This window comes from Sphingomonas sp. OK281, from assembly GCF_900115295.1.
Taxonomy (GTDB): Bacteria; Pseudomonadota; Alphaproteobacteria; order Sphingomonadales; family Sphingomonadaceae; genus Sphingomonas.
This window is the reverse complement of the sequence record NZ_FOVZ01000001.1, coordinates 282,509-512,012: the sequence shown is the minus strand read 5'-3', so window position 1 is coordinate 512,012 and position 229,504 is coordinate 282,509. Positions and strand designations below refer to the sequence as shown.

The window sequence follows — 229,504 nt, the reverse complement described above, 5'->3', positions numbered from 1 at the left end:
GTGACGATCTACGACATCTCGAACGATCGCTTGGCCGAACTCGACATGTTCTTCTCGAGCCAGATCAAGACGGCGTATGCGTCGAAGGCGGCGATCGCGGCAGCGGTGAAGAATGCGCATCTGGTGATCGGCGCGGTGCTGGTGCCGGGGGCCGCTGCGCCGAAGCTCGTCACGCGCGAGATGCTGAAGACGATGAAGCGCGGCTCGGTGCTGGTCGACATCGCGATCGACCAGGGCGGGTGCTTCGAGACGTCGCATGCCACGACGCATGAGGACCCAGTGTTCGAGGTCGATGGCGTGATCCATTACTGCGTCGCCAACATGCCCGGCGCCGTCGCGCGCACGTCGGCGTTCGCGCTGAACAATGCGACCCTGCCGTTCGCGCTGAAGCTCGCCAATCTGGGAGCCGAGGCGGCGATGAAGGCCGACCCGCATCTCGCCAACGGGCTGAACGTCTACAAGGGCAAGATCGCCTACAAGGCGGTCGCCGATGATCTAGGTTTACCTTACGAAGCTTGGGCCGGCTGACGCGGGAACGGATACGGAACATGGGTGTTGGACAGGGGAAAGGAATTTCCAATGTCCGACACCCCGAACCCCAAGTCCGAACCATTCTCGAACACCGAGAAGGACCCGGACGACTGGACCACCGGCGACGAAAAGATGACTGGTGCACAGGCGAGCTACCTCAAGACGCTGTCCGAGGAAGCGCATGAGGAATTCGACGAGACGCTGACCAAGGCGGATGCATCGAAGAAGATCGACGAACTGCAGTCGAAGACCGGTCGCGGGCAGTAAGCGACGCCGAACATACACCGTCTCTTACCCTGTTCGCACCGTCATCCCCGCGTAGGCGGGGATCCATAAAAGCTACCGCCGTTGGGAATTCACCGCCGTTTGCCAATCTGGATCCCCGCCTCCGCGGGGATGACTGTTCTAAGGCTGATGAGGTCCATCCTGCATAGCTAGAAACCGGTCCAGCAACGCGAGCCGAGTAGCGATCTCGCCTCGGTACGAAATATTGGCCGGCGTCAACGCCAGCGCCTTCGCCCAATACGGCCGAGCCGTCGCGAACTCCCCCGCCCGCACATACGCCAAACCCAGAAAAAACGGCGGAGCCGGATGCTTCGGCGCTAGTCGCATCGCCTGCTGAAACGCGAACAACGCAGGCGGCGAAACCTGATTGGCGTCGTGCGCCGCCAGCGCGTTGGCGAGCCCGGTCCACATGACCACGCTTTTCGGGGCGATCCTGAGCCCTCCGAGCAATACCTGCACCGCCGCGCGCCGGTCGCCGATCCGCGTCATAGCGTCAGCCGCAACCAGATACGCCGCCGCCCCCGTATACCGCTCGAGCATCTGGTCGCGCAGTTCGAGCATCGCGCTGTCGTCCGGCGTTGCTGCAAGCCCGGTAGACACTTCATGCCCGGCAAGCCCTGGCTGCCCCTGCCACGCATACCCCGCCGCACCTAGCATCAGCGCCGCAGCGACCATCGTCCACAGGACACGGTTCACCTTCAGCACCGCGAGCAGTGCAAACGCTCCCACCCCGATCGCGGCGAGCCAGACGTATCCCATCAGCGTGTCCTCCGCCGAAAGCTCGACCGCGCGATCCAGCCGCCGACGCCAAGCAGCAGGATCGGCGCCAGCCACAACGGCCACGTCAGCCCCGATAGCGGCGGATCATAGGTCACGTAGTCGCCGTAGCGCGCGATCAGCCAGTCGCGGATCGAGGCAGGCTTCTCTCCCCGCTCGATCCGCTCACGCACCAGAGCACGCATGTCCGCGGCCATGTCGGCATCGCTATCGGCGATCGACTGGCCCTGGCAAACGAGGCAGCGCAGCGTCTCCATCAGCGCGCGTGCGGAAGCTTCCTGCGCGGGGTCGGTAAGTTGCACGTTGGCGTAATGCGCTGGCGGAGTGACCGGCTGGGCGAAGGCCGGCGAAATGCAGAACAACAGCGCGGCAAGAACCTCCCCTCCCGCTCGCGGGAGGGGTCGGGGGAGGGCATGACGCGCGCGTACGCTGAGTAAGCGGGCAGTAGCCCCCCCCCTAACCCCTCCCGCAGGCGGGAGGGGAACTCGGTTTGCCCCCCTCACCGCGCGTCCTTCACGGCTTGCACGATCTCATCCACATTCTCCGGTCGGATATCGCCGATAATCTGCTTCACTACGATCCCGCGACCATCGATCACGAACGTCTCCGGCACCCCCGACGACCCCAGCGCCAACTGCACCTGGCTGGCCCGATCGCTGCCGATCCGCTCGTACGGATCGCCGTTGCGGCGCAGGAACCCGGCAATCGCCGGCGCGGTATCGCGGATCGCGATCGCATCGATCGGCACGCCCATCGCCTTCAGACGCATCAATTGCGGTGCCTCGGCGATGCACGGGATGCACCAGCTCGCGAACACGTTGAGCAACCGCGGCCTGCCCTGCCGGAACGACGCGCTGCTCAACCCCGGCTTGCCGGGGATCATCGCCGGCAGCGCGAAATCGGGGAGCGGTTTGCCAACCATCGCCGATCGCACCACCTTCTCCGCCGGCCGGAACAGCCCGCTCGCCACGACCGCGAACAGCAGCGCGAAAATCGCCAGCGGCGCCCAGAGAGCGAACCGCTTCATACCCATTCAACCCGTATCGCAGCGCGTCGCTCGCGCAGCACCCGACCGATCAGCGAAAGCATACCGCCCAGCGCGATCAGCACGCCGCCGAACCAGATCAGCGTCACGAACGGCTTCCACCAGAGGCGGAGTTGCCAACGCCCCTGCCCGTCCGGTTGGCCGAGTACGGTATAAAGCTGGCCGTCTAGCACAGTCAGGATCGCGGACTCGTTGGTACTCGTCGGCGGATTGGCGAAGAAGCGGAGTTGCGGGCGCAGGATGCTTTCGCTGCCACCGCGCGTCGCGGTCAGCCGCGCTTCCAGTGCCGACCAGTTCTCGCCGATCACCGGCGAAATGCCGTCGAGCGTCACGGTGTACGGCCCGACCCGCGCCGGTTCGCCCGCGCGCACCGCAACCAGCGTTTCCTTGGTGAACGCGCTGTCCGACGCCATCCCGGCGAGGCTGACCGCGATGCCGAGATGCGCGATGACCATGCCATAGGTGAACAACGGCGTGCGCCTGAGGTTGCGCTTCCAAAGAGGCGCAACGCTCGCGACGGCAAGCCCCGCAGCCAGCGACAGCCCCGCCCACGGCAGCACACCGGGCCAAACGAACAGGAGTACGGTTGCCGCGACCAGCGTCGCGCCGATCGGCAGCATCACGCGGCGCAGCACCGCCTTCGCGTCGTCACGCCGCCAGCGCAGCAGCGGCCCGACCGCCATCACCGCGACCAGCAGCAATGCGATCGGCCCTGCCGCCTTGTTGAAGAATGGCGGGCCAACCGAAAGCTGCACGCCGAAGCTTGCCGCGACGATCGGGTAGAGCGTGCCAATTAGGACGATGCCGAGGATCACCGACAACAGCAGGTTGTTCGCGACCAGCCCGCCCTCACGGCTGACCGGATCGAAGGTCGTGCCCGCGCGGACGGTGCCGATCCGCGCGGCGAACAACGCGAGCGCCCCGCCGATGTAGATCGCGAGCAACGCGAGGATGAACGCCCCGCGTTCCGGATCGACCGCAAACGCGTGCACGCTCGTCAGGATGCCCGACCGTACGAGGAACGTGCCGATCATCGACATCGAGAACGCGACGACCGCGAGCATGATCGTCCAGGCTCGCAGGCCGTCGCGGGTTGCGAGCACGGTTACCGAATGGAGCAGCGCGGTGGCGGCGAGCCACGGCATCAACGACGCGTTCTCGACCGGGTCCCAGAACCACCAGCCGCCCCAGCCGAGCTCGTAATACGCCCAGTACGACCCCGCAGTGATGCCGAGCGTCAGGAATATCCACGCGATAAGCACCCAGGGGCGCATCGCCTTCGCGAACGCCGGCCCCACATCACGCGTGACGAGCGCACCGACCGCGAACGAGAACGCGACCGAGAGGCCGACATAGCCGGTGTAGAGCGTCGGCGGATGGAACGCCAAGCCAGGGTCCTGCAACAGCGGGTTGAGCCCGAGGCCATCGACAGCAGCCGGATTGAGCCGCGCGAAAGGGTTCGAGGAGAACAGCAGGAAAGCGTAGAAGCCGAGCGCGATCGTCGCCTGCGCACCGAGCGTCGCGGTCAGCGTGCGTTCGGGCAGCGAGCGCTCGAAGATCGCCACTGCCCCGCCGGCCAGCCCGAGGATCGTCACCCAGAGCAGCATCGAGCCTTCGTGATTCCCCCATGCACCGGCAAACTTGTAGAGCCACGGCTTGGCGGAATGACTGTTTTCGACGACCAGCTTCACGGACATGTCGGAATCGAGGAATAGCTCGATCAGCAGCACCAGAGCCAGCAGTGCGAGCAGGCCCTGAACGATCGCCACCGGCCGGACCGCCGCCGCAACGTCTTCACGACCGCGCGCGATACCAATCGCGGCCATCACCAGCTGCAACGCCGCCAGCGCGCCAGCAAACCAGAGCGCGGCAAGGCCTGCTTCGGCGATCACGGCTTGGCGTCCGGTTCGAGCGTCTTGGTTTCGTGCATCTTGCCGGCCATCTCCGGCGGCATGTATTTCTCGTCGTGCTTGGCGAGCAGGTTCGACGCGACGAAGCTGCCGTTGGACTGGAACTGACCTTCGGCGACGACGCCCGATTTCTCGCGGAACAGGTCCGGGACGATGCCGGCAAAGACGACCGGTGTGGTTGCCTGGCCGTCGGTGACGACGAAGTGCACGGTGATGCCATCCGCGGCGCGCTTGACCGAACCGCCCTCGACCATCCCGCCGAGCCTTACCGCGCGTCCGAGCGGGAGGCCGTCGCGGCGCACGTCGGAGGGCGCGTAGAAGAACGCGGCCTGGTCCTTGAGAGCGGACAGCGCCAGCAGCCCCGCGACGACCACTGCGCCGAGTGCCAGCAGCGCCAGCGTCAGGCGTTGATGCTTGGCTTTCATTTCTCGGACCTACGCATCGCGAGGTAGCTCAACAACGCGATGATTGCGCCGCCGCCCAGCGTCACGACATACGCGGCAGTCACAAACGGCCAGGGGTTCATCCTCTCGCCATCCGGCGCATCCGAGCTTCGGATTTCGAGACGGCCAGCATCGTCCGCATTCGCATCAACACGATCCCGGCGAACACGAACGTAAACCCGGCCAGCATGATCGGCAGCGGCCAGAGGATCGAACCGTCGATCGTCGATTGCGTGAGGCCGATGCTCGGCCCCTGGTGCAGCGTATTCCACCACACCACCGAATAGCGGATGATCGGCAGCAGCACCGATCCGGCGATCCCGTAGAGCGCCGGCACGCGGCCGTCGCCGCCACGATCCGCATCCGCCTTCGCGAGCGCCATGTAGCCGAGATAGACGAAGAACAGCAGCAGCATCGAGGTCAGCCGGCCATCCCATTGCCACCACGTTCCCCAGGTCGGCCGTCCCCAGATCGAGCCGGTCATGAGGCATAGCGCTGCGAACACCGCCCCGGGCAACGCGATCGCGCGCGCGGCGACGCTGGCGAGCGGATGGCGCCAGACGAGGAACATGATGCTGGAGATCGCGATCCCGCTCCACCCGCCCATGCCGAGCCAAGCGGCGGGGACGTGGATGTAGAGGATGCGGACGGTCTCGCCCTGGAGATAATCGGGCGGGGTCTGCGTCAGGCCTGCCCAGCAGCCCAGCACGATAAGCGCGACGCCGGCCCAGAAGAGCGCAGGCGTCAACGGCTTGGCGATCTTCAGGAAGCGCGCGGGATTTGCGAAGGCGTGTAGGGTGGCCACTGGGGATACCACTATGGCAAGTCATCGCGGACTTAAAGCCCCTCTCCCTCCGGGGAGAGGGAGGGGCCCGCCGCACTTGCGGTGGGAGGGTGAGGGCACGCTGCGCGTCCCGATCACCACCGTGCCCTCACCTTCCCACCCAGCTTCGCCGGGCGGGCCCCTTCCTCTCCCCAGAGGGAGAGGAGTTTTTACCGGCCGATCAGGCGCTTGGCGATCGAGTCCGACACGTCCGACGCGGGCTCGCCCGAACGATCGCTCTCGTTCCAGACTTCGATAAGCCGCTCCGGGATACGCGCGATCCGCGCCTTCACCTCGGCCTCGTCGCCGTGACCCAGATACTCCAGCCCGACGTTGATGATCCCGCCTGCGTTGATCACGTAATCCGGCGCATACAGGATACCGCGAGCATGCAGACGCGCACCGTCCTCACGGACGCTCAACTGATTGTTCGCGCCACCGGCGACGACCTTCGCCTTCAGCGCCGCGATCGACATCTCGGTCAGGATCGCGCCGAGTGCGTTCGGGCTGAAGATATCCGCCTCGGTCGTCAGGATCGCCTCGGCCGCTACCGCGGTCGCGCCGAGTTCGCCGGCGAGCTTCTGCGCCCGGCCCTCGTCGACGTCCGCCAGCGTCAGGACCGCGCCGTCCTTGGCCAGCAACCGCGCGAGCCCGCCACCGACCGAACCGACGCCCTGGATCGCGACGCGCACACCCTTCATGTCGGTCGCGCCGAGGCCGCGCTGCGCCGCCGCCTTCACGCCGAGATAGATGCCGAGCGCGGTGTACGGACCGGGATCACCACCCGCAGCGCCGCTCGCGACCGGCAGGCCGGAGACGTAGCGCGTCTGGCTGGCGATCACCTTCATGCGGTCTTCGGACATGCCGACGTCCTCGGCCGTGACGTAGCGCCCGCCGAGCGAGTCGACCGCGCGACCGAACGCCTCGAGCTGGGCGGTCGTGATGACGTCGCCGGGCTTGGCCGCGAGGACCACGCCCTTGCCGCCGCCAAGCTCCAGGCCCGCCATCGCGTTCTTGAAGCTCATGCCGCGCGACAGGCGCAACGCGTCGGTCACCGCGCGGCCGTTGTCCGCATAATGCCAGAAGCGTGCGCCGCCGGCTGCCGGCCCGAGCTTGGTCGAGTGCACCGCGATCACCGCATGCAGGCCCGATTCGGGATCGGTGAAGGCATGAACGCCCTCGTGGTCGTCGAAATCGGGAAGGTCCCAAACCGCTGTCATCGCCGGCTCCTGAGGAGAATAAAATTACCGGGGAGCGAAATATTATTTTCCGGCCGGTTTTACCAGCCCAAAGCGCTTACGTTGGGGAGGCTCGGAAAAATAATGGGAAAATGGGGCGACCGACGGGACTTGAACCCGCAACATCCGGCATCACAAGCCGACGCTCTAACCAATTGAACTACGACCGCCGCGTAGGCATCGCCCCCTAGCGGGGGTCGCCGGGCGGCGTCAACCGTCGACTTGCCAAAAAGACGTCAAAAACGTCCCTCGATGGCGAGCTTGTACCCGTTCGGGCCGCTCACGAAGCCCGCCTGCTCGAGCTTCTGGACCGCCAGTGGATCGGACGGACGCAGCGACAGCTCGGCGCGGTAGGTCCCTGCCCCCTCGATCCGGAGCGCGATGCTCTCGGTCCCAGCCTGGCTCGCCAGCGGCAACAGCAACGCCGTGCCATCACAGCGCGCAGTGCCGCTCACCGACTGCGGCAGCGTGATCCCGCCGACATCGCCCGCCAGCGTCGCGCGGACGCGGCCCTCGGCGGCTTCGCACTGGCCATCGCGGAAGCGGACCGAGACGTCATCGAGGTCGAGCGCGGAGACGGGCACCGGCGCGAACAGCCGGCCGGTCGCGACGGTGGCGGTCATGTGGTCGACGCCGAAGCCGTGGCGACTGACGCTCGCCGACCCACGCAACGGCTTGGCCGACACCGATTCGGGACCGGCGAAGACGATCGTCGCGCGGCCGACCAGCAGCGGGAGGGGCGACAGCCGCGCGTGCAGATCGCCGAGCGCGAGATCGCCGAACCGCGCTTCGGTCAGCGTCGCGCCCCAAATCGTCCCCGACACGCGCCGCGCGACCAGCCCCTCGTCGCCGACGCCGACCCAACCGAGCACCGCGCGCATCGGCAGGAATACGATCAGCGCGATCAGCAGCATGCCGCCGAACAGCGCGGCGGGACCGGTACGCAAACGGATCCGCCTCATGCCGCGCGCGCCTTCAACGTGAGCGCGACGCCTACGGTCTTGTCGCCCTTGTCGGTCATCGCCACCGAATCGACGAGGATGCCCAGCCGTTCGAGCCGCGCGAGCCACGCGACCAGTGCCGCGGGGCGCGCCGACTGGATGCCGACCCGTACCCGGCTTGCGCCGTCCTGGTCGAGCGAGGCTAGCGCAAAGCCGGCCTGATCCGCCTCGGCGCGCACCGCGTCGGCGAGCGTGCCGGTCAGCGGCGTGGCGCGAGTCCGCTGGATATCGCGCAACGTCGCGACTTGCGCGCGCGTCTCGCCGAGCCGGGTGACGGCGTCGGCGTGACGTTCGCGCGCGCTCGACAGGCCATCGCCGACCGGGCGAATGATCAGCGCCCATAGCAACGTAAGGACCGCTAGCCCCGCCATCACGAGCAACAGCCGCCGCTCCCGCAGCGAGCGTCCTTCGAACCACGTCTTCAGTCCGGTCATCGTCCGCTCTCCGGGCTGATCGTGAGTTCACCCGTCACGCGGCCGGCAGCGTCCTGGAACACGCCGGCGCGGACCGAGAAGCCGGCGGCTTCGAGCGCGCGCTTCAGGTCGGTCGCCAAGGCCTCACGCTCGACCGCCACCGACAAGCGCAGGTCGCCGTTCGCCTGGAAATCGAGCGCGGTGACTTCGGTGCCGGGCGTCGCACGCACCGCCGCGAACACCGCCGCGGTCGTGCTGGTGAACCCCAGCCCCGGTCCCCGCACGCGCGACAGGCGCTCGTCGAGCTGGCGGCTGGCGTCGACCACCGTCTCACCGCGCGGCAAACCGGTGACCGCGACCGTATTGGCCTCCGCCTCCAGGGCATCCGCGCCGAAGCTATATTTGGCGATGCGGACGAGCGAGATCGCGAGGGTCACGGCGAGGATCGTCAGCGACAACAGCGCAAGCCGCCGGATCAGCCCCCAGTCAATCGCGAACCGTCGCCGCCGCGCGAACGGCCCCTGTCGAAGATCCAGCGGGGGCGACGCGACGGCGGCAACGATCGCCGCCTCCAGCGTATCGCGGTCGATCGTCGCGGGCGCGGTGCCGCTGGTCACCAACTCCGTCAGTCGCGCTTCGTCGGCGAACCCGCTGGACGTGCCACGCACGACGCCGCTGCCGCCCAGTTCCGCCCGCGCGTACCCTTCTTCGGGTCGGGGAAGCAGCATCGGTGCGGGAATGACGGCAACCGGGTCGACGCCTGCCTCCGCCAGCATCAGCAGCCAGTCGCGCATCGTCGCGGCACCGACGACCCCGATCGGTCGGTCGCTGGCGCCTTCGTCCCCGACCGCGACGTGGAGTTCGGCGAGCGGCGACGCACTTGCCTCGCTCGCCAGTATTCGCGCGGCCGCCGTCGCCTGCGCCGGAGACCGCGATGGCAGTTCCGCCCAGTGCAGTGTCACCGCATCGGCGGGTGCGACCGCGATCGTTTCGTCGTCGATCGCATCGGGGATACCCTCCCCCTCCCCGACCACGCGCGCGTCCGCGACGCGCATCCAGCGATATCCGGTCTCGCCGGCGGGAAGGAACAGCAAAGTCGTCATGATGGCTCGCCCCATTGCCGCGATACGAGCTGCGCGGGAAGCCGGTTCGCGTCGATCAGCGCACGTTCCTGCATTTGTGTCGTGCCGAGCGTCACGTCGATATCGAGCGTGAACCATTTCGACAGCACCTGCGCGTCAACGCCAGGCGCAATATTGGCAGCGCCGAGCAACGACGCGCCCTTCTGCATTTCGTCGAAGGTCGCATAGCCCTGCACCGGTCGCCGCAGCAGCAATTGCTGCGCGGCACCGACCGACAACGTATCGGGATACATCATCGCCAACAGCACGCTCTGTTCGGGCAGCAGCGTGTTGACGTTGATCGGCGAGGGCCTGGCGAAGGGCAGCGTGCAGATCCACGGGCGGATCTTCGTGTAGATCTCGGGCGTCATTCCGGCGATCGCGCGCAGTTCGCTCGGGTCGCCCATCAACGTGCCGGCGGTGCGGTACGATGGCACGCGACCGAGATACGCGCCGTCCTCGGCCCCCATCGGTGACTGGTCCTGATCGCTGTCGATCCAATCGGTCGTGCCCGCCGCGACCTGTTCGGCGACCTGCACGGGTACGTCGAGCAACCGCATCAGGCGGACGAACTGCGGCCGGACTTCGCCGCGCGCGACGTACACGCCCGGTGTCGTCATGCCGACGAGAGAGTTCAGGTTGAAGCAGTTCGCACCGTCGCGCACCCGCGCGGTCGCGAAGCCTCCGGGTACCGGCAGGCCGAACGGGGTGTTGCTCCAGCCGCCGGCCAGCGTGACTCGCGTAGGCTTTGGCGCGAGCAGGTTGGAGACGCGGGTCAGCGCCATCGTCTCCGCCGCGAGCGCATAGGCGCGCGCCTGCTCGCCGGTCGCGGCGTTGCTCGCGAGCCGGGTCGACAGCCGCAGTTTCTCCAGCGCTGCGCCGGCCATCACTGCGATGATCGCGACGAGCATCAGCACGGTGAGCAACGCCGCCCCCCGTTCCCGCCCACGCTCGAGGCCACGATCAGGTGCGCGCACCGGGCGTCTCCTGTCCGGGAGGTGGCGTGACGGCGGGCCCGGTTCCATCAGACGGCGCGGGGACGTAGCTGGTGCCGACGAGGAACATCTGGCGGAACTGCGTCCCGTCATCGCGCTGGACGGTGAGCTCCATCGCGTCGGGCAACGGCCTGCCGCTCGCGCCATCCCAGCGATCGCTCCAGGCGCCCGCGATGCGATAGCGGAGCGCGACCTGCCGGACTTTGGTGAGCAGCGCGGCAGGCGGCAGCGGCTGCGCACCGTCGACCATCGGATAGGCGATCCGCTGGAACACCCCCCCATCGACGCGGTAGGCGACCTTCTGCATGCTGGAACGCGCGGCCCCATCGATGTTGCTCCAGCCGGCGCGGACCAAACGCAGCATCGGCGTGACGCCCGATCCGCTCTCGCCGATGAACGCGGGGACGCTGGTGCCCGCCTCGTCGCGGGTAGCGCGGTTCGATGCCTGCGCGAGATCGGCGGACAGGATCGACATCGTCCGGGTGAGCGCGCTGATGTCGTCCAGCCTCGCGCCGGTCGAGCTCTGCGCCTTCACGCTGAACGACAGGATGGCCACGCCTGCCGCAGCGATCATGCCGAAGATCATGAGCGACACCATGACTTCGATAAGCGTGAAGCCGGCCTCGGTTTTTGGATGCGTCACATCACCATCCGCGGCGCAGGTCGCACCATGGTCAGGCGGCCGAGTTGCGTGCCGGTCCGGTCGGCGACCGCCACGTCGATCCGCAACACGCTCGATCCGCCGAGCGCGCTGACCTGCCGCGTCCACGTCCAGGGCTGGCCGCCGTTCGTATCGACGCCGGTGACGCGGCCTGCGGTCGGTGGCTGCGCGCTGGTGACCGCGTCGATCGCGACGTTGCGCGCGACCATCTGGGCAACGAGCGTTTCGTCGAGGATCGAGGCGCCGCGGATCGTCGCGCTCTCCAGGCGTACGAGTGCCATCGCCGCAAGGCTGAACACCGCCAGCGCGACCATGATTTCGATCAACGTGAAGCCGTGTTCGGCGTAACGTCGACGAAGGGTAAAGCCGCGTTCAGCCCGCATCGGCTCTTACGCCGCCGTCGGCGTCGATGTGGACCGTCGCTGCTACACCACCGCGATCGAGGCGGATCTCCGCGGGGCGATCGACGAGGCCGGTGGGGTCGAACGTCACGCGCATCCGGCCGGTGGTGTCGCCGATGCTGGCCCTGGTACCCTTGTTCCAGCGTTCGACGCGCATCGGTTTCTCCGCGATCGGCGTCCAGCCGCCAGCCAGCCGCCGGTCGAAGCCGTAGCCGCCGCCGCTGATCCAGACGCTCACCGGACGTGCCTCGACGATCGCCGAATCGTGCGCGGCGCGGGTGCGCAGGGCGAAGCGTGTCGCCTCGTCGAGCACGCGGCCCCGCGGGTCCGGCATGACGAGCACGGCTACCGCAGAGGCCAAGCCGATGATCGTGACGACGACCATCAACTCGACCAGCGTGAAACCGGCTTCGCGCTTATTGCCAGCTGCCGATATCGGCATCGATCCCCTCGCCGCCTTCCTTGCCGTCCGCCCCGAAGGTCCAGACGTCGGCCTCGCCGTGCGCACCGGGCGAGGCGTAGAGATACGGGCGACCCCAGGGATCGTTCGGAAGCTTCTTCAGGTACCCGCCGCGCTGATACCGTGAGGGATCGGCGAGACCCGCGGGTGCCGAGACGAGCGCGTTCAGCCCCTGCGTGGTGTTGGGGAAGGTCATGTTCTGGAGCTTGTAGAGCTCCAGCCCGCCCTCGATCTGCGCGATGTCGGCCTTCGCCTTCTGGATCCGCGCAGTGTCGCCCGAGGGCAGCACGTTGAGCGCGACGATTGTGGCGAGCAGGCCGATGATGACGATGACCACCATCAGCTCGACGAGGGTAAAGCCGGCCTCGCGGCGCTTCTTTTTATCTTCGGGACGCATGAACAACCTCATTGTCCGGCCAGCGTGTTGAGCTGGAGGATCGGGAGCAGGATGGATAGCACGATCGTCGCGACGATGCCGCCCATCACGACGATGATCAGCGGTTCGAGCAGCGAGAGTGCGGTGGCGGTGAAACGGTCGAACTCGCGTTCGAGATAGTCGGCGGCGCGCTCCAGCATTTCGTCGAGGCGACCGGCGGCTTCACCCGACGCCGCGAGATAGGTCAGCAGCGGGGGGAAGACGCCGGCGCGGCGCATCGCGGCGGAGAGCGAACCACCGCCGCGGATCGCATCGACAATCTGGTCCGAGGCTTGACGGAGGCGGCGGTTGTGGATCGTGCTGGCGGTGAGGTTCAAGCCGTCGAGCAGCGGCAGGCGGCTCGCCACCATCGTGCCGAGCGTGCGCGCCATTCTCGCCGCGTGAAGGTCGCGGATCAGGCGGCCGAGCAGCGGGATGCGGAGCAACCAGCCATCGAACGCAAGCCGGAGCGTCGGGTCCTTCAGCGCCCGCCACCCGGCCAGACCGCCGCCGACGACGATCAGCAGCATCACCCACCAGTATCCGACGAGGAACGCCGAGAACGCCATGACCATCCGCGTGAGCAGCGGCAGTTGCTGGCCGACCGTGTCGAATTGTTCGACCACCTGCGGCACGACGAACATCATCAGCGCGGTGACGACGCCGAACGCGACAAGCGCGAGGATCGAGGGGTAGGCGAGCGCGGTGATAAGCTTGCCGCGGATCTCGGCTTGGCGTTCGAGCAGCGCCGCGAGCCGGTCGAGAATGGTCGGGAGCGAGCCCGAGCTTTCTCCGGCCGACACCATCGCGCGGTAGAGCGGCGGGAAGCTTTTAGGCTCTCGCGCCATTGCGTCGGCGAGGCGACGGCCTTCGACGACGCCGGCGTGGACGTGCTGGACTATCGTGCGGACGCTGTCCTGTTCGGTCTGGCGGGTGATGGTGCGGAGCGATTCCTCCAGCGGCGAGACGCGGTTGAGGGTGGCGAGCTGGCGGGTGAAGAGCGTGAGGTTCTTGCCCGACATCTTCGGCGTGCCGAGCTGGAGGCCGAACAGCGGGCGGCCTTTAGAGGCTTGGGGTGGCGCGCCAGGGGTGATCTTGACGACATAGAATTTGCGCGCGTCGAGGGTGGCGCGCGCAACGTCGATGTCGGCGGCCGCGACGTGCCCCCGGCGCTCCGCTCCCTTGGTATCGATCGCGATATAGTCGAAATCAGCCACGACGCGCTCCCCTCCCTGGAAGGGAGGGGTTGGGGGTGGGTCGGTTCGTTAGGCGGGAGACGGTGGCCCGAGCGGGCCAACCCACCCCCAACCCCTCCCTTCCAGGGAGGGGGGAAGAAGCGTTACGCATCTGCCACCTCGGGCACGACTTCAGTGGTGTCGCGACGGGATACTCGGACGGCTTCTTCGGCGGTTGTCTGGCCGGAGAGGACTAGGTCGCGGGCCGACTGCGCCAAATTCGGGGACTTCGCGAACGCGTGCGCGGTAATCTCCGATTCGTGGCCGTCGGTGTTGATCAGGCGGCGGATCGTGTCGTCGATGCGGACCGCTTCGAACACGCCGATGCGGCCCTTGTAGCCGGTCTGGTTGCAGTCTTCGCAGCCTTGCGCGACGTAGACGACCGCGTCGGTGGCGATGCCGAGCAGCGGAGCTACCGTGTCCGACGCAGGCACGGCCTTGCGGCACGTCGGGCAGAGCCGCCGAACAAGGCGCTGCGCGATCACGGCACGCAACGTGGAGGCGAGCAGGAAGCTCTCGACCTTCATGTCGCGCATCCGGGTGATCGCGCCGATCGCGTCGTTGGTGTGGACCGTCGACAGCACAAGATGGCCGGTCAGCGATGCCTGGACGGCGATCTCGGCGGTCTCGCGGTCGCGGATTTCGCCGACCATCACGACGTCGGGATCCTGGCGGAGGATCGCGCGCAAGCCTGCCGCGAAGGTCAGGCCCACCTTCGGGTTGACCTGGGTCTGGCCGACGCCGTCGACGGCATACTCGACCGGATCCTCGACGGTGAGGATGTTACGGCTGCCGTCGTTGAGCAGGCGGAGCGCGGCGTAGAGCGACGTCGTCTTGCCCGAACCGGTCGGGCCGGTGACGAGGATGATGCCGTTGGGCTCGCTCAGCGCTTCGTTGAGCAGCGCGAACAGTGCGGGCGGCAGGCCGAGCGCTTCGAGGTCGATGCCGGCGTTTTCCTTGTCGAGGATACGCAACACCACGCGTTCCCCCGCGCGGCTCGGCAGCGTCGAAACACGGACGTCGAGCAGCTTGCCACCGAGCGTCAGCCCCATGCGGCCGTCCTGCGGCACGCGGCGCTCGGCAATGTCGAGGCGCGCCATGACCTTGATGCGGCTGACCACCACAGGCGCGACGTTGGGCGGCATCCGCAGCGTCTCGCGCAGCACGCCGTCGATACGCATGCGGACGACGAGGCCGGATTCATACGGCTCGATGTGGATGTCGGACACACCGTTGCGCGCGGCGTCGGCGATGATGCCGTTGATGAGACGGATCGCTGGCGCGTCGTCGGCGGTGTCGAGCAGGTCCTCCGCGGTCGGCATGTCGCCGGCGAGAAGGTCGAGTTCGTCGCCCATCCCGACCGCCGCGAGCGCGTTAGCCTGGCCGTCCATCGCGTAGACGTTCGACAGCAGCCGATCGAACGCTACCTGTTCGACGAAGGTGACGTCGAACGGGCGGGCGAGATAGCGCCGGAGTTCGAGCAGAACCTTGGGGTCCGCGCCAGCACGCATCGCGATCGTGAGGTGCGAGTCGGTGTCGGTGTGATCGACGACGACGCCGAACTTTCGGGCGAAGGCGTACGGGATGGTGATCTGAGGGAGATCGCTCGAGGATACCGCTGCACTGCTCCCCTCCCGCTCGCGGGAGGGGTTGGGGGAGGGAATGACATACCCCTCGATCGCGTCGTCCGTGAGTAAGGCAGCCCCTCCCCCGACCCCTCCCGCAAGCGGGAGGGGAGCGGAGGCGTCGATCTCGTGGCCTTCGCGAATGATCATTTCTTGCGGCGCGCGATGATCGTCGAGGTGCGTACCGGCACCGCGATGCGCGGATCTTCGATATTGCCGGGGATCGGCGCGCTCGGGATCGGCGGCGCGGCGCCCATGTAATCGCGGACGAGCTGGTCGATCGACGGCTCGGCCCCCGGCTCCTGCAAGCCCTGTTGCAGACGCACATAGCCATAGCGCTGTTCGGTCAGCTTGCGGCTGTCTTCCGCGGTGCGCAGGATCGTCGGGCGGATGAAGATCATCAGGTTGGTCTTCGACCGCTGCTTCGCCTTCGACGTGAACAGATGACCCAGCACGGGGATGTCGCCGAGCAGCGGGATCTTCTCGATCGTGCGGCGCTCGTTGTCGTCGAGCAGGCCGCTGATCACCGCGATCTGGCCGTCGTCAACGGTGCGGACGGTCTCGACCTCGCGCTTGTTGAGGATCAGGTCGCTATTGTCGCTCGATACCGGGCCGGCGATCGAGCTGACCTCCAGGCGGAGGTTGAGCTTCACCGTACCGGACGAGTTCACCTGCGGGCGGACGGTCAGCTCGATACCGACGTTCTGGCGCTGCGTGGTGCGGAACGCGTTGTCGAAATTGGTGCTGAGCGCCTGCCCCGTGGTGATCGGGATCTCCTGCCCGACGAGGCTGTGCGCCTCCTGGTTGTCGAGCGTGACGAGGTGCGGGACCTGGAGCAGGTTCGAGGTCGTGTCGCTCTTCACCGCGTTGATGATCGCGCCGAAGAACGTGCTGCCGATCTTGCCGCCGAAGCCGCCGAATCCGCCTGCCGCAGCGAGGATCGAGCTGATCGCCGACTGCTGGAGCGTGTCCGCCGCCGCGCTGGTCGTGTTGGTCGTCGTCGTACTGCCGTCGGTATTGGTCGTCGTCGTGCTCGACGTGTTGAGCTGCGTCGCGCCGATGGCGCCGGCGATCTGCAGGATGTTGGGCGCGGAATTCGAGAAGGTCGACGCGCCGAACGCGCCGCCGCTGGGGTCGCCCACGATGAATTGCGCGCCAAGCGTCTTCGCGGTCGAATCGGACACTTCCGCCACGATCGCTTCGACCAGCACCTGTTCACGCCGCGTGTCGAGCTGGCGGACGACGTCGCTCAGCTGCCGCTGGATTTCGGCGGGTGCGGCGATGACGATCGCGTTGGCGCCGGCAAAACGCGTGACGACCGCGGCGGTCTTGCCCCCTGCCGCGGTGATCGCAGCCTGGCCCGAGCCGGCCGATCCGCTCGCTGATGGAAGCGACTGGTTGACCTGTGGCTGCGCGGTGTTCGACTGTCCGCCGGACGCCCCGTTGGTGCTGCTCGATCCGAAATTCGAACGGGACAACGCCGTCTGCACGGGCTGGGTCGGGGTCTGGCCGACGAGTTCCTGAAGCACGGGCAGCAACTGCTCGGCATCGGCGTTTTCGAGGAAGACGACCTTGATCTCGGTGCCGTTGCGCGCCTTCTGGTCGAGGTCGGCGGCGACCTGCGCCAGGCGGGCGACGGTGGTGGGATCACCACGCAAGGCAACCGCGTTCGAGCCTTCGACGGCAACGACCGAAGCGCTTGGGCCGGTGGCGGCGGCACCGCCCTGCCCGCCGCCGCTCCCGGTGCCGATCAGGCCTTGGAGCGCGGTGGCGATTTCCTTGGCACTCGCATTCTTGAGCGCGACGACGCGAGTCGAGGACGTGTCGGTATCGATCCGGCGGAGGACTTCGCGGATCCGGCGAATATTGTCCGCGAAATCGACCACGACCAGACTGTTGCCGCCACGGTTCGCGCTGACCGAGCCTTGCGCGCTGACCAGCGGGCGAACGGTCTCGACCGCAGACGTCGCGTCGATAGCGCGTAGCCGCACGATCTCGGTAACGTAGCTGTTGCGTGCGGCGCCCGCAACGCCGATCCGGCTTGGCTGCGACGCGGCATTGTCGAGCGGCTGGACCCGGAACGCGCCGTTCGAGGTCGGCACCGCGACGAGACCGTTCGCACGCAACGTCGAGAGGAATATCTCGAAATATTCGGAGCGCGACAATGGGCGATCGGTGACCACCGTCACCTTGCCGGCGACACGGTTGTCGATGATGAACGTGCGCCCGGTAACCTTGGCGGCGTCGGCGATGAACGCGCGGATGTCGGCATCGCGGACGTTGAGCGTGGTCTGCGCGTGGACGCCGGCGGCAAGCGCGAGTGCCACGACGGGGCCGAGAAACAGTTTTTTCATTTGGGTGGCGCGATCGTGATGGCGAGCGGCAAGGTATCCTGGCCGCGTTCTACAGTGATGGGGACGTTGCCGCCGCCCGCGAAATCCTTGGCGATGCGATCGAGATCGCCGGGACCGGCAACGGGCCGCCCGCCGATCGAGGTAACGACGTCGCCGTCCTTGAGCCCGGCCGAGCGGAACGCGTTGCCGGAGCCTTGCGACCGGACGGTCAGCCCGCTGATGCGGCCGCCGTCGATGCGGGGAATAAAGCCGATCTCGCTGCGGAGCTGTGCGACGGGGATGCCGACGACAGGAGCGACCGTTGCGGCTGCACCGGCCGGCGGCGCACCGGGCACGACCGGCGTGACCGCGCCCGACTGGTCGAGGAACAGGTCTTCGTCGGCGCCGCCGCGGTCGATCGTGACATGATCGAACGCAACCGCCTTGAGGCGCACGCCGGGCTGGATCTCGTCACCGACCGCGATGCTCTGCTGGACACCGTCCGGGCCGGCGATGATGGCGGAGCTCCTGCCCATCGCCTCGTCCATGCGCGTGCCGAACAGGGTGAGCTGGAGCGACGTGACCGTGGCGGGCGCTCCCGCCGCGCCACCGAGGCGAAAGAACGGATCGAACCCGCGCAGAATATCGGCGGGCGACCCGACGACCATCGGCGCGGCCGGGCGCCAATCGCCGAGCGGCGTGATCGGCGTCACGATCGTCCACGCCAGCCGCGCACACTGCACGGCCAGCCCGGCCAGCAGCGCGAGTTCGACGACACTATAGACATTCACGACAGGCATACGCCGCAAGATACGGCGCGCCCGCGCGTCCAGCTTCAATCGCATCCGCGATCCACCCCAATTTCCCGCATCTCGTCGCGTAGGCATGCCATGTTACAATTCCGCGTCAATCAATAGCTTGGCGTTAATTGCCGATGATAGCGTATCAGCGCCGTAACGGGGTAGCGCTCCGTGTCGGCGATTGGCAGAACACCGTCATGTCCGACCCTATTCCCTACAGCGGCTCCGGCCTGCCCCCCGAACCGATCATCGCGCGTCTGGCGGCGCCCGGCGTACAGCGCGTACCGAGCGCGAAACTCGACCTGTTCGTCCGGCGCGACTTCCTGCCGCCCGAATCGTGCGCGGCGCTGATCGAGAGGATCGATGCGGTACGCCGGCCTTCGACGATCTCCGATTCGAACGGCGACGCGACCTATCGCACCAGCGAGACCGGCGATCTGTTCGCGCATGACCCGGTAGTGATCGATGTTGAAACACGCATTGCGGCCCTGACCGGACTGGACCCGGCGCACGGCGAACCCTTGCAGGGCCAGCGTTACGCCGTCGGGCAGGAGTTCAAGGGACACACCGATTATTTCGAGCCGAACGGCGCCGATTTCGAACGCTATTGCGGGGTTGCGGGAAATCGCACCTGGACAGTGATGATCTATCTCAACCAGCCGGAAGCGGGCGGCGCGACGCGGTTCAAGGCGATCGACAAGATCGTCCAGCCCGAGACGGGCAAACTGCTCGCGTGGAATAACAGACGTGCAGACGGCAGTCTGAACCCGGCGACGCTGCACCATGGGATGAAGGTGCGCGCGGGGGTCAAGTATGTGATCACGAAATGGTTTCGCGAGAGGCCCTGGGGCTGAGCTTTGGTCGGACGTGCATGGTTGGTCGGATGAGGGACTGATCGATTGGCCCAGCGGCGCCCCCGCACCCCAACTTCTCGGCGTCTCACCACCTCGGCGTTTCGATGCTAAACGCCTCAGCACCTAGCGCGCCCGCCCTCCCTAAGGCGGAGGCCGGGCCCAGTTGGGCAAACGTTGCCGACGTAGGACGATGCTTCGCCACGCCGACCTCACCAACTGGGCCCGGCCTCCGCCGGAGAAGTGCTCTTTCCTGGGAAGTAGGTCCGGCGGCACTCGCCACTGGAGCGCGCGCCGAACGACCGCCCCCTTCCTCAGAACGTGGTGCTGATCCCGAGCGTGAACACTTGGCCCAGCTTATACCGGTTGATGTACACCACGTTGCCGTTGTCGAACGTCTGCCCCTCGTTGAAGCGCGTCTTGGTCAGGTTGCGCGCTTCGGCCTTCACCTCGAACTTGGCGCCGCGCAGTTCGACACCCTGGCGGGCGACGAGATCGAGGCGGATGCCCGGCTTTTCGATGATGTCGGGCAGGAAGCCCGTACCACCGAGGTTCGACGGGCCACGGTTCGTCACGCGGTCGCTGGCATAGTTAAACAGCAACGTGATCTGCGACAGCGACTTGGTATCTTCGAGACCGAGCTGGACGTTGACCAGATGGTCCGACTGCCCGGTCAGCGGTGCGCCGTCGCGGAAGTTGCCGGTCGCGGGTGCGAAGCCCACCTGGCAACCACCTGTCGCGGTCGTCTGATCCACCACGTTCGGGACGCAGGTCGAATCCACCGTGATCGACGACTGCGTGTAGGTGTAGTTGGCGATGAACAGCAGGCGGCGCGTCGCGAAGAAGTCGCTGCCCAGCGTGTCGAGCGGCACGTATTTCTGGAACTCGACCTCACCGCCGTACAGCTTGGCCTTGGGCAAATTGGTGAAGCCGGTCTGGAGACGATCGTCCGCGCCGGTATAGAAGCCTACCTGCTCGATCGGCTTGTCGATCCGCTTGTAGAACGCACCGAGCGTGAAGCGCTGGTCACGCGCGAAGAACCATTCGTAGCGCGCATCGAGATTGTAGAGCTTGGTATCCTGCAACAGCGGGTTGCCGAAGAACAGGCGATCCGATTCGGGATCGCGGAACTGCTGCGGCGCAAGCTCGCGGAACTGCGGGCGCGAGATCGTCTTCGAGGCACTGGCACGCAGCTGCATGTCGGCCGCGAAATTCCAGGTCAGCGTCGAGGCCGGCAGGAAATAGTCGTTCTTCAACCGGGTCGTGGCCGACAGGATCGGCGTCACGCGCTCGTCTGCGGTCTCGTAGCGAACACCGATCGTCGCACGAACGCCATCGGTCGCTTCGGCCTCGGCCTGGACATAGCCAGCGTGGATCCGGAGCGATGCGTCATATTGATACGCGCCCAGCGGCGTATTGAACTGCAGCACCAGCGCGTTCTGCGTGTCGTTGGTGTCGATCGCCAGCAGATAGTCCGGGCGCAACAAATTGTACGGGTAGCCCGGCGCCGTGCCACCGCCGTTCGCCGTCTGGTAGTTGAACTGGAGGCGCGACGACGTGCGCTTCGTGTCCGAGTAGAAATACCCGGTCGACAGCGTCATCGGCCGGTCGGTCGGCAGCTTGTACGAAAGATCGCCCTGCCCGCTGTACAGGTTTTCCTTCAGTTCGCTGAAGATGATCGACGCGAACGGCGAGAAGCGCTGCGTCACCTGGTACGCGCCGTTACACTGCGCGCCGCCGGTACCGTTGGGGTCCTGCACGGTGATCGTCTGGCCCGTGGTGGTCGTGTTCGAGCAGAGATAGTCGAACTGGCGCTCGTACGGCGCATTGCGCTTCGAGTTCGCATAGGCGCCGCGCAGGTCGAGCGTCAGCGCGTCGGTCGGCTTGAACGCGCCAACCAGCTGGCTCTCGAACAATTGGCGTTCGAACCAGTTGGTGTTCTGCTGGAAGCGCAGGCCGCTCGAGTTGTTGTAGGTGGTCGCCGCCGATCCGCGTGCCTGCTTCAACGTGTCGTGGATGTAGACGTTGGTCAGCTTGACGCTATTCTCGCCGAACTCGTAGCCGAGACCGATCAGCGCGTTGGCGACGATCCGGTTGTCGGTCAGCAAGGTCTGGAAGTCGTTGCGGAGCAGACCCTCGTTGGTGACCGAATCCTGCTGCGTGATGCTGCGCGTACGGAACGTGTTGCTCGCACTGACCGAGGCGATCACGCCGAGGCGACCCGAACCGATATCGAAGACCGAGCCGCCGCTGATCTCGCCCGAGAAATTCGCCGGCAACTGGTTGTTGCGCTGGAGCAGCGACGTAGAAGCATTGCTGAGCGATGCGGCCTGGACCGCCGAGATCGATCCGCTGCCGGTCGGCGCGTTCTTGATGAAACTCGGCACTTTCCGCGTGCCGTCGTCGAAACCGATCCAGTCGGCGTCGCCGCCGTAATAGGTGTAGCCGAGTTCGCTGGTGGTCGCGGTGTCGGCCGAGATCGAGCCGCCGAACGACAGGAAGTTCTTGTCCGGGATCGCCTTGGTCGTGAGGTTGATCACGCCGCCGCCGAATTCACCCGGATAGTTCACCGAATAGGTCTTCTGGACCAGCGCGGACCCGACGATCGTGGTCGGGAAGATGTCGAGCGGGACCGAGCGACGCAGCGGCTCGGGGCTCGGCAGTGGCGAACCATTGAGCAGCGACGACGAATAGCGATCGCCGAGACCGCGGACATAGACGAAGCCGTTGCCGACGATGCTGAGACCGGTGACGCGCGACAGCGCGCCGGCGATGTCGCCTTCGCCGGTGCGGGCGATGTCTTCGGTCGACAGGATCGAGACGACCTGCGGAGTCGCACGGACGAAATTCGGGATGTTGCGGCCGACGACGACGATGTCCTCGCCACCATTGGGATCGTAACCCGGCGTCGAAACTTCGGCTTGCGCACCGGCGGCCTGGGGCGCGGACGTGTCCACTGGCGTCGAGGTGGGCCCCGTCGGCGTGGTCGTGGCGGGTGGCGATGCGGCCGGAGCCGGTGCAGCGCCGCCGGCCGCGGGGGCGGTCTGGGCCAGCACCGCGGGCGCGACCAGCTGCGAGGTCATAAGAAGTAAGGTGGCATAGCCGAAGCGCGTTTGCATGGCCGAATATCCAGATCAGGAGTCTATGGGCAAATGCCGGGGCGGTCGTCGAACCACCCCGGCATCGCTGCTCACATCATCGACCGCCTCGGCTGACCGGGGGGCCGACTAAGGGGACGACTGCGAACCGTTACCGGCCGTTGCAGTTGAAGTAGACCGACGTGAAGATCGGCGGACCCAGGTCCTGCTTCGAAGCATCAGCCGCGCGGATCGTGGAGCGATCGGCCTGGCTGGTTTCCTGCGCGATCAGGTTGAGGCAGGCGACGGTCGCCGGCGTCTTCACGATGCCGTTGATGAAGCGCATGTCCGAGCCACCACGCTGGCGGATCGCGGCCGGCGCAAGTGCGGTCTGCACGAACGTGAAGTTCGAATACTGACCATAGGTACGCGGCAGCAGGTCTTCGGCACCGTTCGAGTCGATCTCGGTCGAGAACGAGTCGGCGGTCGCACCCAGCAGGCGCTGCGCGGCGATGATGAACTGCATGAAGCCGCGATAGCCGTTGTCGATATCGTAGCCGTCGTCGTCTGCGCCGGTGACCGCGAAATACTTGATGTTCGTGGTGCCGCCGAAGATCTCGATGCCGTCATCGGCCGAGTTGTGGCTCTGGACGTGATCGATCGTCGTGCCCGAACCGGTGCCGCCGAGCGTCAGGCCCTGGAGCTCGTTGCCGTCGCTGATCGCGATACCGCTGTAGCGGATCTGGACATACTGCATCGTGCCGCTGTTGTCGGCTGCCGTCGGGCCACCGTAGAAGCGCCCGGTGACGCCTTCGATCGCCTGCTGGCAGGTCGTGCTCGTGCCGCCCGCATTGTTCGGACCGGTACCGGTCGCGCAGACCGCGACGGGGGCGCGGCCGAGCAGGATGATCCCGCCCCACTGGCCCTGCGTCGCATCGCTGACGCCGTTGGCGGTCAGGTTCTGCTGCGACGTGAAGATGATCGGCGCGTCGCGCGTACCGACGGCGCTGATCTTCGATCCGCGATTGACGAGCAGCAGGTCGGCGGTGACTTCGGTCGAGTCCGCGGCGACGACGACGCCGGGCGCGATCGTCAGCGTCACGCCGGTATCGGCACCGGTCGTGCCGACATCGGCGCCGACTTCGGTCTGGCCGCGCAGGCGATAGAACACGCCGGCGATCTTCGGCAGCGTCAGGCTGGACGTGATGTTGGTCGGCAGGCGGCAGGCGCGGAAGGTCTGGACCAGGCCATCGTCGATCGTGCCGGTCGGGCAGGCTGCAGCCGAGCCGCCGGTGCCGACGGCCGGAACCGCGATGCAGCTGGCAGTCGTGCTGCCGCCGAACTGTGCCGAAGTCGAGTTGCAGGTCCAGCCCTGGAACGCGGTGTCGGTCGGGCCGTTCAGTGCGCCGACGAAGTTCGTGCTCGTGAAGAACGCGTTCAGCGACGAGGGGTCGGTCGCGGTCGTGGCGGACGTCGCGGCGGTCGGGTAGACGCCGGTCAGGACGTTGGTGCCGCTGACGTTGTTGTTGGTGCCGGCGTTGACGATCGCAAGCTGCTCATCCGCGCTGATCGTGATCGTGCCGTCCGAGCGGGCACCCGCGGTCGAGGCGAACTGCGCTGCAGTGATCGCGGTCGGGGTCGGCGTCGGCGTGGCTGGCGTGGGGGTCGGCGTTGCCGGCGGGGTGATGATCACCGTGCCCGCACCTGGCGAGGCCACGTCGTCGGCGCCACCGCATGCGGTCAAAGCAAGGCAGGCGGTACCGGTCAGCAGGATCGTGCCGAGGCGCTTTATACCGGTAACGCTGGTGAAGCTGGTCATGCGAAGGACTCCCGAGTCGTATCGTTGATTGGTAGGATCGACCCAGGCTCCCCCCTGCCGACCGTAATGAAGCGGTTAGGCCGGACACATTACGTCACGATGTGATTTGAATGACTGGTTCATGACGATCTTATTGCAGATCGATGACAGCAAGCGCCGATCGCAGCCGCAGCGAGCCTTGAAATCGGCGTCTGCCAACACATCTCTTCCGATCCGGCGCGCGATGATTTACAGGCGCTGCCAGAGTCACCCGCGGCGCATTCCTGCGACTGCGTGGCCAGACCATCATTACAGGATTATTCGACGACAATGGCCTCTTTCAAGGACCCCAGTTTCCAGGACCGCACGAGCAGCGCAGCCGCCGCCAAGCAGAAGGCGCTCGAAGCGCTGCGCGCCAAGCCGCCGATCGACGAAGCCGTCGTCGCCGAGCGTCTTGCCGCGCGTGAGGCCAAGGAACTGGCCGAGCGCGAGAAGCGCGCTGCGAAGCGTGCTGCCGAGGACGAGGCGAAGGCTGTGAAGAAGGCCGAGGCCGAGGCCGCTGCTGCGAAGAAGCGCGAGGCCGAGGCGAAGGTCGAACTGACCGACGCTGAGAAGAAGGCGATTCGTGACGCGAAGTATGCGGCGCGGAAGAACAAGAAGAAGTGATCTTAGGGCGGTCGTTTGGCCGCCCTTGTTTTCTGATTAAACGACTGCTCGCTGAAAGCACCTGCCGAAAAAATTACCACCCCGGCGAAGGCCGGGGCCCAATTGGCAAGGTCGAAGTGATGAAGCGCACACCTAACGTTACCGACGTTTCCGAATTGGGCCCCCGGCCTTCGCCGGGGTGGTGCTTCTGGAACGGGCGCAACCCACTAACTAGATTGTTCTCCCGCGAAGGCGGGAGCCCAGACTGGGCTCCCGCCTTCGCGGGAGAACAACTAAGTGTGCGTAACAGAAGGGTTGAAGCGGCCCTTACTCCGCCTGCTCCCAACCACCCCCCAGCGCCTTGAACAGCGCCACCGTAAGCTGCCGCAACTGCGCATCGCTCGACACCAGCTGTTCCCGCGCCGTCAGCACGTCCGTCTCCGCGTTCAGCAGTGTCGTCTGCGCCACGAAGCCGGTCCGGTACTGCGACTCCGCCGCCTTCGCGCTGCTCTGCGCATCGACCACCGCGCGCTGCAAAGCCGCGTTCCGCCTCCGCTCGGCAGCGATCTGCGTGAGCGGATCCTCAACATCGCGCAACGCCTGCAACACGGTCGAGCGATAGCGCAGATACGCCTGCTCGCGGTCCTCCTCACGCGACTTCACGGTCGACTTGCGCCGCCCCCAATCGAGCAGCGGGAACTGCGCAGCACCGCTCGCGGTCAACTGGAGGCTGTCGCCCGAGAACAGATTGCCGAGCGCGGTCGAGATCAGCTGGCTCATGCCGGTCAGGCTGAACTTTGGATACATGTCCGCCACCGCAACGCCGATATCCGCAGTCGAGGCAGCGAGATCGCGTTCGGCCGCGCGGATGTCGGGGCGCCGACGCAACAGCTCCGACGGCAACCCGGCCGGGATCGACGGTACGCCGAGCGGTGCGACCGAAGGCGCCGCGAGTTCGGTCATCAATGTCGCGGGCGGCTCCCCTAGCAGGATCGCCAGCGCGTGCATGCGAACATCGACATCGGCGCGGACCGGTTCGGCACGCGCTTCGGTCGAGGTGATCGAGGCGCGCTGGCGGGTAACGTCGATCGGCGGGACCAGCCCCACCCTCGCAGTGTTGCCCGCAATCTCCAGCGCGCGACGCTGGCGGACGATCTCGCCCTCGATCGTAGTAATCTGCGCTTGGTCGAGCCGAAGCGCAAAATACGCCTGCGCGACCTCGGCGGCGAGCGTCACCGCCGCATCGCGCTTCGACCAGACCGCAGCTTCCGTCCGCGCCCGCGCACCCTCGGTGCTCCGCCGGACGCCGCCGAACAGGTCGAGCTCCCAACTTGCGTCGAAACCGACGGAATAAGTCGTGATCCCGCTGCCAGGCAGTGCGATGCCGCCGGTCGAGCCTGTGCCGCCCGCCCCCGTGCCGCCGCTGAACGCGCGTGCGATCGACGAGAGGCCGGCGTTCTTGCTGAATTCGATATGGCTTGGGCTGGCGCTCGCATTGACGCTCGGCAATCCTTGCGACCGCGCGACGATCTCCTGCAACCGCGCCTGCCGCACGCGCGAGGCGGCGATGGCGATGTCGGGATTGCCCTTCAGCGCGCGGTCGACGAGCCCGTCCAACTGCGGATCGCCGAACGCCGACCACCAGCGTGCCGGATCGACGGTCGCACCCACTGTGGCTTGCGGACCAACGAACGCCGGCGGCACCGCCATCTCCGGCGGGGTGTAGTTCGGGCCGACGGTGCACCCCGCGAGCAGGGCCGCAACCGCAACCACCATGAACCGCGCACGCATCAATGCATCCCTCCCGAGGGCGCGCCGCCGGTCTTGCCGGAGCGCATGAATAGAACCAGTGGCGCGACGCACAGCACGACCACCATCATCGCGCGGAACACGTCGAGGAACGCGAGCATCGTCGCCTGCCGCTGCATCTGGCTGTAAAGCACGGCCAAAGGCGTTGTCGCATCGCCCTGCCCGCCGAACACGCTCGTCGCCTTCTGCATCCAGTCGTTATAGTTCGGATCGAGCGGGTTAAGCGTCTGCGTCAGTTCCGACTGGTGCCGCTGCAAACCGCCTGCGAGCTGCGTCTGCGCAAAGCAGATGCCGATCGTGCCGCCTAAGTTGCGCGAGACGTTGAGCAGGCTCGACGCCTGCGCGGTCTGCGTCTGCTTGAGCCCGACATAGGCGATCGCGTTGATCGGCACGAACAGGAACGGCAGCGCCATCGCCTGGAACAGCCGCGCAAACGCCGCGTCGGAGAACGCGATGTCGGCGGTCAGGTGACTCATGTTCCACAGCGCGAACGCCTGCACCAGCAACGCCGGAAACAGCAGGAAGCGGACATCGACCAGCCCGCTCAGTCGCCCTGCGAACGGTACCATGACGAGCGTCGCGAGACCGCCGGCGGTCAGCGCGAGCCCGGCGTCGAGCGAGCTGTAGCCGAGCACCTGTTGCAGCATCTGCGGGATCAGCTGCGTCGTGCCGAACAGGATCATCCCGGTGACGCCCATCACGCCGATCGTCAGCGCGAAGTTGCGGTTCTTCATCAGCTTGAGGTCGATCACCGGGTCCTTGTGATTCAGCTCCCAGATGACGAGCGTCACCAGCGACACCGCGGCGATGATCGCCGACATCACGATGAAACCGCTCGAAAACCAATCCTCGCGCTCGCCGCGATCGAAGGTAAGTTCGAGGAAGCCGAGCCCGAGCGCGACCAGCGCGACGCCGACATAGTCGATCGTCAGGCCGTTCTTGAAGCGCTCGTCGCGGTCCTTCTTCACCTGGTCCGGCTCGTCGACGAAGGTCTCGACCAGGAACCACGCAGCGATACCGACGGGGACGTTGATCAGGAAGACCCAGTGCCAGCTCGAATATTCCACGATGTAGCCGCCGAGCGTCGGCCCGAGCACCGGCCCCACGACGACGACGATCGCGAACGCGGCGAACGCCATCCCGCGTTGCTTGGGCGGAAAGGTGTCGGCCAGGATCGACTGTTCGACCGGCGCCAATCCGCCGCCGCCGATGCCTTGCAACACGCGTGCGACGACCAGCGTACCGATGTTCGGCGCGAGGCCGCAGAGCAGCGAGGCGAGCGTGAACAGCGCGATCGACAGCAGGAAATAGCGTTTCCGCCCGATCGCGTCGGACAGCCAGCCCGAGATCGGGATGACGATCGCGTTGGCGACGAGGTAGCTGGTCAGCACCCACGTCGCCTGATCGGTGGTGATCGACAGCCCGCCCGAGATATGATCGAGCGCGACGTTGGCGATCGAGGTGTCGAGCACCTCCATGAAGGTCGGGATCGAGATGATCGCGACGATCAGCCAATGGCTGTACTTGCCCGCCGCCGACCGGCTCGGCGACCAGGTGTGACCGCCTCCCGCATCGACCTTGGCCCCAGCCTTGTTGGACGCCTTGGAGGGAGCCTGGGCCACCTCAGCGGACCTTGACGGTCGGCACCACCGACATGCCGGGGCCGATCGGATAGCGCTTCGGGTCGGGGCCGTTCTTCGCGTCGAACACGATGCGCACGGGGACGCGCTGGACCACCTTCACATAATTGCCGGTCGCGTTCTGCGGGGGCAGCAGCGCGAACGCCTGGCCAGCGCCGCGCTGGATCGAGTCGACATGCCCCTTGAAATCGACGCCGGGATACGCGTCGACATGGATGTCGACGGGCTGGCCGATCTTCATCAGGGTGAGCTGCGTTTCCTTGAAGTTCGCGGTCACCCACATTGTGTCGGGGACGATCGCCATCAGCTGCGTGCCGGGCGCGACATACGAGCCGACGTTGACTGAGCGGTTGACGACCTGCCCTGCGACCGGTGCGGTCAGACGGAGATCCCCGATCGTAACGTTCGCCTGATCGACCTGCGCGCGGCGGGCGTCGATCACCGACTTCGCCGCGCCGACCTGCTTCCTTGCGACGCTGATCTGCGCGGTCGCGGTGTCGATCTGCTCGCGCGCGGCGGCGGCATCCGCGGCGGTCTGGCGAGCGGTGGCGCGCGCCTGATCGAGCTGTTGGCCGGCGACCGCGCTCGGATCGAGCCGTAGCAACGCCTCGTAGCGCGCGAGATCCTGCTGGGCCTTTACCGCCGCCGCCATCGGCACGCGCGCCTGTGCCGCGGCCTGCTGACGTTGTGCCTCGGCGGCGGTAACCTGCGCCTGTGCCTGCGCGAACTGCGCACGGGCCTGCGATTCGTTCGCCTGCGCCTCGGCGACCTGCGCGTCGCGCCCGGATGCCTTGATGACCGCGAGGAGGCGGCCCGCTTCGACATGGCGGTTGTCGATATCGGCGACCTGCACCAGCGTGCCGGCGACCTGTGGCGCGAGGCGGACGATGTGCGTGTCGACGAACGCATCGTCGGTCGATTCGAACTGCCGCGCATGGAGCCAGTAGAGCACGCCGCCGATGATCAGCCCGCCGACGACGATGACGAGAATGATCCAGAACAGCGGCTTCTTGAAGACCGACGGCTTCTTGTCGGCCTCGTCCTCGGACTCGTCCTGCTGGTCGGTATCGGACTGCTGGTCCTCGCCGTTCGGATCGTCCTTGCGATCCTCATCGTCGTGGTTGGCGTCGGAGTGGTTCGTCTGGTCGGTCATGCCTGGCCCTGTTCTTCAGCACGCATCGAATCGAGAATAGCGTCGATATTGGCGTCGATACGCGCCTTGATATCGAGGATGTCGTTGGGTTCGAGCACATCGCGCTCGAGCAGTTTGAGGCAGGTCGCGCGGTTCGCCCGCAGCGTGATGACCTGCCCCATCAAGGTGATCGTCGCGATCCTGCCAGTGCGGATCTCGGCGCAACCGGTGGCGATGCAGACCAGGTCGCTGAGCCTGCGCACCATCTGGCCCATCACGCCGCCATAGATCCGCTCGAACGCCTCGCCCGGATTCATCTGTTCGCGAAGCACGAACAGCGTCCAGTCCGCGCTCTCGTTGCTCGCCATCTTGTCCGCGAGCCGGCCGAAGATGCGGTGGATCTGGGCGCGCGCCTCGCTCGCGTCGTCGGCTGCGACGTCGTTCGACAGCTCGGACGGGTCGCCCATCACCGCGGACATGCGCTCGGCGATCCGGTCGGCGGCCGCGAGGTACAAACCCTCCTTGCCGCCGTAATGATAGGTGATCGACGACATCGCGGTGCCGGCTGCGGCGGCGATTCCGCGCGTGCTCGCGCCCTCCAGCCCCTTGGTGCCGAATTCGCTGATCGCGATATCTAGGAGTCGGGACTGGACCACGCAGGGCGTTTAGTTCGATCGAACGAACCAGCCTAATGAAGAAAGCGTCATGTTTGTGTTTGCACAGGGTACAAGCTGAGATTCTCCCCCCTCCCTGGAAGGGAGGGGTTGGGGGTGGGTAGGCCCGCTCGTGCCGCGACTGTTCGGCGATACGGCAACCAACCCACCCCCGGCCCCTCCCTTCCAGGGAGGGGGAGAAGATCGGAGTTAACGCCAGAAACAGCAACGCCGGCCCCTTCGTGCGAAGGAACCGGCGTAAATCTGGTGGGCGCGGCTGGGATTGAACCAGCGACCCCACCCGTGTGAAGGGTGTGCTCTACCACTGAGCTACGCGCCCGAAACTCGTTCGGAAGCGGGCCTTTAGGCAGGGGATGCCCGCCTGTCCAGCCCTTTGACGTCGATCCCTTCAATCCTCCCCCGCAAGGGGGAGGTGGCGCCGAAGGCGACGGAGGGGGAGGACCACGCAACGAAAGGTACCGCTTACCGCCCCCTCCGTCAGGCTACCGCCAGCCACCTCCCCCTGGCGGGGGAGGATCGGGGGCTTGTTAGTTGACCGCGTCCTTCAGGCCCTTGCCGGCCTTGAACTTGGGCTGGGTCGAGGCCTTGATCGTCATCGGCTCGCCGGTACGGGGATTGCGGCCGGTCGACGCCTTGCGCTTGGAGATCGAGAACGTGCCGAAACCGACCAGGCGAACCTCGTCGCCCTTCTTGAGCGATGCCTCGATCGCGTCGAACACCGCCTCGACCGCCTTGACCGCGTCGGCTTTTACCAGCCCGGACGTGTCGGCAACCGTCGCGATCAGCTCCTGCTTGTTCATATAATCCCCCGGGAAAAAACTCGAATCGGCCACGATGGACTCGCGACCGCAATCAGCGCGCAATAATGCGGCGGCCCCGTCTGCTGTCAAACGAAACCGCCGCATTGTCGCTTACGATCCAAACATGGATCAGTGGTGAAGGCCACCCCCGACCGGCGCGATCGGTGCCGGCGGCAGTGCCGCCAGCTCGTCCGCATCGGTCCACTCGATCGCCTCGAGCGGCTCGGTCAGCGCCAGGCGAAGCACTTCGTCGACATGCGAAACGGGGATGATCTTCAGCCCCGCCTTGATGTTCGCCGGGATCTCCGCGAGGTCCTTCTCGTTCTCGGCCGGGATCAGCACCGTCTCGATCCCACCACGGAGCGCGGCGAGCAGCTTCTCCTTGAGGCCACCGATCGGCAGCACGCGACCACGCAGCGTCACCTCGCCGGTCATCGCCACCTCGCGCCGGATCGGCACGCCGGTCAGCGTCGAGACGATCGACGTGACCATGCCGATACCCGCCGAAGGGCCATCCTTCGGCACCGCACCCTCGGGCAGATGGATATGGATATCCTTCCGGGCAAACAGGCTCGGCTTGATCCCGTAGCTCGGCGCACGTGCCTTCACATAGCTGAACGCGGTCTCGATCGACTCCTTCATCACGTCGCCGAGCGTACCGGTGAGCTTGGCCTGCCCCTTGCCCGCGACGGTCACACTCTCGATCGTCAGCAACTCGCCGCCAACCTCCGTCCAGGCGAGGCCGGTGACCGCACCGATCTGGTTCTCGGTCTCGCCGAGACCGTGGCGATACTTCTGCACGCCGGCGTATTCGCCGATGTTCTCAGGCGTGATCGTGACGCTGGTCGTCTTGTTCTCGAGGATCTGGCGCAGCGCCTTGCGGCACAGCTTGGCGATCTCGCGCTCCAGCGTACGCACGCCGGCTTCGCGCGTGTATTGCTGGATGAGCGTGCGAAGCCCTTCCTGCGTCAGCGTGAACTCACCCGGCTTGAGGCCGTGCGCCTCGATCTGCTTCTCGACCAGATGGCGCTCGGCGATCTCGACCTTCTCGTCCTCGGTATAGCCCTCCAGACGAATGATCTCCATGCGGTCAAGCAGCGCCTGCGGCAGGTTCAGCGAGTTGGCCGTGCAGACGAACATCACGTCCGACAGGTCGATATCGACCTCTAGATAATGATCCTGGAACTTGCCGTTCTGCTCCGGGTCGAGCACCTCGAGCAGCGCCGACGCCGGATCCCCGCGGAAATCCTGGCCGAGCTTGTCGATCTCGTCGAGCAGGAACAGCGGGTTCGACGTGCCGGCCTTTTTGAGGTTCGTGACGATCTTGCCCGGCAGCGAGCCGATATAGGTGCGGCGATGACCGCGGATCTCGGCTTCGTCACGCACGCCGCCGAGCGACTGGCGGATGAACTCGCGCCCCGTCGCCTTGGCGATCGACTTGCCGAGCGAGGTCTTGCCGACGCCCGGAGGGCCGACGAGGCACAGGATCGGCCCCTTCAGCTTGTTGGTGCGCGCCTGGACGGCGAGATACTCGACGATCCGGTCCTTGACCTTCTCGAGCGCATAATGATCCTCATCCAGCGTCACCTGCGCGGCGGCGATGTCCTTCTTGATCTTCGATTTCTTGCCCCAAGGGAGCCCGAGCAGCACGTCGAGATAATTGCGCACGACGGTCGCCTCGGCGCTCATCGGTGCCATGGTCTTGAGCTTCTTCAGCTCCGACGTCGCTTTGCCGCGCGCCTCCTTGCTCATCTTGAGCGTCGCGATCTTCTGCGTCAGCTCGGCGATCTCGTCGCCTTCGCCCTCTCCGTCCTCATTGCCGAGCTCGCGCTGAATCGCCTTCAACTGCTCGTTGAGGTAATATTCGCGCTGCGTCTTCTCCATCTGGCGCTTGACGCGGCTCTTGATCTTCTTCTCGACCTGCAGGACGCCCAGCTCGCCCTCCATCGCCGCGAACGCCATTTCGAGACGCTTCGACGGGTTGGTTTCGAGGAGGATCGCCTGCTTCTCGGCGACCTTGATCTGGACGTTCGCGATCACCGCGTCGGAGAGCTTCGACGCGTCCTCGATCTCCGACAACTGCACCGACGTTTCCGACGAGAGCTTGCGGTTGAGCTTGGCGTAGTTCTCGAACTGATCGACCACCGAGCGCATCAGTGCGATGAGTTCGGGCCCTTCGACCTCGGCATCGGCGACCGGTTCGACCGTGGCGGTGAGGAAGTCGCCGCTTTCGTCGAGCGTTTCCAGAGTCGCGCGGCCCTTGCCCTCGACCAGCACGCGGACGGTCCCATCGGGCAGCTTCAACAGCTGGAGCACGGTCGCGGTGACGCCCATCGAATACAGGTCGTCGCGCGAGGGATCGTCCTCTGCGGGATCGACCTGCGCGACGAGATAGATCTCCTTGTCCGCCGCCATCGCCGCTTCGAGCGCGGCAACGGACTTATCGCGGCCGACGAACAGCGGCACGATCATGTGCGGGAACACGACGATGTCGCGAAGGGGAAGGACGGGGTACTGGGTCATGAACGCTCCGGTAGGTGCCTGCATGGGGGCATAATCTACAGCTTATATGGTGAGGATAAGGCGTCCATCAATTGGTTGGCGGTGGGATCGGTACGATCCGGTCCAAAGCGATGCCGCAAACACCCCGTCACCCCGGACCTTCGCCTGCGCTCAGGAGAGCCTTGTTCCGGAGTCCAGCGTTCGAATACCCCATCGTCATCCCCGCGAAGCCGGGGATCCATATCCTAGGGGGTCGGCGATCATGCTGCGAGGTTAGCCGGTATGGGTTCCCGCCTTCGGGGGGATGACGACGAATATAGGCTTATAGCTTGTATCGCCCTGGCCTCCGCGCGAGAATACGGCATGAAATCAGGTCTTCTACTCGCTGCGAGCGCCGTCGCACTGCTCACCGCCGCCGCGCCCCTCCCGAAGAAGGGCGAGCCCGCGATCACCGCGCAGACGCAGCGGTCTGGGGGCATACTGACACCCGAGCAGACCGCGCTTCGGTTCGACAGCGCGGACCTGGCGTTCGAAGTGCTGCCCGAGACGGAGAGCCTGAACGGCGTGGCGACGCTGGTCTTTACGGCCAAGGCCCCCCTCACCCGCCTGCCGATCGACCTCGACCGCAACCTGCCGGTCAGCGCGATCGCGATCGACGGCGTGCCACTCGCCCCTACCGCGTGGAGCAATCCCAAGGGACGGTTGACGATCACGCTGCCAAAGCCCGTCCCCGCTGGCCGGAAGGTCACCGCGAAGATCACCTATGGCGGCACGCCGCACGTCGCGGTGAAGGCGCCGTGGGACGACGGCATGGTCTGGTCGAAGACGCCCGACGGCCGGACGTGGTTCGCGACGACCGCGGAAGGCTATGGCTGCGACCTGTTCTGGCCGTGCCTCGATTTCCCGACCGGCGAGCCTGCGCTAGTGACGCTGCACATCACCGTGCCGAAGGGGCTAAAGGCGCCATCGAACGGCGTGCTGCTCGGCGTCGACACGCTGGCGGACGGCCGGACAACCTGGAACTGGCGCGCCAAGCACCCCAACACCTATGGCATCGCGCTGAACGTCGGGCCGTATGAGGAGATCAGCGGCACCTACAAGAGCCGGTTCGGCAACAGCATCCCGATGTATTACTGGTACCTGCCGGGCGAGAAGGCACAGGCGGAAAAGCTGTTTGCCGAGTTCGCGCCGACGCTCGATTTCTTCGAGAGCATGATCGGCCCCTACCCGTTCGGCGACGAGAAGCTCGGCGTGGTCGAGACGCCGCACAAGGGCATGGAGCACCAGACCATCAACGCGTACGGCAACGGCTACGAGAAGGCGCCGGAGGGGTTCGACTGGCTGTTCCAGCACGAATTCGCGCATGAGTGGTTCGGCAACCAGCTGACCGCCGCCAACTGGGACGATTACTGGCTGCACGAGGGCTATGGCACGTACATGCAGCCGCTCTACGGCCAGTGGCGCGAGGGGCGTGCGCGCTATGCGGCGATGATGCAGGGCGAGCGCACCTCGATCATGAACCTCAAGCCGATCACGCAGCAGCGCGTCACCACCGAGGAGGAGGTGTACGAACTCGACAAGGGCGGTGCGGGGCAGGACATCTACTACAAGGGGTCGTGGATGCTCCACACGCTGCGGGCGCTGATCGGCGACAAGGCGTTCTTCGACGTCACGCGGCTGGCGGTGTATGGACGTGCGGACCCGAAGCCAGGGAATTTCGCGCCGCGGTTCGGGTCGACGAAGGAATATGAGGCGCTCGTGCGGAAAGTGACGGGGAAGGACTATAAATGGTTCTTCGACGTATACCTCCGCCAGGCGGCCCTCCCCGAACTGGTCGAGACGCGGACCGGGAAGGCGCTGGCTTTGGCCTGGAAGGTACCGGGGAATGGCCCATTCCCGCTGCCGGTGCAGGTGCAGATCGACGGCAAGACGCGGACTTTGCCGATGACTGGGGGGAAGGCGAGCTTGTCGGTCCCGGCCGGCGCACATGTCGTGATCGATCCGGATGCGCTGGTCCTGCGCCGCAGCATCGCGCTGGAAGACGTCGCCGCCTGGAAAGCCGCGCAAGCTGCGAAGGCCAAGCCCCAATGACGTCTCCACCATTCCCCCGCGAAGGCGGGGGCCCAGGGTACCACGAGACGAAGCCCGTGACTCCTGGCCCCCTGCGTCCGCAGGAGAACATCTGGGCATCTCGCGCGGCTGAGATGGCGGCGATCTTCATGGTCGGCGACGGCTTGATCGGCTTGCTCCAACCCCGCCGCCACGTCGATCTCTGGAAAGACGATGCGCTCGGCACCGAGAAACTGGTGAAGCCGTTCGTCGACCGTCCCGGCCGCCGTCGCCTCTACGCCGTCGTGCAGATCGCCGCCGGTCTCGCCTTGGCCGCGCGCCAGAAGCGATGACCCTGCCGCGGTGGCCCCTGCTGGCCTTGGCGCTCGCCGGCTGCGGTTCGAGCCCCGACGCCGGCAAGTCCAGCCAGATCGCCAGCGGCGAACGCGTCTTCCGTCGCTGCACTGCCTGCCACACGATCGGGCAATATGCGGGCGATACCGATGGGCCGAACCTCTACGCAGTCATGGGCAACCCGATCGGCGAACGACGCCCGCGCTTCTCCTACACTGCCGGGTTAAAGTCGCTTGGCGGCAACTGGGATGCCAAGCGCATGGACGCCTGGCTCACCAACCCGCGCAAGATGGTGCCCGGCACGACGATGGCGTTCGCAGGTTTGCCCGACCCGAAGGACCGCGCCGACGTCATCGCGTATCTGTCGACGCAGGGCCCCTGAGCTTACGGCACCACCGTCGTGAACAGATAGGCGGCGAAGATCACGAGGTGGACGACGCCCTGCAACACCGTCGTCCGCCCTGTGCCGAGCGACAGCGTCGCCACGAACAATGACAGCGCCAACAGCGTCATGCTCTTTGCGTCGATGCCGAGCGCGATCGGCAGGTCGAGTACCAGCGACACGATCGCCACGCTCGGGATCGTCAGCCCGATCGTCGCCAGCGCGGAGCCGAGCGCGAGATTGAGACTGGTCTGCAACCGGTTGCGCCGTGCGGACTTGTAGGCAGCCAGGCTCTCAGGCGCGAGCACCAGCGCTGCGATCACCACGCCCACCACGGTCAGCGGCAGGCCGGCACCGAGCACCGCGGCCTCGATCGTCGGCGACAGCGTCTTCGCGAGCAGCACCACCGAGACTAGCGCAACCAGCAACGCGGCGAAGGCGATACCCGTCGCGCGGCCCGATGGCGGCGCGGCGTGGTCGTCCTTGTCGTCGGTCGACGGCAGGAAATAGTCGCGGTGGCGCACCGTCTGCACCAGTACAAACGTCCCGTAGAGGATCAGCGACACGACCGCGACGAAGATCAACTGCGACGACGCGTAGGTCGGGCCCTGCGTCGACGAGGTGTAGTTCGGCAGGATCAGCGACAGCACCGCCATCGCCGCGAGCACACCGAGCGCTGCCGTCATGCCCTTCAGCGTGAACCGCTGCTCATGATGCCGCACTGCGCCCGCGAGCAGGCAGATGCCGATGATGAAATTGAGGATGATCATGATCGCCGCGAACACCGTGTCGCGCGCGAGCGTGGTCGCGTCGCCGGCATTGGAGAGCATCAGCGAGACGATCAGCGACACCTCGATCACGGTGACCGCGATCGCGAGGACGAGCGTGCCAAACGGCTCGCCGACCTTGTGCGCGATGACCTCGGCGTGATGGACCGCGGCGAGCACGCTGCCGATCAACACGATCACGGCGGCGGCGGTGCCGAGCGTACCCATCTTGGCGAGGCCGACGAGGACGGCGAGAAGCCCCAGGCCCGGCGCGATCAGCGTCCAGATCGGCAGCGCGAGGCGGTCGGGCATCGTCTCCACCACGTGTTCGTTCGATCGGTCGGTCACTTCGATCGTCATGCATGCTCCCTCGTTCCACTTGGTCAACGAATGCGCGAGGGCCGAGAAGGGTCCGAGTCGGGGCGATTGCGGGGCGGTGAGGATCGAGTAGGTTGCGGCGATGCTGTCCGCCGATCTTCGCCAGACGCTCGTCATGACCGCCGACACGTTACGGGATGCTCGAGACCCGTGGTGGGTCATTTCCAGCGCTGCGGTAGCGCTCCACGGGGTGACGCCGATCGAGGTCGGCGATGTCGATGTGTTGATGAGCCTGGTGGATGCTCGGCGGCTGATGGACAGGCTCGGCGTTGTACCGATCAAGGATGGCGCGAGTGCGATGTTCCGGTCGACGCTGTTCGGGCGGTGGGAGTTGCCGCCTTTGCGAGTCGAGATCATGGCTGGTTTTCATGTTGCGAAAGGCGCGGAGTGGACGGAGGTGCTGCCTCAGACACGCCTCCCTGTCTTGGTGGAAGGGTGCGTGGTTTACGTGCCGGATCAAGCGGAACTGGTTGAGATGCTCAGGCTGTTCGGGCGCCCGAAGGATCTGGAGCGGGTTCGATTTTTGACTTCGCGGGTGTAGCACTAAGGCCGTCATCACTCTTTCACCACGATGTGTAGCAAGGGGGCGGTCGGTGCTCGCAAGATATCCTCCCCTGCAAGGGGAGGTGGCGCGAAGCGACGGAGGGGTGATGATATCGAGAGCGGGTCACCCCTCCGTCAGCGCCCTGCGCTGCCACCTCCCCTTGCAGGGGAGGATCAAGTGATCTCAGCCAGCTGCTGCCACCCGTCATCTTGAATTTCGTCAGGATGACGGACGGGGGTTTTCGCGCGCTATGCCCCAAACGAAAAAGGGCGCCGATCGCTCGACGCCCTCTCCCGTATCTCAAACCAGTCCCGCTTAAGCAGCGTCGCCAGTCTTCTTCTTCTCGGCATAGACGCGGATCGGTTCCTTGCGGCCCTCAATCACGTCCTTGTCGATCATCACCTCATCGACGCCGTCCATGCCGGGCAGGTCGAACATCGTGTCGAGCAGGATGCTCTCAAGGATCGAGCGAAGCCCGCGCGCGCCGGTCTTGCGTTCGATGCCCTTCTTGGCGACCGAGACCAGCGCGTCGTCGGTGAAGCCGAGCGCGACGTCCTCCATCTCAAACAGCTTCTGGTACTGCTTGACCAGTGCGTTCTTCGGCTCCTTGAGGATCTTCACCAGCGCGTCGACGTCGAGATCCTCGAGCGTCGCGATCACCGGCAGACGGCCGACGAACTCGGGAATAAGCCCGAACTTCAGCAGATCCTCGGGCTCGACCGACTTCAGCGTCTCGCCCGTCTTGCGCTCGTCCGGCCCTGCGACATACGCGCCGAACCCGATCGACTTGCCCTGGAGGCGGTCGCCGATGATCTTCTCGAGACCCGAGAACGCACCGCCGCAGATGAACAGGATGTTGGTCGTATCCACCTGCAGGAATTCCTGCTGCGGATGTTTCCGTCCACCCTGCGGAGGAACAGACGCCGTCGTCCCTTCCATCAGCTTGAGCAAAGCCTGCTGCACGCCCTCGCCCGACACGTCGCGCGTAATCGAGGGGTTTTCAGCCTTGCGCGAGATCTTGTCGATCTCGTCGATATAGACGATCCCGCGCTGCGCCCGCTCGACGTTATAGTCCGACGCCTGGAGCAGCTTGAGGATGATGTTCTCGACATCCTCGCCGACATAGCCCGCTTCGGTCAGCGTCGTCGCATCGGCCATCGTGAACGGCACGTCGAGGATGCGGGCGAGCGTCTGCGCAAGCAGCGTCTTGCCGCAACCGGTCGGCCCGACGAGCAGGATGTTCGACTTGGACAGCTCGACATCGGCACCCTTGGCGCCGTGGTTGAGCCGCTTGTAGTGATTGTGCACCGCCACCGACAGCACGCGCTTGGCGCGCTTCTGGCCGATCACGTAATCGTCGAGGACGTCGCAGATCTCCTGCGGAGTCGGCACGCCGCCGTCCTTCTTGGACACCAGCGCAGACTTCGTCTCCTCGCGGATAATGTCGTTGCATAGCTCGACGCACTCGTCGCAGATGAAGACCGTCGGCCCGGCGATCAACTTGCGGACCTCGTGCTGCGACTTCCCGCAGAACGAGCAATAGAGGGTGCTCTTCGAGTCGCCACCGCTCAGCTTCGTCATTCAATCACCTCTCGCGCATGTCGGTGCACGTGCCGTTTCCGGGGCCGCTACCGTAACGCACCCCGGAGTTCCTACAATCAAATAAACCGGCGGGGTTTACGATTCACCCCATGCCCGTCTCGTTCAAGCGGGTTTCGGGGCATCCTCGGATACCGCCGGACGCTTGTCGAACACCTCGTCGATCAGCCCGAAATCCTTCGCCTCGTTCGCTTCGAGGAACGTATCGCGGTCCATCCGGCGCTCGATCTCTTCGATCGGTTGGCCGGTATACTGCGAATACAGCTCGTTCATGCGCTTGCGGATGCGCAGGATCTCGCGGGCCTGGATCTCGATGTCGCTGGCCATGCCCTGTGCACCACCCGATGGCTGATGGATCATGATGCGTGCGTTGGTCATCGCAACGCGCATGCCGGGCTCGCCGCTCGCGAGCAGGAAGCTGCCCATCGACGCGGCCTGACCGATGCAGACCGTACCGACGCGCGGACGGATGTACCGCATCGTATCGTGGATCGCCATGCCCGCCGTGACGACACCGCCCGGCGAGTTGATGTACATGAAGATGTCCTTCTTCGGGTTCTCGGACTCGAGGAAGAGCAGCTGCGCGGTGATCAGCGAGGCCATGCCGTCCTCGACACCGCCGGTCACGAAGATGATGCGCTCGCGGAGCAGGCGCGAGAAGATGTCGAACGAACGCTCGCCGCGGTTCGACTGCTCGATGACGATGGGAACCAGGCCTGCTTGCGTCTGCTGCAGGCCGAGCCCGGCGCTGGCCAACGGGCTCGCGAAATCGCCGGTCTCGAACGGATTGTGCATGGAAATCTCTCTTATGCCCCAGTGAACCGCTAACATCGGCGGTCCGGGAGGGGAGTTCAAGCCCTGCCTGCCCGTCGGCGCGGGGACTGCTTCCCCTCGCCCCTCCGGGGAGAGGGAGGGGCCCGCCCGCACTTGAGGGTGGGAGGGTGAGGGGGTGTTGGCGCGCACCAACCGCCCCTCACCCTCCCGTCGCCAAGTGGCTCCTCTTTCTATCTGCCGTAGGGGCGAGGGAGTCAGATGCCTGGGGCAGGGTAGGCCAGGTATGCCAAGCGGCGGACTTCGCGGCGGCCTCTTACGACCGTGTCGAGGATCAGGCCGGTGAAGACGTTGAGCGCGGCGAAGATGCCGAGCCCGGTGATCAGGATCGCGGTCGGGAAGCGCGGGACTTGGTGGATCTCGATATACGTCAGCACCAGCGGGATGCCGAGGATCAACGCGAGCAGGCCGAACACGCTGCCGATCGCGCCGAAGAACCAGAGCGGGCGCTCGATCCGGTAGAGCGTCATGATCGTGCGGAGAATGCGCCAGCCGTCGCCATACGTACTGAGCTTCGATTCGGAGCCTTCGGGGCGCGCATAATAGGGCGTCTCGACCTCACCGATCGGCATCTTGAGCTCTAGCGCGTGGACGCTGATCTCGGTCTCGATCTCGAACCCGGCGGATAGCGACGGGAAGCTCTTCACGAACCGGCGCGAGAAGACGCGGTAGCCCGAGAGGATGTCGGTGAAGCTGCGGCCGAACAGCTGGGCGAGCATGCCTGTGAGGAGCGCGTTGCCGAAACGGTGACCGCGGCGATAGCTTTCCTGGACCTGGCTGATGCGCGAGCCGACGACCATGTCGAGCTGCTCGTCGAGGACGCGCTTCACTAGCGCCGGGGCGGAGGCGGCGTCGTAGGTCGCGTCACCGTCAGCCATGACGTAGATGTCGGCGTCGATGTCGGCGAACATGCGGCGGACGACGGCGCCCTTGCCCTGGATGCGCTCGGTTCGGACGACGGCGCCGGCGGCGCGTGCGACCTCGATCGTGCGGTCGGCGCTGTTGTTATCGTAGACGTAGATCGTGGCGCCCGGCAGCGCGGTGCGGAAGCCCGCGATCGTCTGCGCGATCGCGGCTTCCTCGTTGTAGCACGGAAGCAGGACGGCGATTCTCGGTTCGGTCATGCCCTGCCCTCGCATTGAAACGCCACGATCGACGTACGGCGCCTTCAGGCTGAACACCTCGGGCACGGACGCCTCTTCACTTCCTTGTTCTCCCGCGAAGGCGGGAGCCCAGTCTGGGTCCCCGCCTTCGCGGGGAAACAATTTCTTACCGATTCCCATCCACCCGTCACCCCGGACCTGTTCCGGGGTCCACCGCTCCGCATGCTCTTCGGGTTGAGCGTGTGCGGAACGGTGGATGCCGGAACGAGCCCGGCATGACGGAGGCGAAGCTTACGCCTCGGTCTTGGTCGGAGCCTTCTTCGCGCGCGGCTTCTTCACCGGTGCGTCGGCAGCTTCGGTACCCTCTGCGTTCTCCGCAGCAACCGGCGACGACTCCGTCACAGCGGTCTCTGCTTCGACCGGAGCCGACTTCTTCTTGGCAGGCGCCTTCTTCGCAGGCTTGGCCTCGTCCGTCGCGTCCGAAGCAGATGCCTCGTCCGTCACGGCGTCATCCGAAGCAGCCTCGTCCGAAGCCGGCTTGGCCTTCTTGGCTGCGGCCTTCTTCTTCGGCTTGTGATTGTCGTGGTCATGCGTGTGCGTACCGCTGGCGAACCCGTCCTCGCTCTCGATCGCAGCCTCAAGCTCCTCGCGCGTCGCTTCGCGGTCGGTGATCTCGGCCTTCTCGAACAGGAAGTCGACGACCTTGTCCTCGTACAGCGGCGCACGCAGCTGGGCGGCCGCCATCGGCTCCTGCTGGACGTACTGCATGAACTGCTGGCGCTGCTCGGCCGGATACTGCTGCGCCGCCTGTGCGAGCAGACGCTGCATTTCCTGGTTCGAAACCTCGACGCCGTTCGCCTGGCCGATCTCGGACAGGAGCAGGCCAAGGCGCACGCGACGCTCGGCGATCTTGCGGTAATCGTCGCGCTCGCCTTCCATCTCGGCCATCGCAGCCTCAGGATCGGCCTCGTGCGTGGCTTCGTGCTGGAGCTGCGACCAGATCTGGTTGAACTCGGCTTCGACCATCGACGGCGGCACTTCGAAGTCATGACCCTCGGCGAGCTGGTCGAGCAGCTTGCGCTTCATGTGCGTGCGCGTGAGACCGTTATGCTCCTGCTCGATCTGACCCTTGAGCAAACCGGTGAGCTGCTCGAGGCTCTCGAGACCGAGCGACTTGGCCAGATCCTCGTCGATCTTGCTCTCGCCCGCGGTCTTCACCGACTTGACGGTGATGTCGAACGTCGCCGGCTGCCCTGCGAGCGACTTCTCCTGATACTCCTCGGGGAAGGTCACGTTGAGGACCTTGTCGTCGCCGGTCTTCACGCCGACGAGCTGATCCTCGAAACCGGGGATGAGACGACCCGAACCGAGCTCGACGCCCATGTCGGTGCCGGTGCCGCCCTCGAACGCGACGCCGTCGGCGGTCTTGCCGACGAAATCGACGGTGACGAGATCGCCCATTTTGGCGACGTAATCGTCAGCCGCGTCGTCCCACTTCTTCTGCTGGTCGGCAAACTTCTGAAGCTGCTCGGTGACCGCGTCGTCCGCGACGGGCACGGTCAGGCGCTCGAGCTTCAGGCCGTCGATCGCCGGTGCGGGGACCTGCGGGAGGACCTCCATCTCGACCTTGACCACGGCGTCCTTGCCCAGGTCATAGCCGTCTTCGAGCTCGACCGAAGGCTGCATCGCGGGGCGAAGCTGCTTCTCGGCGACGAGCGTCTGGACGCCTTCCTGGATCGCCGAATTCAGCGCGTCCTGCGTCAGCGCCGGGCCGTGCATCTTGCGGATGAGGTTCGCCGGCACCTTGCCCGGACGGAAGCCCGGCATCTTCATCTGCGGCGCGAGGCGCTTCAGCTCGACATCGACCTTGGCATCGATATCCTTCGCGGTGATGGTGAGCGTAAAGGCGCGCTTGAGGCCCTCGTTCAACGTCTCGACAGTCTGCATGTCCGGCCTTTGTCTAAAAGAGCATTCAGGATAATTCTTCGGGCGGTCGCCCCGCCTGCGCGGCGGGCTGGTGCGGGCGAAGGGACTCGAACCCCCACATCTTGCGATACTTGGACCTAAACCAAGCGCGTCTACCAGTTCCGCCACGCCCGCACAGGACATCGCCGTAGCGGGCGCGTCTATACCAACGATGCATGCGGGGGCAAGCACATAGGCAACTCCCAACGCAACCGCGCTCGATTACAGGCGTTGAACATCCAGAAGGAGAGACATCATGGCTACCCAACCCCCGGCAGAATTCCCGACCCCGACGTCACCCGTCGAGCCGACTGCGCCGCCGCCCGAGTTCAATCCGCCCGCGCCGGACATCGACGTGCCAGCGCCTGGAACGCCGTCGAACGATCCCGCGCCCGTCCAGCCGGAGTTTTGAGCGTGAGCGATCCACATTCCGGCACGAACCCCCAAACGCTCCCCGAGGATCGTGACGAGGACAGTCGCAGCGATATCGAACAGGCGGTTGAGTCGCGCTCCGACGCGGTCGAGCGCGGCGAAGGCGGCGACGAGCCCGAGACGTTCACGGATACCGGCATGCCCGATGGCGTCGGTGGTACCGGCGGCGTCGTGAAGAACCAGGACGGCGACGCGCAGTAAGCTCGCGTCAGCAACCATACAGGCGGGGGTGGCTATCTATACGATACCACTTCCGCCAATCAGGACCCGATAATCCCCACGATTCCCACCTTTGCCGAGCACCAGAGCCTCTATATCGCGCTCGGGCTCGCCGTATTGCTGCTGATCCTGGCGCAGCGCATCCCCATCATCCGCACACTCGTCAATCTGGCGATGACGCTCGTCCTTGTCGGACTGCTGTTCGTCGCGATCGATCAACGGCGTCAGTTCGACCCCTATGTCGGAAAGATCGCGCGGTTTCTGAAGATCGAGGACCAGCAGGTGGTTGGCGGCGAGGTTCGCATCCGCATGTCGCCGGATGGGCATTTCTGGGCGCGGGCGACGATCGACGGGGTAAGCCAGCGGCTGCTGATCGACAGCGGCGCGACGATTACCGCGATTTCGGAGAAGACGGCGGAGAAAGCTGGGGTTGAAGCGCGGGTTGGCGTGGTGCCGATCGTCTTGCAGACTGCCAACGGGTCGATCGCGGCTAAGACGGGCACGATTACCTCGCTGCGTCTCGGTGCGATCGTCGCGCGCGATTTGCAGGTGGTGGTGTCGCCGGCGTTTGGCGAGACGAACGTGCTGGGGATGAACTTCCTGTCGCGACTGGCGTCATGGCGCGTGGAGGAGAACACGCTGATCCTGGTGCCGCATCATCCGCAGAAGGCGGATGGGTAAGCCACCTCCGTACACAACCACCCCGGCGAAGGCCGGGGCCCAATTGGAAAGGTTGCAGTAACGAAGCGCTGCACACCGTTATCACCGTCCCCCAATTGGGCCCCGGCCTTCGCCGGGGTGGGGCGTGTTGGAGGCAGCGAACTACACTTCTGCTAGTTCCCTCGCGAACGCGGGGGCCCAGGAATCAAGCAGCGCTGCATTCGGTTACCCTAGACTCCCGCCTTCGCGGGAGAACGGAAAGGGCGGGAGACCAGCAGGTGCGGGAGAGAGAGCAAAGAAGTCGGTAGCTTTACGAAGCCACCGACTCCCCAAGCATCCCCTTCAACACCTCGTTCACTACAGCAGGGTTAGCCTTCCCCCCCATAGCCTTCATCGTCTGCCCAACAAAGAACCCGAACAGCTTGTCCTTGCCGCCACGATAATCAGCGACCTTGTCAGCGTTCGCCGCCATCACGTCAGCAATCACCGCCTCGATCGCGCCGGTATCGCTGGTCTGCTTCAACCCGCGATCCTCGACCACCTTCGCCGCGCCGTCGCCGGTCTCGAGCATCACCTCGAACACCTGCTTGGCGAGACTACCCGACAGCGTGCCATCCGCGATCAGCCCCAGCAATTCCGCCGCCTGCGCAGGCGACACCGGCGAGTTCTCGATATCCTTACCCGTGCGGTTGAGCGCGCCGAACAACTCCGAAGTCGTCCAGTTCGCCGCCGCCGCCGGCTTCACGCCCGCGTCGAGCAGCGCATCGAACCACCGCGCCGCCTCGACCTCGGCGGTCAGCACCGTCGCCTGATACGCGGTGATCCCGAGCGCCTCATACCGAGCCCGCTTCGCGTCCGGCAACTCCGGCAACGAAGCCCGGCACTCGGCGAGGAACGCATCGTCGAGCACCAGCGGCAACAGGTCGGGATCGGGGAAGTAGCGGTAATCATGCGCATCTTCCTTCGACCGCATCGAGCGCGTCTCGTTGCGATCGGGATCGTAGAGCCGCGTTTCCTGCTGGATCTTGCCGCCGGCTTCGAGCACCTCGACCTGACGCTTGGCCTCCTGCTCGACCACCGCCATCACGAAGCGTACCGAATTGACGTTCTTCGTCTCGGTCCGCGTGCCGAGCTCATCGCCGGGCTTGCGCACGCTGACATTGACGTCGGCGCGCATCGAGCCCTCTTCCATGTTGCCGTCGCACGATCCGACATAGCGCAGGATCGATCGCAACTTCCGCAGGTAAGCCCCTGTTTCCGCTGGCGAAGCAAGATCGGGCTTCGACACGATCTCCATCAGCGCGACGCCCGACCGGTTGAGGTCGACGTAGGACTGGGTCGGATGCTGGTCGTGCATCAGCTTGCCCGCATCCTGCTCGACATGGATGCGCTCGACGCCGATCCGCTTGCCCGCGGCATCGGGGTTCTTCTCGTCGAGGCTGATGTCGATCGCGCCCTCACCGACGATCGGATGATAGAGCTGGCTGATCTGATAGCCCTGCGGCAGATCGGCGTAGAAGTAATTCTTACGGTCGAACCGCGACCATTTGTTGATCTGCGCCTCGATCGCCATGCCAGTGCGGACCGCCTGGCGGATGCACTCGCGGTTCGGGACCGGCAGCATGCCTGGCATCGCCGCATCGACCAGCGACACCTGCGTGTTGGGTTCCGCGCCGAACGCGGTCGCCGCGCCCGAGAAGAGCTTGGCGTTCGACGTCACCTGCGCATGCACTTCGAGGCCGACCACGACCTCCCACTCGCCGGTTTCGCCCTGAATCCTGTAATCGCTCATCGGTTCTTCCGTCTGTTCTGGCGCTGCAGCGCGCGCCGTTTCAGCGTTTTCTGTCGTTCTCGGCTAATGGGCGTCGATCGCGATCGACCGAAGCGTAACCGCTTAAAGCTCTCGGCGAGACCTTCCCCAATGACCTGGAAAAACATCTCGCCGATCCAACTCACCACCAAACATCCGGCCTGGCGACGAACCCCGCTCGCTGTTCGATCGCGAGCCCTGCGTTCAGCACGCCTTGCTCGTCGAGCGGCTTGCCGATGATCTGCAGCCCGAGCGGCAGACCCTGCTTGTCGAGGCCACCCGGCACCGACATCGCTGGCAGGCCCGCGAGGCTCGAGGGCACGGTGAAGACGTCGTTCAAATACATCGCAATTGGATCCGCCGACTTCTCGCCGAGCGCGAACGCCGCCGAGGGTGCGGTCGGCGTCAGCAGCACGTCGCACGTCTCCCAAGCCCGCTCGAAATCGCGCGCGATCAGCGTCCGGACCTTCTGCGCCTGCGTGTAATACGCGTCGTAGAAGCCGGCCGAGAGGACGTAGGTGCCGATCATGATGCGACGCTTCACCTCGGGGCCGAAGCCATCGGCACGCGTCGCGGCGTACATGTCCTGCAGGCCGGCGCCGGTCGGCAGGTCGCGGATACCGTAACGGACGCCGTCATAGCGCGCGAGGTTCGACGACGCTTCGGCGGGCGCGATGATGTAATAGGCGGGCAGCGCGTATTTGGTGTGCGGGAGCGAGACCTCGACGATCGTCGCGCCGGCGTCCTTCAGCCAGTCGATGCCCTGCTGCCAGAGCGCCTCGATCTCCTCGGGCATCCCGTCGACGCGATATTCCTTGGGAATGCCGACGCGCAGGCCGTTGAGATTGCCGGACAAACCCGCTTCCCATTTCGGCACGTCGAGCTGCAACGAGGTGCCGTCCTTGGCGTCGAACCCGGCCATCGCCTCGAGCAGGATCGCGCAGTCACGGACGTCGCGGGCCATCGGCCCGGCCTGGTCGAGCGACGACGCGAACGCGATCGTCCCCCAGCGCGAGCAGCGGCCATAGGTCGGCTTGATGCCGCTGATGCCGGTGAAGGCGGCGGGCTGGCGGATAGAACCGCCGGTGTCGGTGCCGGTCGCGCCGGGGCAGAGCCGTGCGGCGACTGCCGACGACGAACCGCCCGACGAGCCGCCTGGTGCCAGCGACGCATTACCGCCGTCGTTGCGTTTCCACGGCGAGATCACGTTGCCGAACGCCGAGGTCTCGTTCGACGAGCCCATCGCGAACTGGTCCATGTTCAGCTTGCCGAGCATCCCCGCGCCGGCGTCCCACAGGTTCTGCGAGACGGTCGACTCGTAGGTCGGCGTGAAGCCTTCGAGGATATGGCTCGCCGCGGTCGTCGTGACGCCCTTCGTGCAGAACAGGTCCTTCATGCCGATCGGCACGCCGGCCAGCGGCTTGAGCGTCTCGCCGGCTTCGCGCGCGGTATCAGCGGCGGTGGCGGCGGCGATCGCGTGCTCGGGCGTCTCGACAAGAAACGCGTTCAACGCCTGGGCCTGGCTCACCTTTACGATGAATGCATCAGCAACTTCGCGCGCCTTGAAGCTGCCGTCGCGGACGCCGTCGCGGATGCCTGCGATCCCGAGATCTGTAAGGTCGGTCATTATTCGATCACCTTGGGCACGGCGAAGAACCCGTGTTCGGCCACGGGCGCATTGGCGAGGACCTGCTCACGAATGCCACCGCCGGTCAGCGGGTCGGCGTTGACGACGTCGTCGCGCAACCGCAGCGTGTTGGGGATGACGGCGGTCATCGGCTCGATACCGGTCGTGTCGACCTCTTCGAGCATCTCGATCCAGCCAAGGATGTTTCCGAGTTCCGGCGCCATGCGGGCGGCGTCCTCGTCGGTGATCGCGATGCGCGCAAGGCTCGCGATCCGCTTCACGGTTGCAGTATCTACGGACATGGGCTGCGGCTAGCACCCGGCGCGGCGGGCGCGCAACACCCTTCTAGCGCCGCGTCTTCTTCTGGTTCCCCCGCGGAGGCGGGGGCCCAGGATTACAAACGATACCGCCCGAGATCCTGGGCCCCCGCCTCCGCGGGGGAACAAGCCAGTTCCGAGCCGCCGGCGGTTTCCTCAACAGTCAGGCGCCCGTTGCAACCTTCCCCAGCATGCGGCACGGGAGCGGGACCGCCTGCACGGAAGGTCCCGCTTGGCCCGCAAGTTTCTCTATTTCGTCGCCGCGATGATCGTCCTCGCGATCGCCGCCCTGCTCGCCTACCGCCTGTTCGGCACGCAGCTGATGCGCGCGGTGATGGTCCCGAGCGAGACCTTCCAGGCGCAACGCGAAGCCCCGCGCAACATCTACGCGCGAAAGATCATGTGGCTCGCCCGGCCCGATGCGCCCGGCAATCCCGCACTCTGGACGCCCCCCGGCTACACGCCCGGCAAGCCCGGCACGGGCGCGGCGATCTTTTTCATCCACCCGACCTCGTACATCAACCGCGACCATTGGAACGCACCGATCGACGATCCCGAGACCAATGCCCGAGCGGAACTGTTCCTCCGCGGCCAGGCCAGCGCGTTCAACGAGGCGGGCGACATCTGGGCACCGCGCTACCGCCAGGCGACGTTCGGCGCGTTCCTGACCAGCGCCGCCGATAGCGAACGCGCGCTGGCGCTGGCTTACGGCGATGTGTCTGCGGCGTTCGACCGGTTCCTTAAAGAAGCTGGCCCGAAGCGCCCGATCATCCTCGCCGGACATAGCCAGGGCGCGCTCCATCTCACCCGCCTGCTCCGCGACCGCATCGCCACCGACCCGAAGCTGAAGGCACGGATCGTCGCGGCGTATGTCGTCGGCTGGCCCGTCTCGCGCGCGACTGACCTGCCGAAGATGGGCCTCCCCGAATGTCGCGCACCGGATCAGACCGGTTGCATCCTGTCGTGGGAAAGTTTCGCCGAGCCCGCCGATCCCTCGCTGATCGTCGACGCGTACGACCAGACCACAGGCTTCAACGGCCAGCCGCGCAAGGGCACGCCGATGGTATGTACCAACCCGCTGACCGGGATGCCGTACACCGCCGCGCCCGCCACCGCCAACCTCGGCACGCTCGTCCCGTCCGCGGACCTGAAGACCGCGACGATCGCCATCGGCAGCGTGCCCGCCCGCTGTGCCGACCGCGGATTCCTGCTGATCGGCGAGGGCCCGAACCTCGGGCCGTACGTGCTGCCCGGCAACAACTACCACGTCTACGACTACAGCCTGTTCTGGGCGAACATCCGCGCCGACGCCAACCGCCGCCTGAAGGCTTTCAAATGATCACGCTCTCCGCCGCGCAGTTTCGCGATGCGCTCCCCAACGGCGGCCGGCTGATCGGCCTCGACGTCGGCACCAAGACGATCGGCACCGCGCTCTGCGACGCCGGCTGGTCGTTCGCGAGCCCCGCGCTCCTGATCCGCCGCACCAAGTTCCAGAAGGACAAGGCCGCACTTGCCGAGATCATCAAGGCGCAGGCGGTCGTCGGTCTCGTCATCGGCCTGCCGATCAACCTTGACGGAAGCGAAAGCCCGCGCTCGCAATCGACGCGGGCGTTCGCGCAGAATCTCAAGGACATGGGCCTGCCGATCCTGCTCCAGGACGAGCGCTGGTCGACCGTCGCCGTTACCCGCACGCTGATCGAACAGGACGCGAGCCGCGCCAAACGCGCCGAACTCGTCGACAAGATGGCCGCGGCCTACATTCTCCAGGGGGCGATCGATGCCTTGGTGACCGCGCAGATCTAGCGCACGACCCGGTAGAGCGTGGACTCGCCGTTGGTCCAGATGACGCGGAGATCACGCGCCTTCGCTGCCCCCGGAGCGAACCCGATCGTCCACACATGCGTGAAGGCGGTGCGCGGAAAGCCCGCGATGGTCGCGTCGAAGTCTGACCCGAACGATCGACAGAGCTTCGGAAACACAATCTGCGACGGATCGGCTAAATACGGGGTCGCCTGCCCGTAGCGGACACGCAGGAGTTGCTGCCCCTTCAATGCCCATTGCTCGTTGGTGAACACGTCGCGTCGGACGATCGCCATGCCGGGAAGGTGATTCCGCCGCAGGTCATCCCAAGCGCCTCCGCATGGCAGGGAAACCAACGAGAGTACCGCAGCACCGTGCGGAATGGCTCCGATAGCGGCGAGCTCGCGCTGGTGTTCGGCCGAGCGCTCGGCAAAGCTCAGCGTCGTGCCTGCGAGGCGCATGATCAGGAATGCAGTGGCCACCACGGCCAGCGTGCGTGACACCTTCGGATCGCGCGGCACGATCGCGATCAACCCCAGCATCAGCGCGGCGGGCGCCATACGCATGTCGACATAGGCGCCACCCATCAGCAATCGTGGAAGGATGACGAACGCTGCGAGACACAACAGCGCAGCTATGCCCAGCAGCGGCGAGAAACCCAGGCGGGAGCTCCGCATGCCGCCATACAGGATGGCGATCAACGGCAGCAGCGACAGAAGATCGAACCACGGCCAGCGATCGCGAAAGAGCGAAACGAGCCAGATCAGCTTTGCCGGTGCGTTGAACCAGTCGCCGGCATCAAGCCCGCCCCCCGCCGCGCCGGCCCCGCCCTGGAGGGACGTCAGCATGACGAACAGCGGTGCGGTCATCGACAGGCACTGGATTGCCGCACCGACGAGCGCCGCGGGCCAGCGACGGCCTGTCGCGCGCAGCCGCGCGACGTCGGCGCCGGCTGCCATCAGTCCCAGCAGACCCCAGCCGAAGCTGTGTGATATCCATACTGCACAGGCGATCGGTACGAAGAGCATCGCGCGCAGGATCAGCCGATTCTGTCGCCCCAACCGGATCCACAGCGCCAGTCCGCACAACGCGAGCGCCTGCGACAGTGCGAAATTGACGAATCCTAACTGGAACGGCCAAGCATAGGCGAGCGGCAACGCGAAGATCGCGGTCGGCGGTATGCGCCCATGCGCCTCGCGCGCCGTCCATAACAGTCCGGTGACGGTCAGAATCGGGATCGCGATCACCGCCAGCTTGGTCGCCGGCTCGAACCCGACCAGCCGAGCCAGTGCCGGCACGAGCAGGTCCATGCCGAGATTGGGGATCAGCGCCCAATCATACGCGTAAAAGCGCTGGAGATCGGGCGAAGTCGGCAGCGCCATGGCGATATGCCAGCGCCCCATATGCCCCGGCAGATCGCCGAGCGGAGGCAGCGCAGGCCACAACAACGGCACCGCGGACAGCAGGACGAGGGCTACGGCAAACGCGCGCGTTTCCCACCACCGAGCATCGTTCGCGTTCGTCATATAATCTTGTACCATCGCCCCTGTCTGCCAACGCCATCCCACGCCCGCGCTAAATTCCGGTTAACCATGCGGTTGCGGCGAAGCGTCGCGCGACGCTTGCCCCCTGCCCCGCGCGCCACTATCCCGCAGCTTTAATGCGAAACTCAGATCACCGCCCCGCCGCCCTCATCGAAGGCGGCGCCGTCTTCCCGCACCGGCATCTCACCGGTATCGACGGGCTCCAGCCGCACGAGATCGCGTTCCTGCTCGACGAGGCGGAGACGTGGGTCGGCGCGAACCGGACGCATGCGACGCCGGACAAGCGGCTTGCCGGCCTTACCCAGATCAACGCGTTCTTCGAGAACAGCACGCGCACGCTCCTGTCGTTCGAGATCGCGGGCAAGCGGCTCGGCGCGGACGTCGTCAACATGCACGCCGCGCAGTCCAGCGTGAAGAAGGGCGAGACGCTGATCGATACCGCGATGACGCTCAACGCGATGCGCGCCGACGTGATCGTGATCCGGCATATGTCCAGCGGCGCGGTACGGCTGATCGCCGACAAGGTGGACTGCCCGGTGCTGAACGCGGGCGACGGGCGGCACGAGCATCCGACGCAGGCGTTGCTCGACGCATTGACGATCCGGCGGCGGAAAGGCTCGATCGCGGGCCAGCGCGTCGTGATCTGCGGCGACCTGCTGCACAGCCGCGTCGCGCGATCGAACATCCTGGCACTCACCGCGCTCGCCGCCGAGGTCCGCGTGTGTGCGCCCTCGACACTGATGCCGCCGATGATCGAGCGGATGGGCGTGCGTGCGTTTACCGATTTCGACAAGGCCTTGGAGGGTGCGGACGTGGTGATGATGCTCCGGCTCCAGAACGAGCGAATGGACGGCGCGTACGTACCTTCCACCCGCGAATACCGTCTGCGCTACGGGCTGACGCTCGACCGGCTGGCGAAGGCCGCACCCGATGCGCTGGTCATGCACCCCGGCCCGATGAACCGCGGTGTCGAGATCGATTCCGCGGTCGCGGATCACGCACGCTCGGCGATCACCGAACAGGTCGAGATGGGGGTTGCCGTCCGGATGGCCTGCCTCGACGTGCTGACCCGAAGAGCACGCGGTGTGGAGGGTTGGGCATGATCCTCGCCCTCACCAACGCGACGCTTGCCTGCCCCGTCGGCGGCGTGTCGAAGGGTAATGTGCTGGTCCGCGACGGGGTAATCGTCGCGACCGGGATCGTCGATATTCCGTCCGATGCCGCGGTCGTCGATTGCGGCGGCAAGACGGTCGCGCCCGGGATCGTCGATCTCGGCGTGGCGAAGGTCGATCGCGCAGCCTTCCGTGCCGGCGGGATCGTGCGGATCGGCCTGATGCCAGACCAGTCGCCGGTGCTCGACGACCCCGGCATCGTCCAGCGTGCTGCGTTGATCGGCAAGCCCGACCTCTGGATCCACCCGATCGCCGCCGCCACGCGCGGCCTCGAAGGCCACGATCTTGCCGAGATGGCGATCTGCCTGTCGGCAGGCGCGAAGGCGGTCGGCACGGGCAAGCACTGGATCGCCGACAGCGGCGTGATGCGGCGCGTGCTCGCCTATGCGCGCGATCTCGACGTGACGGTGATCGCGCATGCCGAAGACGGCGGGCTGACCGCCGGCGCTGTCGCGACCGAAGGCGAGACCGCGACGCGGCTTGGCCTGCCCGCGGCGCCCGCGGTAGCCGAAGCCTTGGCGATCGCGCGCGACCTGCTGCTCGCCGAGGATACCGGTGCACAAATCCACATTCGCCAGGTTACGACCGCTGCCGGGTTCGACCTGATCCGCGCGGCGAAGCGTCGCGGCGTTGCCGTCACTTGCGGGATCACGCCGGCGCATCTGCACCTGTCGGAAATCGCTGTCAGTGATTTCCGATCGTTCGCGCTGCTGTCTCCGCCGTTGCGTGCAGAAAGCGACCGTCGCTCCGCGCTCGAGGCTATCGCCGACGGTACGATCGACGTGCTGTGTTCCGGGCACGAGCCGCGCGGACCCGAGGAGAAGCGACTGCCGTTCACCGATTCGAGCAGCGGGATGGCGGGTGCGGAGACGCTGCTGCCGCTCGCACTGATGCTGGTACGCGATGAACTGCTGACGCTGGAACGCCTGCTCGCGCTGCTGGCCAGTAATCCCGCGCGGGTGCTGGGGCTGGATACGGGGACGCTGGAGGTCGGCAAACCGGCCGACCTGATGCTGTTCGACCAGCAGGCGCCTTGGCAGATCGTCGGGGAAGAGTTCGTTGCCGCAGCAGGGAATACGCCGTTCGACGGCTTGCCGGTGCAGGGTCGCGTGCTGCGATTGTGGAAGGGTGGCCGCGAGGTTCGGTGAGGTCGTCGCGTCAATTATAAACCCAACCACCCCGGCGGAGGCTACCCCGGCGGAGGCTGGGGGCCAATTGGGAAGGCCGGCGTAACGAAGGGCCGTCGTCGATTAGCGACGTTCCCCAACTGGGCACCGGCCTCCGCCGGGGTGGTGCTTATTGACGCGGTGGGACGAACACCGCGTCCTTTTAGCGCGACGCCATCTGCATGCCAGGCTTGCGCAACCACTGCGCCATCGCATCCCCCGCCCCTTGGCGGACGAAGCAGGTGCCACCCTTGGCGTGGTACTGGCGGCACATCGCGTCCGCCGCCGACCGGCTGAATCCGCCGACCGACAGGCGGTAGAAATCCTCACCCTTCGCCTTGAACGTCATGCCGTTCGGAGCGTAGCCGGCCAGCACTACGAACCGGCGTGAAGCGCGTCCCCAGGCATCCTTTGCGACGCCCGCACTTTCGAAGGCGCCGAGCTGGACGTACCAGTTGCCGCTCGCGGGTGCCTTCACCTGATACGCCGCGGTCGCCATGCTGCGTCCCGAAGACGCGGACGCGGACGCGGAAACGGGGGCAGCCGCGACCTTGATCGGGCCGCTTGCCGGACGGAGCATTATCGTAGGCAACGCCTGGACGACCTCCTGCCGAGGCCCGAACGACACCTTCGAAAAGCCGTCGACGGAGGCGGACGCCACCGCGACCGGCGCGCGTACGGCCGTCCCGGCGTCGACCGGCGTCATGATCGGATCCGCCGCCGCCAAGGCCTGCTCCGGAACACCCGGCGCCGCCGGCGCGGGCGCATTCAACGCCAGCGCGACCGGCTGCCCGATGTCCGCCACCGCGCGAACCCCGAGCAGGCTCGCCACCTGGTCCGATGCCTTGGCCGGCTGCGTGAACTGCGCCCATTGCTCGAGCCGGCCATCGACATCCGCCGGTGCCATGTCCGCCGCCGCGACCACGCGCGCCTCCTGCCACCGACCCGCCAGCGCGAAACTCAGCGCGAGATTTTGGCGAACCTTCGCATTCGTCGCCGGCGAACGCGCTACCTCGGTCAGGACCGCGATCCCGCCGGCGGTGTCCCCAGCCAGCGACAATGCCAACCCACGATCGACCGCAGGGATGATCGCGGCGTTGGCCTCGAGGCTATGGCGTGCTGCCTGCCAGTCACCGATCGCGACTTGCGACAGCGCGAGGTCGAGCGCCGCCTTGCCGTTGGTCGGCGACAGCTGCAGCGTATCGGCGAACGCGTGCGCGGCCGACGCGAACCGCCCTCCCTGTAGATAGCTCTGGCCGAGCAGCATCCGATATTCCGCCCGCTGCGGCATCAAAGCCACCGCGCGCTCCGCATAGCTGATCGCGACAGGACCATCGTTGCGGGCGAGTGCAGCCTGCGCTCGCCCCGCATCCCCGGCAGCGCCCTTTGCCGCAAGCGCGGCATTACCGTCGCTGGCCGACGCAATGCCGCCGCCGTTAGCCGCACAGCCGACCATCGTACCGCCGAGCAGAAGGGCAGAGATGCCGCCTAGGAGAAGTGCGCGCGTGTTCATCGGGATAATCCCTGTTTCAACATTTTGACTTGGACAGACGTGGCTGCGCGACATGCGCATCCACCCCCGGCAGAGTTTGCAGGAAGGCGTCGAGTGCCTGCGTGACGATATGCTGCGAAGACGTTCCCGTGATCGCCGCCACATGGCGCAGTCGCAGATGCTGATCGCCATCAATCCGCACCGTGAAGGCGACCTTGGAACGTGTCGTCCTCCCCACGGGCTTGCGATCGATCCGGGCTACGGTCGCAGGAGAAACAGGCAGGCGCTCGACGGAGCGCTCGATCTCGACCTTCAACGACCGGCGCTCGACCAGCACCGGCGGCACCAACTCGCCGAGGTCGTTCCAGCCGAGATCGTCGAGAGACCCATCCTCCGCCCGATCCGTTGCCGGCGAACTCAGATCCTGCGGCCGCATCGCCGGACGTGCCGATCCCTTGCGCGCCAGCAGCGAGGACAATGGGGATGGCTTCGGCTGCGCCATGGCTCAGGCCACGATCCGACGGCCGAAGCCGCCTGCCGGACGCTGCGCGACCGCGGTCGGCACGCTGAACACGGTACGCCGGAAATTCTTTTCGAGCCGATCGCAGACATAGGTCCACAGCGCCTCGATCTCGGCGGTCGAGCGGCTCTTCGCGTCGAGCTCCATCACGGTCCGCCCGTCGATCATCGACACGGCGAAGTCGGTGCGCTGATGGACGATGATCGGCGCGACGGTGCCGTGCTGCGACAGCGCCAGCGTCGCGTCGGCGGTGATCCGTGCTTTCGGTGTCGCTGCGTTGACGACGAAGACCAGCGGCTTGCCGGCGCGCGTGCACATGTCGACGGTAGCGCCGACCGCGCGCAGGTCGTGCGGGCTCGGACGCGTCGGCACGACGATCAATTCGGCGACCTGGATCACGCTCTGGATCGCCATCGTGATCGCGGGCGGCGTGTCGATCATCGCCAGCTTGAAACCCTGCTGACGAAGGATCTCGAGATCGGCGGCGAGCCGCGAGACGGTGGTCTGCGCAAAGGCGGGTTCTTCGGCGGTGCGCTCGTTCCACCAGTCGGACAGCGACCCCTGCGGATCGATGTCGATCAGCACCACCGGGCCGTGGCCCGAACGCTCCGCCTGGACCGCAAGATGACCCGTCAAGGTCGTCTTGCCCGATCCTCCCTTCTGCGATGCAAACGCTAGAACGCGCATAAGTCCCCGACCCCCGGTATCTGCGAACGCGGTCGCATGCCGACGTCTAAGAAGCGGTTAACGCGACGTCATAATGGTTGATGATCGAGCGAGATCGGTTGGAAAACACGGGATGGCCGGAAAAGCATCGGCGCGCCCTTTGCCTTGCGCGACGAAGGACGGCATGGTGACGACGAGACGATGGGATAGAGCGATGACGACAGTCGGCCGTAAGCTTCTGATAAGTATGATCGCAGCGAGTGGCATGCTTGCCGCCGTCCCTGCCGATGCCGACGTGAAGGGCGGCGTCGATGCCTGGGCCAAGGGCGATTACGCGCGCGCGGTCGGCGAATGGCGGCCGTTGGCGATCGCCGGCGATGCCGATGCGCAGTTCAACCTCGCACAGGCGTACAAGCTTGGGCGCGGCGTACCGCTCGACTCCGGCCTCGCCGAAAGCTGGTTCCGCAAGGCGGCATTGCAGGGACATCTTCAGGCCGGCGACAATTACGGACTCGCGCTGTTCCAGGCGGGCAAGAAGACCGACGCCCTGCCGTGGCTCGAAAAGTCGGTCGCGCGTGGCGAACCGCGGACGCAGCTGGTGCTGGGGACGATGCTGTTCAACGGTGACGGCGTGCCGCGCGATTTCCCGCGCGCCTATGCCCTGATGACGCGCGCCTCGGCGTCGGGGTTGCAATCCGCTTCGCAGACGCTGGCGCAGATGGACCAATATATCTCCCCCGCCGATCGCGAGAAGGGCACGGCGCTGGCGCAGCGATATGCGTTGCAGGCGACACCCGCCGCCCCGCCGCGCTCGACCGTCGGGGGAGGCGGCGCGCGCGTGGCGGCGCGGGACGGCAACCAATCCGCCGGACGGGTCGACGTGCCGGCATCGCGGGTGGCCGAGGTACCGCGGCCCCCGCGCCCGTCGCCGAGTTCGCCGCCTGCCAGGGTCCCCGCGCCCACGCGGGAGCCGGTTCGCAAGGCCGCGACATCCAAACCAGCTACGGTGAAGGCAGCGCCACCGAAGCCCAAGCCCGCGCGGGCGACGGGCAACTGGCGCGTGCAACTCGGTGCGTTCCGCGATCAGGGCAACGCCGAGACGCTGTGGAACAAGGTTCGCGGCAAGCTGCGCGGTGCCCAGCCCTTCTACGCCAAGGCGGGCAGCGTGACACGGCTCCAGGCCGGCGGCTTCGCCTCGAAGGCGGACGCGACGCGCGCTTGCTCGGCGGCTGGCGTGCCGTGCGTGATCGTCGCGCCCTGAGCTGATCCACCGGATACTCGTGATGAGGATGCGCACATGCTGTTCCTGACCCTGGCGTTGGTGGCGACGCCATCGACCTGCACCGAGATCAAGCCACAGTGTCGCGCATGTCCCACCGAGGGCAGCGTCAAAGGGTGCTCGACGGTCGGCATCGCCTGCCAGCCGACCCGTCGCATTTGCGAACCAGCCGTCGTTCCGAAAACCGCGGCGCGAGCGGCTCGCGGCGCCGACAAGAAGGCGCGCTGAACGGCCGGGACCGTCGCCCGGCGGACGAGCGATCCGGTGCGGCAGGGATCAAATAGCCGGACCGGTCGTTTCGTTTCGACATCGACCGGGAGCTAGATGCATGATTTCGAAGACCTTGGCGCTGGCACTTGCCGGCGCAACGCTGTTGGCCGCGTGTTCCGGCGAGCAGCCTGCGACGAATAATACCGATGCGATGGCGGATAACGGCGTATCGCTGCGCAACCTTGCGGAGACCGACGTGGCGGTGCCGAAACCCGAACAACTGACGGTCAAGGGCAGGCTGATCCCTACCCCCTCCGATCCGACGTCGCGCCACTTCCTGTTGCGCGAGCGGAAGGCGGCAAGCGGCACGATCATCGCGATCCTGCGCCAGGAGCATGACGGCAAGGTCGCCTATGCCCGCACCGAGACCGATTGCGGCAAGCGCCTGTTCCATGTCCTAGGCGTCGGCCCGAACCGGGCGCTGGTCGAGACCAACGTAGCGCATGACGGCCCGCTGCGCCCGATCAAGGGCCTGCCGTTGCGCGAAGAGCTTGCGACGTATGTCTGCGCGGCGAGCGGCACGCCGCTGGCCAAGGCCTGACCCTAACTTCTGCGCCCCTCCCTGGAAGGGAGGGGTTGGGGGTGGGTCGGCCGGCTCGAGTCACTACTGTCCAACCATGCGGAACCCGACCCACCCCCTGCCCCTCCCTTCCAGGGAGGGGTGAAGAACCCTAGTCCAGCACCCAGTGCTGCTTCGCGATACCCTGCGCGTAGAGAAGCGCCGTCAGATCCTCATGATCGATCCGCGCCGCCGCAGCCGCCGCAACGATCGGCTTGGCATGATACGCTACGCCCAGCCCAGCCGCCTCGATCATCGCCAGGTCGTTCGCGCCATCACCGACCGCGAGCGACTCTTCGACTGTGATCCCCCGCTCGGCAATTGCCGCCCGTAACGTCGTCAACTTCGTATTCGACCCTACGATCGGCTTGGTCACCGTCCCCGTCAGCACACCGCCCTCGATCTCCAGCACATTGGCGATCGCGCGGTCGAAGCCGATCTCCCTCGCCACCGGCTCGGCAAACCGCGTGAACCCGCCTGACACCAGCACCGCCAAAGCGCCCCTTGCGCGCATCGTCCGCACCAGCGCCTTCGCGCCAGGCATGATCTTCACGCGTTCGGCCAGGCAGCGTTCGACGTCGCTTTCCACCAGCCCCTTCAACAGCGCCACGCGAGCGTCGAGCGCCGCCTCGAAATCGAGTTCACCGCGCATGGCGCGTTCGGTAATTTCCGCGATCTGCGGCTTGATACCAGCATAGTCGGCGAGTTCGTCGATGCATTCGACGGTGATCATCGTCGAATCCATGTCGGCGACGAGCAGCCTCTTCGTGCGCGCCAGGCTCGATTGCACGACGACGTCAGTTGCCGCGAACGCACCCTCGAGCGCGACCCGAGCCGCGTTCGGCGCCATCCCGAAGATCAGATCCGCCGCGTCGCCCTCATCGATCCAGCCGCTCGCGCCCGGTGCGCAATCGGCGTCGCGCAGGCGGTCCATCGCGGTCGAAATATCGCCTGCGGTCAGCGTGCCCGAGGCTATAAGCGTTGCCGTGAACATAGAACATCTCCCGAAGGTCGCGCTCATCGCAGGGCCGACCGCGAGCGGCAAGTCCGCGCTCGCGCTGGCCGTAGCCGCGCGCCACGACGGCGTCGTCATCAACGCCGACTCCGCGCAGGTCTATGCCGACCTCCGAATCCTGACCGCGAGACCCTCGCCGGAAGAACAGGCCAGCGCCCCGCACCGCCTGTTCGGCCATGTCGACGCCGCCGATGCGACCTACTCGGCCGCGCGCTGGGCCGCCGAGGCGACGGTGGCGATCCGAGACACACTCGCGGAGGGAAAGCTGCCGATCCTGGTAGGTGGCACCGGGCTCTATATCCGCACCTTGCTCGACGGCATCGCGCCCGTCCCCGCGATCGACCCGGCCCTTCGCGAGGAGGTCCGCGCCCTCCCCGTCGCCGAAGCACACGCCGCGCTCGCGCAATTCGACCAGCAGGCTGCGGCCAAGCTCAACGCAGCCGACACCACCCGCGTCGCCCGAGCGCTTGAAGTCGTCCGCGGCACCGGCCGCACGCTCGCCGATTGGCAGACCGAGAAGGTCGGCGGGATCGGCGATACGGTCGACGTTCGCGCGCTGATCCTGATCCCCGACCGCGACTGGCTCAACGCACGCATCGACCAGCGCTTCGCCGAAATGGCCGACACTAGCCGCGACGAGATCGCCGCGCTCCTCGCGCGCACCGACATCCCGCCGGACGCCCCGATCCGCCGCGCGATCGGCGTCCCCGAGATCGCCGCCCTGGTCCGCGGCGAGACTTCGAAAATCGACGCCATCGCCGCCGGATCGCTCGCCACGCGCCGCTACGCCAAGCGCCAATATACGTGGCTTCGACACCAGCCGCCGCCCGAATGGACCCGCACCGAAGCCCTCGACCTCCCAACGCGCCTGCGGCAATTTGAAACTATATTGCTCAAATGATGTTTGACACGCATCTTTTATATCGGTAGCCGGCCCCACCACGAGACGCTAAAGGCAGCGTTCTCGCAAAGGATGATATGAAATGACCGAGAAGAGTGGAGCCGATATCCTGATCGAGGCGCTGTGCGATCTCGGCGTGGAGGTCGTCTTCGGCTATCCGGGTGGTGCCGTGCTGCCGATCTACGACGCGCTGTTCCGCAGCGGCCGGATCAAGCACATCCTCGTGCGCCACGAACAGGCTGCGACGCATGCCGCGGAAGGCTATGCACGCTCGACCGGCAAGCCCGGCGTGGTGCTCGTCACCTCGGGCCCCGGCGCGACCAATGCGGTCACCGGCATCACCGACGCGCTGATGGACTCGATCCCGATGGTCGTGATCACCGGCCAGGTGCCGACCGCACTGATCGGCACCGACGCGTTCCAGGAGGCCGATACCGTCGGCATCACGCGGCATTGCTCGAAGCATAATTACCTCGTGAAGGATCCCGCCAAGCTTGGCGACGTGATCCACGAGGCGTTCCACATCGCCACCTCGGGTCGTCCCGGCCCGGTCGTCGTCGACATTCCGAAGGACGTGCAGGTCGCGACGGCTCGGTACAAGAAGCCGGGCCCGATCCAGCACAAGACCTATCGCCCGCAGGTGAAGGCCGATCAGTCGCAGATCGAGCAGCTCGTCGACATGCTCGCCGCGGCCGAACGTCCGATCCTGTACACCGGCGGCGGCATCATCAACTCGGGCCCGGCCGCGAGCCAGTTGCTGTGCGAGCTCGTCCGCATCACCGGCGCACCGGTGACGTCGACGCTGATGGGCCTCGGCGCCTATCCCGCATCGGGGCCGCAGTGGCTCGGCATGCTCGGGATGCACGGCACGTACGAGGCCAACATGGCGATGAACCAGGCCGACCTCGTCGTCGCGCTCGGCTCGCGCTTCGACGATCGCGTGACGGGGCGGCTCGATGCGTTCAGCCCGAACTCGCGGAAAGTGCATATCGACATCGATCGCTCGTCGGTGAACAAGACCGTGCGCGTCGATCTCGGGATTATCGCGGACGTCGGCCACGCGCTCGAGGACATGGTGCGGATCTGGAAGAGCCGCCAGCATCCCAAGCCCGACACGACCGACTGGCAGCGACGGATCGCCGGCTGGCGTGCGGTCAAGTGTCTCGATTTCCCCGAGAACGACCCGAACGAGATCATGCCGCAGCGCGCGATCCGGGCGCTGTTCGACGCGACGCACGCGCGCTCGCCGATCATCACCACCGAGGTCGGCCAGCACCAGATGTGGGCGGCGCAGCATTTCGGGTTCGAAAAGCCGAACAAGTGGCTGACCAGCGGTGGTCTCGGCACGATGGGGTACGGCCTGCCCGCCGCGATCGGCGCGCAGCTCGGCAACCCGAACGCGCTGGTGATCGACATCGCCGGCGAAGCGTCGATCCAGATGAACATCCAGGAGCTGGCGACCGCGTCGCAATACCGGTTGCCAGTGAAGATCTTCATCCTCAACAACCAGTATATGGGCATGGTCCGCCAGTGGCAGGAGCTCACCTACGAGAGCCGCTATGCCGAGAGCTATTCGGATTCGCTGCCCGATTTCGTGAAGCTCGGCGAGGCGTATGGCTGGAAGGGCATCCTGATCGAGACGCGCGACCAGCTCGACAGCGGGATCGCCGAGATGCTGGCGTATGACGGCCCGGTGATCGTCGACTGCCGCGTGTCGCAGCTGACGAATTGCTTCCCGATGATCCCGTCGGGTGCCGCGCATACCGACATGATCCTGCAGGCGAACGAAGTGTCCGGCACGATGGACGACGAAGCGAAGGCGCTGGTGTGATGGCGGCGTTTCTTCTTCCCCCCTCCCGTGAACGGGAGGGGCCGGGGGTGGGCTCGCGCTCAATCCCGACCGGCATCGTCTGCGGCTATCCGCGCGCCCACCCCCTACCCCCTCCCGCAAGCGGGCGGGGGGGAGACTGAACCATGCACATTTCCCAGGAAAAGGCCGAGCGGCATACGCTCGCCGTCATCGTCGACAACGAACCGGGCATCCTCGCCCGGATCGCCGGCCTGTTCACCGCGCGCGGCTACAATATCGAGAGCCTGACGGTGAGCGAAATCACCGCCGACAAGTCGGTCAGCCGGATCACGATCGTCACCAGCGCTTCGCCGGCGACGATGGAGCAGATCATCGCCCAGCTCGACCGGCTGGTGCCGGTTCACAAGGTCACCGACCTCACGGCACAGGGCGCGCATGTCGAGCGCGAGCTTGCGCTGGTGAAGGTCCGCGGCACTGGCGACCACCGGATCGAGGCGCTGCGCCTCGCCGACGTCTACCGCGCGCGCGTGGTCGATGCGACGACGTCGAGCTTCGTGTTCGAGGTCACCGGCGGGATCGACAAGATCGACAAGTTCGTCGAACTTATGGGTGAAGTCGGTCTGATCGAAGTAGCCCGAACCGGCATAGTCGCGATCGCCCGCGGCAAAGAGCCGGCGTAACACTTCTCCGCTTTTAAAGTTTTGTTCTCCCGCGAAGGGCTTTCCTTCAAAGTAATACTTTGAAGGGCGTCCGAAGGCGGGAGCCCAGCCTGGCCCTCCGCCTTCGCGGAGGGACACACCTTATCGAAAGGACCATTCCAATGCGTGTCTATTACGATCGCGACGCCGACCTGAACCTCATCACCGACAAGAAGATCGCGATCGTCGGCTACGGTTCGCAGGGCCATGCGCACGCACAGAACCTCCGCGATTCGGGCGTCAAGGACGTCGCAATCGCGCTGCGCGAAGGCTCGGCCACCGCCAAGAAGGCGATCGAGGCGGGCTTCGCAGTCAAGTCGAACAAGGAGGCTGCCGCCTGGGCGGACATCGTCATGATCCTCGCGCCCGACGAGCATCAGGCGGCAATCTACGCTGCCGACCTGCACGACAACCTCAAGCAGGGTGCGACGATTGCGTTCGCGCACGGCCTCAACGTGCATTTCGGCCTGATCGAGCCGCGCGCCGATCTCGACGTCATCATGATCGCGCCCAAGGGCCCCGGCCACACGGTGCGCAGCGAGTACGTCCGCGGCGGCGGCGTCCCCTGCCTGATCGCGATCGACCAGGACAAGTCGGGCAACGCGCACGACATCGCTTTGGCATACGCGTCAGGCGTCGGTGGCGGTCGCTCTGGCATCATCGAGACCAACTTCCGCGAGGAATGCGAGACCGATCTGTTCGGCGAGCAGGCCGTGCTGTGCGGCGGCATCACCCACCTGATCCAGGCCGGGTTCGAGACGCTGGTCGAAGCCGGCTACGCGCCCGAGATGGCGTATTTCGAGTGCCTCCACGAGACCAAGCTGATCGTCGACCTGCTGTACGAGGGCGGCATCGCCAACATGCGCTATTCGATCTCGAACACCGCGGAATATGGTGACATCACGACGGGTCCGCGGATCATCACGGCGGAGACCAAGGCCGAGATGAAGCGCGTGCTGGCCGACATCCAGTCGGGCCGGTTCGTGAAGAACTTCATCCTCGACAACCGTGCGGGGCAGCCTGAACTGAAGGCGGCTCGCAAGCAGGCGCTGGCGCATCCGATCGAGAAGATCGGCAGCGAACTGCGCGGCATGATGCCGTGGATCGGGAAGAATGCTCTCGTCGATAAGGCCAAGAACTGACGCGAACGCGAGCGCGCGACAGCGCGTGAGCGCGGCCGGCACGACGAAGCCTGCCCATAGGGCACGGCTTCGCCGGGTCCGACGGGCGGGCGTGTGGAAAGCGCTTGGCCAGAAGTCACATCCAACCCCATCCCACCCCGGCGAAGGCCGGGGCCCAGTTGGGGGACGTTGCTAACGGAAGACGACGCCCCGTTACTGCAACCTTTCCAACTGGGCCCCGGCCTCCGCCGGGGTGGTGGCGTTTTGGGGTAAGTGCTCCCTCTCCACAAACTCTCCGGCCTGCTCCCCAAGCCACAGCCACACCTCCACTCCACCCCGTTACTCCAGCCCCCCGACCGGGGCGCCAAGCGCTCGGACAATCCGCGCTGTCCTACACGCCACGCCGGTGTCACCCTTCCCTTATGCCCATCGCGACTCACCGCCCCCGCGTCTTCCATCCAGCGCAAGACGCTCCCGGCCCTGCGCGTAGGCCCATGATCCACTCGGCCTTGGCGCAGACCCCGCCGACAGATCTCGCCGGAAGCCCATCGCGGGGGGTACGTACCGTGAACTTCGTGAACTTCCGCACGCACGCAAACCGAAACACAGCGTTGGCATAACGTCGTTTGACGCGCTCCCGCCACTCGGCCAGCATCGCGCGTCAAACAGGAGACCCCGCATGCGCCTAGTCCTAGCCTCGATCCTCGCCCTCAGCGCCGCCCCCATCATGGCCCAGACCGCCGCCATCCCCGGCGCCCCCGTCAAGGCACGCGTCGCCGCCGGCACCTACGCGGTCGATCCGAACCACACGCAGGTCACGTGGGCCGTCAACCACATGGGCTTCTCGATGCTCGAAGGGCAGCTCGGCGCATCGGGCGGCAGCATCACGATCGATCCCGCCAAGCCGAACGCGACCAAGGTCGAGGTGAACTTCGCGATCGACCAGCTCTCCGTCACCGCGGCACCGTTCGCCGGCCATCTGAAGTCGAAGGACTTCTTCGACGCCGCGACCTACCCGACCGCCAAGTTCGTCTCGACCAAGGTCGTCGCGACCGGCGACAAGGCGACGATCACCGGCGACCTCACGCTCAAGGGCGTCACCAAGCCGGTCGTGCTCCAGGCGACCTTCATCGGCGCAGGCGCGAACCCGATGAACAAGAAGCTGAACTTCGGCTTCCGCGCGACGACCTCGATCAAGCGCAGCGACTTCAACCTCGGCGCCTACGCCCCGGTCGTGTCGGACAAGGTCGACCTGACGATCAACGCTGCCTTCTCGGCGTAATAATCTGTCGAATTTCCTATCGCGCTGGACACGGACCGTGTCCGCGCGATAGGACGCCATCAATGACGTATGGCCGCCTCCTGCTGCTTCGACTTACGCGCCCTTAGGCGCGCCGATCGTTTGCGCGGTGGCCCTGCCCCGCGCCTCGCGCCTAAGGGCTGACCCGAACGCTCCCGACGACACGAGAGACACGAGCCATGCTGCGCGACCCATCGACCAAATACCGACCCTTCCCCCAAGTCGACCTGCCCGACCGCCAATGGCCGTCGAAGACGATCGTCAAGCCGCCACGCTGGCTCTCCACCGATCTGCGCGACGGCAACCAGGCGCTGATCGACCCGATGGACGCGGAGAAAAAGACGCGCTTCTTCGACCTGCTCTGCAAGGTCGGCCTAAAGGAGATCGAGGTCGGTTTCCCGAGTGCGGGTGCGACCGAGTTCGACTTCATCTCCGGCCTCGTGAAGACCGGCCGCATCCCCGACGACGTGTCGATCCAGGTGCTGACCCAGTCGCGCCGCGACCTGATCGAGACGAGCTTTGCCAGCCTGGTCGGCGCGAAGACCGCGATCGTCCACCTCTACAACGCGGTGTCGCCGGCGTGGCGAAAGATCGTGTTCGGGATGGACCGCGCGCAGGTGAAGCAGATCGCCATCGATGGCGCCAAGGTGCTGCGCGACGAAGCCGCCAAGCAGCCGAACGTCCGCTGGCAGTTCGAATATTCGCCGGAAACCTTCTCGACCGCCGAACTCGATTTCAGCCTCGAGGTCTGCGAGGCGGTGATGGACGTCCTGATGCCGACGCCCGAGAACCCGATCATCTTCAACCTGCCAGCCACGGTCGAGTGCGCGACGCCGAACATCTATGCCGACCAGATCGAATGGTTCGGGCGGCATATCCGCAACCGCGACGCGGTGGCGATCTCGCTGCACACGCATAACGACCGCGGCACCGGCGTCGCGGCGGCGGAACTCGGCATGATGGCGGGCGCGGACCGCGTCGAGGGCTGCCTGCTCGGCAATGGCGAGCGCACCGGCAATTGCGATCTCGTGACGGTCGCGCTTAACATGTACACGCAGGGCGTCGATCCGAAGCTCGACCTGTCGGACATCGACGGCGTCGTGAACACGGTCAATTACTGCACCAACATCCCCGTCCACCCGCGCACGCCCTATGCCGGCGACTTGGTCTTCACCGCGTTCTCGGGGTCGCATCAGGACGCGATCAAGAAGGGCTTCGCGGCGCAGGAGGCGAAGAACGACACGCTGTGGGAGGTGCCGTATCTCCCGATCGACCCCGCTGATCTCGGCCGCAGCTACGAGGCGGTGATCCGCGTGAACTCGCAATCCGGCAAGGGCGGCGTCGCCTGGGTGATCGAGCAGGACAAGGGGCTGAAACTGCCCAAGCGGTTGCAGGCCGACTTCAGCCGGCACGTCCAGGCCTATGCCGACGAGACCAGCCGCGAGCTGAACGCCGCGGACATCTGGGGCCTGTTCGAGCGGACCTACATGCCGCAGGCCGACGACCGCGTGGAGTTGCGCGATTACGAGGAAAGCGGCGCCTCGGGGCAGCGTGTGTTCATCGGCCGCGTCGCGATCGACGGCGAGGAGCGGTCGATCTCCGGGCGTGGCAATGGCCTGATCTCGGGCGTGATCGCGGCGATCGCAGAGTCAACCGGCCCGACGCTCGACGTCGTGGATTATAACGAACACGCGATCGGCCACGGCGCGGATGCTCAGGCTGCGGCGTATGTCGAATGCCGGACAGCCGAGGGCAAGACGGTGTTCGGCGTCGGCATGGACACAGACATCGCCACCGCCTCAGTCCGCGCGGTCCTCAGCGCCGCCAACCGCGCCTGAACTTCGAAAAGACGGCCACCGGCTGAACCGGTGGCCGTTTCTGACTACGCCAGCTTTGCCAGCAACGTCTCCGCCGCCTTTGCCGACGAGGCGGGGTTCTGGCCAGTGATGAGCAGACCGTCCTCGACCACGTACACACCCCAGTCGGCGGTCTTCGAATAATTGCCGCCCTTCTGTTGCAGCATGTCCTCGACCAGGAACGGCACGATATCGCTGAGCCCGACCGCCGCCTCTTCGCTGTTGGTGAAGCCGGTGACCGTCTTGCCCTTCACGAGCGGCGCGCCATCGGTGGCCTTCACGTCGCGCAGCACGCCGGGTGCGTGACAGACCAGCGCGACGGGCTTGCCCGCACCGATCGCGGTCTCGATCAACGCGATCGATGCCGAATCGTTGGCGAGATCCCAGAGCGGCCCATGCCCGCCGGGATAGAACACCGCGTCATAGTCGGCGATCCGCATGTCGGACAGTTTGCGCGTATCGGCGAGCGCCGCGGTGGCCTCCGCATCGCCCTCGAAACGCCGGGTCGCATCGGTCTGCGCGTCGGGCTTGGCGCTGCTTGGATCGAGCGGCGGCTGGCCCCCGGCCGGCGATGCGAGCGTGATGTCCGCGCCGGCATCCTTGAACACGTAATAGGGTGCGGCGAGTTCCTCGAGCCAGAAGCCGGTCTTGCGGCCGGTATCGCCGAGTTCGGCATGCGAGGTGAGGACGACGAGAATCTTCAAGATGGATCTCCGGATCAGGTTCGTTGGGAGAGAACGAACCGGTTCTAGGATCGGCGCCTTCCGACTGTGAAACCAAATACGCCCGGTCGAGAGACTATCGCTCCCGCACGATCCGGCAGCCGATCGCAGCGTCCGGGTAGACGTCGGTCTTCATCGTCTCGATCTCGACCCGCCGCACCCGCTCGTCTTCCAGGCACAACGCGGCGATCGCTTCGCACAGCGTCTCCTGAAGTGCGAACGGCCGCCCAGCCACCATCCCCAGGATCCCTGCGCGGACGAAATCGTAATCGAGCACTTCCTCGATCGCATCCTCGCCGAGCGGCGCCGGATACACGACCGTCATCTCGACCGAGACGACCACGCGCTGCGGCGCGACCTCGTGCGGGTGGATTCCCAGCCGCATCATAACCTCGAGCCCGTCGAGGATCGTCGTGAACTCAGCCATGTCGCCCCTCAAACATCACGTCGCCGTCGCGTGCCAGAAACCGTTGTCCGCAATCGACGAACACATTCTGCCCCGTTACACCCCTCGCTGTCATCAGCCACGCAACCGCGTCCGCGACCGCCTGGCCGCCGACCGGCCGCTTGAGCATATTGTCGCTCGCCACCGCCGCGAACTCCTCCTCACTCTGGTCTCCGCTCGGCAGCGTCAGCCCGGGCGATACCGCGTTGACGGAGATACGCGGGCCGAGCGCCTGTGCCAGCATCGTCGTTGCCCCCTCCAGTGCGATCTTGCCGCAACTGTACGAGAAGAAATCCGGGTTGAGGTTCGCGACCTTCTGGTCAAGCACGTTGACCACCGCGCCATCGGTAACATCGTCCTGCAACGCCAGTGCAGAAGCCAAAAGCACCGGCGCCCCGCAATTGATCGCGCCAAGCTCGGCGAACAGCACCGGATCAATGCTCGGCGGTCGGTCGAACTCGAACTTCGACGCGCAGTTCACCAGCCCGTCGATCGGCCCGCCAATCGCCGAGCGTGCCGCCGCGAACAGATCGCCGATCGTGCCCAGATCGCTCAGGTCGCCCGCTACCGAAGCGGCACGACCGCCCTTGCCAATGATCTCCGTCACCAGCGCCGCCGCCTCATCAGGCGAATGCCCTTGATGCACCACTACCGCATGCCCGTCTGCCGCCAGCCGCCGGACGATCGCCGCACCCAGCCGCTTCGCCCCGCCCGTCACCAGGACGGTTCGCATCAAACGCCACGCCCCATCAACGCCAGCACTTCCTTGCGGCTGCGGTCGTCTTCGCGGAACACGCCCATCATCCGGCTCGTGACCATCGTCACCCCCGGCGTGCGGACACCGCGCGCGGTCATGCAGGCATGGCTCGCCTCGATCACCACCGCGACACCCTGCGGCTTGAGATTGTCCCAGATGCAGTCGGCCACTTCCGCGGTCAGCCGTTCCTGCACCTGAAGCCGCCGCGCGAACCCGTGCAGCACGCGCGCGAGCTTCGAGATGCCGACGACATGGTCGCGCGGCAGGTAGGCGATGTGCGCCTTGCCGATGATCGGCGCCATGTGATGCTCGCAGTGGGACTGGAACGGTATGTCCTTCAGCAGGACAATCTCGTCATAGCCGCCGACTTCCTCGAACACGCGCTCAAGATGCTTGGCCGGATCATCGCCATAGCCGGCGCAATATTCCTTCCACGCACGTGCAACACGGCGCGGCGTATCGAGCAGCCCTTCGCGGGTCGGATCGTCGCCCGCCCAGCGGATCAACGTACGGATCGCCGACGCTACGTCTTCGGGCACAATCACCTTGCCGTCGGCACCCAGCGCATCGTCGCCAACCGGCTGTCCCTCGGCCCCGTCCATTTCATCCCGCATCGCAACACCCTTTATCAGCATACCCAAACATCGGAACATGGGTCCTCTTTTGCAACTGTTTCATTTCAGCAACGCGCGCTAAATCCCCGTAATCAGGGGCCCAAAAAGCGTTGACGGTTGATTCTTTTCGTCGTTACTTCGCCATACCTGAAAAACGAAATCGTGAATCGGCATAGACCGGCACGATCGGGGAGAGGACTGACATGGCCAAGTTCGAATTGCTCGCCGCATCGGCGATGATACTCCTGTCGATTGCGCCGGCAATGGCCCAGACGGCCACCACGACGTCGGCTGAAAACACAGCGCCCACCAACGGTCCCGGCCAGGAAGCGCCGTCGACGCAAACGGCGCAGAACGTCTCCACCGGTAGCCCAGCCGACCCGTATGCGTCGCAGGATATCGTGATTACCGCGCAACGCCAATCGCAACGCCTGCAGGATGTTCCGATCGCTGTGAGCGCTTTTACCGCTGACAACATCGCCAAGCAGCAGATCGTCAACCCGAGCGCGCTTCAGCAGACGCTGCCGAACGTCACGTTCACGAAGACCAATTTCACGACGTCCAGCTTCACGATCCGCGGGATCGGTGACCTGTGTACGGGTGCGACCTGCGACACCGCGACTGCGATCCACGTCAATGACATGCCGCTGGTGACCACGCGCCTGTTCGAGAGCGAGTTCTTCGACCTGGAACGGATCGAGGTCCTCCGCGGGCCTCAGGGCACCTTGTTCGGCCGCAACGCTACCTCGGGCGTCGTCAACTTCATTTCCGCCAAGCCCGACCTTTCCGGCGTGCATTCGGCGGCCGAGTTCGAATACGGCAACTACGATTCGAAGCGCGTGAAGGCGATGCTCAACCTGCCCTTCACCGACACGCTCGGCATCCGCGTCGCCGGTACGTATCTCAACCGCGATGGCTATACCAAGAACCTCTATGACGGCCGCAAGATCGACGGGCGCGACCTGTATTCGATCCGCGGCACGTTGTCGTGGGAGCCGACCAGCGATACCCGGATCGACCTGATCGGCTATTATTTCCGCGAGAAGGACGATCGCTCGCGCTTGCAGAAGCAGTTGTGCCACCGCGATCCCACCGGCATCCTCGGCTGCCTGCCCGACCGGCTCGCCAACGAGACCGCGAACGGCAATTCGACGCTGTCCGCGGTGCTCAGCTCGAACGAGTTCTTCGCGGTCAACAACCCTGCGCTGGCGCGCTTCGGCCTCCAGAGCCTGTACGGTCAGGACACCTATACCGGCGTCGTCAACCCGACCGACGTACGCACCGTGTCGCTCGACTACAGCCCGACCTATTTCGCCGAGGAAGAGCAATATACCGCGAAGATCTTCCACGATTTCGGCCCGGTCAGCCTGAACTTCACCGGCGGCTACACGCGTAACGTCGTCGACAGCACCGCCGACTACAATCTGGCGGTCGAGAACCCGTTGACCAACAATGTCGGGCTCGCCACGCTCAACGCGCTGGCTCGCACCGGATCGCCGTTCGCGTTCCTCGGCGGCGTACGGCAGACGCTGATCCCCAATGGTCCAGCGGGGGGCGCGTGCCAGTCGGCCTCTGATCCGAACAATGTCGGCATCTATGGCGGCAATTCGATCGGCTGTTATCCACAGAGCCTCGATTTCGATCGATCGCGCCAGAAGAACCGCCAATATTCTGCCGAAGCGCATCTCGACAGCAATTTCGACGGGATGTTCAACTTCCTGCTCGGCGGAATCTACGTCGACAGCAAATCGATCAACACCGATTATTTCGTCAATTCGTTCGGGCTCGATTATGCCTCCGGCATCCTCGGTTCGGCGAATGCGGCGGGTGCGGGCCTGCCCGCCGGCAATGGCTATTTCCTGGCGACGCCGTTCTATCGCAACAGCGACACCGAGTTCCGTCTGAAGTCGTACGGCATTTTCGGCGAGACCTATTTCAAGTTCACCGACAAGCTGAAGCTGACCGTCGGCCTGCGCTACAATCATGACAAGAAGACCGACGAGGCGCGTAACCTCGCACTCAACGTGCTGACGCCGATCGGCGCGACCGGCATCGAGCAGGGCCTGAATTACGGCACGGTCGATTTCGATCCGAATTTGCCGGGCCGGCAGGAGTTCGCCGAGGCGCAGGTCAGCTTCTCGCGGCTGACCGGGCGCGCGGTGCTAGACTACCGGATCACCGAGAACAACCTGCTCTACGCGTCCTATTCGCGCGGGTATAAATCGGGCGGGATCAATCCGCCGTTGCTGCCGATGTTCAACGTCAGCAGCACATTCCTTCCCGAGCAGGTCAACGCCTACGAGATCGGCTCGAAGAACACCTTCGGCGGCGGCCAGCTCAGGCTGAACCTCACCGGCTTCTACTATCAGTACAAGAACCTCCAGCTGAGCCGGATCGTCGCGCGGACCTCGGTCAATGACAACGTCGATGCCGATATCTACGGCGTCGAGGCCGAAGCGATCATGAGCCCGATCCCGGCGTTCGTGGTCAACATGAACGCGAGCTATCTGCATTCGAAGGTCTCGAGCGACAAGTTCCTGGTGAACCCACGCGACGTGTCGGGCGGGCGCTCGGACGCGGTAATCATCAAGGACATCACCAACGCGTCGAACTGCGTCGTCGTGCCGAACGTGGCGGGCAATGCCGCGCTGTCGAACGGCTATGTCGCGGCGGTCAATTCGCAGATCGGCCTGCGCGCACCGACCGCGATCCCGACGGTCGCGGCAACCGGTGCGTTCGGCATCTGCTCCGTGCTTGGCGCCAACGCTGCAGCCAGCGGCGTTTCAGTGCTCGACGGCGTGACGACCAACATCAGCGGCAATCGCCTCCCACAAGCGCCGACGTACAAATGGTCGGTCGGTGCGCAGTACACGATCGACTTCGCCAACGGCATGAGCCTCGTCCCCCGCGCCGACCTCAACTATACCGGCGGGTTCGCGGCCAGCATCTTCAACACCGCGGTCGACCGCATCCCCGGCTACGAAGTTGTCAACATGCAGGTCCAGCTCAACGCGCGCGAAGACCGCTTCTACGTCCGCGCATATGTGCAGAACCTGACGGGCAACGACGCGATCACCGGCCAGTATGTGACGGACCAGTCGGCCGGGCTGTTCACCAACATCTTCACGATCGAACCGCGGCGGTACGGGGTTGCGGCGGGGTTCAAGTTCTAAGGGGACGCAACCCTCGGATGCTCCGGTTGCGCTGACGATCCTCTCCCTGCCGGGGGAGGATCCGACGCCGAAGACGACGTGTGGGTAGAGCTACGTGCTCGCTCATGCAGAGCTCAGCCTACCTTAATCCTTGCCTCATTCTTCCCACGGTCAAGACGCCGCGGGGCCCCTCCCTCTCCCGCCGGGAGAGAGACGCCAAAGCCGGCAAGGGTGACGGCACGGCCTGCAGACCGACAGGCTCGCGGCGTGCGGAACCGTAGTTAGCGTTTGAGCCGTTCCGCATGCCAAGCGACATGATCGGTCATAAAGGTCGAAATGAAATTGTAGCTGTGATCATATTCCGGCTGCATCCGCAGCGTCAGGTCGATCCCTGCTCCCTCGCACGCCGCCATGAGGAGCTCGGGCTTCAACTGCTCGACCAGGAAACCATCGGCATCCCCCTGATCCACCAGAATCTCCGCCACCCGCGCGCCATCCTCGATCAGCGCACACGCGTCGTACGCCCGCCATGCCGTCCGGTCCGGCCCGAGATAACCGCCGAGTGCTTTCTCGCCCCAGGCGCACTGCAACGGTGCAACGATCGGCGCGAACGCCGACACGCTGCGGAACCGCTCCGGATTGCGTAGCGCGATCGTCAGCGCTCCATGTCCGCCCATCGAGTGACCAAAGATCCCCTGCCGCGCCATGTCCGCCATCGGAAACTCCGCCTCTATCAGCGCCGGAAGTTCGTCCTCGACATAAGACCGCATCCGGAAGTTCGCCGCCCAGGGCTCTTCGGTCGCATCGACGTAAAAGCCCGCGCCCTTCCCGAAGTCGTATGCGTCGTCGTCCGGCACGTCGTCTCCGCGTGGCGAGGTATCGGGCGCGACCAGGATCACGCCCAGTTCGGCACACGCGCGGCGATACTCGCCCTTGTCCGTGACGTTGGCGTGCGTGCAGGTCAGGCCCGACAGGAACCACAACACCGGCAACCGCGCGCCCTCGTTATGCGGCGGCACGTAGACCGCGAAGGTCATGTCGGTGCCGGTCGCGTGGGAGGCGTGGCGGTAGACGCCCTGCGTGCCGCCATACGCCTTGCTAGTGGAGACGGTCTCCATCACGCGACCCGGTGCAATGCACAGAGCTTGTTGCCCGACGGATCACGCAGATAGGCAAGATACAGCGTGCGACCCGCGGTACCCTGCCGAATACCCGGCGGGTTCTCGCACGCGGTCCCGCCGTTCGCAAGACCAGCGGCGTGCCACGCATCGGCGGCCTCGGGCGACGCGGCGACGAAGCCCATCGTGCTGCCGTTGCCGTGGCTCGCCGGCTCCCCGTCGATCGGCTTGGTCAGCAGGAAACGGCCGCCGGCGTGCGCGTAGACCACCCGCCCCCATTCATCCACGACGCCCTCGGGCACGCCGAGCGCACCCAAAGCTGCGTCGTAGAACGCCTTCGATGCCGCGATATCGTCGGTGCCGAGCATGATATGGCTGAACATTCGCGCGTCCTCAGTAGATCACGACGGAGCGGATGCTCTCGCCGGCGTGCATCAGGTCGAAGCCCTTGTTGATCTCGTCAAGCGTCAGGCGGTGCGTGATCATCGGGTCGATCTCGATCATCCCGTTCATGTACCAGTCGACAATCTTCGGTGTATCGGTGCGCCCACGCGCGCCGCCGAACGCCGTCCCGCGCCAGTTGCGCCCGGTGACAAGCTGGAACGGCCGCGTAGAAATCTCCTTCCCCGCCTCGGCCACGCCGATCACGATCGAGGTACCCCAGCCGCGATGACACGCCTCCAGCGCTTGCCGCATGACGGTCGTGTTGCCGGTCGCGTCGAACGTATAGTCCGCACCGCCGTCGGTCAGCGCGACGATGTGCTGGACGATGTCGCCCACATCCGTCGGGTTAGCGAAGTGCGTCATGCCAAAGCGACGTCCCCATTCCTCGCGGTCCGGGTTGATGTCGACACCGACGATCATCCCTGCGCCGGCAAGCCGTGCACCTTGGATCACGTTCAGCCCGATCCCGCCAAGCCCGAACACCACGACCGTATCACCCGGCTGGACCTTCGCCGTATGCACCACCGCGCCAACGCCCGTCGTGACGCCGCAGCCGACATAACACGAGGTATCGAACGGCGCGTCCTCGCGGATCTTCGCGACCGCGATCTCCGGCAACACCGTAAAGTTCGAGAAGGTCGAGCAGCCCATATAGTGGAAGATCGGCTGGCCCTTGTAGCTGAACCGCGTCGTGCCGTCGGGCATCAGCCCTTTCCCTTGCGTGGCGCGGATCGCGGTGCACAGGTTGGTCTTCTGGCTGAGGCACGACTTACACTGGCGGCACTCGGGCGTGTATAGCGGGATGACGTGATCACCGACCGCGACGCTGGTTACACCCGCGCCGATCTCACGAACGATGCCGGCGCCCTCATGGCCGAGCACGCTCGGAAACAACCCTTCCGAATCAAGGCCGTCGAGCGTGTAAGCGTCGGTGTGGCATATGCCCGTCGCCATGATTTCGACGAGGACTTCGCCGAATTTCGGCCCTTCGAGGTCGAGTTCGACGATCTCGAGCGGTTTTTTTGCTTCGAAGGCTACGGCGGCGCGGGTCTTCATCGGTCGGTCTCCCTGATTGCCGCCCTGATGCCCCCCGAGCCCCGGCTCCGCAACCCGCAGGCGATGCAACTAATGCCGAGTTCCCGCGCTTGATCCTTTCAAATCAAGGAGATGGCGCGATGAAGGATCCGAAGAAGGGCGACGAGGTTACCTGGAAATCGCACGGCGGCGAGGCGCATGGCACGGTCGAGAAGAAGCAGACCGCCGATACGAAGATCAAGGGACACACCGTCAAGGCCTCCAAGGAGGAGCCGCAGTTCATCGTAAGGAGTGACAAGGGCGGCAAGGCAGCGCACAAGGCGGACGCGCTCACCAAGGCGTGACCACGCGCGCAGTGCCCAACGCACGCGCGCAACAGGAAGGAATGCTTATGGCTACAGCTCCCAAGACCGGCGGCATCCACGCCCCCGTCCAGCCCTCTCCCGAGCTCGGCGAGATCGTCGGCAACGACAAACTCCCGCGCAGCGAAGTGATCAGCAAGGTCTGGGTCTACATCAAGGCCCACAATTTGCAGAACCCTGAGAACAAGCGCGAGATCCTCGCGGACGAGAAGCTGAAGAAGGTCTTCGGGCGTGACAAGTGCACGATGTTCGAGATGAACAAGTACATCTCGCAGCACGTCAAGGCCTAACCGCCCGCACTGCACGGCAAGTGGCGACGGGGCATCGTAAGCGATACCCGTCGCCCTTGATCGCCTCGACACGACCCCACTACCCGAGCGCCGGGTCTGATTGCCCTGCCTCGTGACGGCCGTGCAATCAGCTTTGGCCGATCGCCAACCGGGCGCTTGATCGCCTCATCCGACCGTCGTACTGCGCAACCGGATGCCCCCGTAGCTCAGCCGGATAGAGCGACGGTTTCCTAAACCGTAGGCCGCGTGTTCAAATCTCGCCGGGGGCACCAGCTTTTCCGCTGTCGTCAAAGATGTTTATCCAGCTCTCGCATGCGTGCATGGGGGCAGGATGCTTTCGACCGCGATGCTCGCCGATGCCGCCGCCCTACTCCCCGACTTCGTCGTCATCGACGTTGAGACCGCATGTTCGCGGGTCAGCAGCATCTGCCAGATCGGCATCGTCGGATTCCGCGACGGCCGCGAGATCTTCGACTACGAGACACTCGTCGACCCGCGCGACGAATTCCACCTGTTCAACACGCGGATCCACGGCATCGCCGAACATCACGTCGTCGGCCAGCCGAGCTTCGCGGACGTCCATGCCATCGTCGATCGTCATCTGAACGGCCGCACGACGGTTGCGCACTCGTATTTCGACAAGGGCGCGCTTGCGGCGGCTTGCCGGGTTCATGACCGTCCGCCGATCGAGACGGTGTGGCTCGACAGCGTGCGGGTTGCCAAGCGCGCCTGGCCTGACCTGGAGAGCCACCGCCTCGGCCTGCTCGCGCAATATCTCGGGATCGCGCACAAGCATCACGACGCGCTCAGCGATGCGCGCGCGGCCGGCTGGGTGATCGTCAAGGCGATCGACCATACCGGGATCGCGCTCGACGAATGGCTGGCTCCGCCGCGCAAGCCCGGCCCCGCCCCCCGTCCGGCCCCGACGGGGCCACTGAGCGGCGAGCGCATCGCGATCCTCGGCGAGCCGCGCGACGGGGCGCTGGCCCACCGGATCGCTGCGCTCGGCGGCCGGATCGTGTCGGCGGTCGGCAACACCACGACGCTGCTCATGATCGCCGGACGCGCGCCGTTCAGCTATTCGATCCGCAACAGCGGCGCGTACCGCCGGGCGGAACATTATCGACGGCTGGGCGGCACCATTCGAATCGTCTCCGAAATCGAGTTTGGCCTCGCGGACGTGGGCGCCGGACCGGACCAGTCCTGAAGGATAGCTGTCATTTCTCGCGCCAGCGTCCCGGAGCGTGGGCTTTGCAGAACTCGACAAGCGACGCGGCCCCATCCACTTCGGCAAGAGCGCGCCGAACTGCGACCGTCCTTTCAGTGGCGAGGATATGCCAATAGGCTCCGGTTGTCGACATGCTGGCGGTATTGCCCGCTACAGAAGGCGTGCGGCGATCCGACGAGCGTCGCAATCTGCAGGCAAAGCGCCGGATCCATGGCGACGGACGGCTGCTCGCCGCATAGGGCGCGCAGCATCTCCGCACGAAGTTCAGCGCAATATCCCGAAGGGCTAAGCACACCAGCCCCGAACTAGCGCGCCGCGGTTTCACACCATAGGAGGTAGGGCCGGATAAGCTTTCGGGCCAGCGTCCGATGCGGCGGATCGGTGGCGACATTCGCGCTCGCCAGCGATGCCTTTCTCGACGCATCGACCTGAAAATGGTTCAGCCGAACACGCCAGGTCGTCCAGGTCAGCCCGTCGGTACGCCCGGCGATGCTCCGCTCCTGCGGCAAACCATCGACCTGCAGACCCACGCAGACCGCTTCGGAGATCAGCAGCGCTACCAGGCTACCATTCCGCTATTGAAGCGCCGTAATCCTGACCGTCTACGCCTGACGTTCGCCCAGGAACACGGCGCCCGGCACCGCTAAGGTTTGCCCGGTTGCGGTCAGCCGTCCGTCGGATTCGACGCGCAGGATAGCGAGCGTACCCGACCGTTCGTTGGCGACCACCAACCAGCGCTGCACCTCGATCAACAGGAAGAAACGCGGCCAGCTTCCTCCGCTCGCGATGTGTTGCATCAGGGTCGGCTGGCCGTCGCCGTCGAGTGCGAACACCGCGATGCTGTCATCCCCACGGTTGGAGACATAGATTCGCCGCCCGGCTCGGTCGATCGCGATATGCGCCGCCTGCGACGCGCCGCGATGCCCGGCCGGCAGCGTGGAGATCATATGCCGGGTGAAGAAACTGCCGTCGTCGCGCGCATCGAGCGTAATCAGCGTATTCGAGAGCTCGCACACCACATAGGCGATCCGTCGGGTCGGATGCCGTACCAGATGGCGCGGTCCGGCGCCCGCTGGCGCGCGCCACGCCGCGACCGGTTCGGCAAGCGTCCGCGCGCTCGGGTCGAAACGATAGGCGAAGATCGTGTCCGCGCCGAGATCGACCGAATGCAGCCAGTGCCGATCCGGGCTGAACCCGACCCAGTGCGCGTGCGGTGTTTCCTGTCGATCGTGGTTGGGGCCATTGCCGGTATGGTGGAACAGCGTCGGCTCGCCGGGCACGCCGGTGCGTTGGTCGAGCCGGTGAAACGCCACGCTACCGCTCGAATAATTGGCGACCGCGAGGCAGGCGCTGGCACGGTCGAGCGCGATGTAACACGGATCGGCACCCCCGGTCGGCGCCGTACCGGCCCGCGTCCAGCTTGGCGCGTACGCAGAAACCTGCCCCGTGCTGCCTTCGCGGACGAGGTAATAGGCGCTCCCCGGTCCGTCACCGATCCCGAACGAGGCGTCGTCGATCCCGGCGATCGGCGTTCCCACCCGCCACGTGTCGTGCGCGGGATCGAACGTGACCGGATACACCCCCTTGCCGCTCTCGCGCGCATAGGTCCCGGCGATCAGCGTGACCGGCCGGACGCCGGGCCGCGTCGTACCCCGTCGGGCTGCAGCCGGGAACGCGATCGTTACCGCCATCGCGGTCAACGCGGACCGCCGTGTCGTCGTCCATTCGCTCATCCTGCGTCCTCTTGCGCTGCGGATCTTGATGCCCGGTCATGCGTCATGCCATCGCGGGAGGCAACGCCGTCACGTCCGGACGCTGCGAAGCGCTTGATGCGCACAGGGCCTGCCATTCTTCGATCACGACCAAGGTCGTAATAGGCAGGACCGATCTGCCAGACTATGGACGGACCGTGCATCCCCTTGAAGATCTTCCCAATTCGTCGGTCGCCGACGCGCGCTACGCAGTCATCGTGATGGGGGTCAGCGGCAGCGGAAAGTCGACGATCGGCGCAGCCTTGGCTTCGCGCCTCGGGTGCAGCTTCCTGGAAGGCGACGCGTTCCATTCCGCGAGCAACGTCGACAAGATGCGCTCCGGCCGACCACTCGACGACGAGGATCGCTGGCCTTGGCTCGACCGCGTCGCCGACGCCCTACGCGAGACAGCGGATATCGAAATCGTGGCAGTCGCCGCATGTTCGGCCCTGAAGCGCAGCTATCGCGACCAGCTGTCCCGTACCGCGAGTATCCCGCTGTTGTTCGTCTTCCTCGACACGACAGATCAAGGCGAACTGTCGCGACGCCTGGCCCATCGTTCCGGCCACTACATGCCGGCAAGCCTGCTTACGAGCCAGATCGTGACTCTCGAAAGGCCCGGTTCGGACGAGCGTGCGATCACCCTTCCTGCCGGACTGTCACCCGATCGCACCTGCGATCTCGCGCTAGACTGGATCCTGCACGAGAGACCTGTCCACGACGAAAACCGCCTGGGGAGGGCTGTGTAATGGAACTCGGAAGACGTGATCTGCTCGTTGCGGCTGCCACGCTGGCGGCAACGTCGAGCGCAGCCTGTGCGGCGCCCCCGCGCAAGCTCGGCTACGCGATCGTCGGGCTCGGCTATTACGGGTTGGGGACGATCCTGCCGCAGTTCGTCAATTGCGAGCATTCGCGCGTCACCGCGCTGGTCAGCGGCGACCGGAACAAGGCGCTCGCGACCGCGACGAAATACGGCGTGCCCGAGCGATCGATCTATACCTACGCCGATTTCGACCGCATCCGCGACAATCCCGACGTCGACATCGTCTACGTCTGTCTGCCCAATTCGATGCACGCAGAATATACGATCCGCGCCGCCAAGGCCGGCAAGCATGTCATGTGCGAGAAGCCGATGGCGATCTCCGTCGCCGAATGCGAGGCGATGATCAGGGCGTGCAAGACCGCCGGCAAGAAGCTGATGATCGGGTATCGCTGCCACTTCGAGCCGTTCAACCGGGAAGCGATGCGGCTCGCCAAGTCCGGTGCGGCGGGCAAGATCCGCTACGTCCGTTCAGAGCATGGTTTCGTTCAAGGCGACCCGACCAAGTGGCGGTTGAAGCGTGCGCTGTCCGGCGGCGGATCGCTGATGGACATGGGCATCTACAGTCTGCAGGCGGCGCGCTACATGACCGGCGAGGAGCCGATCGCGGTCACCGCACGCGAATCCACCGACCGTCGCGATCCGCGTTTTCGCGAGGTCGAGGACATGATCGAATGGACGCTCGAATTCCCGTCGGGTGCGATCGCCGGGTGCCAGTCGATGTACAGCGCCAATCAGAACCATATCCTGCTGATGGGCAACAAGGGCCGCATCGAGTTGGAACCGGCGACGCGCTACGATGGTAACAAGATGTGGACCGGCGGCGACGGTCGCGAGACCGCGATCACCAGCCCCCCGCCAGGGCCCGGCAAGACGCAGTTCGCAGGGCAGCTCGATCATCTGGCGGAGTGTATTCTCGACGGGCGCGAGCCGATCGTCTCGGGCGAAGAGGGCTTGCGTGACATGCGGATCGTCGAGGCGATCTATCGGTCGGTGCGCGAAGACCGGACGGTGAAGCTGTGATGCGGCTGTTGCTCGCGGCTGCGGTCGCCGTCGCCGCGACCTCCTCCCTACCCGCGCAGACTGCAGGCGATCCGACGAGCTTTGCTGGATCGGCCGACGTGCGTGCGCGGATCGCTGCGTTGGAAAAGACGATGAAGCCGGGCCAGGGGTTCGCCATGGCGTCGCTGGTGCAGGCGGACGGGACGAGCGCCTCGCTCGAATATTGGAAGGCGCCGGGCAAGCCTGCGGTGCATCCGGACGAGGCCGAATATGCGACCGTGATGGCGGGTTCGGGAACGCTCGTCTCGGGCGGTGCGCTGATCGCGCCCAAGCTGCGCTTTCCGGGCCTTGTCGAAGGCGACCGGATCGAGGGTGGCACGACGCGGAAGCTTGCGGTCGGCGACGTGTTCCTGATCCCGGCGGGGACGCCGCACTGGTTCGGGATCGATGACAAGCTGGTCATGCTCGGGACGAAGATCAGGACGTCAGGTCAGCGGAAGCCCAGCCAGTAGAGCAAGCCAATATTGACCGCGAGCAGCGGGAGTGCGGTCGGTATCTGCGCGCGGATGACGGCGTTCTTGTTCTTCAACTCGAGTAGCGCGGCGGGGACGAGATTGAAGTTCGCCGCCATCGGCGTCATCAGCGTGCCGCAGAACCCGCTGAGCATGCCGATCGCCGCGACCACCGCGGGGTCGCCGCCATAGTGGCGCACGAGCAGCGGAATGCCGATCGCCGCTGCCATCACCGGAAACGCGGCGAACGCGTTGCCCATGATCATCGTGAACAACGCCATGCCGAGCGTATAGGCGAGCACCGCGCCGATCAGGCTCCCCTCCGGAATCGCGTGACCGGCCAGACCGCCGACTACGTCGCCGACGCCGGCGAGCGCGAACACTGCCCCGAGGCTGGCGAGCATCTGGGGTAACACGGCGGCCCAGCCGATCGCGTCCATTAACCTGACGCCTTCCGCGAGTGGTGTGGCGATGCGGGGGCGGAACCATAGGTGCATCGCGACCAGTGCGATCAGGACGCCGCAGGTCAGCGCGACGAGGGTTGCCTGCTTGGGGTGGACTAGGGTCGGGGCGGCGCGGAACAGGACCGTTCCACCGAGTGCTGCGGCCGGAATGATTAGTGCGGGTAGGAATATCCGGTTGCCCAGCCGGGTGGCTTCGGCACGCCGTTCGTCGAGCGTAGTCGTAGCACGCCCGCCCCTGCCCATCGCGCCCGAGCCGGCGATCGCGACGAGAGCCAGGACGAGAACGCCGTTGCCGACATCACCGATCTTTCCACCCAGCAGGAAGCTGATCGCCAGCACTGCGTAGAACACCGCGTTGCCGAAACGCTTCGGGTTGGCGTTGTCGGTGGCGCTCAGGACTGCGAACACCGCGAACATCAAGCCGGCGACGCCGTAGATGAAGCCGGTGCCGATCATCGCACGCGTGCCAATCGGCGGTCGAGCAGCCAGAGGCGGAAGCCATGAATCACGAACGCGGCGATCGCGGTCGGGATTGCCCACATCGAGAGGTGGAGCGGCTGGATGACGATGCCGTAGCCTTCGAGGACGCCCTTCATCAGCAGGATCGAACCGATCGCGATGAAGATGTCCTCGCCGAAGAACAGCCCGATATTGTCGGTTGCGGCGGCCATCGCGGGGATGCGGTCGCCACCGGATGGCAAGCCTTGCGCCTCGGCGACGGCTTCGGCCATCGGTGCGACCAGCGGGCGGACGCTCTGCGCCGGGCCCGCGATCGAGGTCAGGCCGAGCGCTGCGGTGAGCTGGCGGAACAGGAGGTAGCCGGTGAGGAAACGCCCCACGGTGGCGCCCTTGAGCTTGCCGATCGCGAGCCGGGCGCGTTCCTGAAGTCCGTGGCGTTCGAGCATCCCAATCACCGGGAGGACGATGTAGATCACCGTGACGTAGCGGTTCTCGTTGAATGCCTTCCCGAACGCGGCGAGGATCGCGAGCGGGGCTATCCCGGCGGCAAGGCCGGTGACGAGCGCGGAGACGGCGACGACGAGCAGCGGATTGAACCGGAGCAGGAAGCCCGCGACGATCACCGCGATGCCGCAAAGGACCAGCATCGCCGCTCAGCGCGTCTGCTTGGCGAGATCCGCGTCGAACGCGACCCTGGCCTTCGCGACGATCTTCGGGAGCAACGTCGGATCGACAAACGCGGTCGTGTTGCCGGCTTGGCGGCTTCTGCCCCGTGCAATGACATCTGCGAGTTCGGGATGCGACGGCAGGACGATGTCGGCATGCAGCGTGCCGAGCATCGCGATACTGCGGCGGTAGTCGGCGACGATGCCGGGATAGGCGCGGTTGCCGATCAGACGGTTGCCCGCGACGCTGACGCTGCACGGAAACACGACGTCGAGCGGGCGCGGCTTGGCAGGGATTCGCATCGTCCAGGTCGTGCAGCCGGGCGTGTGGCCGGGCGTCGCGCGTGCGGTCAGCGTGGTGGTGCCGAGCGTTACCGTCTCGCCGTCTCGGATGCCGCGGTCGACGTGGACGGGCGGGAAGCGGATGACGCCGTAGTTGGTCTCGCCGGGCGGAGTGCCGGTTTCGAGCGCGCGGACATCGCGAGCGCCTGCGACCACGCGAGCGCCGGTTGCGCGCTTGAGCGCAGGGACACCCGCAGCGTGATCGAAGTGTGCGTGGGTAACGAGGATCAGCTTTACGTCGCGCGGGCGTACTCCAGCGGCGGCGATGTTGCGTTCGATCATACCCGCATTCTCGGCGAGCGTGCCGTCGATCAGGATAGCGCCGGCGCTGGTCTTGATGAGGTAGGCGGCGATACCTTCGCTGCCGACATAGGTGATCGGGCCGGCGATCGGGAACGGGGCTTGAGTGCGCGTCCAGGCTGGCGGATCAGCCGCGCCGAGGAGCAACGGTGCGCTGGCAGCGATCGCCATCGCGACAACCAGCGATTTGGTGCGAGGACCTAACGATCCTCCCCCGCCAGGGGGGGCTGGCAGGCGTAGCCTGACGGAGGGGGCGGCCAGCGGTAACCTTTGCATCTTATCCTCCCCCTCCGTCTGGCAAGAGCCAGCCACCTCCCCCTTGCGGGGGAGGTCGTAAAATGTGCGTCTAGCTTATTCCCACTCGATCGTGCCGGGGGGCTTCGAGGTGTAGTCGTAGGTCACCCGGTTGATGCCCTTGACCTCGTTGATGATCCGGGTCGCGACGCGGGGTAGGAAGTCGCCGGGGAACTGGAACGCCTGCGCCGTCATGCCGTCGGTCGAGGTGACCGCGCGCAACGCCAGCACGTTGTCGTAGGTGCGGCCGTCGCCCATCACGCCGACGCTGCGAACGGGCAGTAGCACCGCGAACGCCTGCCAGATCGTGTCGTAGAGCCCTGCCGCGCGGATCTCCTCGAGATAGATCGCGTCGGCCTTGCGCAGGATGTCGCAGCGTTCCTTGGTGACTTCACCAGGGATGCGGATCGCGAGACCGGGGCCGGGGAACGGATGACGGCCGACGAAGATCTCGGGCAGGCCGAGCTCGCGGCCAAGCACGCGGACCTCGTCCTTGAACAGCTCGCGCAACGGCTCGACGAGCTTCATGTTCATGCGCTCGGGCAGGCCCCCGACATTGTGGTGGCTCTTGATCGTCACCGACGGGCCGCCGGTGAAGCTGACGCTCTCGATCACATCCGGGTACAGCGTGCCCTGCGCGAGGAACTCCGCGCCGCCGAGCTTCTTCGCCTCGGTGTCGAACACGTCGATGAACGTCTTGCCGATGAATTTGCGCTTCAGCTCGGGGTCGGTGATCCCGGCTAGGCCGCTGAGGAACAGCTCCTCGACGTTCACGTGGATCAGCGGGATGTTGTACGCGCCGCGGAACAGGCTGACGACCTGCTCGCTCTCGCCCGCGCGCATCAGGCCGTGGTCGACGTACACGCAGGTCAGCTGCTCGCCGATCGCCTCGTGGATCAGCACGGCGGCGACCGCCGAATCGACACCACCCGACAGGCCGCAGATGACACGGCCCTTGCCGACCTGCGCGCGGATCTCGGCGATCTTGGTCTCGCGGAATTCGGCCATCGTCCAGTCGCCGCTGAGCCCGCAGACGTGGCGCGCGAAGTTGGCGATCAGCTTGCCGCCATCGGGGGTGTGGACGACCTCGGGGTGGAACTGCACGCCGTAGAAGCGCCGCGCCTCGTCGGCGACGATCGCATAGGGCGCGCCGGTCGAGGTGGCGACGGGGGTGAAGCCGGGCGGGATCGCGTCGACCTTGTCGCCGTGGCTCATCCAGACCTGGTGGCGCTCGCCCTCCGCCCACAGGCCGTCGAACAGCGCGCAGTTGGACTTGACCTCGATGAACGCGCTGCCGAACTCGCCGCCGTCGCCCGAGACGATCACGTTGCCGCCGAGCTGTGCGGACATGACTTGCTGGCCGTAGCAGATGCCGAGGATCGGAATACCCGCCTCGAAGAAGCGTTGCGGCACGCGCGGGGAGTTCTCGGTGGTGACCGAGGCGGGGCCGCCGGAGAGGATGATGCCCTTGGGCTGCATCCGGTCGAACGCAGCCTCGGCCGACTGGAAGGGGGCGATCTCGCTATAGACGCCGGCCTCGCGCACGCGGCGGGCGATCAGCTGGGTTACCTGGCTGCCGAAATCGACGATGAGAATGCTGTCTGGATGCTCCATGTCGGGCGCATAGCCGGATGGGACCCGTAACGAAAGAGGCCGCGCCCATTGCTGGACGCGGCCCTTAAGGTTTCCATGTTCTCCTGCGGACGCAGGAGGCCAGGGTAACGGACGGTTTCGCTTGTGATCCTGGGCTCCTGCGTGCGCAGGAGAACAGTCTTACGCTGCGTCGTCGTACTCAGCGTCCGACATCACCGGACCCGAATCCTGGCCCTTCGCCGAGACGTCGCGGTCGACGAACTCAATGACGGCCATCGGCGAGGCGTCCGACATGCGGATGCCGGCCTTGATGACGCGGGTGTAGCCTCCGTTGCGATCCGCATAACGGGTCGCGAGCGTGTCGAACAGCTTGATCAGCTGCGCATCGTCGAGCAGCTTGCCGTGCGCGAGACGACGGTTGGACAGGCCACCCTTCTTCGCGAGCGTGATCAGCTTCTCGACGTAGGGACGCAGTTCCTTCGCCTTGGCGACGGTGGTGGTGATCTGCTCGTGCTTGATGAGCGCGGCGCTCATGTTGCGGAACAGAGCAAGACGGTGGGCCGAGGTCCGCTGAAGCTTACGGCCGCCTACGCGATGGCGCATGTTTAATACCTTTTCGTTCGTTCAGGGGCCGTGTGAGGTACCCGGGAGCTGGTCGCCGTTGAGGCCGCGACCGATCGCCTTTCGTTCAAAGGTTAGGATAAGGTTACGCCTAGGACGCTTCCTTGGCCCTTCCCTTGGTCTCCAGCCGGGTGGCGACTCGGCGAAGCCGTGTCGTCGAACGGGTCGGTCTAGACCGACCCGCCGGCCGGGCTGTTTGGTCTCCGGTGCAGCAGCGCTGCACCGGTGCCAAATCAGCCCATGATCTCCTGCTCGAGCTTCTTGGCCATCTCTTCGATGTTCTCAGGTGGCCAGCCGGGGATTTCCATACCCAGGCGAAGACCCATCGACGACAGCACTTCCTTGATCTCGTTCAAGGACTTGCGGCCGAAGTTAGGCGTACGCAGCATCTCGGCTTCGGTCTTGCCGACCAGATCGCCGATGTAGATGATGTTGTCGTTCTTGAGGCAGTTCGCCGAGCGCACCGACAGCTCCAACTCGTCGACCTTCTTGAGAAGGTAACGGTTGATCTGCTGCGTATCGCCTGCTGGCTCCGCACCACCGGCAGCGGGGGCTGCCTGGCCGATCGGGGCCGACGAACGCGTGACCGACGAGTCGTCGAAGTGGACGAACAGCGCGAGCTGGTCCTGGAGGATGCGACCGGCATAGCCGACTGCGTCTTCCGGGGTGATCGTGCCGTCGGTTTCGATCGTCAGCGTCAGCTTGTCGTAATCCAGGTCCTGACCGACGCGGGTCGGGTCGACCTTGTACGACACCTGACGTACCGGCGAGTACAGTGCATCGACCGGGATCAGACCGATCGGCGCATCGGCCGGGCGGTTTGCGGTCGCGGGCACGTAACCCTTACCGATGTCGGCGGTCAGCTCCATGTTGAGCGTCGCACCCTCATCGAGGTGGCAGATCACGAGATCCTTGTTCATGATCTCGATGTCGCCCGAGACGGCGATGTCGCCGGCCTTGACTTCACCCGGACCCGTTGCCGAGAGCTGGAGGCGCTTGGGCCCCTCGCCCTGCATGCGGATCGCGATCTGCTTCACGTTGAGGACGATGTCGGTCACGTCCTCGCGGACGCCGGCCAAAGACGAGAACTCATGCAGCACGTTCTCGATCTTGATCGAGGTGACGGCCGCGCCCTGCAGCGACGAGAGCAACACGCGACGCAGCGCGTTGCCGAGCGTCAGGCCGAAGCCACGCTCGAGCGGCTCGGCGATGAAGGTCGCCTTGCGCTTGGTGTCGCCACCGGCCTTTTTCTCCAGGCCGCTGGGCTTCTTGAGTTCCTGCCAGTTCTTTGCGTTGACAGACACATGCTTCCCCTAATTTGGGGGCCGGCGAACGGGTGTGTCCGCCGACCAATAAAATACACCCGTGCGGCGCGATCAACCGCGCACGGGAGGCGGAGAATCAGACGCGACGACGCTTTGAAGGGCGAACGCCGTTGTGCGGGATCGAGGTCACGTCGCGGATCGACGTGATCTGGAAACCGACTGCCTGAAGCGCGCGCAGGGCCGATTCGCGACCCGAGCCGGGGCCCTTGACCTCGACTTCGATCGTGCGGACGCCGTGCTCGGCGGCCTTCTTGCCGGCGTCTTCCGCTGCGACCTGGGCCGCGTACGGAGTCGACTTGCGCGAGCCCTTGAAGCCCATTGCGCCGGCCGACGACCACGAGATCGCGTTGCCCTGGGCATCGGTGATCGTGATCATGGTGTTGTTGAAGCTGGCATTCACGTGAGCGACGCCAGAGGTGATGTTCTTGCGCTCGCGCCGCTTAATGCGCTGAGGTTCGCGTGCCATGGTGTATTTCCTGACCTGTATCTGCGTGACGCCGGGCGGCCCGTTGGGACCAGGGCCGGCGGAGTAATCCATTGAAAAAGTGGATTACTTCTTCTTGCCGGCGATCGGCTTGGCCTTGCCCTTGCGGGTGCGCGCATTGGTATGCGTGCGCTGGCCGCGGACCGGGAGGCCCTTGCGATGACGCAGGCCGCGATAGCAGGCGAGATCCATCAGGCGCTTGATGTTCATCGAGGTCTGGCGGCGCAGATCGCCCTCGACGGTGTGATCGGCGTCGATCGTCTCGCGGATGTGCAGGACTTCCTGATCGGTCAGGTCCTGGACGCGTGCGGTATCGGCGATGCCGAGCTTCGCGACGATTTCCTTGGCCTTGGTCGAACCGATGCCGTGAATATAGGTCAGCGCGATCACCACGCGCTTGTTGGTCGGGATATTAACACCCGCGATACGTGCCATGAACTTGGTTCTCCTGCTCCACGAGGTCCGGCATGGCTGCACAGACCTCATCTCTTAGCGATGAACCGAAACGCACGATAGCGACGAACGCAAACAAGCGCCGCCGGAACCGTCGTGTCGGGGAGAGTTCGAATAAGCGCACGCTAACGCAGTGTCAAGCGACCGGTTCCGCGTAGGACGGTGCAGTCTGACGCATCTTGAGCCAGCGGCGGAACGAGACGACCGTCCAGATCAACTCGACCACCCCGAACGGCCACGCACCCTGGAGGAAACCGTAGATCGAGCCGAGCACGCAGCCGAATGCGAAACCGAGCGTCCACCAGTGCGAGCCGGCTTCCCTGGCATAGCATAGCAGGGTGAAGGAGACCGCGGCTAGGCCGAATAGGGAGAGTGCGTCCATATCGAGGCGCAATGCCTTAAATGGTGAGCGATGGCCATGACGATAGATTACCCGGTTGCGCTGAATTTGCTCCCAGGACCACCGTGGCACGTATCTCATGTACCAAGTTCGCAGCACCGTGGAGCCCGAACAAGCCAGACATAATTAAGAAGAGTTCGATGCCATCGTACCTATGGCCCGGACTGAGTAAACTATCAAAATGGCACTACCGCGATGAGATAATTGTAATATCCGTGAAAAGAAACTCACCCGTCGAGCAAATGAGCCGCACGACGGGTTCTTTCGTTCTTAAAGGAAACTGTTTTGCTTCGCCTCCAAGGTTTACGACGACGGCCTTGCCGTCATACGTCAAACTAAAGGGCTGAATGGTACCCGGCTTCGTCAGCAACGAGAATGGGATGATATCGTCCTCCTTGCCGTTGACGCTATACCCTAGCATCTGAACTGCAGGCATCCCTGCCGGTGCCTTTTTAGCATCTACGGGCAATGCTGTGAGCGCGAACCCCGCATATATATCGGGCGCTTGGCCCGGAGCGGCCGAAGATGCAATTTGAACGCGAGCAATTGGAGCATAGGTCGCGCTTGGGGCAAGTGTTTTCAGTTGTACCTTTCCAGTTACCGTAAAGGTAACTGTGTCGACTGGCATGCTCAATTCGGAAAAGTGATCGGCAGCTGTATCGCAATCATATGTGATGCCTTTCGCTTCAGCGAACGCAGAAACCGTAAGAAACGCCAATCCGACCACGCACCTGCGTAAAGATGATCTCAATGCCTGTCCCCTGTTGCCGCAGCCTGGATCAATTGCAGTCCACGACGATATACGTACCCAGAATGCACGAACACGCCTTTAGCGCAAGCGAACATTGTCGGGATGGGAGGTTAGCGGACCGGCAGCCAGTCCTGTAAACCGATCACCAACAGTGCAGGTCGCCGCCGCCCCCTTATTTCCGCCCGAACAGCTTCTCAATGTCGCCGTGTGCGAGCTTCACCCAGGTCGGGCGGCCGTGATTGCATTGGCCAGAGTGGGGAGTGACTTCCATTTCGCGGAGCAGCGCGTTCATTTCAGTTACTGACAATATGCGACCGGCGCGGACGGAGCCGTGGCAGGCCATCGTGCCGGCTACCGCGTCGAGGCGTTCTCTCAGGGAGAGCGCCTCGTCGAAGGCGGCGAGTTCGTCGGCTAGGTCGGTTACCAGGCCTTTGGGGTCGCTTTGGCCGAGCAAGGCTGGGGTTGCGCGGACGAGCATCGCGTGGGGGCCGAAGCGTTCGAGGTCTAGGCCGAACTCCGACAGTTCTTTGGCGCGCGACTCGAGGCGGTCGCAGGCGGATTCGTCGAGTTCTACGACTTCGGGGATCAGGAGGGCTTGGCTCGCGATGGTGCCGCCGATCAGGGCTGCGCGCATGCGTTCGAGGACGAGGCGTTCGTGGGCGGCGTGCTGGTCGACCAGGACGAGGCCGTCTTCGGCTTCGGCTACTATGTAGGTTTTTGCGACTTGGCCTCTGGCTACGCCCATGGGGAAGGCGGTGGTTTGGGGCGGGGGTGTCCAGGCGGGTTCGGCGCGCGCCTGCGGGGGCGCGGCGAAGAAGGTTGGACGGGAATCGTTGACGATGCTGTAGCTTCGGCTTTCCAGCGGGAGCCTTTGGGGCGTGCCCTCACCTTCCCATCCGCTTCGCGGACGGGCCCCTTCCTCTCCCCCAGGGGGAGAGGAGATGTTTTCCGGTTGCCACATCGAGAGGGCGGACTCGCTGGCACGTTGGCTGCGGTGGCCGGCGGCGTCGAGGGCGCGGCGCAAGCCCGAGACTATGAGGCCTCTCACCATTGCGGGGTCGCGGAAGCGGACTTCGGTCTTGGCGGGGTGGACGTTGACGTCGACCTGGTCGGTGGGGATGTCGAGGAACAGCGCCACCACCGCGTGGCGGTCGCGCGGGAGCATCTCGGCATAGGCGCCGCGGATCGCGCCCATCAGCAGGCGGTCCTTTACGGGCCGCCCGTTGACGAAGAGATACTGGTGGTCGGCGATGCCGCGATTGTAGGTCGGCAGGCTGGCGACGCCGCCGAGCACGAGCCCTTCGCGTTCGAGGTCGATCGCGACCGAATTGTCGGCGAGTGCGCGGTCGGTGAGCGTCGCCACCCTGCCCGGCCGGTCCTCGACCTGCATCGCCGACAGCGCGCGGCGGCCGTCATGCTCCAGCGTGAAACCGATGTCGGGCCGAGCCATCGCGAGCCGGCGGACGACGTCGAGGCAGGCGGCGTATTCGGCGCGCGGAGAGCGGAGGAACTTGCGGCGGGCGGGGACGCGGGCGAACAGGTCCTCGACCACCACGCGCGTGCCGGGCGGGAGCGCGGCGGGGCCTTCGCGCTCGACCTTGCCATTGTCGACGGTCCGCGCCCATCCCTCGGCGCCGCGGATCCGGCTTTCGATCGTCAGCCTTGCGACGCTCGCGATCGAGGGCAACGCCTCGCCGCGAAAGCCGAGCGTCACGACCGATTCGATAAACTCGTCGGGCAGCTTGGAGGTCGCATGGCGTTCGAGCGCCAGCGCCATGTCCGCGGGGGTCATCCCGCAGCCGTCATCGGCGACTTCGATGCGCGAAGTGCCTCCTTCCAAAAGGAGAATCGCGATGCGGCCCGCCCCTGCGTCGATGGCGTTTTCGACTAACTCCTTCAACGCGCTGGCGGGTCTTTCCACCACTTCACCGGCGGCGATGCGATTGACCAGATGCTCGGGGAGGCGCCGTATTGACATGGGTTTCCGTCTAGACCAAGCGACGGCATCCCGCGACCCGCAAACGCCATATATAGAGTATAGGCACCCGGTGCTTAAAACCGCCGGCGGGTCACGCGAGATGATGTGCGTGCGCATGATTGTTGGTGGTGGTTCGCCCGTCCGGCGGCCAGGATTACGGGACCCTGATTGAATGGCCTTCTACTCGCGTTTCTTCAAGTTCATGTCGCACGACATGGCGATCGACCTCGGCACCGCGAACACGGTTGTCTATGTCCGTGGCCGCGGCATCGTCCTGAACGAGCCGTCGGTGGTCGCGGTCGAGACGATCAACGGCATCAAGCGCGTGAAGGCGGTCGGCGACGACGCCAAGATGATGATGGGCAAGACGCCGGGCAACATCGAGGCGATCCGCCCCTTACGTGACGGCGTGATCGCGGACATCGACGTCGCCGAGCAGATGATCAAGTATTTCATCCAGAAGGTCCACGGCCCGCGCAAGTTCGCGCGCTGGCCCGAGATCGTGATCTGCGTGCCGTCGGGCTCCACCAAGGTCGAGCGCCGCGCGATCCGCGATGCCGCGTCGAACGCGGGCGCGTCGCAGGTCTGGCTGATCGAGGAGCCGATGGCGGCCGCGATCGGCGCGGACATGCCGGTCACCGAGCCGATCGGTTCGATGGTCGTCGACATCGGCGGCGGCACGACAGAAGTCGCGGTGCTGTCGCTCCGCGGTCTCGCCTACACGACCTCGGTACGCGTCGGCGGCGACAAAATGGACGAGGCGATCGTCTCGTACGTGCGCCGCAACCATAACCTGCTGATCGGCGAAGCGACCGCGGAGCGAATCAAGAAGGAGGTCGGCATCGCCAAGCCGCCGGTCGACGGCATCGGCATGATCATCCAGATCAAGGGCCGCGATCTCGTCAACGGCGTGCCCAAGGAGATCCAGATCAACCAAGGCCAGATCGCCGAAGCACTGAGCGAGCCGGTCGCGACGATCGTCGAGGGCGTCCGCGTCGCGCTCGAGAACACCGCGCCCGAACTGGCTGCGGACATCGTCGACCAGGGCATCGTGCTCACCGGCGGCGGCGCATTGCTCCAGGGTCTGGACGAAGTGCTGCGCGACGAGACCGGCCTGCCGGTGACGGTCGCCGAGGACCCGCTGACCTGCGTCGCGCTCGGCACCGGTCGCGCGCTCGAGGATCCGTTGTTCCGCGGCGTGCTGATGAGCGGCTAAGAGATTGTTTTTGCTTTAAGACACGCGGACACGAAATCGCGTCGTCCGAGTCGCGGGGGATCTGGCCCCTGCGCTTCGGCGGCGCCCGAGACAGGGGGACAGGCGCATGGCGCCAGCCCGCGACCGGCGCACGGGGTTTTCCCGGCGTCGGCAATATGGTGTGTTCATGGGCTATGTGCTCGCCGTCGCCGGTGCGGTGGTGGGCCTGGTGCTGCTCGTCGCGTCGACGTTCAATCCGCCCGCGTTTTCGGCGCTGCGGATGGGTGTCGCGGGGGTGACGACGCCGGTCTCGACCGGACTCGCCACCATAGGCACGTCGATCTCCGGCATCCCCGATGCGATCGGCAACTACTTCTTCGTGAAGCAGGAGAACGTCGCGCTTCGTGCGGATCGCGAGCGGACGCGGGCGCTGCTGATGCGTGCGCGGACGATCGCGTATGACAATCGCCGGTTGCGCAGCCTGCTCGCGATCCGCGAACGCTCGACTGCGCCGGTCGTGACCGCACGGCTGGTGAGTTCGAGCGCGTCGAGCGGGCGGCGCTATGCGTTGCTCAACGCGGGTCGCTGGAGCGGCGTACTGCCCGGCATGCCCGTCCGCGGCCCGGATGGCCTGATCGGGCGCGTCGTCGAGACCGGGCCCAACGCGGCGCGCGTACTGTTGCTCAGCGACGGCGACAGCATCGTGCCCGTCCGCCGCACGCGCGACGGCATGCCCGCGATCGCGGCAGGGCGCGGCGACGGGATGATCGACATCCGCTCGGTCAACGCGACCAACGTCCGCTTCAACGCAGGCGATCTGTTCGTCACGACCGGCACCGGCGGCATCTACGCGCCGGGCGTGCCTGTCGCCCGCGTGACCAAGGCGGGGTCGGATTCGGTGATGGCGCGCGCGTTCGCCGATCCCGACACGCTCGACTTCGCGCTGGTCGAGCAAGTGTTCATGCCGGTGCCTCCGCCCCGCCCGGTAACGCAGCAATGATGCCGCCTCGCCTGGTCGACAGCGTCGATTACAAGCCGTTCGAGACCAAGATCCCCGCTGGCCGGTCGCGCGCGATCCCGTGGCTGACGGTGATGGCCGGATCGCTGATCACGATCGTCCCGGTGGTCGCGACGATCCCGCTGCTGCCGCCGTTCGGGTTCGTCATGCTGCTCGCGTGGCGGCTGCTCGCGCGGTTCTCGTTCAAGCCTTGGGCCGCCGCGCCGCTCGGCTTCTTCGATGATCTCGTAAGCGGCCAGCCGCTCGGCAGCGCAGTGCTGACATGGTCGCTCGCGTTCGTCGCGATCGACATGATCGAACAACGCCTCGCCTTCCGCGACTATTGGCAGGACTGGCTGATCGCGGGCGGGCTGATCGCGGCAAGCATCATCGCCGGGCGCTTCATCGCGGTACCGGTCGGCGCGCATGTCGATACCATACTGATCGCACAGATCGCGGTCACGATCCTGATGTTCCCGCTGGCGGCCCGCATCGTCGCCGCGATCCAGAACAAGCGCGGCGCCGAATGAGGAACACCCCGCGGATCGTCACCGAGATGTCGCAGGCGTACAGCTTCTCGCGGCGCGCTTGGATGCTCGGCGCGGCGCAAGGCGGCGTCGGGCTGCTGCTCGCCGGGCGGATGGCGTGGCTGTCGATCGCGCAGAACGAGCGCTACACGATGTTGTCGGAAAGCAACCGCGTCAACATGACGCTGCTGCCGCCCCGCCGCGGCTGGATCGTTGATCGCCACGGCGTGCCGATCGCCAACAACCGCACCGACTTCCGCGTCGACATCATCCCCGACCGCCTCCGCGACAAGGAGCGCGTGCTGCCACTGCTCGGCCGCATCCTCCAGCTACCGCCCGAGGAAGTCGAGCGGATCGCGATCGATCTCGAACACGCCGCCGGGTTCCAGCCGGTCCAGGTGGCGGAGAATCTCGATTGGGAGCGGTTCGCCGCGGTCAGCGTCCGCCTGCCCGAACTGCCCGGCGTCGCGCCGACGCGCGGGTTCGCGCGGAGCTATCCCGCGGGCGCCGCAGTCGCGCACCTGACCGGCTATGTCGGCGTCCCCAACGCGGAGCAATACAAGAAGACGCACGACCCGCTCCTCGTCACGCCCGGCTTCAAGCTCGGCAAGGACGGGCTCGAGAAGATGCTCGAGGCCGAACTCCGCGGCGTCGCCGGTGCCAAGCGCGTCGAGGTCACCGCACGCGGCAAGCTGGTCGCCGAACTCGCCACCAAGCCCGACGTCCCCGGCAAGACCGCACGGCTGACGATCGACGCGGGGCTTCAGGAATACGCGGCAAGGCGGCTCGGCACCAATTCCGGATCGGTCGTCGTGCTCGACACCCGCACCGGCGAGATGCTCGCGATGGTGTCGATGCCGGCCTATGATCCGAACAGCTTTTCGGACGGAATCAGCCATCTCGAATGGCAGATGCTGAGCGACGACGATCACGTACCGCTGATGAACAAGGTCACGCAGGGGCTGTATCCGCCGGGCTCGACCGTCAAGCCGATGAACGGCCTCGCGCTGATGAACGCCGGCATCGATCCGATGACCCGCGTGAACTGTTCCGGCGCGATGCGGCTCGGGACGAGCGTGTTCCACTGCCATAAGAAGAGCGGCCACGGTCCGCTCGATCTCAAGAACGCGATCATGCAGAGCTGCGACATCTATTTCTACGAGATGGCGCGGCGGGTCGGCTACAACGCAATCGCGCCGATCGCGCGCACGCTCGGCCTCGGCCAGAAATTCGACCTGCCCTTCTCGACGCAGCGTTATGGCACGGTGCCCGATCCGGCGTGGAAGCTGAAGAAGTACAAGCACGACTGGACCGTCGCGGATTCACTCAACGCGTCGATCGGCCAGGGCTATGTGCTGGCGAACCCGTTGCAACTCGCGGTGATGGCGGCGCGGCTCGCCTCAGGGCGCGCGTTGCAGCCGAGCATTCTCGCGAGCCACGTCCACCGCGACTCCCCTGCGCTCGCAATCGATTCCGAGCATCTCGCGCGCGTGCGCGACGCGATGTTCGGCGTGATCAACCAGGGCGGTACCGGCGGCGCAGCGAAACTGCTGATCCCCGGCGTCGCGATCGCGGGCAAGACCGGCACCGCGCAGGTCCGCCGCATCACGATGGCGGAGCGGCGCTCGGGCGTGCTCAAGAACGGGCAGCTGCCGTTCAAGATGCGCGATCACGCGCTCTTCATCGGCTTCGCCCCCGCCGATAACCCGCGCTATGCGCTTGCAGTCGTGCTCGAGCATAACGGCCACACCGTGCGCAATCTCGACACGCCGATGATCGGCCGAGACATCATGACCTATATGCTCGACCGCGAGCGCGCGCTGAAGTCGCTTGCCGAGGTCGAACCGACCTGGGGCGGCGACATCCGCACGCGCATGGCAGCGACCGCGGACGCCTATCGCAAGGCGCAATCCGCACCGCCCGCGGCGATCGCCACCAAGACCGACGCGATCGTCCCCAGCGACGCCCCCGCGGTCGAGAATGCGACCGACATGGCCAACGCTACGCAGGAAGCGCTCACCACCCCCGGCAACACCGTCGCCGAAGACGATTCGCGGGACCGCCAGCCATGACCGAGAGCAAGCGTCAGCGATGACCCCAACCGAGCGCCGTCCATGAACCGTATCGTTCCCGAACCGCTCGCCAAGCTACCGTGGCGCGTCCTGCTGTTGGTGGTCGCGATCGGCTGTTTCGGCCAGGTCGTGCTGTATTCCGCGGCCGGCGGCTCGCTCAAGCCCTGGGCGCTGTCGCAGGGCATCCGGTTCTTCGTGCTGCTCGGCGGTGCGATCGCCCTCTCCTATGTCCCCGAGCGGACGTGGAAGGCGGGATCGCTGCCGGCCTATGCGCTGATCGTCGTGTCGCTGGTCGCGGTCGAGATCCTCGGCAAGGTCTCCGGCGGGTCGCAGCGCTGGCTCGACCTCGGCTTCATCCGCCTCCAGCCCTCCGAGTTCATGAAGCCCGCGATCGTGCTCGCCTGCGCCAAATTCTACGACATGCTTCCGCCCGGCGAGACAAGACGGTTCAGCGCGGTATGGCCCGCCGCGCTGCTGATCGGCGTCCCGGCAGCGATCGTCATGAAGCAGCCCGATCTCGGCACCGCGCTGATGATCTGCGCGGGCGGCGCGACGGTGATGTTCCTCGCCGGCATCCCGCTGCGACTGTTCGCGGGCGGCGCGATCACCGCCGCGGTGGCGATCCCGCTCGCGATCAACTTCGCGCTTCACGACTATCAGCGCAACCGCATCCTGATCTTCCTCGATCCCGAGAGCGATCCGCTCGGCACCGGCTATCACATCAGCCAGTCGAAGATCGCGATCGGCTCGGGCGGGATCTGGGGCAAGGGCTTCCTCCAGGGCACGCAGAGCCATCTCGACTACCTCCCCGAGGGCCATACCGACTTCGTCTTCGCGACGATGGCGGAGGAATGGGGCCTGGTCGGCGGCTGCCTGCTGATCCTCGCCTTCCTCCTGGTGATCCGCTGGGGCATCGAGGTCGGCCAGCGCGCGCAGACCCGCTTCGGCCGGCTGACCGCCGCCGGGCTGTCGACGACGATCTTCTTCTACGTTGCGATCAACCTGATGATGGTGATGGGCCTCGCCCCCGTCGTCGGCATCCCGTTGCCGCTGGTCAGCTTCGGCAGCTCGGCGCAGATGACCGTGCTGCTGTGCCTCGGCATCCTGATGTCGATCGACCGCCAGAACCGCAAGACGGTCGGCTGGTAGGGCGAAAAACCGACTTATTTCGCGAAAAAGCGGGTTGATCGACCAAAACGGACTCGGATCGACGAAAAGGGGGTTGCGGGTCCCGATGAGTCTGCTAACAGCGCGCCTCCAGCAGCGGGGCGCCACACCAGGGCGCCACTCAAAACTGCCCCGGAATGGACGCATAGCTCAGTTGGTAGAGCAGCTGACTCTTAATCAGCGGGTCCTTGGTTCGAGCCCAAGTGCGTCCACCATCCACCACCATGAGAACAAACGATTTTCTTGGTGGCGGAGCTCTGTTCTCCCGACATGTTCCGACACGGTCTTCCGACAAACAGTTCGAGCAAATGGGATTTTGTTGACTCCTGTTGCTGTCCAGCCGACGATTGAAGTCGGGGGCGGGAATGGCAGACACATCGGCAGATTTACGAAAGCGAGTAACGGCTGCGTTCGTAAGTCGAGCTCGGTCCGCTCATTTGGCTTCGCGCCTATACAAAGGCGTTTTTTTTGCGCTTGCTGCCGGGATTGCAGGCGCAATGCAGTTCGTGTCTTGGAGCGCTGACGGGCATCCGACTACGGCACAACTCATCGGAATAGCTGCGACAATCGTGGTTCTTGTCGCGTCCATTGTATCTGTGATTACAGAGCGGGACTCGTCAGCCGAACTGGCGGTAGCTCAACAGGCTATCACCCGAACTCAGGAGCTCGAAGACGAAGTACGCGAGACAATCGAGCTATGGCCTGACATTGACCGCATGATCGCACTGTACCAAGCAACCAAGGTCATGCGGGACGTAATCGAACAAGCCACTGTGGCGATGGCCGGCGATGAGTCGGCTTTGGTAGCAACCCTGCTACGCCTATCGGCTCGGCTGATTGTGGTAGCTGCCGGCTTCACGCTTGGCGATCAATGGACTGTCTGCTTTTTTCGAGCCGATCAGGTGAGCGGGGACTGCCGCTACGAACTACGCATGATCGCGCATGATCGCACGATTCCTTGCGATATTAGCGCCGCCCGAATTTGGCCTGAGGGAGTAGGTGTCGCTGGCGTCGCATTCTCTAATCAGCAGGAAATGGTTATAGCTGATTTGGCCTCAAGCCAGGTCCGTGCGATCTTTCAGCCTCCCCATCTAGTCCGGCCATACGATGATGACCGCTACCGGTCGATGGTCGCCGTTCCGATCAGCGTCGAGGGTCTTGACCGACCGTGGGGGATCATCACCGCAACAAATGACCGCGTCGCGCATTTTAACCACGACCAAAGCTCAGGATTAAAGCCTGAGGAAGCGATCCGAGCACTCGCGGATTATGCCGCACTCGCTATAGCCATGGTACGAAACTCCAACCGAGCGAGCGGTGCTCGGCCGGCGGTAATATGAGGTTGGAAGTCAGGTTTGGTTCAACTAGGTGAGGCTATTATGACTCAGATGAATGTCAGGGAGTTCGAACCCACCGACTCAACGCTCGATAAGGAAATTGAGTCCTTGATTGGTAAGGAGGTCCGTGGGGATTTAAATCCCGCCGAACATCTGTACTTAGATCGCCTTATTCTACGACGTGGACGACTGATGCGCCCGTCGGCCTGCAGGGGCACGCCTCCGCCCCCGTGGCGGCAGAGCCGATAACTTGCTTAGCAAGCAGGTATCTCAGTACTCGGCCCGTTAATCTGGGCCGGGCCCTGCCAGGGCGTCAATGTGCTGGCGCCGGGCAGTTCCGATCCGGCGCGCTTTTTCTGAGCTGGCTTTATTATAGATGCGGGTGACGGCCAAAGTCTTGTGGCCCGACACCGCCCTAACGTCGTCTTCACCAGCGTCGCCGATCTCAGTGATTCCTCCATGCCGAAATCCGGTGAACGTCATACCCTTGGGTAGCCCGGCTTCAACGCAGATCTTGCGATGCACCGACGACATGCGCCGCTCCCGGTACTTCTGCCCGCTGCGCTCTTCGAGCACGATCACCTCGGCGTCGGCAGCAACGACCGCGCGCGATCGGGCCAGCTCTTCTTCCAGTTCGGGATAGAGCGACACCGTCTCAGGTTTGCCGTCCTCGCCCGTCACCGTGATGGAGAGCGGCAAGGTGACCGGGTTGCCGGTCTTTGACTGAACTAGGCTGATCTCCTCACCCGGCCGATAGCCCGCCCACTCAATGCCGCGATGCTCCTTGCCATCCGGATCCTCGAAGCCGAACGCATCCCAGACGCGCTGGCAGCATTCAAAGCACAGCGCGGCGGCGGTAGCCATCGACTGGAAGCCCAGCTTACGGGCTGTCTCGCGGTAGAGGTTGTACTCTGCCCTGCTAGTCTCGCGATTGCCCTTAGCGGCCGTGCTGGACAGGCCCATGCCCTTGAACGGGTTCTCTTTCACACCGGTGACGCGGTGGTGACGTGCTGCCCAGGTCCAGACGAGCCGGCAGACCTGCATGGCGTACGACGCCTGCCGATCCCCCTTTTCCTTCAGCTTTTGGTACAGCTTGTCCGCGACCGTCGCATCGACCTTGGAGGCCATGCGCTTCCCGAGCGGCGGCTGCCCCGCCTTCGGCTCGAACGCCACCAGCATGTCCATGAGCGCCTTGTAGTCCTTGCGCGTCTTCGCCTTGTTCTTGGTGAAGCGCTCCTGCTCGCGGTACCATTGGAACAGCCAGGCGACGCTGCCCTCGGCGATACGCCCCTGCCCCATCTCGCCGGTTCGCCACTCGCGCAGCGCTTCGTTCAGCGCGGTGCCCTTAGCGTGGACCTGCGCCAAGTCGGTACCGAGCGCTGTCGAGATAACCGGACACGCCTGGCCATGACGGATGGCCGGTGTCAGCTTGCCGGTCTTCGGATCCTTTGTTGGCCGCGCCCAAGCCGGCAACTCGAAATAGTAGCCGGTCTTGTCGCCAGCGAGCTTCATCGGCCGCACGTATGCTGGCAGTCGCGCGATCGCCATCAGTCGTCGAACTCGATCGTGCCATCGTCGACGGCCGCGGCGAACAGGCTGTGGACTGCGGCGTCGAGCGACGAGCGTGCGGCGATCGCGGCACCACGAGGCCCGCGCATGCAAAAACGAACAATGCCCCGACGCTCCCATTCACGCAGCTGTGCGTCAGCGACGCCGGTATAGGCGAGCGCCATCTCTCGGGTCATTGCGACCGGCCAGTCAGGCAGTCGCTCCAGTGCGAGGCCCATCAGTGGATGCTCCCGAATGTCGACGTGGGATAGGAAGACCGGCCGGAACCCGCGTATGGTCGTCGCGCGTTCGAACCGTTCCAGAAGAGGAGCAGACCATGACCGACGGCAAGCAGACCGACCCGAGCGCCGCTGACTTCAAGGACACCGCCAAGAAGAGCGCCGAAGCCGGCATCGCGGACGAAAGCGCGGCGTACGAGCAGGCGATCGAAGGCGACGACGACAAGGTTGCAGAGGGCAAATGGAAGTCGACCGACGACGGCAGCGGCACGAGCGAGACCGACTAACCGAACATGCAGTGTCGCGGTAAGCGGAACAGGATCTGGCTTGCCGCGACATTCACAGCTGGTCGCCCCGGTCGCTGATGATGCATCCAGATCGGACGCATACTGCCGCACATCAATATGATCTGCCGCCATCGATGCTACACCATCCCCACACAAGGGGATGAGACCGATGGACTTGCCGTGGAAAGAACAGGCGACGTTGGTACGAATGCCAACCGCCGACCAAGCTGACGACCAGTCTTCTACGATTCTGTTCGAGGGCTCGCTGTTCGCGCTGGCCGTTCGATTGCGCGACATGAAGGCCTCCGAGCGGCGAGGCCTGCGGTTATCTCTGCCAGATCGCCATGTCCGCCCGCACAGCTTCCAGGGCGAGACATTGGCCGACCTGATCGATCGCATTCCAAAAGCTGCGTAGATACAGTCAAGAGCGGTTGCGTTTCGGACAATTACGCTTGGAGAGAGCGCAATTGCGGGGCTGTTGGTCCCCGGCCACAGGACAGGTTGATGCTGTGGTGCAGCAACGACGTCCGTGAGGTTCCTATGTTCTCCCTGATCGCTCTCTACTTCCAATATCGTAAAACTCAGGCGGCTGCCGTCCAGGCGGAAGCCGCGGCGATCCGACACACCAGCGCTGCCAATGATGCTGGCGCGAACCCAATGGTCGCTACTGCGGCCTGACGAGACGAACGAGGCAGTCAGTCCCCCGAGGGCGTTCTGTAGGGTCACGCTGCGATCCTGCGGAATGGCGTTACGTTAGCGTCGAGGTCCCCACCCTGGCCTAAACGCTCGCCGTCGTTAGGCCCACCACCCGGACCCGGAGCCCAGCGGCCGCAGCCGCGCGAGGCCAGCGTCTCGGGGAAGTAGCTCCCTTGCATGTCCGCCAGCAGGACAACGATGGGCGGAGCGATCGTGCAGGTGCCGATCTCAGAGTCCGCGCCTGCTGCGCGGCGGGATCCTGTCGCAAGCGGGGGCTGCTCGTTCGACCACCAGGCGCAACTGGCGCACGTCCGCTCGCAGGTCATGCCGCCATATCCCGGTGGCGTTCTTCGACTGCGCCGGCGAGCGATCCAACACCTGCCACGCGCTGAGCGTCTACCAGCGCCGATGCGCACCAGTCCATGTTCGGCTCCCAGCCCTCGAGGCTGATCTGCGCGATCAATGCGAGCTTCGCCAGGACGCCATCTCGCGTGGTTGCAGGCGTCTTGGAGATCTCGAGGTCCCGTTCCACCGTGTAAGTGCTCAGGGCATCTGCGGCTTCGTCTGTGAGCGTCTCGTCAGCGGCATTGATCGTGGCCTGCGCGCGATTGCGATCGGCTAGCCACGCTGTGTGCGGATCAGCGCCAAGATGGCCGATACTGGCACCCATCTCTCCGTCGCCGGCGGGATGCCGTGCACAGCACATCAGTCGGTCTACATCCGCGGTGATGCTGGCGCCGATCGACTCCTCGTCGAACTCGTGCGCGTCGATCTCGAAGTAGAACTTCTGCTTGAATGCGAGCTCTGCCATCGTTGGCGCGGATGTGGTCAGCAACGCAATCTGCGCCTCGACCAGGCTGCTGCACAGTCGGCTGATCTCCGGCTCAGGGGTGCCAGAGTGCCCATCAACCGAAGCCTGGATGAACTCCATCCGAGCGCGAGCTTCTAACCATTCGTGCATTGATGGCGGCACAATCGTGCTCGATGCAGCGCCCGATGGCATCCCCTCATCGACATCGATATCCGGGCGTTCCCCGGCTGCGAAAAACGCCCCGCTGATCATCGAACCGACCTCCGCCGTGAACGAGAAGTGCTCCGATGGCGCAAGCATGGCCGCCCGAATAGACAACCGTTCGAGGTTTGCGACCAGCGGCGATAGGACCCCAAAATCACCGCCAACGCCCTCGGCTACGGAGTTGACAATGAAGCCGGAATCCTGCGGTCTAAAGCGGAGCGGACCGAACGCGGGACTGTCAGAGACCTCGAGGGTTAGAAGCCACGATTTGAACAGGGCGTCCTGGATGCTGCGCGCAGGCAAGGCCGACACCTCTCGCAACGCTTCCATGCAAGTCGCGCAAAGACCATCGCTTAGTTCTTCGTCTCGATGGGTCTCGAACGCCGCGGCGGCGGCACCCCAGTTGAGAAACGCGCGGTACATCGGCGCCGACAGAACGCCCCTCGCACCTTCGATAAGCGCGGACGTCGCCTCTCGAATCGCGATCTCATCCAGTGTCGCCGTAAGCACCGCCGGCGGCAGTTTTGCCACCGCACCGCGGATCGCAATGATGGCGTCTCCGGCGGAGAACGCCACGCGGATGTTCGGCTTCACCGGGAACAGTACGGGCGGGTTGAACGACTGAAAAAGTGGCTGCGTTGCCATGATGCATCTCCCACGTGTTGATCGCAGGAGATGACCGGCAGCTGCCTGATCGAACGCGCTATCTACCTGCTTCGGCTTTGAAAGCCGATGTGTAGAAAATACGCATGATGCGTAACCTAGTCAACTCGGATTCGCATCGAGCAGATCTTCCGGTCGCATGACACGGCGGATAGCTGATACCCGCGACGTCGGCAGATGGATCGTATCACCGGCCAATTGCGAAATAACGACAGTTTCCTCGGTTAACTTTACGATCTCACCAACAATCCCAACTACTGTATCCCCGTCAGCGCGGTCCTCTACAATGATTAGCGCACAGTCCCCGCGCGAAGCCCGCCGCTTTCCTTCTGTAAAGATTATGTCGCCGTCCTCAAACTTTGGAGACATGCTGTCACCGGCTTGATAAAATGCGTACACATCGCGCCTCTCAAGCCACGCGGGAACGACAAAAGCTGACACGGAGTCGGAGAAGTATATCTCAACAGATTTTAGAGCCATAGTATCGCCTCCGTTAGCAAGCTGCCAACGTACCGGCTCAGCCATATAGACCGACACAAATCCCCTTATTTCGTACTTTGGCTGAACAGCGATCGCGCCCTGCTGCGCGAGCATCGCGCCCTGATCTGTCAGGGACATGAGCTCGTAAGGCTCAATACCTGGCTCGCCAGAGCCTTTCATTACTTCACTTAGCCTTAGGGCTAGCCGATAATCTAGAACGTCTGGGTCGTAGTCGTCACGAAAATAGCGCTGAAGCCCCGAAGGGCCTGCATATCCCGCCAACCGCGCTATTTCGGTGAGGGACATGCCGCTCCGTCGTTTTAATGCGTTGAGGCGCTCACCAACCGTTTTGTTCATACCCCCTTATCCCTCCGGAGTGATACACAATCCACGTTGACGTGTAACGCGTCATGCGTAATATATACACGATGAGCATTCGTACCATTATCGCCCGGTTTGGGGGCATTCAGCCGATGGCTAAAAAGCTTGGTCACCGAAATCACACGACGGTGCAGGGTTGGTGGGAAAGGCAGACGATACCGGCGCATCGGTTTCGTGAGGTGATGGCCGCAGCAAGGGTAAATAACCTTGCTGTCACCGTCGAAGAGCTGGTGCCCAGTGGCATTGAACGCGCAGCATGATCCGCCCCGACTCTGCCAAGCAGTCCCGCGAAATCAATCGACGCGATGCGAGCAGCCAAAACCATAGCGCGTTGCCTTCGGAGGGCAGCGCCCTCTCGCCGTTCACGCCCGAGCAGGAAGCTCGGTTGCGCGAGATCGTCCGGAACGAAATCGACGCAGACAACGCGTTGCGTAATTCTCGGGATACCCGCGTCGCATCGTCTCGATCGTTATCGCCGGCCAGAACGATGCAGCCGGTCGCGCTGCCGTTGAAAAGGTCGAGGAAGAGCTCATCGAGCACGGCTACTCGACGCGGATCATGTGGCCAGCTGAAGGCTTCAAGGACTGGAACGACCAGCTGCGGGGCATCCGGGCATGAGCGGCGCTTTCGAGGAGCAGTTCGCGACAGCCGAGACGGCGAGCCCGCTTTACAATGTCGAGGCCGAGATCGGCTTTCTTGGCGATCTGCTCGCCAACAATCGGCTGATCGACGAGGTTGCCGATCGCTGCCGTCCGGCCGACTTCTCGGTCCCGCTGTACGGTCGCATCTACGGCAAGATGATCGAGCAATCGGCAACCGGCGCAGTCGACGTTGTGACGCTTGCCCCGCACTTTGCCGAAGATGGCGAATGGCCGCGCGCGTATTCAGTCCTGGCCGCCGCCAACCTGAATGCCGGACCGAAGGCACGGACGAAGGCGTACTTTGATCAGATCACCATGCTGTCCAGCCGGCGGCGGATGGTAGCAGGCCTGAAGGACGTCGTCGCGTCAGCGCGCGACCTGTCAGTGACACGCGAGGAACTGGTTGCGAACGCCGATGAAGCGGTCGCCGAGTTGGCCGAGCAGGTCGTCTCCGCGCAGGGATCCGTTGGTCAGTATGCCGACGCGGTCATCAACAGCTTCGGCAAACCGATAATTGGCGTCCGTTGCGGGACCATCAACTCGCTCGACAGCGCGATCGGCGTGTTGCGCCCGTCGAACCTGGTCGTCGTCGGCGGCCGTCCCGGCATGGGCAAGACCTCGCTGGTCACGTCCTATTCGATTGGCGCGGCCGGCATGGGTCATGGCGTCCTTATTTTCTCGCTTGAGATGAGCGCTGACGAACTCACCCGGCGCATGCTCGCTGACATGACCTTCTCACCCCGCGGCGGCGTGTCTTACGAGCACGTCCGCGATGGCACCGTGCGACCGCACGAGATGGGCGCCGTAATCGCTGCCAAGGAGCGGTTCGACGAACTGCCGATCGAAATCAACGAAACCTCGGGCCTGACGCTCGCCAAGCTGATCCGCCAGGCGCGCAGCCACAAGCGCCGCCTCGCCGCCATGGGTGAAAAGCTAGAGCTGGTCGTCGTCGACTACCTTCAATTGATGGCGCACAGCCGCAAGGGCATGTCACCTTACGAGCATGCGAGCGAGGTCAGCGTCGGGCTCAAGCAGTTCGCCAAATCCGAAAGCCTCGTCGTGATGGCGGTGGCCCAGCTCAGCCGAGACGTCGAGAAGCGTCCGGACAAACGACCCATGCCATCCGACCTCCGTGACAGCGGCCAGATCGAGCAGGACGCCGACGTGATTCTCTTCATCTACCGTGAGGAGGAATACCTCAAGAAGGAGGAGCCGGACCCCTTCGACAAGAAATACGAGGATTGGCGAACGGACATGGAAGCAGTGCGCAACAAGGTCGAGTTTCTCGTCCCCAAGCGGCGCAGCGGCCCCTCCGGCAAGGCTATCGGCTGGTTCTTCGGCGCAAATTCAGCGGTCCGCGGCAGCGATTTTTACAGCTCCAGGGAAGGTGCATAATAATGCCGAACGCTGATTTGCCCGCCCCTCTCACCCCGTCCGATTGCGACCTGCGGGACTTCGCATTCATGCCGGTCGATACCGTGCGCCTGCTCGACAGCGACCTGTTCGCCTTGTCGAGTGGTGACGAGTTCAAGGCAGCTATGACCCTGTGGTGCAAGGCTTGGCAGCAGGTGCCAGCCGGCAGCCTGCCAGCCGATGATCGCGTGCTCGCTCATCTGTCCGGCGCAGGCACGAAATGGAAAAAGTTGAGGACAATTGCGCTCCGGGGCTTCGTAGAGTGCAGCGACGGTCGTTTGTATCACCCCGTTGTCTGCGAGAAAGCAACCGAGGCTTGGGCCAAGAAACTGTCCTACCGGGAGCGCTCGAAGAAGGGTAACAGCAAGCGGTGGGGATCCCAAAAGGACGAACAGCAGCATTCCCAAAGCGATCCTTCAGGGACGACTTTTGGAATCCTTGAGCCTCCCAAGGGACAGGGAGAGGGACAGAAGAAAGATTCCGTTACTATCGTAACGGGCGCCGTGCCGTCGCCGATCGATCCGAAAAAGGTTTTGTTCGACGCTGGCGTGGCGTTGCTGGGTGAGGCTGGACTGTCGGCCAAAACGGCTCGCAGCCTCATAGCCAAGTGGTTCAAAAATCATGGCGAGGAGGCGACGAACGCAGCGTTGCTCAGCGCTGCCGGTCGAGCTGAGCCGGTGTCGTGGATCGAGGCACGTTTGCGAACGAAGGTCGCGGCGCAGGACGAGGCTCGGGAGGCCAGCCGGTCTACGGCGGAACGTTACCGACGGATGGCCATACCCGGTCCGCCGGCGGATGCCCGGAAGCTGGAGGAGCACGCGTGATCGCCTCGCGCCCTCTACGTGGATTAGCCAGCCAGCAACCACTCCTTCGCTTCCGTGGGCTCGCCGCTGAAGTACTGGACGTCTCGCCGTTCTGCGGCCCGTTCGACCTGCATTCGCGAAAGCGTCTTGCTCGTGACGATCGCGATGCGCTTGGACTTGGTGGCGTGGTTGTTCAGGACCCGCTGGAACCCGACGATCGCCTCCTGGGACTGGATCAGCATCTCTCGCATATCGACCAAGGTGATGTGCTGATTGGGGCCGCACCGAAGCTCGCGATGGGCAACGTTTCGGGCATGTTCGAACGCGTCGATGTCGGCCTGAGCGAAGAACCCACCCATGGTGATCGTCACCAAGTTGAGCGCGGGGGTGGTGGTGATCGTGAAGCGTGGGGACATACCTACCGAGTAGACCTCACCGCTTACGAAAACGTTGCCTGCAATTTCAAAAACTTGGTCTCGGCGATCACAGTCAGGGTATCGACAGCCGGCGCTCTGGGCCGCCGTCTATCTTTGGCTAGCGCTCATAGTCCTGTCGCCGCTGATGTTCGAATCCCAGTGGTTCACCTCACCTCGTGCCCAACGCGCGAGCATGCTGAAATAGCTTGCGCGTTCGGCCAGCGACCCGTCGATCGGATGCTCACTCGCTCGATGAGAGCGGCGGTCGGTCGGCATTCGGCGCTCCTGCTGAAATGTGTAAACGATCAGTTGCAGAACCTAACATCGATCTACTTACATCGTCTTTACAAGGGTTTGGTTCCAATCCGGCGCACGGCGTCGGAAGACCGAGCAGCAAGCCGATCAGAATCATTGGCATTCACAACTCGGCACGGGGGCTGAACGATGGCACGGGGACCAAAGGCCAGTACGAAGATCAAGCGGGTTCCGAAGTCGCCTGCGCAGCGATTAGCAGAAGCCATCGGCGCGAAAGCCGAAGCCATCGGCGCACCGGCGATCCAGGTCGCGAAGGGCATGCACGCGATCGTGGATGTCCCGCTGCGAGATGGCGGCCGGGTGGTTACCACACAGACGCTGATCAACCGTGGCGGTACGCCGGTGGCGCGCTGGAAGGCTGCCAAGCTGTTGTCCAATAGCCAGGTGGCCGCGATCGATCACTGCGAGACGCTATGGTCGCGCCTGGGAGGCAAGGGTCTCGTCATGGATCTGGCGCGCATCCCCGGCGCCGGTCAGGGCAACGGGTGGGCAGAGCAGGAAGCCCTCGACGATCTGAAGCGGATCAAGGGCTATGTGCCAGCTAGATACTGGTCGGTTTTCGAGAACATATGTCGATTCGACGAGACCGCGGGTTTCGCCGGATCCGCGTTGACCGAATGCCGCAATGACCAAGTCGCAGCCGCTCGTGTCACGGTCCAGTTCGTTGCAGACGTCATCGCGATGAACGAACGGCTGAGTTTCTGACCCGAGAGGGGCACGGGCAACCGACTGGTTGCCTGTCGCCTTCTCGGCGCTAGATGAGCCTATGCGCTACCTTCTCATTTCTGCGCTGCTCGGTTTGATATCCTGCAGCGCGCCCGACGTCGACGATGCCACCGATGCGGTTCGTGCCGAACTAGTCGACGGTCCGTCCGCCAAGTTTCGTGCCGTTCAGCCCTGCCCTTCCGGCCAAGGTTACTACGGCCAGGTCAGCAGTATCGATAAGAACGGAATGCGGACCGGCTTTGGCAACTTCATCTATCAGGAAGGCGAAGCAGCTTTGGCGGGTGTTGGTGACGAGTATGTCGACCTGCGTGCGAATTGCGCGAGACGTGCACGGAACAGTTGACACCATCACCCCCGCATCGTACGCAAATGACCAGTTGTTAGAGCCGCGCCTGCGAAGGCTGCGGCTCTTGTCGTATGGGGAGGCCTAGATGGCTGCACCGCAATTGCGGCTTACCACTGCCGACCATGTCGAGGCTATCGGCATGCGCGTGCTGCGTATTGCCGAGGACATGGCGAGCGGTTCGCGGCATTACGGTCGCAGCGAGCGCCTGATCGAAGAGGCCGAGCAGGCGTCGATAGATCTCCGCGCCGCGGTGCGTGGTCGCCGGTGATCGCGATCGGGATCAAGGGCAGCCTTGGTCCGTTGCATCGTTCAATGATCGCTTTGGGTGCGAAGCAAGTGCCCTTCGCGATGTCGCTGGCGCTCAACACGCTGGCGAAGGGCGTTGCCGCTGACCAGATTAAGCTGATCGACGAGACGTTCAGCACGCCGACGCCGTTCACCGAGCGCGCCTATCGCATCCAGGTTGCCACCAAGGCCAGCCAGATTGCGGTGGTCACGGCCAAGGATATTCAGGCCCAATATCTCGAGCCGTACGTCGTGGGCGGGCGCCGATCGCTGGGCAGCAAGCGCGGCATGCTCGCGCCGCGCGGCGTCGGGCTCAACCAGTACGGCAACCTCACCAAGGGCAAGCTCGCATCCCTCAAGGGTAAGCGCGGCGTGTTCATCGGCCCGATCAAGACGAAGGCAGGCAAGGTCATCAACGGCGTATGGCAGCGTCCTGTCGCAGCGAAGCGCCCACGTGGCGCACGCTCATCGGGTGCCCAGCCCCGCGCAGGCCTGAAGCTGCTCATCCAGTTCAAGGACACTACCGAGGTGCCCAAGCGCCTGCCCTTCGAACAGCGCGCGCGTGCCCATCTCGATCGGCACGCGCCGCAAGTCTTCACCCAAGCACTCAGACGAGCCCTCGCAACCGCACGGAGATGATCATCAGGATGCGCAAACGACCTCGCGCTTTGACTCTCGTAGTAGGCAAGGAAGGTAAGTTGAACCGCTTGGTCGATGTCACGGGAGGGCGTTAGCGAGCGCTTGAAGGGCAACACCCGCGGCTGTTACCAGGGCCGCGTAACCGCTCCAGAGACTTTGTCTGGCGGCCGTAGCGTTGACCTCTCGGCCCTTGCCATCGACGGTCATCGCAGGGCCTCCACTTCTGCCCGTTTCGCGCCGGTAGCTAGCCTCCACCTGCTTCGCACTCACGCTGACGCGAGTTGAGGCGATCCAAACTATCGCTGCTGCAAACTGCACCGCTACCGCCATCCAGTTGACAGCTACCCCCATGCTCACCCTCGATTCTCCCCACTATGTTGCGCGATCGCACCATGAAGCCGACCGTGCGAACTGCCAACACCGCTCTGACCGAAGCCAAGGCGAAGCGGGTCGGCGGCGCCAGCCCTGAGGCCTCCCCAGCAGCCCCCTCGGCCACCCGATCGCCTCCTGCCCCGGCATCGAAGTGGAATGGGTCCCTCCCCGACCGCCCCTGCGCGTCCTGCGCACGGGCTGGCGTCTCCGGATAAATTCTTCGCGTCCATTCGCCCGCTGTTCGGGACGATGACGAAGGCGCAGGTCGAGGGCATCCAGGCGAAGCTTGCCGCGTTCGCTGCGGCTGCCTCGCCCCTGGCGTACGTCGCGTATGGGCTCGCCACCTCGTTCCACGAAACCGGCCAGCGCATGCAGCCGATTCCAGAGATCGGACGCGGCCGCAATTATCCATATGGCAAGCCGGGAAAGCATGCAGGTCAGATTGCCTACGGCCGCGGCGATGTCCAGCTGACGTGGGACTATAACTACCAGCGGGCAGACGACGAGCTCGGCCTCAAGGGGGCTCTGACGTCGAACTACGATCGCGCGCTCGAGACCGATATCTCTGCGCAGATCATGGTGCTCGGGATGACGGAAGGCTGGTTCACCACGAAGCGCTTCTCGAGTTACCTGCCCGCTAAGGGGCCGGCCACCCTCGTCCAGTTCACCTCGGCGCGTCGCATCATCAACGGTATCGACCGCGCCGAGAAGGTCGCGGGCTGCGCGATGTCGTTCCAAGCCGCGCTCGTCGCTGGTGGGTGCGAGGCGCCGGTAGCGTCAGGAAGAAAAGGAGGCCTCCCCGCTACTGCGGATGTTCGATTAACGAGGGACCGTCCGCTGGTCCTCGGCGCGGGTCAAGCTTACCCCGCGCACCGCGCCGCCGCCCGTTGGCGACGCAGCTTTCTCTGAAACTCAATCGACTGGTGACCCGCCCGAAACATGGCGCTCGTCGTCGTTGCGGCAGCCGTGCTGGCCACTGCACAAGCGCATACGTGTTACGTCCTCACTGAAGAACGACCGGCGGCACCGTAGGCATCGCAGCCAACCTACCCGGCGGATGACGCGTGGTGGCCTGCAATCCGTGTCCAGCACCGCCTCGCGTCGAACGCCGTTATCGTCTGACCACGGGAGCGGCTCGGAGAACCCCTGCGGATCGGTACGCCGTCCGGGCATGGGTTCGGGCTGGGGCCGGGCTGGCGTGGGCACTGGGCGCCGTAGCGGCTTGGCAGGTGCTTGCGGCCGCTGGTGCCCCTGCCGGTACGCGACAAGCCAGCTAGGCGCCGTGCTCATCGGGTGTGGTGCCATGGGCGGCTGCGCTGCCACACTGCCCAAACACCCTCCGTGTCCCATCGGGTAATCGCAGCGATGACCCCGACCATGTCGCGGCTGTCGAGGTCGCCGGCATCCACACCGTCTTGAGCGTGGTGCAGAATGCCGCTGTGGAGCCGTACGCAATATCAAACGGCGACCGGAGGGGCGCCCGTGCCTGCTCTAGCCGCTGTATGCGCGCCAATAGGGAACGGGTGCCCGCCATGGCCTTAGACCCGCCCGGCTTCCAGCACCGTCATACGTGCCTCAAGGTCGTTGATCCGACCGGCGGCAGCGATCAGCAACTGCTCGATGTTGCTCGGCCACTCCTTAGCCCGGCGCTCGGCCTCCTTCTGGCCCAGGATCTGAGCCGTCGATTGGGCGAGTATTTGGTCGAATTGCTCCGCCGTCGGCGTGTAGGTCGGTACGTGGTTAGGATGTGTTTGGTCGGTCATGGCAGCACCACTTTCATATCTACTAGGACATCGTATGCGTCGTTGCGCAGGTTGGGATCGTCGCTGTCCCGCATGACCTCAGCCATCGCGGCAGCACATACTCGGCGGAGTTCGCCGCGCTCCTGGTCGCCCAATGTGGCCACAACCTCGGCAGCGCGTGCCGACCGCAGGACATCGAGCCCGGTGAGGGGCACAACATAAAGCGAGTGCTCCATCTGGGTGGCCATGCTGACGGCCCAGTCGATTGCCGATTGGTGGTCCTCGACGGGCACCATGGGGCCATGGAACTGCTTGCGGTGCAGGCCGTCCTCGGACTCTCCAAACCAGACGACACGCACATGGGTATCGTCTGGCTGTAGGTCGTCGATGACCACGCGATTGTTGGCTGTCTTAACGATCGTCATAACGTGCGTGCCTCCAAAACAATAAGCCTCTGTTCCAACTGCTCGACGGCTCTGGCGTCTGCCAAAATCCCGAGCGACGAAATCAATTCGCGAGCAACGTCGGGTGCGAGAGCCCCACTCGCCACGGACGCGAGAACCGCTTCGATCTGATGGGCGGTGCTGGCGCCGGGGTCGAAATCGAAGCAAACCTTCTCCGACTGACTGCGCAGGGCGGGAAGCACTCTTCCGAGAATCAGGTGGGCGGCCGATGCATCTCCATCGAGCGCCTTGGCCGACATCACGGCGACGATGCCATCGGCGTCCGCGAGCATCCGCTCCGCAAGCTTCGACCGGCGATCAACGATTCCGACAGGTCGGCCCTTTGGATTACCGGACTGGCCTTTGACCCAACGGCCCGGAGGCGTCGCAGGCTGTTCGGTGACAACCTGCGGATTGCCCTGGAGCCAGGGTGGCTGAATGGTCATGCGATTGCTCCTGATCAGAACAGCGGGCGATCAGACCGTGGGTTCGATCTTGAGGGCGTCGACCGCAGCGCGGTTCGCTTTCTCGATGGCGCTGGCGTCATTCGGACTGGCGCCGAGCACAACGTTGAAGGCTTTGTGAAAGGCGGCCCCGTTGGCGCCGCTCCGGTCCATCAGGTCTTTGACCCGGACCATAACCTCCAATCGCTCGACCAAATGGGGTTGGTGTTTGCGGTGGTAAATTCCGATGAAGTGATCACGATCCACCGTCGTCATGCCCGAGAGGAACGGCTGCGCACCCAGTACGGCTTGCAACGTTGCCTCGTCGTCGGCCTCCATTGCCTCACGGATAAGCTGCGAACGCTCCCCGCCCTTCAAGGATTTGAAGTGATTGCGTACCTCCGCCGCAAGTGGACCCGCTGCCGCCTGCTGAACCGGCTTCAACAAGTCGCTTGCCGTAAGAGCAATCCGGCTGTCGAGGTCGCGGGAGACACGGTCCAGCTTATTGGCGAGGCGCGCCTTCTGCTTGGTCGTTTCTCCGGTCATCATCAGGACCTTCTGCGCATCGGTCCACGCAGGGTTAGAATCCACCAACTCTTTGGCAGCGTGCAGCTTGCCCAGGGTCGCATAGGCGTCGTTACAAAAGCTGACGACATCATCGATGTAGCCACGGGTGCTATCGTTTACCCCTTCGACGGCCAGATATACTTCGGGGTCGAGGGCTGGAGTTACGCGGGAATTGACTGGGACGGACATGATGCTTGCGGCTCCCAAGCTTGATTACTTACTACAGCCTGTTGTTTAGCAACTTAACAGCACATCACGCTCGTGCTTTCTTTTAAAAACAGGTACTTACGTCACTTCGCGCTTCCTGCTCCGGCATACTACTTATCAGCGGGTCTGACTTTGCGACGGCACCCCCGGTAGAGAGGGGCCGATTTCGGCGGCTGTCCGTGCGCTTGCCGCGCTGTCGGCACACGAGTGCCCTAAGGGCCGCTTTCGGTGTACGGCGGGCGTTGTCGGTGGGCTAAGCGGCAAAAGCGGGCCGCGCCGGGCACACTACCCTGGCGGCGGCTTTGGCGGCGATTTGGAAGGTGCGTTGTTTAGGGTGCGTTGCCTTATAGGGTTAACGCAGCAACGCACCTTGGGGGTGCTGCTGCTCCCTGCGGGGTTCGGTGCGTTGAAACGAGGCTCAACGCACCGCAACGCGGTCAACGCACCCCCCCGTATTACCTTGGCGGAACATCGACAGCGCGCAGCCACTTCCCGTTCGTGACCAAGGTGTCCGCTGCGTCTTCAAGCCGTCCAATAGCCTTCAGTCGGCAGATCGCGTCCCGCAGTCGCTTTTGGGTCAGCTTACGCTTATCTTTGACGTGAACCCGTGCAGCTTCCAGCCAGCGTCCGGTCGGTTGAAAGCCTTCAATCATGAGTTCGCGGACCCAAGACTCAACGAACGCATCGTCCTCTGTGGCCTCCACCATCGCATCTACGACGAAAGGATGCTCCAGCCCCTCACCCGCCTGACCGGGACGGACCACGAGCGATGTAATTGCATCGCCGTCCTCATCGAAGCCGAGCGGGATCAAATCCATTCTGAAGCCGAACGCTGTGCCGGTCGTGCCGTCCTTTACTTTCGCAAGACTGAAAGTCGCTTCTCTGGCATCGGCATCGCCCTTCTTTTGACACTCGACTACGAAATCCATTGCGGCGTGCAAACCCGACCAACCGCGCATCCCCCTCGACTCGTCTTTGCCGCTGTGGTGCACCAGCAAGATCACGCCGCCGAGCTCTTGCTGAAGATTGCGGAAAATGCCGATCATTTCGCCCATGGCGCTGCTATTCTCCTCAATGCCAGCGGATGCGTGTGCAAGTGTGTCGATGCAAAGGATACCGCCCGCCCAGCCCTGCTCCTTGAGTCCTGCGACGAGTGTGCGGCGGTCAGCCTCTTCGCGAAGGTTCAACGGCTCCATCACGACAGCGATCCGCGATCGAACGTCTGCGTCGGGCTCTGATGTCGGTAGACGATCGGAGTGGCGCATTATCGTCTGAGCAGTACGCCAAGCTCTGATCCGATTGGGTATGCCACCCTGCCCCTCGAAGGGCACGTACACAGCGGGAGCACCCTTCACCCGATGACCAAACCATTCGCGGCCATTGGAAATGTGGGCGAGCAGGTCTAGCGTTAGGAACGATTTGTACGACCCCGATGCGCCATAAATAGCGCCAATCCCCGCGTCGGGGATCACCCCTTTAACCAGCCATCTTAGTCGGGGAAGGCGGTCGAGATCGCTATCAACAAGCAAACGAAGCCGACTTGGTGCACGGAACGCTTCAAACTGCCTAAGGAATAGTTCTGCTACTTCACGTCCGTGACGGATTTCTTCTGCAGAGGTTGCTAATTGATGAGTAGCACATGCCAATGTACGCCTCATGTAATCGGGCCGCCCAGCCTTGCTGCGTTTGCCCAACTCGGACAGCCGAAACGTTGCCCAACATTCGCGCGGTGAAGCGCTCTGTGGCAAGAGCGACTTAATCAACGCCAGGTCAGCGTCGGACTGCGACGAAAAGTTTGCCGCCCACTCGCCGCGCCAAAGCCGGCCAGCCAAGCCCTGGTCCGCAGCCATACGGGACGCAAGAGCCTCGTCGGCACGGTTCGGTCCATCCAGTACGACGGCCGGCGCTGGAGGCGCCATTAGGCTCACCATGTTATCTAAGAGCGTTTGTCGATCTTCGATTGGTTGGTCGAGGTGGACATTGCCGGTGCAGATGAGAAAGTGTTCCTGACTGTATACCTCCACACCATCGCGGTTCCTGCCCGCGCCAATGTTGCCGCGAACCCAGATGTGCCAACCCAGGCCGGAACGCGACAGCTCGGTGTAGCTTGCCATCTCCTTAATAATGCTTTGGTGGCGCTGAAGCTGTCCTGACGTAGTCCACTTGTCCGGCTTGTCTGGATGGCTTGATGCGGTTTTTACATCGAGGTCGATACATGTGTACGGATCGCTTGCGGTTGGTACAAAGCCAATGTCCCAGCCCCTTTCGGCAGCGGCCTGACAGACGGTATCGAAACTCGACCATGTGGTGGAGTCGGTACTGTCGGCATAGCCACCGTTTGGCTTGCGCGGCACCTTGTCGGCACCGGCAAGCACCCACTGGGGTAGTGCCCGCATTTCGGCGGGTATGCGCTGCCAGCGGTCGGCAGGCGTAGCGACAGCCCCTATTTCGGCCGAGCCGGCCGGCCCGTCTTGTGTTATGGTATTCATGCTAGAAATAATCCCTGGGCAGGACGTTCACCGCGTCCTGCCTTTTTTTTGGCTAGGACTTGCGGTCGTCTTATTTTTGATGAGGCTTCAATAGGAAGCACCGCCAATTCAGCGACTTACGTCCGCCGAGCGCCTGATGTCTGCTTTGACGTTCGCTAGGGCGGCCGAACTGTAGGCGCTGGTGCCGTCGAACTTGCGGGCCTCGCGCCAAGCGAGCACGTCCGCCTCATCGTAGGCGACGCCAGCTTGTTTCGCGTCGCCGAGCTTCACGAATGTTGGGCCACGCGACTTGTGGCGCCATAGCTTCAAGGTGTTCGGAGCGATGCCGAGTAAGGCCGCCGTCTGCTTGGTGTCGAGCAGACGCATCTGGTGCGTTGATTGGAGCATGGGATATTCCCGCAAAAGCGTTGCTGTTGCGCTGTGGTCACCAGCACCAGCGGCGGCTCGGGGCGGCTGGCAGTGTCCGGGTCCTGGGGGATTCTCACCCTTACTCCACCGGCTCAAAGCTCTGGGTTTTTCCTCGTGGGCGCGCCCCAGTGCGGCACGTACAAGCACATTACGTTAGTGCCAATTCGTCATGCAAGCGCTTTTTGCCAACGTTAAAGGCCGTTACGCTCGCTAAGCGAGGCCGTACCAACGGTATACACCGTCCGCGCTGGCTCGGCCCTCTTGCCCTTCAGCTTCTCCTGCCAGTGCCGCGTGTGCCCCGGGATCGCTTCGTACGCCATTGGCGGAACTGCGGCGCGCAGAAGGCGCCGATCGACTCCGGCGCGGCTGTCGCACGAGGCGCACTTCTACGCCTGTCACCGTTACCCACCCGAAACAATATATGCAACTCATTCGCATTAGCTTAATTGTCGCCTCATCATAAGGGGTATGCAAATATGAGGCTTCACGAGACACGCCGGTTTTCGCGCAACGCGGCATTGGGGGGACTGACCCTCGCGCTGCTATCGCCGCTCCCGACCCTCGCGCAGGCGATCGAGCAGGCCACCGTTCCGACGGGCGATACCACCAGTGCCGAGATCATCGTCCAGGCCAGCCGGTCCGCGGATGGGTATCGGCCCACGGATTCCTATGTCGCGTCCGGCGTTGCGGCCGATGTCCTCAACACGCCCCGCTCGATCAACATGGCCAGCCAGCAGGTCCTGCAAGACCGCGGCGTCGTTAATCTCGAACAGGCGATCAAGACGCTGCCGGGCGTGAGCCAGGACAACAGCTTCGGGGGCACGCAGGACAGCTTCAACATCCGCGGCTTTCGTGTGTATTCCTCGGTTGCCTCGACCAATCCGGGCATCCTGATCGACGGCGTGCGCGGCGCGATGGCGCGAGGCTTCCAGGCCAACACCGACCGGGTCGAACTGCTCTCCGGACCATCGGCGATGCTATATGGCCGCACCGAGCCCGGCGGCGTCATCAACATCGTCCGCAAGCAGCCGCTCTATACCCCCTATCGCGCTTTCGAGGGCAATATCGGCAGCTATGGCCAGTACCGCGCGGTCGGCGATCTGTCGGGACCGATCGGCCAGCTTGCCGGTGGCGAAACCGCCTACCGTCTCGTCGTCGCCGGTGAGAAGCAGGATTATTGGCGCAACGTCGGCCACGACACGCGCAACCTGCTGATCGCGCCGTCGCTCGGCTGGCGCGGCGACAAGGCGCAGCTGGTGCTCGCCTATGAGTATAACGACAGCACCGCGCCAATGGATCGCGGCACGATCCTGCAGAACGGCAAGCCCGTCGCGGTGCCTGCGAAGCGCAGCTTTTCGGAGGATTTCTCGCGCTATCACAGCGTCAGCCATTTCGTCCGCGGCAATCTCGATTACGAAGCCACCGACTGGCTCACGCTGCGGACCCGCGCGGCGTACATGAACTACCTGACGTCCGACGTTCAAGTGAATGCGTCGCGGCTGAACGCGCAGGGCGACCTGACGCGGTTCGTCCTCGCCAATCGTCATGGCCGGCAGGAAAACACCTATCTCCAAGAGACCGGCGTCGCGACGTTCGCCACTGGGGCGCTCAAGCACGAACTGCTGTTCGGCGCGGACTATCGCTACCAGAAAGAGCGGCAGGCGGGGCAGGACATGTCCGAGATCCTCGGCGGCTTCAACATTTACAATCCCGTCTACGGACAGCTTTCCGAGAGCGATGCGGTTGCGCAGGCGAGCGACGGGCCGTTCTTCGTCAACCGCAGCCGGGAATGGGGCGTCTTCGCGCAGGACAGCGTGACGCTCGGTCGGCTGACCGCGGCGGCCGGGTTGCGCTGGGCGCACATCATGCAGTTCGGCGCGGCGCAGGGCGAAGTAAGCGACGACTCCAGCAAGGGCGTGTTCCTGCCCAGCGCATCCCTGCTCTACCGCCTGACCGATCGCGTCAGCGTCTATGGCAGCTACAGCACATCCTATCATCCGAACGCATCGGTGCCCGCCGCCGGACTCGTGCCCGCCTCGGGACCGTTCGCCCCCGAAAAGGGCACGGGCTGGGAAGCGGGCGCAAAGGCGGAATTCTTCGGTGGCAAGCTGCTGACCACCGCCGCGCTGTTCCGGATCGACAAGACCAACGTGCTGACCACGTCCGACGACGTCACGTCGACGGTAGGCAGCGTGCGGTCACAGGGCGGCGAGCTGACCGTCTCGGGGCAAGTCACGCCGGCGTTCAATCTGACCGCCAGCTACACCTATCTCGATGCGAAGGTGCGCGACGATCCGACGCTTAGCGGCAATCGCTTCGTCAACGTCCCCACCAACAAAGGATCGATCTTCGGCACGTACGAGATCAGGTCGGGTGCGCTCAAGGGACTTGCGGCGGGCTCGGGCGTCACCGCCTCCAGCCGGATCGCCGTCGATACCGCCAACTCGGCATTCCTGCCCGGCTACGCCACGGTCGATGCGGTGCTCCGCTATCGGGCGCGGCTGGCCAGCGGGATGATCTACCGCGTCCAGCTGAACGCCCGCAACCTGCTCGATAAAAACTATTATCCCTATGCGAACGGCGTCTACCGGATCGGCGTCGGCGAGCCGCGGACGGTGATGCTGACCGGCAAGATCGAGTTTTAGCCGCGTGGCGGGTCCGGCGAGAGGCCGTCTGCTATGGCTCAAGATCCACAAATGGATCGGCCTGAGCTTCGGATTTCTGTTCGTGTTCGAAGCCGTGACCGGGTGCATTCTGGTGTTCCAGCACGAGATTTCGGACGTCTTCGACGCGCCCTACGCGGCGGTCGGCGCACCAGTCGGCGTTGGGGTCGGCGGGGGCGTCGGCGTGGGCGTCGATCGTGCGGTCGCGATCGCCCGCGCGGCCAATGGCGGCGGTGATCTGGCGCTGGTCGGACTGCCGGCATCCAACGCCGATCATGCCTACCGCGTCCTAATCGCCGGCCAAGGCCACGCCACCCGCGAGCTCTTCGTCGACCCGAGCTCGGGCCGCGTCGATCGCGACCATCGGCGCCCGGTCGGCGCAGTGCTGAAGTTCATCTGGACGCTGCACAAGCGGCTCGCCGTCCCGCTGGCCGGGGATCTGCTGATCGCCGTCAGCGGGCTGGTCCTCGTGCTGTCGACCGTTTCCGGGCTGGTGCTGTGGTGGCCGAAGCCCGGCAAATGGGGCAAGGCGCTGGCGATCAAGAAGAACGCCACGGTGCCGCGACTGACCTTCGACCTGCACCGTGTGCTGGGCGCCGTGCTGGCCGCGATGTGCCTGCTCTGGGGAATTTCCGGGACGTACATGATCCGTCCGTCGTGGATCGTCGGTTTCCTCCCCAGCGACCTGCGCCCGCGCAACGAACAGACGCTGCGCACCGCAGCGGTGGCGAAGGCCGAGCCGTCCATTCCGCACGAGCGGCTAAGTCCAGCCGCGATAGCGCGTCTTGCCGGCCACGTGCCCGGCGCCACCGGGACCTATCTGTTTCCCCCCGAAGATCCGGGCGATTGTTCATGGCAGGTCCGCCTGAGCCGGCCTGACGACCGCGTCCGCTATGTCGGGTCCGCGACGGTGACGGTGAATGCCTGCGCCGGGACGATCACCGGTATCAACGACGAACGCGGCGACGTCTCCAGCCGCATCTTCTACTGGCTGCGTCCACTGCATTCGGGCGAGGCGTTCGGAACCATCGGCAAGATCGTCGTCTTCCTGCTCGGGTTCGGTTTCCTCGCCATCGGTATCGCGGGGATCTATCTCTGGTGGATACGGCGCCGCGCACGGAAGACGAGCGCACGGTCTCGGTCCCGCGCCGGCCGGCCTTGATCGTCAGTCGTGCGATCGTGCGCGCCGACGCCGCCGTTCTCGATGAACTCACGGTGTCGGTCGGCCCCTACCCACGGCCGGGCGTGCTCACCGGATGGGATGGACGCGGTTGCAAGTGCCCGCGCGGCGCTGGTCGACGGTATCGTACTTGCCCCGGCAATGTGTTCGGTGCCAGCGGTATGTGGAGCAACGATCTGCGCTTCAACGTGCCGCTGTACGAGGAAAGCAGACCGGGACGTCGTCCGATCACCGCGCCTCGACCGGATCGCCATAGAACATGCCGCGCCCGTCCGTACCGAGATAGACACGGCCTTCGCGCCGGGGATCGCCGGAGACTACGCGGTAGCGGCCGCCCCAGCGATGCGCGTCGTCGTCGATACGCCCCCAAGTCCGCCCCCTGTCGATCGAGCGCCACACGCCCCTGACCCCGCCGCGCGTGCCGACCGCAAACACCCCGTTCCGACCCAGACCGAAGAGCTCGACTTCAAGCCCACCACCAGCCGCGGCGAAGGTCGTGCCGCCGTCGGCGCTGTAGAACAGCCGCGTGCCTGCCTGCAGCCACAGGGTTCCCGTGCGATCGGGCGCGGCCAGAAGCGAGCTTTGCGCCTCGCGGCCCTGCCTGCCTGCCGGGGCTAGATCGGCAGGCAGATTGCGGCCCGTCACGGGCGCGAAGCTGATCGCCGCATCGCGCGATACCAGCAGCTTCCCCCGCGCGACATCCACGGCATAGAAGACAAGCGGATCCAGCTTGTCGGCGACGGCGCGTACCCCACCCGGCAAGCCGCGGACCACCGACCAGTGTCGCCCGCCGTCCTGCGAGACCTGCGGAACCGGGGTGGCCACGACCATCGTCTTGCCGTCCGCCGAGACGCTGATCGGCCAGTCGCCGTTCAGATCCTCACGCCTGGGCGGATTGCCCATCGGCGGCAAAACGATCTCGGTCCATGTGCGACCGCCGTCTTCGGAGCGCCCCATGGACGCGTGTCGGGGCCGGTCGAGATACAGGCTGCCGCTGCGCACGATGACGTTCGGGGCGAGCCCCGCATAGTCGATCGCATTGGTGTTCGACATGTACGGATCGACGAAGGTCGGGCGCGGCGAGCGATCGAGATCCTCGTGAACGAAGCCGGCAAGGTCACCGAACCCGGATATCAACGGCGCCCCGCCCGTCGGCGACACGAGCGTGATGATCGCCGTCTGCTCGATCCCTCGGGTCCACGGCACCCAGTCGATCGTACCCGTGCCGCGCAAGCCGTGGGTCGCATAGACCGTCGCGCCGGTCGTGTAGACGACGTGCCCCGGATCGAAAGGATCGATCGCCAGGCCCGAAATCCAGTGCCCAAAATCGGCGCCCTTGCCCTCGTGCAGCAGGAAGGGCGTCTGCGAGACGTCACGCCGGCTTCGGGCGCCGACATCGTTCCAGCTTCCGCCGTCGTCGCGGCTGACCCATAGCGAATCTCCGTGGCGATAGCGGTCGACGGTGCTGACGGCGACCGTCCCCGGCAGCATGGGAGATACCGCAACGCCCAGAAACGCGCCCTCCGCGCCGGTATCGCGCCAGCCGGGCGGCGTCACGTCGAGGCCACGCCCGCTCGGATCGTAGCGCCACACTGCACCCGTCTTGATACCGCTTGGCCCGAGGCCGCTGGCATAACCGACCCACAGCACGCCGCGTCGATCGATAACGCCCTTGGCCGCCAGCAGCGAGGGGCCCGGGACGGCGGCCCAGGTCTCGCCGCCGTCGTCGGAACGGTAGAGATGCTCCGCGCCCGGATCGGCGACCCCCGCCCATATCCGGCGGGACGGCGCGCCCGCGCTGCCGCTATTGGCGTCGATCGCGACGAAGGCGACGCCGCCATGCGTCTTGCGGGACACCGGACGGCCAAGCCCCGCCACCGGGAAGCTCGCGAGCTTGACCCAGGTCGCGCCCGCATCGTCGCTTCGCCACAGCCCGTCGTGACGCGACCCGAAGAATAGTCGCCGCGTCCGATTGGGGTCGACCGCGAGCCGTTCGCCAAAACCGCGGCCATCCTCGTTGCCACCCATCGCGAACGGTACCGGCGTGGTTCGCCAAGTCCGTCCGCGATCCGCAGAGCGCAACATCGCGGCAGGCGCGCGGGCATTCATCCCGGCCGCCATGTAGACGATGTCGGGATTGCGTGGATCGGGCGCGATGCTCTCGATACCCATGTAGCTCGGCGTCGCATTGCCGTCCTGAAGCGGCAACCAACGGCGCTCCTTGCCGTCCCAGCGATAGGCCCCGCCCATGTCCGTTCGTAGATAGGCCAGGCCACGCTCTGCAGGGCTGAAGACGATGTTGGGGGCATAGCCGCCCGCCCCGACCTTCACGTTGGTCCAGCGATACCGCACGGCATCTTGCGATCGCGCCGCCCCCTGCACCGCGAGAGGCGCCATCATCATCGCGATGATCGCGACGATCCCCAGCCGCTTCCCCGGCATCAGTCTCGTGAACCCGTGAAAAGTCCCCACGTCATGCCGGCTGACGCAGCGGCGACGCACAGTGCTGGGCGATAAAGGATTCATGCGTCGGCATTGCCGTCGCGGTCTTGTCGATCATGTCGCGGACATGCGCCATGAACCGCACGGATTCGCCGGGCGGCAACGTGGCCGCAAGTGGATCGATGGACGACGGTCGTATGCCCTGACCGAGCAGCACCGCGATCCAGCCGTCGGGAGTGAACAATTCCCCCTGTTCGCGGAACACGCGCGCCTTCCCGGACCACAGCGCCAGCTTGGCCGACAGAGACGCCGGAATCGACATGGTCCGGCACTGGTCCCAGAACGGGGAGTCCGATCGCTCGGTCGCGTGGTAATGCAGGATGACGAAATCGCGCACCTGCTCGTATTCGCGCAGCATGACGCGGTTATACGCGTCGATCTCGGTCGCGCCGAACCCCATATCGGGAAACAGGCTCATCAGCCGGGTGATCCCGGACTGAATCAGGTGAATGCTGGTCGATTCGAGCGGTTCGAGGAACCCGCCGGCAAGCCCGATCGCGACGCAGTTCCGATCCCACAGCCGTTCGCGCCGCCCGGCCTCGAACCGCAACTGACGCGGCTCGCCCAGCGCCTGCCCCTCGAGCCCAGCCAGTAGTGCCCGCCTGGCATCGTCATCGTCGATATGCGCGCTCGAATAGACATACCCGTTGCCGACCCGGTGCTGGAGCGGGATCCGCCAGCGCCACCCGGCGGTATCGGCAGTCGCCCGCGTATAGGGGGTCAGTGGCCCCTGGCGCGCGCTCGGCACTGCCCAGGCCCGGTCGCATGGTAGCCAGTGCTTCCAGCTGGTGAACGGCACGCCCAGCGCATCGCCGAGCAACAGCGACCGAAAACCGCTGCAGTCGATGAACAATTCACCGTCGATGCGGCGATCGCCTTCGAGCCGCACCGATTGGATAAACCCCGTTTCGGCATCCCGATCGACCGCGACCACGCGACCCTCGACGCGCACCACGCCGTCCTGCTCCGCGATGTCGCGCAGGAACGTCGCATACAGCGCCGCGTCGAAATGGAACGCGTAGAACAAAGACGACAGGATCGACTGGGGATTGCCACTTGGCCGAGTGAACCGCCCGCGCCGCGCCGCCACCGCCGACAGGCAATAGTCGCCGATCGGTCCCGGATCGGGGTTGCTTAGAGCGACCTGACGAAGCCAGAGCTGGTGGAACGAGACGCCCTCGACATCGCGGCCATGTGTACCGAACGGATGGAGATAGGAGTCGCCCGGCCGCGCCCAGTCGCGGAACTCGATGCCCAGCTTGAACGTCGCGCCGGTCGCGCGGACGAACGCGTCCTCGTCGATCCCCAGCATGCGGTTGTAATCGAGCAGCGACGGGATCGTCGCCTCGCCGACGCCGACGGTACCGATCTCCTCGGACTCGACCAATGTGACCGACACGCCGCTAGGCACGAGCCGGGACAGCGCCGCCGCGGTCATCCATCCGGCCGTGCCGCCGCCGACGATGACGACCTTGGTGACCCTGCCCAGCTGCCCGTCCGTCACGCAGCGGCTCGCGCGCCGAAGCTGTGGGTCTGGGCGTAGTCGACGAGATCGCGGTTCGACGGCAGGTTGGCGATCGCATACGCCGCTTGGCGCTGCACCTCCGCGAATGCCCGGCGTGCGTCTTCGCCGTAGCGCAGTGCTCCCGCCTTGGCGCTCAGGTCGGTCTTCCAGCCCATGCCGTACAGGACATACTGCCAGCTTGCCTCGGTGAAGATGTCGACTTGCCCGTCGATATCGAGTTCGTTGGGCGGCCGGAAACGCCAGCGGTCGAGCATCTCCAGCAGCCTGTCCGGCACCGACGCGTCGGCCACGTTGTCACGCCAGAACGCGGTGTCGCGTCGTTCCGAGATGCAATAATGCAGCTTGATGAAATCGAGCGCGCGCTCGTAGCGGCGCAGCATGTTCGCGTTGAACTGCCGCGCGGACGTCGCGTAGTCGCCGCCCCAGGGAAACAGGTTGGCGATCATCCCGGCGGACACTTCGGCAAAGGCTATCCCGGTCGCTTCGAGAGGCTCGAAGAAACCGCTCGACAACCCGACCGCGACGCAGTTCTTGTACCAGTTGACCTCGCGGTAGCCGGCATCGAACTTGAAGTGCCGCACGTCCGCCTTCTCGCCCGCCGCCCCCAGATAGCCGCGCAGCACGCGCTCGGCGGCCTCGTCGTCGCTATGGTCGGACGAATAGACATGGCCGATGCCGCGTCGCCGATCGAGACCGATGTCCCATATCCAGCCTGCCTCCTGCGCGGTCGAGATGGTATAGGACGCGATCGGTTCGTCGGGCCGCGTGTAGGGTAGTTGCGCGGCGATCGCGCGGTTGCAGAACAGCACGTCGCGGCACGAGCGGAACGGGATCTTCATCGCCTTGCCGATCAGCTCGGCGCGAAAGCCCGTGCAGTCGATGTAGAGGTCCGCGTCGAGCGTGCCGTTCCGCTCGGTACGCACGCCGCCGATCGCGCCATCGGCATCGAGCAACACCTCGCTCACGGTGTCGGTGAGATGCCGGACGCCGTTCTTCACCCCCTGCTCGCGCAGCAGCCCGGCCAGCGCCACGGCATCGAAGTGGAACGCGTAGTTGAGCGGCCCGACATAATCGGGATTCGTCGGCAATTTAGGCGCGCGATGCTGGTCGGCAGCCTTCTTCTGCGGGTTGGAGACCTCGTCCCAATTCTCCGTGCCGCCAAGTCCCAGCAGCCAATAGGGCAGCAGGTCGAGGCCGTCGCTCGAATCCGCGACTTGGAACGGGTGCGAATAATGATCGGTCGCCCCCTGCCCCGGCGCGTGGCGCCAGTGGACGAACTTGGCGCCCTGCTTGAACGTGGCGCCGCAGCGACGGATCAGATCCGCCTCGTCGATCCCGATCGTCGCCAGCGTCCGGCGAATGGTCGGAAACGTCCCCTCGCCGACGCCTAGGATGCCGATGTCCCGCGACTCGACGAGCGTGATCGCGACGCCGCCCGGCAGGTCCGCGCCAAGCCGCTTGGCGAGATAGCCCGCGGTCAGCCACCCGGCGGTGCCCCCGCCCACGATCAATATCCGCTTGGTCATCACAGCCTCGCTTCGCCGCTCGTCGACACGGCGTCGACGAGCGGCGCATCATCGTCAGAAGGCGAGGTTGATACCAGTGCTGATCCGACGATCGGCCTGGAACCAGCTACGCCCGACCAGCTTGCCACCGGGATAGCCACCCATCAGCGTACGCTGCGTCGACGCGGTCAGGTTGGTCCCCTGCACGCCGAACGACAGATAGTCGGTCACCTTGAAGCGGACGCCGGCATCGATCGACCCGTAGTTGCCGCCATAGATCGGCAGCGCGATCTGGGTGGAGGTATCAACGCCTCCATCCTGATTGCTGATAACGCCGGGGGCGCTGTAATAGGTGTACGTCCCGTTCGTGCCGTTGCTGTTGGTCGACAGCAGATATTGCGAGCGCCACGAGTACGCGATCCGCAGCGAGATCGGATTGCGCTCGTAGAGCAGCGTCGCGTTCAAATTGTGCTTCGACAGGCCAACGAGCGGGGCATCGCTCCTGACCGCACCGGTGATATCGCGGTAGACGTCACCCGGATTGCCGCTCTTGATGAACGTATAGTTCCCCTCGAACCCGATTCCGGCCAGCGCACCCGGCAGCATGTCGAAGAAGAAGCGTCCCCCGACCTCGACGCCCTTGACGGTCGCCGCCTTGGTCGCGTTGCTGTAGTCGGTCGCCGATGCCGTGACGTTTTCGGTCGTGCCGTCGGTAAACAAGACGGTGACCTGCCGGTTCGTCAGCGCGTAGATCGGCAAGTTGGTCAGCCGCTTGTAGAACGGCGCGATATGGAAGGACGTGCCCGCACGCCCGTAATATTCGAGCGAGAGATCGACGTTGTTCGACAGCGTCGGCTTGAGCAACGGATTGCCCGTGTCCGCGGTGAAGTTGTTGAAGGTCCCCGGCTGGCCCGCGACCGGGTTGCTGGTCGTCGCGACGCCGATCGAACCGGAGGCCCGCAGCGCGTTGAACGTCGGGAGATCCATCGTGATGTTGTACCCGCCACGCACCTTGATCCGGTCCGTCGGCGAAAATTCGAGATTGACCGACGGCAGGACGCGCGTGAATTCCGCCTTGCCGCCGCGCGCGAGGAAGGTGTTCGCCAACGTCTGCTGGACGCCGTTGCGGACGAAGACCGTCCCGCCGTTCTGCTGGATGAAACCGCTGCCCTCGTTCTCGATATGCACGACTCTCACGCCGATGTTGCCGGCAATGCCACGCGACCCCTCCTCAGGACCGAAGCGCACCAGTGCATAGCCAGCGGCATTTTCGGTCCGGTTATCGACCTGATCGCCCGGCAGGACGAAGCCAGGAGCGCGAATACCGGACAGACCGCCGTAGCCGGTCGTCGTCAGAGGACCTGCAGCCGAACAGTTGGACTCGATACCGGCACAGAAGCCGGCAGGTGGCGCCTGTACCAGACCAGTGCGGTTGACGTTGAACCGCGACGCCAAGTTCTCCGATGCGAACATCAGGTTGCCCGGCAGCGTCGTCTCGCCGCGGAAGAAGTCCTTGAATGCGTGGCTGGCGACGTCGCCCGGCGCCGCATTCGCGTAGGTCAGCTGCGGATCGCCGTTCCAGCCGCGGCCGAGTGCCGTCCAGTTATAGCCGTTCGACAGATCGCGTTCGGTCCGCTTGGCGTAGCGACCGCCGACCTTGATCGACCGGAAGAAGCTGTTGTCGAACTTGTATTCGGCATCGAGCTGCGCGGCATCGAGCCGGCCCTTGTTGCGTTCGTTGTGCGGCATCGACGCCGACCAGAAATAGTTCGCGGGGTCCGCGAACGACGCCTGCGTCGCCGGGCTGACGGTGATCTGCGGCAGGTCGCCGGTCAGATCCATGCCGAAGCTTTGGCCGAAACCGAGATCGCGGAAGATGTCGATGCGATCATAGATCTGGCGTGAATCGACGCGCTGCAGCGATCCCTTGAGCGACAGATGGCTGTCTTCGGGCGCCCACACGAACGACAGCGAATAATCGCGCGTTCGCGTATTGCTCTGGACGAACCCCTTGTTGCCGCTGCTGGTGATCGCCCCACCCGTCGGGGCGAAGGTTCCCGTGTCGCGATTGAACAGCGCGCTCGTCTTCGTCAGCAAACCGTTGCTGTCGAAGGTGCTGCTCGCCGGATCGACCGCCAGCGTCTGCGAATCAAGCTGCGTGCCGTAATCGCTCGACTGACTCTTGTAGCGCGACTGGAAGAAGCTCCCGGTGAACGTCAGCGACTCCGCCGGCTGCCACTGCGCCGCGCCGTAGATGCCGTAGCGCTTGTACTGGAACGCCTCGTCGCCATAGGCGAAGCCGCTCGGGACGTACTTGCTGCTGCCGTCGCTGAGCGTCGTCTTGAAATACGGGCTGACGCGGATGAACTGCGACAGCGAGCTGAACTGGCTGAACGCAACGTCGCCGAGCAACCCGATCCGGCCGATCGGCGTCTCGAACGAGTCGGTAACCAGCACCGAGCCCGACGGATCCGCCTGGTTCGCCATGTCGCCAAGCGCAAGTTCGCCCGTGCCCGCGACGTGGAACTTGCCGTTGAAGTCGAACGGAAGCTTGGTCCGAAGATCGATCTGGCCGCCGGTGCCGCCCTCGATCAAGTCCGCCGTCGACGCCTTGTAGACGTCGACCGCCGACATCAGCTCGGGCGTCACGTCGCTCCACAGGATCGCGCGACCGTTGTTCGCGCTGAAGATCTCGCGACCGTTCAGGCGCGACGCGACACCGGTCAGACCGCGCACCTGCACGCCCGAACCCTGGACCGAATAGTGATCGGGATCGCCCAGCGCGGCAAAGCGCACGATCGACACGCCCGAAATACGCTGCAGGACCTCGGTGATCGAGTTGTCGGGAAGCTTGCCGGCATCGTCGGCCACGACCGAGTCGACGATCGTCTCGCTGCGACGCTTGCGTTCATCGGCCGCTTCAAGCGCAGCGCGGCGCCCGGTCACGACGATATCGTCGCCCGTCTGGTCGGCCGCGGGCTCGCCAGCGCCCTGTCCCGGCGCCGCGGCCTGGGTCGTGTCGGGCGATATGGTCTGCGTCTCGGCCTGTGCCCACGCATTTCCACTGACGCTCGCTGCGAGCAACGCCGCCAGCGACACACCGGCACGCATTGCGCCTGCGACATTACGGCGATGATCGAAATTGAGATTGAGCACGGTCATTGAAATCCCCCCCTTGCTGCAGCGTATCCCGGGACGCCGCAGTTTCCAGAATCGCACCTTATCTGTCTGGTGCTTGCCCCGCTGTTACCCTTACCATTATTATAGGACAATTAATATTTTTGTTAATTCGATACCTTCGCCAGACGCCGCGTCGCCGTGGCGGACCCACCGAAGCAACCCGTCCGGTATGGCGCGCGAACTACTTCTTGGAATGGCGCCGTCTGGATCGGTTCTTTCGGTATCTAGTAGTTGCCACGAGCTAGTAAGGACTGCTGTCCTAGATGCTGCAACGACACTATTTGCGACGCCCCCCTGTTGATTATGCTGACGCCGCGTTTTGTACCCCTCGTTCAGCCTCGCGCCGCGAGAACGGGAACCGCAGCAAGAGTCGTACTGGTAGGGCTATCATCATACACAATTCACCGGAGGAAGATCGCGCCGTGCCTGTCCGGGCAGTAAAGGCGGGCGCGGCGTTTGGAGCCTGCGCCCACGACAAACCAGGCCGCGAACTCGGGTTGCAAGGAAGTGGATTGGTACAATCCATCCTGGTACGCTCAGTAATTGCGACAGTTTGGGGCAACCACGGAGTACGCACCGCGAACTCCACGTCCGCTACATTCGGTTCCCAAGGCATATGCGCCGACCAGCTGGGCGCGTATCGGAGTTGATGAGGGAACCCCGTAATCGCTGACGGCCCAAGAGTATTTGTCCGATAACCCCTGCGCATAAATTCAAGTTCGAGTCGCCCCCGATGCTATGCCTCGAGAAGGCTTCCCGCGGCTGCATCCGATCGATTACGACAGTCGGTGCGCACGACTTCGACTCAGGGTGCAGTTGCGTCCGGTTATAAAATCCCTGCGTCTCCAGGCCAGGTCGAAGTCTGGGCCCCGCGGCATCCGGACGGCAAGTTGATAACGCCGACATACCATTTCGCACATTGGCCTAGATGGGCACATCCTGTCGATCGACACTGGTGAAGCCATAGGTCCTGTACCGGCTCTCAACCTTACGGCCGGAGATCGTGATGTCGGTGTAGCCTTCCGGCGTGCCCAGGAACGATCCGCGCCAGTCCGCGCCGGCGACGGCACCCGTCGTGCTGAAGGATATCCCGTCGAGCTCGATCCGCTCGTAGACATGGCTGTGCGCTTGAAGCACCGCCAATACGTCATGGTCCCGCAGAATGCGCAGCACCTCCCGGCCGTTGACGACGAAGGTCCAGTTGTGCGGGGTGTCGAGCCAGGACTCGGGCTCGTAGCATTGCATCGCCGTGACGAGCGGAATGTGCGTCACCACGACAATACGCGTGCCCTTTTGCTGGGCGCCGAGATCGGCGCGCAGCCATGCCAGTTGCGCGGCGTCGACGCGGCCTTCGTAGTTCCGGTCGGCGGTCAGGCCGATCGAGTCCAGCACGACGAAATGCACGCCCTTGTGATCGAAGGCGTAATAACGCGGTCCGAAGCGATCGATGTAGAATTGCTTGCCGTAATCGGGTGCGGACGGATCGATACCGCTCTTGGGGAAGACGCCCAGGCAATCGTGGTTGCCGATGACGTGATGCACGGGCTTGCGCAGGTGTGCGCGTTCGGTGCGCTGGTACAGATCCATCAGCAGCGTCGCGCGCGCACGTCCCGTTTCGAGCGCATCCTCGACATGGTCGCCGCCTAGGATCACGAAATCGACGGGCGACGCGGAGATCTGTTCGAAGCACTGCGCACAGGCGCGATCCGCGCCCAGTTCCGGCCGAATGTGGCAATCGCCCACGAACGCGAAGCTGAAGCTGTCGCCAGCGCGCGCGGGCGTTGCCGTGGCCGCCACGGCGCGCGCCGCCAGGGCGACCAGCGGCACACCGAGCGAGAGCTTCAGAAGATTGCGACGTTCCAAAAGGCACCTATCGAGATGAGGACGAAGGACAATTGCCGTAGCGCGGCGGCGACGCTCAAAAGTGGACGCGAACGGTGCCGAACACCTGGCGCGGGGCGGCGGTTTGCAGCGTCGTGTAGGTGCCGTTCGGATCCGAGGTGACGAAACCGGCGGTCCCCGTGGAGGCGATGTATTTCTTGTCGAACACGTTCGTCAGGTTGAACTGGACGTCGAACATGCGGTTGAAGCGATAGCCTGCCGACAGGTTGACGTTCACCGCGCCGGGCAGCTTCGCGTCGTTGAGATAGCTGTAATAGCGGGCGCTGCGATAATGCGCGCTGACCCCGCCCCAAACCGTGCCGTCGTCGTAGTTGAGCTCGGCAGTGCCGACATTCCTGGGTGACGCGACGACCTGCTTGCCCTTGGTGGCGACGACCGCGCCGCCGAGCGGCTGGACATCGTCGTCATAGGTCGCGTCGTTATAGGCATAGCTGCCGTAGAGCGACCAGCCGCGCGCAAATTTCCAGTTGGCGGCCGCTTCGGCGCCCCGCGACGAGACGCCGCCGACGTTCTGGAGCACGTTCTGGTTGCCGACGATGGTCGCGCTGATCGACGAGGCGAGCAGGCGGTTGGAGAACTTCACGTAATAGCCGGTCAGCGAGAGCTGCAGATTACGATCGTGGAAGCGATAACCGGCCTCGAACGTGTTGGTCATCTCCGGCTTGAGGTCGCTTCGGATGAAATCGAACCCGGCCTGCGAGCTGCTCGAAAACGGGCCGCTCGAGGTCGACGCGACGAACGCCGCCATGTTGCGCGTATAATCCGCGAACAGTTCGTTCTCGCCGTCCAACGTATAGAGTGCGCCCACGGTCGGCAGGAACCAGTTCTTGGCTTGGATCGAACCGTCGATCGGCTTGGTGCTGATCACGCTGTGCGCACGGTTGGTAGAGACCAGTCCCTTGACGCCTGCGTTCAGCCGCAGCGCGCTGGTGGCTTGCCAGGTGTCGCTGATGTCGAGCTGGACGGTGTTCGTGACGTACTCGTTGTAGAAATTGGTCTTGAACGGGTTCGTGTAGAATTGCTGGAAATCGCTCGGCGTCACGCCTTCTTGCAGGCCGTAGAGATACGAGCCCTGATCGAAGGCATTGCGTTCGTACCAGATACCCCCTTCGATCTTGTGATCGCCGGCGGCGAACTTGAGGCGCGAGATCACGCCCTTGCGGTTGATCGCGTAGCGGAGAGCGGACACCGAGACGGGCGAGCCGCCAAACGCCGCGGGCGTCGCATCGTACGGGCTGGCATAGGTGCCGATGCCCTTGTCGAGATGGATGTAGGCCGTCGTGAAACCGGTCAGCCGCGGCCCGAGCGCATAGTCGAGCTTTTCGTACGCCAGCAGATCGCGCCGTACGCCGCCGCCCTGGTAGATCGTATCGTCCGCCGCCGCGAACGGTGCCGGCGGGGTGCCGCCGTTCTGGACGATCGTGGCCAGTTGCTCGGTCAGCGCGAAATCCCGGATGTTGTCGAACCCGTAGCCATAGGTCTTGAGGCGAGCGAGCGAGACGTCGTTGTAATCGTCCTCGCGCCGGTCGATCAGGTCGAGGAACGTGGTCGACTTGACCGCGTCGCCCAGCGGCTGGACGTATTTCGCATTGATCTGGTCCTGCACCTGCTTGCCCCAGCCGCGCCACTTGCCCTGCCGGTCGTGCGCATACGACACCGCCAGCCGCCCGCCCCACGGCAAGTCGCCGGTGTTGACCCGCACGAAGCTGCGCCACGATCCGGCACTGCCGTAGCTTTGCTCCAGATCGATGCCGAGCTTGTCGGTGGGATCGATCGACGTGAAGTCGACCGTGCCGCCGATGTTGCTGGTCGATGCGGTGCCTAGCGCGCCGCTACCCTGCGAAAGCGTCGCCGCGCCGTTGTTCTCGCTGAGCAGCGCCCGGTTGATCGAAAGGCCGTTGTTGTTGCGGTACTGCATGTTGCCGAGCGGCACGCCGTCGAGCGTGAAGCCCATCTGGTCGGTGAGGAAGCCGCGGATCGACAGTTGCGTCGCGGCCTCATACGTGCCGTGTGCGTCGGAGGAGTCGAAGTTCACGCCGGACAGTCGGCCGAGCGAACGCAACGGCGACGTGCCACCCGTCAGTTTCGCCATCGCCTTGGCCGACACCGTCTGCACCTGGCGCGACTGGCCCTGGCCGAGCACGACGATATCCTGCCCCGCGGTATCGGTGGCCGCGGTTTCTGGGAAACCTGCGGCGTTTCGACGGGAATGACCTTCAGCGCGATCATCGAGGGAGTCTCTTCGGCGATCATCAGCCCCTGCCCGGCGATCAGACGGCGCAGCGCCTCGTCGCGCGTGAACCGACCGCGCAACGCAGCCGCGCGACGATTGGCGACGGCATCGTAGGGAAAGCTGACATGTACGCCGGCCTGCCGGGCGAACGCGTTGAGTGCGGTTGCCGTGTCCGACGCCTTGATGTCGAAGACGACGCGTGGCGCCTGAGCCTGCGCGTTGGCGGCAACGGGTATCGCCATCGCCACGATGGCCGTCGTCGTCAAAAACTTGAACATGTAATCCCCGCATCGAACCGTGTGTCGGTGCAGGGATGGATGAGCGCGGACAAACCGCCATCGACCGCGAAAATAAACTTCTACGCGCGGGTCAGGACTATTCCTCCGGACGGGCCGGCGGTCGCGCGGATGCCGAACGAACTGCGCAGTGCGCGCAGGAATTCCGCCGGCCTGGTGGTCGCGAAACTGCCGCCGACCCGGACCCGCGACAGCGCGGGGTCGCCGATCACGATCTTGTTCGGCAGATACCGGTTCATTTCCGCGACCGCATAGTCGAGGCTTTCGCCGTTGAGCACCAGCGTGTCGTGCTGCCACGCGGTGACCCCGCCGATATCGTCACGCGCCTGGATGCTGACCTGCCCTGCCGTGACGAGTGCGACCTCGCCCGAACCGATGCGCGTGGTGGCGCCATCGGAAATGCCACCCGCCAGCACGGCCAGTTCGCAACCCGCGCCGCGGAGCCGGACATTGTACGCACCGGGATCAAGCCCGAACTGCCCCCCCGGCGTCAGCAATTGCAGACGATGGTCGGCCGCCAGCCGAACCGCGATCTCACCGCGGTCGAGCCAGAGTCGCGCAGGCGCGCCCGTCCGCCAGTAGACGCGGCTATCGGTATTGAGATCGAGCGAGATGCCGGGCGTCACCGCGACCGTTATACGCTGGCCGACCCGGGTCTCCGCCATATCGCGCGCAGCAGCGCGGTAGGCGATGCCTCCGCCGACCGCCGCAACGCCTACGATCGAGCCGGTGGCGCGCAGGATCTGGCGTCGATTCGGCCGTGCAGCGGCTTTCGGTACGGGCTGCGTTTCAGGCGAATGCCCGCTCTCGCGCCGTGCGCCGCGCAGTCCATCGAGATCGCGCCACGTGCCGGCGACCTCTGCAAAGGCCACGGCATGACGGATATCGGCGTTTCGCCAAGCCTCGAATGCCGCGACATCCGCCGATCCCGCGTCGAGCGCGGCCAGCCAGCCGGCAGCCTCGTCGGTCAGGTCGGCATGACGCTGCGGGATGTCAGTATGGCCGGACACGCTTTCTCCACCTGGGCTTCGCTATCGCGCCGGGCTTTCGTGATGAGGGCGAGCCCCTTAGCGATATGCTGTTCCACGGTCGAGACCGATATGCAAAGCGCATCTGCAATGTCGGCCGGCGGCATGCCCTGGACCTTGCGCATGTGCAGGACGCGCGAGCATTGCGCGGGCAGCGCGTCGATCAAGTCGAGCAGGCGTTTCAGCTCGGATCGCCCCGACGCGATCGCAAAGGCATCCGGCGCCGGGTCCGCGACACCGAGCATGTCGAGCGACACGAACGCGTCGATCCGCACCACGTTCGCCCGTCGCAGGCGTTCGAGCGCGAGATTGTGCACGATCGTGAGGACGAAGCCGCGCGGCGTGACGATCGCGCGATAGTCCGGCGTCTTCAGCACCCGCGCATAGGCGTCCTGGACCAGATCCTCGGCATTATCGCGGCCGCACAGGTACGCTGCCTTCGCCCGATAGGCCGGTGCATGCGGCAGCACCTCCGCGAGAAACCAGCGATCGATGTCACGCAGCCAGCTCAACACATGCTCCATAAGCCATGCTAGGCCGCTTAGACCGGTATTCTTACACGACCGGGACAGTCACCTGCCGTCGAGTTCGGGCGTGGCCGTTTGCAAAGGCGTGCGGCCGCATGAGGCCTGATATGCTCGATCTTCGGTCAGACACGACCCACGCCTGGCGATGCACGCCTGTCGGCCATGTCCCAACGTCTGCTAGTCATTCAGGTCATCGCATCGGCCGGTCGAGCCGTTTGAGAGCGTCGATCGTGCGCTTGGTCGATCGTGCGCTTGATAGCCAAATCAACGACAGGCATTCGCAACCCGGACCAAGCAGGTCTGCGTCGCTCCTCGATGCTGGCGGCGAAACGGACCCCAGGTTCTCGTCAAGACCAATCGGCGACGATCAGACTGGCCTAGACGCGTCGAACGGATCGCTGCACGTGATGCCGCCGGGGGCGTCGATCCGCCCTGATACCCGGCGCCGGTAATTCGGGACGGTCGCCGCGATGACCGTGATGTCGTACCATCCATGACTCCTGCCCAGCGCCCAGCTATGCTGCGCCCCGTTCAACGGCGTCACCAAAGTCTTCGCGCCGACGCGTTCGGCGCGCGCCACCAGCTTATGGGTGCGGTGCCCGTCGGGGAGGAGCAACGCCATCTCGGTGGTGGTACCGCGCCATACCAAACCGGATACCAGTTCCGGGTCATCCCGGTGTCCCATAAAGTGTCGGAGGAACCCGTTCGGGCCTATCGCCCAGAGATCGTAGCGCCCTTCGTCATCGAACCCCCAGCGCCCATCTAACGCACGTCCGGGTTCGACCGTGAAGCGGCGCGGCGCCTGGGTCAGGTCGGTCCGATCATAGACGTGGAACACCGCGGCCTGCGCGCCGTCGGCGGCGAACCGAAGCTGGATCGCGCCATCGGCGATCGTATCGCCGACGGTCAGCGCATAAGGGAGCGGGCGGGCGCGGCGAATGCCGGGTTCCTGCCAAGGGAAAGCCGAACCGGCCGGCGCTTGGAGGCTGATCTGCTTGGGGATCGCCGCCGCCCTGACGGCGTCGGCGCGCGGATCGGGCATGGCAGCGAACGGCGCAGGGTCTGCGGCGGTGAAATCGAACGCCGAGGTCAGGTCGCCGCACACGGCCCGTCGCCACGGTGCGATATTGGGTTCGTGGAAGTCGAACCGACGTTCGAGGAAGCGGATCACGGAGGTGTGATCGAACACCTGCGAATTGACCCACCCGCCCCGGCTCCATGGCGAGACGACGTACATCGGCACCCGCGGGCCCAGCCCGTAAGCCCGGCCACGATAGGCGGGCAGGTCGAGCGCCGCGTCGCCCTTGCTGGGATGGCGGTGATAGCTGCCCTGGAGATCGACGGTCGAGCCGCCAAGCACCGTGCCGTCCGCCGCCTGCGACGGTGGCGCCGGCGGCGGCATGTGATCGAAGAAGCCGTCATTCTCGTCGAACATCACGAGCAACGCGGTCCGCGCCCAGACCTTGGGGTCGGCGGTCAGCGCGTCGAGCACTTCGGCGGTGTAAGCGGCGCCTTGCGCAGGGCTCGACGGGCCAGGATGCTCGGAGCCTTTCGCGGTGGCGATGACGTAGGACACTTGCGGCAGCCGTCCGGCGAGCACGTCGGCGCGCAAGACGTCGAGCCCGCGCGTCGTCAGCGCGCGCTCGCGCAATGCCGGGTCCCCGCGACCCTGGTGCGCGTCGCGGAACGCGGCGAAGCCGACCAGCGGGTTGTCGGTGAAATTGTCGGCCATGTCCTGGTAGATGCGCCAGTCGACGCCTTTTGCCTGCAACCGCTCGACCACCGTCGTCCAGCGGTACGGCTCGGCATTCCCGCCATCCTCGGGAAAGCTGTCGTGCGAATTGCCGATCGCGGGACCGCCCAGCGTGCCGCCGGGATCGTTGGTCCCGCTCCACAGGAACAGGCGGTTGGTGTTCGTGCCGGTCTGGACCGAGCAATGATACGCGTCGCAGACCGTGAACGCCTCGGCGAGCGCGAACTGGAACGGGATGTCCTCGCGCCGGTAATGGCCCATCGCGCGCTGGCTCTTGGCTTCGGGCCAGTGCGCCATCCGCCCTTCGTCCCAGCCGCGCTGTGCGTCGGGCCAGCTATGCGGCGTGCCCTCCATCCGCATCAGGTCAAAATTGGTGCGGGTGGCGAGGTGGAACGGCATGACCGTACGGGCACCGCCGGGTGCGGTCCGGTCGCGCTGGTACCAGACCGGTGCAAGCTTGGTCGCGTCGAGTTCCGAGGGAACGGGGATCGGCAACCGGTCGGCAAACCCGCGGACGCCGCGCAGCGACCCGAAATAATGATCGAAGCCGCGATTTTCCTGCATCAGGATCACGACGTGCTCGACATCCATGATCGAACCCGTCTTCACGTCCGGTGCGATCGCCGCCGCTCGCGCGATCGCGGCAGGAAACACCGACAATGGCGCACCGGCAAGGCTCGCCCCGAGCAGGGTACGGCGAGAGACATCGGTCATCGAGGCACCCCACGGGAGAAGAACATGGTCCGCAAACGTAAGCGGACCATGCCCATTTCAGATCAGAAGTCGAGCGACAGCGACGCGGTCACGGTCCGCGGCGTGCCGAGGAACGCCGAACCGCCATCGGCACTCGACAGATAGCGCTCGTCGGTCAGGTTGGTCGCCTGCACGGTGAACGACACCCCCTTCAACTGCTCACTCACCGCCTCCAGATCGGCACCGACATAGCCGCTGACCAGCGTGAAGCTGCCGGCCTTTGCTACACCCTGCGTATCGATGTTGCGGTCGCCGACGAACTTGGTGGCGACACCGGCCTTGAAGAACGACTTCTTATAGTCCGCCGAGACCACCCACATGGTGCGCGGCGAATTGATCACCTGCTGGCCGGGCGTCACGCCAACGTCGGCATCCTGCGCGGCACTGCCAGTGCCGATATAGGTCGCGTGGTTGTAGGTGAAGCTGCCCGACAGCGTCAGCGGCGGCAGCACGCGGTACGCCAGCGCCGCCTCGATGCCGCGGCTCTTCACCCCGCCGACGTTCAGATACACGCTGTCCTGCTGCTCCAGATAGTCGATCCCGGTGACGAGGTTCGACGAGATCGAGACGATCTGGTTCTTGAACTTGATGTCGTAGCCGGTCAGCGACGCCTGAATCCGCCCGGTATTGTAGCGTGCCCCGATCTCGATGTTGTTCGCGGTTTCCGGTCGCAGGTTGCGGATCGTCTCGGGCGGCTGGCCAAGTGGACCATTGCCGATCGCCGCGAAGTTCTGCGAATAGCCGGCGAACAGCTCCATGCCCTGCAACGGTGTCGCATAGGTCAGGCCGGCGTTGATCAACGGATCCGAATGCGACTGGATCGACGTCGCGCTCAGATTGCCGAGGAGTTCGGTACGGCTCTGGTCGAGGAAGAACTGCTTGACGCCAAGGCGTGCAGTAAGCTGACCATAAGTCACCGCGTCCTCGGCATAATACATCACTTCGTCGAGCCCGTAGTCGGTGCTGAACTGGACGTAATACGGCGTGCCGTCGTAGGCCGGCCCGACCTGCGCGTTGGTGACCTTGTGCCAGTCGCGGAGCTGGTTGGCACGGCTGTGCTCGAACCAGAAACCCGCGCGGAACTGGTTCTGCACCACCCCGAAGTCATGCTGCCAATCGACGTCGCTGGTGAAGCCCATGCGGTCGTTCTTGTAGTGGGTGTGGCGGTACGACATGACCGGCGTCGCGTTGGACGCGTAACAGGTCGGCGAGTATTCGGCAGGCACGCCGCTGGTGCCGACGCACCCGGCGGTCATCGTCGCGGCCGCGCCGGTCGGCGTGACGAAGTAGATCTTGCCGAGCGCATCGCTGCCCCGCACGGTCGCACCGCCGGTATATTCGCTTTCCGGGTTGCCCGCACCATCGTTGCGGACATCGACCAGATACGGCGGTGCGAAATCGCCGCGGCCGCGCATCCGGTGATAATAGCCCGCCGCCTGCAGCTTCACTTCGCCCATTTCGGTCCGCGCCTTCAGATACCCGAACAGGTTCTTCCGCAGCGCACGCGACGTCGAGCGATAGGCCTGGTCGAAATACGGCAGCCCAGTCCAGCTGTCGGTATAGGCGTCATGGTTCGGGTCGCTCGCGAACTGCGCCGGCGATACCGATCCGAACTCGGACTCGTCCGCATCGTCGTACGACACGAAACCCGTCAGATCGACCGTGCCGACGCGGCTGAGTACCTTGCCGTCGATATGGTCGCGGCTGGTCTTGCCCGATCCGCCGATCCAGTCGTGGACGCGTGAGGTCGACGCGCTGATATACGCGGTGGTGTTCGGTGCGATCGTGCCGGTATCGCCGCGCACGTAGAATTTGCGTGCACCGAAATCGCCCCCTGCCGCAGTGAAGCGCAGCCGGCTGTCCACGGTCGGATCGGAAGTCACGTAATCCAGCGTCGCGCCGAGCGCTTCATTGGAACGCGAGGAGATATCGGCGGTCCCTTGTGACACGTTGACGGTCTTGAGGTCGAGCACGTCGACATACCGATTGGCGCGCGATCCGCCGCCATAGCCCGAGCCGCCGTTCGGCAAGCCGTCGATCGTCGACCCGATCTGCTGCCCGCCGCCGCCACCGCTGTTGAAGCCGCGGATGCTGATCGAGGTCGCCCAGTCGGACGAGCCGAACGCATCGCCCTCCGCCACGAACACGCCGGGCAGTTCGTTGATGACGTCGTTGACGCTGGCGAGCGCGGACTGGCGCTCGATCATCGGCGCGGTCACGCTCGTGTTGGCGAAAGCGGTCGCTTGGCCGGTCACGACGATCTCGTCGCTGCGCGATGGATCCGCATCGCCGGCCGGCGTCGCGGACGGCGTTACCGTCGTCTGCGCGCGTGCGTTCGTCGTCGCCGCAATCGCCAGAATTGCAGCGCCCACCATCCACTTGGTCATGTCGTATTCCCCCTGCCGCGGTCCGAACGTCGCCGGGCATCCCATGCCGAGGCCCTTGCAAGCGGGGTGTGACATGGCTGTGACATTGTGTGGATATAGTTGGTATTTTGTGGCTTGTGCGTTGCCTCTGTTACGGAGAAACAGGTCGAACAGGAGAAGCCGCGTGACGCAATCGGATCGTATCGCCAGTCTGGTCGCGCTGCTCGAGGCGCGGGGTTCATGTTCGATCACGATGCTCGCCGACCACTTCGGGGTGTCGGACGAGACGATCCGGCGCGATGTTCGGCAACTTGAGACGAGCGGTCGCGCGTACAAGGTTCACGGCGGGGTGAAGCTTCCCGACAATCGGTTGGAGGCGCCGTACCGGTTGCGGATGCAGGCGCAGGCGGAAGCCAAGCAGGCGATCGCGCGCCGAACCGCAACGTTGATCGAGGACGGGATGACGGTGCTGATCGATTCAGGCACGACTTCGTGCTGGGTCGCCCGTGCGCTCTCCGATCGGCGACGGCTGACGATTGTCACGAACAATCTGGAGGTTGCGAGCGACATGCTCGGTCGCGATGGAATCCGCGTGTTCCTGGCCGGCGGGGCGGTCAACGTCGATTACCGTGCGACGTTCGACGCCGAGGCGATCCGGTATTCGCGCTGTTTCTCGCCCGACGCGACGATCCTGTCGATGGGTGCGATCGAGGCGAAGCGCGGGTTCATGGATTTCGAACCCGACGAAGCAGCGTACAAACGCGCGCTACTCGACGGCGCGCGCCGGGTGATCGTCGTCGCCGATGCGGAGAAGTTCGATCGCGCCGGCACGGTTCATGTCGCCGAGTTCGCACAGGTCCATGACCTCGTCACCGACCTGCCCGCGCCACCGGCGATCGCCGACGTCGCGACGCGCGCCGGCGTCAGGCTTCACACCGCCTGAGCGCAGTCACCGCGTCGGCGAGTGGCGGGCGAACCAGAATGCCGAGACGAACGTCAGCACCAGTAACGTCGCGCCGGTCAGCACCCCCGCATTCAGGAACAACCCGAGCCAGTCCCGACCGGATGCAGTCGCGCTCCGCATGAGCAGTAGCCCGATGCTGCCCGAATAGCCGAACGCGTCGGCCAGGTAGATCAGGAAGCCGGCCGTACCCGGCGACGGGCTGGCGGCCATGATACGGTCGAACAGGATCGCGCTGAACGGGGCATAGGCAAGGTAGATACCGACGCCGGTCAGGATCATGCCGGTCACCGGGCCGATCGCCCCTGCGCGCAAGGCTAGCATCGATCCCACCAGGATTGCCGCTCCCACTATGATGACGCCGTGGATCGTGACGACCGCATAGCGGTTGTCGCGGACCAGCCCCAGCATCGCCAGACCAAGCAGCACGATCACGGTCACGGGCACTTCGGTCGCGATGTACAGCGCGGGCGTCGCCGGATGATGAAGCGCGATCCACAGTTCGGGTGCGAAATTGTCGCGGAGGTCGCGCAGGGCCGCCAGCATCGTATAGCCCGCGACGAGCGCCGTCACCGGCACCCAATGGCCACGCAGATAGGCGCGCCGCGCTGCCGGATCCATCGGACCGCGAACGCCCCTCGCCTTTGCATCGGCGACGTCCGGCGGTGGCGATCGCGCAAGCGCCACCATGCCTGCCAACAGCAGCGGCGTGAAGATCAACCCGGTCAGCGCGGGCATCCAGAACGCGCTGACGCCGTGCTCCAGCAACACGCTTCCCACCGATCGCGTCACGCCCGACGAGAGGATGAAGCTCGCGGTCAGGATCGACGCGAGCACCTCCGAATTGCGCCGCCCCTCGAGATAGCTGAAGACCAGACCCCAGATCATCCCGAGCGGCAAGCCGTTCAACAGCATCGCGAGCGGGCCAAACCGGGTGGGCAACAGCGCGAGCAGCAACAACGCCCCCCACGCCGCACCGATCAGCGACAGGATCAGGCGGGTGCGATGTTCCGGCCGATGGACCGAGACGACGTGCACGCCGATCATCTTCGACAGCGCATAGCCGACCGCCTGCGACAGGATCAGCGCCGTCTTGTAATCGATCCCGGCAAACACCGCCGGCACGCCGTCGAACGCCGCCGCCGCGACGGGCTTGCGAAACGCGTACATCGCGAAATACACGCAGAACGCGGCGACGCCCGGCATGATCGTCGATAGCCTGGCCGGGAAGCGTTTCGTCGACGACGGAGACCATGAGTTCACCGGCCGTCGCTATGCCAGATACGTTTCACGAGCGTGACACAGCCCCGGTCATCCGCATGTCTAAAGGCACGCGGCAACCCTCACGGTCGTCGCCGGCTTGGCACTCCGAACCCGTTGTAAGAAGCGGACTCAAAGCGCGTTGCGCTCCTTTCCGAGACGCGCAAAGCGACATTCGCCGCTGATATTGTCGCTTCCCGACGCCAGCCGTTGCTTCGGGTTGCGCATCGCCGACGTTATACGTTCGCCGACAGGTACGTGGCACCGCACCGCCCCGTACCGCCCACCGGTGTCAAATCGTGGGCGCACGCCTGCTTTTCGAACACCGCGGTTTGGTCATGCCGGGCTTCCGGTCGGCAGTTGCGCGGCGTGTTCCGCCGCACCGGGCCACCCGGCGATTGGCCGCCGACCTATGCCTGCTCCCGACCGTCGAATGCACGGACGATGCGGCGATCGGGGATGAACCACAGGCCAATGACAGCGACGTACAGCGCGATCGCGGCCCAGCGGCTTGCGAATGCAAGCGGTACCGCTATCGCGTAGAGCGCGATGCTGCCCCAGCCCTTCCAGTCCGAACCGATCGCCCGCGCGACGGCCGATTGCTTGCCGTTGCAGGCGATGATGGCGCGTTCGGTGAGCGAGTAACCGACCGCGGCCAGCCCGAGAACGATGCCGTATGCGGCGGTGGCGCCCGCAGCGAACTGGCTTTCGTCGAGCCAGCGGATCACGAACGGCACCAGGCTGAGCCAGAACAGCAGGAACAGATTGGCCCACAGCACGCGCCCGTCGATCCGGTCGACGACCGAGAACATGTGGTGATGATTGTTCCAGTACAGCCCCACGTTCACGAAGCTCAGCAGGTAGGCGAGCAGCACCGGCGCACTCGTCGCCAGGCCGCGCAAGTCACCGGTCGCTGGAACTTTCAGTTCCAGCACCATGATCGTGATGATGATCGCGACGACGCCGTCGGTGAAGGCTGCAACGCGTTCCGGTCCCATGCGACGCTCGGTCATACGCACTCCCTTTCCCAATGCGGTCAGCGATATCAGGTCGTCGTCAGCGATCACAGCGACGCGCGCGTGCTGCGATCGCAATATGTCGGTCCTGCGCAAATTTCGTCGGAGTTTGCCAAGACCCTGTCGACGCCGCCGGGCATCGACGGCGTGGAAGCCTGTCTTGGGAGCTGGACGATATGAAGCACTGGATCGCCGGTCTGGCAGCCGCCACCGCAATGCTCGTGCCGTTGACCGGCGTACAGGCCCGACCGGAGACGCAGCGCCCGACCATCATCCTCGTTCACGGCGCGTTCGCGGAATCGGGATCGTGGAACGGCGTGATCGCGCAGCTTCGGCGTGACGGCTATACCGTGATCGCCGCGTCGAACCCGTTGCGCGGTGTGGCCAGCGACGCAGCATCCGTCGCCGGTGTCGCCAATGCCGTGAAAGGCCCGGTCGTACTGGTCGGTCATTCCTATGGCGGGCCAGTCATCGGCGAAGCCGCCGCGCACGCGCACACGGTAAAGGCGCTGGTGTACGTCGCAGCCTTTGCGGCGGATGTCGGCGAGAGCGCGTTCGCCCTGACCGGCAGGTTCCCCGGCGCCACGCTGGGCGCTGCACTCGCCCCACCCGTCGTGCTTCCCGATGGCACAAGGGACTTGTACATCCAGCAGGACAAGTTCGCGAAACAGTTCGCCGCGGACGTGCCGGCACCGCAGGCCGCGCTGATGGCGGCGACGCAGCGCCCGGTTGCAGAAGCCGCGCTCAACGAAAAGGCGCTGACGGCATCGTGGAAGACGATCCCTTCATGGTTCATCTACGGCAGCGCCGATCTCAACATCCCTCCCGCCGCGCACGCCTTCATGGCGAAACGCGCCGCCGCCCGGAAGACGATCGTGATTACAGGCGCGTCCCATGTCGTCATGACGTCCAATCCAAAGGCCGTCGCGGCGCTGATCGAAGACGCAGCGCGCGCGCAATAAGCCCGCGAACCGGCGGCACCGTTTGCCGCGACCAAAGGATAAGTCCCATGCCGGATACCATTCGCGAACCCACGCGACGCTCGGTCGTCATCGCCTCCGCATCCGCGGTGGCGGCCACCCTTCTGCCGACATTGGCGTTCGCCTCTCCCCTTCCCCTTCAACCGAACGGAGTTACGAGAATGAGCAGCGGATTCATCAAGACCAGGGACGGCACCGACATCTTCTACAAGGATTGGGGTCCGAAGGACGCGCAGCCGATCGTGTTCCATCACGGCTGGCCGCTGTCGTCGGACGACTGGGACACGCAGATGCTGTTCTTCCTTGCCGAGGGCTACCGCGTCGTCGCGCATGACCGTCGCGGCCATGGTCGTTCGTCGCAGGCCGATACCGGCAACGACATGGATCATTATGCCGCCGATGCGTCCGCCGTGGTCGAGCATCTCGACCTCAAGCGCACGATCCATATCGGTCACTCGACCGGCGGCGGCGAAGTCGCGCGCTACGTCGCCAAGTTCGGCCAGCCGCAGGGCCGCGTCGCCAAGGTCGTGTTGGTCAGCTCGGTGCCGCCGCTGATGCTCAAGACCGCGAGCAATCCCGGCGGCCTGCCGATCTCGGTGTTCGACGGCCTGCGCAAGGCGCTCGCCGACAACCGCGCGCAATTCTACGTCGATCTCGCCGCGGGGCCGTTCTACGGCTTCAACCGGCCGACCGAAAAGCTGTCGCAGGGGGTGGTCGACAATTGGTGGCGCCAGGGCATGATGGGCGGCGCGCTCGCGCATTATGAGGGCATCAAGGCGTTCTCCGAGACCGACCAGACCGCGGACCTCAAGGCGATCACCGTGCCCACGCTCGTGCTGCAGGGCGACGACGACCAGATCGTGCCGTTCGCCAACGCCGCGCTGTTGCAGGCCAAGCTGCTGAAGAACGCGACGCTCAAGATCTACAAGGGCTTTCCGCACGGGATGCTGACGACGCATGCCGACGTCATCAACCCGGATCTGCTCGCGTTCGTGAAGGGCTGAACCTGGCGGCAGGCGGGAGGGGAACGATCGTAACCCTCCCGCTCACCGATAGGCGATCCGCGCCGGGATCATTACCCTGATCTCGGTGCCGGAGCCGATGCCGCCCCCGGTGTCGGACCGGATCGCGAGCGTCCCACCCATTGCGACGGCGCGTTCGCGCATCCCGATCAGGCCGTAATGGCCGGGTCGATGCCCGGCCTCGCGGACGTCGGGCGGGAGACCGATCCCGTCGTCCGTCACGGTGATGACGAGCTTGTCGGAGCCCGATCTGATCGCGACGACGAGGCGGTGCGCCTCGGCATGGCGCACCGCGTTGGCGAGCGCCTCGCGGACGATCTGCGCGATCTCGTCCGCCACCGGTGCGCAGACCGCTCGCACGACGCCCTCGACGTCCAGATGCCAGGTCAGCGGCGGCGCGACCATGTCTTCGGTGATCGCAGTCAGCAACGCGGGCAACGCGACCGGCTCCATGTCTTCGCGCAGATGCCGGACGCGCTCTCGGCCGTCGAGCAGAACGTCGTCGGCCCGCTCCAGCACGCCTTCGAGGCTCGCGCGCGCACGATCACCCCGCGGGAGCTGCTCGACCACCGACTGGAACCGCAGCATCAGCCCCTGGAACCCTTGCAACAGCGTGTCGTGAAGTTCGCGGGCAATGCGCTCGCGCTCCGCCAGCTGGACTTCGAACCGGCCGCGCGTACGGTCGGCGATCGCGCGGACCCGTCGGCGATACGACAGCCAACCCAGGAACAGTATGACCGCGATGCACAGCGCGACGAAGGCGTATGTCTGGTAAAATCGCGGCGCGATCGTGAACGTGAGTACCGCGCCTTGATGGTTCCAGACGCCGTCGTTGTTCGTGGCGATCACCCGGAAGCGATACGTGCCGGGGCCGAGATTGGTATACAGTGCCTCCCGCGATGGGCCGGCGTCGATCCAGTCGCGATCGATCCCCTCGATCCTGTACCGGAAACGGTTCGCGGTCGCGTTGGTCAGGCTCAGCGCCGTGTAGCGGATCCTGACGTGATTGGTGCCGGCGGGAAACACCGCCGACCGCGGTCCGGGCGTTCGCTCGGCGCCACCGGAATCGATCGAGCGGATCTGCACGATCGGCGGCAGGCGGTTGCGCGACAAGCGGCTGGGTTCGATCGTCGCCAGCCCCTTGTTGGTCGCGAACCACAATCGTCCTGCGGCGTCCTCGACGATGTCGTTCGCATCGACCATGTTCGAGCGCGCGCGGAAATCCTCCTGATACCCGAAGCGCTCGAAAGCGATCGGCAGGCCTGGATGCGCGAACGCCGCATCGAGCGCGACGGTCGCCATCCGGACGATCCCGGTGGACCCGATCACCCACGTCGATCCGTCCGCGGTTTGAATCAGGCCGGTCAACCCGGCGAGGAACGGGTATGATCGATCGGTCAGCGATGCCAGGCGCCGGCCGTCATAGCGTGCCAGCCCCTGGTCGCCGACGATCAGCAGACCGAGGCGACTGGGTATCATCGTCCGGGTCGAGCCGACGACGTGATCCTCGCGTCGCCACAGCCGGGTCTCGATGCCGTCCTTGATCCGCGCAAAGCCCTTGAAGACACGCGAGAACACGATCCCGCCCGTGCCGTCGCTGCGGATCCGGGGTACGGTAGAGCCCGCCGTGCCCGCCGCTCCGCCGACCGGCTGGAGACGGTCACCGATCACCCGGTAGACCCGGCCCCCCCCCGTCCAGAACCGGCCGTTGGTATCCATGGCGCAGGTCAGCGAGATCGGGCCGCGAATGGGCGTGGCCTTGCCGAGCATGCCCGACCGATCGAGGTCGAGCAGCCATTTGCCCCGCATGCTGATGACCAGCACGCGGCGACTGTCGCCGCACAGCACGCCGATATCCGCCAACGGGAAAACCAGCACGGGTTTGCCGTCGCTGGCGATGCGGTACACGCCGGACAGTCCCGCGACGAACACGGGGCCGCCTCCGGTCGGTCCGACAAAGCCCGATACGATGGCCTCGGTCCGGTCCGGCTGGACGATATTGCTCGGCGAGAAGCGGTCGAGCCCGGACTCGGTTCCGACCCAGATATTGCCTTCGCGATCCTCGATCATCGACAGCGTCAGCGATGCCGTCAGCCCCTGCAGCTCGGTGAACATCTGGACCGCGTCGCGGTTTTCGCGCCGATCGAGCGATCCTGCCGGCAGCCGCGCCAGCCCGGTATCCTGCCCGAGCAGCCACAGATTGCCATCGCGGTCGAATACCGGCTTGGGGAATACGAAGGGCGTGGTGACGGGCCCCGACCGAAAACTGCCGCCCCCGCCCGTTACCGGCCGGATCCGGTCGCCATTCCATTGCCACAGGCGACCACCCGGACTTTCGGCAAGCGCGGTATAGGTGTCGATCGGTATCCCGGTGTCGATGAACCGGGTAGCCCCGGGTTTCAGCAGCAGCATCCGCGGACGCGCGGACACATAGATCCCCGCGGACGTACTCAGGACATCGCCGATCGCGGTTTCCGGTACGCCCTGCCCGACCCCGAAGCGAGACCAGCGCCTCTGCGATAATCGGTTGAGCACGAGCTTGCCCTTCGATTCGACCTCGAACCAGATGGCGCCGTCCTGCCCTTCGACGATGCGGTTGACGCCACCGACGGGCGGCGACGGGTTGGCACCCTTGAGGACGCCGCCGCGGAACACCGCGACGCCGCCAAAGTCATAGCCGACCCAGATGTCGCCGTTGCGGGCCGCCAGCAACGCAGTAATCTGGGGCGAGCGGTACCGATCCTCGTCGACGGGGACGATGCGCTCGAAAATGATTCCATCGAACCGGTAGAGTCCGGTTGCGGTGCCGAGCCACAGATAACCGTCCCGTCCCTGCGCGATCGCACGGATGTTGCCGGGCGCACCGTCGCCCAACGTCCAGCGCGAATGGCGCATCTGGGCGATCGTCCGCGTGGAATCGACGGCCGATGCGCCGGTTGCCAATGTCAGGAGACAGACGAATGCCGCCAGCACGCGGACGGTTGCCTGTCGCCAAAGCGTGCGCGGATAGTCAGATCGTACGGATAGTATGACGATGTCCAACCCAGCAACGATAACGTACGTTACGCCGTCGAAACGAACAAAAGCAAGGGTCGCGACGACACACACGCGCCTGCACCGAATGTTTCGCCGCAACCGCACGATTGTCCAAATTCGGTCAGCCCTGTCCACGATCCTTCGGTGACAGGGTGTTATGCTGGCACGAAGGTCCCGGATCGGATCAATGGGAGACGGGAATGTTGCCGATGGATGGCCGTGCAGACGACGCGGTGACGATCGGGACATGGGGGCGCGTTCGCATCGATGTCGCGCCGCGCGATGCGGTGAGTGCGGAGGTGTCGGTGGCGATCGCCGGCGTCTTCTCTTGCGAGATCGGACGGAACACGCCCGGCGGCGGCTTGGGAAACCTCGATGCGGCGCTGGGCGGCGCGATCACGCGGCTGCGCGCCGACGGCATATTCCGCGCCGAGCCGGGCGACGTCCTGACGCTGTCGGCGCCGGCGAGACCGATCCATGCGGCGACCGTCCTCGCGATCGGACTCGGCAACCCGGCGGCCTGGACGCCCGCCGTGATGCGGCAGGCGGTCGCGACGGCAGCGCGCGAAGTCATCCGCCTCGATGCCTCGTCCGCCGCGTTCGCGCCAAGCCTGCTCGACAGCGGCCTCGCGCCCGACGGTCTCGACGGAACACCGGAAGCGATGCTGGAGGGGTTGTTCGATGCGCTGCCCGGCGGTCGACGCGACGATCTTCGGGGTGAACAGGGCGACGATCGGTCCGGAGCCTTGTCGCGCTGGCTGTTCTGCGTCGGTGCCGCGCGGTTCGAAGCGGCGGCAGACGTCTTCCGCGATGCCTTCGACCGGCTGGCCGCGCGCTGATGGATCGGCGGCTTGCCATGTCCGTCGGACCCGGCGCAGGGTTTCCGCTTCGCAGTCCCCAACCCCGTGAGTTCGCCGTGTCGTCATCGCCGCAGATCCGCATCATGATCGTCGACGATCATCCTTTCCTCCGCGAGGGGGTGAGAGCCGTGATCGAGACGCAGACGGATCTCGCGCTCGTCGCGGAGGCCGAGACCGGCGAACAGGCGCTGGCGCTGTACCCGACGCATCTCCCCGACATCGTCCTGATGGACCTGCAGATGCCGGGGATCGGCGGCGTCGACACGATCGCCGCGATGCGCAGCCACTGGCCGCAGGCGCGGATCATCGTGCTGACGACCTATTCCGGCGATGCGCAGGCGTTGCGGGCGTTGCGCGCCGGGGCCGCCGGCTATCTGCTCAAGAACACGCTGCGCAAGGAACTGCTCGACACGATCCGCTCGGTCCATGCCGGCGGCAAGCATCTCAACGCGCAGGTGGCGTCGAGCATCGCCTTTCACGTCATCGAGGATGCGCTGACCGAGCGAGAGATCGGCGTGTTGTCGCTCGCCGCGTCGGGCAATTCCAACAAGCAGATCGCTGCCCGGCTGGCCGTGACGGAAGAAACCGTAAAAGGCCACATGAAGCTGATCTTCTCGAAACTCGGCGCTTCGGATCGCACGCACGCGGTGACCATCGCGGCCAAGCGCGGGATCATCGAACTCTGATCCAGGGCTGTTTCGGGCCCCACTAAAGAGGGGGCGATCGCCACCCCGGCCGGGGCGCAGTCGATCGATACCCATCCGTTATGGTCCTCCTCACAGGTTGCGAGGGAGAACAGGCGATGCTGCACACTGCCCCGGGGGCCACCGCCCTGCCCCGCGCGTTCGCACCGTCCGTTGCCGCGAGCCTGCTGGCCAACGCGGTCAGCACGCTCGATCACAATCCACACGTCGCACGGCATTACCTGGAGCGGCTCGCGGCGATGTTCGTCGAGGACGATCTTCCGCCGATCGAGACGACCGCACCGGCGAAGGGCGGACTCGCCGCGTGGCAGTTGCGCGGCGTCGTCCAGCATATCGAACGGGCGCTGGGATCGACGATCGGCGTCGACGCGCTGGCCGAAGTCGCACGGCTCAGCACCGGGCATTTCTGTCGCGCCTTCAAGGTGACGACGGGCGAGACCCCGCACGCATTCCTGATCCGGCAACGCGTGCATCGCGCGCAGACGCTGATGCTGCGGACCGACGAGACGCTCAGCCGGATCGCCTATGCCTGCGGGCTGACCGACCAGGCACATTTGACTCGGCTGTTCCGCCGCGTGGTCGGCGTGACCCCGTTCGTCTGGCGCCGCACCTGGCAACAGCCGCCATCACGCATCTTACCTCTGGGAGACCGACCATGACCATCACCGCCACCACAACGCCCGGCGCGTCGCTGCTTTCACCGACCGATCATCTGCTCGTCCTGATCGACTTCCAGTCGCAGATGGCGTTCGCGACCAAGTCGATCTCGACCGAATTGCTGCGCAACAATGCCGCGCTCATCAGCCGCGCGGCAAAGTCGTTCGCCGTGCCGACGATCCTCACCACCGTCGCAGTCGACAGCTTTTCGGGGCCGATGTTCGACGACATCACGGAGGCGTTTCCCGGTCAGGCGATGCTGGACCGCACCTCGATGAACACGTGGGAAGACCAGGCCGTGATCGACGAGGTCAACCGTATCGGCAAGACGCGGATCGTGTTCGCAGGGCTGTGGACCGGGGTGTGCATCGTCGGCCCCGTCGCCTCGGCAATCGACCAGGGTTTCGACTGCTATTTCATCGCCGATGCATGCGGCGACATCTCGATCGAGGCGCATGAGCGCGCGGTCCAGCGGATGATCCAGCTTGGCGCCAGGCCGATGACGTCGCTCCAGTATCTGCTCGAACTGCAACGCGACTGGGCACGCACCGAAACCTACGATTCGACCACCGCGATCGCGAAGAAATGGGGCGGTGCCTACGGGCTCGGCGTCACCTACGCCAAGACGATGTTCGGCACGTCCGAAGGCGGGCATTGATCCCGTGCGGCCGTACCTGATCTCGCTCGCCGCCGGCCTGTTCGTCGGCGTGATCTATGCGCTGCTGAAGGTACGGTCGCCGGCCCCGCCGACGATCGCGCTGATCGGGCTCGCCGGGATATTGCTCGGCGAGCAGGCGGTGCCGCTCGCGAAAAGCCTGTGGGCAAGCCGCGACAAGGCCGCCGCGATCCGGGCGGCCTGCACCGATCACGTGTTCGGGATGCTGCCCGGCCACCACCACCACGACGGCGCAGCGTGAGCATCGACCGCCGCACGACCATCCTCGGCGGGGCGGCGGCGACGCTCGCCCCGCTGCTCGCCGGCAACCGGAGCCCCATCATGTCCGACCTGATCCTCGTCAACGCCAAGGTGACGACGCTCGACCGCGAGAACCCGGAGGCGCAGGCCGTGGCGATCCGCGACGGCACGTTCCTCGCGGTAGGCTCGGAAGCCGAAGTCCGCGCCGCCGCCCCCGCCGCGACCGTGATCGACGCAGGCGGCCGGCGGGTCATCCCCGGCCTGATCGACAGCCATATGCACATCATCCGCGGCGGCCTGAACTACAACCTCGAACTCCGCTGGGATGGCGTGCCGAGCCTTGCCGACGCGATGGCGATGCTCAAGCGCCAAGTCGACAACACCCCCGCCCCGCAATGGGTGCGCGTCGTCGGCGGCTTCACCGAGCACCAGTTCGCCGAAAAGCGCCTGCCGACGATCGCCGAACTGAACGCGGTCGCGCCCGATACGCCGGTGTTCATCCTGCACCTCTACGACCGCGCGCTGTTGAACGCCGCGGCCCTGCGCGTCGTCGGCTACACCAAGGACACGCCCAATCCGCCCGGCGGTGAGATCGTCCGCGATGCGGCGGGCAACCCGACCGGGCTGCTGCTCGCGCACCCCAATGCAACGATCCTGTATTCGACGCTCGCCAAGGGGCCGAAGCTCCCACCGGAGTACCAGCTCAATTCCACCCGCCACTTCATGCGCGAGATGAACAGCCTCGGCGTCACCGGCGTGATCGATGCGGGCGGCGGCTTCCAGAACTATCCCGACGACTACGAGATCATCGAGAAGCTTCACGCCGACGACCAACTGACGCTGCGCATCAGCTACAACCTGTTCACGCAAAAGCCGAAAGAGGAACTCGCCGACTTTCAGGGGTGGGTGAAGCAGGTCAAACCGGGCCAGGGCGACGATACATATCGCCACAACGGCGCCGGCGAGATGCTGGTCTATTCCGCCGCCGACTTTGAGGATTTCCGCGTCGAGCGCCCCGACATGCCCCCCAGCATGGAAGGCGACCTCGAACCCGTCATCCGGCTGCTGGCGGAGCATAAATGGCCGTGGCGCCTGCACGCGACCTACGATCAGACGATCGGCCGCGCGCTCGACGTGTACGAGAAAGTCGCCAAGGATATTCCGTTCGACGGGATCAACTGGTTCTTCGATCACGCCGAGACGATCACCGACGGCAACATCGATCGGATCGCAGCGCTCGGCGGTGGCATCGCGGTCCAGCACCGCATGGCATATCAGGGCGAATATTTCGTCGAACGCTACGGTGCCAAGGCGGCCGAGCGCACGCCGCCGATCGCCAAGATGCTCGCCGCCGGGATCCATGTCGGCGCCGGCACCGACGCGACGCGGGTGGCCAGCTACAACCCTTGGGTGTCGCTCAACTGGCTGGTGACCGGCAGGACCGTCGGCGGCCTCGGCCTCTATTCCGGCGCCAACCGCGTCAGCCGCGAGAAGGCGCTGGCGATGTGGACGCACGAGAACAGCTGGTTCTCGAACGAGGTCGGCAAGAAGGGCCGGATCAAGGCCGGGCAACTCGCCGATCTCGCCGTGCTGTCGGGCGATTACCTGACCGTTCCCGAAGCCGACATCCCGCATCTGCGGTCCGTCCTGACGCTACTCGGCGGCAAGGTCGTGTTCGGCGAGGGCGATTACGCCCCGCTCGCCCCATCGCTGCCCAAGCCTATGCCCGACTGGTCTCCCGTCGCGACGTTCGGCGGCTACCACCGCACGCCCGAAGCCTCGGCGAAACTCGCCGCCGCGTGCGGCTGCGCGAGCGGCTGCTCGGTGCACGGCCACGACCATGCTGCCGCCCTCGGCCGCGATCTGCCGGTAGCCGACGTGCAGAGCTTCTGGGGCTCGTTCGGCTGCGGCTGCTGGGCGGTCTGACATGATGGGGAGACTGAGAATGACCCGTACGAACGTGCTTATCGCCGTAGCGTTGCTCGGCCTTTCGCCATCAGCGCCTGGCTTTGCCCACGACGCTCCGGCGACCGCCGATTATTCGGTCGGCCCGCAATACGACACGACCCACGTCTACGTCGCGCCGGAGGACTTCGACCGCTTCGTCGCCAGCCTGACCGCGACGTTCGGCGGCACGAGCACGAAGAAAGGCGCGTTCCAGGTCACGCCGACGACCAGCAAGACCTTCTCGCAACTCGTGCTCACCCCCGCCGGATCGATCTCGGTATTCGGCTTCACCACGCCGATCCCGTTCCCATTCGGCAGCGAACGCAACGGCTATCTCGTCACCGACATCGACGCGGCGGTCGCATCCGCCGTCAGCCACGGCGCGACGCGAACGATCGCGACCTTCCCCGATCCGATCGGGCGCGATGCGGTCGTCCAATGGCCGGGCGGGGTCGGCATGCAGATCTACTGGCACAACGCCAAGCCAAACTATCCCGCGCTGACCACCGTGCCCGAGAACCGCGTCTACCTCACGCCCGACGCCGCGGACGCCTTCGTCAAGAGCTGGACTGGTTTCGCGCACGGCAAGGTCGTTGCCGATGACAAGGCGGCGGATGGCAGTGACATCGGCCGGCCGGGCACGCACTATCGCCGCATCCGCGTCGCGTCCGGCTACGGCACGACGGCCGTGATGGTCTCCGACAACCAGCTTCCCTGGCCCTATGGCCGCGACGTGACCGGCTATGAGGTGGGCAGCCTTCAAGCCACGCTGGCCAAGGCGAAAGCGGTCGGCGTCGAAACGCTGGTCGAGCCGCATGCCGAAAGCGACCGGCAGTCGGCGATCGTTCGCTTCCCCGGCGGCTACATCGCTGAGACCCATTCGCCGATCACACGATGACCACGCCGCGCACGCCGCGTTTCGTCGGAGCCATTCTCGACTGGCGCTGGACCGGCTTCCTCGCCCGCCTCGCCCTCGTCGGGGCCTATCTGCTCGGCGGGATCGTCAAGGCGAGCGACTGGACCGCCGCGATAGCCGAACAGGCGCATTTTGGCATGCACCCGCCCGCCCTGTGGGCGGCGCTGACGATCGCGATCGAGATCGTCAGCCCGCTGCTGATCCTGTCGGGGCGGTTGGTCTGGCTCGGCGCAGGCATGCTCGGCGTCTTCACGCTGTTCGCGGCCATCACGGCCAACGCGTTCTGGGCGATGCCCGCCGGCCAGGTGCGTTTCATGGCCACGAACGCTTTCTTCGAGCATCTCGGCCTCATCGGCGGGTTCGTCCTCGCGGCCATGGTCGCGGAGATGGAAGCGAGACGTGCGTAGGGTCTTGCTGCTGGGATTAGCGTCGGCCGCCCCCGCAGCAGCGCAGACCGAGGCGTGGCAGCCGCCGACGCTGACCGTCACGCGCTACGACGAGGACTGGACGACGCTCGGAGATCCAGCCGAACGGAAGGAGCATTGGACCGGACCCTTCAAATACATTCCGATCGCCAACGAAGCCTATCTCACCACCGGCATCGAATTTCGCCTGCGCAACGAAAAGTACCGGGACAATCTGTGGGGCGACGCGGATGCGCCCGACGACGGATACCTCTGGGCGCGCGTCATGCCCTACGCCGACCTGCATGTCGGAAAGGCGCGCGCATTCGTGCAGCCGATCGTCGCCTATGCGGCAGGCGTCATGCCCTCCGCCGGCCCCGTCGATCAGACCCGCGTGGACCTGCTCCAGGGCTTTGCGGAGATCGAAACGGGCCCGGTGACCTTGCGCGCCGGCCGGCAGATGCTCTCGCTCGGGACCGAACGCCTCGTCGGCACGCGCTACGGCCCGAACGTACCGCTGGCCTTCGACGGTGCGCGCGGCATTGTCCGGATCGGGGCGGCAACCGTCAGCTTGCTGGCGGTGCGTCCGGTACAGCCCGGCCTGAGGTCGTTCGACGACGTGCGCTCTCGCAGCAAGTCGCTCTGGGGCGCCTATGCGACGCTTGCCGGCCTCGACATCTACTATCTCGGTTACCGAAACACCCGAGCCGCTTTCGGCGGACTCGTCGCTCGCGAGCTTCGTCACAGCATCGGCGCGCGATCGTTCGGAACCGCCGGCAATTGGCACTGGAATATCGAGGCCGTCGCGCAGTTCGGGCGCTTTGCCGGCACTCGGATCGGCGCATGGACGCTCGGCACCGAAGTCGGAAGGACCTTCCCGGACGCGCGGTTTGCGCCGGATGCCGTGATGCGGTTCAACATCGTCAGCGGCGACCGCCGCCGCGGTGACCATACGCTCGGCACGTTCAATGCCCTGTTTCCGAAAGGCAAATATTTCGGCGAGCTGTCGCCGGTCGGCCCCTCGAACATCGTCAGCCTGAACCCGCGCTTGGCGATGACCCTGGCGCCGGGCGTCTCCACCAGCCTCAGCGGCATGGCATATTGGCGATACGCGCGTGCCGATGGCGTGTACGACGTGCCCGGCAATCTCCTCCGCGCGCCGGGCACGTCCAGGGCACGCTTCATCGGCAAGGAGGTCGAGGCGACGCTGGCATGGCAGGCGACGCCGGAACTCGAACTCTCGACATCGCTGTCCGCCTTCGACGCCGGCCGCTTCATCGACGACACGGGGTCGGGCCGGACGATCGCCCTGCTCGGTCTCGAAAGCAATTTCCGGTTCTGACCAAACCCTTCGTCCAAGCACGACCACGGATCCTGGAGATCGACATGGCCACCACCGATACACCCACCGACCCCCGCGTACCGCTCCTGCTCCTGCTGTCCGTCACGACGGGCCTCGTCGACGCGGCGAGCGTGCTCGGCCTAGGCAAGGTCTTCACCGCCAACATGACCGGGAACGTCGTTTTCCTCGGCTTCGCCGCGTCGGGCGCCCCCGGGTTCAGGATACTGCCCTTCGTGGCCGCGCTGGCGAGCTTCATGGTCGGGGCCCTCGTGGGAGGGCGGACCGGCAAGGTCCACGCGGGAGGATCGGAGCGGCGCTGGCTCCTGGCCTCGGCCGTCGTCGAAACGGCATTGCTCTGGGCCGCGGCGTTCCTGGCGCTCGGCTTCGACGTGGCCACCCAGTCACCCGAGGCACGGCTCTATCTGATCATCGGTCTTACCGGGATAGCGATGGGCTATCGCAACGCCACCATCCGGCAACTCAAGGTGGCGGACCTCACGACGACGGTACTGACGTTGACGCTCACGGGGCTTGGCGCCGACTCGCGCGCCGCTGGCGGGGCGGATACGAACTGGAGGCGACGCGTCGGCGCGGTCATCGCAATCTTCGCAGGTGCGGCGCTGGGCGCCGCACTGCTCGTGCATGTCGGGCTCTACGCGCCGCTCGCTTTGGCCGGCGCAGTCGTGTTGTTCGGCACTCTGGCCTTCGCCTATCGTCGCGAAAGGGCAGCGGTCTGATGCTGCAAACCGGACACGCGTCCAGGCGATCCTGTGCCCGGTTTAGCGCGCAATCGTCTTCGCGTCCGCCAAACGCGCCGCGAGAAAATCCACGAAGGCGCGCACGCGGGCGGGGGTGTTCGCGCCCCCGACGAACACCGCGTGGATCAGTTCGACATCGCCAGGATTCATGTCCTCCAGTATCGGCACGAGCCGGCCAGAAGCGACGTCGTCGACCACGCTGAACGTACCCACGCGCGCTATACCGACCCCAGCGGCGGCAAGCTGGCCCAGCGTTTCGCCGTTGTTCGCTTCGATCGAGCCTTTCACCGACAGCGCCATGTCCCTGCCATCGACGCGAAACGGCCAAACCGGCTCGACGCGGCGGAAGTTGAAGTTGAGGCAGTTGTGGCCATGCAGATCTTCAGGACGCGCCGGTGTACCATGGCGCGCGAGATAGTCCGGAGCAGCCACGATCATGCGCCGGCTTTCGCCCAGCTTGCGCGCCGTGAGCATGCTGTCGCCCAAGGGGCCGAACCGGATCGCGACGTCCGCCTGCCCCGCCGCGACATCGACGATGACATCGGTCAGGGCGAAGTCGATCAGGATATGCGGATATAGTTGTGCGAACGCGCCCAGCAGCGGCACGATGCAGAGCCGCCCATGGGAGAGCGCAGCGCTGACCCGCAGCCGTCCGCGCGGCGCGCCCTGATCGGCGATCTGTTGCTCGGCGTCGTCGAGATCGGCAAGGATTCGGCGCGCGGTCCGGAGATAGGCTTCTCCCTCCGCAGTAGGCGTCAGCGCGCGAGTCGAGCGAAGCAGCAGCCGAACGCCCAGGCGTGCCTCGATCCGATCGATCGACCGGGCGACGGCCGATGGGGTCAACCCGAGCACGCGGCCGGCGCCTGAAAAACTGCCTTCGCGCATCACGGCCGCAAACATCTCGAGGGCACGAGCGCGATCGGCACCAAACCCCGTCTTTGCATCCATGTCACAAATCCTTCGCGCCGCCGGCGACTAATAAGTCGTCGTCCTACAGTCCATCTATGCATCTACAGAGCAAGCAGGAGTACGAATATGGATTATCGCCGAATAGAATCATCTCGCCTGCGCGTGCCCGCCCCCGGCTTCGGCACTGCGACGATCTGATGCCGGTCGGAGCTGATCATGGTGTCGGCGCGCTGGTATGTCGCCGGCTCGGCGGGGGTCGGCCGGCCAGAAAGTTCGGACGGAACCGGGCGATCCCCAAAGGCAGCCGCCCTTATGACACCAAACGGTTCGCGCCTCCCGTCGATCGCGAGCCGTCGTACCGCGTCATCGACGCGCTCGAAGAAGTCGCAGCGGAAACGTGCAGCAGCGCGCGGCAAGCCGCGATCGCCCGGCTGTTGGGGCGCGCGACCGTCGCGTCGGTCGTCGCCGGTGCGCGCAACGAAGCACGACTTCGCGAGCATCTCGGCACGATCGGCGGGGGCATTGTCCGCGGCGCAGGTCGCCGTGCTTGATGCGGTCAGCGCCGTGCTGCCGTCCTATCCGCATACGCCCTACCGCCGGCAGGGGGCTTTTATCCGCCTGAACCCCGCGCTCGTCCAAGGAAATCGACACGATGAAGCTCAATCCCGGCCTGTTGGCCCTGTCCATCGGCGCGTTCGGTATCGGCGTGACCGAGTTCGCACCGATGGGACTCCTGCCCGTCATCGCAACCGATCTCGGCGTGTCGATCCCGACCGCCGGCCTGCTGATCAGTGCCTATGCCCTGGGCGTCGTGCTGGGGGCGCCGCTGATGACGCTGACGACCGGCCGGGTGCCGCGGCGGACGTTGCTGATCGCGCTGGCCGGCATCTTCACGATCGGCAATCTGCTGGCGGCGGTCTCGAGCGGGTACGGCATGCTGATGGCCGCACGCATCCTGACCTCGCTCAATCATGGCGCGTTCTTCGGCGTCGGCTCGATCGTCGCCGCAAGTCTCGTACCGGTCGAGCGGCGCGCGGGTGCGGTTGCCGCGATGTTTATGGGCCTGACAATCGCCAACGTCGTCGGCGTACCACTCGCGACCTGGGCGGGCGACCATCTCGGATGGCGGGCCTCGTTCTGGGGTATCGCAGCGCTCGGTCTCGCGACGATGGCGGCACTGCGCCTGACCCTGCCGGTACTGCCGGCGCCAAAGAGCGGCGATGCGGTGGCCGAACTGCGCGTATTGGCGCGAGCGCCCGTGCTCGGCGCGCTCGGCCTGACCGTCATCGGCTCGAGCGCGATGTTCACCGTATTCACGTACATCACGCCGATCCTGCGCGAGGCGACGCATGCCTCGCTCGGTTACGTCACCGCGATGCTGGTGACCTATGGCATGGGGCTGACCGTCGGCAACTGGCTCGGCGGTCGCTTCGCCGACCGATCCGTAGACCGGACCCTCATCGTGACGCTCGCGTCGCTCACGGCAATCCTCGTCGCGTTCGGGGTGCTCATGTCCCATGCGGTGCCGACGGCGATCCTGATCTTCTTGTGGGGCATCGCCAGCTTCGCACTCGTCCCGCCGCTGCAGATCCGCGTGATGCATGCGGCTTCGGACGCGCCCAACCTCGCCTCGGCGATGAACATCGGCGCGTTCAACCTCGGCAACGCGATCGGCGCGGCGGTCGGCGGCGCAGTCATCGCGACCGGCTTCGGCTATCCCGCCGTGGCGCTAGCCGGCGCGGCCGCATCCGCCCTTGGCTTGGTCGCGGTACTCGTCAGCGTTCGGCGACATCGAAAGTGCTCCCGCTCCCGTCACCCGGCCCCGTTACCGGCGAACATCTGACGGCATCCCGGTGAACGCCGCGAGATCGGTCGAGGTGGTCCTGCTCTGATCACCCGCGGTCGCATGTTTGAGAGCGGCAAGCCCCAACCCTCGTTCGGCCGCGGCGGAACAGCCGTCCTCGAGGCACGACAGCACCCCCGCGGCAAAGGCATCCCCCGTGCCGATCCGGTCGACGATCTGGGTCACCGCGATCGTCTCGGTCTCGAACCATTCCTTGCGTCGATCGACCCGCGCGGACAGCCGGTGCGTATCGGCATCCACGACCTGGCGCGCCGTCGAGGCGATCCAACCGAGCTGCGGGAACCGGGCGAAGGCCGCCTCGCAAGCCGCGCGTCGCGTCGCCGGCGTGTCTCCCGAGAACGGCTCGCCGAGCAACAGCGCGATGTCGCGATGGTTGCCGAACAGCAGGTCCGCGCTCGCGACGTGCTCGAGCAGGATCGGCTGTGGATCGGGGCACCAGCGCGCCCACATGCTCGCCCTGAAATTGCCGTCGAACGAGACCTTGACGCCCGCCGCCCGGGCCGCGACGATCGCGTCGAGCGACAGCCGCGCGGCGGCCGGGCCGATCGCCGGAATGATCCCCGACAGATGCAGCCAGGACACCCCGTCGAGCAACGCCGGCCAGTCATAGGCCTCGGACGGAGTGACGGCGAAACTGCTGTCCAGCCGGTCGTAGACGATGTGCGCGCCGCGCGCGCCGCTAGGCGGCGACAGGAAATAGAGGCCGAGCCGGCCGTCCGCGCGCTGGACCCTAGACACGTCGACGCCGGCTGCACGGACGGTCTCGAGCGCAGCGTCGCCGAGCGGCCCGTGCGGCAAGGTGGTGATGAGCGCGGCGGGTGCGCCGATCCGGGCCAGCGCGACCGCGACATTGGCCTCCGCACCGCCGAAATGCGCATCGAGCCTGGCGTCCTGGAACAGGTGGCCGCGGTCGGGTGCGGCAAGACGCAACAGCATCTCGCCGAAGCAGAGTAGCGTATCGGTCATCGCGCGGGCTCCTGGATCGCGGCGCGCAGCGCGGCGCGCGGACCATCGGTCTGCCAGAGCGCGACCGCCTCGGCGAGAACCGTCACGGTAGCGCGATCGTCGCGCACCACGGGAGACAGGATGCCGAGTTCGCCGACGAACCGGTCGACCACCTCGCCCGGATCGCCCCCCGCTCCCGCCCGGATCGCCGCCTGGATCGCCGCCCAGATCGCTGCATAGCGCGCCGCCATCGGATCGTCGGCGATGTCCGGCGCGTCGGCGGTGTACGCGATCCAGGCCGCAAGGCTCATCACGTGCCGCGGGCTGTCGAGGCCCCGCTCCAGTCGCGCTTCGATGGTCGCGATCCAGCGCTGCGGAAGCTTCTGCGAACCGTCCACCGCGATCTGATCGAGCCGGTGGTGGAGGTCCGCATTGGCGAACCGGTCGAGCAGCGCGGCGATGTACGCCGTCGGATCGAGGCCCGGCGCGGGGCGCAGGCTCGGCACCGCCTCCTCCGTCATCTGCGCCAGGACGAATGCGCGCAGGTCTGGATCCGCGACCGCCTCGTGGACGAACGCGTGACCGAGCTGAAGACCGGCATAGGCAAGCGTCGAATGGCTTGCGTTCAACAGCCGCAGCTTCGCCAGTTCGAAGGGCGCGACGTCCTGCACGATCTGCGCGCCCGCGATCTCCCAACGTGGCCGGGGGCCGGCAAAGCGGTCCTCGATCACCCATTGCCGAAACGGCTCAGTGAGAAGCGCCGCGGCATCGTCGACGCCGATCGCCGCTGCGATCGTCGCGCGGTTCGCCGGCGTCGCGGCGGGCACGATCCGGTCGACCATCGTGTCGGGCGCGGCGACATGGTCGCGGGTCCAGCCGGCAAGCGCGGCATCGCGGTGTCCGAGGAATTCGCCCAGCAGGCGCATCAGCAGCGTGCCGTTGCCCGAAAGATTGTCGCACGAGACCAGAGTCAGCCCCCCCGCGCCGGTCGCGCGGCGGCGCTCGAGCGCCGCGGCGAGATAGCCGTAGATCGTCCGCGGCACGCCGTCGCCCAGATCATGCGCGATCGCCGGATCGTCGATCAGCAGCCGCCCCGTCGCGGGATGGCGATAATAGCCTTTCTCGGTGACCGTCAGCGTCACGACGTGGGTGTCGTGCGCCGCGAGCGCGTCGATCACCGCCGCCGGGTTCTCGGCCGCGACCAGCACCGTGTCGATGACCGAGATCAGGCGGGTCGCCGTGGTGCCGTTCGATCGCTCGGTCACGGTGTACAGCCCATCCTGCGGCGCGAGCATGTCGCGCACTTGCGGCGACCGCAGCGATACGCCGGTGATCCGCCAGTCGTCGTCGGGCGTCACCGCGTCCTGCGTATAGACCGCCTGATGCGCACGGTGGAACGCGCCGAGACCCAGATGGACGATCCGCCGCACCCTGCGGCTCGCGCCATCCGCCCCGATGGCGGGCTGCCCGACGTCCGCCGACACATGCGACCGCGTGGCACGCGACAGCCTCATATCCGGTACGCCCTGCGCACGAGGCCATTGGTCAGTTCATGCGCAAGCTCCGCCGCCTCCCAGTCTTCCAGCCGGTGCTCGGCGACGAGACGCGCCAGGAAGCCGCAATCGACACGCCGCGCGACATCGTGCCGCGCCGGGATCGACAGGAACGCGCGGGTATCGTCGTTGAAGCCTACCGTATTGTAGAAGCCCGCGGTCTCTGTCGTCATCTCGCGGAACCGCCGCATACCCTCGGGGCTGTCGTGGAACCACCAGCTCGGCCCGAGCTTCAGGCACGGATAATGGCCCGCGAGCGGCGCCAGTTCACGCGCATAGACGCTCTCGTCGAGCGTGAAGAGAATGATCGACAGCTCGGTCGAGGTCCCGAACCGATCGAGCAGCGGTTTCAGCGCATGGACATAGTCGGTGCGACCGGGGATATCGGCGCCCTTGTCGCGACCATGGCTCGCGAACAGCCCGGCATTGTGATTGCGGACCGAGCCGGGATGGATCTGCATCACCATGCCGTCCTCGACGCTCATCGCCGCCATCTCGGTCAGCATCTGCGCGCGGAACAGTTCGGCGTCCGCCGGAGTCCAGCTGCCGCCGACGATCCGCGCGAACAGCGCTTCGCATTCGGGTGTCGACAGGTTCGCGGTTGCGGCGGTCGGATGACCGTGATCGGTCGCGGTGGCGCCCGCTGCACGGAAGTCGGCGCGACGCTTGGCATGCGCGGCGAGATAGCCCTGCCAGCTTTGCACGTCTTCCCCGGTCAGATCGCCGAAGCGGCTCAGCGCACCCGCGAACTGCTCGTGTTCAACGTCGATGACGCCGTCGGGGCGATAGGTCGTGACGACGCGTCCGTTCCAGCCGCTCGCCCGGATCCGGTGGTGTGCATCGAGGCTGTCGTGTGCGCCCTCGGTGGTCGCGAGGAAATCGATGCGGAACCGGTCGAACAGCGCGCGCGGCCGGAACGCCTCGGTCGCGAGCTTCTCGCCGATCGCATCGAAATACCGATCGGCAGTGGCCGCTTCCAGCGCGACGTCGAACCCGAATACCTCCGCGAAGACGTGATCGAGCCAGAGCCGCGACGGGGTGCCGCGAAACAGGTGGTAGTGTTCGGCCAGCGTACGCCAGGCCGCGCGGGGATCGGTCGCCGGAAGGCCCGCGCGGCGCGGGATCGCCAGCGCGTCGAGGTCGACCCCCTGGCTGTAGAGCATGCGGAACAGGTAATGATCGGGCGCGAGCGACAGCGTCGTCGCGTCGGTCCAGTTGCGGTCGTCCGCGAACCAGTTCGGGTCGACGTGCCCGTGCGGGCTCACGATCGGCAGGTCGGCGATCTCCGCATACAGCGCGCGCGCGATGTCGCGCGTCGTCGGGTCGGCGGGAAACAGCCGGTCGGGATGAAGCTGGAGCGGACGGGTCATGCCATAACTCCTGTAGCGTGCGCGATGCCGCGTTCGAGGCCACGCAGTTCGGCAAGCCCGCGCATCCGGCCCAGCAACGAATAGCCCGGATTGGTGGTCCGGTTCAGATCGTCGAGCATCTGGTGGCCGTGATCGGGTCGCATCGGAATGCTCCGCCCCTCGCGGACCGACAGGCGGTGGACCGCGGTCATCACCGCGGCCATCCGGGCATCCCCGCCCAGATGCTCGGCCTCGTGAAACGCGCCGTCCGCCTCGCGTTGCACCGATCGCAGATGCAGGAAGCCGATCCGCGATCCCAGCCGGTCGACCATCCCCGGCAGGTCGTTGTCCGCCCGCACGCCGAACGAACCCGTACACAGGCACAGGCCGTTCGAGGCGTTGGGCACGCGCGCGAACAGATCGGCGACGTCCGCCTCGGTGCTGACCACGCGGGGCAAGCCGAAGATCGGGAACGGCGGGTCGTCGGGATGCACCACCAGTTGCACGCCGAGCTCGTCCGCCAGCGGGCATACCGCCTGGAGGAACGCGACATGATTGTCGCGCAACGTCGCCGCATCGACGTCGGCATAGGCTTCAATCGCGCGGAGGAATTGCGGCGAGGTGAACCCTTCCTCGCTACCCGGAAGTCCGGCGATGATGGTTCGTTCGAGAGTCGCGCGTGCGTCGTCGTCCATCGCCGCATAGCCCGCTTCGGCCGCCGCCTGCGTCGCCAGGTCGTACGCGTCGTACGCACCGGGGCGGCGCAGAATGAACAGGTCGTACGCGGCAACCGCGACCGGGTCGAAGCGGAGCGCACGGGCGCCATCGGGCAGTTCCCAAGCGAGATCGGTCCGCGTCCAGTCGAGCAGCGGCATGAAATTATAGGTGACGACCCGGATGCCGCACGCCGCAAGGTTGCGCAGGCTCTGGCGATACCGGTCGATCAGCATGTCCCAGTCGCCCGACCGGGTCTTCAGCGCCTCGTTGACCGGCAGGCTTTCGACCACCGTCCAATCAAGCCCTGCCGCCTGGATCTCCGCTTTGCGCGCGGCGATCGCATCCTGCGGCCAGACCGCACCGTTGGGAACCTCGTGCAGCGCGGTCACCACCCCGGTCGCGCCGGCTTGGCGGATGTCGCGGAGTCGCACCGGATCGTTCGGCCCGAACCACCGCATAGTCTGTGTCATCAACACGCTTATCTGCCTTCCCGAGTAACTCGAGCCATGCGCGGCGTCGCGCGCAACAGGCTCCACAAAACACCCGCCGCCAGCAGATCGAGCGCCGCCAACGCTGCGAACAGCGGATCATATCCCCACGCATCGGCGCTTTGCCCGATCAGCAGCGTGAACAGCATCCCGCCGACCCAGGCCGACGTCCCCGCCATGCCGCTCGCGGTGCCGACGGTACGGCTGTCGAACATGTCCGCGCACAGGGTGATCAACGCACCGCTCAGCATCTGGTGGGCAAAGCCGCCGATGCAGAACAGCAGGATCGCGACGCCCGGCGATCCCGCCAGCCCGATACACGCGGGACCAATCATGCACAGCGCCCCGACGGTCATCGTGATCTTGCGCGACGCGACCAGCGGCACGCCGCGCTTCATCAGCCAGCCCGGCAGCATGCCGGCCGCCAGGCTGCCGAAATCGGCGGCGAGGAATGGCATCCACGCCCACAGCGCGATGCTCTTGAGATCGAGTTTCCACACCGAGACGAGATACAGGGGTATGAAGAAATTGAACGTCTGCCACGCCGGTTCGGCCAGGAAACGCGGTACCGCGATTCCCCAGAAGGCGCGGCTTTTCAGCAGGTCTTTGCGCGTTGCCGGCTTGGCATCGACATCCTCGTCGCGCGCCGCGATCATTGATGCGCGGTCGGCAGTGGTGAGCGCCGGATGATCCGCGGGGCTGCGATAGCTCCAATACCACAGGCCCGCCCATACCAGGCTCAGCCCGCCGGTGACGACGAACGCCGCTTGCCAGTTCCAGGCGAGGATACAGAACGCGACCAGCGGCGGCGCGATCATGTTGCCGACGCTCGTGCCCATCTGGAACACGCTGGTCGCCAGCGGGCGTTCGCGCGGAGGGAACCATTCCGACACGGTCTTGGCCCCGGCCGGGATCGCCGCCGCCTCGCTGGCGCCCAGCAGGGCGCGGAACAGCGCCAGGCTCGGCCATCCGGTCGCCAACGCGTGCGCCATGTTGGCGAGCGCCCAGCCGACCGCGAACAGGAAGAAGCCGAGCCGCGTGCCGAGCACGTCGAGCACGCCGCCGGCAACCGTCTGCATCACCGTGTAGCTCGCCTGGAACGCCAGCACGACCCAGCTGTAATCCTCCGTCGTCATGCCGAATTCGGTCTTCAACTGCGGTGCCGCGACCGATAGCGTCGACCGCGCGAGGTAGTTGAGGATCGTGCCCAGCGTGACCAGTCCGATCAGCCGCCACCTGAGCGGTATGTCGCGCCACCCTCGGCGGCCGTTACTCATCGCGCGATCGCGATCATCGAGACGATCGCGTCGCCCATTGCACGAACGAACGCCGGTCGGACCTTGCCGCCGCGCACCACCACCGAGGTGCTACGGGTCGACGCCCTCGCCGGCCCCTCCGCCTTGCAGGCGATGTCGAGCGCGCTGACGGCCGCCTTGATCGGCGTGGCCACCTTCCCGCGGGCAAGGCAGGCGTCGACCCCGCCGCGCCGGGTCGAGGGAGTTGCGACGGCTGCGCCCAAGGCGATCCTGGCCTGACGCGCCGCTGCAATCGCGGTCGTTCCGAAACCAGCCAAATTGACGATACCGCCGTAGCCGGAGTCGACCGCGGTCGACCGCACCGGACCGTTTGATCCGCGATGGACGAGCAACTCACTCGTCAATGTCAGCACGCCGGCGATAGTGGCAACCTTACCTGCCGGAACGCGGCCGTCGGCTCGCACGACCAGCATTGTCTCGGCGATCGACACCTGCTGCCTGGCAGCATCCAGCCTGGAGCAGGAGAAGCCACGCGCGTGACCGGCCGGCGTTCTGCCGTTCAAGGACTGGTGCGCCCGCACATGCCCTTGGTTAAAAGGCAAATCCACCGCTGGCATCCGGCCGGACCGTACACCGTGCGCCTTATCGTCCCGTCGCACCTGCGCGTACGCGGAGGCAGCCGAAACGCCGACCACCGAGGTGCCTGCGACGATCCGCCGCGATAAACGGTCAGTCATCATTTGCCTCTCCTATGGCCGGGGGATAGCATGGAGATATCGGCCTTACCAGTATCGAATGCGATGACATTCCAGCGGCCGAAAAAAGCCGCGCGCGCGATGCTGATGCCAGTTCAAACGGAATGGTTTCTTAAATCCGACATATTGCGCCGGTCTTCAGCAGTTCGATTGGCCCGAGAAACCAATTCCACTAGGTGGCCTAACCAGACCGCAAGAATCCGGCGGCACCGCTGGACGAGGATATTCATCCGCACGGTTTGCGTCCGACCGGCAGCGTCGCGGCGCGCGCCTTAGTTCACCGACATTTGTACCGGATGGCGGCATCGCTCGATCGCCCAGGTCACCGCCATCAGCGCCGACCCGTTGGTCGACCGCAACGTCGTCACGGCCTGCGGTTCGAGGCTGGTCGGCCCCAGCCTGACCGTTGCTGCCGGCGCCCGCCTCGGAGCTTTGAATTGCGACCGGAGTAGCGTACGTGTCGTACGAAACAGATCTAGGTTGGTAATTCCAGTGCGAGCGTCGACGGTTAACCGCATGCAGCCCGATAGCAGCTTCAAGGAAGCTGCTTCGTCCGTGCCGAACGACCGATTGTATCAGCGGATCGCACGCAAGCTGTTCGAGCAGCTGAACTCGGGTGCGTTCGCGGTCGGCGATCGCCTTCCCGCGGAGCGCGAGTTGGCGATCGAGTACGGCGCCAGCCGTCCGGCCGTCCGCGAAGCGCTGATCGCTCTGGAAGTTCAGGGCTTCATCGAGGTCCGGCTCGGCTCGGGCGCCTATGTCTCCCGCCTGCCGGGACAAGGCGAACAACCCGGATTCGCGATCACCGCGTTCGAGCTGACCGAAGCGCGAATGCTGTTCGAGGGCGAGGCCGCGGCGCTCGCGGCGCTACACATCACCGACGATCAGCTCGACCGGCTCGACGCGCTGGTCAAGGCGATGACCGCCGAGAACCTGCTGTCGGAGGTAACCGAAGAGGCAGACCGCGACTTCCACCTCACCATCGCCGGTGCCACGCGCAACGCTGGCGTGCTGCGGACGATCGAGGATCTCTGGCACCTGCGATCCACGTCGCCGGAATGCGCCTTGCTCCACGCCAAGGCTCGGGACGCCAAGGTCCGCCCGGTCGTCGAGGAGCATGCCTCGATAATCGAGGCGTTGCGCGCCGGCGATGCCGACGGTGCGCGGCTCGCCATGCGCGCGCATTTGGCCGCCGTGATGGATCACCTGCTGTTCAAGACGGAAGAACTTGCCGTCGAAGAAGCCCGCCGATCGCTCGCCGACACCCGCCGCCGATACGCCGTCGATACCGCAGCCCGGCACCGCTGAACGCAGACGGCGGTACGCTCCAGTCCGGCAACCGGACCAAGATCGCAGTTCGGCGATGTACAAGGCCGTCGAGCGTCACTGCCGCGGTCTTGGCCAGAGCCGAGAACACACCTTGTCCGCCACGCTGCCTATCGTAAACCCTGACACAGATTGAGGGCGCATCATGCATTTCCAAAAGGCAAGAATCGCCACGGTGCTGGCAGCAGCCTCGGCTCTGGCAAGCGTGATGCCGACCGTGGCCGTAGCGCAAACCGCCACGGTCGCCGCCACCGCCGCCGCCTCCAGTCCCATTCGCATCGACGTGCGCGGCGAGACCAGGCCGCGAGATCGGATGGCCGAGCAGTCGATCGGTTCAGACTTCCCCGGCACGCTTATCCGGAACGATAGCCTCGGCCAATTGCGGACCACCCAGCGCGAACTGCAATTCCGCTATATTCGCTTCCACAACATCTTCGCCGACCAACTCGGCGTGTACCGCGAGATCGATGGCAAGCCGGTCTATGACTGGTCCCGCATCGACTATCTATACGACCAGTTGCACAGCATGGGTCTCAAGCCCTTCGTCGAACTCGGCTTCACGCCCGATGCGATGAAGCAATCCGACCAGACGATCTTCTACTGGAAGGGCAACACGTCTCATCCCCAGCCGGACAAGTGGGTGGCGTTGGTGGATGCATTCGTGCGTCATTGCGTCGCGCGGTACGGCATGCAGGAAGTACGCAGCTGGTACTTCGAATTCTGGAACGAGCCGAACCTCGACGGTTTCTGGGAAAAGGCGGACCAGCAAGCCTATTTCGATTATTATGGCCGCACCGCACGGACCATCAAGGCGATCGACCCGCAGCTACGGATCGGCGGCCCCTCGACGGCAGGCGCCGCGTGGGTTCCCGAATTCCTCGCTTATGCCAAAAAGACCCGCGCTCCGGTCGATTTCATCACCACGCATACGTACGGCGTAGAAGGTGGCTTCCTCGACGAGAAAGGCGAAGGCGACAACAAGCTGTCGCGCAATCCCGATGCCATTGTTCAGGACGTTCGCAAGGTGCGCGAGCAGATCGAGGCCGCGGGCCGCCCCGGGCTTCCGCTGTTCTTCAGCGAATGGAGCACCAGCTACAATCCGCGAGACCCGATCCACGACGATTATCTCAGCGCGGCCTATATCCTGTCCAAGCTCCGCCGCACCGAAGGACTGGCGCAGGGCATGAGCTATTGGACGTACAGCGACTTGTTCGAGGAGCCCGGCCCGCAGGCCCGACCGTTCGAGGGAGGCTTCGGCCTGATGACCCCGCAGGGCGTACGCAAGGCGGGATGGTTCGCGTACAAATATCTCGCCGACCTGGGCGATCGGGAATTGCCGACGAAGGACGATCAGAGCATCGCGACGTTGAAGAACGGAACGTTGCAGGTGCTGGCGTGGCGCAACGTGCTGCCGCAGCAATCGGTCAGCAACCGGCCGTTCTTCACGAAGCTGCGTCAACCGGGCTCGGCGGCCCCGCTCGCGCTGGATGTGGCTGGCTTGACGCCGGGCTCCTATCAGATGCGCGTGCGCCGCACCGGCTTTCGCCAGAACGACGCGTATTCGGCGTACCTGGACATGGGGCGCCCTGCCACGCTGACCGCCGCCGAGTTGCGACGGCTGCAGGGCCTTACCACGGATGCCGCTACCGTCACGGCGGTGCACGTGGCGCGCGACGGCAGCGCTAGGGTCGACCTGCCGATGCGCGAAAACGATGTCGTCATGGTCGAATTGCGCCGCCGCTAACCGCTACCTGAGGACGGGGGCTGGCGCTCACGCCGGCCCCGCCGGATTTGCACATTGACGCAGTGCAGCATAAAACCTACCAGCGCGCGCTCACTACGCTAAGCCCTACCAGGCGCAGCCTCGCTCAGCGCTGGAGGCGCCGCGTTACCATGACCATGACCTTTGCCGATCTCTCGCTGGCGCCCTCGTTGCTGCAGGCGCTCGCCGAGGAAGGCTATACGAACCCCACGCCGATCCAGGCCCAGTCGATTCCGATGCTGCTTCAGGGGCGTGACATGCTCGGCATGGCGCAGACCGGCACCGGCAAGACCGCGGCCTTCGCGCTGCCGCTTCTGCACCGCCTCGCTACGAACCCCCGCCCGGCACCCAAGGGTGGCGCCCGCGTGCTGGTCCTCGCGCCGACCCGCGAACTGGTGTCGCAGATCGCTGCCGGTTTCGAGAGCTTCGGCCGTCATGTGAAGCCCAGCGTGATGACGATTTTCGGCGGCGTCAGCCAGTTCCATCAGGTCAAGGCGCTCGAGGCGGGAGTGGACATCATCGTCGCCGCGCCGGGCCGCCTGCTGGACCTGGTCGAACAAGGTCTTTGCGACCTCTCGCAGCTCGAGGCGCTGGTGCTGGACGAAGCGGACCAGATGCTCGACATGGGCTTTGCCAAGCCGATCGAGCGGATCGTCGCGACCCTGCCGCAGGACCGCCATACGCTGCTGTTCTCGGCAACGATGCCGAAGTCGATCGCCGCGCTTGCCGAAAGCCTGCTGCGCGATCCCGCGAAGGTGGAGATCGCACCGCCGTCGACCACGGTGGACCGGATCGACCAGTCGGTGATGTTCCTCGATGCGGCCGACAAGAAGGCGGCGCTGCTGGCATTGCTCAAGACGCCCGACATGGGCCAGGCAGTCGTCTTCACGCTGCAGAAGAACATTGCCAACGACGTCTGCGCGTTCATCGGCGAGGCCGGCATCACTGCCGAGGCGCTGCACGGCAACAAGTCCCAGGGCCAGCGCGAACGCGCGCTCGACGCCTTCCGCGCCGGGACCGTGCAGGTGCTGGTGGCCACGGATATCGCAGCACGTGGCATCGACGTGGACACCGTGACCCACGTCTTCAACCACGACCTGCCGAGCCTGCCGGAAAGCTATGTCCACCGGATCGGCCGCACCGGGCGTGCGGGCCGCAGCGGCTTCGCGATTACGCTATGCGATGCCGAGCAACGCGCCTGGCTGCACGACGTGGAGCGCGAGATCGGCCGCACCCTGACCGTCCAGGACGACCACGAGTGGCATTGCGAAATCGCGCGCCATTCGACCAAGCGCGCACCCGTACTGGGCGGCGGCCCGGTCAAGCAGGTCAAGCCGGCGAAGGCACCGCGCGAGCGAAAAGTCTGGACCGAGCAAGAGAAGCTGGCCGCGCGGATGGCCGCAAAGGCCGCCTGAACGGATTGGTCGGGGCCGATATACGGCCCCGACCGGTACCGGGTGAACCGTGACGGTCCTGCGCGATCGCTAGGGGACGCCCTGGCCGGGATCGTCGAGCGCCACCCGGCCGATGCGATACGGCCCTGCCCGCGACGCGAGCCTGGCGCCCTTCCAACTGAGCTGAACCTGACCGGTCGCGACCAGTCGATCGACGGCGGCGTGGACGACCGGCATCAGGCTTCGCCATTCGACCGCGCTCGCATCGGTGCTGGCGGCGTTCGCCAGCGCTCGCGCCACTTCGCTCGGGCATACCGTACCGCCCGGCCGGCGGCGGGCCAACAATGCCTGCGTCGTCTCCTGCGCATCTATCATGGCGCGTGCCATTACCCTTCCATTGAGCTGACGCGGTCGAGCGCCGGGAATATCACAGTGCTTGGTTGACGACAGCCATACATCGCAGTGATCCCGTGGCGACGATCTCTGTTGGTCGCGCGGTCGAGGGCCTCGTACCGCGGACGCACAAAGCAGCGTTCGACCGGCGCCCGTCCTATTCCGATGACCAGCGCAAGGCGTGGCGGCCGCATGGCATGAAGCCTGATTTCGACACTTCGACCGGCGATTCCACCGGTGGTAGATCGAGTTTTCCTGCAATTGCGGGCGTGCTGCGACCAGATTTCACGCCAAGGTCGGAAGGGTCTGGCGCGCAGGATCCTACTCTACAACTTGTCCCGGCGGTTTGACACTTTTCGACCATCGATGGTAATCACCAAATCTCTGTCATGATCGCGTGTTAACGCTTTTCCGATTGTGACGTGTGTTTGGAGATACCTATGTTTATCAAGTGCTTATCCATGACGGCCGCCGGTCTTGCGCTGATCGCGGCGCCAGTTGCTGCAATCGCGGCTCCTTCGGCATCCACCTCGAACATCGCAGTTTCGCAGTCGGTTCGCGCCGGCACGCCGACGATCAAGAAGAGCAAGGCTGGCGACGGCGGCCTGCTCATCATCGCCCTGGCAGCAGTGGCTGTTGGCGGCGGTCTGTACCTGGCGATCGACGACGGCGACGATTCCGACAGCAACTAAGTCGGGTGGGCCGGAGCGAAACTCCGGCCCATTTGCTCGTTAACGCGAGCCTCTTCGGTCCTGCCGAGCCTCTTCAAGTTCATTCGGTCGCCGGAGTTCGACGAAACCTCCCTGATGACCCGGACGCGCGGCCCATTCCCGCGTCATTCTTCAACATGAACGATTTCTCACGGAACGGCGCACCGCTGTCGCAAGTATGTGCGGTGCCAGTATTTGTTGAAGGAATCGGTATGCGTCTTGTTCAACTCCTCGTCTTCCCGCTGTTGATCGCGACCACGTCGCCGGTCCTGGCCAAGGGGTGCATCCGCGGTGCAGCCGCAGGCGGTGTCGGTGGACATTTCGTCGGCAAGGGCCACGCGGTTCTGGGCGCAGCAGCAGGGTGCGTGGTCGCGCATCATCATTACGCCAAGCAGGCCCGCGCTCAGAAAGCGGCCGCGCGCACTCATCGCTGACGGCGTTCGTCTTGGAACCGGGACGTTTCACGTCGTATGCGCAGATGACGCATTGACAGCATACGTCCCGGAACTGATGATACCAAAATAGAACTTTTGTCGCCAGTTTTCCGGAAATGGAACTGAACATGCCCCAGGCAGAACACCGCGACCGCCTCACCGTGATGGCTGGCACTCTGGCCGAAATGGTGGATTTCGCAGAACGCCGTGAGGATTACGTCCTTGCCGCCAAGCTCGAGGATGCTCGCGTGACGATCGTTCAGCGATGCGGCGACATGCCCTCCTGATCGATATCGGCCACGGTCTGTCGCCACTGCCGGTACCCGATGATCGCCAGCGCGACCATTGCGGCATAGAGTCCCGCGGTGGGCATCAACCCCTTGGCCACGAACATCCCGACATACACGACATCCACCGCGATCCACAGCAACCAGCTCGCCGCGTGACGCCGCGCCGTCCAATATTGCGCGACCAGGCTGAAGCTGGAAAGTGCCGCATCCATCCACGGGAGCGCGGCATTGGTATACCGGCTCGTGAACCATCCGATTGCCACGGCGCCAGTCGCGCCAGCCACTAACCCCATCACCGCATGGGACGTCCTGAGCGATCTGACGACGACATCGCCGGTTTCGTCCTTGCCTCGTGCCCAGGCGACCCAGCCATACAGGATGGCGATCGCGAACAACGCCTGAAGCACCATGTCGGCGTACAGGCGGACGTCGAGGAACAGCCTGAAGTAAAGCGCGCAGGCGACGAAGCTGACCGGCCAGCACAGCATGCGTCGCGACGCCGTCAGCCAGATCCCGGCGAAACTGACGACGACGGCGACGATCTCGAGCGATGTCATGCCTCGTCGATCCTGCGCAGGAACTCGCGACCGTGCGGCGAGAAGAACCAGTCCGCGTGCGCGATGAGATAGTCGTCCCACGCCATCCTGGCGGACGCCGCGTCACCCACGACCCCGGCAAAATACTCGATTTCCGACAGCGCAAACTCGAGATGGACGACGGGCAACACGCGCACGATCGCCGCGATGTCGGCGCGCCCGAGCGGCGCGATCGTTGCATAGCCGGCCAGCAGCGCCAGTGCGGCCTCGGAATCGGCGATCGTCGGGCCTGTCCCCTGCCCGCGGTCAAGCCAGCGGATCGCAGTGCGCTCGATCGCGGTTGCGATGTCGTGAACCGCGGTCGTGCGATCGGCGAGACCGAAGTCGATCACCGTGCGCACCCTGCCATCCGTCGTCCAGAGAAGATTGGACGGATGCCAGTCATTATGTGTCCACAGCGCGGCCTGTTCAGACAGCAGCGCGGGCAGACCATCGTCCACGCGTTCCAGCAACCGCGTGAACTGCGCCTGCCACGGCCGATCCGCGAGGAACCGGGCGAGCGCCGGATGCGCCGCGACGTACGCGCTTGCTGCTGCGATCGGGTCGGTCGACGAAACGATGCGGAAGCTGGCGACCAGGGGTTGCGGCCGACGCGCAGGTGCATCGAACCCGCGCGCCGCGACATGCGTCTCGGCGAGCGCCACGCCGGCGGCATGGGCGTGATCGCGCGACAGGAACGGTGTCCATGACAGCCGATCGCGGTACAGGTCCGCACCCGCCGACTGGCGGTGCAGTTCGTAGGACCAGTCCCCGATCGCCACGGCACTCGCACCGTCGTCCGAGCACAGGACTTCGGGCACCGACACGCCAGCGCCGGCGAGATGCGCGATGAACGCATGTTCCTCGGCGAGACCTTCGACTGTGCGAACCCGGTGGTGATGCCGCTTGAGCAGGACCATACCCTGCGTCGTGTGCACCAGCGTCGCGGCGGAGAATGGCCTCGGGGAATGCCAGTGCAGCCCCGTCATCCGCCCCGCCACCGGGAAGCGCGCGAGCACGGCGGCCGCTTCGCCGGCGGTGATCGCGGGCCAGGTCGGCGCTTCCAGCTCGGTCCCCATGCCGTGGACGCGGTGGTCCTCCGGCGTAGCCGCGCGCACCGGGTCCGCTACCGCTTCAGAACGCACGCGAGATCGTCGCCATGACCGCGGCACCGCTGCCGATGTAATATGCGGGTGCGGAGCCGGCGATGACCGTGCCGTTGCGGCCAATCGTGTCCTGCGCGTTGGTGCTGACCGACTGGACGCCGGCAAGGACGTGCGGATCGGTGACGTTGATCGCGTTGACGCGCAGGTCGGTGCGCTTGCCGTCGAGCCAGTCCGCAAGGTGCATGCCGACCGACAGGTCGAGCGTCGCATAGCCCTTGATGCGTTCGTCGTTCATGAAGCTCGCATATTGCCGGCCGATATATTTCGACGCGACGCTGCCGAAGAAGCGGCCGTCGTCGTAGATTCCGCCCGCGCCGAACTGGACGGTCGGGCTGGACACGGCGTGCTTGCCTCTGGTCGGCAGGAAGTCTGCACCGACCGGCAAATCGTCGTCGATCCGTGCGCGCAGATATTCGCCGGACAGGTAGAGGCTTACGCCCGCGGCCGGGCGGTAGTCGATCTCCGCATCGACGCCGTACGAGGTCTGGCCGCCGGCGTTGAGCGTCGCGTTGACCTGCGCGCCACCCTGGTCGATCACCGTGGCGAGTTGGCGGTTGCGGAACTTGTAGTGGAAGCCGGTCACCGAGGCGGAGAGCTGCTCGCCGATGAAGCGATACCCGATCTCCTGCGAGACCGAATATTCGTTCTTGAGCGCGTCGGTCCCCTGCACGACGACCGCGCCGCCGTAATAGCTGTTGTAGAGCGTGAACTCGTTCGGCGTGCGGAAATTGGTGGTGATGTTGGCGAACACCTGCTGGCGATCGTCCAGCCGGTAGTGGATCGCGGCGCGGGGGAGCGCGGCGAAGCTGTCGTTGCGCACCTCGTCCTGCGGACCGGGCAGGTAGTTGCGGCCGTTGCGCAGGACGTTCACGCCCTTGAAGCCAGCGTCGACCGTCAGCTTCGGCGTAAGCGCGATGCTGTCGGCGAGGAAGAACCCCTTCGTCACGGTGACGGTGCGCTGGTTCTCATAGGCGAGCAGTCGCCCGTCGGCGGTGCGGATCGCCTTCGAACGATAGCCCCAGCGGTCGGTAGGCTGCCCTTCCGCGTCGACCGAGGTGTACGACTGCGTCACGCGATCGGTGCCGTAGTCGAACCAGAGCCCCGCGGTGAGCGTGTGGGCACCGGCCTTCAAGGTCAGCTTGCTGACGTTGCCGGTCCGCATCTGGTCGCCGGTATAATTGCCGAGCACCGTCGCCACGCCGTCGACCGCTCCCGGCAGCGCGATCGGTTGCGCCAGTTCCTCGGTGCCGAGGAAATTCCCTTCGGTGGTCAGCTGCGTACCATAGGGCGAGTTGCCATAGCCGAACTGGAGATAGGTGGTGGTATCGAGCGCGAGCCGGTCGTTCAGCACCAGATGCACCGGCGCGGAGGCGTAGAGGTTGCGGAACGGCGCGCGGTACAGGCGCCAGTAGTTCGTGTTCCCCGCCGTGTAACGCGCGTCATAGTTGAACCCGCGCCCCTGTGCGGTCCACTCGGCGAGCGTCGGGCTCGGATAGCTCGACGAGTTCGCATCGTTATACGACAACGCGAGACTGGCACGGTTGCCGGCGCCCCATTCTCCCAGGATCTTCGCGTCGATATGCTGGCGCGTGTCGTAGCCGGCACCGCGCCAATTGTCCGCGCGGGTGTTCGAATAGGACAGGAACGCCTTCAGCCCGGTGTTGCCGATCGTCCCGCTATCGACCCGGAAGAACCCGCGCCGCGCCGCGTAGCTGCCGAGCGACAGGTCGACGAGCGCGCCGGGACGCGCCTTCGGATCGTCCAGCGACAGCGACAAAAGCCCGCCCGCGCCGCCGAGCGTCGGTGAATCGATATCGACCGAGCCTTGCGCCAGCGAGATGCGCTTCAAATTCTCCGGATCGGCGAACTGCGACGGATAGGCGTAATAATAGCCGATGTCGTTCTGCGGCGCGCCTTCCATCAGCACGCCGATCTCGTCCTGCCCGAGCCCCCGCAACGTCAGGCTCGAACTCGTCGACAGGCCGTACGGATCGCTCGACGCGACGTTCGCGCCGGGCAGCAGCGTGACAAGCTGGAACGCGTTGAGCGTCGGCGCCTGCTTGACGATAAAATCGGCAGAGATCGCAGTCTGCGCACGCGGCACCTTCTGGTCGGGCAGCAAACCGGCCGGATCTTGCTTGCCGACCACGCGAATTTCGGCGGGTTCGACCGGATCGGATGCGACTTGCGCCCCGGCCGAGGATGCGGCGAGGCTCGCCGACAGGGTCAGCGCGGCGCGCCCCCAGAACCTGCGCTCGTGCAAGGCGGACTTCACAACGAAAAACCAGCAATGAAAAACGTCACGTCCACTCCAATCGGAGGGACGACGGGCCAGCCGCAGACCCTCCCTACGCCGGTATAAGCCGGATCAGGTTCAGCGGGTCATGGGCTGCTGCCCACCTCTCAGCCGCGCATGAGCGGCCCCCCGGGGATACGTGTCGCTTAGGTGGTCGAGCGGGTATTGGAAAGCGCTATCGCACGCGCGTTGCTCGACATTCGCGCAGGACGATCGACGCTCGCGACCTCTCAGACCAACACCTTGTCCAGTGTGATCGGCAGGTCGCGCACGCGCGTTCCGGTGGCGTTGTAGATCGCGTTTGCCACCGCCGCCGCGACGCCGGTGATGCCGATCTCGCCCACGCCGTGTGCGCCCATCGGCGTGTGCGGATCGGCGATGTCGGTCCAGATCACGTCGATCTCGGGCACGTCGAGGTGCACGGGGACGTGATATTCGGCGAGGCTCGGGTTCATGATGCGGCCGTTGCGCTCGTCGAACTGCGTCTCCTCCATCAACGCCATGCCGAGGCCCATGACGATCCCGCCGCGGAACTGGCTCCGCGCCGTCTTCGGGTTGAGGATACGACCGCAGTCGAACGCGCCCAGGAAGCGGCTGACGCGCGTCTCGCCGGTGACCGCGTTGACGCGCACTTCGCAGAACAGCGCACTGTGCGAATGCATCGACCAATGCATCAGTTCGAGCGGCTGCGACGCCTCTTCGCTGACGACCACGCTTTCGCGCTGCGCCCGCTCGAGGATCGAGACATAGCTCTCGCGGCGCCTCGGATCGTCGAGCTTGGCCAGCCCGCCATCCTCGCTTCCGACCTCGTCCGGCGAAAGGCCGGCAAGCGGCGAATCGTTACCCGCGAGCTTCAGCAGTTCGGCGACCAGCGCATGATGCGCGGCAATTACCGCGGCGCCGATCGCCGCGGTCTGCTGCGATCCGCCGGCCAGGATCGCGCCGGGGATGATCGAATCGCCATAGCCTACCGATACGCGGTCGAGCGGCAGCCCCAACCGATCGGCGGCGACCATCGCAGTCGTCGTCGCGGTGCCCATCCCCATTTCCTGCGCGGACACCTCGACCACGGCATGCCCCTCGCGGTTCAGCGTGATCCGCGCGGCGGCGCCCGGCATCCGGTAATAGGGATAGGTCCCCGTCGCGCAGCCCATGCCGATCAGCCACTCGCCGTCGCGGTGCATACCCGGCTGGGCATGCCGGTCGCTCCAGCCGAAACGCTCCGCGCCGCTGCGCCACGCCTCGACGATATGACGCGACGAGAAGGGCAGGCCCGAGGTCGGATCCTTGTCCGGCTCGTTGCGGATGCGCAGCGCGATCGGGTCCATGTCGAGTTCGATCGCGAGTTCGTCGATCGCCGATTCGAGCGCGAACGTGCCGACCGACTCGCCCGGCGCACGCATGAAGGTGTTGGCGAGCATGTTCATCTTGACCGTCTCGACCGACAGTTTGAAGCTGTCCGCCGCATAGCCGCCGCGGGTGCCGAGGATGAACGGCTCGGGCATGTTGTTGTGCGGGGTCATCGCCGCGATGCCGGTATGGACCAGCGCCTTGAAGCGACCATCCGCGTCCGCGCCGATCGCGACCCGCTGTTCGGTCAGCGTACGACCACCGACGATGCGGTACACGCCCTCGCGCGACAGCGCGATCCGTACCGGCCGCCCGATGAGCCTGGCTGCGGCGGCGCCGAGGATCTGGTGATCCCATAGGCATTTGCCACCAAAGCCGCCGCCGACGAATGGCGAGGTCACGCGCACCTGTCCGGCTGTCAGATCGAATACGTCGGCGATCGTCTGCGCCTCTGCGGCGACCAGCTGGCTGGCGTCGTGGACGATCAATGCGTCGCCGACCCATGCGATCGTCGCGGCATGCGGCTCGATCGCGTTGTGGTTGTGTCGCGGCGTGCGATAGACGTGATCGACCTTGTGCGGTGCCGCCGCCAGCATCGCATCCGCATCGCCGATCTCGTTCAGCAACGGCTGACCCATGAACAGGCCCTGCTGCGGACCTTCGGCCTTGGCCGCGGCAAGCGACGTCGTCGAAGGTTCGGCCGCATAGGTCGCGACGATCAGCGACCTGGCATGATCCGCCTGCTCCTGCGTTTCGGCGAGCACGACCGCGATCGGTTGGCCGTTCCAATGGACGCGGTCGTCCTGCATGACCGGCAGGTCCGCAGGCCCCGCCGCAGTCGGCGACGAGCCGAACACGGCCGGCGTGTTCATCCGTGGCGCATTGCGGTGCGTCATGACCAGCACGACGCCGGGCGCGGCTTCGGCCGCCGCGGTATCGATCGCCGCGATCCGCCCACGCGGAATCGTCGCATAGGCGAGCGCGGCGTAGACCATGCCCGCCAGCGGGAACTCGGCCGCGAACGGCGCCGCGCCGCGCACCTTAAGCGGACCGTCGATCCGCGACACCGAAGTGCCGATCAGTCCGTGCTGCTGGCGGATCAGCGGATCGGGCACGCCGCCTGGAATCCAGCTGTCGGGCGCGAGCGGCACGAGCTTGCTCATCGCGCCCTGGACCAGGCCCTGCGCGGTTTCCTTGACCGTATCGACGATGCTCATGCTGCTGCTCCGGCAAGGTCGCCAAGCACGGCGACGAGGGTGCGCTTGGTCAGTGCGAGCTTGAAACCGTTGTCGCGAAGCGGCGCGGCGTCCGCCATCTCCGCGACCGCCGCCGCGAGGAACGCCTCTTCGGTCGCGGGGCCGCCTCGTAGTGCCGCCTCCGCTTTCGATGCGCGCCACGGCTTGTGCGCGACCCCGCCGAGCGCGATCCGCACGTCCTTGATGATGCCGCCCTCGATCTCCAGCGCGGCTGCGATCGAGGCCAGTGCGAACGCGTAACTCGCCCGGTCGCGCACCTTGCGATAGGTCGAGTTGGCCGCGAAACGCAGCGGCGGCAGTTCGATCGCGGTGATCAACTCACCGGGCTCCAGCACGGTATCGAACTCGGGATGATCGCCCGGCAGGCGGTGAAGCTCGGTGAACGGCAGCGTTCGAGCCCCGCCCCGCCCGTGCAGATGCACGATCGCATCGAGCGCGGCGAGCGCCACGCACATGTCGGAGGGATGCGTCGCGACGCACGCCGACGATGCGCCGAGAATGGCATGGCCCCGCGTGAGCCCTTCGATCGCGTCGCAGCCCGATCCCGGCGCGCGCTTGTTGCAGCGCGATCCGTCGGTGTCGTAGAAATAGGTGCACCGCGTCCGCTGGAGCAGATTGCCGCCCACCGTCGCCATGTTCCGGATCTGCGCCGACGCCCCCGCCAGGATAGCGCGCGACAGCACCGGATAGCGCGTCCGCACCACCAGATGCTCGGCAAGCGCGGTATTGCGGACCGCCGCGCCGATCATCAGGCCGCCGCCCTCGGTCTCCTCGATCTCGCCGGACAACCCGGTCACGTCGACCAGCGCCATTGGCCGCGCGACCGTCTCGCGGATCAGGTCGACCAGGTTGGTACCGCCGCCGAGATATGCCGTTGCATTCGCCTGCCCGAGCCGCAGCGCGTCTGCGGCGTTCTCGGCGCGCGCGTAGGTAAAGGGGGTCATGCCGCCAGCTCCGCTGCGCCCATTTCAACCGTCAGGGTTTCGCGGATCGCGTCGATGATCCCATTATGCGCGCCGCAACGGCATAGATTACCGCTCATCCGCTCCTGCAATTCCTCGCGGGTCAGCGTCACGTCCGCGGTAAGATCGGCGCTGACATGGCTCGGCACGCCGCGCTTGGCCTCCGCCGCCATGCCGATCGCCGAACAGATCTGGCCGGGCGTGCAATAGCCGCACTGGAACCCGTCATGATCGATGAACGCCTGCTGCAACGGGTGCAGCGCATCGCCGTCCGCGAGCCCTTCGATGGTCGTCACCTGGCGCCCGTCATATTGCACCGCGAGTGCAAGGCAGGACACGATTCGCGCGCCATCGACGAGCACCGTGCAGGCTCCGCACGCGCCCTGGTTGCAGCCCTTCTTGGTGCCGGCCAGATGCAGCCCCTCGCGCAACAGATCGAGCAGCGAGACACGGGGATCGTCGGGCAGCGCAACCGCTGACCCGTTGATAAGTATCGACATCGCCACTCTCCTGTTGAGCCGACGGTGTCGTTGCAGCCGCCGAGTCCGTATTTCAGTACCGAGCGGTATAGTCGGTTAGCGACAGGTCTGCCAAGCGTCTCCGAGAGGGATCGGACGATGAAAATGCGTGAAACGGGCAACGCGATCGGAAAGCCGTCACGACGAATCGAAAGCAAGCGCTCGGCGTCTTCGTGTGCGCGTCCCTGCCCGTCTCTGCCCCGGCTTGCGGCGGCCCCGCGATACGGTATGCCTTGTAACAATCACGTCGTGTAACACTCGTTTCCTGCCGGAGCTTTCGATGCGCTTGACCCTCGCTGCCGCCCTTCTCCTCACCGCTGTTTCGCCCGCCGCCGCCCAGGCCCTGCATCAATATGCGGGACTTGCCCTTGCCCCCGCCGGCGATCGCATCGCCGCGGTCGAGAGCAGCGGCACGCACGGCGTCGTCACGGTGCGCAGCGCGACCGACGGTCGCATGCTGCGGACGATCGATCCGTGCGCGACGTGCAGCTATTCCGGGCTGACCTTCGCGCCCAATGGCGACCTGGTCTTCCTGATCCGCGACAGTGCCGCGGGCAATGTGCGGCTGAGCTATGCGGATGCGAAGACCACCCGCACGATCGCGACGATCGCCGGCATCGCACAGACGCCGCGCGTGTCGCCGGACGGTACCCGGATCGCGTTGCTCGTCACGCTGGGCGCGGCCAAGGAATCAGGCGCGACGCAGGCCGGCGTCCGGATGATCGGCGAGATCGGCGAGAAGAGCGACGAACAACGCCTTGCCGTCTTCGATATCGCAAAGGCCGCGGCGACGGTGACGCCGCTGTCGCCCTCAGGTCGCTACGTCTACGAATATGACTGGATGCCGGACGGCCGCGGGTTCGTCGCGACGACCGCGCTCGGCAATGGCGACAACAACTGGTGGGTGGCGACGCTCGATGCGATCGACGCGCAGACGGGGGCGGTACGGTCGATCGCCAAGCCGACGACGCAGATCAATCAGCCGCGGGTTTCGCCCGACGGCCGTACCGTCGCCTATATCGGCGGCCTGATGAGCGATTTCGGATCGATCGGCGGCGACGTGTTCACGGTCGGGGTCGCCGGCGGCACCCCGCGCAACGTCACCGCCGGCGCCAAGTCGACGGTCACGACGATCGCCTGGACGCGCGCAGGTCTACGCACGGTGACGCTGGCCGGCGACCAGCTCCAGTTCGGCACGCTGGTGCCCGGCCAGCCGGTCGCCCCCGGCTTTGCGAAACCGGCCAGCGCGGCCGCAGGCGATGGCCGCGCGGTGTTCTCCGCCGACGGGCGGATCGCCGCCGCGGCGATACAGGATTACGAGCACGCACCCGCGATCTATGCCGGCCCGCTCGGATCCGATCGGCAAGGCGTTCGCCAGATCACGCACGACAACGATGCCGCGCCCGCTCTGGCGGCCGCGCGCAGCATCAGCTGGAAGAACGAGGGCTACGACGTCCAGGGCTGGCTGCTCGCGCCCCGTATCGCACCGACCGGGAAGGCACCGATGATCACGATCGTGCACGGCGGTCCCTCCGCGGCGTCGACGCCCGCGTATCTCAATCCCGCGTCGCTGAACGCCGCGCTGGTGAAGGCGGGCTATTACGTCTTCCTGCCCAATCCGCGCGGCAGTTACGGCCAGGGACAGGCGTTCACGGCCGCGAACAAGCGGGACTTCGGCGGCGGCGATCTGCGCGATGTGCTGGCCGGTGTCGATGCGGTCGAGCGGGTCGCGCCGGTCGACGACAAGCGGCTCGGCCTTGGCGGGTGCAGCTATGGCGGGTTCATGGCGATGTGGGCCAACACGCAGACCAACCGGTTCAAGGGCATTGTCGCCGGCGCCGGCCTGTCGAACTGGGTCAGCTATTACGGCACCAACGGCATCGACCAGTGGCTGCTGCCGTTCTTCGGCAAGTCGATGTACGACGATATCAAGGCGTATGAGGACGTCTCCGCTATCTATCACGCCAAGACCGCCAAGACGCCGACCTTCATCTATGTCGGCGAGCGCGACATCGAGGTGCCGCCGACCCAGTCGATCGAATGGTGGCATGCGCTGAAGAACCAGAACGTGCCGGTCAGCCTCGTAATCTACCCGGATGCCGGCCACTGCGTGACGGGCCCCGAACAGTCCGCGGACGTGCGCCAGCGCGCGATCGCGTGGTTCGACACCTATGTGAAGAACGCGAAATAGGCCTGCCACCGAACCGACCCGTCGGCCGAGCACACTCGGCCGACGGGGATCGCGTCACACCGCGCCGGTCAGCATCAGCGTGCGGACGTCGTCGGCGATCTGGTTGTTGGCCCCGAGCCGCTCGATGAGTTGCGCCTGACGGCTGCCGCGCAAGCCCGCCGTCGTCAGTTCTCCGTACCGCACATAGGTATAGACCCCGCTCACCGCGAACGCGGACACGTGCGCGATATGCTCGGCCTGCTCGTTTTTCGTTTGAAGGAACGCGTCGGACTCCAGGAACGCACGTCGCGTCAGCGGTGTCGCGAACGCGATGTCGATCACGGCGATCAACGCGCGTTCCGACGGCACCAGGTGATCGACATTGGGGGCGGGCGGCGCGGGATCGGCGTTGTCGTAGCGCTCGGGCAGGTGCAGGCGGAGCCTCAGCACGGCAGGATCTGCGGCGAGCATCGTCGCGAACTCGGTCATGAACCTGCCGAACGCGCCGGCATCGTCGCCCGCCGCACCGAAATGCACGTGCAGCCGGTCGACCCCGTCATCGCCATTCGGAACCGGATCGGGCAGCCGGTCGACGAGCGTGCGCGATCCGTCCGGCAGCGCATAGGCGACCGTCGCCGCGAACATGTTCTGCTCGTCGGCGAAGAGGATGTGACTGGCCGCGTTGAAAATGTCCTGATCGGCCTTCGAGGCAAAGCCGATCTCGACACCACCATCCAGTTCATAGTCCGTGAACGGCGTTATGCCCTCGATCGCCGGCCAGAGATGCGCGTCCTGTTCACGGTCGAGATGGTGCTGGACGTACCAGCCGAGGCCGGGAATACGCGAACACAACGGCCCGTGGACGTCGCGCCAATAGGTTGCGAACAGGTCGTGCGGCACGCGGGGACGCCGCAAGACGGTCGTGTAGCTGTTGATCGCGATATCAGCGTCGCGCGCGACATGATCGGCGCCGGTCTGAATTTCGGGCAAGGCATTGCTCCTGATGCGTGAAGCGACCCAACGCCCGACCGGCGGGAATGGCCGACCGGCGGGAATGGCAGCAGCACGCGGCTTTTGGACGGACATGCCGATAGGTCGCGTCGCGTTCGTACGCGATCCGGCAGGAGGGGACGATGCGCACCGGGCGGCGGTTCGACAAAATTTGCCGTCAGCCCGTCTCCCACTCCGTCGCCGAGAACAGGGTCCCTGCCGGCGTCGGTCCGGCCAACTGCCGCAGGTGATCGCGAAATATGATCGGCGTCGGCGCGGGCAAACACTCGGCTGGCGCGTTCGAGCATCGCGTACCGATCCAAAGGACTGATGTTGCTGCACTTCCTCGTCGCCGAAAGTGAAACCTTGGACCAGCGCGAGGCCCGCCGCGCGCATGCCGGAAAGAGTTCGGGCGAAAGCTACGCGGCAACGCTCGCGCAATTGCGACCCGATGCCGACATCACGATCGTCGCACCGGCCGATGACGATGCGGAGATAATGGACGCCGCCGCGATCGGTGCGTTCGACGCCGTGTTCGTCACCGGATCGCCGCTCCACGTCTACGACGATACGCCCGAAGTTCGCCGCCAGATCGCGTTCATGCGGACCGTCTTCGCGTCGGGCACGCCGTCGTTCGGCTCCTGTGCGGGCCTGCAACTGGCGGTCGCGGCAGCGGGCGGCAAGGTCCGGAAGATGCCCGAGCGCATGGAGGCCGGCGTGGCGCGTCGTATCACCGCGACCGAAGCCGGACGCGATCACCCATTACTGGCAGGTCGCCCGCCAAGCTGGGACGCGCCAGCCATCCACGGCGACGAGGTGGAGGAGCTGCCCGCCGGCGCGGTCCTGCTGGCGGGCAACGGCGTCACCGCGATCCAAGCCGCGGAAATCCGTCATGACGGCGGCACGTTCTGGGGCGTGCAATATCATCCCGAGCTCGCGCCGGGCGAAATCGCGATCGCGTTGCGACGGCAGGCGGCGGACCTGATCGAGGCGGATTTGGCGCGAAACGACGACGAGGTCGAGGCGATGGCGGCAAGGCTCGACGCGTTGAACGACGCACCCGACCGGCGCTCGGCATCCTGGGCACTGGGCGTCGACCGGTCGTTCGCGGAGGAAACAACCCGACGGCTGGAACTAACCAACTTCCTCGATCACATGGTGCGATCCGACGGTTCGAACTGAGCCGGACCCTTCTGGGTACACCCGGTCGACCGGGCGGCCAGTCTCAGGCGGGTGTCACCGTGGGCATGAAGATATAGCCGTTGCCGCGGACCGTCCGGATGATCTCGCCCGAATCGAAGGCCTGCAACTTGCGACGCAGGCGGCTGATGTTGACGTCGATCGTACGTCCCCGCGCCATGCTGTCCGCCCTGCCCGACTGCGCGATCATCTCGTCGCGCGAATGGACCTTCTGCGGTTGCGAGACGAACGCGTTGAGCAGCTGAAACTCGCCATCGGTGAGCCGGACCGCGGTCCCGTCGGGCGCATACAGCATCCGCATGCGGCAATCGAGCGTCCAGCCGGCAAAGGCAAACGTCGCGCTCCGCACCGCGGGTTGCGTCGAGCGTTCGCCGGCATCCGGACCGACCTGTGCCCCGGCCAGCATCGCCCCCGCGCCGCGCCGCCGCAGTACCGACCGGATCCGGGCGAGGATCTCACGCGGGCTGGACGGCTTCGTGACATAATCGTCGGCCCCCAGTTCGAGCGCGACGACGCGGTCGACTTCGCTCGCCAGCGCAGAAAACATGATCACCGCCGGTGCCTGGCCGTTTCGCGTCAGAGCCCGGAGGACGGTAAGACCGTCTTCGCCGGGCATCATCATGTCCAGCACGATCAGGTCGCACGGCGACCGCCCCAGCCGGGTGCGGAGCGCCGCACCGCTGTCGACGGCCTCGGCGCGAAGCCCGTGATCGACCAGAAACTCGGTCAGCAATTCGCGCAGTCCAGGATCGTCGTCGACGATGACGACGCGAGCACTGCCCGCTGCCTCGCCGCTAGCCTCGCTGCCTGCCTCGCTAGCGTCATGGGCCGCATGGCTGGCGTCGACGGAATAGCCGCCATCATGGCCGATGGACGGGGCGGAGACGGGCAGGCCGTAATGATGTGCGATCATGTCAATCGTCATGAACGGGCCGTTTGTCCGGGATATGTCCGGTTGTGACAAACCCAATACATGTTGCATCCGCGAACGACATAGCCCCCGCCATCGTGATCGATGACGAGGGCCGTGTCTGGATCGGTTCGATACCGCGCGAAGCTCGGCAGTTGCCGCCGGAAAGCTTCACGAGGTATCCGGCGCTTGCACCGACGAATGCGCCGGCGCCACGCGTTCGCCCCCCCTTTTTACGGTGGAGTTTGGACATGGTGGCACCGGCGAACGCGTGATCGACGAGAAGACCTAGAACTTGACGTTCGTGCTCACGAAGAACGCACGGCCGTAAGGATCGTAGGTCGACGGGTAGGTGTTCGCCTGTTCCTGGTTGTCGCCCAGGATCGGAGGCCGCTTGTTGAACACGTTGTTGACGCCGATCGACCAGGTGAAACCTGGCTTGATGTCGAACGCCGCCGTCAGGTCGAAATAGTTGTACGCCTTGATATGGTTGACCGAATAGCTGCCCGAGTCATCATCGACCGCGGACAGGTACCGGTAAAGTACCGACACCGTGACCGGTCCGGTCGAATAGGTCGTGCGCGCCGAAACACGCCATTTCGACCGTGGGTTGCCGCAAGTGACACCGAACTTGCCGGCACAGCTGATCGTCAGGTCGGGAATGGCGACCAGCGGATTTTGGACGAACGCGATCAGACGCGTTCCGGTCACTCGGAAGTCGAGCTTGCTCGTGGTGCTACCGAACGCGCCGAAATTCAGAGGCATGCCATAGCGGGCCTCGAAATCGACACCACGCGTGGTGACGTCGCCGGTGTTCGCCAGCGTATTGACCGCATCCGTGATCGTGTAGCTGTTGGCATCGCGCGGTAGCGACGCGCAATAGCGCGTATCGTAGGGCGTGTAGTTGTTGTCGCTGGTGCCGTAGCAGGCCGCAATGAGATTGGTCGTGCCCACTTCCGAGATGTAGTTGGCGATCTTGATCTTGTAGTAATCGGCCGTGAACGAGAACCCGGGCAGGAAGCGGGGCTGGAGGACGAGGCCAAGGGTGTACGTATCCGAGGTCTCCTCCCGCAGTGCAGAATTGCCGCCACCGACGGTCTGGATCTGCGTGCTGCCGCCGTCATAGGCGGTGCCGATAAGCGATGCCGGAACGCCGTTCGAAAGGCAGCTCGCGTTCAGGTTGGTGTTCGTGAGCGCAACCGCGGTCGTGCAGGGATCGGTCGCGGCCGGAAAATCCTGTGACGACCCGCTGTAGAGATCGGACACGGTCGGTGCGCGGACGGCACGCGAATATTGACCGCGCAACGATATGTCGTCGATCAGCGACCAGACGACACCACCCGAATACGTGTTCACCGACTTCGCCGCAGTCGAATAATAGGAATAGCGATACGCGCCATTCACTTCGAGCTTCTTGATCAGCGGGATGTCCGCCAGCAGCGGCACGGCGACTTCGGTATACGCCTCCTTGACGTCGTAGCCGCCACTGAGCCCCTCGCCTGCATTGAAGCCGACGACATCGCCCGACGACAGTGCGAAGTCGGGATTGTAGCTGCCATGCTCGCGGCGATATTCGGTGCCGAATACGATGCCGACCGGGCCCGCACCGAGATCGAACAGGTTGCGGTTCGAGATCGAGGCACTGGCGACCTGCTCGCTGATCGTGCTGGTGTTCTGCGCCGGGATCGTGATGAACGCCGCCGCCGCCGCGCTGATGTTGCCCGTGCCGAAGATGTTGAGCGGAACGCAGCCGTTGCTGGTGTCCGAACACACGAGGTTGCCGCTCGAGTCATAGGTGGTGCGCAGTGCCTGCAGCACCCGGCTGCGCGAGACGTTGCCCGACTGGGTCTCGGTCGATTTGGTGCGCGAGTAGCTGTAATAGGCGTCGTAGTTCCAGCCGCCGCCGATATCGCCATTGGCCCCCAGCACCGCGCGGTACGCGGTATTGTCGAGGCTCGACACGCGCGCGCCGACTTCGGTCAGGCGGCGATAGATCGTCGAGGTGACATAGCCGTCGCCGTCCGTGTCGAGCCCCTTCAGCAACGCCTGCGAACTGGACGAAAGGAACGAGGAGTCGGTATCGATCGCGACCGATCCGGTGAACGGCGTCGGTGCAAGGGCGTTCTTGACGCGGTTGTTGATGAACTGCCCTTCCGCATAGACGTTCAGCGCCTTGCTGACTTCGTAATGCGTCTGGGCGCTCATCAGGAAGCGCTGTTGCGGCACCTGGAGATAGTTCGAGGGCGCGTAGTTATAGGCATCGGTCGCCGAATTATACGGCGTGTAGCTGCCGTCGGTTTCGAACTTTCGGCCGATCCCCCCGATCACGAATCGCGTGCCTTCGATCGACCCCGAGCCACCCGCTATCAGGTTGCCTGCGCCGTCGTCGACCAGCGCCTGCTTCGAATAATCGCGCGCCGACTGGAGTATGCCGTTGCGCTTGGTGTAGTCGAAATAGATCGTCGCGTTGCCGCGACCGTCTTCGAAATTGCCGCCGAGCAGCAGATTGCCGTTGAAGTTGCCGCCATCGCCAGCCTCGTTGATGCGATAGTTCGCGTTCGCCTGGACGCCGCTGAAGTCCTTCTTCATCACGAAGTTGACCACGCCGCTGATCGCATCCGACCCGTAGACCGCGGAGCGGCCGCCGGTAACGATGTCGACGCGCTCGATCAGTGCCGATGGAATGGTATTCAGATCGACGACCTGGTTCGCGTCATACGCGACGTAACGCCGATTGTTGACCAGAACGAGCGTGCGCGTCGAGCCCAGCCCGCGAAGATCCGCCGTGGCGACGCCGCCACCGGGGTTGTTCGAGGCGGCGGTGCTGCTCGGGATCAGCTGCGGCATGTCCTTCAGGATGTTCTCGACGTTGATCTGGCCGGACAGCGCGATCTCCTTGGCGCTGACTACCGAGATCGGCGAGGCCGCCTTCAGGCTGTCACCACCGAGGCGCGAACCGGTCACGACAATCGTGTCGTCATTCTCGGGCGCGACGGCAGGCGTCGGCGCCGTATCGACGGTGGCTGCAGGCGATGCCTGATCGGCAGACTGCGCCCAGACCGGAGTCGCGATCCCAAGCAAAAGCGTAGACGCCAGAAGGCGCTTGCGAAAATCCAGACGCATGATGGTACTCCCTGAACCGCAATCCCATGTATTGCGGCTGTTTTGTTCGAATACGGATCAGGTCCGCCCCGTCGGTCTGAAGCGGTCCTGAATGTTCGACAATCACTAATGTGTCGCCGAAACGTCATGAACGGCATGTGTTGTACCGCCATCACGGTTTGCGACGCGATGTTGCGAATCGAGACCTTCTGCTACCTTTGCGCGACACCAGGTTTCTTTTGGATCGTCGTTTTGCTCTGGAGCGCGCTAAGTGATGCCGGTCTTGAACGATGGGCGGGACGGCGCTAGCGGCACGGCATCATGTCGATCACCACATCTGCACCCAAGCCGTTGAACTGGCACCAACCTTTGCCAGGATTGCGGGTCCTGAAACGCGGCGACGTGCCGATCACGCGGATCCAGATCTATGGACAGCGATGCAGCGGCACGAACCTCGTCACGCGCGCGATCGAGGCGAACATGCCCGGCCCCGAGATTACCGAGGCGTTCGGATTCAAGCACTGGTTCGTGCCGCCGCAGACGCTGTTCGTGAAGGATACGCTGGTGCTGGTCGTCGCGCGCGATGCGTATGACTGGGCGCGCAGCCTGCACCGCCAGCCCTGGCACGCGCATCCGGATCTCAAGGCCAAGCCGTTCGACGCGTTCATCCGCAGCGACTGGCATAGTTACTGGGACGATCATTTCGGGCATATCGAGCCGGGCCATCCGATGCACGGCGACGAGATGCTGCACGAACGCGATCCCCAGACCGGCGCGCGCTTTGCCAATTGCATCGCCAAGCGCACTGCCAAGCTCCGTCACTGGTCGTCGCTGACCAATCGCGCGCACAACGTCGCGTTGCTCGGCTACGATGCGTTCGCGCACGATCCGGCAGCGTTCGTCGCTGCGCTTGCCGAGGCGACCGGGATCGCGCGGCATGAGGCCTATGCGCCGATCACCAGCTACAAGGGGCAGGGCCATGCACCCTATGTGCCGACCGTCTACGCCGATCTGGCGGCCGCGGATGCCCTGCATATCGCCACGTGGCTCGATCCCGAGGTCGAGGCGGCGTTCGGATTGAGCGCCGACTATGCTGATCGACATCAATCGCCTTCGAGCGCGGCTTCGGTACAACGATCGGCATGAGCCAACCGATCACGTTCTTCATCCATCACCAGGGCCGCGGCCATGCGAACCGCGCGATGGCGATCATCCGCGAACTGCCCGCCGACCGTGCGGTGACGATCCTCACTGCAAAGCCGTCGCTGTTCGACGGGTTCGAACGGCCTGTCACGATCGCTGCGTTGCCCGACATGATCGGTGCGCCGGTGCCGACGCCTGGCCTGTTCGCGCAGGCGACGCCCGAGGTGATGCACTGCGTTCCGCTCGGCGTGGCGAAGACGCGCGCGACGATGCGGACAATCGTTGACCATCTCGACGATGTCGATCCGGCGCTGTTCGTGGTCGACGTCTCGGCCGAGATCGCGCTGCTTGCACGGATCGCGAGCGTCCCGGCGATCAGCATCAGGATGCACGGCGACCGGCTCGATCCGGGTCACTTGGGCGCGTACCAGGCGAGCGTCGGCTTGCTTGCGCCGTTCGGCGAGGCGCTCGAACAGGCCGACACGCCGGACTGGGTTCGCGCCAACACGTGCTACGCCGGCGGCCTGTGCACCACCGTCGACCCCGTCCCGACCAAGGCCGAGGCGCGCGCGAAACTCGGCCTCGATCCGACCAAGGAAATTATCGTTGTACTCACCGGTGGCGGCGGCGCAGGCACGCCCTACGCCCCGCTGACGATGGCGGCGCGCGCGGTGCCGGATGCGCTGTGGCTGGTGCTCGGGCCAGTCCACCGCGAGGGACATGAGACCGACTTCGGCAATCTCGTCGAACTCGGCTGGGTCCCCGGCGTCACCGACCACATCGCCGCCGCCGACGTCGTCATCGCATCGGCCGGCGACAACACGGTGCATGAGATCGCGCGCGTCGGTCGGCCCTACGTCTGCGCGCCCGAATGGCGCTATTTCGGCGAACAGACCCGCAAGGCGGAACGACTCGCGGAACTCGGGGCGGCGGTCGCGCTGCCGTCATGGCCCGGCGCACTGGCACCATGGCGTGGTATACTCGACGCCGCGAAGGCGCTCGATCCAGTCGCGCTCGCCGACCTGTACGACGCGGATGCAGCCAAGGTCGCCGCCGACTATCTGGAGGGCCTGGCGGTTTCGCTATGGGCGCCTGCGTAGAGATCGAGCGGTAGTCGATCCTCCCCCGCCAGGGGAGGATCGAAACGTTGCGCAGCATCTCAGCTAAACAAAACCTCCGGCGGCATTTTCGAGGCGGCCATTTCTTCCGCAGTCGGCCCTCGCAGCACCGTTATCGTATCCGCATCCCAGGCGATCAGCCCGCGCTCGGCGAAATGCCCCAGCCAATAATCCATGCACCACCGCCCCCACGTCGCCCGAAATAACCGCGCGTTACGAACGATCGCGTCGAAATGCTGATAGGCCGGCGTGTGGACGACATGATGCTGGTGATACGCCCGCGCACCGCCGACCCACCACATCGGCACGCCGGCGCGCTCGAGCCGTGCGGCGAAGTCGGTTTCCTCGCCGCCATAGCCGACATAGCGCTCGTCCATCCCCCCTGCCCGCGCCCAGTCCGCCGCAGAGATCGCGAACGACAGGCCCCAAAGCTCGCCGTGGCTGGGCGTCGGCCGTATTTCATCGGGCGCGATCGGCGGCTTGGCTGGATGACGCAGGCCGACCCGGTCGAGCATGTCCCAGTCCAGCCCGGCATCCACCGCGTCGGCAGGCAGATACATCACCTCGCCCAACCGAATACCGCCCGGCTCGATCGCCGTAGCCGCATAGCGCTCGACCAACGTCGGCGCAGGAACGCAATCGACGTCCAGGAAGATCAGTTGATCCCCATTCGCGGCAGCAGCCGCACGGTTGCGCGCTGCCGCCAGCGGCATTGCGTCGCCCTCGACGAATACCGCGCGCACGGGGAAATCGGTCGGCGGGAGATCGGCGTGCTGCGAATTCTGCATGTACGCAATCACGAGCTCGTCCGGCTTGCGCGTCGATGCGTTGAGGCCCGCGATCAGGTTCACCAGATGCGCCCGGCGACCGCGTACCAGCGTCAGGACGCTGACCGTCGAGCGGCTCACGATGCCTTCCTGATACCCTCGACGTCGATCCCGGCTGCCGCATCGCGGAAGAACGCGACGCCTTCGATCACGCCACGCGCGTGATTGCCGATCGCGACATAGCCGTGCGCAAGGTCCGCACGCGATCCTAGGCCGTCCGAATAATTGCCGACGATAATGGCATGGCGGGACGATCGCAGCATCTCGATATCATTGCCGCTGTCGCCCGCGACGATCACCTGTCGCGGTTCGAGACCGAGGCGGCGGCGGACGTGCTCGACCGCGGTACCCTTCGATGCGGCGTGCGGCAGGATGTCGAGATAACGGCCGTGGCTTTGGATGATCGAGCAGCTATGCCCATGTTCCGCCAGCAACTCGCGCACCCGTTCGGCCGCCGCCATGTCGCCGTCAGCAAAATAGCTGAGCTTGAACCGGCGTTGTTCGAGCGGGCTCTGCGGCGTCAGTCCGGCATATTGGCCGATGAGCGCGGCGACGGCCTCGCGGTCCCAGCCTGCGGCGATGATCCCGTCCCATTCGGTATCGCGGTCGTACACGGCACCGCGCACCGTCCGGTAATAGATCTCCGAGCCGACCGAGGTGATCAGGATTTCGGGGCGCGGCGCATCATGCTGCCCGAGCACCGCCATCGCGCTATGGAAGCTGCGCCCGGTCGCGATTGCGAACGCGACATCGGTCTGAGCTTCATGCCACGCGGCGAAAGCGTCGACGCCCTTGGCACAGCCGATCAACGTCCCGTCGATATCCGACACCAGCAACAATTCCGGCTTCCGGTCCGTGACCGCAGGCGCGGCGTTCACGACCTCTGCGAGCAACCCGGTATAAAGCTGTACGTGCCGGTCCCAGTCATAGGCGCGGATCGCGAGCGATCCTGCCGCTGAGTAGCGCGACCACAGCGCCGGATCGGCTAGTATCTTCAGGATCGCATCGGTGATGGCGCTAGGTGAACGCGGATCGACGAGAATGCCGTTGCCGCAGGTCTCGACGATATCGTTCGGGCCGCCGCTGTCGGTCGCGACCACCGGGAGGCCGCTTGCTGCCGCTTCGAGCAGGGTCAGGCCAAACGGTTCGTTGAGCGCCGGATTAACGAAGATGCCGCGCCGGGTCCGAGCATGCGCATAAACCGCAGCAATATCGTCGGGGCGGTGTTGCTTCGGATAGGAGACCTTGCCGTACAGGTCGTAGCGGTCGATCAACTGGAGCAGTTCGGCGATGTTGTCGCGAATCTCGGGTTCGAGCGTCGCACTGTCGTCTCGCGTGCCCGCCAGGATCACGAGGTTCGCCGCGGCCTGCAACGCAGGCGAGCGGCCATAAGCGTGGACGAGCGCCGCGAGGTTCTTCTTGGTCACCGGGCGAGCAATCGCGAGGATCGCAGGCTTGTCGGGATCGTCGAGGAACCGATTGATCAGCGCATCTACGCGGGCATCGGTGCCGCAGTTCGCGAACTGCTTGAGATCGCTACCCGGCGCGAACACGCGGATCCGGCCTGGATCATACGCATCATAATCAGCATATTGGACTTCAGCCTCGTCGCGCGACGAGGCAATAATCGCGGCCGCCCCGGCGATGGCTTCCTCTTCGATCGCGATCCGGCGATCGAGACCTGCAGTTTCCGCACAATCACGATCGAACGCGGCCAGCTTCACACGGCCTAGCGAATGCGCGGTGAAGACATAGGGGATGCCCGTCCGTGCAGACACACGCGCCGCGATCAGTCCGGCATCGGCGTAGTGCGCGTGCATGACGTCGGGCGCGCGATCGAGCGTAGCGATGTGCGCCACCAGAGCCTCGACCAGGCTGTCATGCTCGGTCCACAGGTCTTCCTTGACGAGATACGCATCCGACGCAGTCAGCAACCGGACGATACGTGTGGTGCCGTCGATCGTCTCGACCGGCTCGGCATAGCATTCCGCATAAGCCGCGTGATGGAACGCGCGGGTGACAATTTCCATCCGGTCGATCGCCGAATTGCGGCCACTGGCAGAGACCAGATCGAGGAGGTACCGGATATGACCCCCGGTATCCGCGGTGATTCCGTATTCAACGTCGGTTGCGCGTAAACACCCCTGCAACGCGATATGTAGTACGAACACCTTTGCCCCGTTCATCTGTGATTCATCGAAGGAACCGCTCGCAGGGTTGCCGAGTTCCGGGCCGATGACACTTAAAACCTTTGTATTGACGCAGGTTATCACGTTCTCGCTGACGGTCAGTTCGTCCAGCGACCACAGGTCGTGAGGATAGCTTTACTCACCTGGGCCTATCCCCCTGAAAAGAGTGGACTTACCCGAGCCGCGCGCGAGATTGCGCAGTCGCTGGCGGACTCAGGCAACGACGTGTGCGTTTTCGCGATGGATCGGCGCGAAGACAGTCACGATGGTCGGGTTTCAGTCATCGGCTGCGGGTTGTGCGAGGGGTCACTAGCCGCGCGGCTGCGCAAGATTGCCGGGATAGGGCATCTGGTTGCGCCGTTCGCGTTCCGCCGCGCGGTCGCGCGCGCGCACCGTAGCGAGCCGTTCGACGTGGTGGAGGCAACCAACTGGTACGCGCCAGGGCTGGCGATCGCGCTTGCCGGGCCCGCGCCGCTGGTGACGCGCAACTCGACCCCCGCAGCGACCTCGGCAGAGACGGTAACGAGCCTCCGCGATCGGTTCGATCGGCGCGCAGCAATGCTGGCCGAGAAAGTGTCCGCACGCTTCAGCAAGGCACTGATCTCGAACACGCAGCTTCACGGCGAGAAGATCGCCCGGTTGTACGGTGTAGAGGCCCCCGGGCCGGTCGGGCACCACGCGGTCATCGGCCTCAGCCTGCCCCCAGAGATCGTGGCGCGAGGAACGGCCGCGACCTATCCGCATGATATTCCCGAGGACCAGCCGATCGAACTGCTGTTCGTCGGACGTGACGAGCACCGCAAGGGGTTCGACGCACTTATCATGGCGCTGAGGATCCTCGCCCGGCGCGCAGATGCCGGTATGCGCGATTTTCGCCTTACGATCGTCGGCGTGCATGCGGACGACCTGAAGGCGCTTCCGTCCACCGCGCGAGCGCGGCTGCGCTGCCATCACCGTGTCGACGAACCGACGTTGCATGACCTGATGAGCGCCGCGCACGTCATCGTCGCCCCCTCGCGCTACGAGAGTTTCGGCCTCGTGTACCAGGAAGCGATGATGTTCGGCCGACCGGTCGTCGCCTGCACCGAGGACCCGAGCGCACGGCTGTTCATCGGCGAGAGCGGCGCCGGATTGTTGGCCAAGGCCTGCACCGGCGACGACCTCGCCGCCCAGGTCCAGCGGTTGATCGAAGACCCGGCCTTACGCGCGCATTACGCCGCGGCGAGCCGCCAGGCCTCCGGGATGTTCACGCGCGACACCCTGTCCGCGCAGACGACCGCGGTCTATCGAACCGCGATAGAATCGAAGGGGGCAAGCAAAAGCGCTTCGTCCTCCGGCCGGCCAGCGCCGGTCGACATCGCCTCGTAGATTCGCGTCCGCTCGCGCACCCGCTCGCCGTCCAGCCGGTGATCGAGCGCCCCCGCGAGCGCCAGCGAACTCTCGACGAACGGCACGACCGGGCGCTCGTGGACGCGGCCCGCAAAGCGAATATCGCTGCGGTTGAGGCGGTACTGGATGTCCGGATAGGACGCGGACCGCACCCCGTCGACGAGGTTGCGGCGCGGCAACCCGAGCGAGCGCAACCCGTCGCGATCCGCCGCGGCGACCAGCCAGCCGAGCGAGTCGATCAAGGCGCGATCAGGACGCTCGTCGGTATCGATCTGCAACACCCAGCGAGTCCGCATCGCGTCCTGGAGACGATTGCGCTGGGCAGCAAAGTCGCCGGAGAGGGGGTGGTGGGCGACCTCGATCCACGGGACCCGCGCTGCGATTTCCCCTGCTTCGTCTGCCGTGCCGTCGAGCAGGACGACGATCCGGGCAAACGCGGTGTGATAGCGTGTCGCGATCTCGACGATGTCGTTGGCGTCGGCGGGCCGCGCCATGATGCCGAGCCCTATACCGTGCGGCACAGTCGTCGCGGGGGCCGAATGCGCCTGAGCCGAACGGTAATCGGGAGGAAAGCGGACATCGCCCTGCGCAACGGCGACCGGCTCAACCTCGAACCCGAACCGCCACGCCGCGTTGCGCAACCCCGCGGGGTCCAGCATCCAGCGCTCAGCCGGTTCGCGCTGGAGGTCGACAAGCCCGCTTTCGAACCGCGCGACAATCTCGTCTGCAACCGCACCGACCTCGCTCACGTCACGTACAAGCAGGCGGCAGTGGCTACACTCGAACCAGTCCTCGCGCACGAGCCAGTCCCAGTTCCCACAGATCAAGCATCGTAATCGCATGGATCCGGCAACCCGCGGCGCGAGTGACCGGTTCCGGCCGACCTAAATCCTCCCCCATCGAGGGAGGTGGCAGGCCCGCAGGACTGACGGAGGGGTATCCGACCTTAGCTAAGGTCGACACCCCTCCGTCTGGCAAGAGCCAGCCACCTCCCCTCACAGGGGAGGATCGAACACGTCTCAATACCCCAGCGTATGCGCCAACGTCAGCAGCAGCCAGTACAGCCCGCCCGACAGCAGCATGGCCACCGGCAGCGTCATCACCCAGGCCAGTGCCATGTTCATGACAGTGCGACGCTGCAACCCGGCGCCATTCGCGACGCTTGCGCCAGCAACGCCCGATGACAGGATATGCGTGGTCGATACCGGCATGCCGTATCTCACCGCCAGCAGGATCGTCGCCGCCGCGACCAGCTCGGCCGACGCTCCCATGCCGTAGGTCAGGTGCGTCTTGCCGATCCGCTCGCCGACGGTGACGACGATCCGCTTCCATCCGACCATCGTCCCCAACCCCAGCGCCAGCGCGACGGTGACCTTCACCCAGGTCGGGATGTACCGCGTGCCCTGTTCGAGCCCGCTATTGTAGCTCTTGAGCGTCGTGATCTCCTGCGCGGTGAAGCGGCTCTGTGCGGACTTGTCCTCGGCGATAAGCTTGGTCGTATCGAGCACGAGGTACATGTCGTTGCGCAGGTTCGGCGTCGCTGCAGCGGGCACCTTGCCGAGCGATCCATAGCCCTCGATCCGGCTCGACACATCATCCGACAATGTCGCCAGTGCGCCATAGATGACCGGGTCGGCGACCTGCTTGGTCTTCAAGGCCTTGGTGACCTGCGCGCGCGACGTGCCGACATCGGCCGGCGCGCCGTCGGCATGCGCGCGGTACGCGACCGCTGCCGCCTGTGCCGTCTGCACGAACGCAGGCATCGCGCTCTCGGGCATCGTCCGGTTGAGCGCGTAGGCGGTCGGCGCGCAGCCGATGAGGATGAGCATGATCAGCCCCATGCCCTTCTGCCCGTCATTGCTGCCATGCGCGAAGCTGACCGCGGTGCAGGTGCCGATCAGCAGCGCACGAATGCCGCGCGGCGGTGGCGTCTGGCCCTCCGGCGCCTCGTACAGCTTCTTGTCGCGCAGGAACCGTTTCATCACCAGCAGCAGCAACAGCGCGCCGACGAATCCGACGATCGGGCTGAACGCGAGTGCGGAAAGGACCTTCCAGACCTGTACCATGTCGACGCCCGACGTGCCGTCCGCGCCACCGCCGTTGATGAGCTGGTTGGCGAGACCGACGCCGAGGATCGAGCCGATCAGCGCATGGCTCGACGAATTCGGCAGTCCGACCGCCCAGGTCGCGAGGTTCCACAAGATCGCCGCGAGCAACAGCGCGAAGATCATCGCGAACCCGCCGACGCTGCCGACGTTGAGGATCAGGTCGACCGGCAGCAGCGTGACGATCGAATACGCCACCGCACCCGACGACAGCATCACCCCGAGGAAGTTGAAGAACCCGGACCACACGACCGCGAGCGGTGCGGGCATCGAGTGCGTGTAAATGACGGTAGCGACCGCGTTTGCAGTATCGTGGAACCCGTTCACGAACTCGAACCCGAGTGCGATCAGCAGCGCGAGCGCTAGGAACGCGAACGCGCCACCCGCGAGAGTCTCGCCGACTTGCGCGGTGTCGAAGGCGATGCTGACCCCGGCATAGGCGAGTCCGCCGATCAGCACGGCGAGGAATATCCACCGCCCCGCCGGGTGCAGCGAATGATCGAGCTTGGGACCGGTATGCGGCGCCGACGCCGCAGCGCTCGAATCAGCCGTCAGCGTGTCGGGTGCAAATGTGGAGGTTGCCATGGAATGTGCAGTCGGCCCTTACGATGACAATCTTATGACAGATACAGATCAAGCGATGGTTCGGCCTGATTTGGGACGTCGGCCCTACCGATCCTCCCCTTGGCGGGGGAGGATCGGTAGGTCCTGCCGCGGGCGGCCGATCGATCGCCCGCGCTGGCTTAGCGAGCCACACCGATGCTGGCGAGCTGTGTGCCGGTGCGTCCGAACAGCGCGGCCATCTTCACGCTCGCGTCGGCGGTCATTTCCGCGCGGCACTGGTGCGCGTCGGCGAGCGCGGCAAGGCCGCCGGCGCGTGACTGACAGGCGCTGGCGATCGCCGAACGCAGCCGGCGCTGGAACGCAGTCCGCCCGGCGTCGCTGGTGAGATCGAGGCCGGCGCGCGACACGCGGACCGACACTGGCTCACGCACTGAACTGGCTGACGCGCCAGCCGAGAACAGGCACGCGCCGACGATCGTCGCCGAAGCGACGCTGATGAAAAGCTTCATGATGATGTTCCTCGAATGGTCCTGCGGTCCGCAGGCATCGGCCTGCGGGCGACGGCGCCTGCACGTCGGGAAGCCTTTCTGGATGCGGCCACTCCGACGACGAACCACGTCGCTGCGCATCCCCTAGACGCGCTTCATGACGCTCGCGCGACGGTTCGGCGACGGTTAGACGCCACCACTGCAGTTCGCCGCATCGGGTCATGAACCTTGCGAACGGCCCTGCGTCACATCGCTGGATACCGCTCGAACGCCGATAGCGCCGCTGTGACGCCAGGTTATGCCAGCCGATCGACGACCTCAATGCGCGCGCCTGGCTGAACGGCCCTGGGATCGTCGAGCGTGCACGACTGCACGTCGAGGATGCCCGGCAAATATCCATCGTTGGTATAGGACAGCCCTGTCCCGCAGCGTCCGCAAAACTACCGCCTGCCGCTCGCCGACGACTCGTTAGGTCACCGAATTTCCCGTTACCCGCATTTATCCGGTCTCGAACGCGATCCACCCGACCATCGGTGCCCCAGCTGCGCTGGCAATCACTGCAATGGCACAGGTGTGAAACTCGGCACGTCCCCGGCTTCTTAGCGGATCCCGCCGCAGTAGCGCCGCCCGGTCGATGTCCTCATGATCGTCTGCCCCCGATGTTCACTAGCTCCTCCACGCCATCGCGTGGAATCCGCTTACAGGAACGGCTTCAGGACGAAGGTACGATCCGACGTGGCGCCGCCTCGCTCTACCGACAGAGTGACCGATGAGCCCGGCGCGCCGCTGATCTTGCGGATCACCGTGGGAAACGGCTCGCCGACGATCCGGTCGCCAATCGTGATGCCTGCCGCCGCCGCGGGGCTGCCCGTACCGACTGCGGCCACCGTCATTCGCTCGCCCTCCCGGTCGATCCACAGCCCCGACATCCCATAGCGCTCTTCCGAGGCATCGGCGATGGCGTGTCGCTTGACCCAGAGCGCCCGTGCCCGCACGTCCGTCGACAGGTTGAACTGTCGCAGCACCTGCAACCCGATGATGCCGTTTACCCGCGCCCGCATGTCGCCATTGCCGCGCAGCATCACCAACGGGCGGTCGAACTGCGCATCGCCGAAGGTGAAGCTGGCAGCGCGCACGATCCTGGCGATCCCGGCTTGTCCGCCGATCCCACGCGGTCGCACCGGCGCATAAGGCTGCGTGTCGTTCCACAATCCAAGCGCCCGTGCAGTCGGTTGATCCAGTGACAATCCGCCAGGCGCACCAGTATCGAGCAGGAAGCGCAGCCCCTTGCCCCCGACCGTCGCACTTCCGTACAGATGCCGCGATCCGGCGCCCGGTCCGCTTCCCGACGCGATATCGCTGATCGCGGACTCGATCCGGTAATAGCCCGTGCGGGGCGGGTGTCCGTCGGGATAGGTCCGCCACTCCCCGGCCTCGATATCGAGGTCGCTGTCCATCGTGGTCAAGATCCCGGCGGCGAGCGTCCCCCTCACGTCGCCGTGAAATCCGAAATCGATCCCGGCGAAGGCGACTGCGTTCTGCCGTACGCCCCCGCCGAACACGATGTCACGCGCGAGATAGACGGGCATGGTCGTCCGCCCCCCGACGCCCGAGGCTCTGGTCATGCCGGTCGAGGTCAGTTTCAGCGATTTCGCCAGGCCGTTGTCGATCAGGCTAAGAAAGCCGCCGGTGTCGATCGCGAACAGATAGGGTCCAGCATCGCCGATCTTCAGCGCCATGACGACCCGGCTGTCGATCAGCGCAATTTTACTGACCAGCACGCGCCCAGGCTCGGCCGCGATCGCGCGTCCCATGCCAATCGTGTCGATCGCGATGCCTCCGCCGGCAACCGCCAGCATTCGAATCACGTCACGTCGGTCCATCCGGCATCTCCCAGCCACGCACCGTTATCCTACTGCATGCCGTCGTGCCGACAAGACCAAGTGCTTGCCCGATCGGCCGCCGTTCCCTACCTGTTCACCGGTGAACCAGATCGCCCACTCGTCCGACGCGCAAGCAGAACCACCGTATCTCCGCGGCCTCAATCCGCCGCAGCGCGAGGCGGTGCTGACCACCGACGGCCCTGTGCTGATCATCGCCGGCGCCGGCACCGGCAAGACGGCTGCGCTGACCGCGCGGCTTGCACACCTGATCTTCACGAAGAAGGCGTGGCCGTCCGAAATCCTCAGCGTCACCTTCACCAACAAGGCCGCGCGCGAGATGCGCGAGCGGGTCGGACGGCTGGTCGGCGACGCGGTCGAGGGGATGCCGTGGCTCGGCACCTTCCACGCGATCGCCGCGAAGATGCTGCGTCGCCACGCCGAACTCGTGGGGTTGCAGTCGAACTTCACCATCCTCGACACCGACGACCAGTTGCGGTTGTTGAAGCAGCTCATCCTCGCCGCGGACATCGACGAGAAACGCTTCCCGACGCGCAGCCTCGCGGGGCTGATCGACCAGTGGAAGAACAAGGGCCTCGTCCCCGCCGATATCGATGCGGGCGAGTCCGAGCGCTACGCCAATGGTCGCGGCGGCGAGCTGTACCAGCAATACCAGACTCGGCTGATCGCGTTGAACGCCTGCGATTTCGGCGACCTGCTGCTCCACATGCTCGTCATCCTGAAGACGCACCGAGACGTGCTCGCGCAGTATCAGCAGCGCTTCAAATACATCATGGTCGACGAGTATCAGGACACCAACTCTTCGCAATATCTCTGGCTGCGGCTGCTCGCGCAGGAGCGCAAGAACATCGCCTGCGTCGGTGACGACGACCAGTCGATCTATTCGTGGCGCGGTGCGCAGGTCGAGAACATCCTGAAGTTCGAGCGCGACTTTCCGGGCGCGAAGGTCATCCGCCTAGAGCAGAATTACCGGAGTACGCCGCACATCCTCGGCGCGGCATCGGGCGTGATCGCCAACAATGGCGGGCGGCTCGGCAAGCAGCTCTGGACCGAGCGCGACGTCGGCGAAAAGGTCAAGGTCATCGGCGTCTGGGACGGCCCCGAGGAAGCGCGCCGCGTCGGCGAGGAGATCGACATCGTCCGCCGCTTTGGCAAGTCCTTGGACGAGGTCGCGATCCTGGTTCGCGCGCAGCACCAGACGCGCGAGTTCGAGGACCGCTTCATCGCGATCGGCATGCCGTACAAGATCGTCGGGGGCTTCCGTTTCTACGAACGCGCCGAAATCCGCGACGCGCTGGCGTACCTCCGCGTCGTCAACCAGCCGGCGGACGACCTCGCCTTCGAGCGCATCGTCAACGTCCCAAAGCGCGGCCTCGGGGACAAGGCGGTCGCGCGCATCCACCAGCTCGCGCGCGCCACCGGCACGCCGCTGGCCACCGCCGCCGCGCGCATCCTCGACACCGACGAACTGACCGGGGCGGCCAAGAAGTCGCTCGGGCGGCTGGTCGGCGACATCGCCCGCTGGCGCGACATGGCGACCAGCCTGCCGCACGCCGAACTCGCGCGGCAGTTGCTCGACGAGAGCGGCTACACCGCGATGTATCAGGCCGAGAAATCGGTCGAGGCGACCGGCCGCCTCGAGAACCTCAGCGAGCTCGTCCGCGCGATGGAGGAATACGACTCGCTCGGTGCATTCCTCGAACACGTGTCGCTGGTGATGGACAACGAGGGCGGCGCGCAGGATCCGCAGGTCACGATCATGACCATCCACGCCGCCAAGGGCCTCGAATACGACACGGTATTCCTGGTCGGCTGGGAGGAAGGCCTGTTCCCGTCGCAGCGTTCCTTGGACGAAGGCGGCGTGAAGAGCCTCGAGGAGGAGCGCCGCCTAGCCTATGTCGCGATCACGCGCGCACGCCGGCTCGCGGTGATCATCCACGCGGCGAACCGCCGCATCTACGGCCAGTGGAACTCGTCGATCCCCTCGCGGTTCGTCGCCGAACTCCCCGCCGAGCACATCGACACCGAGACGACGATGTCCGGCGGTGCAAGCCTGTGGCAGGCCAACTGGTCCGACCGCGCCGATCCGTTCGCTGACGTCGCGCGCGGCACCGGCCGCGGCCCCGGCTGGCAGCGCGCATCGGGCACCGGCAGCACCTTCTCCACCAAACCCGCCCGCGTCGTCGAAAGCCGGTCGAGTGCTATCAGCCTCGGCAACAAGGGCCGCGACGACCTGTCGCTCGGCATGCGCGTCTTCCACCAGAAGTTCGGCTACGGCGCGATCGCCGAGATCGAAGGCAATAAGCTGGAGATCGATTTCGAAACCTCCGGCCGCAAGCGCGTGATGGATAGCTTCGTCACCATCAACCCGTAAGCCCCTGCCCTCCGGACAAAAAAAGGGGGCCCGCCATCGCTGGCGAGCCCCAGTCGGGGGGAGAGAGTCTTAGAACTTGATCGTGGTGCCGATCGACAGGCTGCGACCGAGCGAGTCGTAGCGCTGCGGGATCGTATTGGTCCGCGCGAGCGCGACATTGTACGAGTCCGGAACGATCGGCGCGCTCTTGTCGAGCAGGTTGTTCGCGATCAGGCGCAGCGAGAACTGCTTGGCGATCGCGAAGTTGAGCGCGAGATCGAAATAGCTCTGCGGCGCGACCCGGTAGTAGCTGGTCCGTGCGCGGGCATCGGTGCCGCCGATCGCCTCGTCGCCCGAATTGTCCGCGTTGGTGAGCGACCCGACATAGCGCCAGTTGAACGAGGCGCTGAAGCCGCGGTCGACCGTCGTGTAGGTCGCGCGCAGGCCATGCGACCATTTCGGGATCAGCTGGCCGCAGCCATTGCCGTAATAGCCCACGCAGTTGCGCTTTGGCTGAAGCGGCGAGTCCTGGCCGCCGGCAAACGTCGTAAACGACCCGTTGAAGTTCCAGTCGATCTTGCCGATGCTGGCAAGATCCAGCGTGTACTGCGCCTGGAAATCATAGCCGCGCGCAATCGACTGATAGAAGTTGGTCGTGCCTTGGCGGATGTACCCGGTGGTCGGGTTGCTCGCCGCCGACGAATACAGCGTGCCGGTGCCGGGATTGCGGACGATGCCCTGACAGAAATACGCATCGCCGTTCGAACGCAGGCAGCCATCGGTATAATAGCTGTAGTCGTTATAGCCGAGCGAGTCGTTGATCTTGATCTTGTAGCGATCGACCGAGAAGACCAGGCCGCGGACGAACCGTGGCTTCACGATCAGGCCATAGGTCTGCGTGTAGGCGGTTTCCGGATCGGCGGTATAGCCACCCGAACGCACCGTGCACCCGGTCGCTCCGGTCGATGCGTCGCCCGGACAGATCAACGTCGGGCTGCCATACAGCGCGTCGGACAGGCCGGTCGCGCGGCAGACGTCGCGCGAGGCGATCGGCGTGCCGTAGGTGACGCCGCCATTCGCGTTGGTGGTGACGGTCGGCGCGCAGAAATCGTTGAACGTACCCGAACCGCCGCGCGCAAACTCGACATTGGTCGCCTGGCGGATCTCGACCACGGTCGGTGCCCGCTGCGCCTTGTTGAACGACGCACGGAACGTCAGGTCGCTGACCGGCGCGTAAATGCCCTCGACCTTCCAGGTGTTGAACGTGCTCGGGTTGCTGCTGTACTTCGACACGCGATAGCCGCCGTTCACCTGCAACAGGTCGACGAAGCTCTTATGCTCGACCAGCGGCGCCTGGACCTCGATATTGGCCTCCCAGACGTCCTGCTTGAGATAGCTGTCGGTGCCGCCCAGGCCCGCGCGATAGACCGCGTCGGCAGTCGATTTAAGCGTGTCCTTGCGGTATTCCGTGCCCAGCGCGATCGCGACGCCCTGCTCGGCGAACGGCGACGTGATGCCGTATTTCCCGAGATCGCCGGTGACGTTGGCCTGTACGTCGTACAGCGTGCCGGTCGTCGTCGAGGTGCCCTGGTCGTACAGATAGTCGATCAGCGCAGCATTGGTGTTGCCCGCGCTGAACGCGTCGAACGGTACGCAGGCGGCATCGGTGGTGGTGGCGCAGGTCGGTGCGGCGCGCGTGCCGCCGACGGTGATCGCGTTCTGCAAATTGGTCGAGTTGACGAAGCTCGGCGTGTAATCCTGATGGTTGCGCGCATAGACACCGCCGACATCATAGGTCCACGCGTCACCGACCTTGCCGCGAACCCCGCCGGTCAGCCGCACGCCGGTGTTCAGGTACGTATCCGGCTGGTCGTTACCCTCGCCGAGGCGATAACGCAGGTCGATCGGCGCGGTCGCCGTCGTACCGGCCGCCGCGCCGCAGATCGCAGTCGCCTGCGAACCCGACAGGAACGGGTTGTTGCAGTTGACGTTCACGGTGCCGCCCGCGATCGCCGGATAGTTGTTGTACGACTTGTCGCGGAACCAGATGCCGGAGGCGTAGAGCTCGGCGTTGGGCGCGATATCGAGGCTGACGAAGCCGCCCGCATTGATGCGCTCCGACGGGCGCTGGTACGCGTAGTTGCTGAAATAGTTCGACGCGTTGCCGGCGCCCGCGCCGAACGGCACGAACTCGCGGGTCCCGTTGGGGTTGTTGACGTATTGCGCGTTGGCGTTCGCACCGGTCTGCGGCGTGATGAGGCCACTCGTCGAGCTGCTCGGCGTCAGGCCGCACGACAGCGGGGCGTTAAGGCTCGTCTGCGTCAGATAGCAGCCCGAGTTCGAGCGCGCCGACAACAGCACCTCGTCGGTATGCTTGTAATTAACGAAGCCGTTGACGCGGAGCGCACCGTCGAAGAACTTCTTGCCCGCGGTGACCGTGATATCGGCGCGGCCCCCATCGTTGGTCAGGCCCTTCGCGCTGTTGAAGCCCGACGCGCGTGCCAGCGACGACGTCACCGTGTCCTTGTTGTTGTGATTGTAGAGGCTGTAGTTGCCGTCGATCTGGAGGCCTTCGAAGTCCTTCTTGAGGACGAAGTTGACGACGCCCGCGACCGCGTCCGATCCGTAGACCGACGACGCGCCGCCGGTCAGAACGTCGACCCGCTCGAGCAGCGACGGCGGGATGATGCCGACGTCCTGGCCATTCTGCGTGCCGAGGCGCTTGCCGTCGATCAGCACCAGCGTGCGCTCGAACCCGAGGCTGCGCAGCTTGATCCGCTGGCGACCGTCGGAATCGTTATAGGTCTGCTGACTGTCCGGCGCGACCTGCGGGAGGCGGTTCAGCACGTCCTCGACGTTGACCGCGGCCTGTGCGCGAATGTCCTGCGCGGTGACCGAGGTGATCGGTGCGGCCGACGTGCTGTTGGGACGCTGGATGCGCGATCCGGTAACGACGATCGACTGGTTTGCACCGCTGTCCTGATCGACCGCGGTGGTCGCGGTCGTCGCATCGGCCTGGACCTTGGCTTGTGCGGGGGTCGTCGCGGCAGCCTGGGCCGGCGTCACGGGATCAGGGGCGACGTCCTGCGCCGCGCCCGGCGTTGCCCACAACAGCAGCGATCCTGCTAGCGCTATCGTCGATACCGAATGACCGAATTGCATACCTACCCCTTTGTCCGGATTGCGCGAGGACGCCTGCCCGGGTTCTGGTGACATGCTTGGTCAAATAAGATTTCGCGTCAATACCTATATAATACCTTTATGGAACATTTCCGGCAGGATGTTGCAAAAGTGTGACGCCTCTGGCGAACCAGCCCCGGTCGAGATACCATTCCGCAATGTTGTCCAAGGCGCGTCTCGACTCCGCCGTGATAGGGGTACCACCGATGAACACGCGTCGCGCATTGCTCGCAGGGCTTGGCTCCGTCGGAGCACTTCCCTTGCTGCCTCAAACCACGCACGCCGCCGCACGAAGCGGACGATCGGCAGCAGTCATCGTGTCGACCTGGGATTTTGGCGCCGCCGCGAACGCCGCAGCCCTTGCCCGCATGCACGGTGGCGGGACCCTGGTCGATGCAGTCGAAGCTGGCGCGATGGTACCGGAGGCGGACCCCAATAATCACAGCGTCGGTTATTCGGGCTATCCCGATCGCGACGGCCATGTGACCCTCGACGCAGTCATCATGGACGATGCCGGCGGTGTCGGCGCCGTGGCGGCCCTGGAGAATACCGTGCACGCGATCTCGGTCGCGCGACGCGTGATGGAGCGCACGCCGCACACGTTTCTCGTCGGCGAAGGCGCAACCCGGTTCGCACGCGACCAAGGCTTCCCGCAGCAATCGCTCCTGACCCCGGAATCGGAAAAGGCCTGGCGAGACTGGCTCAAGACCGCGAAGTACCAACCAGAGGCCAATACCGAAAACCGGATTACGCGCACGCCCGGAGGCGCACTCGATCACGACACGATCGGTATCCTCGCACGAAATGCGGCGGGACGCATGGCCGGCGCATGCACGACCTCGGGCATGGCCTTCAAGATGCGCGGCCGCGTCGGCGACTCGCCACAGGTTGGCTCGGGCCTGTACGTCGAGGCGGGCGTCGGCGGCGCGACCTCGACCGGATTGGGTGAGGAGGTAACGCGCGTCGCAGGATCGGCGCGCGTCGTTGCGTCGATGCGTGCTGGAATGTCACCGCAAAAGGCCTGCGAGGAGGTCGTCCGCCATATCGCCGCCTTGCGCGGCGACGCGATCCGCGGTGTCCAGGTCGGGTTCCTGGCACTCGATCCGAAAGGTAACATCGGCGCCTTCTGCCTGCTCCCCGGCTTCACCTACGCGGTGACCGACGAACGCGGAGCGACGTTTGTCCTGAAGGCCGCCTCGCTGTTCAAGGCTTGAGGCGCCGCGACAGCAGCGGCTGAAACGCCACGCGACCCTCGATCGGACGGTCTCTCAGATCGCCTCGAACGCGAGTGTCACGGTAAAGCTCGCATACGCATCCGCCGCGCCCGGCGTCGCTGCACGGTGTCGCACCAGCATCAAGTATCGCCCCGGATCGACCGGGGTCAGGGTGACCTTGCCGGCCTTGTCGCTGTTGACCGTCGCGACCTGCTTGCGTCCATCGTAGAACCCGGCCTCGCGGAACAGCGTCACGGGTTCGCCGACCAGCGGTTTGCCGTCGTACAAGACTTCGAACGCGGCCGCGGTACCTGGCGCGTAGCGGGTCGGATCGTCGAGCGGGTGGATTTCCAGCGCCTTGCCACGCGCTGCCAACGCCCCCGGGTCGCCGGGCTTGCCGCGAACGACATAAGCGTCGGCGAGCGTCGTGCTGCGCACGTCGACCAACGTCGCTCCGGCGGGTGCCGCCTTCCCTTCGCCGACGATCGTCCAGGTTCCGCCGGTCCGGTACATCTTGCTCAACCGGCCGATCCGCTGCCCGGACGACAGTCGGTACACACCATCCACCGGTAGCGCCGCCTCGACCATCGCCTGGTCGGTCGTGAGTGTCGGCGCGGCTAATCGAACCGTCTTTCCGTCGGGGCCCGTGATCTCGAACGGCGCGTCCTTCATCGCGATCTCGGGCCGGAACGCGTCTTCGGTGAAGGATGCCTGGAGCGTGACGCGATCACGCCCCGCCGCGTCGAAGACGCTTGGCAACACATACGGCATATGCGCCGCCGTCGGTCCCGCAACGAACGCGAGCGCCGTGGCGATTGCGGGAGCCAGCGCCCCGGTGGCCCGCGCCGTCCGCCAATTTCCCCTGATCTTCGCCATTCCGATGCTCCTCCTGAATGCCACTTGATAACGAGAATGATTCTCACTAGCAAGCCGCCATACCGTGGGGATAACGAACATGACATTGACCAAATTGCTGACCGGCATCTCGCCGATCGCGCTGATGATCGGCACTGCCGGCATCGCCCATGCTGGGCCTGCTCTCGCAGAAGCTGCGCCTGTTTCGACGGCCGACAAGCCGGCTTCGAACGCGCCCTCCGCGGATCCGGACGACCAGGGCAAGACGATCACCGTCACCGCGACACGCACCGAAAAGGCAGTCGAGGACGTTCCCGCGACCGTATCGGTGATCGACGCGAAGACGATCGAGGACCGCTTCATCTCCGACATCAAAGATTTGGTCCGCTACGAGCCGGGCGTCACCGTCCGCCGCGCGCCTGCCCGCTTCACCGCCGCCGGATCGTCCACCGGGCGCGACCGCGACAGCGGGTTCAACATCCGCGGCCTGGAAGGCAACCGCGTGCTGATTACCGTCGACGGCGTCCGCGTCCCTGACGCGTTCAGCTTCGGCGCGCAATCGGTCGGGCGCGGCGATTACGTCGATCTCGACCTGCTCAAAACGGTCGAGATTTTGCGCGGTCCCGCCTCCGCGCTGTATGGCAGCGACGGCGTCGCGGGCGCGGTGAGCTTCATCACCAAGGATCCGCGCGACTTCCTGGCCGACGGCAAGCTGGTCGGCGGCGGCCTCCGCTCCAGCTACGATTCCTCGGACAACAGCTGGACCAATGGCTTCGTCGTCGCGGGCAAGACCGGCGATATCGAGGCGATGGTCGCCTATACTCACCGCGACGGTCACGAGACCGAGACCAAGGGCAGCAACGACACAGCGACCACCGATCGCACCACTGCCAACCCGCAGGACATCGAATCGAACGCGCTGCTCGGCCGGTTGGTCTGGGCGCCAAGCGACGCCAGCCGGCTGCGCCTGACCTACGAGCGTTTCTCGTCCGTGGTCGACACCGACGTGCTCAGCGCCATCGCCAAGCCCCCGCTAGCGTCGACGTCGGTGATCGGCCTCTCCGCGCACGACACGACCGAGCGCAACCGCGGCACGATCGACTATCGCTATATCGGCGATGGCATCGTCAGCGGGATCCGCGCCGCCGGCTATTACCAGAAGAGTCTCACGCTCCAGGCCGCGGCGGAGGACCGCAACACCGCCGCAGACCGCACCCGGATCAACCGCTTCGACAACGAAGTGTACGGCGGCACGCTGCAACTCGAGAGCCGCGCGGCGACCGGGCCGTTGACTCACCTGTTCGCCTACGGCGCCGACTACTCGCACACCCGCCAGACGGGTGTGCGAGACGGCACCGTCGCGCCTGCGGGCGAAACCTATCCGACCCGCGCCTTCCCGACGACCGACTACACGCTGGTCGGCGTGTTCGCGCAGGACGAGATCGCGATCGCTGACGGTCTGCTCACGCTGTTCCCCTCGATCCGCTATGATCACTACAAGCTGAACCCACAGAATGATCCACTGTTCACGACCTTCGTACCGCGCGAGCAGAGTGGATCGAAGGTGACGCCGCGGATCGGTGCGGTCGCCAAGCTGACCGAGGGCGTCCGGCTGTTCGCCAACTACGCGCAGGGCTTCAAGCCGCCCGAGCCGAACCAGATCAACAACGGCTTTGCCAATATCACGCAGAATTACCGCTCGGTCCCCAATCCCGATCTGAAGCCCGAGACGAGCAACAGCGTCGAAGGCGGCATCCGGTTGAGCGGCACCGGCTGGTCGCTGAGCGGTACCGCGTTCAGCAGCCGCTTCCGCAACTTCATCGACCAGGTCCAGGTCAGCGGCGCCTTCACCGCGGCGGATCCGGCGGTCTACCAGTATATCAACCGCGGTCGCGTCAAGATCGAGGGGCTGGAGGCACGCGGCGAGGCACGTCTACCGATCGGCGTCGGCGTCCGCGCCGCGGCGTCCTACGCCAAGGGCACGATGCGGACGACCGGCGTTGCCGGCACGCAGCCGCTCGACAGCATCGAGCCGGTCAAGGTCGTCGCCGGCATCTTCTACCAACCCGACGCCGGACCGTTCCGCGCGGAAGTCATCGCAACGCACTCCGCGGGCAAGAAGGTTGGCGACACCAACAACACCTGCAACACCGCGGCCACCAGTTGCTTCACGCCGTCGGGGTTCTGGATTCTCGACGCCACCGCCTCGCTTCGGATTATGGATCACGCGACGCTACGCGCGGGGATCTTCAACATCACCGACAAGAAGTATTTCTGGTGGAGCGACGTCCGCGGACTGACCTCGACCTCGGTCGTGCGCGACGCCTATTCGCAACCCGGCCGCAACGCCGGGCTCTCCTTCTCGCTCAACCTGTGAGGCCCCTGATGTTCCGTTCCCTCCTCCTCGCGACCGGGCTGACGCTGGCCGCGCTCCCCCTCGTGCCGACGATCGCATCCGCCCAGACGCAGGCCATCCATGGCGACCAGGCGCGCGATCACGCCTCGATCCTGGCGATGGCCGGCACGTTCAAAGTGACGTTCGACATGCGCGAGACGACACCGCTGGTCGCGGGGTACACGCCCTACCCTGCCAAGCTCAGCGGCGGGCACGAGGTCGTCCGCGCGATCGTCGATACGCCGGACCATGTCGTCCTCCAGCATCTGCTGGTCGTTACTGACGGGAACGCCAAGACGATGGTGATCAAGCACTGGCGACAGGACTGGACGTGGCAGCCGGCCACCGTCCTCGTCTACACCGCGGCAGGCAGCTGGACGCTAAGGCCGGTGTCGGAAACCGAACGGCGCGGCGCATGGTCGCAGACGGTATGGCAGACCGACGATTCCCCCCGCTATGGCGGGATCGGTCGCTGGCGCTACGACGACGGCGCGACGCGCTGGACCGGCGACGAGACCCGCCGCCCGCTCGCCCGCCGCGATGCGACCCGGAATCCACCGTATGACCATTACGTCGGCAGCAACCGCCATGTGGTCACGCCAGCCGGCTGGGTCCACGAGCAGGACAATGCCAAGATCGGCGTCAAGGACGGCAAGCCCACCACCTATGTCCACGAATATGTCGTCAACACCTACGCCGCCGCGTCCGACTTCGCGGTGGCGGTGGCGGACGCGTATTGGGCACGGACGAAGGACTATTGGGCCGCGGTCCGCACCGACTGGGACGTCGCAATCGTGAAGGGATCGGGCCTGCACGTTGCGGAGGACGCGTCGAACGGGTCGACGACAGGTCACCAACTGATGCTCCTCGCCGACGATATCACCGCGGGCGACACCGATCAGACGTCGGAAAAGGCGGAAGCCGCAACGTTGATCAGGCGCGAGACGGGGACATGAACATCCCTCCAACCCGACGATCCGGTCTATTGACTCCGTTCAGACCGCGCCCGGATCGAGCGGCTTGCCCGTCGGCCGTGCACGGAACGGCTGGAAGCCGGTAGGCAGCACGGCGTTGACCGGCAGGGGCAGAATACGACCTACCCGGTTGGCGGCAGCGACGACGTCCGGCGCGCTGCGGACGGCGTTCGCGACCGGGATCATGAGGCGGTCGAGCGGGGCCGCGACGGAATCGGGGCGGACCGGCTGGACGTAGCGCAGGGCCCAGCCGCGGGTCGTCTCGTCCGCAAGCCGGGATATGACCAATGCCCGCGCCCCTGCGCTGTCGCCCCGACAGACATAAAGGTCGATCGCCGCGCCCGGCAGCAGCGCTTCGCCCAACACGACATCGGCTGTCGCCCGCTGAGCCTCCGCGGTACGATCGAGGCGAGTCAGCGCGCATGCCCGCCACGCCTGAACCTGGATCACCGCCGACCGATTGATGTTCGGTCCCAGTTTCCGCGTCCGCGCAAGGAACGCGTCGGCACGGGTCACGACCTCGGGCCAATCCGTCTGCAACGTCGCGAGCGTCAGGTAGGCAGCGTCGATGTTGAGCGCATTGGCGTGATCGTCGGCCGGTATCGCCGCCGCGGCCTTGGCAAGGACGGCACGCGCTTCGGTCGCGCGCCCCTGCAGCATCAGCGACCGCGACACGATCGGTGCGAGAAATTCCGCGCCGGACGCATCGACGCCCGGCCCGACGCGATCGAACATCGGCAGGAAGAGCGTGTTGACGACCGTATAGGCCTGCAGACCGGCAAGGCGCCGTGCGTAAGGCGTTGCCGTCTCGAAATCGTCCCCGGCCTGCCAATCCGCGCGCAATTCCTCGAGGTAGCGCCGGCTTTGATCGGCGAGATCGGGGCCTGCCCATTCCGCGATCCGCGGCCACAATGCGGCGTAGCTCTTGTCGACATAGAGCGTGAGCAGGTCGTCGGGATCGCCGATCGTCGAGACAGCGAGAAGCGCATCCGCCTGCTGCTGATTGCGCACGGCCTCGCGCGTCCGGCCTAGCGCCGCATTCGACCGCTCGGGTGCCAGGCCGGTGCTGAACCCGATCTCCGAAAGTCGCGCACTGATCCGGTCGGCGCGCGCACGGTCCCCGATATCGGTGAGACGACCGATCAAGGCCATCACCAGATAACGGTCGGTCATCCGCGCGATATCGGGCGACAGGCGACTGGCTTCCATCCACAGGTCTGCGGCTCTTTGCGGAGATCCGGAAAACGTGAAGATGCTGGCCGCCACCAGCTTTGGTCGCGGATCGTCGGGTAGCAAGCGTAGCGCATCCTCGACCGCCGCCACCGCGGGCCCGGCGTTTTCCTTATTAGCCAGCACGCCGGCACGGACCGTCTGCACCATGCCTCGCAACGGCGTCGGACGCGGCAGCTTGGCGAGCACCGCGTCGAGGCGGGCAATGTCGGGTTTCCGGCTCGCGACCGCCGAAGCCACCTCCGCCATGACGGCACGATCCCCGGCATCGGTCGTCATCGCCAGCGGATCCGCCACTTGCCCGGCGCCAGCCGCCGATGTGACGAGCAGCAGTGCCATGAACGCCTGATATGCCATTTTCCGTGTCCCCCTTGCTGCCATCCGCTTCGCGGCGCCCATTAGCGACGATGTTGCACAAGGCCCGCCCTCCTGACCACCCTGCCCGGACAGCGAAGGGCACCGATCGATCGGCGTAATCCCGAAATACCGCTTAGGTAGTTTCCGACGCTGCTCGCCCCACCTCGCGGATGGCACCTCGATACCTTGGACGCGCCTGTCCCGAGCATAGGATACACCATGACCGCTCCATTCGACGAAGACCCCGACACTGCCCCCGTCCCGCGCGACGAAGGACGCGCATTCCTGGTCGGCGGCGGGATCGCTTCGCTGGCCGCCGCCGCGTTCCTGATCCGCGACGGTGACATGCGCGGTGCGGATATCACGATCATCGACGAAGGCGCGTTGCTCGGCGGCAGCCTCGATGGCGGTGGGTCGGCGGAAAACGGCTATTCGCTGCGCGGCGGGCGGATGCTGGAATCGAAATATCTCTGCACCTTCGACCTGTTCGGCTCGATCCCGACGCTGGAGGGCGACAAGACCGTTACCGAGGAGATCTTCGACTGGAACGCGGTGATGAAGACGTCGTCGCATTCCCGGTTGTTCTCGGGCGGCAGGCGCCACGTCGCGCCGGAATTCGGGTTGACCGGCCACCATATCCACGGGCTCGAACGGCTGGCGATCACGCCCGAAACCATCCTCGATCGCTCGACCATCGCCGACCAGTTCGACGCAGGCTTCTTCAAGACCAGTTTCTGGCTGATGTGGTGCACGACCTTTGCGTTCCAGCCCTGGCACAGCGCGGTCGAGTTCAAGCGCTATCTGCTCCGCTTCGCGCACATGGTCGGCGGCTTCAACCGGCTCGAAGGGATCATGCGGACGCGGCTCAACCAATATGATTCGCTGGTTCGCCCGCTCCACGCCTGGCTCGTCGCGCGCGGCGTGCACTTCCGGATGAACACGGTCGTCACCGATCTGCGCCTCGCTGAAGAGGATGGCATGACCGTCGTCCGCGCAATCCGCATCGCCGACGGCGCGAAGACCAGCGATATCCGTGTCGATACCGACGATTACGTGCTGCTCACGCTCGGCTCGATGACCGAAGGATCGAGCCTCGGATCGATGGACGCCGCCCCCGACCTGCTCGACGCGACCGCCGGTGGCGGCTGGGCGTTGTGGGAGAAACTCGCGGACGGGCGGCCGCAATTCGGCAGGCCGGCGGTCTTCACCAACGACGTCGATCGATCGAAATGGGTGTCGTTCACGACCACGCTGCACGACTCGACCCTGCTCGCGCTGATCCGCGACGCGACTGGCAACGTCCCCGGCGAGGGCGGGCTGATCACCTTTTCCGAGTCGAGCTGGCTCGCCTCGATCGTGATCCCGTACCAGCCGCATTTCCTAGGCCAGCCCGACGACGTCGCGGTGTTCTGGGGATATGGACTGGCCGTCGACGTACCCGGCGATTTCGTGCGGAAGCCGATGGCGGCGTGTACCGGCCGCGAGATCATGACCGAAATCCTCGGCCATCTCGGCATCGTCGCGGAGGCCGAGACGATCCTCGCCAAAGCGACCTGCGTCCCGTGCATGATGCCGTTCATCACCAGCCAGTTCATGCCGAGACGCCACGGCGATCGGCCGGACGTCATACCGGCCGACACCGCCAACCTCGCGGTCATCGGCCAATATTGCGAGCTTCCCGACGACTGCGTCTTCACCGTCGAATATTCGGTCCGGTCGGCGCAGACCGCGGTGTACGCGCTGCTCGGCCTGCGTCGGTCGGCCCCCGCGGTCTACAAGGGCGCCTTCGATCCGCGCGTGCTGTTCAAGGCGTTCGTCGCGCTCCACGATCTAGCGCCCGCCAGCACGCACGGTAGGTAGTTTCCGACGCTGGTGCCGCCGCACCCCGATCGTACGGTTTGGCAACGCCCCCTTACCGAGGATCACGCCATGAAATTCAGCCATTCGATCGTCGCCGTGTTCGACGACCACGCCCAGGCCGATACCGCGGTGAAGGCGCTGGCGGCATCGGGCTTCGGACTGCGGCGGTTGAGCATCGTCGGCAAGGGCTATCACAGCGACCAGACTGCGACGGGCTTCTACAACAGCGGCGACCGGATCCGCTTCTGGGGCTCGCGCGGGGCGCTCTGGGGCGGCCTGTGGGGATTGTTCATGGGCGGGCTCTACGCGACCGTTCCGGTGGTCGGCGGAGTCGTGCTGCTCGGCCATCTGGCGGCGACGGTGATCACCGCGATCGAGGGTGCGGTCATGCTCGGCGGCACCGGCGCGCTGGTCGCGGCACTCGCCAGCCTCGGTATTCCCGAGGACTCGATCGTCACCTACGAGACCGAGATCGCAGCGGACGGGTTTCTCGTGATGGCGCACGGTAGCGAAGCGGAAATGGAGCGCGCCAAGCTCGTGCTCGAACCCCTCGCCCCCCGCCGGATAACCGTCCACCACGATCACGGCGGCGCGTCGCCGCATACGCAACTCACCGGCGAACTACCGATCGCCGAGCCGGTCGCCTGACCCGAAATTGATCGTAGCGCGCTGGGCCGCGGTGCAGAACGCAGCCGAGGCCTTGGCGCGCTACCCGGCGCGCAGGTCGCGCCAGCCGTTTTGGCCGCTATCGGCCAACCGCAGCCCGCAATCACGGTCGTCGGTCCCGGCGTTCCTGCCGGAAACCGAGTCAACGTCTTTTGCTCCTACCGCCCACCAAGACCGGGGACGCGCGGCGGACGTTCTAGACATGGTCTCGGGCAGCGCAGATGTGGAGCGGGTGAAGGGAATCGAACCCTCGTCACTTGCTTGGGAAGCAAAAGCTCTACCATTGAGCTACACCCGCGAACGGCGATCTACGCCTGTCGGTCCGGTTCGTACCCCGGCTCTCGATGGTCGGCCGAGTGCCACAGTCCCGGCGGCGGCGTCAACGCCAAATCTTTGCCGGCCGTGTGCGGGAGCAACTAGCCGCGCAGGCCGAAGACCTGCGAACGGTCGGTCTCGGGCACCAGTCCTTCGAGCACCGCCCAGAACCCCGACACCGCACTCTGCCCCGCGCTCGCATACGCCTCCGCCATGCGGATCCGCGCTGCCTCGAACAATTCGCGCTCCATTTTAGAGCCTTCGGCCGTCAACCGCAGCAACCGTTGCCGCCGGTCGCGCTCGCCTGGCCGCGTCTCGACCAGCTTGCGGTCCGCCAGTTCGTTCAGCACGCGCCCCAGCGACTGCTTGGTGATCGCCAACAGCGACAGCAGTTCGCTGACCGTCATGTCGGGCTTGCGCGCGATGAAATACAGCGCCCGGTGATGCGCACGCCCCAGCCCCTCCTCGGCAAGCCCCTGGTCGATCGACCGCGTCAGGTGGCTATAGCCGAAGTACAGCAGTTCCATACCGCGGCGGAGTTCGGGTTCGCGAAGGAACAGGGGTGAAGCGGAAGACGGAGTGGCAGGCATGTTGACCGGTTTAGACATCGCCCGTAGTCGTCGGCAACCCGCCACGAGAGAGATTTTCGATGTCCGCTCCAGCTTTTACGCCGTCTTCAGCCTTCCGACATGAGCCGAACGCGACTCCGGTCGAGGCGAACGAGCGGGCAAAGCGGTTGATCGATCCCGGATTCGGGCGAGTCTTCACCGATCACATGGCGATGATCCGCTACAGCGATACCGAGGGCTGGCATGACGCGCGGATCACCGCGCGCGCGCCGCTGACGATCGATCCGGCGTCGTCCGTGCTGCATTACGCGCAGGAGATCTTCGAGGGGATGAAGGCGTATCGACTCGCCGATGGCGGCACAGCGCTGTTCCGCCCCGAGGCGAACGCGCGTCGCTTCCAGGATTCGGCACGACGCCTCGCGATGCCCGAACTGCCGACCGAGCTGTTCCTCGAATCGGTCGAACGCTTGGTGAAGACTGATGCGAACTGGATCCCGGAGAGCGACGGCGGCGCGCTGTACCTGCGGCCGTTCATGTTCGCGAGCGAAGTATTCCTCGGCGTGAAGCCGTCCGCCGAATATCTGTACATGGTGCTCGCGTCGTCGGTCGGTGCCTATTTCAAGGGCGGTGCCCCCACCGTGTCGATCTGGGTGAGCCAGCAATACACGCGCGCGGCGCAGGGCGGCACCGGCGCGGCCAAGTGCGGCGGCAACTACGCGGCCAGCCTGCTCGCGCAGTCCGAGGCGATCCGCAACGGCTGCGACCAGGTCGTCTTCCTCGATGCGGCCGAGCGGCGCTGGGTCGAGGAACTCGGCGGCATGAACATCTTCTTCGTGTTCGACGACGGCAGCATGGCGACCCCTGCCCTGACCGGCACGATCCTGCCCGGCATCACGCGCGACTCGATCCTGACGCTCGCACGCGCGAACGGCATCGAGGTCCGCGAGGAAGGCTACACGATCGACCAGTGGCGCGCCGACGCCGCCAGCGGCCGGCTGGTCGAAGCGTTCGCCTGCGGCACCGCGGCGGTCGTGACGCCGATCGGCACCGTCGCCAGTCCCGAGGGCCGTTTCACGATCGGCGACGGTGCTCCAGGCGCGCTGACGATGCGGATGCGCGACGCGCTGGTCTCGATCCAGCGTGGCACTGCGCCCGACGAGAACAACTGGCTGCACCATCTCGCGGATTGACGTCTGGAAGGGCTTTTCACGGGCCGCCGCCCCGCTATAAGGCCGCCTCTGTTGGGGCGTCGCCAAGTGGTAAGGCAGCGGCTTTTGATGCCGCCATGCGCAGGTTCGAACCCTGCCGCCCCAGCCAATTCTCGTTCTTCGTTTGTGTTGCATGACGGCGGCGCTTTGGCGTGCCTTCCGCGTCCCAACCTCGTCCGAGACGGGATTCGCCTTCTGCGGCTTTTATCGGGTGGCGACTGAACCGATCGATGGACCCGGGGAGTCGAACATCGCTCGGGCAGTCGATCGAGCGTTAGGCTGGCTGAGAAACCGGGAGCCCCTTCAGCGGCGTCCGACCGCTCGGCCCGGTACGGTCGGTGACACGGGGCTGGCCGGTACCGGTGGCCAGCCCCGCGACGCGCACAGGCGGCGTTCGGGCTTATCGCGACCAGTCGCGAAACTGCTGCGTTTGCTCGCCCAGTCCGTCGATCCCCAGCCGTACCGTATCGCCGTCCTTCAGGAACCACGGGGTCGGCTTCTGTCCGGCACCGACGCCCGGCGGTGTGCCGGTCGTGATGATGTCGCCGGGTTCGAGCGCCATGAACTGCGAACAATATGTGACGATTTGGGCAACGCCGAAGATCATCGTCGCGGTGCTGCCGGTCTGGACACGCGTACCGTTCACGTCGAGCCAGAGACCCAGCGCCTGGGGATCTTCGACCTCGTCCGCCGTCACCAGCCACGGGCCGACCGGCCCGAAGGTCGGAAAGCCTTTGCCCTTGTCCCATGTCGGCCCGCGCTCGAGCTGCCATTCGCGTTCCGACACGTCGTTCACGACGCAATACCCGGCGACATGCTTCGCGGCATCGGCCTCGTCCACGTTATACGCGTAGGTGCCGATCACCACGCCCAGCTCTACTTCCCAGTCGGTCTTGGTCGAACCACGGGGGATCACGACCGGGTCGTTCGCTCCCTGCAGGCAATTCACCCATTTGTTGAAGACCACCGGCTGCGCCGGGATCGGCATGTTGGATTCAGCGGCATGGTCGGCATAGTTGAGACCGATCGCGATGAACTTGCGCGTGCCGGCAACGGGCACGCCGTAGCGCGCATCGGCTGGTGCCAGCGGCAGGTCCGCTATCGCCACCGCTCGCAACCGGTCCAGACCCTCGGCCGACAACACACCGGCATCGATATCCGCCACCACTGCGGACAGGTCGCGGACGCGGCCTTCGGCATCGACGATGCCCGGCTTCTCAGCGCCCAATGCTCCAAATCGGCAAAGCTTCATGTCAATCTTTCCTCATGATACGTCAGAGATTCGGCTAGGATCGTGCGGTCGATCGCGGTCACGCGATTGCACCCGGCAAGTGTCATAACGACTCGCATCTCCTTCTCCAGCATCGACAGCAGGCGATCGACGCCCTCCTCGCCTTCCGCCGCCAGCGCCCAGAGCCAGGCGCGGCCAAGGAGAACACCCTGCGCACCGAGCGCGAGCATGCGGACGACGTCGAGACCGGACCGGACGCCGCCATCGGCGAACAGCGTCATCCGGTCGCCAACCGCATCGGCAATCGCCGGCAAGGCACGCGCGACCGACGGGACGCCGTCGAGCTGGCGCCCGCCATGGTTCGACACGATCAGCCCTTGCGCGCCGTATGCCGCGGCGTCGCGCGCATCCACCGGGTCCAAGATACCCTTGATGATCAGCGGCCCATCCCAGGCCTCGCGCAGCCAATCGAGATCCCTCCACCGAATGCCCGGATCGAAATTATCCGCCAGCCAGCCGATATAGTCGTTCATCCCGCTGTCCCGACCCAACACCGGCAACAGGTTGCCCAGCTGATGCGGCCGGCCTCGCAGGCCCACGTCCCATGCCCATCCGGGCTTGCCCATCGCCTGCAGGGCGCGCCGCGCCGGCCCGCCGGGTCCGGACATGCCCGAATGCAGATCGCGATGCCGGATGCCGGGCGTCGGCATATCGACCGTGAACACCAGCGCCGTCGCCCCCTGCGCCTTGGCGCGCGCGATCAGCTCGCGCATGAAGCCGCGGTCGCGCACGATATACAGCTGGAACCAAAGGTTTACGTCCGGCGCGCCAGCGCGGACCTCTTCGAGCGAACAGATCGCCACGGTCGACAGCGTGAACGGTATGCCGTGCCGCGCCGCTGCACGCGCCGCCTGCACTTCGCCACGCCGCCGGAACATGCCACCGATCCCGACCGGACCAAGCGCAACCGGCAACGGCACGGTCTGGGCGAACCACCGGGTCGACAGATCGATCGACGCCACATCCTGCAAGACGCGCTGGCGGATCGCGACGTCCTGCAGATCGGCGACATTGCGCCGCATCGTATGCTCGCCGAGCGCGCCTCCGTCGGCGTAGTCGAACAGGAAGCGTGGCAGCCGACGACGCGCGGCCTCGCGAAAGTCGTCGATCGCAGCGATGATCGTCATGCCATCGTCCAACCGCCATCGATCGCGATGGCACTGCCGGTGATGTACGCGCTTTCGTCGCTCGCCAGATATAAAGCGAGCAACGCCACTTCCTCCGCCGTGCCGATCCGTCCCATCGGCTGCCGTGCGACGAAGGCGGCACGGGCGGCGACGGCATCGCCGGTTGCCGCCAGTCGCTCGTCCAGCGAGGGCGACTGCACCGTTCCCGGACAGATCGCGTTGCAGCGAATGCCCTTGCCGACATAGTCGAGCGCGATCGACCGGGTCAGGCCGACCACAGCCCCTTTCGACGCGCAATAGGCCAACCGATTGGGAACGCCGATCATGGCGCCGGCCACCGACGCGATGTTGACGATGGTACCGGAGCCGGCCGCGATCATCGCCGGAAGCACGGCCTGGGTCATCCGGATCGTCGCGCGTACGTTTAGGTCGAACGACAGGTCCAGCCCGCGTTCGGTGACGGTCAGGATATCGCCGGCGTCGACATAGCCGGCGCAATTCACCAACGCGTCCAACGTCCCCGCCGCCGTTCCGGCCGCGACGACCGCAGCGTGATCGAGCAGATCGACGACCTGTGTTTCGCATCCGGCAAGCGTCGCCAGCGCCTCCTCCTTCAGGTCGAGCGCGATGACCGCGGCGCCTTCGCGGATGAACAGTTCGGCGATGGCCCGCCCGATACCTTGCGCGGCACCGGTGACGAGGACGCGTTTTCCGGCAAGACGTGGCATAGTGCAATATTCCTCGATCGGCTGTGCGGCGTATTGAAGGGTCGGTTCATGGACAGGCGCGACGTCGCCGCACCATCACCGCGTCTTATGGCTTTTCCGGTTCGATCCCGGCGTTGGCGATGACGGCGGAGGCTGCCGCCGGCCATTTGCCCTTCGGGACCAAAATGTTGTCGACTTCGCGATTGTTCAAATACGGCGTCCACGAACCGTTGCGTCGACCAGAATCGTACCAGTTGCCGGTTACGCTATTGTCCATCGCCGTGCGCCGCGGCGCCATGTCGTCCTGCGAATTCAGGTTCAGCCAGACGCCGACATTGCTGATGACGTTGTTCCGCAACGTTATGTAGCGCGAGCCCTCGTCGAGGTAGAGCGCGATGCCGTCCTTCACGTCATACACATGATTCTCCGCGATCACTGCCCCCGGGTCGGCGGAAAGATGATAGATCGCGCCGCCATCGGGGAACCACTGTTTCACGTCATGCACGCGGTTGCCGACCACCACCGTGTCGCGCAATGTCGTGGGCGTGTCGTACATCAGGTTCCCCGGCTGGCTATAATAGCCCCGGCTGGCCGTCAGATACGCGGCGCTGCCGCCTGGATCGTTGACACCCCAACCCCAGCCGACGTCGATGCCGTCATAGGGCGTACCGGATACGTCGTTATGCGATATCACGGTCCCGCTCGCATATGTGACGAGGATCGCCGCCTGCTCGCGGTAATGCTGCGATACGGTGTGGACCAGATTATTGCTGATCAGGATGTCGCGCACGTTCATCTCGGGACGAGACGGATGGTGCGCATCGGGCCGGACTCCGCCGACCATGATCGCGCCACCGGCAAGGTCGGTGAAACGCGATCGCCGCACGTCGATCGCACTGGTACCAAGACCGATACCGCTGTCGTTCGCATCGGGATTGTTGCCGATGCCCAGGCCGATCTGCCCGAGCTGCGTAAACTCGTCGCGTTCGAACACGATGCGCGTGGCCGCAGCGACCTGCACGGCCGCCGGCTGCTGCCGCCAGCGATTGCGCATCGCCTCGAACGCCCAGCATCCCCACGAACAATCGCGGATCGGGTCTTTGGGATAGTTCGCCCATTCCCCGGCGAGGAAGGATCCGCTCTGCTGGCTCGCATAGCCCTCCGGTCCCGACGGTAGCAGCCAGCTGGTATGGCGGAAGCTCAGACCCCGGAACTGGAGGTCCTTGATCGCATCCTCGTAACTTCCCGCGATCGACACGAGCATCTCGAGCCGCGGCAAGACCACCTCCAGCCGGGCCATGTCCTCACCCGGTTTCGGCTTGTAATAGACCTTGCCGGCGGCCGGATCGATGTACCACTGACCCGGCTCACGCAGGAACGCGAGCGAATTGATGAAGAACAGCCCGGCATTGTCGCCCCAGACCGATCGCGCGAAAGTGTCGTAGCCGACGAGATTGTTGCGCCAGCCGGGCTGCTGCATGTCGATCCGGCGTCCCGCGATCCGGTCGACCATGGCATGGCGATCGGTGAACCATCCGGTCGCTTCGACCTCTATCCGGCGCTGGTCGGGTAGCGTCGCCAGGAACTGCCACGCCGGATCGGTGATCTCGATGCCCAATTCGTCGAATGTAAAGGCCGTCCGCGGCGCACGAACCGCGGCGCGCGGCGCCATGCGGCCATCGACCCACAATTGGCGTGGATCGATCCCGCGTGGAATGACCGCCGCCCAGATCCCTCGCCCGGCATCGGCGCGCGCCCACCCGGTGACCGGGGTTCCGCCGGAGAGAACGGGATGCGCGCCCGGTGCCGCCTCCCAGCGGACGGTGTAGCCGTTCTGACCGCCGTCCGCCGCCGTGAACCGCAGCGGTTCGCGCAGAGGGTAAACCCCGTCGGCCAGTTGCACCGTGACGTCATGATCGCCGTTCAACCGTCGCACCTGGGCCTGTGCCCGGGTCAGCGTCGCGAATGGATGGGCCACCGTTCCATCGCCATCATCCGACCCTTGCAAGGAAACCGACACCACGACCGGAATCGGCGTGGGGCGACGAGCGATATGGATCACGTCAGTGGTATGCGACCGGCTTGCCGTGGCTGGCGCGAAGGCGGGGATGTTCGGCACGGGCGCCAGTTGCGCGCCGAGCGGCGCCATCGGCAGACAAGCCGCGAATGCCACGATCGACAGTCCTGACCTAGGCCGCATCGTCAGTCTCCAAACCATAAAAGCGCGTAGCCGCACCCCAGAATAGATGATCGGGATCCCCCCCCGCGGCGGCCACGAGGCGCCGGGCATCGTCGTGCCAGCGTCGCCACCCGTCGCCCGACAGCAGCAGCACCGGCCAATCGCTGCCCCACATCAGGCGGGACCCGAACGCGCGGACGAGATGCTCGACATAGGGGGAAAGCGCGTCGGCCTGCTGGCCAGGCGCCTGTTCGGTTCGCAACCCCGACAGTTTGCAGTGCAGGCCCAGCGCGGCGAGCGCCGCGATCTCGCCACGCCACGGGTCCAGCGTGGCTTTGGCCGCATCGGGTTTGGCGGCGTGGTCGATCACGATCGGAATGTCCGGCCATCGCTCGGCGAAGCGCGCGAGCATGGGCAGATGGCGCGGCTGGACGAGCGCATCCAGCCGGAGCCCTGTCGCCTGCATCGCCTCCAACGCCGGCACCAGCGTATCCTGCATCAGCCAGTCCGTGTCTTCGATCGCCTGCAGCATGGGTCGCAGGCCGCGCAGCTTCGGGACGGCGGCCAGCGCCAGGATGCGATCCGGGGCATCGGCGGCACTCAAGTCGACCCAGCCGACGACAGCGCGGACGATCGGCGTGCGCTGCGCAAGTGCCAATACCCAGTCCGTGTCCCGATCGGTCGGTTGCGACTGGACCAAGACGGTACCGGCCAACGGCAGCCCTGCGACGGCGGAAACCAGATCGTCGGGTCCAAAATCCTTGTGGATCACCGCTTCATCCGTGGTCGGCCAGCTATGGCCGGCCGTCCCGAGTGACCAGAAATGCTGGTGCGCATCGACCAGCCGGGTCATGGGCGACCGCCCGGCAGACGCTGCAGGATACGCGACCTGCTCCGCGACAGGCTCCAGTGCCTCCTCACCGGACGGACCGGATCGGCAACACGAAGCACGCACCGACCACCACGAAGGTCGCTGCCACCATGAACAGCAGCGCGTAGTTCTGGCCGGTCGCCTGCAACAGGCCCGCCGCCATGACCGGGGCCAAGATCTGCGGCACGTTGATCGCGGTGGTCAGGATACCGAGGTCCTTGCCCGTCGAATCCTCGCCCGGCGCCCGTTCGGGCAGGACCCGCGTCATCAGCGCCAGATCGATCGACATGAAGGCGCCGTACCCGATACCGATCAACCCGGCGTAGACAAACATGCCCTGCAGGTCGGGCGAGACGAGCGGCGCCAGCTCCGCCAGTGCCATTACGAGTCCGGCGATGAATACCAGCGGCTTGAGACGCCCGATCCGGTCGGACAGCCAGCCGGACAGCAGCCCCGACAGGACAAGCGCGACGAAGGTCAGCGACGACATCCGCGCGATCGTCAGATTGGCCGCCGCCTGGTTCAAGCCGATATACCCCTCCAAGATGTAGAGCAGGTAGGTGATGATCGCCTGATAGCCCATGTAGATCGAAAAGCGTCCGAGCAATGCCCAGGCGAAATCCGGATGGGCCTTCGGGTCGATCCAGAAACCGCGGAGGAAGGATGCCAACCGGAAGCGTTCGGGTGCGGCAAGCGGCACGTCCAGTCCCGGCTCCGGATTGAGGACGACGAACAACAGGCACGCCGCAATGATCCCGCCGCCAATCACGGCATAGGCGACGGTCAACTGCGCCGCGAACAGGCCGCCGAAGATCATGCCGGCCGAGACGCCTGCGGTCATCGCCGCGCCGACCACGCCCGATACCAGTCCGCGCTCGGTGGCGGCGAACCGATCCGCCACGATCGTGGTGATGGCCGGCTGCATGGAATTGAGGCTAACGGTTGCGACCAGCCAGAACGCCGTGACACCGACGATATTGCCGCCGAACGGTATCAGGATCGTCGCCGTCCCACCAACGACGCCACCGATCACGATCCAGGGCGTGCGTCGCCCGAAGCGGGAGCGGGTCCGGTCGGACAGCGCTCCGGCCACCGGCGTCGTGATCGTGCTGAAGACCGACGTGATCGCAAACACGACGCCCAGCGTCGCCATCTTCCCCGCCGGATCGATGTTCTCGATTTGATTGGGCAGCAACACGCCCAGGATGGATGCGTAGAGCGCGAGCAGGACAAAGAACACCAGGCCCAAGCTGCCGATCAGCACCCAGTTGCGCGTTTCGCCGACCACCACCACTGCGCCCGGAGCGCCTATGCCGGCCGGTACGGTCATGCCGCCTGCCCTGCGGGCTGCGGCAGCGCACCGCCGTTCGCTCGCGCCGTCTCGCTCAGGACCAGCCCATGACCGGGCACGTCGCGCCCGTGGATCAGCCCTTCGGCCATCGCGAACGGTTCGTCGACCAGATGATCGAAGTTCTGGAAGCTGTATTCCAGCCAGCGCACGCCGGGCAACGCCAGCGCCATATTCACACCGACTTCCAGAAAGGAGTTCCCGAACGTCACCTCGATATTCGCCTCGCTCGCCAGCCACCCGGCGCGCATCACGTCCGAGACCTGCCCATGGACGTTGAGCATGTCGCAGGCGCGCGCCTCGATGAGCTTGCGCTTGCCGGTCAGGTCGAGATACTCGCCGGCGTTCATGCGCGTGATCCCGCGCTGACGGAGCATCCGCAACCCGTCGAAATCGTCACGCGGGATCGGGTCTTCGACCCAGTAGATCGTGTGGCCTGCGTGCTTGAACGCGTCGAGCGCGCGGATCGTCTCCTGCGCGGTCCATGCCTCGTTCGCGTCGATCATCACCGGACGGTGGACACCGACCGCATCGCGTAGCAGGTTCAGCCGTTGAATATCGCGACCGAGATCGGGATGCCCGACCTTGATCTTGAATCCCAGAAAGCCACGCTCCCCGGCCTGGCCGAACAGCTCGGTAAAATCATGGTCCGACAGATGATAATCGAGGCCGCTGGCGTAGACGCCGACCGTCTCGCGCTGCGCCCCGAGCATTTTCCAGAGCGGCAGCCCGCATTGCTTCGCGAACAGATCCCAAACCGCGTGCTGCAATGCCTCCTCGAATGGCAACCCCATCCGCCTGACATTGCCGCCTCGCGCACGCGTGACCGCGAGCGCCAACGCAGCCGGGTGACGCCCTTCGATCGCCGGCCAGGCCTCCGCGACAAAGATGCGCTCGATCTCTTCCGATCCCGGCAACGGCGTGAACAGCGACTGCGCGAAACCAAGTCCGACCCGGCCCGTCGAATCGATGAGTTCGATCGCGATCAGTGCGACATGGTCGGCCCGAACTTGCGAATCGCCGATCGTCCGGTCGCGGGCGAATGCCAGCCGGGTCAGCCGGTACTCGACGATCGGCAAGTTCAATGACATTTCACCGCTCCATTTTGAGATATCGATTTTGTTAGCCGATGTGCCGTCGATGGCAAGCATTGTTTCCGGCTGGGATCGGGCTTCCCAACGCGCCTGCCCGTGGCCCTGTCCGAAGACGCGCCCGACGCTGGGACCGCGCGTTTGCACGGCCCCCGCTCGCCGGGTAATCGCCGCTCAGAATTTCAGTCGCGCGCCGACCCGATACCGCCGGCCCACCGTGCGGTATTCCTGCGTGTTGCTGATAACGTTGGCGTAATGGAACTCATCGGAATCGGTCAGGTTCGTCGCGTCCGCGGTCAAAATGAAGTTGGGCGTCAACGAAAACTGCGCGCCGGCATCAAGCTGGTCATAGCCGTCGACGAATTCCGGAACGCCGGTCTGCGTCTGCGGCGCGAAGAGATATTTGCTGCGCCGGGTATAGGATGTCCGCAACTGGACAGGCCCCTTCTCGTAGAACAACGTCGCGGAATAGGAGTTTTTGGAAAGCCCCTGCAACGAGTAACTTGCCGTTTCCTTCGCCGTGTTCGTATAGCTGGCGTTGCTGCTGGTGTAGGTATAGCTCAACTGCGTTCCCAACCCGCTCAAAAACCCCGGCAACCAATCAAACAGCGTCCGGTAATTGACTTCGACCCCCTTGACCGTGGCACCATCACCATTGACCGGCTGATCGACGATGAAGGTCACCTGATCGACCTTCTGGGTCGAAACACCGCGCGTGATGAACGAGTCGATCGACTTGTAGAAGAAGGTCGCGGACAGCAGCGAGTCACTGTTATAATACCATTCAAGGCCTGCTTCCCCCTGAGATGCGCGGAACGGCTGGAGGTTCGGGTTGCCTCGCGTGATACGCTCGTTGCCCGGGTTGCTGGAGATCGACTGGGCCGGCGAAAGATCGGTCAGCGTCGGCCGCGATATGACACGCGAGGCCGCCGCCCGCAGGATCAGGGTGCGAGTCAGGTTCAGCCGCGCATTCACCGACGGCAGGATGTCGGTATAGTGCCCCTTGAACCTGATCGGCGTAAGACCGGACAAAACGATGATGTTCTGGCCCGTCCCGTTACCCTGCGCACTGACGATAGTCTGCCCGGTGCCAGCCGATGAGAAATTGGTATCCTCGACACGGACCCCAGTGTTGACCGCCAGCGGCATGCTGCCAAGGTCGCCCTTGAACTCGATCATGACATACCCGAGCGAAACTTTTTCGCGGACCTTCGAACTGCCGGCCGGGTTGCCGACGATGCCGTCGAGGTCGCCGTTGCGCGCCGACGGGCTCGATGTCGCGTTCAGGCCCAACATGGTCTCGTAGAGTTTGTCCGCGTCGAAATCGACCCAATCGTTCGTATTGCCCGCGCCCTTCCCGCCAAAGAAATTGAAGTTCGTCGGCGTAAAGAGTCCAGCCGGCAGCGGGACATCGCTCCCGCAATAGGCGCAACCATTCAGGTTGGTGAAGCCCGTCGTATCCTTGGTGCGATCCGAATAGCCAATGCCGCCAAATGCCGTCACGACACCACCGTCGTACGAACCGTCGAGATGCGCTTCCTTGATAGTATCGTCGAAGTTCTGGCCTTCAGCGCCGATATAGTGCGCAAGCCGGTTGTTCACATCCGTCGCTACCGGTCCGTAGCTGGGATTGCTCGCTGTGAAGTCGACCAGCGGCGTGCCCGTATTACGGTCATAGGTATAGTCGATGTTCTTGAGGCGGACAGTGGCGAAGATCGCACCGGCGTTCCGGAACCTCGCCTTCGATGTATCCACGTCAAGGGCCAGCGTGAACGGACCCTGCGCCCACTTCGCGTTGAAACCGAACAAATAGGTGCTCGATTTCGCCGGGCGGTTCTCGATGATCTCGTCGAGCGTACCGCCCTTGAACGTCTCCGAGGTGGCGAGCCCACCGACATGGACGGTACGGGTTTGTCCGGCGACGACCTCCGTCGTATCGGTCCCGCCGACCACGGTCTGGCCGACCAGCGTACCGCCGCTGAAATCCGGAACGATCGCCGAGCCGTGATAGTTCTGATCGTTGTGCGAGTACAAACCGTCGGCAGTCAGCACCAGGTTGTTCGTCGCCTTGTATTGCAAGGATCCGTCCAGACCAAGTCGCTTGCGGTTCGAGAACTCCACTTGCTTGGCGAAGTTATGATACATATCGACATTGCGAAACAATTTGACGGTACTGGTATCGATCCGCGGCGCGCAGCTGTTGCCGGTCGCCTTACCCACACATAATCCACCACCAGCGCTCGAAACCGCGCCGTAATAGCCGTCATCGAAA

At 65.4% G+C, this 229,504-nt stretch carries 205 protein-coding genes, 7 tRNA genes and 1 riboswitch (2 of these 213 cut by a window edge); of the genes, 87 read left to right on the top strand and 125 right to left on the bottom strand.

Annotated elements, in window-relative coordinates; translation table 11 throughout:
• Positions 1–528 carry the 3' portion of an alanine dehydrogenase gene (gene ald, locus BM244_RS02440; protein ID WP_060524450.1) on the top strand. The gene continues 579 nt to the left of window position 1, outside the view, so the window shows 528 of its 1,107 coding nt (coding positions 580–1,107); the start codon falls outside the window, past its left edge; it ends in the stop codon at positions 526–528.
• A gap of 51 nt (positions 529–579) precedes the next feature.
• Positions 580–798, top strand: coding sequence for a DUF3072 domain-containing protein (locus tag BM244_RS02435; RefSeq protein WP_093397154.1), 219 nt, complete (start codon positions 580–582; stop codon positions 796–798).
• A gap of 138 nt (positions 799–936) precedes the next feature.
• On the opposite strand, the gene BM244_RS02430 is transcribed toward BM244_RS02435, so the two are convergent.
• The 20 genes from BM244_RS02430 to BM244_RS02330 all read right to left on the bottom strand — a co-directional run bounded on the left by BM244_RS02430 (position 937) and on the right by BM244_RS02330 (position 18,512).
• Complete coding sequence (locus tag BM244_RS02430) at positions 937–1,575, bottom strand: tetratricopeptide repeat protein (protein ID WP_093397152.1); 639 nt, start codon at positions 1,573–1,575, stop codon at positions 937–939.
• Positions 1,575–1,946 (bottom strand): cytochrome c-type biogenesis protein, encoded by a 372-nt coding sequence (locus BM244_RS02425; RefSeq protein WP_254784299.1) that lies wholly within the window; start codon positions 1,944–1,946, stop codon positions 1,575–1,577. Before BM244_RS02425 ends, BM244_RS02430 begins: the two co-directional genes overlap by 1 nt.
• Before the next feature lie 146 nt (positions 1,947–2,092).
• Positions 2,093–2,620 (bottom strand): DsbE family thiol:disulfide interchange protein, encoded by a 528-nt coding sequence (locus tag BM244_RS02420; RefSeq protein ID WP_093397151.1) that lies wholly within the window; start codon positions 2,618–2,620, stop codon positions 2,093–2,095.
• The gene (locus BM244_RS02415; RefSeq protein ID WP_093397149.1) at positions 2,617–4,530 is read right to left on the bottom strand and encodes a heme lyase CcmF/NrfE family subunit; all 1,914 of its coding nucleotides are present in this window, start codon (positions 4,528–4,530) and stop codon (positions 2,617–2,619) included. Before BM244_RS02415 ends, BM244_RS02420 begins: the two co-directional genes overlap by 4 nt.
• Positions 4,527–4,973: a cytochrome c maturation protein CcmE gene (ccmE, locus tag BM244_RS02410; protein WP_093397148.1), complete on the bottom strand. Its 447-nt coding sequence runs from the start codon at positions 4,971–4,973 to the stop codon at positions 4,527–4,529. The genes BM244_RS02415 and ccmE overlap by 4 nt, the downstream gene beginning before the upstream one ends.
• Before the next feature lie 97 nt (positions 4,974–5,070).
• A complete protein-coding gene (ccmC, locus tag BM244_RS02405; protein WP_093397146.1) occupies positions 5,071–5,796 on the bottom strand; it encodes a heme ABC transporter permease CcmC in 726 nt (241 codons plus the stop codon).
• Between the two features lie 188 nt (positions 5,797–5,984).
• Positions 5,985–7,034 carry a Leu/Phe/Val dehydrogenase gene (locus BM244_RS02400; RefSeq protein WP_093397145.1) on the bottom strand — a complete coding sequence of 350 codons (1,050 nt, stop codon included), beginning with the start codon at positions 7,032–7,034 and terminating at the stop codon, positions 5,985–5,987.
• Positions 7,035–7,145: 111 nt separating this feature from the next.
• Positions 7,146–7,222 (bottom strand) — tRNA-His (locus tag BM244_RS02395).
• A 66-nt stretch (positions 7,223–7,288) separates the two neighbouring features.
• On the bottom strand, positions 7,289–8,014 hold the full coding sequence (gspN, locus tag BM244_RS02390) for a type II secretion system protein N (RefSeq protein WP_093397143.1): 726 nt from the start codon (positions 8,012–8,014) through the stop codon (positions 7,289–7,291).
• Positions 8,011–8,487: a type II secretion system protein GspM gene (gene gspM / locus BM244_RS02385; protein WP_056058034.1), complete on the bottom strand. Its 477-nt coding sequence runs from the start codon at positions 8,485–8,487 to the stop codon at positions 8,011–8,013. Before gspM ends, gspN begins: the two co-directional genes overlap by 4 nt.
• Positions 8,484–9,569 (bottom strand): type II secretion system protein GspL, encoded by a 1,086-nt coding sequence (gene gspL, locus BM244_RS02380; RefSeq protein WP_093397142.1) that lies wholly within the window; start codon positions 9,567–9,569, stop codon positions 8,484–8,486. Before gspL ends, gspM begins: the two co-directional genes overlap by 4 nt.
• Positions 9,566–10,564 (bottom strand): type II secretion system minor pseudopilin GspK, encoded by a 999-nt coding sequence (gene gspK, locus BM244_RS02375; protein ID WP_254784229.1) that lies wholly within the window; start codon positions 10,562–10,564, stop codon positions 9,566–9,568. Before gspK ends, gspL begins: the two co-directional genes overlap by 4 nt.
• Complete coding sequence (gene gspJ, locus BM244_RS02370) at positions 10,551–11,225, bottom strand: type II secretion system minor pseudopilin GspJ (protein ID WP_254784228.1); 675 nt, start codon at positions 11,223–11,225, stop codon at positions 10,551–10,553. Before gspJ ends, gspK begins: the two co-directional genes overlap by 14 nt.
• A complete protein-coding gene (gspI, locus tag BM244_RS02365) occupies positions 11,222–11,626 on the bottom strand; it encodes a type II secretion system minor pseudopilin GspI (protein WP_093398052.1) in 405 nt (134 codons plus the stop codon). The genes gspJ and gspI overlap by 4 nt, the downstream gene beginning before the upstream one ends.
• On the bottom strand, positions 11,616–12,086 hold the full coding sequence (locus BM244_RS02360; RefSeq protein ID WP_093397137.1) for a GspH/FimT family pseudopilin: 471 nt from the start codon (positions 12,084–12,086) through the stop codon (positions 11,616–11,618). Before BM244_RS02360 ends, gspI begins: the two co-directional genes overlap by 11 nt.
• Positions 12,061–12,501, bottom strand: coding sequence for a type II secretion system major pseudopilin GspG (gene gspG / locus BM244_RS02355; protein WP_082444053.1), 441 nt, complete (start codon positions 12,499–12,501; stop codon positions 12,061–12,063). Before gspG ends, BM244_RS02360 begins: the two co-directional genes overlap by 26 nt.
• Positions 12,502–12,509: 8 nt before the next feature.
• Positions 12,510–13,736 (bottom strand): type II secretion system inner membrane protein GspF, encoded by a 1,227-nt coding sequence (gene gspF / locus BM244_RS02350; RefSeq protein ID WP_093397136.1) that lies wholly within the window; start codon positions 13,734–13,736, stop codon positions 12,510–12,512.
• A 122-nt stretch (positions 13,737–13,858) separates the two neighbouring features.
• Positions 13,859–15,529, bottom strand: a complete 1,671-nt coding sequence (locus tag BM244_RS02340) for a GspE/PulE family protein (RefSeq protein ID WP_254784227.1) — start codon at positions 15,527–15,529, stop codon at positions 13,859–13,861.
• Positions 15,526–17,733, bottom strand: a complete 2,208-nt coding sequence (gene gspD / locus BM244_RS02335) for a type II secretion system secretin GspD (RefSeq protein WP_093397133.1) — start codon at positions 17,731–17,733, stop codon at positions 15,526–15,528. The genes BM244_RS02340 and gspD overlap by 4 nt, the downstream gene beginning before the upstream one ends.
• A complete protein-coding gene (locus BM244_RS02330; RefSeq protein ID WP_368086044.1) occupies positions 17,730–18,512 on the bottom strand; it encodes a type II secretion system protein N in 783 nt (260 codons plus the stop codon). Before BM244_RS02330 ends, gspD begins: the two co-directional genes overlap by 4 nt.
• Before the next feature lie 197 nt (positions 18,513–18,709).
• Here BM244_RS02330 and BM244_RS02325 point away from each other — a divergent pair, with 197 nt between their 5' ends.
• Complete coding sequence (locus BM244_RS02325) at positions 18,710–19,366, top strand: prolyl hydroxylase family protein (protein ID WP_093398050.1); 657 nt, start codon at positions 18,710–18,712, stop codon at positions 19,364–19,366.
• A gap of 311 nt (positions 19,367–19,677) precedes the next feature.
• Here the strand turns inward: BM244_RS02325 and BM244_RS02320 are convergent, their stop codons facing one another.
• On the bottom strand, positions 19,678–22,446 hold the full coding sequence (locus BM244_RS02320; RefSeq protein WP_254784226.1) for a TonB-dependent receptor domain-containing protein: 2,769 nt from the start codon (positions 22,444–22,446) through the stop codon (positions 19,678–19,680).
• A gap of 166 nt (positions 22,447–22,612) precedes the next feature.
• Positions 22,613–24,259, bottom strand: a complete 1,647-nt coding sequence (locus BM244_RS02315; RefSeq protein ID WP_093397128.1) for a hypothetical protein — start codon at positions 24,257–24,259, stop codon at positions 22,613–22,615.
• A gap of 309 nt (positions 24,260–24,568) precedes the next feature.
• Between BM244_RS02315 and BM244_RS02310 the strand changes: the two genes are divergently transcribed.
• Positions 24,569–24,904, top strand: coding sequence for a DUF6481 family protein (locus BM244_RS02310; RefSeq protein ID WP_056048201.1), 336 nt, complete (start codon positions 24,569–24,571; stop codon positions 24,902–24,904).
• 306 nt (positions 24,905–25,210) lie between these two features.
• Here BM244_RS02310 and BM244_RS02305 read toward each other — a convergent pair whose 3' ends face one another.
• From BM244_RS02305 to lon, 7 genes are all read right to left on the bottom strand, one after another.
• Complete coding sequence (locus BM244_RS02305) at positions 25,211–26,674, bottom strand: efflux transporter outer membrane subunit (protein ID WP_093397127.1); 1,464 nt, start codon at positions 26,672–26,674, stop codon at positions 25,211–25,213.
• A complete protein-coding gene (locus BM244_RS02300; protein WP_093397125.1) occupies positions 26,674–28,314 on the bottom strand; it encodes a DHA2 family efflux MFS transporter permease subunit in 1,641 nt (546 codons plus the stop codon). Before BM244_RS02300 ends, BM244_RS02305 begins: the two co-directional genes overlap by 1 nt.
• Position 28,315: 1 nt before the next feature.
• Positions 28,316–29,485 carry an HlyD family secretion protein gene (locus tag BM244_RS02295; protein WP_093397124.1) on the bottom strand — a complete coding sequence of 390 codons (1,170 nt, stop codon included), beginning with the start codon at positions 29,483–29,485 and terminating at the stop codon, positions 28,316–28,318.
• Complete coding sequence (locus tag BM244_RS02290; RefSeq protein ID WP_093397122.1) at positions 29,482–30,120, bottom strand: CerR family C-terminal domain-containing protein; 639 nt, start codon at positions 30,118–30,120, stop codon at positions 29,482–29,484. The genes BM244_RS02295 and BM244_RS02290 overlap by 4 nt, the downstream gene beginning before the upstream one ends.
• 262 nt (positions 30,121–30,382) lie before the next feature.
• Positions 30,383–30,457 (bottom strand) — tRNA-Val (locus BM244_RS02285).
• Positions 30,458–30,665: 208 nt separating this feature from the next.
• Entirely contained in the window at positions 30,666–30,938 is a 273-nt protein-coding gene (locus tag BM244_RS02280; RefSeq protein WP_056048186.1) for an HU family DNA-binding protein, read from the bottom strand.
• Positions 30,939–31,067: 129 nt separating this feature from the next.
• Positions 31,068–33,461, bottom strand: coding sequence for an endopeptidase La (gene lon / locus BM244_RS02275; protein WP_056057990.1), 2,394 nt, complete (start codon positions 33,459–33,461; stop codon positions 31,068–31,070).
• Between the two features lie 342 nt (positions 33,462–33,803).
• On the opposite strand from lon, the gene BM244_RS02270 reads away from it, so the two are divergent.
• Genes BM244_RS02270 through BM244_RS02260 form a run of 3 tightly spaced genes read left to right on the top strand, consistent with a single transcriptional unit; the run spans position 33,804 to position 36,225 of the window.
• On the top strand, positions 33,804–35,531 hold the full coding sequence (locus BM244_RS02270; RefSeq protein WP_093397121.1) for a M1 family metallopeptidase: 1,728 nt from the start codon (positions 33,804–33,806) through the stop codon (positions 35,529–35,531).
• A 56-nt stretch (positions 35,532–35,587) separates the two neighbouring features.
• Positions 35,588–35,842 carry a hypothetical protein gene (locus BM244_RS02265; protein ID WP_254784225.1) on the top strand — a complete coding sequence of 85 codons (255 nt, stop codon included), beginning with the start codon at positions 35,588–35,590 and terminating at the stop codon, positions 35,840–35,842.
• On the top strand, positions 35,839–36,225 hold the full coding sequence (locus tag BM244_RS02260) for a c-type cytochrome (RefSeq protein WP_093397120.1): 387 nt from the start codon (positions 35,839–35,841) through the stop codon (positions 36,223–36,225). Before BM244_RS02265 ends, BM244_RS02260 begins: the two co-directional genes overlap by 4 nt.
• Positions 36,226–36,227: 2 nt before the next feature.
• Here BM244_RS02260 and BM244_RS02255 read toward each other — a convergent pair whose 3' ends face one another.
• On the bottom strand, positions 36,228–37,352 hold the full coding sequence (locus BM244_RS02255; RefSeq protein ID WP_093398049.1) for a calcium:cation antiporter: 1,125 nt from the start codon (positions 37,350–37,352) through the stop codon (positions 36,228–36,230).
• A 100-nt stretch (positions 37,353–37,452) separates the two neighbouring features.
• Between BM244_RS02255 and BM244_RS02250 the strand changes: the two genes are divergently transcribed.
• On the top strand, positions 37,453–37,911 hold the full coding sequence (locus BM244_RS02250) for a hypothetical protein (protein WP_093397118.1): 459 nt from the start codon (positions 37,453–37,455) through the stop codon (positions 37,909–37,911).
• A 318-nt stretch (positions 37,912–38,229) separates the two neighbouring features.
• On the opposite strand, the gene clpX is transcribed toward BM244_RS02250, so the two are convergent.
• From clpX to BM244_RS02225, 5 genes are all read right to left on the bottom strand, one after another.
• Positions 38,230–39,495 carry an ATP-dependent Clp protease ATP-binding subunit ClpX gene (gene clpX, locus BM244_RS02245; protein WP_056048170.1) on the bottom strand — a complete coding sequence of 422 codons (1,266 nt, stop codon included), beginning with the start codon at positions 39,493–39,495 and terminating at the stop codon, positions 38,230–38,232.
• A gap of 123 nt (positions 39,496–39,618) precedes the next feature.
• Positions 39,619–40,308 (bottom strand): ATP-dependent Clp protease proteolytic subunit, encoded by a 690-nt coding sequence (locus tag BM244_RS02240; protein WP_056048165.1) that lies wholly within the window; start codon positions 40,306–40,308, stop codon positions 39,619–39,621.
• A gap of 233 nt (positions 40,309–40,541) precedes the next feature.
• The gene (locus tag BM244_RS02235; protein ID WP_093397117.1) at positions 40,542–41,468 is read right to left on the bottom strand and encodes a glycosyltransferase family 2 protein; all 927 of its coding nucleotides are present in this window, start codon (positions 41,466–41,468) and stop codon (positions 40,542–40,544) included.
• A gap of 270 nt (positions 41,469–41,738) precedes the next feature.
• Positions 41,739–43,394: a trigger factor gene (gene tig, locus BM244_RS02230; protein WP_093397116.1), complete on the bottom strand. Its 1,656-nt coding sequence runs from the start codon at positions 43,392–43,394 to the stop codon at positions 41,739–41,741.
• 68 nt (positions 43,395–43,462) lie between these two features.
• Positions 43,463–43,547: transfer RNA gene (locus BM244_RS02225), tRNA-Leu, on the bottom strand.
• A 121-nt stretch (positions 43,548–43,668) separates the two neighbouring features.
• On the opposite strand from BM244_RS02225, the gene BM244_RS22990 reads away from it, so the two are divergent.
• From BM244_RS22990 to BM244_RS02215, 3 genes are all read left to right on the top strand, one after another.
• Positions 43,669–43,824: a hypothetical protein gene (locus tag BM244_RS22990; protein WP_168371595.1), complete on the top strand. Its 156-nt coding sequence runs from the start codon at positions 43,669–43,671 to the stop codon at positions 43,822–43,824.
• A 2-nt stretch (positions 43,825–43,826) separates the two neighbouring features.
• On the top strand, positions 43,827–44,045 hold the full coding sequence (locus BM244_RS02220; RefSeq protein WP_093397114.1) for a hypothetical protein: 219 nt from the start codon (positions 43,827–43,829) through the stop codon (positions 44,043–44,045).
• A 135-nt stretch (positions 44,046–44,180) separates the two neighbouring features.
• Positions 44,181–44,744, top strand: coding sequence for a retropepsin-like aspartic protease family protein (locus BM244_RS02215; RefSeq protein ID WP_254784224.1), 564 nt, complete (start codon positions 44,181–44,183; stop codon positions 44,742–44,744).
• Between the two features lie 289 nt (positions 44,745–45,033).
• Here BM244_RS02215 and gatB read toward each other — a convergent pair whose 3' ends face one another.
• The 3 genes from gatB to gatC all read right to left on the bottom strand — a co-directional run bounded on the left by gatB (position 45,034) and on the right by gatC (position 48,462).
• Positions 45,034–46,515 (bottom strand): Asp-tRNA(Asn)/Glu-tRNA(Gln) amidotransferase subunit GatB, encoded by a 1,482-nt coding sequence (gatB, locus tag BM244_RS02210; protein ID WP_093397113.1) that lies wholly within the window; start codon positions 46,513–46,515, stop codon positions 45,034–45,036.
• A 160-nt stretch (positions 46,516–46,675) separates the two neighbouring features.
• Positions 46,676–48,160, bottom strand: a complete 1,485-nt coding sequence (gene gatA / locus BM244_RS02205; protein ID WP_093397111.1) for an Asp-tRNA(Asn)/Glu-tRNA(Gln) amidotransferase subunit GatA — start codon at positions 48,158–48,160, stop codon at positions 46,676–46,678.
• Complete coding sequence (gene gatC, locus BM244_RS02200) at positions 48,160–48,462, bottom strand: Asp-tRNA(Asn)/Glu-tRNA(Gln) amidotransferase subunit GatC (RefSeq protein WP_056048145.1); 303 nt, start codon at positions 48,460–48,462, stop codon at positions 48,160–48,162. Before gatC ends, gatA begins: the two co-directional genes overlap by 1 nt.
• Before the next feature lie 247 nt (positions 48,463–48,709).
• On the opposite strand from gatC, the gene BM244_RS02195 reads away from it, so the two are divergent.
• The gene (locus BM244_RS02195) at positions 48,710–49,816 is read left to right on the top strand and encodes a DUF3089 domain-containing protein (protein WP_093397110.1); all 1,107 of its coding nucleotides are present in this window, start codon (positions 48,710–48,712) and stop codon (positions 49,814–49,816) included.
• Positions 49,813–50,280: a Holliday junction resolvase RuvX gene (gene ruvX, locus BM244_RS02190; RefSeq protein ID WP_060524389.1), complete on the top strand. Its 468-nt coding sequence runs from the start codon at positions 49,813–49,815 to the stop codon at positions 50,278–50,280. The genes BM244_RS02195 and ruvX overlap by 4 nt, the downstream gene beginning before the upstream one ends.
• Here ruvX and BM244_RS02185 read toward each other — a convergent pair.
• On the bottom strand, positions 50,277–51,803 hold the full coding sequence (locus BM244_RS02185; RefSeq protein ID WP_093397108.1) for a hypothetical protein: 1,527 nt from the start codon (positions 51,801–51,803) through the stop codon (positions 50,277–50,279). The two genes, ruvX and BM244_RS02185, sit on opposite strands and share 4 nt — an antisense overlap.
• 134 nt (positions 51,804–51,937) lie before the next feature.
• On the opposite strand from BM244_RS02185, the gene BM244_RS02180 reads away from it, so the two are divergent.
• Positions 51,938–52,924 carry an aspartate carbamoyltransferase catalytic subunit gene (locus BM244_RS02180; protein WP_093397107.1) on the top strand — a complete coding sequence of 329 codons (987 nt, stop codon included), beginning with the start codon at positions 51,938–51,940 and terminating at the stop codon, positions 52,922–52,924.
• The gene (locus BM244_RS02175) at positions 52,921–54,141 is read left to right on the top strand and encodes a dihydroorotase (RefSeq protein WP_093397105.1); all 1,221 of its coding nucleotides are present in this window, start codon (positions 52,921–52,923) and stop codon (positions 54,139–54,141) included. The genes BM244_RS02180 and BM244_RS02175 overlap by 4 nt, the downstream gene beginning before the upstream one ends.
• Positions 54,142–54,322: 181 nt before the next feature.
• Here the strand turns inward: BM244_RS02175 and BM244_RS02170 are convergent, their stop codons facing one another.
• From BM244_RS02170 to BM244_RS02160, 3 genes are read right to left on the bottom strand one after another with little or no spacing between them, the layout of a single operon-like run.
• Positions 54,323–55,672: an SPOR domain-containing protein gene (locus tag BM244_RS02170; protein WP_093397104.1), complete on the bottom strand. Its 1,350-nt coding sequence runs from the start codon at positions 55,670–55,672 to the stop codon at positions 54,323–54,325.
• Between the two features lie 16 nt (positions 55,673–55,688).
• Positions 55,689–56,153, bottom strand: a complete 465-nt coding sequence (locus BM244_RS02165; RefSeq protein WP_093397102.1) for a hypothetical protein — start codon at positions 56,151–56,153, stop codon at positions 55,689–55,691.
• A gap of 3 nt (positions 56,154–56,156) precedes the next feature.
• A complete protein-coding gene (locus BM244_RS02160; protein WP_093397100.1) occupies positions 56,157–56,858 on the bottom strand; it encodes a ParA family protein in 702 nt (233 codons plus the stop codon).
• Between the two features lie 244 nt (positions 56,859–57,102).
• On the opposite strand from BM244_RS02160, the gene BM244_RS02155 reads away from it, so the two are divergent.
• From BM244_RS02155 to BM244_RS02145, 3 genes are all read left to right on the top strand, one after another.
• Positions 57,103–58,098 (top strand): SPOR domain-containing protein, encoded by a 996-nt coding sequence (locus BM244_RS02155; protein ID WP_093397099.1) that lies wholly within the window; start codon positions 57,103–57,105, stop codon positions 58,096–58,098.
• 36 nt (positions 58,099–58,134) lie between these two features.
• The gene (locus BM244_RS02150) at positions 58,135–58,344 is read left to right on the top strand and encodes a hypothetical protein (protein WP_093397097.1); all 210 of its coding nucleotides are present in this window, start codon (positions 58,135–58,137) and stop codon (positions 58,342–58,344) included.
• Between the two features lie 100 nt (positions 58,345–58,444).
• Positions 58,445–58,927: a hypothetical protein gene (locus BM244_RS02145; RefSeq protein ID WP_093397096.1), complete on the top strand. Its 483-nt coding sequence runs from the start codon at positions 58,445–58,447 to the stop codon at positions 58,925–58,927.
• 130 nt (positions 58,928–59,057) lie between these two features.
• Here the strand turns inward: BM244_RS02145 and serB are convergent, their stop codons facing one another.
• The gene (gene serB, locus BM244_RS02140) at positions 59,058–59,939 is read right to left on the bottom strand and encodes a phosphoserine phosphatase SerB (RefSeq protein WP_093398047.1); all 882 of its coding nucleotides are present in this window, start codon (positions 59,937–59,939) and stop codon (positions 59,058–59,060) included.
• Between serB and miaA the strand changes: the two genes are divergently transcribed.
• The 6 genes from miaA (at position 59,932) to leuA (ending at position 67,628) form a co-directional block, all read left to right on the top strand.
• Positions 59,932–60,861, top strand: coding sequence for a tRNA (adenosine(37)-N6)-dimethylallyltransferase MiaA (gene miaA / locus BM244_RS02135; RefSeq protein ID WP_093397094.1), 930 nt, complete (start codon positions 59,932–59,934; stop codon positions 60,859–60,861). The genes serB and miaA overlap by 8 nt on opposite strands.
• A gap of 82 nt (positions 60,862–60,943) precedes the next feature.
• Positions 60,944–62,692, top strand: coding sequence for an acetolactate synthase 3 large subunit (locus BM244_RS02130; protein WP_056048115.1), 1,749 nt, complete (start codon positions 60,944–60,946; stop codon positions 62,690–62,692).
• Positions 62,693–62,835: 143 nt separating this feature from the next.
• Positions 62,836–63,351: an acetolactate synthase small subunit gene (gene ilvN, locus BM244_RS02125; RefSeq protein ID WP_056048113.1), complete on the top strand. Its 516-nt coding sequence runs from the start codon at positions 62,836–62,838 to the stop codon at positions 63,349–63,351.
• A 140-nt stretch (positions 63,352–63,491) separates the two neighbouring features.
• A complete protein-coding gene (gene ilvC / locus BM244_RS02120; RefSeq protein ID WP_093397093.1) occupies positions 63,492–64,511 on the top strand; it encodes a ketol-acid reductoisomerase in 1,020 nt (339 codons plus the stop codon).
• A 658-nt stretch (positions 64,512–65,169) separates the two neighbouring features.
• A complete protein-coding gene (locus BM244_RS02115; RefSeq protein WP_093397091.1) occupies positions 65,170–65,772 on the top strand; it encodes a YceI family protein in 603 nt (200 codons plus the stop codon).
• 197 nt (positions 65,773–65,969) lie between these two features.
• Positions 65,970–67,628, top strand: a complete 1,659-nt coding sequence (gene leuA, locus BM244_RS02110; RefSeq protein WP_093397090.1) for a 2-isopropylmalate synthase — start codon at positions 65,970–65,972, stop codon at positions 67,626–67,628.
• A gap of 44 nt (positions 67,629–67,672) precedes the next feature.
• Here the strand turns inward: leuA and BM244_RS02105 are convergent, their stop codons facing one another.
• From BM244_RS02105 to folE, 4 genes are all read right to left on the bottom strand, one after another.
• Complete coding sequence (locus tag BM244_RS02105; protein ID WP_093397088.1) at positions 67,673–68,350, bottom strand: type 1 glutamine amidotransferase domain-containing protein; 678 nt, start codon at positions 68,348–68,350, stop codon at positions 67,673–67,675.
• A gap of 94 nt (positions 68,351–68,444) precedes the next feature.
• Positions 68,445–68,795: a dihydroneopterin aldolase gene (locus tag BM244_RS02100; protein ID WP_093397087.1), complete on the bottom strand. Its 351-nt coding sequence runs from the start codon at positions 68,793–68,795 to the stop codon at positions 68,445–68,447.
• Entirely contained in the window at positions 68,788–69,546 is a 759-nt protein-coding gene (locus BM244_RS02095) for an SDR family NAD(P)-dependent oxidoreductase (RefSeq protein ID WP_093397085.1), read from the bottom strand. The genes BM244_RS02100 and BM244_RS02095 overlap by 8 nt, the downstream gene beginning before the upstream one ends.
• Positions 69,546–70,172: a GTP cyclohydrolase I FolE gene (gene folE / locus BM244_RS02090; RefSeq protein WP_093398046.1), complete on the bottom strand. Its 627-nt coding sequence runs from the start codon at positions 70,170–70,172 to the stop codon at positions 69,546–69,548. The genes BM244_RS02095 and folE overlap by 1 nt, the downstream gene beginning before the upstream one ends.
• A gap of 215 nt (positions 70,173–70,387) precedes the next feature.
• Here folE and BM244_RS02085 point away from each other — a divergent pair, with 215 nt between their 5' ends.
• Positions 70,388–73,357 (top strand): TonB-dependent receptor, encoded by a 2,970-nt coding sequence (locus tag BM244_RS02085; protein ID WP_093397084.1) that lies wholly within the window; start codon positions 70,388–70,390, stop codon positions 73,355–73,357.
• 260 nt (positions 73,358–73,617) lie between these two features.
• Here BM244_RS02085 and fghA read toward each other — a convergent pair whose 3' ends face one another.
• The 3 genes from fghA to BM244_RS02070 are packed head-to-tail and all read right to left on the bottom strand — an operon-like array spanning position 73,618 to position 75,954.
• Positions 73,618–74,454 carry an S-formylglutathione hydrolase gene (gene fghA / locus BM244_RS02080; RefSeq protein WP_093397082.1) on the bottom strand — a complete coding sequence of 279 codons (837 nt, stop codon included), beginning with the start codon at positions 74,452–74,454 and terminating at the stop codon, positions 73,618–73,620.
• Complete coding sequence (locus BM244_RS02075) at positions 74,454–74,837, bottom strand: VOC family protein (protein WP_093397081.1); 384 nt, start codon at positions 74,835–74,837, stop codon at positions 74,454–74,456. The genes fghA and BM244_RS02075 overlap by 1 nt, the downstream gene beginning before the upstream one ends.
• 10 nt (positions 74,838–74,847) lie before the next feature.
• Positions 74,848–75,954 (bottom strand): S-(hydroxymethyl)glutathione dehydrogenase/class III alcohol dehydrogenase, encoded by a 1,107-nt coding sequence (locus tag BM244_RS02070; protein WP_093397079.1) that lies wholly within the window; start codon positions 75,952–75,954, stop codon positions 74,848–74,850.
• 119 nt (positions 75,955–76,073) lie between these two features.
• Between BM244_RS02070 and BM244_RS02065 the strand changes: the two genes are divergently transcribed.
• The 4 genes from BM244_RS02065 to BM244_RS02050 all read left to right on the top strand — a co-directional run bounded on the left by BM244_RS02065 (position 76,074) and on the right by BM244_RS02050 (position 77,792).
• Entirely contained in the window at positions 76,074–76,277 is a 204-nt protein-coding gene (locus tag BM244_RS02065; RefSeq protein WP_093397078.1) for a hypervirulence associated TUDOR domain-containing protein, read from the top strand.
• Between the two features lie 47 nt (positions 76,278–76,324).
• Positions 76,325–76,585, top strand: coding sequence for an SWIB/MDM2 domain-containing protein (locus tag BM244_RS02060; RefSeq protein ID WP_031394799.1), 261 nt, complete (start codon positions 76,325–76,327; stop codon positions 76,583–76,585).
• Positions 76,586–76,780: 195 nt separating this feature from the next.
• Positions 76,781–76,857, top strand: a tRNA-Arg gene (locus tag BM244_RS02055).
• Positions 76,858–76,916: 59 nt separating this feature from the next.
• The gene (locus BM244_RS02050) at positions 76,917–77,792 is read left to right on the top strand and encodes an exonuclease domain-containing protein (RefSeq protein WP_254784223.1); all 876 of its coding nucleotides are present in this window, start codon (positions 76,917–76,919) and stop codon (positions 77,790–77,792) included.
• Positions 77,793–78,118: 326 nt separating this feature from the next.
• On the opposite strand, the gene BM244_RS02045 is transcribed toward BM244_RS02050, so the two are convergent.
• Both BM244_RS02045 and BM244_RS02040 read right to left on the bottom strand, forming a co-directional pair.
• Positions 78,119–78,343, bottom strand: coding sequence for a hypothetical protein (locus BM244_RS02045; protein ID WP_093397076.1), 225 nt, complete (start codon positions 78,341–78,343; stop codon positions 78,119–78,121).
• A 72-nt stretch (positions 78,344–78,415) separates the two neighbouring features.
• Entirely contained in the window at positions 78,416–79,546 is a 1,131-nt protein-coding gene (locus tag BM244_RS02040; RefSeq protein WP_093397075.1) for a lactonase family protein, read from the bottom strand.
• Positions 79,547–79,722: 176 nt separating this feature from the next.
• Between BM244_RS02040 and BM244_RS02035 the strand changes: the two genes are divergently transcribed.
• Genes BM244_RS02035 through BM244_RS02025 form a run of 3 tightly spaced genes read left to right on the top strand, consistent with a single transcriptional unit; the run spans position 79,723 to position 81,898 of the window.
• Positions 79,723–80,313 carry a gluconokinase gene (locus tag BM244_RS02035; protein ID WP_368086043.1) on the top strand — a complete coding sequence of 197 codons (591 nt, stop codon included), beginning with the start codon at positions 79,723–79,725 and terminating at the stop codon, positions 80,311–80,313.
• Positions 80,313–81,407, top strand: coding sequence for a Gfo/Idh/MocA family protein (locus tag BM244_RS02030; RefSeq protein ID WP_093397073.1), 1,095 nt, complete (start codon positions 80,313–80,315; stop codon positions 81,405–81,407). The genes BM244_RS02035 and BM244_RS02030 overlap by 1 nt, the downstream gene beginning before the upstream one ends.
• Positions 81,407–81,898, top strand: coding sequence for a cupin domain-containing protein (locus BM244_RS02025; RefSeq protein ID WP_139226853.1), 492 nt, complete (start codon positions 81,407–81,409; stop codon positions 81,896–81,898). Before BM244_RS02030 ends, BM244_RS02025 begins: the two co-directional genes overlap by 1 nt.
• Here BM244_RS02025 and BM244_RS02020 read toward each other — a convergent pair.
• The 11 genes from BM244_RS02020 to mutL form a co-directional block, all read right to left on the bottom strand.
• A complete protein-coding gene (locus BM244_RS02020) occupies positions 81,877–82,818 on the bottom strand; it encodes a DUF979 domain-containing protein (RefSeq protein WP_093397072.1) in 942 nt (313 codons plus the stop codon). The genes BM244_RS02025 and BM244_RS02020 overlap by 22 nt on opposite strands.
• Positions 82,815–83,468 carry a DUF969 domain-containing protein gene (locus BM244_RS02015; RefSeq protein ID WP_093397070.1) on the bottom strand — a complete coding sequence of 218 codons (654 nt, stop codon included), beginning with the start codon at positions 83,466–83,468 and terminating at the stop codon, positions 82,815–82,817. The genes BM244_RS02020 and BM244_RS02015 overlap by 4 nt, the downstream gene beginning before the upstream one ends.
• Before the next feature lie 6 nt (positions 83,469–83,474).
• Complete coding sequence (gene bla / locus BM244_RS02010) at positions 83,475–84,299, bottom strand: subclass B3 metallo-beta-lactamase (RefSeq protein ID WP_093397069.1); 825 nt, start codon at positions 84,297–84,299, stop codon at positions 83,475–83,477.
• Positions 84,300–84,479: 180 nt separating this feature from the next.
• The gene (guaA, locus tag BM244_RS02005; protein ID WP_056482672.1) at positions 84,480–86,036 is read right to left on the bottom strand and encodes a glutamine-hydrolyzing GMP synthase; all 1,557 of its coding nucleotides are present in this window, start codon (positions 86,034–86,036) and stop codon (positions 84,480–84,482) included.
• 159 nt (positions 86,037–86,195) lie between these two features.
• Positions 86,196–86,618: a 50S ribosomal protein L17 gene (rplQ, locus tag BM244_RS02000; protein ID WP_056482675.1), complete on the bottom strand. Its 423-nt coding sequence runs from the start codon at positions 86,616–86,618 to the stop codon at positions 86,196–86,198.
• Between the two features lie 251 nt (positions 86,619–86,869).
• On the bottom strand, positions 86,870–87,940 hold the full coding sequence (locus BM244_RS01995; RefSeq protein ID WP_031395236.1) for a DNA-directed RNA polymerase subunit alpha: 1,071 nt from the start codon (positions 87,938–87,940) through the stop codon (positions 86,870–86,872).
• A 97-nt stretch (positions 87,941–88,037) separates the two neighbouring features.
• Positions 88,038–88,427: a 30S ribosomal protein S11 gene (gene rpsK, locus BM244_RS01990; RefSeq protein WP_031395237.1), complete on the bottom strand. Its 390-nt coding sequence runs from the start codon at positions 88,425–88,427 to the stop codon at positions 88,038–88,040.
• Positions 88,428–88,511: 84 nt separating this feature from the next.
• On the bottom strand, positions 88,512–88,880 hold the full coding sequence (gene rpsM, locus BM244_RS01985; protein ID WP_056015521.1) for a 30S ribosomal protein S13: 369 nt from the start codon (positions 88,878–88,880) through the stop codon (positions 88,512–88,514).
• Between the two features lie 154 nt (positions 88,881–89,034).
• Positions 89,035–89,280: a hypothetical protein gene (locus tag BM244_RS01980; protein ID WP_093397067.1), complete on the bottom strand. Its 246-nt coding sequence runs from the start codon at positions 89,278–89,280 to the stop codon at positions 89,035–89,037.
• 205 nt (positions 89,281–89,485) lie between these two features.
• Positions 89,486–90,016: a hypothetical protein gene (locus tag BM244_RS22550; RefSeq protein ID WP_139226852.1), complete on the bottom strand. Its 531-nt coding sequence runs from the start codon at positions 90,014–90,016 to the stop codon at positions 89,486–89,488.
• A gap of 205 nt (positions 90,017–90,221) precedes the next feature.
• Positions 90,222–92,027: a DNA mismatch repair endonuclease MutL gene (mutL, locus tag BM244_RS01970; RefSeq protein WP_093397064.1), complete on the bottom strand. Its 1,806-nt coding sequence runs from the start codon at positions 92,025–92,027 to the stop codon at positions 90,222–90,224.
• Between the two features lie 172 nt (positions 92,028–92,199).
• Here mutL and BM244_RS01965 point away from each other — a divergent pair, with 172 nt between their 5' ends.
• The 7 genes from BM244_RS01965 to BM244_RS22985 all read left to right on the top strand — a co-directional run bounded on the left by BM244_RS01965 (position 92,200) and on the right by BM244_RS22985 (position 99,325).
• On the top strand, positions 92,200–93,243 hold the full coding sequence (locus BM244_RS01965) for a rod shape-determining protein (protein WP_055878614.1): 1,044 nt from the start codon (positions 92,200–92,202) through the stop codon (positions 93,241–93,243).
• A 106-nt stretch (positions 93,244–93,349) separates the two neighbouring features.
• A complete protein-coding gene (mreC, locus tag BM244_RS01960) occupies positions 93,350–94,222 on the top strand; it encodes a rod shape-determining protein MreC (RefSeq protein ID WP_093397062.1) in 873 nt (290 codons plus the stop codon).
• Positions 94,219–94,749, top strand: coding sequence for a rod shape-determining protein MreD (mreD, locus tag BM244_RS01955; RefSeq protein ID WP_368086042.1), 531 nt, complete (start codon positions 94,219–94,221; stop codon positions 94,747–94,749). The genes mreC and mreD overlap by 4 nt, the downstream gene beginning before the upstream one ends.
• Entirely contained in the window at positions 94,746–96,818 is a 2,073-nt protein-coding gene (mrdA, locus tag BM244_RS01950) for a penicillin-binding protein 2 (protein ID WP_093397061.1), read from the top strand. Before mreD ends, mrdA begins: the two co-directional genes overlap by 4 nt.
• 42 nt (positions 96,819–96,860) lie before the next feature.
• The gene (rodA, locus tag BM244_RS01945; protein ID WP_093397059.1) at positions 96,861–97,967 is read left to right on the top strand and encodes a rod shape-determining protein RodA; all 1,107 of its coding nucleotides are present in this window, start codon (positions 96,861–96,863) and stop codon (positions 97,965–97,967) included.
• A 157-nt stretch (positions 97,968–98,124) separates the two neighbouring features.
• A tRNA-Lys gene (locus tag BM244_RS01940) sits at positions 98,125–98,200 on the top strand.
• 501 nt (positions 98,201–98,701) lie between these two features.
• Positions 98,702–99,325, top strand: a complete 624-nt coding sequence (locus BM244_RS22985) for a GAF domain-containing protein (RefSeq protein WP_175518013.1) — start codon at positions 98,702–98,704, stop codon at positions 99,323–99,325.
• Between the two features lie 282 nt (positions 99,326–99,607).
• Here BM244_RS22985 and BM244_RS01930 read toward each other — a convergent pair whose 3' ends face one another.
• Positions 99,608–100,870: a site-specific integrase gene (locus BM244_RS01930; protein WP_093397056.1), complete on the bottom strand. Its 1,263-nt coding sequence runs from the start codon at positions 100,868–100,870 to the stop codon at positions 99,608–99,610.
• Positions 100,870–101,109 carry a hypothetical protein gene (locus BM244_RS01925; protein ID WP_093397055.1) on the bottom strand — a complete coding sequence of 80 codons (240 nt, stop codon included), beginning with the start codon at positions 101,107–101,109 and terminating at the stop codon, positions 100,870–100,872. Before BM244_RS01925 ends, BM244_RS01930 begins: the two co-directional genes overlap by 1 nt.
• 98 nt (positions 101,110–101,207) lie before the next feature.
• Between BM244_RS01925 and BM244_RS01920 the strand changes: the two genes are divergently transcribed.
• From BM244_RS01920 to BM244_RS22980, 3 genes are all read left to right on the top strand, one after another.
• On the top strand, positions 101,208–101,396 hold the full coding sequence (locus BM244_RS01920; protein WP_093397053.1) for a hypothetical protein: 189 nt from the start codon (positions 101,208–101,210) through the stop codon (positions 101,394–101,396).
• Positions 101,397–101,604: 208 nt separating this feature from the next.
• Entirely contained in the window at positions 101,605–101,811 is a 207-nt protein-coding gene (locus tag BM244_RS01915) for a hypothetical protein (RefSeq protein ID WP_175518011.1), read from the top strand.
• Between the two features lie 89 nt (positions 101,812–101,900).
• Complete coding sequence (locus BM244_RS22980) at positions 101,901–102,074, top strand: hypothetical protein (protein ID WP_175518009.1); 174 nt, start codon at positions 101,901–101,903, stop codon at positions 102,072–102,074.
• Between the two features lie 340 nt (positions 102,075–102,414).
• On the opposite strand, the gene BM244_RS01910 is transcribed toward BM244_RS22980, so the two are convergent.
• Both BM244_RS01910 and BM244_RS01905 read right to left on the bottom strand, forming a co-directional pair.
• Positions 102,415–103,752, bottom strand: a complete 1,338-nt coding sequence (locus tag BM244_RS01910; RefSeq protein ID WP_093397049.1) for a hypothetical protein — start codon at positions 103,750–103,752, stop codon at positions 102,415–102,417.
• Between the two features lie 120 nt (positions 103,753–103,872).
• Positions 103,873–104,607, bottom strand: a complete 735-nt coding sequence (locus tag BM244_RS01905) for an XRE family transcriptional regulator (RefSeq protein WP_093397047.1) — start codon at positions 104,605–104,607, stop codon at positions 103,873–103,875.
• Positions 104,608–104,678: 71 nt separating this feature from the next.
• Here BM244_RS01905 and BM244_RS22545 point away from each other — a divergent pair, with 71 nt between their 5' ends.
• Complete coding sequence (locus BM244_RS22545) at positions 104,679–104,891, top strand: carph-isopro domain-containing protein (protein ID WP_139226849.1); 213 nt, start codon at positions 104,679–104,681, stop codon at positions 104,889–104,891.
• 196 nt (positions 104,892–105,087) lie between these two features.
• The gene (locus BM244_RS23850; protein WP_093398041.1) at positions 105,088–105,249 is read left to right on the top strand and encodes a toprim domain-containing protein; all 162 of its coding nucleotides are present in this window, start codon (positions 105,088–105,090) and stop codon (positions 105,247–105,249) included.
• On the opposite strand, the gene BM244_RS23445 is transcribed toward BM244_RS23850, so the two are convergent.
• Positions 105,174–105,440, bottom strand: coding sequence for a hypothetical protein (locus BM244_RS23445; RefSeq protein ID WP_254784316.1), 267 nt, complete (start codon positions 105,438–105,440; stop codon positions 105,174–105,176). The genes BM244_RS23850 and BM244_RS23445 overlap by 76 nt on opposite strands.
• On the opposite strand from BM244_RS23445, the gene BM244_RS01895 reads away from it, so the two are divergent.
• Both BM244_RS01895 and BM244_RS01890 read left to right on the top strand, forming a co-directional pair.
• Positions 105,336–106,667 carry a replicative DNA helicase gene (locus BM244_RS01895; protein WP_254784298.1) on the top strand — a complete coding sequence of 444 codons (1,332 nt, stop codon included), beginning with the start codon at positions 105,336–105,338 and terminating at the stop codon, positions 106,665–106,667. The two genes, BM244_RS23445 and BM244_RS01895, sit on opposite strands and share 105 nt — an antisense overlap.
• Positions 106,668–106,669: 2 nt before the next feature.
• Positions 106,670–107,509 carry a DUF1376 domain-containing protein gene (locus tag BM244_RS01890; RefSeq protein ID WP_093397043.1) on the top strand — a complete coding sequence of 280 codons (840 nt, stop codon included), beginning with the start codon at positions 106,670–106,672 and terminating at the stop codon, positions 107,507–107,509.
• Between the two features lie 23 nt (positions 107,510–107,532).
• Here BM244_RS01890 and BM244_RS01885 read toward each other — a convergent pair whose 3' ends face one another.
• Positions 107,533–107,859, bottom strand: coding sequence for a SpoIIAA family protein (locus BM244_RS01885; RefSeq protein WP_175518007.1), 327 nt, complete (start codon positions 107,857–107,859; stop codon positions 107,533–107,535).
• A gap of 489 nt (positions 107,860–108,348) precedes the next feature.
• Between BM244_RS01885 and BM244_RS01880 the strand changes: the two genes are divergently transcribed.
• From BM244_RS01880 to BM244_RS01855, 5 genes are all read left to right on the top strand, one after another.
• Positions 108,349–108,924 carry a hypothetical protein gene (locus BM244_RS01880; protein ID WP_093397039.1) on the top strand — a complete coding sequence of 192 codons (576 nt, stop codon included), beginning with the start codon at positions 108,349–108,351 and terminating at the stop codon, positions 108,922–108,924.
• Positions 108,925–108,985: 61 nt separating this feature from the next.
• On the top strand, positions 108,986–109,288 hold the full coding sequence (locus BM244_RS01875) for a hypothetical protein (protein ID WP_093397037.1): 303 nt from the start codon (positions 108,986–108,988) through the stop codon (positions 109,286–109,288).
• An 88-nt stretch (positions 109,289–109,376) separates the two neighbouring features.
• Positions 109,377–109,559 carry a hypothetical protein gene (locus BM244_RS01870; RefSeq protein WP_093397035.1) on the top strand — a complete coding sequence of 61 codons (183 nt, stop codon included), beginning with the start codon at positions 109,377–109,379 and terminating at the stop codon, positions 109,557–109,559.
• Positions 109,560–109,639: 80 nt separating this feature from the next.
• A complete protein-coding gene (locus tag BM244_RS01865) occupies positions 109,640–110,215 on the top strand; it encodes a hypothetical protein (protein WP_175518005.1) in 576 nt (191 codons plus the stop codon).
• Between the two features lie 528 nt (positions 110,216–110,743).
• Entirely contained in the window at positions 110,744–111,496 is a 753-nt protein-coding gene (locus BM244_RS01855; RefSeq protein ID WP_175518003.1) for a lysozyme family protein, read from the top strand.
• A gap of 629 nt (positions 111,497–112,125) precedes the next feature.
• On the opposite strand, the gene BM244_RS01850 is transcribed toward BM244_RS01855, so the two are convergent.
• The 6 genes from BM244_RS01850 to BM244_RS01825 all read right to left on the bottom strand — a co-directional run bounded on the left by BM244_RS01850 (position 112,126) and on the right by BM244_RS01825 (position 116,865).
• Positions 112,126–112,350 carry a hypothetical protein gene (locus BM244_RS01850; protein WP_093397030.1) on the bottom strand — a complete coding sequence of 75 codons (225 nt, stop codon included), beginning with the start codon at positions 112,348–112,350 and terminating at the stop codon, positions 112,126–112,128.
• Positions 112,347–112,754 (bottom strand): hypothetical protein, encoded by a 408-nt coding sequence (locus BM244_RS01845; RefSeq protein ID WP_093397029.1) that lies wholly within the window; start codon positions 112,752–112,754, stop codon positions 112,347–112,349. Before BM244_RS01845 ends, BM244_RS01850 begins: the two co-directional genes overlap by 4 nt.
• On the bottom strand, positions 112,751–113,218 hold the full coding sequence (locus BM244_RS01840) for a DUF5681 domain-containing protein (RefSeq protein ID WP_139226847.1): 468 nt from the start codon (positions 113,216–113,218) through the stop codon (positions 112,751–112,753). The genes BM244_RS01845 and BM244_RS01840 overlap by 4 nt, the downstream gene beginning before the upstream one ends.
• Before the next feature lie 30 nt (positions 113,219–113,248).
• Positions 113,249–113,971, bottom strand: coding sequence for a hypothetical protein (locus tag BM244_RS01835; RefSeq protein WP_093397025.1), 723 nt, complete (start codon positions 113,969–113,971; stop codon positions 113,249–113,251).
• A 473-nt stretch (positions 113,972–114,444) separates the two neighbouring features.
• Positions 114,445–116,478, bottom strand: coding sequence for an AAA family ATPase (locus BM244_RS01830; protein WP_093397024.1), 2,034 nt, complete (start codon positions 116,476–116,478; stop codon positions 114,445–114,447).
• Positions 116,479–116,586: 108 nt separating this feature from the next.
• Positions 116,587–116,865, bottom strand: coding sequence for a helix-turn-helix transcriptional regulator (locus BM244_RS01825; RefSeq protein WP_093397022.1), 279 nt, complete (start codon positions 116,863–116,865; stop codon positions 116,587–116,589).
• A gap of 497 nt (positions 116,866–117,362) precedes the next feature.
• Here BM244_RS01825 and BM244_RS01820 point away from each other — a divergent pair, with 497 nt between their 5' ends.
• Together BM244_RS01820 and BM244_RS01815 are read left to right on the top strand one after the other, a co-directional pair.
• Positions 117,363–119,531 (top strand): TonB-dependent siderophore receptor, encoded by a 2,169-nt coding sequence (locus BM244_RS01820; RefSeq protein ID WP_093397021.1) that lies wholly within the window; start codon positions 117,363–117,365, stop codon positions 119,529–119,531.
• 4 nt (positions 119,532–119,535) lie between these two features.
• Positions 119,536–120,711 carry a PepSY-associated TM helix domain-containing protein gene (locus BM244_RS01815; RefSeq protein ID WP_093397019.1) on the top strand — a complete coding sequence of 392 codons (1,176 nt, stop codon included), beginning with the start codon at positions 119,536–119,538 and terminating at the stop codon, positions 120,709–120,711.
• Positions 120,712–120,957: 246 nt separating this feature from the next.
• Here BM244_RS01815 and BM244_RS01810 read toward each other — a convergent pair whose 3' ends face one another.
• From BM244_RS01810 to BM244_RS01765, 11 genes are all read right to left on the bottom strand, one after another.
• Positions 120,958–123,231: a WD40/YVTN/BNR-like repeat-containing protein gene (locus BM244_RS01810; RefSeq protein ID WP_254784222.1), complete on the bottom strand. Its 2,274-nt coding sequence runs from the start codon at positions 123,229–123,231 to the stop codon at positions 120,958–120,960.
• Positions 123,203–124,735: a tryptophan halogenase family protein gene (locus BM244_RS01805; RefSeq protein WP_254784221.1), complete on the bottom strand. Its 1,533-nt coding sequence runs from the start codon at positions 124,733–124,735 to the stop codon at positions 123,203–123,205. Before BM244_RS01805 ends, BM244_RS01810 begins: the two co-directional genes overlap by 29 nt.
• Positions 124,732–126,282: a tryptophan halogenase family protein gene (locus BM244_RS01800; protein ID WP_093397016.1), complete on the bottom strand. Its 1,551-nt coding sequence runs from the start codon at positions 126,280–126,282 to the stop codon at positions 124,732–124,734. Before BM244_RS01800 ends, BM244_RS01805 begins: the two co-directional genes overlap by 4 nt.
• Positions 126,283–126,336: 54 nt before the next feature.
• Positions 126,337–129,423: a TonB-dependent receptor gene (locus BM244_RS01795; protein ID WP_093397014.1), complete on the bottom strand. Its 3,087-nt coding sequence runs from the start codon at positions 129,421–129,423 to the stop codon at positions 126,337–126,339.
• Positions 129,424–130,365: 942 nt separating this feature from the next.
• Complete coding sequence (locus tag BM244_RS01790; RefSeq protein ID WP_093397012.1) at positions 130,366–131,304, bottom strand: metallophosphoesterase family protein; 939 nt, start codon at positions 131,302–131,304, stop codon at positions 130,366–130,368.
• A gap of 55 nt (positions 131,305–131,359) precedes the next feature.
• Positions 131,360–133,486 carry a TonB-dependent receptor gene (locus tag BM244_RS01785; protein WP_217649073.1) on the bottom strand — a complete coding sequence of 709 codons (2,127 nt, stop codon included), beginning with the start codon at positions 133,484–133,486 and terminating at the stop codon, positions 131,360–131,362.
• Positions 133,423–133,854 (bottom strand): STN domain-containing protein, encoded by a 432-nt coding sequence (locus tag BM244_RS23355; RefSeq protein WP_217649072.1) that lies wholly within the window; start codon positions 133,852–133,854, stop codon positions 133,423–133,425. The genes BM244_RS01785 and BM244_RS23355 overlap by 64 nt, the downstream gene beginning before the upstream one ends.
• 80 nt (positions 133,855–133,934) lie before the next feature.
• Positions 133,935–134,882: a FecR family protein gene (locus tag BM244_RS01780; protein WP_093397011.1), complete on the bottom strand. Its 948-nt coding sequence runs from the start codon at positions 134,880–134,882 to the stop codon at positions 133,935–133,937.
• Positions 134,840–135,412 (bottom strand): RNA polymerase sigma factor, encoded by a 573-nt coding sequence (locus tag BM244_RS01775; protein ID WP_093398039.1) that lies wholly within the window; start codon positions 135,410–135,412, stop codon positions 134,840–134,842. Before BM244_RS01775 ends, BM244_RS01780 begins: the two co-directional genes overlap by 43 nt.
• A 382-nt stretch (positions 135,413–135,794) precedes the next feature.
• A complete protein-coding gene (locus BM244_RS01770) occupies positions 135,795–137,894 on the bottom strand; it encodes a phosphocholine-specific phospholipase C (RefSeq protein WP_093397009.1) in 2,100 nt (699 codons plus the stop codon).
• 62 nt (positions 137,895–137,956) lie between these two features.
• A complete protein-coding gene (locus BM244_RS01765; protein ID WP_217649071.1) occupies positions 137,957–140,320 on the bottom strand; it encodes a TonB-dependent receptor domain-containing protein in 2,364 nt (787 codons plus the stop codon).
• 163 nt (positions 140,321–140,483) lie between these two features.
• Between BM244_RS01765 and BM244_RS01760 the strand changes: the two genes are divergently transcribed.
• Positions 140,484–141,242 carry a DeoR/GlpR family DNA-binding transcription regulator gene (locus BM244_RS01760; protein WP_254784220.1) on the top strand — a complete coding sequence of 253 codons (759 nt, stop codon included), beginning with the start codon at positions 140,484–140,486 and terminating at the stop codon, positions 141,240–141,242.
• Positions 141,243–141,248: 6 nt separating this feature from the next.
• Here BM244_RS01760 and BM244_RS01755 read toward each other — a convergent pair whose 3' ends face one another.
• Entirely contained in the window at positions 141,249–142,523 is a 1,275-nt protein-coding gene (locus tag BM244_RS01755) for a DUF5690 family protein (protein ID WP_254784219.1), read from the bottom strand.
• Positions 142,524–142,930: 407 nt separating this feature from the next.
• Positions 142,931–143,533, bottom strand: coding sequence for a TMEM175 family protein (locus tag BM244_RS01750; protein WP_254784218.1), 603 nt, complete (start codon positions 143,531–143,533; stop codon positions 142,931–142,933).
• Between the two features lie 179 nt (positions 143,534–143,712).
• Here BM244_RS01750 and BM244_RS01745 point away from each other — a divergent pair, with 179 nt between their 5' ends.
• Together BM244_RS01745 and BM244_RS01740 are read left to right on the top strand one after the other, a co-directional pair.
• The gene (locus BM244_RS01745) at positions 143,713–144,498 is read left to right on the top strand and encodes an alpha/beta fold hydrolase (RefSeq protein ID WP_093397004.1); all 786 of its coding nucleotides are present in this window, start codon (positions 143,713–143,715) and stop codon (positions 144,496–144,498) included.
• A 179-nt stretch (positions 144,499–144,677) separates the two neighbouring features.
• A complete protein-coding gene (locus BM244_RS01740) occupies positions 144,678–145,520 on the top strand; it encodes an alpha/beta fold hydrolase (protein ID WP_217649070.1) in 843 nt (280 codons plus the stop codon).
• Between the two features lie 42 nt (positions 145,521–145,562).
• Here the strand turns inward: BM244_RS01740 and BM244_RS01735 are convergent, their stop codons facing one another.
• Positions 145,563–148,511, bottom strand: a complete 2,949-nt coding sequence (locus BM244_RS01735; RefSeq protein ID WP_254784217.1) for a sensor histidine kinase — start codon at positions 148,509–148,511, stop codon at positions 145,563–145,565.
• Positions 148,512–148,774: 263 nt separating this feature from the next.
• Between BM244_RS01735 and BM244_RS01730 the strand changes: the two genes are divergently transcribed.
• The 10 genes from BM244_RS01730 to BM244_RS01685 all read left to right on the top strand — a co-directional run bounded on the left by BM244_RS01730 (position 148,775) and on the right by BM244_RS01685 (position 157,057).
• Positions 148,775–149,413 carry a M17 family peptidase N-terminal domain-containing protein gene (locus BM244_RS01730; protein ID WP_093397001.1) on the top strand — a complete coding sequence of 213 codons (639 nt, stop codon included), beginning with the start codon at positions 148,775–148,777 and terminating at the stop codon, positions 149,411–149,413.
• A 104-nt stretch (positions 149,414–149,517) separates the two neighbouring features.
• The gene (locus BM244_RS01725) at positions 149,518–150,120 is read left to right on the top strand and encodes a response regulator transcription factor (protein ID WP_254784297.1); all 603 of its coding nucleotides are present in this window, start codon (positions 149,518–149,520) and stop codon (positions 150,118–150,120) included.
• Positions 150,121–150,236: 116 nt separating this feature from the next.
• Positions 150,237–150,797 (top strand): helix-turn-helix domain-containing protein, encoded by a 561-nt coding sequence (locus tag BM244_RS01720; RefSeq protein WP_175518001.1) that lies wholly within the window; start codon positions 150,237–150,239, stop codon positions 150,795–150,797.
• Entirely contained in the window at positions 150,794–151,453 is a 660-nt protein-coding gene (locus tag BM244_RS01715; protein WP_093396998.1) for a hydrolase, read from the top strand. The genes BM244_RS01720 and BM244_RS01715 overlap by 4 nt, the downstream gene beginning before the upstream one ends.
• Positions 151,454–151,457: 4 nt before the next feature.
• Positions 151,458–151,712, top strand: coding sequence for a XapX domain-containing protein (locus tag BM244_RS01710; RefSeq protein WP_093396996.1), 255 nt, complete (start codon positions 151,458–151,460; stop codon positions 151,710–151,712).
• An 80-nt stretch (positions 151,713–151,792) separates the two neighbouring features.
• Entirely contained in the window at positions 151,793–153,637 is a 1,845-nt protein-coding gene (locus BM244_RS01705) for an amidohydrolase (RefSeq protein ID WP_093398035.1), read from the top strand.
• 19 nt (positions 153,638–153,656) lie between these two features.
• Positions 153,657–154,556: a glyoxalase gene (locus BM244_RS01700; protein ID WP_093398034.1), complete on the top strand. Its 900-nt coding sequence runs from the start codon at positions 153,657–153,659 to the stop codon at positions 154,554–154,556.
• Positions 154,553–154,981 carry a DoxX family protein gene (locus tag BM244_RS01695; protein WP_093396995.1) on the top strand — a complete coding sequence of 143 codons (429 nt, stop codon included), beginning with the start codon at positions 154,553–154,555 and terminating at the stop codon, positions 154,979–154,981. Before BM244_RS01700 ends, BM244_RS01695 begins: the two co-directional genes overlap by 4 nt.
• A complete protein-coding gene (locus BM244_RS01690; protein WP_093396993.1) occupies positions 154,974–156,320 on the top strand; it encodes an alginate export family protein in 1,347 nt (448 codons plus the stop codon). Before BM244_RS01695 ends, BM244_RS01690 begins: the two co-directional genes overlap by 8 nt.
• A 44-nt stretch (positions 156,321–156,364) precedes the next feature.
• On the top strand, positions 156,365–157,057 hold the full coding sequence (locus BM244_RS01685; RefSeq protein WP_093396992.1) for a YoaK family protein: 693 nt from the start codon (positions 156,365–156,367) through the stop codon (positions 157,055–157,057).
• A 42-nt stretch (positions 157,058–157,099) separates the two neighbouring features.
• Here the strand turns inward: BM244_RS01685 and BM244_RS01680 are convergent, their stop codons facing one another.
• Entirely contained in the window at positions 157,100–158,026 is a 927-nt protein-coding gene (locus tag BM244_RS01680; RefSeq protein WP_093396990.1) for a LysR family transcriptional regulator, read from the bottom strand.
• Between the two features lie 158 nt (positions 158,027–158,184).
• Here BM244_RS01680 and BM244_RS01675 point away from each other — a divergent pair, with 158 nt between their 5' ends.
• Positions 158,185–158,538, top strand: a complete 354-nt coding sequence (locus BM244_RS01675; protein ID WP_093396989.1) for an aldo-keto reductase family protein — start codon at positions 158,185–158,187, stop codon at positions 158,536–158,538.
• Positions 158,539–158,639: 101 nt separating this feature from the next.
• Positions 158,640–159,830, top strand: a complete 1,191-nt coding sequence (locus tag BM244_RS01670) for an MFS transporter (RefSeq protein ID WP_093396987.1) — start codon at positions 158,640–158,642, stop codon at positions 159,828–159,830.
• Here the strand turns inward: BM244_RS01670 and BM244_RS01665 are convergent.
• The 6 genes from BM244_RS01665 to BM244_RS22975 are packed head-to-tail and all read right to left on the bottom strand — an operon-like array spanning position 159,813 to position 166,632.
• Positions 159,813–160,817 carry a sugar kinase gene (locus BM244_RS01665; RefSeq protein WP_093396986.1) on the bottom strand — a complete coding sequence of 335 codons (1,005 nt, stop codon included), beginning with the start codon at positions 160,815–160,817 and terminating at the stop codon, positions 159,813–159,815. The two genes, BM244_RS01670 and BM244_RS01665, sit on opposite strands and share 18 nt — an antisense overlap.
• On the bottom strand, positions 160,814–162,310 hold the full coding sequence (locus tag BM244_RS01660; RefSeq protein ID WP_093396984.1) for a mannitol dehydrogenase family protein: 1,497 nt from the start codon (positions 162,308–162,310) through the stop codon (positions 160,814–160,816). Before BM244_RS01660 ends, BM244_RS01665 begins: the two co-directional genes overlap by 4 nt.
• Positions 162,307–163,719: a glucuronate isomerase gene (gene uxaC / locus BM244_RS01655; protein WP_093396983.1), complete on the bottom strand. Its 1,413-nt coding sequence runs from the start codon at positions 163,717–163,719 to the stop codon at positions 162,307–162,309. The genes BM244_RS01660 and uxaC overlap by 4 nt, the downstream gene beginning before the upstream one ends.
• Positions 163,716–164,885 carry a mannonate dehydratase gene (gene uxuA, locus BM244_RS01650; RefSeq protein ID WP_093398033.1) on the bottom strand — a complete coding sequence of 390 codons (1,170 nt, stop codon included), beginning with the start codon at positions 164,883–164,885 and terminating at the stop codon, positions 163,716–163,718. Before uxuA ends, uxaC begins: the two co-directional genes overlap by 4 nt.
• 8 nt (positions 164,886–164,893) lie before the next feature.
• Positions 164,894–166,180, bottom strand: a complete 1,287-nt coding sequence (locus tag BM244_RS01645; RefSeq protein WP_093396981.1) for an MFS transporter — start codon at positions 166,178–166,180, stop codon at positions 164,894–164,896.
• Complete coding sequence (locus tag BM244_RS22975; protein WP_175517999.1) at positions 166,177–166,632, bottom strand: hypothetical protein; 456 nt, start codon at positions 166,630–166,632, stop codon at positions 166,177–166,179. The genes BM244_RS01645 and BM244_RS22975 overlap by 4 nt, the downstream gene beginning before the upstream one ends.
• 798 nt (positions 166,633–167,430) lie before the next feature.
• On the opposite strand from BM244_RS22975, the gene BM244_RS01630 reads away from it, so the two are divergent.
• The 3 genes from BM244_RS01630 (at position 167,431) to BM244_RS01620 (ending at position 171,417) form a co-directional block, all read left to right on the top strand.
• Complete coding sequence (locus BM244_RS01630; protein ID WP_093396976.1) at positions 167,431–168,222, top strand: FadR/GntR family transcriptional regulator; 792 nt, start codon at positions 167,431–167,433, stop codon at positions 168,220–168,222.
• A 163-nt stretch (positions 168,223–168,385) separates the two neighbouring features.
• On the top strand, positions 168,386–169,984 hold the full coding sequence (locus BM244_RS01625) for a GH39 family glycosyl hydrolase (RefSeq protein ID WP_254784216.1): 1,599 nt from the start codon (positions 168,386–168,388) through the stop codon (positions 169,982–169,984).
• A gap of 149 nt (positions 169,985–170,133) precedes the next feature.
• The gene (locus BM244_RS01620) at positions 170,134–171,417 is read left to right on the top strand and encodes a DEAD/DEAH box helicase (RefSeq protein WP_093396974.1); all 1,284 of its coding nucleotides are present in this window, start codon (positions 170,134–170,136) and stop codon (positions 171,415–171,417) included.
• 69 nt (positions 171,418–171,486) lie between these two features.
• On the opposite strand, the gene BM244_RS01615 is transcribed toward BM244_RS01620, so the two are convergent.
• The gene (locus BM244_RS01615; protein ID WP_254784215.1) at positions 171,487–171,783 is read right to left on the bottom strand and encodes a DUF3253 domain-containing protein; all 297 of its coding nucleotides are present in this window, start codon (positions 171,781–171,783) and stop codon (positions 171,487–171,489) included.
• Between the two features lie 467 nt (positions 171,784–172,250).
• Here BM244_RS01615 and BM244_RS01610 point away from each other — a divergent pair, with 467 nt between their 5' ends.
• The 3 genes from BM244_RS01610 (at position 172,251) to BM244_RS22970 (ending at position 173,220) form a co-directional block, all read left to right on the top strand.
• Positions 172,251–172,481 carry a hypothetical protein gene (locus BM244_RS01610; protein ID WP_093396973.1) on the top strand — a complete coding sequence of 77 codons (231 nt, stop codon included), beginning with the start codon at positions 172,251–172,253 and terminating at the stop codon, positions 172,479–172,481.
• Positions 172,482–172,711: 230 nt separating this feature from the next.
• The gene (locus BM244_RS01605; protein ID WP_093396971.1) at positions 172,712–172,933 is read left to right on the top strand and encodes a hypothetical protein; all 222 of its coding nucleotides are present in this window, start codon (positions 172,712–172,714) and stop codon (positions 172,931–172,933) included.
• A gap of 128 nt (positions 172,934–173,061) precedes the next feature.
• Complete coding sequence (locus BM244_RS22970) at positions 173,062–173,220, top strand: hypothetical protein (protein ID WP_175517997.1); 159 nt, start codon at positions 173,062–173,064, stop codon at positions 173,218–173,220.
• On the opposite strand, the gene pnuC is transcribed toward BM244_RS22970, so the two are convergent.
• The 6 genes from pnuC to BM244_RS01575 all read right to left on the bottom strand — a co-directional run bounded on the left by pnuC (position 173,193) and on the right by BM244_RS01575 (position 181,328).
• A complete protein-coding gene (gene pnuC / locus BM244_RS01600) occupies positions 173,193–173,780 on the bottom strand; it encodes a nicotinamide riboside transporter PnuC (RefSeq protein ID WP_093396970.1) in 588 nt (195 codons plus the stop codon). The two genes, BM244_RS22970 and pnuC, sit on opposite strands and share 28 nt — an antisense overlap.
• A complete protein-coding gene (locus BM244_RS01595) occupies positions 173,777–174,877 on the bottom strand; it encodes a phosphotransferase enzyme family protein (protein WP_093396968.1) in 1,101 nt (366 codons plus the stop codon). The genes pnuC and BM244_RS01595 overlap by 4 nt, the downstream gene beginning before the upstream one ends.
• Positions 174,878–174,932: 55 nt before the next feature.
• On the bottom strand, positions 174,933–177,188 hold the full coding sequence (locus tag BM244_RS01590; RefSeq protein ID WP_254784296.1) for a TonB-dependent receptor: 2,256 nt from the start codon (positions 177,186–177,188) through the stop codon (positions 174,933–174,935).
• 104 nt (positions 177,189–177,292) lie between these two features.
• Positions 177,293–177,402: riboswitch (TPP riboswitch) on the bottom strand.
• Between the two features lie 88 nt (positions 177,403–177,490).
• Positions 177,491–179,827, bottom strand: a complete 2,337-nt coding sequence (locus BM244_RS01585) for a xanthine dehydrogenase family protein molybdopterin-binding subunit (protein WP_093396967.1) — start codon at positions 179,825–179,827, stop codon at positions 177,491–177,493.
• Positions 179,824–180,810, bottom strand: coding sequence for an FAD binding domain-containing protein (locus tag BM244_RS01580; RefSeq protein WP_093396965.1), 987 nt, complete (start codon positions 180,808–180,810; stop codon positions 179,824–179,826). Before BM244_RS01580 ends, BM244_RS01585 begins: the two co-directional genes overlap by 4 nt.
• Complete coding sequence (locus BM244_RS01575) at positions 180,807–181,328, bottom strand: 2Fe-2S iron-sulfur cluster-binding protein (protein WP_093396964.1); 522 nt, start codon at positions 181,326–181,328, stop codon at positions 180,807–180,809. The genes BM244_RS01580 and BM244_RS01575 overlap by 4 nt, the downstream gene beginning before the upstream one ends.
• 298 nt (positions 181,329–181,626) lie before the next feature.
• On the opposite strand from BM244_RS01575, the gene BM244_RS01570 reads away from it, so the two are divergent.
• Positions 181,627–183,537: a S9 family peptidase gene (locus BM244_RS01570; protein ID WP_093396962.1), complete on the top strand. Its 1,911-nt coding sequence runs from the start codon at positions 181,627–181,629 to the stop codon at positions 183,535–183,537.
• Positions 183,538–183,591: 54 nt separating this feature from the next.
• Here BM244_RS01570 and BM244_RS01565 read toward each other — a convergent pair whose 3' ends face one another.
• Positions 183,592–184,506: an EthD domain-containing protein gene (locus BM244_RS01565; protein WP_093396961.1), complete on the bottom strand. Its 915-nt coding sequence runs from the start codon at positions 184,504–184,506 to the stop codon at positions 183,592–183,594.
• 330 nt (positions 184,507–184,836) lie between these two features.
• Here BM244_RS01565 and BM244_RS01560 point away from each other — a divergent pair, with 330 nt between their 5' ends.
• On the top strand, positions 184,837–185,688 hold the full coding sequence (locus BM244_RS01560) for a type 1 glutamine amidotransferase (protein WP_254784214.1): 852 nt from the start codon (positions 184,837–184,839) through the stop codon (positions 185,686–185,688).
• A 43-nt stretch (positions 185,689–185,731) separates the two neighbouring features.
• Here BM244_RS01560 and BM244_RS01555 read toward each other — a convergent pair whose 3' ends face one another.
• Complete coding sequence (locus BM244_RS01555) at positions 185,732–186,631, bottom strand: response regulator (RefSeq protein ID WP_254784213.1); 900 nt, start codon at positions 186,629–186,631, stop codon at positions 185,732–185,734.
• 273 nt (positions 186,632–186,904) lie between these two features.
• The gene (locus BM244_RS01550) at positions 186,905–189,739 is read right to left on the bottom strand and encodes a TonB-dependent receptor (protein WP_093396960.1); all 2,835 of its coding nucleotides are present in this window, start codon (positions 189,737–189,739) and stop codon (positions 186,905–186,907) included.
• 300 nt (positions 189,740–190,039) lie between these two features.
• Here BM244_RS01550 and BM244_RS01545 point away from each other — a divergent pair, with 300 nt between their 5' ends.
• Positions 190,040–190,864, top strand: coding sequence for a hypothetical protein (locus tag BM244_RS01545; protein ID WP_139226844.1), 825 nt, complete (start codon positions 190,040–190,042; stop codon positions 190,862–190,864).
• Positions 190,861–191,961 (top strand): glycosyltransferase, encoded by a 1,101-nt coding sequence (locus BM244_RS01540; protein ID WP_093396957.1) that lies wholly within the window; start codon positions 190,861–190,863, stop codon positions 191,959–191,961. The genes BM244_RS01545 and BM244_RS01540 overlap by 4 nt, the downstream gene beginning before the upstream one ends.
• Before the next feature lie 59 nt (positions 191,962–192,020).
• Here the strand turns inward: BM244_RS01540 and BM244_RS01535 are convergent, their stop codons facing one another.
• Together BM244_RS01535 and BM244_RS01530 are read right to left on the bottom strand one after the other, a co-directional pair.
• Positions 192,021–192,887, bottom strand: a complete 867-nt coding sequence (locus tag BM244_RS01535) for a glycosyltransferase family 2 protein (protein WP_175517995.1) — start codon at positions 192,885–192,887, stop codon at positions 192,021–192,023.
• Positions 192,884–194,992 carry an HAD-IIB family hydrolase gene (locus tag BM244_RS01530; protein ID WP_254784212.1) on the bottom strand — a complete coding sequence of 703 codons (2,109 nt, stop codon included), beginning with the start codon at positions 194,990–194,992 and terminating at the stop codon, positions 192,884–192,886. Before BM244_RS01530 ends, BM244_RS01535 begins: the two co-directional genes overlap by 4 nt.
• Before the next feature lie 126 nt (positions 194,993–195,118).
• On the opposite strand from BM244_RS01530, the gene BM244_RS01525 reads away from it, so the two are divergent.
• On the top strand, positions 195,119–196,363 hold the full coding sequence (locus tag BM244_RS01525; RefSeq protein WP_093396954.1) for a glycosyltransferase family 4 protein: 1,245 nt from the start codon (positions 195,119–195,121) through the stop codon (positions 196,361–196,363).
• On the opposite strand, the gene BM244_RS01520 is transcribed toward BM244_RS01525, so the two are convergent.
• The 4 genes from BM244_RS01520 to BM244_RS01500 all read right to left on the bottom strand — a co-directional run bounded on the left by BM244_RS01520 (position 196,279) and on the right by BM244_RS01500 (position 201,424).
• The gene (locus BM244_RS01520) at positions 196,279–197,133 is read right to left on the bottom strand and encodes a glycosyltransferase family protein (RefSeq protein WP_254784211.1); all 855 of its coding nucleotides are present in this window, start codon (positions 197,131–197,133) and stop codon (positions 196,279–196,281) included. The two genes, BM244_RS01525 and BM244_RS01520, sit on opposite strands and share 85 nt — an antisense overlap.
• Before the next feature lie 270 nt (positions 197,134–197,403).
• A complete protein-coding gene (locus BM244_RS01515; RefSeq protein ID WP_093396951.1) occupies positions 197,404–199,074 on the bottom strand; it encodes an inorganic phosphate transporter in 1,671 nt (556 codons plus the stop codon).
• 158 nt (positions 199,075–199,232) lie between these two features.
• Complete coding sequence (locus BM244_RS01510; RefSeq protein WP_175517993.1) at positions 199,233–199,562, bottom strand: UrcA family protein; 330 nt, start codon at positions 199,560–199,562, stop codon at positions 199,233–199,235.
• 677 nt (positions 199,563–200,239) lie between these two features.
• Positions 200,240–201,424, bottom strand: a complete 1,185-nt coding sequence (locus tag BM244_RS01500; protein ID WP_093396948.1) for an aspartyl protease family protein — start codon at positions 201,422–201,424, stop codon at positions 200,240–200,242.
• Between the two features lie 100 nt (positions 201,425–201,524).
• On the opposite strand from BM244_RS01500, the gene BM244_RS01495 reads away from it, so the two are divergent.
• The gene (locus BM244_RS01495; RefSeq protein ID WP_254784210.1) at positions 201,525–203,816 is read left to right on the top strand and encodes an ATP-dependent helicase; all 2,292 of its coding nucleotides are present in this window, start codon (positions 201,525–201,527) and stop codon (positions 203,814–203,816) included.
• A 69-nt stretch (positions 203,817–203,885) separates the two neighbouring features.
• Here BM244_RS01495 and BM244_RS01490 read toward each other — a convergent pair whose 3' ends face one another.
• Positions 203,886–206,957, bottom strand: coding sequence for a TonB-dependent receptor domain-containing protein (locus tag BM244_RS01490; RefSeq protein ID WP_093396946.1), 3,072 nt, complete (start codon positions 206,955–206,957; stop codon positions 203,886–203,888).
• Positions 206,958–207,181: 224 nt separating this feature from the next.
• On the opposite strand from BM244_RS01490, the gene BM244_RS01485 reads away from it, so the two are divergent.
• On the top strand, positions 207,182–208,189 hold the full coding sequence (locus tag BM244_RS01485) for a glycosylasparaginase (RefSeq protein ID WP_093396945.1): 1,008 nt from the start codon (positions 207,182–207,184) through the stop codon (positions 208,187–208,189).
• A 54-nt stretch (positions 208,190–208,243) separates the two neighbouring features.
• On the opposite strand, the gene BM244_RS01480 is transcribed toward BM244_RS01485, so the two are convergent.
• A complete protein-coding gene (locus BM244_RS01480) occupies positions 208,244–209,065 on the bottom strand; it encodes a DUF4198 domain-containing protein (protein ID WP_093396943.1) in 822 nt (273 codons plus the stop codon).
• Positions 209,066–209,144: 79 nt separating this feature from the next.
• Between BM244_RS01480 and BM244_RS01475 the strand changes: the two genes are divergently transcribed.
• Together BM244_RS01475 and BM244_RS01470 are read left to right on the top strand one after the other, a co-directional pair.
• Positions 209,145–211,421: a TonB-dependent hemoglobin/transferrin/lactoferrin family receptor gene (locus BM244_RS01475; RefSeq protein ID WP_254784209.1), complete on the top strand. Its 2,277-nt coding sequence runs from the start codon at positions 209,145–209,147 to the stop codon at positions 211,419–211,421.
• Between the two features lie 8 nt (positions 211,422–211,429).
• Positions 211,430–212,395, top strand: coding sequence for a DUF6607 family protein (locus tag BM244_RS01470; RefSeq protein ID WP_093396942.1), 966 nt, complete (start codon positions 211,430–211,432; stop codon positions 212,393–212,395).
• Positions 212,396–212,434: 39 nt separating this feature from the next.
• Here the strand turns inward: BM244_RS01470 and BM244_RS01465 are convergent, their stop codons facing one another.
• Entirely contained in the window at positions 212,435–214,000 is a 1,566-nt protein-coding gene (locus tag BM244_RS01465) for a hypothetical protein (protein WP_139226843.1), read from the bottom strand.
• A 219-nt stretch (positions 214,001–214,219) separates the two neighbouring features.
• On the opposite strand from BM244_RS01465, the gene BM244_RS01460 reads away from it, so the two are divergent.
• Positions 214,220–215,860, top strand: a complete 1,641-nt coding sequence (locus tag BM244_RS01460) for an oleate hydratase (RefSeq protein ID WP_093396939.1) — start codon at positions 214,220–214,222, stop codon at positions 215,858–215,860.
• A 69-nt stretch (positions 215,861–215,929) separates the two neighbouring features.
• Positions 215,930–216,508 (top strand): quinol:electron acceptor oxidoreductase subunit ActD, encoded by a 579-nt coding sequence (locus BM244_RS01455; RefSeq protein ID WP_139226842.1) that lies wholly within the window; start codon positions 215,930–215,932, stop codon positions 216,506–216,508.
• Positions 216,509–216,750: 242 nt separating this feature from the next.
• On the opposite strand, the gene BM244_RS01450 is transcribed toward BM244_RS01455, so the two are convergent.
• Both BM244_RS01450 and BM244_RS01445 read right to left on the bottom strand, forming a co-directional pair.
• Positions 216,751–216,824, bottom strand: a tRNA-Gly gene (locus BM244_RS01450).
• A 118-nt stretch (positions 216,825–216,942) separates the two neighbouring features.
• Positions 216,943–217,431, bottom strand: a complete 489-nt coding sequence (locus tag BM244_RS01445; RefSeq protein ID WP_254784208.1) for a MarR family transcriptional regulator — start codon at positions 217,429–217,431, stop codon at positions 216,943–216,945.
• 59 nt (positions 217,432–217,490) lie between these two features.
• Here BM244_RS01445 and BM244_RS01440 point away from each other — a divergent pair, with 59 nt between their 5' ends.
• Entirely contained in the window at positions 217,491–218,600 is a 1,110-nt protein-coding gene (locus tag BM244_RS01440) for a branched-chain amino acid aminotransferase (RefSeq protein WP_093396936.1), read from the top strand.
• Positions 218,601–218,652: 52 nt separating this feature from the next.
• Positions 218,653–218,727: transfer RNA gene (locus tag BM244_RS01435), tRNA-Gln, on the top strand.
• 291 nt (positions 218,728–219,018) lie between these two features.
• On the opposite strand, the gene BM244_RS01430 is transcribed toward BM244_RS01435, so the two are convergent.
• The 8 genes from BM244_RS01430 to BM244_RS01395 form a co-directional block, all read right to left on the bottom strand.
• The gene (locus BM244_RS01430; protein WP_093396934.1) at positions 219,019–219,870 is read right to left on the bottom strand and encodes a fumarylacetoacetate hydrolase family protein; all 852 of its coding nucleotides are present in this window, start codon (positions 219,868–219,870) and stop codon (positions 219,019–219,021) included.
• Positions 219,867–221,036 (bottom strand): FMN-dependent L-lactate dehydrogenase LldD, encoded by a 1,170-nt coding sequence (gene lldD / locus BM244_RS01425; RefSeq protein WP_093396933.1) that lies wholly within the window; start codon positions 221,034–221,036, stop codon positions 219,867–219,869. The genes BM244_RS01430 and lldD overlap by 4 nt, the downstream gene beginning before the upstream one ends.
• A complete protein-coding gene (locus BM244_RS01420; protein WP_093396931.1) occupies positions 221,033–221,764 on the bottom strand; it encodes an SDR family oxidoreductase in 732 nt (243 codons plus the stop codon). The genes lldD and BM244_RS01420 overlap by 4 nt, the downstream gene beginning before the upstream one ends.
• 85 nt (positions 221,765–221,849) lie before the next feature.
• A complete protein-coding gene (locus BM244_RS01415) occupies positions 221,850–223,916 on the bottom strand; it encodes a right-handed parallel beta-helix repeat-containing protein (protein ID WP_254784207.1) in 2,067 nt (688 codons plus the stop codon).
• Positions 223,917–223,932: 16 nt separating this feature from the next.
• Positions 223,933–224,775: an amidohydrolase family protein gene (locus BM244_RS01410; protein WP_093396928.1), complete on the bottom strand. Its 843-nt coding sequence runs from the start codon at positions 224,773–224,775 to the stop codon at positions 223,933–223,935.
• Positions 224,776–224,839: 64 nt separating this feature from the next.
• Positions 224,840–226,123, bottom strand: a complete 1,284-nt coding sequence (locus tag BM244_RS01405) for an MFS transporter (RefSeq protein ID WP_093396927.1) — start codon at positions 226,121–226,123, stop codon at positions 224,840–224,842.
• A complete protein-coding gene (locus BM244_RS01400) occupies positions 226,120–227,232 on the bottom strand; it encodes a mandelate racemase/muconate lactonizing enzyme family protein (RefSeq protein ID WP_093398024.1) in 1,113 nt (370 codons plus the stop codon). Before BM244_RS01400 ends, BM244_RS01405 begins: the two co-directional genes overlap by 4 nt.
• 174 nt (positions 227,233–227,406) lie before the next feature.
• A protein-coding gene (locus tag BM244_RS01395; protein ID WP_093398023.1) for a TonB-dependent receptor crosses the window boundary here: on the bottom strand, positions 227,407–229,504 show its 3' portion. Its footprint extends 803 nt past the window's final position; 2,098 of the gene's 2,901 nt are visible here — the last part of the coding sequence; its start codon lies off the right edge, out of view; its stop codon occupies positions 227,407–227,409.

What these genes read in the sequence shown, in the direction of transcription:
- BM244_RS02435 (WP_093397154.1), top strand. Translation starts at nt 580, where the DNA reads ATGTCCGACACCCCGAACCCCAAGTCCGAACCATTCTCGAACACCGAG.
- BM244_RS02430 (WP_093397152.1), bottom strand. Translation starts at nt 1,575, where the DNA reads ATGGGATACGTCTGGCTCGCCGCGATCGGGGTGGGAGCGTTTGCACTG.
- BM244_RS02420 (WP_093397151.1), bottom strand. Translation starts at nt 2,620, where the DNA reads ATGAAGCGGTTCGCTCTCTGGGCGCCGCTGGCGATTTTCGCGCTGCTG.
- ccmE (WP_093397148.1), bottom strand. Translation starts at nt 4,973, where the DNA reads ATGAAAGCCAAGCATCAACGCCTGACGCTGGCGCTGCTGGCACTCGGC.
- BM244_RS02400 (WP_093397145.1), bottom strand. Translation starts at nt 7,034, where the DNA reads ATGACAGCGGTTTGGGACCTTCCCGATTTCGACGACCACGAGGGCGTT.
- gspN (WP_093397143.1), bottom strand. Translation starts at nt 8,014, where the DNA reads ATGAGGCGGATCCGTTTGCGTACCGGTCCCGCCGCGCTGTTCGGCGGC.
- gspM (WP_056058034.1), bottom strand. Translation starts at nt 8,487, where the DNA reads ATGACCGGACTGAAGACGTGGTTCGAAGGACGCTCGCTGCGGGAGCGG.
- gspL (WP_093397142.1), bottom strand. Translation starts at nt 9,569, where the DNA reads ATGACGACTTTGCTGTTCCTTCCCGCCGGCGAGACCGGATATCGCTGG.
- gspI (WP_093398052.1), bottom strand. Translation starts at nt 11,626, where the DNA reads ATGCGGGCTGAACGCGGCTTTACCCTTCGTCGACGTTACGCCGAACAC.
- BM244_RS02360 (WP_093397137.1), bottom strand. Translation starts at nt 12,086, where the DNA reads ATGCCGATATCGGCAGCTGGCAATAAGCGCGAAGCCGGTTTCACGCTG.
- gspG (WP_082444053.1), bottom strand. Translation starts at nt 12,501, where the DNA reads ATGCGTCCCGAAGATAAAAAGAAGCGCCGCGAGGCCGGCTTTACCCTC.
- BM244_RS02340 (WP_254784227.1), bottom strand. Translation starts at nt 15,529, where the DNA reads ATGATCATTCGCGAAGGCCACGAGATCGACGCCTCCGCTCCCCTCCCG.
- gspD (WP_093397133.1), bottom strand. Translation starts at nt 17,733, where the DNA reads ATGAAAAAACTGTTTCTCGGCCCCGTCGTGGCACTCGCGCTTGCCGCC.
- BM244_RS02330 (WP_368086044.1), bottom strand. Translation starts at nt 18,512, where the DNA reads ATGCCTGTCGTGAATGTCTATAGTGTCGTCGAACTCGCGCTGCTGGCC.
- BM244_RS02325 (WP_093398050.1), top strand. Translation starts at nt 18,710, where the DNA reads ATGTCCGACCCTATTCCCTACAGCGGCTCCGGCCTGCCCCCCGAACCG.
- BM244_RS02320 (WP_254784226.1), bottom strand. Translation starts at nt 22,446, where the DNA reads ATGACCTCGCAGCTGGTCGCGCCCGCGGTGCTGGCCCAGACCGCCCCC.
- BM244_RS02315 (WP_093397128.1), bottom strand. Translation starts at nt 24,259, where the DNA reads ATGACCAGCTTCACCAGCGTTACCGGTATAAAGCGCCTCGGCACGATC.
- BM244_RS02310 (WP_056048201.1), top strand. Translation starts at nt 24,569, where the DNA reads ATGGCCTCTTTCAAGGACCCCAGTTTCCAGGACCGCACGAGCAGCGCA.
- BM244_RS02305 (WP_093397127.1), bottom strand. Translation starts at nt 26,674, where the DNA reads ATGCGTGCGCGGTTCATGGTGGTTGCGGTTGCGGCCCTGCTCGCGGGG.
- BM244_RS02295 (WP_093397124.1), bottom strand. Translation starts at nt 29,485, where the DNA reads ATGACCGACCAGACGAACCACTCCGACGCCAACCACGACGATGAGGAT.
- BM244_RS02280 (WP_056048186.1), bottom strand. Translation starts at nt 30,938, where the DNA reads ATGAACAAGCAGGAGCTGATCGCGACGGTTGCCGACACGTCCGGGCTG.
- lon (WP_056057990.1), bottom strand. Translation starts at nt 33,461, where the DNA reads ATGACCCAGTACCCCGTCCTTCCCCTTCGCGACATCGTCGTGTTCCCG.
- BM244_RS02270 (WP_093397121.1), top strand. Translation starts at nt 33,804, where the DNA reads ATGAAATCAGGTCTTCTACTCGCTGCGAGCGCCGTCGCACTGCTCACC.
- BM244_RS02260 (WP_093397120.1), top strand. Translation starts at nt 35,839, where the DNA reads ATGACCCTGCCGCGGTGGCCCCTGCTGGCCTTGGCGCTCGCCGGCTGC.
- BM244_RS02255 (WP_093398049.1), bottom strand. Translation starts at nt 37,352, where the DNA reads ATGACGATCGAAGTGACCGACCGATCGAACGAACACGTGGTGGAGACG.
- BM244_RS02250 (WP_093397118.1), top strand. Translation starts at nt 37,453, where the DNA reads ATGCTGTCCGCCGATCTTCGCCAGACGCTCGTCATGACCGCCGACACG.
- clpX (WP_056048170.1), bottom strand. Translation starts at nt 39,495, where the DNA reads ATGACGAAGCTGAGCGGTGGCGACTCGAAGAGCACCCTCTATTGCTCG.
- BM244_RS02240 (WP_056048165.1), bottom strand. Translation starts at nt 40,308, where the DNA reads ATGCACAATCCGTTCGAGACCGGCGATTTCGCGAGCCCGTTGGCCAGC.
- BM244_RS02235 (WP_093397117.1), bottom strand. Translation starts at nt 41,468, where the DNA reads ATGACCGAACCGAGAATCGCCGTCCTGCTTCCGTGCTACAACGAGGAA.
- tig (WP_093397116.1), bottom strand. Translation starts at nt 43,394, where the DNA reads ATGCAGACTGTCGAGACGTTGAACGAGGGCCTCAAGCGCGCCTTTACG.
- BM244_RS22990 (WP_168371595.1), top strand. Translation starts at nt 43,669, where the DNA reads ATGGCTACCCAACCCCCGGCAGAATTCCCGACCCCGACGTCACCCGTC.
- gatB (WP_093397113.1), bottom strand. Translation starts at nt 46,515, where the DNA reads ATGAGCGATTACAGGATTCAGGGCGAAACCGGCGAGTGGGAGGTCGTG.
- gatA (WP_093397111.1), bottom strand. Translation starts at nt 48,160, where the DNA reads ATGACCGACCTTACAGATCTCGGGATCGCAGGCATCCGCGACGGCGTC.
- gatC (WP_056048145.1), bottom strand. Translation starts at nt 48,462, where the DNA reads ATGTCCGTAGATACTGCAACCGTGAAGCGGATCGCGAGCCTTGCGCGC.
- ruvX (WP_060524389.1), top strand. Translation starts at nt 49,813, where the DNA reads ATGATCACGCTCTCCGCCGCGCAGTTTCGCGATGCGCTCCCCAACGGC.
- BM244_RS02185 (WP_093397108.1), bottom strand. Translation starts at nt 51,803, where the DNA reads ATGACGAACGCGAACGATGCTCGGTGGTGGGAAACGCGCGCGTTTGCC.
- BM244_RS02180 (WP_093397107.1), top strand. Translation starts at nt 51,938, where the DNA reads ATGCGAAACTCAGATCACCGCCCCGCCGCCCTCATCGAAGGCGGCGCC.
- BM244_RS02175 (WP_093397105.1), top strand. Translation starts at nt 52,921, where the DNA reads ATGATCCTCGCCCTCACCAACGCGACGCTTGCCTGCCCCGTCGGCGGC.
- BM244_RS02170 (WP_093397104.1), bottom strand. Translation starts at nt 55,672, where the DNA reads ATGAACACGCGCGCACTTCTCCTAGGCGGCATCTCTGCCCTTCTGCTC.
- BM244_RS02165 (WP_093397102.1), bottom strand. Translation starts at nt 56,153, where the DNA reads ATGGCGCAGCCGAAGCCATCCCCATTGTCCTCGCTGCTGGCGCGCAAG.
- BM244_RS02160 (WP_093397100.1), bottom strand. Translation starts at nt 56,858, where the DNA reads ATGCGCGTTCTAGCGTTTGCATCGCAGAAGGGAGGATCGGGCAAGACG.
- BM244_RS02155 (WP_093397099.1), top strand. Translation starts at nt 57,103, where the DNA reads ATGCTTGCCGCCGTCCCTGCCGATGCCGACGTGAAGGGCGGCGTCGAT.
- BM244_RS02150 (WP_093397097.1), top strand. Translation starts at nt 58,135, where the DNA reads ATGCTGTTCCTGACCCTGGCGTTGGTGGCGACGCCATCGACCTGCACC.
- BM244_RS02145 (WP_093397096.1), top strand. Translation starts at nt 58,445, where the DNA reads ATGATTTCGAAGACCTTGGCGCTGGCACTTGCCGGCGCAACGCTGTTG.
- serB (WP_093398047.1), bottom strand. Translation starts at nt 59,939, where the DNA reads ATGTTCACGGCAACGCTTATAGCCTCGGGCACGCTGACCGCAGGCGAT.
- BM244_RS02130 (WP_056048115.1), top strand. Translation starts at nt 60,944, where the DNA reads ATGACCGAGAAGAGTGGAGCCGATATCCTGATCGAGGCGCTGTGCGAT.
- ilvN (WP_056048113.1), top strand. Translation starts at nt 62,836, where the DNA reads ATGCACATTTCCCAGGAAAAGGCCGAGCGGCATACGCTCGCCGTCATC.
- ilvC (WP_093397093.1), top strand. Translation starts at nt 63,492, where the DNA reads ATGCGTGTCTATTACGATCGCGACGCCGACCTGAACCTCATCACCGAC.
- BM244_RS02115 (WP_093397091.1), top strand. Translation starts at nt 65,170, where the DNA reads ATGCGCCTAGTCCTAGCCTCGATCCTCGCCCTCAGCGCCGCCCCCATC.
- leuA (WP_093397090.1), top strand. Translation starts at nt 65,970, where the DNA reads ATGCTGCGCGACCCATCGACCAAATACCGACCCTTCCCCCAAGTCGAC.
- BM244_RS02100 (WP_093397087.1), bottom strand. Translation starts at nt 68,795, where the DNA reads ATGGCTGAGTTCACGACGATCCTCGACGGGCTCGAGGTTATGATGCGG.
- BM244_RS02095 (WP_093397085.1), bottom strand. Translation starts at nt 69,546, where the DNA reads ATGCGAACCGTCCTGGTGACGGGCGGGGCGAAGCGGCTGGGTGCGGCG.
- folE (WP_093398046.1), bottom strand. Translation starts at nt 70,172, where the DNA reads ATGGACGGGGCCGAGGGACAGCCGGTTGGCGACGATGCGCTGGGTGCC.
- BM244_RS02085 (WP_093397084.1), top strand. Translation starts at nt 70,388, where the DNA reads ATGGCCAAGTTCGAATTGCTCGCCGCATCGGCGATGATACTCCTGTCG.
- fghA (WP_093397082.1), bottom strand. Translation starts at nt 74,454, where the DNA reads ATGGAGACCGTCTCCACTAGCAAGGCGTATGGCGGCACGCAGGGCGTC.
- BM244_RS02075 (WP_093397081.1), bottom strand. Translation starts at nt 74,837, where the DNA reads ATGTTCAGCCATATCATGCTCGGCACCGACGATATCGCGGCATCGAAG.
- BM244_RS02070 (WP_093397079.1), bottom strand. Translation starts at nt 75,954, where the DNA reads ATGAAGACCCGCGCCGCCGTAGCCTTCGAAGCAAAAAAACCGCTCGAG.
- BM244_RS02065 (WP_093397078.1), top strand. Translation starts at nt 76,074, where the DNA reads ATGAAGGATCCGAAGAAGGGCGACGAGGTTACCTGGAAATCGCACGGC.
- BM244_RS02060 (WP_031394799.1), top strand. Translation starts at nt 76,325, where the DNA reads ATGGCTACAGCTCCCAAGACCGGCGGCATCCACGCCCCCGTCCAGCCC.
- BM244_RS02050 (WP_254784223.1), top strand. Translation starts at nt 76,917, where the DNA reads ATGCTTTCGACCGCGATGCTCGCCGATGCCGCCGCCCTACTCCCCGAC.
- BM244_RS02040 (WP_093397075.1), bottom strand. Translation starts at nt 79,546, where the DNA reads ATGAGCGAATGGACGACGACACGGCGGTCCGCGTTGACCGCGATGGCG.
- BM244_RS02030 (WP_093397073.1), top strand. Translation starts at nt 80,313, where the DNA reads ATGGAACTCGGAAGACGTGATCTGCTCGTTGCGGCTGCCACGCTGGCG.
- BM244_RS02025 (WP_139226853.1), top strand. Translation starts at nt 81,407, where the DNA reads ATGCGGCTGTTGCTCGCGGCTGCGGTCGCCGTCGCCGCGACCTCCTCC.
- BM244_RS02020 (WP_093397072.1), bottom strand. Translation starts at nt 82,818, where the DNA reads ATGATCGGCACCGGCTTCATCTACGGCGTCGCCGGCTTGATGTTCGCG.
- BM244_RS02015 (WP_093397070.1), bottom strand. Translation starts at nt 83,468, where the DNA reads ATGCTGGTCCTTTGCGGCATCGCGGTGATCGTCGCGGGCTTCCTGCTC.
- bla (WP_093397069.1), bottom strand. Translation starts at nt 84,299, where the DNA reads ATGGCGATCGCTGCCAGCGCACCGTTGCTCCTCGGCGCGGCTGATCCG.
- guaA (WP_056482672.1), bottom strand. Translation starts at nt 86,036, where the DNA reads ATGGAGCATCCAGACAGCATTCTCATCGTCGATTTCGGCAGCCAGGTA.
- rplQ (WP_056482675.1), bottom strand. Translation starts at nt 86,618, where the DNA reads ATGCGCCATCGCGTAGGCGGCCGTAAGCTTCAGCGGACCTCGGCCCAC.
- rpsK (WP_031395237.1), bottom strand. Translation starts at nt 88,427, where the DNA reads ATGGCACGCGAACCTCAGCGCATTAAGCGGCGCGAGCGCAAGAACATC.
- rpsM (WP_056015521.1), bottom strand. Translation starts at nt 88,880, where the DNA reads ATGGCACGTATCGCGGGTGTTAATATCCCGACCAACAAGCGCGTGGTG.
- BM244_RS01980 (WP_093397067.1), bottom strand. Translation starts at nt 89,280, where the DNA reads ATGGACGCACTCTCCCTATTCGGCCTAGCCGCGGTCTCCTTCACCCTG.
- mutL (WP_093397064.1), bottom strand. Translation starts at nt 92,027, where the DNA reads ATGTCAATACGGCGCCTCCCCGAGCATCTGGTCAATCGCATCGCCGCC.
- BM244_RS01965 (WP_055878614.1), top strand. Translation starts at nt 92,200, where the DNA reads ATGGCCTTCTACTCGCGTTTCTTCAAGTTCATGTCGCACGACATGGCG.
- mreC (WP_093397062.1), top strand. Translation starts at nt 93,350, where the DNA reads ATGGCGCCAGCCCGCGACCGGCGCACGGGGTTTTCCCGGCGTCGGCAA.
- mreD (WP_368086042.1), top strand. Translation starts at nt 94,219, where the DNA reads ATGATGCCGCCTCGCCTGGTCGACAGCGTCGATTACAAGCCGTTCGAG.
- mrdA (WP_093397061.1), top strand. Translation starts at nt 94,746, where the DNA reads ATGAGGAACACCCCGCGGATCGTCACCGAGATGTCGCAGGCGTACAGC.
- rodA (WP_093397059.1), top strand. Translation starts at nt 96,861, where the DNA reads ATGAACCGTATCGTTCCCGAACCGCTCGCCAAGCTACCGTGGCGCGTC.
- BM244_RS22985 (WP_175518013.1), top strand. Translation starts at nt 98,702, where the DNA reads ATGATCGCACTGTACCAAGCAACCAAGGTCATGCGGGACGTAATCGAA.
- BM244_RS01930 (WP_093397056.1), bottom strand. Translation starts at nt 100,870, where the DNA reads ATGGCGATCGCGCGACTGCCAGCATACGTGCGGCCGATGAAGCTCGCT.
- BM244_RS01925 (WP_093397055.1), bottom strand. Translation starts at nt 101,109, where the DNA reads ATGGGCCTCGCACTGGAGCGACTGCCTGACTGGCCGGTCGCAATGACC.
- BM244_RS01920 (WP_093397053.1), top strand. Translation starts at nt 101,208, where the DNA reads ATGACCGACGGCAAGCAGACCGACCCGAGCGCCGCTGACTTCAAGGAC.
- BM244_RS01915 (WP_175518011.1), top strand. Translation starts at nt 101,605, where the DNA reads ATGCCAACCGCCGACCAAGCTGACGACCAGTCTTCTACGATTCTGTTC.
- BM244_RS22980 (WP_175518009.1), top strand. Translation starts at nt 101,901, where the DNA reads ATGCTGTGGTGCAGCAACGACGTCCGTGAGGTTCCTATGTTCTCCCTG.
- BM244_RS01910 (WP_093397049.1), bottom strand. Translation starts at nt 103,752, where the DNA reads ATGGCAACGCAGCCACTTTTTCAGTCGTTCAACCCGCCCGTACTGTTC.
- BM244_RS01905 (WP_093397047.1), bottom strand. Translation starts at nt 104,607, where the DNA reads ATGAACAAAACGGTTGGTGAGCGCCTCAACGCATTAAAACGACGGAGC.
- BM244_RS22545 (WP_139226849.1), top strand. Translation starts at nt 104,679, where the DNA reads ATGAGCATTCGTACCATTATCGCCCGGTTTGGGGGCATTCAGCCGATG.
- BM244_RS01890 (WP_093397043.1), top strand. Translation starts at nt 106,670, where the DNA reads ATGCCGAACGCTGATTTGCCCGCCCCTCTCACCCCGTCCGATTGCGAC.
- BM244_RS01880 (WP_093397039.1), top strand. Translation starts at nt 108,349, where the DNA reads ATGGCACGGGGACCAAAGGCCAGTACGAAGATCAAGCGGGTTCCGAAG.
- BM244_RS01875 (WP_093397037.1), top strand. Translation starts at nt 108,986, where the DNA reads ATGCGCTACCTTCTCATTTCTGCGCTGCTCGGTTTGATATCCTGCAGC.
- BM244_RS01870 (WP_093397035.1), top strand. Translation starts at nt 109,377, where the DNA reads ATGGCTGCACCGCAATTGCGGCTTACCACTGCCGACCATGTCGAGGCT.
- BM244_RS01865 (WP_175518005.1), top strand. Translation starts at nt 109,640, where the DNA reads ATGTCGCTGGCGCTCAACACGCTGGCGAAGGGCGTTGCCGCTGACCAG.
- BM244_RS01855 (WP_175518003.1), top strand. Translation starts at nt 110,744, where the DNA reads ATGGGTCCCTCCCCGACCGCCCCTGCGCGTCCTGCGCACGGGCTGGCG.
- BM244_RS01850 (WP_093397030.1), bottom strand. Translation starts at nt 112,350, where the DNA reads ATGACCGACCAAACACATCCTAACCACGTACCGACCTACACGCCGACG.
- BM244_RS01845 (WP_093397029.1), bottom strand. Translation starts at nt 112,754, where the DNA reads ATGACGATCGTTAAGACAGCCAACAATCGCGTGGTCATCGACGACCTA.
- BM244_RS01840 (WP_139226847.1), bottom strand. Translation starts at nt 113,218, where the DNA reads ATGACCATTCAGCCACCCTGGCTCCAGGGCAATCCGCAGGTTGTCACC.
- BM244_RS01835 (WP_093397025.1), bottom strand. Translation starts at nt 113,971, where the DNA reads ATGTCCGTCCCAGTCAATTCCCGCGTAACTCCAGCCCTCGACCCCGAA.
- BM244_RS01830 (WP_093397024.1), bottom strand. Translation starts at nt 116,478, where the DNA reads ATGAATACCATAACACAAGACGGGCCGGCCGGCTCGGCCGAAATAGGG.
- BM244_RS01825 (WP_093397022.1), bottom strand. Translation starts at nt 116,865, where the DNA reads ATGCTCCAATCAACGCACCAGATGCGTCTGCTCGACACCAAGCAGACG.
- BM244_RS01820 (WP_093397021.1), top strand. Translation starts at nt 117,363, where the DNA reads ATGAGGCTTCACGAGACACGCCGGTTTTCGCGCAACGCGGCATTGGGG.
- BM244_RS01800 (WP_093397016.1), bottom strand. Translation starts at nt 126,282, where the DNA reads ATGACCAAGCGGATATTGATCGTGGGCGGGGGCACCGCCGGGTGGCTG.
- BM244_RS01795 (WP_093397014.1), bottom strand. Translation starts at nt 129,423, where the DNA reads ATGACCGTGCTCAATCTCAATTTCGATCATCGCCGTAATGTCGCAGGC.
- BM244_RS23355 (WP_217649072.1), bottom strand. Translation starts at nt 133,854, where the DNA reads ATGTTCAAGTTTTTGACGACGACGGCCATCGTGGCGATGGCGATACCC.
- BM244_RS01770 (WP_093397009.1), bottom strand. Translation starts at nt 137,894, where the DNA reads ATGACCGATGTCTCTCGCCGTACCCTGCTCGGGGCGAGCCTTGCCGGT.
- BM244_RS01765 (WP_217649071.1), bottom strand. Translation starts at nt 140,320, where the DNA reads ATGACCAAGTGGATGGTGGGCGCTGCAATTCTGGCGATTGCGGCGACG.
- BM244_RS01750 (WP_254784218.1), bottom strand. Translation starts at nt 143,533, where the DNA reads ATGACCGAGCGTCGCATGGGACCGGAACGCGTTGCAGCCTTCACCGAC.
- BM244_RS01745 (WP_093397004.1), top strand. Translation starts at nt 143,713, where the DNA reads ATGAAGCACTGGATCGCCGGTCTGGCAGCCGCCACCGCAATGCTCGTG.
- BM244_RS01740 (WP_217649070.1), top strand. Translation starts at nt 144,678, where the DNA reads ATGAGCAGCGGATTCATCAAGACCAGGGACGGCACCGACATCTTCTAC.
- BM244_RS01730 (WP_093397001.1), top strand. Translation starts at nt 148,775, where the DNA reads ATGTTGCCGATGGATGGCCGTGCAGACGACGCGGTGACGATCGGGACA.
- BM244_RS01725 (WP_254784297.1), top strand. Translation starts at nt 149,518, where the DNA reads ATGATCGTCGACGATCATCCTTTCCTCCGCGAGGGGGTGAGAGCCGTG.
- BM244_RS01720 (WP_175518001.1), top strand. Translation starts at nt 150,237, where the DNA reads ATGCTGCACACTGCCCCGGGGGCCACCGCCCTGCCCCGCGCGTTCGCA.
- BM244_RS01715 (WP_093396998.1), top strand. Translation starts at nt 150,794, where the DNA reads ATGACCATCACCGCCACCACAACGCCCGGCGCGTCGCTGCTTTCACCG.
- BM244_RS01705 (WP_093398035.1), top strand. Translation starts at nt 151,793, where the DNA reads ATGTCCGACCTGATCCTCGTCAACGCCAAGGTGACGACGCTCGACCGC.
- BM244_RS01700 (WP_093398034.1), top strand. Translation starts at nt 153,657, where the DNA reads ATGACCCGTACGAACGTGCTTATCGCCGTAGCGTTGCTCGGCCTTTCG.
- BM244_RS01695 (WP_093396995.1), top strand. Translation starts at nt 154,553, where the DNA reads ATGACCACGCCGCGCACGCCGCGTTTCGTCGGAGCCATTCTCGACTGG.
- BM244_RS01685 (WP_093396992.1), top strand. Translation starts at nt 156,365, where the DNA reads ATGGCCACCACCGATACACCCACCGACCCCCGCGTACCGCTCCTGCTC.
- BM244_RS01680 (WP_093396990.1), bottom strand. Translation starts at nt 158,026, where the DNA reads ATGGATGCAAAGACGGGGTTTGGTGCCGATCGCGCTCGTGCCCTCGAG.
- BM244_RS01675 (WP_093396989.1), top strand. Translation starts at nt 158,185, where the DNA reads ATGCCGGTCGGAGCTGATCATGGTGTCGGCGCGCTGGTATGTCGCCGG.
- BM244_RS01670 (WP_093396987.1), top strand. Translation starts at nt 158,640, where the DNA reads ATGAAGCTCAATCCCGGCCTGTTGGCCCTGTCCATCGGCGCGTTCGGT.
- BM244_RS01665 (WP_093396986.1), bottom strand. Translation starts at nt 160,817, where the DNA reads ATGACCGATACGCTACTCTGCTTCGGCGAGATGCTGTTGCGTCTTGCC.
- BM244_RS01660 (WP_093396984.1), bottom strand. Translation starts at nt 162,310, where the DNA reads ATGAGGCTGTCGCGTGCCACGCGGTCGCATGTGTCGGCGGACGTCGGG.
- uxaC (WP_093396983.1), bottom strand. Translation starts at nt 163,719, where the DNA reads ATGACCCGTCCGCTCCAGCTTCATCCCGACCGGCTGTTTCCCGCCGAC.
- uxuA (WP_093398033.1), bottom strand. Translation starts at nt 164,885, where the DNA reads ATGACACAGACTATGCGGTGGTTCGGGCCGAACGATCCGGTGCGACTC.
- BM244_RS01645 (WP_093396981.1), bottom strand. Translation starts at nt 166,180, where the DNA reads ATGAGTAACGGCCGCCGAGGGTGGCGCGACATACCGCTCAGGTGGCGG.
- BM244_RS22975 (WP_175517999.1), bottom strand. Translation starts at nt 166,632, where the DNA reads ATGCTGGTCGTGCGAGCCGACGGCCGCGTTCCGGCAGGTAAGGTTGCC.
- BM244_RS01630 (WP_093396976.1), top strand. Translation starts at nt 167,431, where the DNA reads ATGCAGCCCGATAGCAGCTTCAAGGAAGCTGCTTCGTCCGTGCCGAAC.
- BM244_RS01625 (WP_254784216.1), top strand. Translation starts at nt 168,386, where the DNA reads ATGCATTTCCAAAAGGCAAGAATCGCCACGGTGCTGGCAGCAGCCTCG.
- BM244_RS01620 (WP_093396974.1), top strand. Translation starts at nt 170,134, where the DNA reads ATGACCATGACCTTTGCCGATCTCTCGCTGGCGCCCTCGTTGCTGCAG.
- BM244_RS01615 (WP_254784215.1), bottom strand. Translation starts at nt 171,783, where the DNA reads ATGGCACGCGCCATGATAGATGCGCAGGAGACGACGCAGGCATTGTTG.
- BM244_RS01610 (WP_093396973.1), top strand. Translation starts at nt 172,251, where the DNA reads ATGACGGCCGCCGGTCTTGCGCTGATCGCGGCGCCAGTTGCTGCAATC.
- BM244_RS01605 (WP_093396971.1), top strand. Translation starts at nt 172,712, where the DNA reads ATGCGTCTTGTTCAACTCCTCGTCTTCCCGCTGTTGATCGCGACCACG.
- BM244_RS22970 (WP_175517997.1), top strand. Translation starts at nt 173,062, where the DNA reads ATGCCCCAGGCAGAACACCGCGACCGCCTCACCGTGATGGCTGGCACT.
- pnuC (WP_093396970.1), bottom strand. Translation starts at nt 173,780, where the DNA reads ATGACATCGCTCGAGATCGTCGCCGTCGTCGTCAGTTTCGCCGGGATC.
- BM244_RS01595 (WP_093396968.1), bottom strand. Translation starts at nt 174,877, where the DNA reads ATGGGGACCGAGCTGGAAGCGCCGACCTGGCCCGCGATCACCGCCGGC.
- BM244_RS01585 (WP_093396967.1), bottom strand. Translation starts at nt 179,827, where the DNA reads ATGAGCATCGTCGATACGGTCAAGGAAACCGCGCAGGGCCTGGTCCAG.
- BM244_RS01580 (WP_093396965.1), bottom strand. Translation starts at nt 180,810, where the DNA reads ATGACCCCCTTTACCTACGCGCGCGCCGAGAACGCCGCAGACGCGCTG.
- BM244_RS01575 (WP_093396964.1), bottom strand. Translation starts at nt 181,328, where the DNA reads ATGTCGATACTTATCAACGGGTCAGCGGTTGCGCTGCCCGACGATCCC.
- BM244_RS01570 (WP_093396962.1), top strand. Translation starts at nt 181,627, where the DNA reads ATGCGCTTGACCCTCGCTGCCGCCCTTCTCCTCACCGCTGTTTCGCCC.
- BM244_RS01560 (WP_254784214.1), top strand. Translation starts at nt 184,837, where the DNA reads ATGTTGCTGCACTTCCTCGTCGCCGAAAGTGAAACCTTGGACCAGCGC.
- BM244_RS01555 (WP_254784213.1), bottom strand. Translation starts at nt 186,631, where the DNA reads ATGACGATTGACATGATCGCACATCATTACGGCCTGCCCGTCTCCGCC.
- BM244_RS01550 (WP_093396960.1), bottom strand. Translation starts at nt 189,739, where the DNA reads ATGCGTCTGGATTTTCGCAAGCGCCTTCTGGCGTCTACGCTTTTGCTT.
- BM244_RS01545 (WP_139226844.1), top strand. Translation starts at nt 190,040, where the DNA reads ATGTCGATCACCACATCTGCACCCAAGCCGTTGAACTGGCACCAACCT.
- BM244_RS01540 (WP_093396957.1), top strand. Translation starts at nt 190,861, where the DNA reads ATGAGCCAACCGATCACGTTCTTCATCCATCACCAGGGCCGCGGCCAT.
- BM244_RS01530 (WP_254784212.1), bottom strand. Translation starts at nt 194,992, where the DNA reads ATGAACGGGGCAAAGGTGTTCGTACTACATATCGCGTTGCAGGGGTGT.
- BM244_RS01515 (WP_093396951.1), bottom strand. Translation starts at nt 199,074, where the DNA reads ATGGCAACCTCCACATTTGCACCCGACACGCTGACGGCTGATTCGAGC.
- BM244_RS01510 (WP_175517993.1), bottom strand. Translation starts at nt 199,562, where the DNA reads ATGAAGCTTTTCATCAGCGTCGCTTCGGCGACGATCGTCGGCGCGTGC.
- BM244_RS01500 (WP_093396948.1), bottom strand. Translation starts at nt 201,424, where the DNA reads ATGGACCGACGTGACGTGATTCGAATGCTGGCGGTTGCCGGCGGAGGC.
- BM244_RS01490 (WP_093396946.1), bottom strand. Translation starts at nt 206,957, where the DNA reads ATGCAATTCGGTCATTCGGTATCGACGATAGCGCTAGCAGGATCGCTG.
- BM244_RS01485 (WP_093396945.1), top strand. Translation starts at nt 207,182, where the DNA reads ATGAACACGCGTCGCGCATTGCTCGCAGGGCTTGGCTCCGTCGGAGCA.
- BM244_RS01480 (WP_093396943.1), bottom strand. Translation starts at nt 209,065, where the DNA reads ATGGCGAAGATCAGGGGAAATTGGCGGACGGCGCGGGCCACCGGGGCG.
- BM244_RS01475 (WP_254784209.1), top strand. Translation starts at nt 209,145, where the DNA reads ATGACATTGACCAAATTGCTGACCGGCATCTCGCCGATCGCGCTGATG.
- BM244_RS01470 (WP_093396942.1), top strand. Translation starts at nt 211,430, where the DNA reads ATGTTCCGTTCCCTCCTCCTCGCGACCGGGCTGACGCTGGCCGCGCTC.
- BM244_RS01465 (WP_139226843.1), bottom strand. Translation starts at nt 214,000, where the DNA reads ATGGCATATCAGGCGTTCATGGCACTGCTGCTCGTCACATCGGCGGCT.
- BM244_RS01460 (WP_093396939.1), top strand. Translation starts at nt 214,220, where the DNA reads ATGACCGCTCCATTCGACGAAGACCCCGACACTGCCCCCGTCCCGCGC.
- BM244_RS01455 (WP_139226842.1), top strand. Translation starts at nt 215,930, where the DNA reads ATGAAATTCAGCCATTCGATCGTCGCCGTGTTCGACGACCACGCCCAG.
- BM244_RS01445 (WP_254784208.1), bottom strand. Translation starts at nt 217,431, where the DNA reads ATGCCTGCCACTCCGTCTTCCGCTTCACCCCTGTTCCTTCGCGAACCC.
- BM244_RS01440 (WP_093396936.1), top strand. Translation starts at nt 217,491, where the DNA reads ATGTCCGCTCCAGCTTTTACGCCGTCTTCAGCCTTCCGACATGAGCCG.
- BM244_RS01430 (WP_093396934.1), bottom strand. Translation starts at nt 219,870, where the DNA reads ATGAAGCTTTGCCGATTTGGAGCATTGGGCGCTGAGAAGCCGGGCATC.
- lldD (WP_093396933.1), bottom strand. Translation starts at nt 221,036, where the DNA reads ATGACGATCATCGCTGCGATCGACGACTTTCGCGAGGCCGCGCGTCGT.
- BM244_RS01420 (WP_093396931.1), bottom strand. Translation starts at nt 221,764, where the DNA reads ATGCCACGTCTTGCCGGAAAACGCGTCCTCGTCACCGGTGCCGCGCAA.
- BM244_RS01410 (WP_093396928.1), bottom strand. Translation starts at nt 224,775, where the DNA reads ATGACCCGGCTGGTCGATGCGCACCAGCATTTCTGGTCACTCGGGACG.
- BM244_RS01405 (WP_093396927.1), bottom strand. Translation starts at nt 226,123, where the DNA reads ATGACCGTACCGGCCGGCATAGGCGCTCCGGGCGCAGTGGTGGTGGTC.
- BM244_RS01400 (WP_093398024.1), bottom strand. Translation starts at nt 227,232, where the DNA reads ATGTCATTGAACTTGCCGATCGTCGAGTACCGGCTGACCCGGCTGGCA.